Annotated in this window: 216 protein-coding genes (2 of these 216 cut by a window edge); 89 read left to right on the top strand and 127 right to left on the bottom strand. The window is 54.2% G+C overall.

Features of this window, described 5'->3' with window-relative positions; genetic code table 11:
• Positions 1–633 carry the 3' portion of a DUF481 domain-containing protein gene (locus HZS52_RS06200; RefSeq protein ID WP_009286167.1) on the top strand. The gene continues 138 nt to the left of window position 1, outside the view, so only the last 633 of its 771 coding nucleotides appear in the window; its start codon lies beyond the left edge, outside the window; it ends in the stop codon at positions 631–633.
• A 14-nt stretch (positions 634–647) separates the two neighbouring features.
• On the opposite strand, the gene HZS52_RS06195 is transcribed toward HZS52_RS06200, so the two are convergent.
• From HZS52_RS06195 to HZS52_RS06185, 3 genes are read right to left on the bottom strand one after another with little or no spacing between them, the layout of a single operon-like run.
• Complete coding sequence (locus HZS52_RS06195) at positions 648–1418, bottom strand: ABC transporter permease (RefSeq protein ID WP_085947143.1); 771 nt, start codon at positions 1416–1418, stop codon at positions 648–650.
• A 34-nt stretch (positions 1419–1452) separates the two neighbouring features.
• Positions 1453–2235 carry an ABC transporter ATP-binding protein gene (locus HZS52_RS06190; protein ID WP_190374331.1) on the bottom strand — a complete coding sequence of 261 codons (783 nt, stop codon included), beginning with the start codon at positions 2233–2235 and terminating at the stop codon, positions 1453–1455.
• A gap of 2 nt (positions 2236–2237) precedes the next feature.
• Positions 2238–3341, bottom strand: coding sequence for an ABC transporter substrate-binding protein (locus HZS52_RS06185; RefSeq protein ID WP_223828065.1), 1104 nt, complete (start codon positions 3339–3341; stop codon positions 2238–2240).
• 368 nt (positions 3342–3709) lie between these two features.
• On the opposite strand from HZS52_RS06185, the gene HZS52_RS06180 reads away from it, so the two are divergent.
• The gene (locus HZS52_RS06180; protein WP_022521334.1) at positions 3710–5263 is read left to right on the top strand and encodes a BCCT family transporter; all 1554 of its coding nucleotides are present in this window, start codon (positions 3710–3712) and stop codon (positions 5261–5263) included.
• Positions 5264–5287: 24 nt separating this feature from the next.
• Here HZS52_RS06180 and HZS52_RS06175 read toward each other — a convergent pair whose 3' ends face one another.
• Both HZS52_RS06175 and folK read right to left on the bottom strand, forming a co-directional pair.
• The gene (locus tag HZS52_RS06175) at positions 5288–6109 is read right to left on the bottom strand and encodes a flagellin N-terminal helical domain-containing protein (RefSeq protein ID WP_317890276.1); all 822 of its coding nucleotides are present in this window, start codon (positions 6107–6109) and stop codon (positions 5288–5290) included.
• Positions 6110–6182: 73 nt separating this feature from the next.
• Entirely contained in the window at positions 6183–6629 is a 447-nt protein-coding gene (gene folK, locus HZS52_RS06170; RefSeq protein ID WP_027957911.1) for a 2-amino-4-hydroxy-6-hydroxymethyldihydropteridine diphosphokinase, read from the bottom strand.
• Between the two features lie 167 nt (positions 6630–6796).
• On the opposite strand from folK, the gene HZS52_RS06165 reads away from it, so the two are divergent.
• Positions 6797–7543: an SDR family NAD(P)-dependent oxidoreductase gene (locus HZS52_RS06165; protein WP_190374330.1), complete on the top strand. Its 747-nt coding sequence runs from the start codon at positions 6797–6799 to the stop codon at positions 7541–7543.
• Positions 7544–7633: 90 nt separating this feature from the next.
• Here the strand turns inward: HZS52_RS06165 and ybiO are convergent, their stop codons facing one another.
• The 5 genes from ybiO to trhO form a co-directional block, all read right to left on the bottom strand.
• The gene (ybiO, locus tag HZS52_RS06160; protein ID WP_009286170.1) at positions 7634–10045 is read right to left on the bottom strand and encodes a mechanosensitive channel protein; all 2412 of its coding nucleotides are present in this window, start codon (positions 10043–10045) and stop codon (positions 7634–7636) included.
• Positions 10046–10203: 158 nt separating this feature from the next.
• A complete protein-coding gene (locus HZS52_RS06155; protein ID WP_022521330.1) occupies positions 10204–10635 on the bottom strand; it encodes a YqaA family protein in 432 nt (143 codons plus the stop codon).
• Between the two features lie 17 nt (positions 10636–10652).
• Complete coding sequence (locus HZS52_RS06150) at positions 10653–11474, bottom strand: IclR family transcriptional regulator (RefSeq protein ID WP_022521329.1); 822 nt, start codon at positions 11472–11474, stop codon at positions 10653–10655.
• A gap of 160 nt (positions 11475–11634) precedes the next feature.
• Positions 11635–12441: an enoyl-CoA hydratase gene (locus HZS52_RS06145; protein ID WP_027957916.1), complete on the bottom strand. Its 807-nt coding sequence runs from the start codon at positions 12439–12441 to the stop codon at positions 11635–11637.
• Positions 12442–12539: 98 nt separating this feature from the next.
• Positions 12540–13490, bottom strand: a complete 951-nt coding sequence (gene trhO, locus HZS52_RS06140) for an oxygen-dependent tRNA uridine(34) hydroxylase TrhO (protein WP_041157277.1) — start codon at positions 13488–13490, stop codon at positions 12540–12542.
• Between the two features lie 210 nt (positions 13491–13700).
• On the opposite strand from trhO, the gene HZS52_RS06135 reads away from it, so the two are divergent.
• Positions 13701–14390, top strand: coding sequence for a pirin family protein (locus HZS52_RS06135; protein ID WP_190374329.1), 690 nt, complete (start codon positions 13701–13703; stop codon positions 14388–14390).
• Between the two features lie 85 nt (positions 14391–14475).
• On the opposite strand, the gene serA is transcribed toward HZS52_RS06135, so the two are convergent.
• Positions 14476–15720: a phosphoglycerate dehydrogenase gene (gene serA / locus HZS52_RS06130; protein WP_039857612.1), complete on the bottom strand. Its 1245-nt coding sequence runs from the start codon at positions 15718–15720 to the stop codon at positions 14476–14478.
• A gap of 249 nt (positions 15721–15969) precedes the next feature.
• Between serA and HZS52_RS06125 the strand changes: the two genes are divergently transcribed.
• From HZS52_RS06125 to HZS52_RS06095, 7 genes are all read left to right on the top strand, one after another.
• Positions 15970–16260, top strand: a complete 291-nt coding sequence (locus HZS52_RS06125; RefSeq protein ID WP_022521324.1) for an exodeoxyribonuclease VII small subunit — start codon at positions 15970–15972, stop codon at positions 16258–16260.
• The gene (gene ispA / locus HZS52_RS06120; RefSeq protein ID WP_009286173.1) at positions 16254–17147 is read left to right on the top strand and encodes a (2E,6E)-farnesyl diphosphate synthase; all 894 of its coding nucleotides are present in this window, start codon (positions 16254–16256) and stop codon (positions 17145–17147) included. Before HZS52_RS06125 ends, ispA begins: the two co-directional genes overlap by 7 nt.
• Positions 17148–17149: 2 nt before the next feature.
• Complete coding sequence (dxs, locus tag HZS52_RS06115; RefSeq protein WP_190374328.1) at positions 17150–19075, top strand: 1-deoxy-D-xylulose-5-phosphate synthase; 1926 nt, start codon at positions 17150–17152, stop codon at positions 19073–19075.
• A gap of 32 nt (positions 19076–19107) precedes the next feature.
• Positions 19108–19869 carry a co-chaperone DjlA gene (djlA, locus tag HZS52_RS06110; protein WP_138799504.1) on the top strand — a complete coding sequence of 254 codons (762 nt, stop codon included), beginning with the start codon at positions 19108–19110 and terminating at the stop codon, positions 19867–19869.
• Positions 19870–19964: 95 nt separating this feature from the next.
• The gene (locus tag HZS52_RS06105; RefSeq protein ID WP_022521321.1) at positions 19965–20408 is read left to right on the top strand and encodes an antitoxin Xre/MbcA/ParS toxin-binding domain-containing protein; all 444 of its coding nucleotides are present in this window, start codon (positions 19965–19967) and stop codon (positions 20406–20408) included.
• On the top strand, positions 20408–20884 hold the full coding sequence (locus tag HZS52_RS06100; RefSeq protein ID WP_138799505.1) for an RES family NAD+ phosphorylase: 477 nt from the start codon (positions 20408–20410) through the stop codon (positions 20882–20884). The genes HZS52_RS06105 and HZS52_RS06100 overlap by 1 nt, the downstream gene beginning before the upstream one ends.
• A 106-nt stretch (positions 20885–20990) precedes the next feature.
• Positions 20991–21614: a glutathione S-transferase family protein gene (locus tag HZS52_RS06095; protein ID WP_022521319.1), complete on the top strand. Its 624-nt coding sequence runs from the start codon at positions 20991–20993 to the stop codon at positions 21612–21614.
• Between the two features lie 72 nt (positions 21615–21686).
• Here HZS52_RS06095 and cheZ read toward each other — a convergent pair whose 3' ends face one another.
• The 3 genes from cheZ to ribA all read right to left on the bottom strand — a co-directional run bounded on the left by cheZ (position 21687) and on the right by ribA (position 24046).
• On the bottom strand, positions 21687–22373 hold the full coding sequence (gene cheZ, locus HZS52_RS06090) for a protein phosphatase CheZ (protein WP_022521318.1): 687 nt from the start codon (positions 22371–22373) through the stop codon (positions 21687–21689).
• A gap of 281 nt (positions 22374–22654) precedes the next feature.
• Positions 22655–23374 carry a PAQR family membrane homeostasis protein TrhA gene (gene trhA / locus HZS52_RS06085; protein WP_022521317.1) on the bottom strand — a complete coding sequence of 240 codons (720 nt, stop codon included), beginning with the start codon at positions 23372–23374 and terminating at the stop codon, positions 22655–22657.
• A 36-nt stretch (positions 23375–23410) separates the two neighbouring features.
• Positions 23411–24046 carry a GTP cyclohydrolase II gene (gene ribA / locus HZS52_RS06080; RefSeq protein WP_009286177.1) on the bottom strand — a complete coding sequence of 212 codons (636 nt, stop codon included), beginning with the start codon at positions 24044–24046 and terminating at the stop codon, positions 23411–23413.
• Positions 24047–24322: 276 nt separating this feature from the next.
• Between ribA and hemE the strand changes: the two genes are divergently transcribed.
• From hemE to HZS52_RS06045, 7 genes are all read left to right on the top strand, one after another.
• Complete coding sequence (hemE, locus tag HZS52_RS06075; RefSeq protein ID WP_022521316.1) at positions 24323–25435, top strand: uroporphyrinogen decarboxylase; 1113 nt, start codon at positions 24323–24325, stop codon at positions 25433–25435.
• A complete protein-coding gene (speE, locus tag HZS52_RS06070) occupies positions 25435–26301 on the top strand; it encodes a polyamine aminopropyltransferase (protein ID WP_022521315.1) in 867 nt (288 codons plus the stop codon). The genes hemE and speE overlap by 1 nt, the downstream gene beginning before the upstream one ends.
• Before the next feature lie 268 nt (positions 26302–26569).
• Entirely contained in the window at positions 26570–27595 is a 1026-nt protein-coding gene (locus HZS52_RS06065) for an amino acid ABC transporter substrate-binding protein (RefSeq protein ID WP_009286180.1), read from the top strand.
• 101 nt (positions 27596–27696) lie between these two features.
• On the top strand, positions 27697–28887 hold the full coding sequence (locus tag HZS52_RS06060; protein ID WP_141440375.1) for an amino acid ABC transporter permease: 1191 nt from the start codon (positions 27697–27699) through the stop codon (positions 28885–28887).
• A gap of 15 nt (positions 28888–28902) precedes the next feature.
• Positions 28903–30003: an amino acid ABC transporter permease gene (locus tag HZS52_RS06055; protein ID WP_009286182.1), complete on the top strand. Its 1101-nt coding sequence runs from the start codon at positions 28903–28905 to the stop codon at positions 30001–30003.
• Positions 30004–30057: 54 nt separating this feature from the next.
• Complete coding sequence (locus HZS52_RS06050; RefSeq protein WP_022521313.1) at positions 30058–30834, top strand: amino acid ABC transporter ATP-binding protein; 777 nt, start codon at positions 30058–30060, stop codon at positions 30832–30834.
• Between the two features lie 207 nt (positions 30835–31041).
• Positions 31042–31434 carry a RidA family protein gene (locus HZS52_RS06045; protein WP_022521312.1) on the top strand — a complete coding sequence of 131 codons (393 nt, stop codon included), beginning with the start codon at positions 31042–31044 and terminating at the stop codon, positions 31432–31434.
• 19 nt (positions 31435–31453) lie between these two features.
• Here HZS52_RS06045 and HZS52_RS06040 read toward each other — a convergent pair whose 3' ends face one another.
• Both HZS52_RS06040 and HZS52_RS06035 read right to left on the bottom strand, forming a co-directional pair.
• Positions 31454–32917 (bottom strand): sensor domain-containing diguanylate cyclase, encoded by a 1464-nt coding sequence (locus HZS52_RS06040; protein WP_027957938.1) that lies wholly within the window; start codon positions 32915–32917, stop codon positions 31454–31456.
• Positions 32918–32967: 50 nt separating this feature from the next.
• Positions 32968–33567, bottom strand: coding sequence for a histidine phosphatase family protein (locus HZS52_RS06035; RefSeq protein ID WP_027957939.1), 600 nt, complete (start codon positions 33565–33567; stop codon positions 32968–32970).
• Positions 33568–33740: 173 nt separating this feature from the next.
• On the opposite strand from HZS52_RS06035, the gene phnD reads away from it, so the two are divergent.
• From phnD to HZS52_RS06000, 7 genes are all read left to right on the top strand, one after another.
• Positions 33741–34733 (top strand): phosphate/phosphite/phosphonate ABC transporter substrate-binding protein, encoded by a 993-nt coding sequence (phnD, locus tag HZS52_RS06030; RefSeq protein WP_022521309.1) that lies wholly within the window; start codon positions 33741–33743, stop codon positions 34731–34733.
• A 56-nt stretch (positions 34734–34789) separates the two neighbouring features.
• Positions 34790–35587, top strand: coding sequence for a phosphonate ABC transporter ATP-binding protein (gene phnC, locus HZS52_RS06025; protein ID WP_022521308.1), 798 nt, complete (start codon positions 34790–34792; stop codon positions 35585–35587).
• On the top strand, positions 35574–36386 hold the full coding sequence (gene phnE, locus HZS52_RS06020) for a phosphonate ABC transporter, permease protein PhnE (protein WP_022521307.1): 813 nt from the start codon (positions 35574–35576) through the stop codon (positions 36384–36386). The genes phnC and phnE (HZS52_RS06020) overlap by 14 nt, the downstream gene beginning before the upstream one ends.
• Complete coding sequence (gene phnE / locus HZS52_RS06015; protein ID WP_022521306.1) at positions 36380–37189, top strand: phosphonate ABC transporter, permease protein PhnE; 810 nt, start codon at positions 36380–36382, stop codon at positions 37187–37189. The genes phnE (HZS52_RS06020) and phnE (HZS52_RS06015) overlap by 7 nt, the downstream gene beginning before the upstream one ends.
• Positions 37190–37281: 92 nt before the next feature.
• Positions 37282–37710, top strand: coding sequence for a host attachment protein (locus HZS52_RS06010; protein WP_022521305.1), 429 nt, complete (start codon positions 37282–37284; stop codon positions 37708–37710).
• 125 nt (positions 37711–37835) lie between these two features.
• A complete protein-coding gene (locus tag HZS52_RS06005; protein ID WP_190374327.1) occupies positions 37836–39707 on the top strand; it encodes a methyl-accepting chemotaxis protein in 1872 nt (623 codons plus the stop codon).
• A gap of 11 nt (positions 39708–39718) precedes the next feature.
• Positions 39719–41827 (top strand): methyl-accepting chemotaxis protein, encoded by a 2109-nt coding sequence (locus HZS52_RS06000; RefSeq protein ID WP_009286186.1) that lies wholly within the window; start codon positions 39719–39721, stop codon positions 41825–41827.
• 4 nt (positions 41828–41831) lie between these two features.
• Here HZS52_RS06000 and HZS52_RS05995 read toward each other — a convergent pair whose 3' ends face one another.
• A complete protein-coding gene (locus HZS52_RS05995; RefSeq protein WP_009286188.1) occupies positions 41832–42758 on the bottom strand; it encodes a LysR family transcriptional regulator in 927 nt (308 codons plus the stop codon).
• A gap of 180 nt (positions 42759–42938) precedes the next feature.
• On the opposite strand from HZS52_RS05995, the gene HZS52_RS05990 reads away from it, so the two are divergent.
• A complete protein-coding gene (locus tag HZS52_RS05990) occupies positions 42939–43715 on the top strand; it encodes a ferredoxin--NADP reductase (RefSeq protein WP_007112363.1) in 777 nt (258 codons plus the stop codon).
• 156 nt (positions 43716–43871) lie between these two features.
• Here HZS52_RS05990 and glnK read toward each other — a convergent pair whose 3' ends face one another.
• The 3 genes from glnK to HZS52_RS05975 all read right to left on the bottom strand — a co-directional run bounded on the left by glnK (position 43872) and on the right by HZS52_RS05975 (position 46032).
• Entirely contained in the window at positions 43872–44210 is a 339-nt protein-coding gene (gene glnK / locus HZS52_RS05985) for a P-II family nitrogen regulator (RefSeq protein WP_027957942.1), read from the bottom strand.
• Between the two features lie 190 nt (positions 44211–44400).
• Positions 44401–45648, bottom strand: coding sequence for an ammonium transporter (locus HZS52_RS05980; protein WP_009286189.1), 1248 nt, complete (start codon positions 45646–45648; stop codon positions 44401–44403).
• Positions 45649–45693: 45 nt separating this feature from the next.
• Entirely contained in the window at positions 45694–46032 is a 339-nt protein-coding gene (locus tag HZS52_RS05975) for a P-II family nitrogen regulator (protein ID WP_007112359.1), read from the bottom strand.
• Positions 46033–46376: 344 nt separating this feature from the next.
• Between HZS52_RS05975 and HZS52_RS05970 the strand changes: the two genes are divergently transcribed.
• The 7 genes from HZS52_RS05970 (at position 46377) to HZS52_RS05940 (ending at position 55353) form a co-directional block, all read left to right on the top strand.
• Complete coding sequence (locus HZS52_RS05970; RefSeq protein ID WP_022521302.1) at positions 46377–46724, top strand: accessory factor UbiK family protein; 348 nt, start codon at positions 46377–46379, stop codon at positions 46722–46724.
• 143 nt (positions 46725–46867) lie between these two features.
• Complete coding sequence (locus tag HZS52_RS05965; RefSeq protein WP_223828064.1) at positions 46868–49045, top strand: TonB-dependent receptor; 2178 nt, start codon at positions 46868–46870, stop codon at positions 49043–49045.
• 49 nt (positions 49046–49094) lie between these two features.
• Positions 49095–50093 carry a helix-turn-helix transcriptional regulator gene (locus tag HZS52_RS05960; protein WP_174788334.1) on the top strand — a complete coding sequence of 333 codons (999 nt, stop codon included), beginning with the start codon at positions 49095–49097 and terminating at the stop codon, positions 50091–50093.
• 157 nt (positions 50094–50250) lie between these two features.
• Positions 50251–52353, top strand: coding sequence for a TonB-dependent siderophore receptor (locus HZS52_RS05955; protein WP_190374326.1), 2103 nt, complete (start codon positions 50251–50253; stop codon positions 52351–52353).
• Between the two features lie 182 nt (positions 52354–52535).
• Positions 52536–53435, top strand: a complete 900-nt coding sequence (locus tag HZS52_RS05950) for an ABC transporter substrate-binding protein (RefSeq protein WP_190374325.1) — start codon at positions 52536–52538, stop codon at positions 53433–53435.
• A gap of 106 nt (positions 53436–53541) precedes the next feature.
• Positions 53542–55050: a YifB family Mg chelatase-like AAA ATPase gene (locus HZS52_RS05945; protein WP_190374324.1), complete on the top strand. Its 1509-nt coding sequence runs from the start codon at positions 53542–53544 to the stop codon at positions 55048–55050.
• A 42-nt stretch (positions 55051–55092) separates the two neighbouring features.
• Positions 55093–55353, top strand: coding sequence for a HigA family addiction module antitoxin (locus HZS52_RS05940; RefSeq protein WP_190374323.1), 261 nt, complete (start codon positions 55093–55095; stop codon positions 55351–55353).
• Positions 55354–55463: 110 nt separating this feature from the next.
• On the opposite strand, the gene HZS52_RS05935 is transcribed toward HZS52_RS05940, so the two are convergent.
• Complete coding sequence (locus HZS52_RS05935; RefSeq protein ID WP_022521278.1) at positions 55464–56042, bottom strand: NADPH-dependent FMN reductase; 579 nt, start codon at positions 56040–56042, stop codon at positions 55464–55466.
• Between the two features lie 219 nt (positions 56043–56261).
• Between HZS52_RS05935 and HZS52_RS05930 the strand changes: the two genes are divergently transcribed.
• Positions 56262–57572 (top strand): esterase-like activity of phytase family protein, encoded by a 1311-nt coding sequence (locus HZS52_RS05930; RefSeq protein ID WP_027957963.1) that lies wholly within the window; start codon positions 56262–56264, stop codon positions 57570–57572.
• A 77-nt stretch (positions 57573–57649) separates the two neighbouring features.
• On the opposite strand, the gene HZS52_RS05925 is transcribed toward HZS52_RS05930, so the two are convergent.
• The gene (locus tag HZS52_RS05925) at positions 57650–58285 is read right to left on the bottom strand and encodes a DsbA family oxidoreductase (protein ID WP_022521276.1); all 636 of its coding nucleotides are present in this window, start codon (positions 58283–58285) and stop codon (positions 57650–57652) included.
• 15 nt (positions 58286–58300) lie between these two features.
• The gene (wrbA, locus tag HZS52_RS05920) at positions 58301–58912 is read right to left on the bottom strand and encodes an NAD(P)H:quinone oxidoreductase (protein ID WP_022521275.1); all 612 of its coding nucleotides are present in this window, start codon (positions 58910–58912) and stop codon (positions 58301–58303) included.
• Between the two features lie 140 nt (positions 58913–59052).
• On the opposite strand from wrbA, the gene HZS52_RS05915 reads away from it, so the two are divergent.
• Entirely contained in the window at positions 59053–59955 is a 903-nt protein-coding gene (locus HZS52_RS05915; RefSeq protein WP_009286202.1) for a LysR family transcriptional regulator, read from the top strand.
• Between the two features lie 72 nt (positions 59956–60027).
• Here HZS52_RS05915 and HZS52_RS05910 read toward each other — a convergent pair whose 3' ends face one another.
• Complete coding sequence (locus HZS52_RS05910; protein ID WP_022521274.1) at positions 60028–61011, bottom strand: alpha/beta hydrolase; 984 nt, start codon at positions 61009–61011, stop codon at positions 60028–60030.
• Positions 61012–61228: 217 nt separating this feature from the next.
• Between HZS52_RS05910 and HZS52_RS05905 the strand changes: the two genes are divergently transcribed.
• Positions 61229–63430, top strand: a complete 2202-nt coding sequence (locus HZS52_RS05905; RefSeq protein ID WP_190374322.1) for a malate synthase G — start codon at positions 61229–61231, stop codon at positions 63428–63430.
• A 70-nt stretch (positions 63431–63500) separates the two neighbouring features.
• Positions 63501–63917, top strand: a complete 417-nt coding sequence (locus HZS52_RS05900) for a PaaI family thioesterase (protein ID WP_039857653.1) — start codon at positions 63501–63503, stop codon at positions 63915–63917.
• A gap of 11 nt (positions 63918–63928) precedes the next feature.
• On the opposite strand, the gene HZS52_RS05895 is transcribed toward HZS52_RS05900, so the two are convergent.
• The 3 genes from HZS52_RS05895 to HZS52_RS05885 all read right to left on the bottom strand — a co-directional run bounded on the left by HZS52_RS05895 (position 63929) and on the right by HZS52_RS05885 (position 66646).
• Positions 63929–64372 carry a DUF411 domain-containing protein gene (locus tag HZS52_RS05895; protein WP_022521271.1) on the bottom strand — a complete coding sequence of 148 codons (444 nt, stop codon included), beginning with the start codon at positions 64370–64372 and terminating at the stop codon, positions 63929–63931.
• Positions 64373–64574: 202 nt separating this feature from the next.
• On the bottom strand, positions 64575–65987 hold the full coding sequence (locus tag HZS52_RS05890; protein ID WP_022521270.1) for an ATP-binding protein: 1413 nt from the start codon (positions 65985–65987) through the stop codon (positions 64575–64577).
• The gene (locus HZS52_RS05885; RefSeq protein WP_009286204.1) at positions 65984–66646 is read right to left on the bottom strand and encodes a response regulator; all 663 of its coding nucleotides are present in this window, start codon (positions 66644–66646) and stop codon (positions 65984–65986) included. The genes HZS52_RS05890 and HZS52_RS05885 overlap by 4 nt, the downstream gene beginning before the upstream one ends.
• Before the next feature lie 217 nt (positions 66647–66863).
• Between HZS52_RS05885 and HZS52_RS05880 the strand changes: the two genes are divergently transcribed.
• On the top strand, positions 66864–68054 hold the full coding sequence (locus tag HZS52_RS05880; RefSeq protein WP_190374321.1) for a glycosyltransferase family 9 protein: 1191 nt from the start codon (positions 66864–66866) through the stop codon (positions 68052–68054).
• 216 nt (positions 68055–68270) lie between these two features.
• Positions 68271–69941 carry a phosphoethanolamine transferase gene (locus tag HZS52_RS05875; protein ID WP_190374320.1) on the top strand — a complete coding sequence of 557 codons (1671 nt, stop codon included), beginning with the start codon at positions 68271–68273 and terminating at the stop codon, positions 69939–69941.
• A gap of 478 nt (positions 69942–70419) precedes the next feature.
• On the opposite strand, the gene HZS52_RS05870 is transcribed toward HZS52_RS05875, so the two are convergent.
• Complete coding sequence (locus HZS52_RS05870; protein WP_190374319.1) at positions 70420–70803, bottom strand: DUF423 domain-containing protein; 384 nt, start codon at positions 70801–70803, stop codon at positions 70420–70422.
• Positions 70804–70940: 137 nt separating this feature from the next.
• Here HZS52_RS05870 and thiS point away from each other — a divergent pair, with 137 nt between their 5' ends.
• The 3 genes from thiS to trmB are packed head-to-tail and all read left to right on the top strand — an operon-like array spanning position 70941 to position 72753.
• Positions 70941–71147, top strand: coding sequence for a sulfur carrier protein ThiS (gene thiS, locus HZS52_RS05865; RefSeq protein WP_022521266.1), 207 nt, complete (start codon positions 70941–70943; stop codon positions 71145–71147).
• 10 nt (positions 71148–71157) lie between these two features.
• Positions 71158–71967 carry a thiazole synthase gene (locus tag HZS52_RS05860; protein WP_190374318.1) on the top strand — a complete coding sequence of 270 codons (810 nt, stop codon included), beginning with the start codon at positions 71158–71160 and terminating at the stop codon, positions 71965–71967.
• A 15-nt stretch (positions 71968–71982) separates the two neighbouring features.
• Complete coding sequence (trmB, locus tag HZS52_RS05855) at positions 71983–72753, top strand: tRNA (guanosine(46)-N7)-methyltransferase TrmB (RefSeq protein WP_022521264.1); 771 nt, start codon at positions 71983–71985, stop codon at positions 72751–72753.
• A 6-nt stretch (positions 72754–72759) separates the two neighbouring features.
• On the opposite strand, the gene HZS52_RS05850 is transcribed toward trmB, so the two are convergent.
• Both HZS52_RS05850 and HZS52_RS05845 read right to left on the bottom strand, forming a co-directional pair.
• Positions 72760–73362 carry a glutathione S-transferase N-terminal domain-containing protein gene (locus tag HZS52_RS05850; RefSeq protein WP_190374317.1) on the bottom strand — a complete coding sequence of 201 codons (603 nt, stop codon included), beginning with the start codon at positions 73360–73362 and terminating at the stop codon, positions 72760–72762.
• Between the two features lie 41 nt (positions 73363–73403).
• Complete coding sequence (locus HZS52_RS05845; protein ID WP_190374316.1) at positions 73404–74321, bottom strand: LysR family transcriptional regulator; 918 nt, start codon at positions 74319–74321, stop codon at positions 73404–73406.
• 227 nt (positions 74322–74548) lie between these two features.
• Here HZS52_RS05845 and HZS52_RS05840 point away from each other — a divergent pair, with 227 nt between their 5' ends.
• Genes HZS52_RS05840 through argE form a run of 4 tightly spaced genes read left to right on the top strand, consistent with a single transcriptional unit; the run spans position 74549 to position 78798 of the window.
• Positions 74549–75514, top strand: coding sequence for a Bug family tripartite tricarboxylate transporter substrate binding protein (locus HZS52_RS05840; RefSeq protein ID WP_035555028.1), 966 nt, complete (start codon positions 74549–74551; stop codon positions 75512–75514).
• Between the two features lie 59 nt (positions 75515–75573).
• Entirely contained in the window at positions 75574–76077 is a 504-nt protein-coding gene (locus HZS52_RS05835) for a tripartite tricarboxylate transporter TctB family protein (protein WP_035555025.1), read from the top strand.
• 25 nt (positions 76078–76102) lie between these two features.
• Positions 76103–77575, top strand: coding sequence for a tripartite tricarboxylate transporter permease (locus tag HZS52_RS05830; RefSeq protein WP_039857670.1), 1473 nt, complete (start codon positions 76103–76105; stop codon positions 77573–77575).
• 35 nt (positions 77576–77610) lie between these two features.
• Positions 77611–78798, top strand: a complete 1188-nt coding sequence (gene argE, locus HZS52_RS05825; RefSeq protein WP_190374315.1) for an acetylornithine deacetylase — start codon at positions 77611–77613, stop codon at positions 78796–78798.
• Positions 78799–78820: 22 nt separating this feature from the next.
• On the opposite strand, the gene HZS52_RS05820 is transcribed toward argE, so the two are convergent.
• The 3 genes from HZS52_RS05820 to HZS52_RS05810 all read right to left on the bottom strand — a co-directional run bounded on the left by HZS52_RS05820 (position 78821) and on the right by HZS52_RS05810 (position 82309).
• Positions 78821–79813, bottom strand: coding sequence for a 2-hydroxyacid dehydrogenase (locus tag HZS52_RS05820; RefSeq protein WP_039857672.1), 993 nt, complete (start codon positions 79811–79813; stop codon positions 78821–78823).
• 5 nt (positions 79814–79818) lie between these two features.
• Entirely contained in the window at positions 79819–80730 is a 912-nt protein-coding gene (gene thpD, locus HZS52_RS05815; RefSeq protein WP_039857674.1) for an ectoine hydroxylase, read from the bottom strand.
• A gap of 664 nt (positions 80731–81394) precedes the next feature.
• Entirely contained in the window at positions 81395–82309 is a 915-nt protein-coding gene (locus tag HZS52_RS05810; protein ID WP_022521262.1) for an AEC family transporter, read from the bottom strand.
• 106 nt (positions 82310–82415) lie between these two features.
• On the opposite strand from HZS52_RS05810, the gene HZS52_RS05805 reads away from it, so the two are divergent.
• Together HZS52_RS05805 and HZS52_RS05800 are read left to right on the top strand one after the other, a co-directional pair.
• On the top strand, positions 82416–82919 hold the full coding sequence (locus HZS52_RS05805) for a hypothetical protein (protein ID WP_039857676.1): 504 nt from the start codon (positions 82416–82418) through the stop codon (positions 82917–82919).
• A gap of 5 nt (positions 82920–82924) precedes the next feature.
• A complete protein-coding gene (locus tag HZS52_RS05800; RefSeq protein ID WP_022521260.1) occupies positions 82925–83518 on the top strand; it encodes an SCO family protein in 594 nt (197 codons plus the stop codon).
• A gap of 13 nt (positions 83519–83531) precedes the next feature.
• On the opposite strand, the gene HZS52_RS05795 is transcribed toward HZS52_RS05800, so the two are convergent.
• From HZS52_RS05795 to HZS52_RS05765, 7 genes are all read right to left on the bottom strand, one after another.
• A complete protein-coding gene (locus tag HZS52_RS05795) occupies positions 83532–84638 on the bottom strand; it encodes an alpha/beta hydrolase family protein (protein WP_190374314.1) in 1107 nt (368 codons plus the stop codon).
• A 3-nt stretch (positions 84639–84641) separates the two neighbouring features.
• Entirely contained in the window at positions 84642–85322 is a 681-nt protein-coding gene (locus HZS52_RS05790) for a BamJ family beta-barrel-assembly machinery protein (RefSeq protein WP_009286218.1), read from the bottom strand.
• A gap of 132 nt (positions 85323–85454) precedes the next feature.
• Entirely contained in the window at positions 85455–85898 is a 444-nt protein-coding gene (locus HZS52_RS05785; RefSeq protein ID WP_022521256.1) for a universal stress protein, read from the bottom strand.
• 21 nt (positions 85899–85919) lie between these two features.
• The gene (locus HZS52_RS05780; protein ID WP_022521255.1) at positions 85920–87203 is read right to left on the bottom strand and encodes a TRAP transporter large permease; all 1284 of its coding nucleotides are present in this window, start codon (positions 87201–87203) and stop codon (positions 85920–85922) included.
• A gap of 30 nt (positions 87204–87233) precedes the next feature.
• Entirely contained in the window at positions 87234–87812 is a 579-nt protein-coding gene (locus HZS52_RS05775) for a TRAP transporter small permease (RefSeq protein ID WP_190374313.1), read from the bottom strand.
• Between the two features lie 354 nt (positions 87813–88166).
• Positions 88167–89213 carry a TRAP transporter substrate-binding protein gene (locus HZS52_RS05770; protein WP_027957982.1) on the bottom strand — a complete coding sequence of 349 codons (1047 nt, stop codon included), beginning with the start codon at positions 89211–89213 and terminating at the stop codon, positions 88167–88169.
• Positions 89214–89398: 185 nt separating this feature from the next.
• Positions 89399–89986: a TIGR02444 family protein gene (locus HZS52_RS05765; protein ID WP_022521251.1), complete on the bottom strand. Its 588-nt coding sequence runs from the start codon at positions 89984–89986 to the stop codon at positions 89399–89401.
• A 29-nt stretch (positions 89987–90015) separates the two neighbouring features.
• Here HZS52_RS05765 and HZS52_RS05760 point away from each other — a divergent pair, with 29 nt between their 5' ends.
• Positions 90016–91992, top strand: a complete 1977-nt coding sequence (locus HZS52_RS05760; protein WP_022521250.1) for an ATP-binding cassette domain-containing protein — start codon at positions 90016–90018, stop codon at positions 91990–91992.
• An 81-nt stretch (positions 91993–92073) separates the two neighbouring features.
• On the opposite strand, the gene HZS52_RS05755 is transcribed toward HZS52_RS05760, so the two are convergent.
• The 12 genes from HZS52_RS05755 to HZS52_RS05700 form a co-directional block, all read right to left on the bottom strand.
• On the bottom strand, positions 92074–92268 hold the full coding sequence (locus tag HZS52_RS05755; protein WP_022521249.1) for a hypothetical protein: 195 nt from the start codon (positions 92266–92268) through the stop codon (positions 92074–92076).
• Entirely contained in the window at positions 92265–92663 is a 399-nt protein-coding gene (locus tag HZS52_RS05750) for an ATPase (protein ID WP_223828063.1), read from the bottom strand. Before HZS52_RS05750 ends, HZS52_RS05755 begins: the two co-directional genes overlap by 4 nt.
• Positions 92664–92898: 235 nt before the next feature.
• Positions 92899–93336: a D-aminoacyl-tRNA deacylase gene (gene dtd / locus HZS52_RS05745; RefSeq protein WP_022521247.1), complete on the bottom strand. Its 438-nt coding sequence runs from the start codon at positions 93334–93336 to the stop codon at positions 92899–92901.
• A 46-nt stretch (positions 93337–93382) separates the two neighbouring features.
• Positions 93383–93964, bottom strand: coding sequence for a chalcone isomerase family protein (locus HZS52_RS05740; protein ID WP_009286223.1), 582 nt, complete (start codon positions 93962–93964; stop codon positions 93383–93385).
• A 105-nt stretch (positions 93965–94069) separates the two neighbouring features.
• The gene (locus tag HZS52_RS05735; protein ID WP_022521246.1) at positions 94070–94915 is read right to left on the bottom strand and encodes a universal stress protein; all 846 of its coding nucleotides are present in this window, start codon (positions 94913–94915) and stop codon (positions 94070–94072) included.
• Between the two features lie 124 nt (positions 94916–95039).
• Positions 95040–95870, bottom strand: coding sequence for a bifunctional hydroxymethylpyrimidine kinase/phosphomethylpyrimidine kinase (gene thiD / locus HZS52_RS05730; RefSeq protein ID WP_041157313.1), 831 nt, complete (start codon positions 95868–95870; stop codon positions 95040–95042).
• A 139-nt stretch (positions 95871–96009) separates the two neighbouring features.
• Positions 96010–97122: a TRAP transporter substrate-binding protein gene (locus HZS52_RS05725; RefSeq protein WP_009286225.1), complete on the bottom strand. Its 1113-nt coding sequence runs from the start codon at positions 97120–97122 to the stop codon at positions 96010–96012.
• Positions 97123–97290: 168 nt separating this feature from the next.
• Positions 97291–98697 (bottom strand): TRAP transporter large permease, encoded by a 1407-nt coding sequence (locus HZS52_RS05720; RefSeq protein WP_022521229.1) that lies wholly within the window; start codon positions 98695–98697, stop codon positions 97291–97293.
• Positions 98697–99257, bottom strand: coding sequence for a TRAP transporter small permease subunit (locus HZS52_RS05715; RefSeq protein WP_190374312.1), 561 nt, complete (start codon positions 99255–99257; stop codon positions 98697–98699). The genes HZS52_RS05720 and HZS52_RS05715 overlap by 1 nt, the downstream gene beginning before the upstream one ends.
• A 101-nt stretch (positions 99258–99358) precedes the next feature.
• Entirely contained in the window at positions 99359–100192 is an 834-nt protein-coding gene (locus HZS52_RS05710; protein ID WP_089691363.1) for an endonuclease/exonuclease/phosphatase family protein, read from the bottom strand.
• Positions 100193–100197: 5 nt separating this feature from the next.
• Positions 100198–100830, bottom strand: coding sequence for a thiol:disulfide interchange protein DsbA/DsbL (locus HZS52_RS05705; RefSeq protein ID WP_053857157.1), 633 nt, complete (start codon positions 100828–100830; stop codon positions 100198–100200).
• A 203-nt stretch (positions 100831–101033) separates the two neighbouring features.
• Positions 101034–101663, bottom strand: coding sequence for a c-type cytochrome (locus HZS52_RS05700; protein ID WP_022521226.1), 630 nt, complete (start codon positions 101661–101663; stop codon positions 101034–101036).
• A gap of 350 nt (positions 101664–102013) precedes the next feature.
• Between HZS52_RS05700 and yihA the strand changes: the two genes are divergently transcribed.
• Complete coding sequence (yihA, locus tag HZS52_RS05695) at positions 102014–102652, top strand: ribosome biogenesis GTP-binding protein YihA/YsxC (protein WP_009286228.1); 639 nt, start codon at positions 102014–102016, stop codon at positions 102650–102652.
• On the opposite strand, the gene HZS52_RS05690 is transcribed toward yihA, so the two are convergent.
• The 8 genes from HZS52_RS05690 to HZS52_RS05660 all read right to left on the bottom strand — a co-directional run bounded on the left by HZS52_RS05690 (position 102625) and on the right by HZS52_RS05660 (position 110868).
• Positions 102625–103383 (bottom strand): HAD family hydrolase, encoded by a 759-nt coding sequence (locus HZS52_RS05690; protein ID WP_022521225.1) that lies wholly within the window; start codon positions 103381–103383, stop codon positions 102625–102627. The two genes, yihA and HZS52_RS05690, sit on opposite strands and share 28 nt — an antisense overlap.
• Positions 103380–104324 carry a tyrosine recombinase XerC gene (locus tag HZS52_RS05685; RefSeq protein ID WP_041157315.1) on the bottom strand — a complete coding sequence of 315 codons (945 nt, stop codon included), beginning with the start codon at positions 104322–104324 and terminating at the stop codon, positions 103380–103382. The genes HZS52_RS05690 and HZS52_RS05685 overlap by 4 nt, the downstream gene beginning before the upstream one ends.
• On the bottom strand, positions 104317–105027 hold the full coding sequence (locus HZS52_RS05680) for a DUF484 family protein (RefSeq protein WP_022521223.1): 711 nt from the start codon (positions 105025–105027) through the stop codon (positions 104317–104319). Before HZS52_RS05680 ends, HZS52_RS05685 begins: the two co-directional genes overlap by 8 nt.
• A 16-nt stretch (positions 105028–105043) precedes the next feature.
• Positions 105044–105877 (bottom strand): diaminopimelate epimerase, encoded by an 834-nt coding sequence (dapF, locus tag HZS52_RS05675; protein ID WP_022521222.1) that lies wholly within the window; start codon positions 105875–105877, stop codon positions 105044–105046.
• On the bottom strand, positions 105877–107148 hold the full coding sequence (gene lysA / locus HZS52_RS05670) for a diaminopimelate decarboxylase (protein ID WP_022521221.1): 1272 nt from the start codon (positions 107146–107148) through the stop codon (positions 105877–105879). Before lysA ends, dapF begins: the two co-directional genes overlap by 1 nt.
• Before the next feature lie 33 nt (positions 107149–107181).
• Positions 107182–107313, bottom strand: a complete 132-nt coding sequence (lptM, locus tag HZS52_RS24340; RefSeq protein WP_022521220.1) for an LPS translocon maturation chaperone LptM — start codon at positions 107311–107313, stop codon at positions 107182–107184.
• Positions 107310–108713 (bottom strand): argininosuccinate lyase, encoded by a 1404-nt coding sequence (argH, locus tag HZS52_RS05665; RefSeq protein WP_022521219.1) that lies wholly within the window; start codon positions 108711–108713, stop codon positions 107310–107312. Before argH ends, lptM begins: the two co-directional genes overlap by 4 nt.
• 97 nt (positions 108714–108810) lie before the next feature.
• Complete coding sequence (locus tag HZS52_RS05660) at positions 108811–110868, bottom strand: sensor domain-containing protein (protein ID WP_159177738.1); 2058 nt, start codon at positions 110866–110868, stop codon at positions 108811–108813.
• 136 nt (positions 110869–111004) lie between these two features.
• Here HZS52_RS05660 and hemC point away from each other — a divergent pair, with 136 nt between their 5' ends.
• The 4 genes from hemC to HZS52_RS05640 are packed head-to-tail and all read left to right on the top strand — an operon-like array spanning position 111005 to position 115509.
• Complete coding sequence (hemC, locus tag HZS52_RS05655) at positions 111005–111949, top strand: hydroxymethylbilane synthase (RefSeq protein ID WP_138799529.1); 945 nt, start codon at positions 111005–111007, stop codon at positions 111947–111949.
• Complete coding sequence (locus HZS52_RS05650) at positions 111946–112725, top strand: uroporphyrinogen-III synthase (protein WP_138799530.1); 780 nt, start codon at positions 111946–111948, stop codon at positions 112723–112725. Before hemC ends, HZS52_RS05650 begins: the two co-directional genes overlap by 4 nt.
• Positions 112726–112738: 13 nt before the next feature.
• A complete protein-coding gene (locus HZS52_RS05645; RefSeq protein WP_208457973.1) occupies positions 112739–114235 on the top strand; it encodes a uroporphyrinogen-III C-methyltransferase in 1497 nt (498 codons plus the stop codon).
• Positions 114232–115509, top strand: coding sequence for a heme biosynthesis HemY N-terminal domain-containing protein (locus HZS52_RS05640; protein ID WP_027957997.1), 1278 nt, complete (start codon positions 114232–114234; stop codon positions 115507–115509). Before HZS52_RS05645 ends, HZS52_RS05640 begins: the two co-directional genes overlap by 4 nt.
• A 60-nt stretch (positions 115510–115569) precedes the next feature.
• Here the strand turns inward: HZS52_RS05640 and mscL are convergent, their stop codons facing one another.
• Positions 115570–116097 carry a large-conductance mechanosensitive channel protein MscL gene (gene mscL, locus HZS52_RS05635; RefSeq protein ID WP_190374311.1) on the bottom strand — a complete coding sequence of 176 codons (528 nt, stop codon included), beginning with the start codon at positions 116095–116097 and terminating at the stop codon, positions 115570–115572.
• Positions 116098–116518: 421 nt separating this feature from the next.
• On the opposite strand from mscL, the gene HZS52_RS05630 reads away from it, so the two are divergent.
• A complete protein-coding gene (locus HZS52_RS05630) occupies positions 116519–117421 on the top strand; it encodes a LysR family transcriptional regulator (protein WP_141440338.1) in 903 nt (300 codons plus the stop codon).
• 109 nt (positions 117422–117530) lie between these two features.
• Here HZS52_RS05630 and catA read toward each other — a convergent pair whose 3' ends face one another.
• The 6 genes from catA to HZS52_RS05600 all read right to left on the bottom strand — a co-directional run bounded on the left by catA (position 117531) and on the right by HZS52_RS05600 (position 123976).
• Entirely contained in the window at positions 117531–118505 is a 975-nt protein-coding gene (gene catA, locus HZS52_RS05625) for a catechol 1,2-dioxygenase (protein WP_159177740.1), read from the bottom strand.
• Positions 118506–118571: 66 nt separating this feature from the next.
• Complete coding sequence (gene catC, locus HZS52_RS05620) at positions 118572–118862, bottom strand: muconolactone Delta-isomerase (protein WP_035565030.1); 291 nt, start codon at positions 118860–118862, stop codon at positions 118572–118574.
• A gap of 73 nt (positions 118863–118935) precedes the next feature.
• Complete coding sequence (locus HZS52_RS05615; RefSeq protein WP_141440336.1) at positions 118936–120054, bottom strand: muconate/chloromuconate family cycloisomerase; 1119 nt, start codon at positions 120052–120054, stop codon at positions 118936–118938.
• A gap of 565 nt (positions 120055–120619) precedes the next feature.
• Positions 120620–121381, bottom strand: a complete 762-nt coding sequence (locus HZS52_RS05610; protein WP_263365203.1) for a 3-oxoadipate:acetyl-CoA acetyltransferase — start codon at positions 121379–121381, stop codon at positions 120620–120622.
• Between the two features lie 183 nt (positions 121382–121564).
• A complete protein-coding gene (locus HZS52_RS05605; RefSeq protein ID WP_190374310.1) occupies positions 121565–123067 on the bottom strand; it encodes an SLC13 family permease in 1503 nt (500 codons plus the stop codon).
• Positions 123068–123499: 432 nt separating this feature from the next.
• Positions 123500–123976 carry a MarR family winged helix-turn-helix transcriptional regulator gene (locus tag HZS52_RS05600; protein ID WP_041157349.1) on the bottom strand — a complete coding sequence of 159 codons (477 nt, stop codon included), beginning with the start codon at positions 123974–123976 and terminating at the stop codon, positions 123500–123502.
• Positions 123977–124146: 170 nt separating this feature from the next.
• Between HZS52_RS05600 and HZS52_RS05595 the strand changes: the two genes are divergently transcribed.
• Entirely contained in the window at positions 124147–125163 is a 1017-nt protein-coding gene (locus HZS52_RS05595) for an AraC family transcriptional regulator (protein WP_190374309.1), read from the top strand.
• A gap of 23 nt (positions 125164–125186) precedes the next feature.
• Here the strand turns inward: HZS52_RS05595 and HZS52_RS05590 are convergent, their stop codons facing one another.
• The 4 genes from HZS52_RS05590 to HZS52_RS05575 form a co-directional block, all read right to left on the bottom strand.
• On the bottom strand, positions 125187–126251 hold the full coding sequence (locus tag HZS52_RS05590) for a TRAP transporter substrate-binding protein (protein WP_223828061.1): 1065 nt from the start codon (positions 126249–126251) through the stop codon (positions 125187–125189).
• 71 nt (positions 126252–126322) lie between these two features.
• Positions 126323–127300 (bottom strand): 3-hydroxybutyryl-CoA dehydrogenase, encoded by a 978-nt coding sequence (locus HZS52_RS05585; protein ID WP_141440333.1) that lies wholly within the window; start codon positions 127298–127300, stop codon positions 126323–126325.
• A gap of 24 nt (positions 127301–127324) precedes the next feature.
• Entirely contained in the window at positions 127325–128431 is a 1107-nt protein-coding gene (locus HZS52_RS05580) for an NAD/NADP-dependent octopine/nopaline dehydrogenase family protein (RefSeq protein WP_141440332.1), read from the bottom strand.
• Between the two features lie 211 nt (positions 128432–128642).
• Positions 128643–130052, bottom strand: a complete 1410-nt coding sequence (locus tag HZS52_RS05575; RefSeq protein ID WP_223828060.1) for an APC family permease — start codon at positions 130050–130052, stop codon at positions 128643–128645.
• A gap of 993 nt (positions 130053–131045) precedes the next feature.
• Between HZS52_RS05575 and HZS52_RS05570 the strand changes: the two genes are divergently transcribed.
• From HZS52_RS05570 to HZS52_RS05555, 4 genes are all read left to right on the top strand, one after another.
• Positions 131046–132533 carry an aldehyde dehydrogenase family protein gene (locus tag HZS52_RS05570; protein ID WP_190374308.1) on the top strand — a complete coding sequence of 496 codons (1488 nt, stop codon included), beginning with the start codon at positions 131046–131048 and terminating at the stop codon, positions 132531–132533.
• A gap of 276 nt (positions 132534–132809) precedes the next feature.
• Entirely contained in the window at positions 132810–133718 is a 909-nt protein-coding gene (locus HZS52_RS05565; RefSeq protein ID WP_190374307.1) for a helix-turn-helix domain-containing protein, read from the top strand.
• A gap of 322 nt (positions 133719–134040) precedes the next feature.
• Entirely contained in the window at positions 134041–134304 is a 264-nt protein-coding gene (locus tag HZS52_RS05560) for a hypothetical protein (RefSeq protein ID WP_190374306.1), read from the top strand.
• Positions 134305–134365: 61 nt separating this feature from the next.
• The gene (locus HZS52_RS05555) at positions 134366–136504 is read left to right on the top strand and encodes a methyl-accepting chemotaxis protein (protein WP_190374305.1); all 2139 of its coding nucleotides are present in this window, start codon (positions 134366–134368) and stop codon (positions 136502–136504) included.
• A 630-nt stretch (positions 136505–137134) separates the two neighbouring features.
• Here HZS52_RS05555 and HZS52_RS05550 read toward each other — a convergent pair.
• Positions 137135–138469 carry an alginate export family protein gene (locus HZS52_RS05550; RefSeq protein ID WP_190374304.1) on the bottom strand — a complete coding sequence of 445 codons (1335 nt, stop codon included), beginning with the start codon at positions 138467–138469 and terminating at the stop codon, positions 137135–137137.
• Between the two features lie 400 nt (positions 138470–138869).
• Between HZS52_RS05550 and feaR the strand changes: the two genes are divergently transcribed.
• The 4 genes from feaR to HZS52_RS05530 all read left to right on the top strand — a co-directional run bounded on the left by feaR (position 138870) and on the right by HZS52_RS05530 (position 143454).
• Complete coding sequence (gene feaR, locus HZS52_RS05545) at positions 138870–139796, top strand: transcriptional regulator FeaR (protein WP_190374303.1); 927 nt, start codon at positions 138870–138872, stop codon at positions 139794–139796.
• Between the two features lie 642 nt (positions 139797–140438).
• Entirely contained in the window at positions 140439–141575 is a 1137-nt protein-coding gene (locus HZS52_RS05540; RefSeq protein ID WP_190374302.1) for an ornithine cyclodeaminase family protein, read from the top strand.
• Between the two features lie 72 nt (positions 141576–141647).
• The gene (locus HZS52_RS05535; RefSeq protein ID WP_190374301.1) at positions 141648–142073 is read left to right on the top strand and encodes a RidA family protein; all 426 of its coding nucleotides are present in this window, start codon (positions 141648–141650) and stop codon (positions 142071–142073) included.
• 85 nt (positions 142074–142158) lie between these two features.
• Positions 142159–143454: an NAD(P)/FAD-dependent oxidoreductase gene (locus HZS52_RS05530; RefSeq protein WP_190374300.1), complete on the top strand. Its 1296-nt coding sequence runs from the start codon at positions 142159–142161 to the stop codon at positions 143452–143454.
• Positions 143455–143734: 280 nt separating this feature from the next.
• On the opposite strand, the gene HZS52_RS05525 is transcribed toward HZS52_RS05530, so the two are convergent.
• The 19 genes from HZS52_RS05525 to pobA all read right to left on the bottom strand — a co-directional run bounded on the left by HZS52_RS05525 (position 143735) and on the right by pobA (position 161468).
• Positions 143735–144613 (bottom strand): intradiol ring-cleavage dioxygenase, encoded by an 879-nt coding sequence (locus HZS52_RS05525; RefSeq protein WP_141440322.1) that lies wholly within the window; start codon positions 144611–144613, stop codon positions 143735–143737.
• A gap of 44 nt (positions 144614–144657) precedes the next feature.
• Positions 144658–145716 (bottom strand): maleylacetate reductase, encoded by a 1059-nt coding sequence (locus tag HZS52_RS05520; protein ID WP_141440321.1) that lies wholly within the window; start codon positions 145714–145716, stop codon positions 144658–144660.
• A gap of 92 nt (positions 145717–145808) precedes the next feature.
• Positions 145809–146375: a nuclear transport factor 2 family protein gene (locus HZS52_RS05515; protein ID WP_190374299.1), complete on the bottom strand. Its 567-nt coding sequence runs from the start codon at positions 146373–146375 to the stop codon at positions 145809–145811.
• Positions 146376–146479: 104 nt separating this feature from the next.
• Positions 146480–147409, bottom strand: coding sequence for a flavin reductase (locus HZS52_RS05510; RefSeq protein WP_141440319.1), 930 nt, complete (start codon positions 147407–147409; stop codon positions 146480–146482).
• Positions 147410–147441: 32 nt separating this feature from the next.
• Entirely contained in the window at positions 147442–147633 is a 192-nt protein-coding gene (locus HZS52_RS05505; protein ID WP_088700097.1) for a 2-hydroxymuconate tautomerase, read from the bottom strand.
• A 43-nt stretch (positions 147634–147676) separates the two neighbouring features.
• Positions 147677–148705 (bottom strand): TRAP transporter substrate-binding protein, encoded by a 1029-nt coding sequence (locus HZS52_RS05500; protein ID WP_159177758.1) that lies wholly within the window; start codon positions 148703–148705, stop codon positions 147677–147679.
• A gap of 102 nt (positions 148706–148807) precedes the next feature.
• Positions 148808–150133: a TRAP transporter large permease gene (locus tag HZS52_RS05495; RefSeq protein ID WP_141440317.1), complete on the bottom strand. Its 1326-nt coding sequence runs from the start codon at positions 150131–150133 to the stop codon at positions 148808–148810.
• Complete coding sequence (locus tag HZS52_RS05490; RefSeq protein WP_190374298.1) at positions 150126–150674, bottom strand: TRAP transporter small permease subunit; 549 nt, start codon at positions 150672–150674, stop codon at positions 150126–150128. The genes HZS52_RS05495 and HZS52_RS05490 overlap by 8 nt, the downstream gene beginning before the upstream one ends.
• Positions 150675–150698: 24 nt before the next feature.
• Positions 150699–151655: a PDR/VanB family oxidoreductase gene (locus HZS52_RS05485; RefSeq protein WP_041157360.1), complete on the bottom strand. Its 957-nt coding sequence runs from the start codon at positions 151653–151655 to the stop codon at positions 150699–150701.
• A 16-nt stretch (positions 151656–151671) separates the two neighbouring features.
• Positions 151672–152430, bottom strand: a complete 759-nt coding sequence (locus HZS52_RS05480) for an SDR family NAD(P)-dependent oxidoreductase (RefSeq protein WP_041157361.1) — start codon at positions 152428–152430, stop codon at positions 151672–151674.
• Entirely contained in the window at positions 152430–152915 is a 486-nt protein-coding gene (locus HZS52_RS05475) for an aromatic-ring-hydroxylating dioxygenase subunit beta (RefSeq protein WP_141440313.1), read from the bottom strand. Before HZS52_RS05475 ends, HZS52_RS05480 begins: the two co-directional genes overlap by 1 nt.
• Before the next feature lie 5 nt (positions 152916–152920).
• On the bottom strand, positions 152921–154195 hold the full coding sequence (locus HZS52_RS05470) for an aromatic ring-hydroxylating oxygenase subunit alpha (RefSeq protein WP_141440312.1): 1275 nt from the start codon (positions 154193–154195) through the stop codon (positions 152921–152923).
• Between the two features lie 36 nt (positions 154196–154231).
• Complete coding sequence (locus HZS52_RS05465) at positions 154232–154576, bottom strand: IacB protein (protein ID WP_141440311.1); 345 nt, start codon at positions 154574–154576, stop codon at positions 154232–154234.
• 36 nt (positions 154577–154612) lie between these two features.
• Entirely contained in the window at positions 154613–155758 is a 1146-nt protein-coding gene (locus tag HZS52_RS05460) for an acyl-CoA dehydrogenase family protein (protein WP_141440310.1), read from the bottom strand.
• Positions 155742–156899 carry an amidase gene (locus HZS52_RS05455; protein ID WP_190374297.1) on the bottom strand — a complete coding sequence of 386 codons (1158 nt, stop codon included), beginning with the start codon at positions 156897–156899 and terminating at the stop codon, positions 155742–155744. Before HZS52_RS05455 ends, HZS52_RS05460 begins: the two co-directional genes overlap by 17 nt.
• Positions 156900–156983: 84 nt before the next feature.
• Complete coding sequence (locus HZS52_RS05450) at positions 156984–158273, bottom strand: TRAP transporter large permease (RefSeq protein ID WP_041157366.1); 1290 nt, start codon at positions 158271–158273, stop codon at positions 156984–156986.
• Positions 158270–158746, bottom strand: a complete 477-nt coding sequence (locus HZS52_RS05445; protein ID WP_041157367.1) for a TRAP transporter small permease — start codon at positions 158744–158746, stop codon at positions 158270–158272. Before HZS52_RS05445 ends, HZS52_RS05450 begins: the two co-directional genes overlap by 4 nt.
• A 74-nt stretch (positions 158747–158820) precedes the next feature.
• Positions 158821–159861 (bottom strand): TRAP transporter substrate-binding protein, encoded by a 1041-nt coding sequence (locus HZS52_RS05440; RefSeq protein WP_190374296.1) that lies wholly within the window; start codon positions 159859–159861, stop codon positions 158821–158823.
• A 422-nt stretch (positions 159862–160283) separates the two neighbouring features.
• Positions 160284–161468 carry a 4-hydroxybenzoate 3-monooxygenase gene (gene pobA / locus HZS52_RS05435; protein WP_190374295.1) on the bottom strand — a complete coding sequence of 395 codons (1185 nt, stop codon included), beginning with the start codon at positions 161466–161468 and terminating at the stop codon, positions 160284–160286.
• 146 nt (positions 161469–161614) lie between these two features.
• On the opposite strand from pobA, the gene HZS52_RS05430 reads away from it, so the two are divergent.
• Positions 161615–162517 (top strand): helix-turn-helix domain-containing protein, encoded by a 903-nt coding sequence (locus tag HZS52_RS05430; protein ID WP_161462936.1) that lies wholly within the window; start codon positions 161615–161617, stop codon positions 162515–162517.
• A 253-nt stretch (positions 162518–162770) separates the two neighbouring features.
• Here the strand turns inward: HZS52_RS05430 and HZS52_RS05425 are convergent, their stop codons facing one another.
• The gene (locus tag HZS52_RS05425) at positions 162771–163679 is read right to left on the bottom strand and encodes a LysR family transcriptional regulator (protein WP_141440303.1); all 909 of its coding nucleotides are present in this window, start codon (positions 163677–163679) and stop codon (positions 162771–162773) included.
• Between the two features lie 167 nt (positions 163680–163846).
• Between HZS52_RS05425 and HZS52_RS05420 the strand changes: the two genes are divergently transcribed.
• The 4 genes from HZS52_RS05420 (at position 163847) to HZS52_RS05405 (ending at position 169614) form a co-directional block, all read left to right on the top strand.
• The gene (locus HZS52_RS05420; RefSeq protein WP_236557413.1) at positions 163847–164941 is read left to right on the top strand and encodes a 4-oxalomesaconate tautomerase; all 1095 of its coding nucleotides are present in this window, start codon (positions 163847–163849) and stop codon (positions 164939–164941) included.
• A gap of 71 nt (positions 164942–165012) precedes the next feature.
• Positions 165013–166128: a type 2 periplasmic-binding domain-containing protein gene (locus tag HZS52_RS05415; RefSeq protein ID WP_141440301.1), complete on the top strand. Its 1116-nt coding sequence runs from the start codon at positions 165013–165015 to the stop codon at positions 166126–166128.
• A gap of 80 nt (positions 166129–166208) precedes the next feature.
• Positions 166209–168152, top strand: a complete 1944-nt coding sequence (locus tag HZS52_RS05410) for a tripartite tricarboxylate transporter permease (RefSeq protein WP_190374294.1) — start codon at positions 166209–166211, stop codon at positions 168150–168152.
• 499 nt (positions 168153–168651) lie between these two features.
• Positions 168652–169614 carry a porin gene (locus tag HZS52_RS05405; protein ID WP_190374293.1) on the top strand — a complete coding sequence of 321 codons (963 nt, stop codon included), beginning with the start codon at positions 168652–168654 and terminating at the stop codon, positions 169612–169614.
• A 160-nt stretch (positions 169615–169774) separates the two neighbouring features.
• Here the strand turns inward: HZS52_RS05405 and HZS52_RS05400 are convergent, their stop codons facing one another.
• Complete coding sequence (locus HZS52_RS05400) at positions 169775–170665, bottom strand: helix-turn-helix domain-containing protein (protein ID WP_190374292.1); 891 nt, start codon at positions 170663–170665, stop codon at positions 169775–169777.
• Positions 170666–170931: 266 nt separating this feature from the next.
• Here HZS52_RS05400 and HZS52_RS05395 point away from each other — a divergent pair, with 266 nt between their 5' ends.
• The 4 genes from HZS52_RS05395 (at position 170932) to HZS52_RS05380 (ending at position 175752) form a co-directional block, all read left to right on the top strand.
• Positions 170932–172341: an aldehyde dehydrogenase family protein gene (locus tag HZS52_RS05395; RefSeq protein WP_190374291.1), complete on the top strand. Its 1410-nt coding sequence runs from the start codon at positions 170932–170934 to the stop codon at positions 172339–172341.
• A gap of 27 nt (positions 172342–172368) precedes the next feature.
• Positions 172369–173481, top strand: a complete 1113-nt coding sequence (locus tag HZS52_RS05390) for an NAD(P)-dependent alcohol dehydrogenase (RefSeq protein WP_190374290.1) — start codon at positions 172369–172371, stop codon at positions 173479–173481.
• A gap of 128 nt (positions 173482–173609) precedes the next feature.
• Positions 173610–174890 carry a serine hydrolase domain-containing protein gene (locus HZS52_RS05385; protein WP_190374289.1) on the top strand — a complete coding sequence of 427 codons (1281 nt, stop codon included), beginning with the start codon at positions 173610–173612 and terminating at the stop codon, positions 174888–174890.
• 130 nt (positions 174891–175020) lie between these two features.
• Positions 175021–175752 (top strand): TorF family putative porin, encoded by a 732-nt coding sequence (locus HZS52_RS05380; protein WP_190374288.1) that lies wholly within the window; start codon positions 175021–175023, stop codon positions 175750–175752.
• Between the two features lie 65 nt (positions 175753–175817).
• Here the strand turns inward: HZS52_RS05380 and HZS52_RS05375 are convergent, their stop codons facing one another.
• From HZS52_RS05375 to mdlC, 7 genes are all read right to left on the bottom strand, one after another.
• Positions 175818–176849 (bottom strand): response regulator transcription factor, encoded by a 1032-nt coding sequence (locus tag HZS52_RS05375; RefSeq protein WP_190374287.1) that lies wholly within the window; start codon positions 176847–176849, stop codon positions 175818–175820.
• 156 nt (positions 176850–177005) lie between these two features.
• Positions 177006–178295, bottom strand: a complete 1290-nt coding sequence (locus tag HZS52_RS05370; RefSeq protein ID WP_190374286.1) for a TRAP transporter large permease — start codon at positions 178293–178295, stop codon at positions 177006–177008.
• A complete protein-coding gene (locus HZS52_RS05365) occupies positions 178285–178812 on the bottom strand; it encodes a TRAP transporter small permease (RefSeq protein WP_190374285.1) in 528 nt (175 codons plus the stop codon). The genes HZS52_RS05370 and HZS52_RS05365 overlap by 11 nt, the downstream gene beginning before the upstream one ends.
• 12 nt (positions 178813–178824) lie before the next feature.
• Positions 178825–179850, bottom strand: a complete 1026-nt coding sequence (locus HZS52_RS05360) for a TRAP transporter substrate-binding protein (RefSeq protein ID WP_041157377.1) — start codon at positions 179848–179850, stop codon at positions 178825–178827.
• Between the two features lie 444 nt (positions 179851–180294).
• Positions 180295–181746, bottom strand: coding sequence for an aldehyde dehydrogenase (locus tag HZS52_RS05355; RefSeq protein WP_190374284.1), 1452 nt, complete (start codon positions 181744–181746; stop codon positions 180295–180297).
• Between the two features lie 51 nt (positions 181747–181797).
• Positions 181798–182817 carry a TRAP transporter substrate-binding protein gene (locus HZS52_RS05350; protein ID WP_161464200.1) on the bottom strand — a complete coding sequence of 340 codons (1020 nt, stop codon included), beginning with the start codon at positions 182815–182817 and terminating at the stop codon, positions 181798–181800.
• Positions 182818–182891: 74 nt separating this feature from the next.
• A complete protein-coding gene (mdlC, locus tag HZS52_RS05345; protein ID WP_190374283.1) occupies positions 182892–184478 on the bottom strand; it encodes a benzoylformate decarboxylase in 1587 nt (528 codons plus the stop codon).
• A gap of 99 nt (positions 184479–184577) precedes the next feature.
• Here mdlC and HZS52_RS05340 point away from each other — a divergent pair, with 99 nt between their 5' ends.
• Positions 184578–185477 (top strand): LysR family transcriptional regulator, encoded by a 900-nt coding sequence (locus HZS52_RS05340; protein WP_190374282.1) that lies wholly within the window; start codon positions 184578–184580, stop codon positions 185475–185477.
• Between the two features lie 338 nt (positions 185478–185815).
• Entirely contained in the window at positions 185816–186760 is a 945-nt protein-coding gene (locus HZS52_RS05335) for a ketopantoate reductase family protein (RefSeq protein WP_223828058.1), read from the top strand.
• Between the two features lie 181 nt (positions 186761–186941).
• Here the strand turns inward: HZS52_RS05335 and HZS52_RS05330 are convergent, their stop codons facing one another.
• From HZS52_RS05330 to HZS52_RS05305, 6 genes are all read right to left on the bottom strand, one after another.
• A complete protein-coding gene (locus HZS52_RS05330) occupies positions 186942–187988 on the bottom strand; it encodes a TRAP transporter substrate-binding protein (RefSeq protein ID WP_190374281.1) in 1047 nt (348 codons plus the stop codon).
• Between the two features lie 58 nt (positions 187989–188046).
• On the bottom strand, positions 188047–189495 hold the full coding sequence (locus HZS52_RS05325) for an aldehyde dehydrogenase (protein WP_190374280.1): 1449 nt from the start codon (positions 189493–189495) through the stop codon (positions 188047–188049).
• A gap of 35 nt (positions 189496–189530) precedes the next feature.
• Complete coding sequence (locus HZS52_RS05320; RefSeq protein ID WP_161463580.1) at positions 189531–190361, bottom strand: p-hydroxycinnamoyl CoA hydratase/lyase; 831 nt, start codon at positions 190359–190361, stop codon at positions 189531–189533.
• A 163-nt stretch (positions 190362–190524) separates the two neighbouring features.
• Entirely contained in the window at positions 190525–191844 is a 1320-nt protein-coding gene (locus tag HZS52_RS05315; protein ID WP_141440288.1) for a TRAP transporter large permease, read from the bottom strand.
• On the bottom strand, positions 191844–192503 hold the full coding sequence (locus HZS52_RS05310; protein WP_190374279.1) for a TRAP transporter small permease: 660 nt from the start codon (positions 192501–192503) through the stop codon (positions 191844–191846). The genes HZS52_RS05315 and HZS52_RS05310 overlap by 1 nt, the downstream gene beginning before the upstream one ends.
• 154 nt (positions 192504–192657) lie before the next feature.
• A complete protein-coding gene (locus tag HZS52_RS05305) occupies positions 192658–193161 on the bottom strand; it encodes a MarR family winged helix-turn-helix transcriptional regulator (protein ID WP_141440286.1) in 504 nt (167 codons plus the stop codon).
• 143 nt (positions 193162–193304) lie between these two features.
• On the opposite strand from HZS52_RS05305, the gene HZS52_RS05300 reads away from it, so the two are divergent.
• Positions 193305–195116: a feruloyl-CoA synthase gene (locus HZS52_RS05300; RefSeq protein ID WP_223828057.1), complete on the top strand. Its 1812-nt coding sequence runs from the start codon at positions 193305–193307 to the stop codon at positions 195114–195116.
• Positions 195117–195236: 120 nt separating this feature from the next.
• On the opposite strand, the gene HZS52_RS05295 is transcribed toward HZS52_RS05300, so the two are convergent.
• Together HZS52_RS05295 and HZS52_RS05290 are read right to left on the bottom strand one after the other, a co-directional pair.
• Positions 195237–196430: a DcaP family trimeric outer membrane transporter gene (locus HZS52_RS05295; RefSeq protein ID WP_190374277.1), complete on the bottom strand. Its 1194-nt coding sequence runs from the start codon at positions 196428–196430 to the stop codon at positions 195237–195239.
• A gap of 217 nt (positions 196431–196647) precedes the next feature.
• The gene (locus HZS52_RS05290; protein WP_190374276.1) at positions 196648–197325 is read right to left on the bottom strand and encodes a GntR family transcriptional regulator; all 678 of its coding nucleotides are present in this window, start codon (positions 197323–197325) and stop codon (positions 196648–196650) included.
• A 141-nt stretch (positions 197326–197466) separates the two neighbouring features.
• Between HZS52_RS05290 and HZS52_RS05285 the strand changes: the two genes are divergently transcribed.
• From HZS52_RS05285 to HZS52_RS05275, 3 genes are all read left to right on the top strand, one after another.
• Positions 197467–198534 (top strand): aromatic ring-hydroxylating dioxygenase subunit alpha, encoded by a 1068-nt coding sequence (locus HZS52_RS05285; protein WP_190374275.1) that lies wholly within the window; start codon positions 197467–197469, stop codon positions 198532–198534.
• Entirely contained in the window at positions 198531–199499 is a 969-nt protein-coding gene (locus tag HZS52_RS05280) for a PDR/VanB family oxidoreductase (RefSeq protein ID WP_190374274.1), read from the top strand. The genes HZS52_RS05285 and HZS52_RS05280 overlap by 4 nt, the downstream gene beginning before the upstream one ends.
• A gap of 81 nt (positions 199500–199580) precedes the next feature.
• A complete protein-coding gene (locus HZS52_RS05275) occupies positions 199581–200603 on the top strand; it encodes a TRAP transporter substrate-binding protein (protein WP_190374273.1) in 1023 nt (340 codons plus the stop codon).
• Between the two features lie 193 nt (positions 200604–200796).
• Here the strand turns inward: HZS52_RS05275 and HZS52_RS05270 are convergent, their stop codons facing one another.
• The 16 genes from HZS52_RS05270 to HZS52_RS05195 all read right to left on the bottom strand — a co-directional run bounded on the left by HZS52_RS05270 (position 200797) and on the right by HZS52_RS05195 (position 217861).
• Positions 200797–201060, bottom strand: coding sequence for a PAAR domain-containing protein (locus tag HZS52_RS05270; RefSeq protein ID WP_190374272.1), 264 nt, complete (start codon positions 201058–201060; stop codon positions 200797–200799).
• Entirely contained in the window at positions 201057–202040 is a 984-nt protein-coding gene (locus tag HZS52_RS05265) for a hypothetical protein (protein WP_223828123.1), read from the bottom strand. Before HZS52_RS05265 ends, HZS52_RS05270 begins: the two co-directional genes overlap by 4 nt.
• Entirely contained in the window at positions 202015–202926 is a 912-nt protein-coding gene (locus tag HZS52_RS05260) for a hypothetical protein (protein ID WP_190374271.1), read from the bottom strand. The genes HZS52_RS05265 and HZS52_RS05260 overlap by 26 nt, the downstream gene beginning before the upstream one ends.
• Positions 202927–203259: 333 nt before the next feature.
• Entirely contained in the window at positions 203260–203523 is a 264-nt protein-coding gene (locus tag HZS52_RS05255; protein ID WP_190374270.1) for a PAAR domain-containing protein, read from the bottom strand.
• Positions 203520–204419 carry a hypothetical protein gene (locus HZS52_RS05250; protein WP_223828056.1) on the bottom strand — a complete coding sequence of 300 codons (900 nt, stop codon included), beginning with the start codon at positions 204417–204419 and terminating at the stop codon, positions 203520–203522. Before HZS52_RS05250 ends, HZS52_RS05255 begins: the two co-directional genes overlap by 4 nt.
• Positions 204420–204427: 8 nt before the next feature.
• Positions 204428–206356, bottom strand: a complete 1929-nt coding sequence (locus HZS52_RS05245; RefSeq protein ID WP_190374268.1) for a hypothetical protein — start codon at positions 206354–206356, stop codon at positions 204428–204430.
• Positions 206353–207711: a DUF4123 domain-containing protein gene (locus HZS52_RS05240; protein ID WP_190374267.1), complete on the bottom strand. Its 1359-nt coding sequence runs from the start codon at positions 207709–207711 to the stop codon at positions 206353–206355. Before HZS52_RS05240 ends, HZS52_RS05245 begins: the two co-directional genes overlap by 4 nt.
• 3 nt (positions 207712–207714) lie before the next feature.
• Positions 207715–209679 carry a type VI secretion system Vgr family protein gene (locus HZS52_RS05235; protein ID WP_190374266.1) on the bottom strand — a complete coding sequence of 655 codons (1965 nt, stop codon included), beginning with the start codon at positions 209677–209679 and terminating at the stop codon, positions 207715–207717.
• Between the two features lie 391 nt (positions 209680–210070).
• Positions 210071–210703: a protocatechuate 3,4-dioxygenase subunit alpha gene (gene pcaG / locus HZS52_RS05230; protein WP_190374265.1), complete on the bottom strand. Its 633-nt coding sequence runs from the start codon at positions 210701–210703 to the stop codon at positions 210071–210073.
• A gap of 11 nt (positions 210704–210714) precedes the next feature.
• Positions 210715–211446 (bottom strand): protocatechuate 3,4-dioxygenase subunit beta, encoded by a 732-nt coding sequence (gene pcaH / locus HZS52_RS05225; RefSeq protein WP_159177788.1) that lies wholly within the window; start codon positions 211444–211446, stop codon positions 210715–210717.
• Positions 211447–211479: 33 nt separating this feature from the next.
• Positions 211480–212649, bottom strand: coding sequence for an alpha/beta fold hydrolase (locus HZS52_RS05220; protein ID WP_190374264.1), 1170 nt, complete (start codon positions 212647–212649; stop codon positions 211480–211482).
• A gap of 11 nt (positions 212650–212660) precedes the next feature.
• On the bottom strand, positions 212661–213863 hold the full coding sequence (gene pcaF / locus HZS52_RS05215) for a 3-oxoadipyl-CoA thiolase (RefSeq protein ID WP_190374866.1): 1203 nt from the start codon (positions 213861–213863) through the stop codon (positions 212661–212663).
• A 26-nt stretch (positions 213864–213889) separates the two neighbouring features.
• The gene (locus tag HZS52_RS05210; protein ID WP_190374263.1) at positions 213890–214663 is read right to left on the bottom strand and encodes a CoA-transferase subunit beta; all 774 of its coding nucleotides are present in this window, start codon (positions 214661–214663) and stop codon (positions 213890–213892) included.
• On the bottom strand, positions 214663–215493 hold the full coding sequence (locus HZS52_RS05205; RefSeq protein WP_138799600.1) for a CoA transferase subunit A: 831 nt from the start codon (positions 215491–215493) through the stop codon (positions 214663–214665). The genes HZS52_RS05210 and HZS52_RS05205 overlap by 1 nt, the downstream gene beginning before the upstream one ends.
• Before the next feature lie 175 nt (positions 215494–215668).
• The gene (locus tag HZS52_RS05200) at positions 215669–216997 is read right to left on the bottom strand and encodes a class-II fumarase/aspartase family protein (RefSeq protein WP_190374262.1); all 1329 of its coding nucleotides are present in this window, start codon (positions 216995–216997) and stop codon (positions 215669–215671) included.
• 198 nt (positions 216998–217195) lie between these two features.
• Positions 217196–217861, bottom strand: coding sequence for a TetR/AcrR family transcriptional regulator (locus HZS52_RS05195; RefSeq protein ID WP_190374261.1), 666 nt, complete (start codon positions 217859–217861; stop codon positions 217196–217198).
• Positions 217862–218029: 168 nt separating this feature from the next.
• Between HZS52_RS05195 and HZS52_RS05190 the strand changes: the two genes are divergently transcribed.
• From HZS52_RS05190 to HZS52_RS05165, 6 genes are all read left to right on the top strand, one after another.
• Complete coding sequence (locus HZS52_RS05190) at positions 218030–219076, top strand: DctP family TRAP transporter solute-binding subunit (RefSeq protein ID WP_009286279.1); 1047 nt, start codon at positions 218030–218032, stop codon at positions 219074–219076.
• 87 nt (positions 219077–219163) lie between these two features.
• Positions 219164–219661, top strand: a complete 498-nt coding sequence (locus HZS52_RS05185) for a TRAP transporter small permease (RefSeq protein ID WP_039857768.1) — start codon at positions 219164–219166, stop codon at positions 219659–219661.
• Complete coding sequence (locus HZS52_RS05180; protein WP_190374260.1) at positions 219658–220923, top strand: TRAP transporter large permease; 1266 nt, start codon at positions 219658–219660, stop codon at positions 220921–220923. Before HZS52_RS05185 ends, HZS52_RS05180 begins: the two co-directional genes overlap by 4 nt.
• 28 nt (positions 220924–220951) lie before the next feature.
• Positions 220952–222838 (top strand): bifunctional sugar phosphate isomerase/epimerase/4-hydroxyphenylpyruvate dioxygenase family protein, encoded by a 1887-nt coding sequence (locus tag HZS52_RS05175; protein ID WP_190374259.1) that lies wholly within the window; start codon positions 220952–220954, stop codon positions 222836–222838.
• Entirely contained in the window at positions 222835–223710 is an 876-nt protein-coding gene (locus HZS52_RS05170; protein ID WP_190374258.1) for a shikimate dehydrogenase family protein, read from the top strand. Before HZS52_RS05175 ends, HZS52_RS05170 begins: the two co-directional genes overlap by 4 nt.
• A gap of 198 nt (positions 223711–223908) precedes the next feature.
• On the top strand, positions 223909–224622 hold the full coding sequence (locus tag HZS52_RS05165) for a GntR family transcriptional regulator (protein WP_190374257.1): 714 nt from the start codon (positions 223909–223911) through the stop codon (positions 224620–224622).
• Here the strand turns inward: HZS52_RS05165 and HZS52_RS05160 are convergent.
• From HZS52_RS05160 to HZS52_RS05150, 3 genes are read right to left on the bottom strand one after another with little or no spacing between them, the layout of a single operon-like run.
• A complete protein-coding gene (locus HZS52_RS05160; RefSeq protein WP_190374256.1) occupies positions 224612–225598 on the bottom strand; it encodes a C-terminal binding protein in 987 nt (328 codons plus the stop codon). The two genes, HZS52_RS05165 and HZS52_RS05160, sit on opposite strands and share 11 nt — an antisense overlap.
• Positions 225595–226479, bottom strand: coding sequence for an isocitrate lyase/PEP mutase family protein (locus tag HZS52_RS05155; RefSeq protein WP_223828055.1), 885 nt, complete (start codon positions 226477–226479; stop codon positions 225595–225597). The genes HZS52_RS05160 and HZS52_RS05155 overlap by 4 nt, the downstream gene beginning before the upstream one ends.
• A 46-nt stretch (positions 226480–226525) precedes the next feature.
• The gene (locus tag HZS52_RS05150) at positions 226526–226762 is read right to left on the bottom strand and encodes a hypothetical protein (RefSeq protein WP_190374255.1); all 237 of its coding nucleotides are present in this window, start codon (positions 226760–226762) and stop codon (positions 226526–226528) included.
• 432 nt (positions 226763–227194) lie between these two features.
• Here HZS52_RS05150 and HZS52_RS05145 point away from each other — a divergent pair, with 432 nt between their 5' ends.
• The 4 genes in view from HZS52_RS05145 to HZS52_RS05130 are tightly spaced (at most 55 nt apart) and all read left to right on the top strand, a layout consistent with a single transcriptional unit that may run on beyond the window.
• Positions 227195–228181, top strand: a complete 987-nt coding sequence (locus tag HZS52_RS05145) for a Bug family tripartite tricarboxylate transporter substrate binding protein (RefSeq protein WP_223828054.1) — start codon at positions 227195–227197, stop codon at positions 228179–228181.
• A 55-nt stretch (positions 228182–228236) separates the two neighbouring features.
• Entirely contained in the window at positions 228237–228698 is a 462-nt protein-coding gene (locus tag HZS52_RS05140; RefSeq protein WP_190374254.1) for a tripartite tricarboxylate transporter TctB family protein, read from the top strand.
• Between the two features lie 12 nt (positions 228699–228710).
• Positions 228711–230222, top strand: coding sequence for a tripartite tricarboxylate transporter permease (locus tag HZS52_RS05135; protein ID WP_190374253.1), 1512 nt, complete (start codon positions 228711–228713; stop codon positions 230220–230222).
• Positions 230222–230686, top strand: the 5' portion of a protein-coding gene (locus HZS52_RS05130; RefSeq protein WP_190374252.1) for a GntR family transcriptional regulator. Its footprint extends 255 nt past the window's final position; only the first 465 of its 720 coding nucleotides appear in the window; it begins with the start codon at positions 230222–230224; its stop codon lies beyond the right edge, outside the window. The genes HZS52_RS05135 and HZS52_RS05130 overlap by 1 nt, the downstream gene beginning before the upstream one ends.

Below are 230686 nucleotides of genomic sequence, written 5' to 3'. Positions count from 1 at the left end.
AGTGGCGATGCTGAACTGGGCTTTACCCGCCTCTCGGGCAATACCGATAGCCAGACGCTGATCGGTAAAACGCTGCTGACGTGGCTTACCGGTAACTTCACCTACTCGCTGCGTGGTGAAGTGCGTAACGTCACCAAGGATGACAAAACCAGCGCCGAGCAGTACTTAGTCGCAGGACGCGAACGCTATGAACTGGATGGCCCCCACTATCTGTTTGGGTTTGCCCGCTGGGAGAAGGATCGCTTTGCCGGTTACGACCAGCAGCTTTCTGCCATCGGTGGCTATGGGCGTCAGATTTTAGAGAACGATACCCATGTTTTTTCGCTGGAGGCAGGGCCAGGCTATCGTCATGACCGACTACGCGAACATGGCGATTATCGGTTAGCAGTGGCTTATACAGCGTTGGATTATCAATGGTTTTTTTCTGACTACGCCGATATTCAGCAGGAAATGTCGTTTGAGTACACCGACCAAAATACCACGTCGCGGTCGCTTACAGCGCTCACGGCAAGGCTCAATTCAAAGCTGTCGCTGCGCTTATCTCATGAAATCAAGCACAACTCCCAACCGCCTGACGACACCAGCGAGCGCACCGACAACACCACCAGCGCTTCACTGCTTTACCGCTGGTGAGTTGCGCACTGGCCCTAGCGATTCTGACCACGGTGCGCCCAGCCGGTCATGCGTTTTTCCAGTTGGGCAAATAGCTCGTACATCACCATGGCCATGGCGCTGATCACCAGCAGCCCGGCAAAGACCAGCCCCATGCGCATTTGCGAACCGGCGCTCATCATCAGATAGCCAATGCCCTGATTGGAGGCGACCGTTTCTGACACTACTGTGCCTACAAACGCCAGAGTAATAGCGACTTTTAGCGAGGCAAAGAAATACGGCAGCGAGCGTGGCAGGCCCACTTTCAGCAACACATCAATACGCCGCGCGCCCAGCACTCGCAGTACGTCTTCCATCTCAGGCTCCAGCGTGGCTAAACCGGTAGCTACGTTCACCACAATAGGGAAGAAGCAGATTAAAAAGGCGGTGAGTATCGCCGGCACCGAGCCAATCCCAAACCAGACAACCAGGATGGGCACGAAAGCCACTTTGGGAATGGCATTAAAGCCGACTAACAGTGGGTAGCAAGCGTTATATAGAAAGCGTGACGAGCCGATAATAAAGCCCAACACCAGCCCCACGGCCACACCCAATCCAAAGCCAATCAGCGTTGTCCAGAAGGTTTGCCAGGAGTGCATGGCGATAGGCCCGGAATAAGTTACCAGCGCCTGGGCCGTCTCCAAGGCACTGGGGAAGATAAAGCTGGGCACATCAAACACCCGCACCGTTACTTCCCAGATAACAACCAACGCGACCACCGCTATCCACGGCGCCAGTCGTTCAATTAACTGATTATTTTTCGTCATAAGTGCGCCTTTCATCAGGTGCTGGGGGCTTTTATTAAGTGCTGCGCACTTCGCCAATTTGAGCACGCAGCTCCTGAACCAGATCAATAAAGGGTTTTTGGTAAGTGGTTTCCAGTGCACGGGGTCGCGGCAACTCTATTTCACGGCGCTCAATCACCCGTCCGGGGCGGCGGCTCATGATGTAGACGGTATCGGCCAGAAACGCCGCCTCGCGCAGATCGTGGGTCACCAGCACTACCGTAAAGCGCTGCGCTTCCCACAGGTCGCGCAGCACGCACCACAGCTCCTCGCGGGTAAACGCATCCAGTGCACCGAAGGGTTCATCCAGCATTAGCAGGCGCGGCTGGTGAATCAACGCCCGGCAGATCGATGCCCGCTGCTGCATACCACCGGAAAGCTGCCACGGATACTGCTCTTCGTAGCCTTCAAGCCCAACGGTCTTGAGCAGCTTGCGAGCCCAGCCGACAAACTCTTCGCGCCGTTTACGAAACTGATGGCGGTAGGGTTTAACGATCTCCAACGGCAGTAGGACGTTATCCAGTGTGGTGCGCCAGGGCAGCAGGTTGGCGTTCTGAAATGCCATGCCGGAGATCTTCAGCGGCCCGGTGACCGGTTCTCCATCCACTCGTACGGCACCGGTGGTAGGCGCATGCAGACCGGTGCAGAGCTTCATAAAGGTCGATTTACCGCAGCCGGAGGGGCCCACGAAAGCGACGAACTCGCCTTCGTGGATACTCAGGTTGATATCCTCAATGGCATTACCCGACGCATCGTAGGCCAGGCTAACATCATCAAAGGTGACGAACGCTGCCGACATGCTTATTCGCCCTCGGCCGGAAACAGCATGCGTTCTTCCTGGGCAGGTAAGTAGTTTGAACTAAACACCTGATCGGGCGAAGGAATTGACGTGAGGTCGTAAGCATCGGCAACCAGTTGAATCGCCTGAGCCAGGCGCTCGTCATCCACTCCGCCCACGCCATTTTCGCGCACTTCAGGAGTGTCGACGACGCCATCCAGAGCGAGTTTTAAGCGCCTAGTCTCCATTTCCACATCGATCAGGCCATCGCGGTTTTTAACATACTCAATGGCAGCCTCGGGATCAGCAATAGTGTCGCCCAGGGCGCGGTTGAAGGCGCGCAGAAAGCCCTGCACGGCTTCCGGATTTTCTTCGGCGAAGGATTCACTAGCGATAATGGCGTTGCCGTACAGGGGCACGCCGTAGTCTGGGAACGGCATAATAGTCAGCTCGTCTTCGCTCATTCCCCGCTCTTCAAGATTGAGCAGGCTGGTGAAGTAGAAGCCAGTGATTGCATCCACATCGCCCCGGGTTAGCAGCGTTTCGCGCAGCGTAGGGTCGACGTTTTGCCACTCCACCGCGTCGGCGTCCAGATTATTAGCCGCGGCAAACACGCCCCAGGCGCGGTAGCCGGTATCGAAGGTGGGGGCGGCGATGGTTTTACCGGCTAAATCAGCCGGGCTCTCGATGCCGCGGTCTTTGCGGGCAAACACCGCCGCGGGGGTGCCGTCGTAGACGATATAGACGCCTTGGATACCGGGGCCATCGGGGTTTTCGGCGAGAAACTCGACCAGCGCATTAAGATCGCCAAAGCCCATTTCATAGGCCCCGGACGCCACGCGATTAATCGCACCCGCCGAGCCGCTGCCGGAATCAATCTGAACGTCCAACCCTTCGTCGGCGAAGTAGCCTTTCTCTTCAGCCATCAAAAACGGCGCGGAGGGGCCTTCAAAGCGCCAATCCAGCTGAAAACGTATTTGGGTATCGTCGGCGTAACTGATAGCCGGTATTAACATCAGCGCTGCCGCGCAGCCGGTGAGCAGGCGCGCCGTAGAAAAACCTGGTGTTGCAGTGGGAAAGCCTAGTGTTGAAGTAGAAAAACGGCGTTTAGAAGTGGAGGTCATCATCGTGAGCATACCTTGTATACAAAATATGCTTTAGCATTGCAGCAATACTGCCATTATTGATTTTTTATTTAATTTTCATGCTATTAGGTAGACAGTTAAGTGCCGCCGCCCTCCGCCATATGGCCAAAACGGTGCATTTGCCCCTGAGCAACGCACCAAGTTAAAACATATTAGACGTTGGTCTAAATTGGCGATATACTAAGCTCAGTTTCCTGTCTTGCGCCATTCCTTGAATGGCGCTTTTTTTTACCTGTAATTTCGCCTGCTTCAATCACCAACTTCTGAACGCTCATGTGGCGTTACACCGCTTAACGGCACGCTTTAATAGGCTGCTATTTCAGTTTCTCGCTCCCCATAAGGTATTTAACATGACCCACCCCAGCCCCAATTCTGAGAGCTCTCAGCGGTTTTCGCTCGGCGACCCTATTGTATTGATATTAAGTATCGGCTTTATCGTTGCCTTTCTCGCACTGTCGCTTTACGACGTAACTCTGGTAGCTGACAGCATCAGCGCTGGCTTCGCCTGGACCGCGCTAGTGCTGGGCAGTTACTTTCAACTGCTGCTCCTGCTGACGTTCTTTATCGCCATCGGTTTGGCCATAACCCCAGCCTCTAAAGCTAAAATCGGCAATTTAGATGCACCAGAAATGAGCACGTTTAAGTGGCTCTCGATCATTCTGTGTACGCTGCTGGCAGGCGGTGGCGTATTCTTTGCCGCCGGTGAGCCGGTATACCACTTTGTGGTAACGCCTCCCGCGTTTGATAGCGAAGCAGGCACCGCTGACGCCGTTTCCGGCGCCTTGGGGCAGTCCTTCATGCACTGGGGCTTTATGGCTTGGGCGGTACTGGGGTCGCTAACCGCCGTGGTGCTTGCCCATGCGCACTACGTGAAAGGCCAGCCGCTTCAGCCCCGCACCCTGCTCTACCCCGTACTGGGTGAGCGACTAATGCGCGGCCCGCTGGGCAGCATCGTCGATGCCTGCTGCGTAATTGCTTTGGTTGCGGGCACTGTGGGTCCAATTGGTTTTTTGGCCACCCAGGTCAGCTTCGGCCTGCACGAGCTGTTTGGCTTACCGGAAGGTTATCCCGGCCAGTTGATCATTCTAGCCGTACTCGGCAGCATCTACGTGCTCTCTTCCATGAGCGGCGTACACAAAGGCATTCAACTACTTAGCCGCTTTAACGTGCTACTGGCGCTAGCCATTGGCGCGGTCATTATTGTTTTTGGCCCCACACTGTTTTTGGTCAATAGCTACGTTTCAGGCATGGGCGCGTATGTCAGCGAATTCTTTACCATGGCGACCATGACCGCAGAGACCGCTCCGGCGTGGTGGATGCAGTGGTGGACAGTATTCTTCTTTGCCTGGTTTATTGGCTATGCGCCGCTGATGGCGATTTTTGTGGCGCGTATTTCCCGCGGTCGCAGCATCCGCGAAATGATCATCGCGGTAGCAATCCTGGCACCGATTGCCACCACCGTGTGGTTTACCCTGCTGGGCGGCTCAGGCATTTATTATCAACTCACCGGGGTGATTGATTTAACCGAGGCGCTGAACAACTTCCAGTTTGATGTAGCCACCTTAACCATTGCCCAAGCACTGCCCGGCGGTACCTGGATGGCACTAGCGATCCTGCTTCTGACCACCATTTTCGTTGCGACCACCGGCGACTCAATGAGCTACGCCATTGCGGTAGTGGGGGCGGGGCACGATAACCCCAGCCCGGTCATGCGGGCGTTTTGGGGGATCGCCATGGCGTTGATGGCAGCGGTACTGCTGTATATGGGCGCAGGCCAGATTGGCGCGCTGCAGCAGTTCATTGTTATCACCGCGATTCCGGTCTCGTTGATACTGCTGCCGTCACTCTGGAATGGCCCACAGGCAGCCTACGCCATGGCCCGTGAACAGGGCATTATTGATTAAGAGAGCTGCGCTACAGTGCTTACCTTATAGCCCTTCCAGCAGGCGCAGAATCATCTGCGGCTGCTGGTTGGCCTGAACCAACATAGCAATGCCTGCCTGCTGCAGGATCTGGGCGCGCACAAGGTTGGAGGCTTCCTTAGCATAATCGGCATCCTGAATACGCGACTGGGCAGCGGAGGTGTTAACAATACTGTTATTGAGGCCATCAATTACGCTTTCAAAACGGTTTTGCACCGCCCCCAAATAGCTACGTTGGCGATCTAACCGCTTGATCGCCTCATCCACTCTATCTATCGGTTTATCCGTCCCACTGAAATCCTCAGTCACGTCCAAACCATCAAGACCCAACCCCTGTAAATTCATGGCTTCAAAACGAACGGCAATGGTATCGCCAACGTTAGCACCCACTTGAATGTTCAGTGATTTAGTGTCGTTCAACAGCCCAATGCCATTGAAGTTACTTTTCCCGGCGATGCGCTCAATCTCTTCTAAACGTTGATCAATTTCGTCTTGGATAGAATCCAGGTCGTCGGAAGAGTTGGTGCCGTTAGCTGCTTGTACACTCAGCTCACGGATGCGCTGCAGGTTGTCGTTAATCTGATTAAGCGAGCCTTCCGCCGTCTGCACCATTGATATGCCATCATTGGTGTTGCGGATAGCCTGGGTCATGCCTTTGATTTGCGCCGTCATACGATTGGCAATCGCCTGGCCGGCAGGGTCATCCTTGGCACTATTGATGCGCAGCCCAGAAGAGAGGCGCTGCATGGCGGTCTGCATGGCCTGCTGACTGCCGCGCAGATTGTTCTGCACGGTTAGCGACATCACATTGGTATTTAGGCTGAGCAACGCACGCCTCCAGGGAAGTTAGCGCGCCCGATTGATGGCGGCTACAACGTTACTATCGGCCTAAACGCAAAAATCATGAACACTTTTGAGGCTCAAGGCTGCGACCACTACTCGCCAGCACTTCATCAACAGGTTTTTTTACATAGTCGTGCAGGTAGTAACCGTCATCGACCACCTCTCCATCCCAAGCCACAATGTCTAGATCCATAGTACGTGGCCCCGATTTAATCGCTCCCCGAACACGGCCCAGACGATCTTCCACCCCTTTGAGGTAAGCACGAAACGCTTCACGCTCAAGCGGTGTGCTCACCAACAGCGCGGCGTTTAGGAAATCGGGTTGCTGCTGGTACCCCACCGGCTGGGTGCGAATCGTTTTGGAACGAGCCAACAGATTGCACTCACGGTTAATGATATCGACCGCCTGAGCCACATAGTGGTCTGGGTCGATGTTAGAACCTAAAGAGATCAAGCACTCATGGAGCGCTTCAGATTGTTTGGTAAACAACGTCGTTGGTGGCATAGCGACATCCTGTTAAAAGTGACGTCTTCTTGAATGGCCCTGTAAGCAGGACTCATCTATCAATACCTCTAAGCACGTGCCACGTGCAAGCTGTGTATAAGTTATTGACAAACGCTACACTCACGCAGAAAGTCTTCCTATACCAATAAAACAGTAGGGAACGCTTTATGCATCATCAGGCTGCTCTGGTAACCGGCGGTGCTACCCGCTTGGGCCGATTCTTCTCCGAAGCGTTGGCTGATGCCGGTTTTGATATTGCTCTACACGTTAATCGCTCCCGCAAAGAGGCCGAAGAGGTCGCCAGCGGTATCCGCGCTAAAGGGCGGGAGTGCGAAATATTTTCCTGCGATTTTTTAAACGAAGACTTAAACGACTTACTCCAGTCGGCCAAGCAGCGCTTCCCAGGGCTTAATTTGCTGCTGAACAGCGCCTCTGCCTATGAACCCGCGCCGATCTCGGCGACCGAGCTGGCGATGCTGGAGACACAGTTCAGGGTCAATATGTTTACCCCGCTACTGCTCACCCGTTACTTTGCCGAAACCGTTCAAGAGGGCCAGGTGATCAATATCATCGATAATAAGGTGGCCTATCACCAGTATCCCTATGCAGCCTATTTGCTATCGAAAAAGAGCCTAGCGGAGATGACTCGTATGGCGGCACTGGAGTTCGCACCGCGCATTCGCATTAACGGCATCGCCCCTGGCGTGGTACTGCCCGCTTCCCAGCGCACTAGCGCCTATATTGAGTGGCGTATTGAAGGCATTCCGCTCAAGCGCCAGGGGCACCCCGACCACCTTGTACAAGCTCTGCACTACTTGTTGGACAACCCCTTTGTAGCGGGGCAGATTCTGTTTGTCGATGGCGGGGAGTCAATCAATCTGGAGGGTCGGCACTCAGAAAACTATGCCAATTAAATAAAAATTCAGCCCTTAAAACGCAACGAGGCCGCCTGAAGGCGGCCTCGTTGCAGCGATTGATAACAATCGCTTCACGATAACAACAGTTTAAGTTTCATCGACGTCGTCATGGTCAGGCTTTTCGTGTTCAAAAGTATCAGAGCTAGTTTTACTACCGCGTGGATCAAACCTGTCATCCGATGTAATATCACCCGACTTAGGCTGCCCAGCCGGGCTACCATCGATCGTAAAGGCTTGCTGCATAACACGCAGGTTTGCGGGAGGCGCAGAACCAGTTTTATCTTGCCCGAAGTAGAGCGTGGTATGCGGGAAAGGTATCTCGATACCCGCTTCATCGAAGCGTAGCTTGACGAGGCGATTGTAGGCGCGGCCCACGGCCCACTGGTCGCCCGGCGTAGTCTTGATCACCACACGGATGTTCACGGAGCTGTCTGCCAGCGCAATGACACCTGCCACGGTCAGATCCGCCAACAATTTATGGCTATGCTCTTCGCTGGCTTTCAGGTCTTCAAAAGCCAATTGAAGCTGTGCAATGGCATCATCAATACTCTCACGATAGGCAATACCGTACTCACCCACATGGTTACCAAACTCGCGCATATAGTTAGACACGGTATCCACGCTGGAGAACGGTACGATGTGATAAGTACCGGACAAATCACGAATACCGACAGAGCGGATACTGAGCCGTTCGGCGGTGCCTGTCACGCCACCCACCGTGACCACATCGCCGGTATTCATAGCGTTCTCGACCTGGATAAATACCCCGGTGATAACGTCCTGCACCAGCTTCTGAGCACCAAAACCAATCGCCAAACCAAGTACACCGGCACCGGCAATCAATGGGCCGATATTGATGCCAATTTCCGACAGTACGATCATGCCGGTAATCGTGACCATAGCGATTGCCAGGGCATTACGAAACAGGCTGAGCAGGGTTTTTGCCCGCGCAGAGGGTTCACCGTAGCCGGTTTCCGGATTGAGCTTATGCTCGATCAGGCTTGCCAGGCCCAGCCACACGGCGAGCGCCACAATCAAAATCACCGCAACACTGGTCAGGTTGCCAACCAGCACGGCGCCACCTTCAGAGGCATACCAGGCAGCTAGGTCAAAGGCGCCCCAAGCGTTCAGCACCATCATGATGACCACAATCAGAATGATCGTACGCAGCACGCGAAGCGCATTGGGCACGTAGCTGTTTAAGCGCTTTTCAAGCAGCGGTAATTTGCGCCGCAGATCGTCCGACAGGGTAATCCGACGGCCAATGGTCTGGGTAAGAAAAGACGACACCAACAACCCAACGACAATCGCGGCCAATGACTTCAAGGTGGCAAACATCACAAACGGCAGCGCATCGCCGGGGCGCGTTAACGTCAGCACAAATACGATCAAGAAATAGAGCAGCGCGAACAGGTGCCAAGTACGGGCAAATAGCTGCAGCGAGACGCGGCTGGCAGTCAGCGTTGATTTTGCCGCCATCTCGTTCAGATTACCGCGCAGACGGGCGCGGTTTCTTAGCACCACAACCACCGCATAGATAAACGCCAACAGCATAATCAGCGTACCGACCGCTTGACCCAGCGAGGCCGCTACATAGAAGTTAACCAGCGGGACTACCACCATCAGGCCGTAACCGACCATGCCGATCAACCGCGCTAACCAGCGGTTCCAGTAGGAGGCTTCCTGGGCAGAGATAGGCAGTAGCCGCAGCCCTTCGTAGCGCGAAGAGAACAGCATTCGCACACCGGCTTTGAGCAGTTCAATAATCAAGAACGCATTTAAAAACAGCGAGGCACGGGTCGAGAGCTCCCCTGCTTCACCAATCGCAAAGGTGGCCAGCAGATTACCACCCACATAGGCCAAGCCGACAAGCAGCACATCGATGACTGCCGCAATCGCCACGCAGAAAACCAAACGTAAAACGGGGGTTAAATTTTTACCATTCAGCGACCAGCCGCTGATTTTGGTAAACAGCGGCTTAGCCAACCGCCGAACAATCATAAACAGTGCAAAGGTGGCGACAATCACCATACCCAGATTAATCGCCGCACTGGTGAAGGCGGCCATATCAAAGACACTGTCGGCCTCTTGGCCAGAAAACAGACCGCCGACAATGCCTACCACTTGCTCGAATTGACCACCCACATCGCTTACCACACGACTGGTGAGCTCAGCGAGTTGGCGTGGCAGCGAGACATCCTCCGGCGCTATCTCACTGCCTTGAGCGGCCGCTTCCGGGGAGAGTTCGGTAGCAACGCCATTGGGCAGCACTGAGGCTTGATTGCGCAACATCTCAATCAGCTCTTGCCGCGACTGCTCATCCTCTAGCAGGTTCGCCAGCGCCTCATAGGACGTAGGCGCTGCTTCTTCAGAGGATGCAGCACCATCGGCGCTGGTCGACTCACTTGGCGCGCTCTGCGCCATTGCTGGCGTGGCTATTAAGGCAATCATTGCCAATAGCCAGACACCTAGCCAGGGTAATAAACGAAGTGGCTTCACACCTAAACCTCCTTTTGGGTGAGTGTTCTGTTCAATCTAACGGCTGCTTAGTTTTACGCAAGCCAATAATAGGCAGCCCAAGTTGCTTACACTCTACACTGCCAGCGCCGCTTGTGAAAAAGTTGTACAGGTTAACATGACTTGATTAATAAGGCGTTTCACTGGCAAAGCGGTAATAGCCACTGCTGTGCCAGCAGTAACACCACCGCGTAACGCGTACCTTTAGCGACCACAATCCACGCTAGCGCCCGCCACCAGGGCAGCCGGAAAACGCCGGCCAGTACAGTGAGAGGGTCACCAATAATCGGTGCCCAGGAAACCAGCAGGCTTAGCTCGCCAAAGCGATGATACCAGCGCTCCGCTCGGGCTAAGCTGCGTGGCGAGGCCGGAAACCAGCGGCGATCTTGAAACTGACGCGCATAGCGGCCCATCGCCACGTTGATCATGCTGCCGAGAGTGTTGCCCGCCGTGGCCACCGCCCACAGCCCCAGAGGCGGTTCGCCGAGACACCACAGCCGCGCTAGCCACACTTCCGACCCACCGGGAAGCAGCGTGGCGCTGACCAGGGCGACAAAAAACAGACTTAGCATAGACTCAGTGAGCCACGTTAACGTGGCACCTGCCCACCCAACTGTTGGGTTATCTCATCGGCCGTTTGGCGAACCAGCGCTCCCAGGGTGAGTAAGCGAGCTTCCGGGATGCGCGCCACCGGGCCAGAAACCGAAATCGCCGCCAACGGCGTGCCATGCTCATCAAACACACAGGCGGCCACGCAGTGCAGGCCAATGGCATGCTCTTCACGGTCACAGGCAAAGCCTTGGGCGCGAATCTGCTCTGTTTCCATTTGAAGTGTGTCGGATTGATAGAGCGTATTGGCGGTCACTCTTGCTAATTCGCTGCCATCCAGCAGCTTGGCGCGCTCATCATCGGGCATCCACGCTAGCAGCGCTTTACCTACGCCGGAGGCATGCAGCGGCGCGCGGGAACCTAGGCGGGTGATCATGCGCATCATTTGCGGTGATTCATGCTGCGCTAAAAATACCGCCGTGACCCCATCGCGAATGCCCAAATTAGCGGTCTCGCCGGTCTCAGCGGTTAAACGGCGTAGAAAAGGGCGACTTGTGGCCACCACGTCGCGGGCTTCAAGAAAGCTATTGCCGATACGGAAGGTTTTGACATCGATGCGCCATAGGCCTTGCTCGTTCTCCTGGGTCACAAACCCCTGACTCTGCAAGGCTTGCAGCAAGCGGTGGGTGGTAGAGGGCGCCAACTCGGCCATTTCCGCCACATCGGAAAGGGCCAACCCAAGCGGGCTGGCCGCAAGGTACTCCAACAGCGTTAAGCCACGCACCAACGACTGGCTATGGCCTCCGCTAGCTTTGGCGGTACTCGCCGGACGACCGACCGTCCTGCGTTTGGCTTCACTCACTTGGCTTTCTCCAAATAGGCACTACTAAAAGACGCTCCCAAAAGCGCTCCTACTACTTACTAAAAGCGCCCTTGCTGACGACGGCTTCCCTGAAAATACAAAGGGTGTCAGGATAACGTGACAACATGGCAATTGTCGCGTTTACGGAAACGAATTCCATTCAGCGATGGTTCCAGCGCGGTAGCCGCTTGGCTATAAACGCATCGATCCCCTCCCCCACATCTTCGGCCAACATATTGCAGGCCATGGTTTCCCCGGCAAAGGCGTAGGCTTCGTCGAGCGGCATGCTCAACTGACGGGCAAACATGGCTTTTCCGGTGCGCACTGCAACAGCACTTTTCGCGCAGATACTGGTGGTCAGGGCTTCAGTTGCTTCGTCCAGCGCGTCATCATCTGCCACGCGGTTAATCAACCCCCACTCAGCGGCTTGATCCGCGCTTATAAACTCCCCGGTAAGCAGCATCTCCATGGCGTGTTTACGCGCAACGTTGCGGGAAAGCGCTACCGCTGGAGTAGAACAAAACAGGCCAACATTGATACCGGAAACAGCAAAGCGTGCGCTGCGCGCCGCCACAGCCAGATCACAGCTCGCCACCAGTTGGCAGCCCGCAGCGGTGGCTATGCCCTGCACTTTGGCGATGACCGGCACAGGCAAGTGCACAATGGCCTGCATCACTTCGCTACAGCGGGCAAACAGCGCTTGATAGTAGGCTTTATCGGGGTTGGCACGCATCTGCTTCAGATCATGCCCGGCGCAGAAGGCTTTGCCTTCGGCGGCAAGTACCACACAGCGCACGCTGCTATCGTCGGCAATTTCGGCTAACGCGTCGTGAAGCGCTTGCAACATGGCTTCCGAGAGCGCGTTAAAGCGCTCTGGCGCGCTCATCGTCAGCGTTGTGAGGCCTTGCTGGTCAAAACGTTGTAGGAGGGAGGCCGTTGTGGAAAGGTCATCAGTGGTGATGGGCATGGTGAACTCCTGAGGTTGAGTAACACTTTGCCCATCAGTCTAGCGCACAAGCTTTACGTACGTTTTTGTTTAAAAATCTTACCTACAAGTGCGCTACTTCATTTTTTCATTAGGCGGGTGTCGCGGCCTAAGGGGTGCGGCTCGCCGCGCTGTTTGGCTAAATCGATTTGGCGTTGGCGCTCACGGGCCGCCGCGCGGGTCTTCTCCGGCAACGAGTCGATGCAGTGGGGGCAGCTAATCCCTGGCTCGTAAGCAGAAGACTGCATATCCTCGGCGGAGATCGGCATGCGGCAAGCGTGGCACTGCTCGAACTCGCCTTTGCTTAAGTCGTGGCGCACCGTGACCCGGTTATCGAACACAAAGCACTCACCGCGCCACAGCGACTGCTCTTCCGGGACTTTTTCCAGGTAGTTCAGCACGCCGCCTTTTAAGTGGTAGACCTCTTCAAAGCCTTCTTTAAGCATAAAGCTGGAGGCTTTTTCACAGCGGATGCCGCCGGTGCAGAACATCGCTACTTTCTTATGTTTTTCCGGGTCGTAGTGCTCGCGCACGTACTCAGGAAACTCTCGGAAAGTGGTGGTTTTAGGATCGATCGCCCGCTCGAAGCTGCCAATCGCCACTTCGTAATCATTGCGGGTATCGATCACCAGTACTTCCGGATCGGCAATGATGTCGTTCCAGTTTTCCGGCTCGACGTAAGTGCCCACGGTATCGTTAGGGTCGATATCCGGCACGCCGAGGGTGACGATTTCTTTTTTGAGTTTGACCTTGGTGCGGTAGAACGGCGTTTCGTCACAAAAAGACTCTTTGTGATCAATATCAGCCAAGCGTGGGTCAGCAGTCAGCCAAGTCAACAGTGCGTCGATACCTTCGCGGCTACCCGCCACCGTGCCGTTAATGCCCTCTTTGGCGAGCAGCAGCGTGCCCTTTACATCGTTATCGAGCATGGTTTGGCGCAGCGGTTCGCGCAGCGCTTCAAAGTCATTGAGGGTGACAAATTTGTACAGCGCAGCGACCACAATGGGCGGCGTTTGAACAGTTACTGACATGCAAAACTCCTGGTAGTCACCCTCGCAAAGGGCGGACCGGGTTAGAAGAGGCCAGGATTTTACTCGAAAGCTAACCAAAAGTTTAGCGCTGGCAATCACATTTAATACATCGATTTATTCGACAGGAACGTGCAGAAAGCTTCACCCCACGGGGCGTCAGTAAGGCGTATATTGTCATTATTCAATCTCACGCAACCTGCGGAGCACACCATGATTATTCATCGTTCAAACGAGCGGGGCTACGCCGACCACGGCTGGCTGCGTTCTTTCCATACCTTTTCCTTTGCCAACTACGTTGACCGCACCCATATGGGGTTCCGCGCTCTGCGCGTGATCAATGAAGACCGCGTAGCGGGCGGCCATGGTTTTGGCGCCCACCCTCACCGGGATATGGAGATTATCTCCTATGTGCTTGAAGGTGAAATGGAGCACAAAGACAACATGGGCAATGGCGAGGTGATGCGCCCAGGCGATGTGCAGCGCATGTCGGCGGGCACCGGGGTACTGCACAGCGAGTTCAATCACTCCAAGGAGAACGGGCTGCACTTCCTGCAGATCTGGATTGAACCCAAGCAGCTCGGTATCAAGCCTAGCTACGAGCAGAAGGCTTTCCCTGTCGCTGAGCGTCAAGGGCAATGGCGTTTAGTGGCTTCTGAAGAAGGCCGCGACGGGTCTGTGAGCATCAACCAGGATGTGAACCTTTACGCAGGCTTGTTTAACGCTGGCGAACAGGCAACAGCGCCGCCTTCGCGCTACGCTTGGCTGCATGTAGTGAACGGCGAAATGGAGGTTAACGGTGAGACGCTGAGCGCAGGCGACGCCGCGGCGTTCCAACCGGATGAGGCGATTAACCTTACCGGCAAGGAAGCAGGCGAAGTGCTGCTGTTTGATCTTGCTTAAAGACCGAACCTACTAAACTGCCTAAACCGAAACGGCGCCTCGCAAGAGGCGCCGTTTTTACAGCCAACTTATTTAACCAATTGCGTTAGCTATTTTGCGCCGAGTAGAGCGCACGAATTTTCAGCGTGTGATCCACTTGCTTCAATGCTTCCAGCGCCTGGGGGCCGTAGGCTTTATCTACATCAATGACCACATAACCGACTTTTTCATTGGTCTGCAGGTATTGACCGGAGATGTTGATGTCATTTTCAGACAGCACGCGGTTAATCTGCGACAGCACGCCCGGTACGTTATCGTGAATATGCAGCAAACGGTGCTTGTCCGGGTGAGCGGGCAGCGCCACCTCGGGGAAGTTGACCGAGGTCACGGTGGTGCCGTTATCAGAGTAAGTAATCAGCTTTTCTGACACTTCAATACCGATATTCTCCTGAGCTTCCAGGGTAGAGCCACCGATATGCGGGGTCAGAATCACATTCTCCAAGCCACGCAGCGGACTCTCAAACTCTTCTTCGTTGCCTTTCGGCTCTACCGGGAAGACGTCAATCGCCGCGCCGTTGAGATTGCCTGCTTTAAGCGCTTCGGCAAGCGGTTCGATTTCAACGACGCTACCGCGGGAGGCATTAATAAAGATCGCACCGGGCTTCATGGCAGCGATCTCTTTTGCGCCGATCATCCAGCGGGTAGAGGCAAGGTCAGGCACGTGCAGGCTAATGACATCGGAACGACCCAGCAGCTCTTCAAGGCTTGCTACCTGGTTTGCATTACCCATACCCAGCTTGGCGATGACATCATAGTAAATGACGTTAAAGCCCAGCGATTCGGCCAGCACCGAAAGTTGCGCACCGATGCTGCCGTAGCCAACGATACCCAGCGTTTTACCGCGCGCTTCGTGGGAGTTCTTCGCTGACTTCAGCCAGCCACCCTGGTGAGCGCGGGCATTTTTCTCTGGGATACCGCGCAGTAGCATAATCGCTTCTGCCAGCACCAGCTCGGCCACCGAACGGGTATTGGAGTACGGCGCGTTAAATACCGCGATACCGCGGGTGAGGGCAGCGGTTAAATCGACCTGATTGGTGCCGATACAGAAACAGCCAACGCCGACTAGCTTCTCTGCCGCCTCGAACACGCGCTCCGTTAACTGGGTGCGGGAACGAATACCAATGAAGTGAACATCGCGGATCTTTTCGATCAGCGCATCCTCATCAAGGGACGTCGGCAGGTGCTCAATATTGGCGTACCCTGACGTGTGAAAATTGTCCACCGCACTTTGGTGGACGCCCTCGAGTAGCAGGATCTTGATCTTGCTCTTGTCCAGGGACGTTTTGGCCATGGCTGAATCAACCTCTATGGTCGGCGGCATGCGCCGTGTATCGGTTCACGGGAGGCGCATATCGTAGCACAACCCGCATCGTTCAGGCCGGGTGTGAATGATGAAAAGTCTGCGCGGTGACAATGAATGGATCGCAAGTCGCGCAACAAGCTGTATTGAAGAGGGCAGACGCCGCCCCCCAGCCTCGGTGTATACTGTGGGCTTATTTAAGCTTATTTAAAAAAACATACCGGTTTACAGGCACCCCCAATGAGTGACACGACATCACCCCCACAGGACTTTGCCGCGACGGTTGAGCAACTCGAAACCATCGTTGAACGTCTCGAGTCAGGCGAGCTCTCATTGGAAGATGCACTGACCGCGTTTGAACAGGGCGTGCGGCTGACCCGCGATGCCCAGCAGCGCCTGGATAGCGCCGAACTCAAGGTGCGGGCGCTGAGTGAAGATAGCGAAGGACGTTTAAACGTAACGCCCTTTACTGGCCCCGACGACCCTAAGGATGCGGCCGAGGATGAGAGCAAGGAGACGCCCCCATGGTAGCCATGCAGCCTAGCCAGCTTGCCACCCTGCGTCAGACCAGCAATGCCCGCGTAGATGCCACCCTAGCGGCGCTGTTTGATAACCGCCCAGCGGTAGCGCCACGCCTCGAGGCGGCAATGCGCCATGGCCTGCTGGCCGGCGGCAAACGCCTGCGACCGCTACTGGTGTATATGGCTGGTCAGGCACTCGGTGCTAAAGACGATGCTCTGGATGCCCCCGCCGCGGCCATTGAGCTAATCCACGCTTACTCGTTGATCCATGATGATCTTCCAGCCATGGATGACGACGACCTGCGTCGTGGTCAGCCCACTGTGCATAAAGCCTTTGATGAAGCGAGTGCGATTCTGGCCGGAGACGCCCTGCAGGCGCTGGCCTTCGAAGTGTTGGCCAGCAATGCGCACCCCCGGCTGAGCCATTTGGTGCACACCCTGGCCTCCGCCTCTGGCCGTGATGGCATGGTGGCGGGGCAGGCGCTGGATTTAGACGCCGTCGGCGATCACCCAGATGTCGATGCCCTGGCCCATATGCACGCCCATAAAACCGGCGCACTGATCGTCGCTGCAGTGCGTTTGGGCGGCCTGGTAGCCGTCGACGACGATGACCCGCGCTTAGACGCGCTTACTCGCTACGCCCGCGCCATTGGTCTAGCCTTTCAGATTCACGACGACATCCTAGATGTGACCGGCGATACCGTTACCCTAGGCAAAACGTCAGGCGCCGATGCCGCACGCGCCAAGCCCACCTACCCCAGCCTGCTGGGGTTAGCGGGTGCTCAACGCAAAGCGCACAGCCTGATTGACGAGGCCATTGCCGCACTCGCCCCATTAGGCGAGCGTGCTGCACCGCTGGCCGACTTAGCCCACTACATGATCGAGCGCGACCACTAAAGATGCCCATGAAGCTGTTCGACGAAATCCCCCGCGAGCGCCCAACGACGCCGCTGCTCGACTCCTTTGACCACCCCGCCGCGCTGCGGGCCATGAATGCCTCCCAGCTCGCCCAACTGGCCGACGAGCTACGCGCCTACCTGCTCTATAGCGTGGGTGTTTCCGGCGGTCACTTTGGCGCTGGGCTCGGCGTGGTCGAGCTGAGCGTTGCCCTGCACCATGTCTACCAAACGCCCCACGACCGACTAGTGTGGGACGTGGGCCATCAGGCCTACCCGCACAAGATTCTCACCGGCCGCCGCGAGGCCATGCTAAGTATTCGCCAGCACGGCGGTCTGGCAGCATTTCCACGCCGCGCCGAGTCCGAGTACGACACCTTTGGCGTCGGCCACTCCAGCACGTCGATTTCGGCGGCATTGGGTATGGCACTGGCAGCGAAGGCACAGGGCGATAAGCGTCACGTGTGCGCGATTATTGGCGACGGCGCATTGACCGCCGGCATGGCCTTTGAAGCCCTCGCCCACGCTGGCCACGTGAATGCCAATCTATTGGTAGTGCTCAACGACAACGAGATGTCGATTTCCGAGAACGTCGGCGGCATGGCGACCTACCTAGCCCGGGTGCTCTCCAGCAAGCCCTACCTGAAAATACGCGAAGAGAGTAAAAAAGTGCTTTCGCACCTGCCCGGCGCCCTGGAACTTGCCCGGCGCACTGAAGGGCATATGAAAGGCATGGTCAGCCCCGCCACGCTGTTTGAAGAGATGGGTTTTAACTACGTAGGCCCCATTGATGGCCATGACCTAGACGCGTTAACCCATACGATCGAAAACCTGCGCGACCTCGACGGCCCGCAGTTTCTGCATATCAAAACGGTGAAAGGCAAAGGCTTTCTGCCCGCCGAAGCGGATCAGATTGGCTACCACGCTATTACTAAGCTGGAAAAGCCCGAAACGTTAGCCAACGCGACGACAGTCAAGAAACCGGTGGTTACCCCGCCACCCGCTAAGAAAAAATACTGCAATGTGTTCGGCGACTGGCTGTGCGATATGGCGGCAAGCGACAAGCGCCTGATGGGCATTACCCCCGCCATGCGCGAAGGCTCCGACCTGATTCGCTTCTCCAAAGAGTACCCTCAGCGCTATTTCGATGTGGCGATTGCTGAGCAGCATGCGGTAACGCTCGCGGCGGGTATGGCCTGCGAAGGCATGAAACCCGTGGTGGCGATTTACTCCACCTTTCTGCAGCGCGGTTACGACCAGTTGATTCATGACGTTGCCGTGCAGAACCTGGACGTCACTTTCGCCATTGATCGCGCGGGCCTGGTGGGCGAAGACGGCCCCACGCACCACGGCAGCATGGATCTCTCCTTTCTGCGCTGTGTGCCCGGCATGGTGGTTCTGGCCCCGGCGGATGAAGCCGAGTGCCGCGCCATGCTCAGTGCCGCCTATCACCACCCTGGTCCTGCTGCTGTGCGCTACCCCCGTGGCACCGGCCCAGGTGCGGAAATTCCCGCGCATCTTGAGCCACTCGCCATTGGCAAAGCGGAAGTGCGCCGCCATGCCGACAACGATGGTGTGCGTATTGCGCTGCTCGCCTTTGGCAGCCTCAACAGCGCCGCAGCGGAAGTCGCCGAACGACTCAACGCAGCCCATATCAATATGCGCTCCATCAAACCGCTGGATCGCGATGCGGTGCTGCACGCAGCCGACGAGCACGAACTATTGGTGACACTGGAAGAAAATGTGGTTGCCGGTGGCGCAGGTAGCGCCGTGAATGAGCTGCTCCACGCCGAAGGCGTTCAGGTGGAAGTGCTCAATCTCGGCCTGCCGGACGCCTTTGTAGAGCACGGCACTCCCGCGCAGCTGCTTGCCGACTGTCAACTGGATATCGAAGGCATTGAGCAGGCTATTCGCGCTCGACTGCCATAAGCCATTATTTTTTAAATTACTTTGAGACTAATATGCTATTTCTAATTATTATTTTCGCCTTGATTGGCCTTGCGTTTGGAGGCCCGGTAGGGCTGCTGATTGGCGGTGGCCTGGGCTGGTGGCTAGGCAAGCGCCTTAGCCGTCGCCTGAATATCGCCCGGATGCGCATCCAGGAAGGCTTTTTGGAGTCGATCTTCTCGGTGATGGGCTGCCTATGCCAAGCCGACGGTAAAGTGACCGAAGGCGAGCTGGACGTTGCCGAGAAATTGTTTGACCAGATGCACCTCCAGGGCGAACAGCGCGCCAAGGCCCGAGCCGCCTTTGAGCGTGGTCGCGCCGATGACTTCGATCTAGACGCCGAGCTGGCCACCGTTAACCGCTTAACCCAACGCCAGCCGGTACTGCGCCAGGTATTTATCCAGGTTCAGCTTTCTGCTATCGCCGCAGATGGCGTGCTTCACCCCGCCGAGCACGAGATGATTCTACGTGTCGCCCGGGGAGTAGGCTGCAGCGACGCCGAAGTTCAGCAGATCGAAGCGATGTTGCACGGCGCGGCCGCAAACTCTCAAGGCGCCAGCGAAGAGGCTCTCAAGGACGCTTACCGCGTATTGGGGGTTTCTGATGACGCCAGCGATGCTGAAATCAAAAAAGCCTACCGCCGTCTGATGAGCCAAAACCACCCGGACAAACTGGCCGGCAAAGGCCTGCCCGAGAGCATGCGTGATATCGCACAGGCGCGCACCAGCGAAATCGGCAATGCCTACGAGCGGATCCGCGAGGCGAGGGAGGGATAAAGAGAAAGGATACTCAGAAGCGCTGAAAACATTTTGATGGAAAGCCATCATCAAAATGATGCATACTTCTATAGCGTTCAGCGAAGGAGGTACTTATGGAAGCGCTCGAACATTATTCCAATAGCCAGCAAGCTGTTAGTGGCGTTAGCGTATCGGTTAATGTGCTGACGGATAAGATCGCCTTTATTCACGCGGTGCGCGTCGGTGTCCCAGGCAGCGTGGTAAAACAAGCGATTCAGGCAATGGGCAATAATCGTGAACTGTTTGTCAGACTGCTGGAAACCACGCCAGGCAATTTGCATCGCTTCTACCATCGCAAAGCTCTAAGCCGCACCGACAGCGAAGAGGTGCTGGATGTGTTGCGCGTGCTTTACCATGCTCAAACTGTTTTTGGCGATACCGCTAAAGCCCATGAGTGGCTAAATACGCCGATTCCTGCGCTGGCGGGCGAGACGCCTTTGAATCTTTTTGATACTTTCGAAGGTCGCCAGTTAGTGAGGGAAGCGCTGCGTAAAATTGAGTTCGGTGAATTTAGCTAATGAAGCTATACCGCATCGCTCCCGAACGCTATATGAATAATTTAAGCGGCCTTGGCGCCAGCTACCGGGATGGCGCAAGATGGAACGCTCCAGGCAACCCTGTCGTCTATTTCGGCACCTCTGCAAGCGTAGCGATGCTGGAACTCGGTAATTATCTGCCCTCTCCCCGCTTGCTACCCGCCAACTACCGGTTAGGTATTTTCGAGCTCCCCGACGATACCGGTAGGGACATCTGGCCCCAGCACCAGTTACCCGACGATTGGCACCACTACCCCTACCCTGAAAGCACTCAAACACTAGGTACTGCATGGCTGCAGCGTTGCGATACGCTGATGCTGCTAGTTCCCAGCTGTGCTGTACCCGGGGCAATGGAGAATATTGCCGTCATTAACCCTCTCCACCCCACCATTACCGATATTCACTTAATAGAAACTCGCCAAGACATTTATAACCAGCGCTTATTCAGGGGCATTTAAGCTTAATTCTATAGGTTGCAGTGCAGCCTGTTAGGCCTCTACTACATTTAGAAAAAAACCGTCGCAAAGACAACAACGAGAAGATTAAGGGTACTAAGGAGCCGTAATGATCACGCTATACACATTCCCCCACTCCCGCTCGCTACGAGCAGCGTGGACACTTGAAGAGTTAGGCCTAGAGTATCAGTGCCAGCATGTGGCGCTGGATAAAGGCGAGGGGCAAACAGCCGCGCATTTGGCGCGTCACCCGGATGGCAAGGTGCCAGTTCTTGAAGATGGAGAAGTATCGCTATTTGAATCAGTGCCGATTTGCCGTTATCTAGCGGAGCAATATGGCGACGGCACCCTCCTACCCAGCAGCCCTGCCGCTCGCGCTCAGGTCGACCAGTGGCTCAGCTTTATCGTCACCGAAATGGAGCAGCCACTGTGGAATCAAGCCAAGCATAAGTTTGCCCTGCCCACAGATAAACGCGTTCCCGCTATTTTGCCGGTCTGCGCATGGGAGTTTCAGCGTGCGCTAAGCGCGCTGGAGCGCCGCTACAACGGGCAAGAAAACTTGGTGGGTAACACCTTTACCCTTGCGGATCTGTTTTTAACCCATACTTTATCGTGGGCGGTCAGCATGAAGCACCGCTTACCCGAACCGCTATTGGCCTATCGCGAACGCCATATTCAGCGCGCCGCGATGGCTAGAGCAATCGAAAAAGAGCAGGCAGCAGCAGAGAGTTAATCAACATCTAAACGCTTTAAAAACCGTTGCTGGCAGTATGTGGCAACGGTTTTTTAACTAGTCGGGCGTTGCTTAAAAGCCAAGGTCATCAAGCAAATCGTCTACTTGATCCTGCCCTGCCACCACATCCGTCTTATTTTGGTTCACCTGCGGCCCGTTACGAAGCTTGGCATGTTCATCGCGGTCATCTTCCATCTTAACGCCGTCGGTGACGTGAGGAACATTATCGACCAGCACCTGAACAAGCTGCTCTTCGATGAGCTTGATGACTTCCATCATTTTCTTAATCACCTGACCGGTGAGATCCTGAAAGTCTTGGGCCATCATGATTTCAAGCAGCTCTTTTTGAGTAGCCCCGGTTGCGGTGGGAAGCTTACTGCTCAAAAAGTTCTGTGTATCCTCGACGAGCTTAGCATCACCTTCTACTGCCGCGAGCTTAGCTGCCGCCGCCTGCCAGCGCTCATTAAGCGCAGCGCCTTCTTCTTCAAGGCTGTCTTGCACCGGTTGAGCGCGCTCAACGGCATTCAATGCCCGCTCTGCGGCCTGCTCCGTCATTGAGGCAACGTAGTTGAGCCGGTCATTAGCATCCGGTATTGCCTGCGCCGCCTGGCTAATCTGCTGATCTAGGCCCAGCTCTTTCATGCTGTCCCGCAGTAGGCGCGTTAAGTGGCCTATGCGATGCACCATCTCATCAGTACTGTCTTTTTTGCCCAGTACCGACGGCATCGTCGTGTCGTGGGCGTTGTTAACAGTGCTCATGACAATCCTCTTGTTGGAAAAGCTTATTGAATGTCGTTTTGGGTGTGGCAATAGACATCATTATACGAACCCACTGTGTTTTTTCAGGATGCACGGCGTTAAATACACCAAGGTCTGCATCTAAACCTGATACTACTGTCGGCTCAACATCCTAAAACTTAAGTTTAACGTTTAGTCTACAGTGGGAAACTGCGAGTTACAGGTATTTTTAACCCCTTAAAAACCATCTAATTTACAGGCGGGTTCAAGCAGGCAATGATTCGAAGTCGAGCGATTAACCATTAAGCAGCTGAAACGTGCGGTAGAACGGCGCTATAAACAGCAAAGTAGTGACAGATGCTGCCAGCCACTACAAATAGATGCCAAATCGCATGGTTGTAGGGGATCGCACGCACGGCGTAGAAGATCACCCCTAGCGTGTAGGTAATTCCTCCCGCGGCCAGTAGGGCAATGCCGGTCGTTGAAAGACTCGCCGCCATCTCTCCTGATGCCAGCACGATCATCCAGCCCATGAGCAGATAAATCGCCACACGTAATATCGAAAAACGTTGAGGCCATAGCAGTATGCAGGCAATGCCCACCAACGCCAGCGACCACACGGCGGCAAACAAAACCCAGCCTGTAGTGCCGCGCATATTGACGAGTAAAAAGGGCGTGTAAGTACCTGCGATGAGTAAATAAATCGCGCAGTGATCAAGTAACTGAAAGCGCTGCTTCCAGCGCCGATGAGGGATGCCGTGGTAAAGGGTAGAGGCGGTATAAAGCAGGACTAGCGTGGTGCCGTACAGGCTCAGGCTGACAATTTTCCACGGGTCGACATGGGCGGCGTAACTCGCCGCAACCAACAGTACTACCATTCCCACCAAACTGAGCACAGCACCGATACCGTGGGTGATACTGTGCAGCCACTCTTCGAATACACTGAATTCGCCCTGCTCTTCGGGAAGGTTTTCACGCTGCTGTTTATACTGCTTGTACTGCTCCTTACTGACGGCGTTCATCCTGGAGCGCTCCTCGCATGCCATCCCCCACTCGTATCACCCCTTGCGCTCAATATCCACATCGCTGGCGTGAGTGAAGTCATCCAGGGCCATCATATGGCCAAGCTTGCCCGCTTTGGTTGAGAGATACTGCTCGTTATGAGGGTTCAGGCCGGTGGTGATCGACAAACGTTCGACGACATTCACGCCGTCGCGGGTGAGGGCATCCACCTTGCGCGGATTGTTGGTCATGAGCCTTAACGCTGTGATGCCCAAATGGTTAAGCATCGGCACGCACAGATCATAGCGGCGCATGTCGGCGCCAAAACCGAGCTGCTCGTTGGCCTCGACCGTATCAGCACCTTGATCTTGCAGGTGGTAGGCACGAATTTTGTTTAACAGGCCTATTCCCCGCCCCTCTTGGCGCAGGTAAAACAGCACGCCGCGGCCCTCTTCAGCGATGCGTTTTAGCGCTTCCTGGAGCTGATAGCCACAGTCGCAGCGCATGGAGAAGAGAGCGTCACCGGTCAAACACTCGGAGTGCACCCGCCCCAACACCGGCTCGCCGCCGGTCACATCACCCAACGTTAAGGCGATATGATCCTTGCCGGTAGCCTCATCTTCGAAGCCATGCATAGTAAACGTTGCCCAGGGCGTGGGCAGCCGGGAAGCGGCAATGAAGCGAATGGTCACAGGTTACCTCGCTGATTGACCAAACCAGTTAACCACACCAGTGTTGGCAAAGTGGGTCAGTATTCTAACAGGAAGCGGCGCCCGCCTCACGCTGACAAGGCGACTAAATAATGGAGAAAAATTGGCCGGGTGCGACGATTTTTGCCATCGAGTACGCCGCCCTAACACCTATCTTCAAGTACAATTGCCCTCATACGATCCCCAAAACGGTTTCAAGTACGCTCCCAAGTACGGTTTCCAATACGATGCGGGCAAATTTCCTAAGAGCAAGTGTCTATGACCACTACACCTTTGCAAAATGATCGCTTTCTTCGCGCACTAGCGCGCCAGCCCGTCGACCGCACCCCGGTGTGGATGATGCGTCAAGCGGGCCGCTACCTGCCGGAATACCGCGCCAGCCGGGCCGATGCGGGCAGTTTTATGGATCTGTGCCGCAACCATGACCTGGCCTGCGAAGTCACCCTACAGCCCTTGGAGCGTTACCCGCTGGATGCAGCCATTCTGTTTTCAGATATTCTGACCATTCCAGATGCCATGGGCCTGGGGCTCTATTTTGAAACCGGCGAAGGCCCAAAATTCCGCAAAACCGTGCGTACACAGGAAGAAGTCGCCGCTCTAAGCGTGCCCGACACCGAGCGCGACCTGGATTACGTGATGCGTGCGGTGTCGACCATTCGTCGTGAGCTGAACGGCCGCATGCCGCTGATCGGCTTCTCAGGCAGCCCCTGGACGCTGGCGACTTACATGGTGGAGGGCGGCTCCAGCAAGGACTTCCGCCATCTGAAAACCATGCTTTACGATACCCCGGATACCATGCACCAGTTGCTGGATACGCTGGCGCATGCGGTAACTGACTACCTGAACGCCCAAATTCGCGCGGGAGCCCAGGCGGTGCAGATTTTTGATACCTGGGGTGGCGCACTCTCTACCCCTGCGTACCTTGAGTTCTCGCTGCGCTACATGGAGCAGATCGTTTCGGGACTGATCCGCGAACACGACGGCCGCCGCGTACCGGTGATTCTCTTCACCAAAAACGGCGGCCAGTGGCTTGAGCATATCGCCTGCGCCGGTGCCGATGCATTGGGTATCGACTGGTCTACCGAGCTTTCCGATGCCCGTGCCCGGGTTGGTCACAAAGTGGCGCTACAGGGCAATCTTGATCCCAACGTTCTGTTTGCCCGCCCCTCGGCTATCCGCGCTGAAGTAGCCCGCGTGTTGGAAAGCTACGGCCATGGCCCTGGCCACGTGTTTAACCTGGGCCACGGAATCAGCCAGTTTACCAACCCCGACAACGTCACTGCCTTTATGGAGGCGCTGCACGAATTAAGCCCACAGTATCACCGCGATATTCCAACGCACACAAATGCACAGCACTCAGGAGCCAATTGATGAGCGATTTACGCGACGACCAATGGTTTACCGAAGTCTTTGATAGCCACGGCAGCGCTTTCTCACTGAAGATCTCTGAAAAACTGCTGGATGTACAGAGCCAATACCAGCATCTAGAGGTCTACGCCACCGAGACCTACGGCAACCTAATGGTGCTGGACGGCTGCGTGATGCTGACTGATCGCGATAACTTCCTCTACCATGAGATGATTGCGCATCCGGCGCTGTTTACCCACCAAGATCCCAAACGTGTGGTGATCATCGGCGGTGGCGACTGCGGCACCTTAAAAGAGGTGCTGCGCCACCCGAGTGTCGAGAAAGTTACCCAAATTGACATCGACGAAGAGGTCACCAAGGCCTCTGAGCGCTTCTTCCCGTCGTTGGTAGCGTCGAATAACGACCCCCGCGCTGAACTGCTGTTCGCCGACGGCGTCAAGTGGGTGGACGATGCACCTGATGAGAGCATCGATGTGCTGATTATCGACTCCACCGACCCGGTTGGGCCCGCTGAAGGGCTGTTTAAAACCGATTTTCTCAAGCGCTGCCACCGTATTTTGAAAAGCGGCGGCGTAATGGTGCAGCAGAGCGAATCACCGCTTTACCACAGTGGCTCGATCATCCGAGAGCTGCGCAACGACATGTTGAAAGCCGGTTTTGACAGCGTTGCCACGCTGCCCTTCCCGCAGCCGGTATATCCTTCAGGCTGGTGGAGCGTAACATTGGCGGGTAAAGCCACCGACGTGAATACGTTCCGCGAGCAGGCAGCCACCAACCACGACTTGCCGCTTGAATACTATAGCGTTGACGCCCATCGCGGTGCGCTCGCCCTCCCGCCGTTTATGCGCAAGGCATTCGCAGCCGAGTAAACCACGCCTAATAACTGCCTTTGTGTTACCGCCCACCTCAGCTTGCCCTATAACGGTGCAATGCGAGGTGGGCAGTAACCTTTTTGCACCTAGACCTTCGTCTCGAATTCGTTGAGTAGCGTTGAAAAGCGCTGAATTAACGCCTGTACCCTTGTTGGCATCTTCCTTGCTAGGTTTAGTGACATGCTACGGCATGCATAACTATTTCAACTACTGGTTTCAATAACTGATTTCAATAGCTGATTCCAATAACTTCGAGGGAAACTAGATGTTCAATAAAAAACACTTAGCGCTTCTGGCGTCCGCTGGCTCACTTAGCCTGGCGGGAATGGCAACTGCTCAAGCCGACACCCTGGAAGATACCATTGAGCGTGGTGCCGTTCAGTGTGGTGTGAGCGATGGTTTGCCGGGCTTCTCAGCTCCGGACGACGACGGTAACTGGCAAGGTATCGACGTTGATGTATGCCGCGCTGTAGCGGCAGCGGTACTCGGCGACTCAGAAGCCGTCAACTATATTTCACTCAACGCCGTAGAGCGCTTCACCGCCCTGCAATCAGGTGAAGTCGACGTTCTATCACGTAATACCACTTGGACCACCACCCGCGATACTACTCTGGGCCTGAACTTCACCGGGGTTACTTTTTACGACGGCCAGGGCTTCATGGTATCCCGTGACCTGGGTATTACCGGTGCTGATGAACTCGACGGCGCCTCCATCTGCATTCAGTCTGGCACCACTACCGAGCTGAACCTGGCTGACTACTTCCGTGCTAACGACATGGAATTCAACCCGATCGTATTTGATACCTCTGAGCAAACCGTGGGTGGCTATCAGGCCGGCCGCTGTGACGTGCTAACCTCCGATACCTCTCAGCTAGCGGCGCTACGTATTCAGCTAGACGATCCTTCAGCCTCGATGATCCTGTCTGACGTTATCTCCAAAGAGCCACTAGGCCCTGTGGTTCGTCAGGGTGACGATCTTTGGTTCAACATTGTGAAATGGTCGCTGTTCGCCATGATTAACGCCGAAGAGTACGGCGTCACCAGTGAAAACGCTGAAGAAATGCTTAACTCTGAAGACCCCAACATCGCTCGCTTGCTAGGCCAAGACGGCAACTACGGTGAAGGCATGAACCTAGAAGCAGATTGGGCCTACAACATTATTAGCCAAGTGGGTAACTACGCTGAAAGCTTCGACCGCAACGTGGGCATGGGCTCGCCGCTGGAAATTGAGCGCGGTGTCAACGCCCTATGGACAGACGGCGGCTTCCAGTACGCTCCCCCGATTCGCTAAGCGTCTCGCTTGACCCCGGCCCGCCGCCCTCTTCACAGGTATCTGTTTAAAGGTCGTGGCGGGCCATTTGATTGACCTTCCGTGTAGCGGAGACGCCATCCATGTCTGTAAGACCCAACATTCGCCCCGCTGGCCACAAGCCGCCGTTTTGGCGAGACCGCGCTAAGCGCGCACTTATTTTTCAGCTTATATTGGTCGCCGTTGTCGCGGCTTTCCTGATCTATATTATCGGCAATACCCAAGCCAACCTGAATGCTCGCGGCATTACCACTGGCTTTGGCTTCCTGGGCAACACAGCCGGCTTTGGTATTGGTCAAAGCTTAATCGAGTACTCCTCCCAAAGTACCTACGGCCGCACTTTTGTGATTGGCTTGCTCAATACGCTGCTAGTCGGTGGATTGGGGGTGTTAGCTGCCTCGATTATTGGTTTTATCGTCGGTATCGCGCGGCTATCGCCCAACTGGTTGATCGCTCGGCTAGCCAATGCGTATATCGAAACGTTTCGTAATATCCCCCTGCTGCTGCAAATTTTCTTCTGGTACTTTGCTGTACTGCGGACGTTACCCAGCGCTAGAGAGAGCATGGCCTTTGGTGAAGCCATTTTCCTGAACGTGCGCGGGCTGTACCTACCTCAGCCTCTGTTCGAGTCAGGATTTGGTCTTATCCCAGCCACCTTCGTGGTGGCTATTATTGCCAGCATCGCACTGGTCATGTGGAACAAGCGCCGTCACGAAGCCACCGGCAAGCGCCTACCGGTTTTCTGGATGTCGCTGGTGATTATCTTTGGCCTACCACTGCTGGTACTGGTCGCTACAGGTGTACCGGTGACCTGGGAGATGCCGGTACTGCGCGGCTTTAACTTCGGCGGTGGTATCACCATTATCCCTGAATTTTTGGCCCTGTGGCTGGCGCTGTCTATCTATACCGCGTCCTTCATTGCGGAGATTGTGCGCTCGGGCATCCAAGCCATCCCCCATGGCCAAACGGAAGCCGCCCAGGCATTGAGCTTGCCGCGCAAGCTAGTGCTGCGCCTAATCATCATTCCCCAGGCTATGCGCGTCATTATTCCGCCACTCACCAGCCAATACCTCAACCTGATTAAAAACTCGTCACTGGCCACCGCCATCGGCTACCCCGACCTGGTATCGGTTTTTGCCGGCACCACGCTCAACCAGACCGGTCAGGCAATCGAAGTCATTGCCATGACCATGGCGGTTTATCTGATCATCAGCTTGCTGGTGTCCATGTTCATGAACTGGTTCAACGCTCGCGTTGCGCTGGTCGAACGCTAGGCCGGAGGCGACCCCATGATTCACAATAAAGAAACCATACCTCAGCGCCCGGCTCCTAAAGGCACCATTGGGCCGGTTGCCTGGCTACGAGGCAATCTGTTCAACGGCCCTATCAATAGCATCTTCACGCTACTGGGCCTGTACGTGCTCTATCTACTCGTGGTGCCAACGGTTCAGTGGGCATTTATTGATGCCAACTGGGTGGGCGACAGCCGCGAAGACTGCACACGCGTGGGCGCCTGCTGGGTATTCGTTAACGCACGCTTTTCCCAGTTTATGTACGGCCTCTACCCGAGTGAGGAGTATTGGCGCGCCAACATCGTGTTTGCCATGTTCGCGGGCATTATTGCCTGGATGGTCATTCCGCGCCTGCCGTTTAAGCGCTGGATGACACTGTTTGCGCTGCTGATCTTCCCGGTGATCGCCTACGTACTGCTACACGGCGGCTACTTTGATCTACCGCGTGTTTCCACCCACCGCTGGGGCGGTTTGATGCTGACGCTGCTACTGGCTAGCGTGGGGATGATTGGCGCACTGCCTATTGGCATTGTATTAGCCCTTGGGCGACGCTCGAACATGCCCATCGTCAAAACCTTCTGCGTGATTTTTATCGAGTTTTGGCGCGGTGTGCCGCTAATCACCATTCTGTTTATGGCCTCGGTGATGCTGCCGCTGTTCCTGCCGTCTGAACTTAACGTGGATCGCCTTATACGTGCGCTAATCGGCCTGACGCTGTTCCAAAGTGCCTATATGGCCGAGGTTATTCGCGGTGGTTTGCAGGCGATTCCCAAAGGGCAAGATGAGGCCGCCGCGGCACTGGGGATGACGTATTGGAAGCGCATGGGGCTAATCGTGATGCCTCAGGCACTGAAAATGATGATTCCTGGCATCGTCAATACGTTTATCTCACTGTTTAAAGACACCACCCTGGTCATGATCATCGGGCTGTTTGACCTGTTGGGCATTGTGCAAGCGGCGCTTTCCGACTCGCGCTGGCTGGGCTTCTCGGTAGAGGGCTATGTATTTGCCGCGTTCGTGTTCTGGATATTCTGTTTCAGCATGTCGCGCTACAGCCAGTACTTGGAGCGCAAGCTAAACACCGGCCATAAGCACTAGTTCGAGTTTAAATACGAGCGCCGCATCTCATTACGTTTTAAGTAGGATTTCAACATGACACAAGCAGCCACCAACACCTCTGACACCAGTGCTTCTGACCTGATGGTCGAGATGCATAACGTTAACAAGTGGTACGGCGATTTTCACGTACTGCGGGATATCTACCTTGAGGTAAAACGCGGCGAACGTATCGTGGTTTGCGGCCCTTCAGGTTCGGGTAAATCAACGCTGATTCGTTGTATTAACCACCTTGAAGAGCACCAAAAAGGTGAAATTGTGGTGGGCGGTCTACCGCTGACCCAAGACGTTAAGCGCATTGAGCAGATTCGTCGTAGTGTCGGCATGGTGTTTCAGCACTTCAATTTGTTCCCGCATTTATCAGTGCTGGAAAACTGCTGTATTGCGCCAATGTGGGTACAAAAGAAGCCCCGCAAAGAGGCCGAAGCGCTAGCCATGGAGTACCTAGAACGGGTGCGCATTGCCGAGCAGGCAACTAAGTACCCGGGGCAACTCTCGGGCGGTCAGCAGCAGCGTGTAGCGATTGCCCGCTCGCTGTGCATGCACCCCGACGTGATGCTGTTTGACGAGCCCACCTCCGCCCTCGACCCCGAGATGATCAAAGAGGTGCTGGACGTTATGGTGGAACTGGCGGAAGAGGGCATGACCATGATCTGCGTGACCCACGAAATGGGCTTCGCCAAAACCGTCGCCGACCGGGTGATCTTTATGGATCAGGGGCAAATCATTGAAGAGAACGCGCCAGAGCCGTTCTTCAACAACCCGCAGTCTGAACGTACCCAGCTGTTCTTAAGCCAGATTCTGGGGCATTAATACACAGCCCCAGCGACAAAGCAGCTGTGGATAAGTTCGTCATCATGGGCCTCACTTGAGGCCCATGATAGTTAACAGACTTTAAAAAAACAGCATGTCATCGCGAGCGTAGCGCGGCGATCTTGAAGTTATCCTCCTGCCACTACAAACAAGATTGCTTCGTCGCTCCGCTCCTCGCAACGACATCATTCAAAAAAGGATAAAAGCATGATTGAAAAGCTGTTTATCGACCGCGCCCCGCAACCGATTGCGCCTTTTTCCCACGCCTGCCGCGTAGGTGATCTGGTCTTTATCACTGGCCAGATGCCGACGGTGCCAGAGACCAACGAGATGCTTTTGGGCACCTTCACCGAACAGACTCATCGGGTAATGCAGAACCTGGCGATTGTGCTGGAAGAAGTCGGAAGTGCCTTCGAATATGTGGTGCAGTCCCGGGTGTTCATTACCAATATGGGCCACTTCGACGAAGTGAATAAGGTCTACGCCAGTTACTTTCCCCAGCCTCTACCCACCCGCACCTGTATCGGGGTAACCGGCTTGGCTGGCGGCGCTGATGTGGAAGTCGATATGATTGCCTGGATTCCACCGTCGCAGCAATAAACCTCATCAGTCGTCGTCATCACGGCTGCCAGTGAGCCACAACGCGATTTCGCCCCGCCTCTTTGGCGGCATAGAGCGCTTGGTCGGCCTGGGCAACGGCTACTGCCTGACTGTGGTCTAAATCACTGGTGAGCGCCAGAGGTGCAATCCCCACGCTGACGGTGAGTGTCACCATCATCGGCGCTTGCGAATCACCCGCCGTCAGGTAAAACGGCTGCTGGGCTACTCGTTGGCGAATACGCTCACCCAGCTGGACTACCTGTTGGTGCGATAAATCACCCGCCGTAACAGCAAACTCTTCACCGCCGAACCTTGCCAGACAATCCTCGGGCCGCAGGGCCTCGTGTACTCGCTTTGCCATCTCCACCAGCAGCGTATCCCCCGCGGGGTGACCGTAGCGATCATTGATATGTTTGAAGTAATCAATATCAATCATCAGCAAATAATAGGCTGCCGCTTCAGCTTGCTCATTGAGTTGTGCTAAGTGATTAGCCAAGCCACGTCGGTTGCGTGTGCCGGTCAAGGCGTCAAACTCCGCCGCCGCCCAGGCCTGCTCTTCGCTTTTTTTACGTTGACTAATATCGATGACTAGGCCGCCGATACGCGCTAAATAGCCATCATCGGAGTAGTAGCTTTCCATCACCAGCTCATGCCAACGCCATTGCCCGGATGCGACCCTGAGCTGAACATCAATGCGGCATTGGGTTTGCAGCCGCTGTTGGCACTCGCGGATCAAACCAAACACCCGTAAGCGGTCAGTGGGCATGGCGTGAGCCAGTAAGCGGCGCAATGGGAGCCTTGCATAATCACCAGGATAACCCAGCGAAAGCAGCAACGCCGAAGAGCACCAGGTTGCGCCACTGCGAGTATTAATCTCCCAGGTGCCGCAGGCGGCGACCTGCTGCAGCAGATCAACCTGCCGCTGCCTGCGGGTAAGCTGCTGACGATAAATAGCCGAAGCGATCAGTTCAGCGCCGATCACTAGCGCCTGCAACCCCGCTCCCTCCCAGTCAACTTCACGCTCACAGTCATCGAAGCCCAAAGTGCCCCACCACTGACCATCCACCATAATCGGAACGGTCACCATCGATAAAATCGACTGGCTTTCCAAATTGTCGCGCAGCGACCCCAAATCCACCTGCGAGGTAATACAGGTGTGCGAGTCACCACGCTCCCGACGATTGACCATTTCCTCATACTCGGGATCATCGATCAGCGTGGTAAAAAAGCGAAAGCGTTTTTGCGTTCGCTCACGATAGTGCGATGAAGATGCCCACTCAAAAACAAAATCCTGCAAGACACCGTTTGGGTTGCGCTCTATGGTTTGAAATATCCACACCCGATTGACACCCGACGCTTCCCCTAGCGCCGCCAATAGCTGATCGACGCCCTCACTCCAAAAGTGCGCGTCGATGAGCGCGCGGCTGCCCACAGCAAGGGCATTCAGCAGGCTCGGCGCATCCGGCGAAAAAGGAGCAGGCATAGCAGGTTCTCTTTACTTTTCTTAGAGACTACCACACAGCTTTTAGTGGATTACACGCCATGCCCATAAAGAGTAATGCTAGCGGGTGCTAACGGGGTTTGCTCACGGTGGGACGTCAGCGGTTTCCCGGCCAGGGCAGTCAGCAGAATTTGCAGCGGATCACCGTGACTGACGAGCAGAATGACTTCCCCGCTTACCTGTTGTTCCCAATCACCGATCACCGCCTGCATACGGCTCGCCACCCGGCTCAACGCTTCTACTCCATGGTGCTGGTGTTCAGCATCCTCGGCATCTAACGCCCATACACTGGGATAGTGCTCGTCCCCCAACCCCTCTAGTTCGCCAAAATTTCGTTCCCGCAAGCGCGTATCCACGCTGGGTACCAACTCGAACCTGGCCGCCACATGCGCAGCGGTTTGGGTGGTACGCAAAAAGTCTGAATGCACCACGCGGGTCGGCACAGGCCACTGCCAGTCGGCAACGAGCTGGGCAAGCTGTTGCTCACCATGCTCGGAGAGACCAAAGTTTTCCACCCCGCGCCCCGGCGAGCTGACAATCACCCTCTGTTGATTAGCCTGACTATGGCCGTGGCGCATGAATAAATAGCGGTTGCGCCAATGGTCGGAGAGCGGCTGTAAAGTATTTGACATAAGTTTGTCACAAACCCTAGATTGAAGGTGTCTACTTTCGAAAATAACCATCCTTGACGCGGAATGTCCACTTACGAAACAGTTTCCGCTTTCAATAGTGGCAAAACGCAGCCAAGGAAATACAGCCTGACCCATAGCAAGAACACAACAATAACGCACAAACGAGGCTCACCATGACAACTTCGCTCTTCCGCCAGCGCCCGCTTGCGATACTTATCGCTACATCCCTACTACCGCTCACCCTGCTCTCTACCCATGCCTTCGCGGAGTGCGAACGTGGCGCCCTGGATACCATCTATTGTGATGAAGATGGCGATATGGTGGCGGATCGCCCTGCCGATGAGGCTGAGTGGGTCAATCCAGACACGCTGATTTTTGCTTATACCCCCGTAGAGGATCCGGCTATCTATTCGGATATCTGGCAGCCGTTTATCGATCACTTGGCCGAGGTTACCGAACGGGATGTGCGTTTCTTCGCCGTACAGTCAAACGCTGCCCAAGTTGAAGCCATGCGCAGCGGTCGGCTGCATATCGCTGGTTTTTCCACTGGCCCTACGCCGTTTGCGGTGAATTTGGCCGGTGCCGTGCCGTTTGCCTTGATGGGCTCTGATGACGGCCAATTCGGTTACACCCTGCAGTTATTTACTCATGTCGACTCTGATATCCACGAGGTTGAGGATCTCAAAGGCAAACGCGTTGCCCATACCTCACCCACCTCAAACTCGGGCAATTTAGCCCCTCGTGCGCTGCTGCCGGAACTCGGCATCACTCCCGATGAGGATTACGAAGTGGTCTATTCGGGTAGCCACGACCAATCCATGCTGGGCGTGGTGGCCAAGGATTACGATGCGGCCCCCGTGGCCTCAGAAGTCGTCGAGCGGATGGCAGCACGCGGTCTTTACGATGAAGAAGACGTGCGCCTGATCTACGAATCCGACCGTTTCCCCACTACCTCCTATAACTACGCGCACAACTTGCATCCCGACCTGGTCGAGAAAATAGAGGAAGCCTTTTTTAGCTTTGATTTTGTCGGCACCGAACTTGGTGAAGAGTTTGAGGGCGTCGAGAAATTCATACCCATCAACTACCAAGACAACTGGCAGGTAATTCGTACCATCCAAGCGGCCAATAACGTGAGCTATACGCCAGAAAACCTGGAAGAGTAAACGTAGCGCACCGCCGCCGGCGGTGCGGTTATTGTCTCGACGATGGAAGCGGACACATGCTGGAAATTACCAATCTGGTCAAACGTTATGGCCACGATGAAGCCGTGCTGAAAGGGCTTGACCTCAAGGTAGAGGGAAACAGCGTTGTTTCTATCGTAGGCGCCTCGGGTGCGGGTAAAAGCACCATGCTGAGATGTATCAATCGCCTGGTCGAGCCAACCTCCGGCTCGATCAAACTCAACGGCAATGAGCTGGTGAACCTGAAAGGCGCCGAGCTGCGCCGTGCTCGCCGCAAGATCGGTATGGTGTTCCAAGGCTTTAACCTACTGGATCGCTTGACCGTGATGGAGAACGTGTTGGCCGGGCGGTTGGGTTACGTCAATCTCTATCAAGCAATATCCCGCCGCTACCCTCAGGCCGATATTGAGCGTGCGTTTGTGCTGATGGAGCGGGTGGGAATCGCTCATTACGCCAACAAGCGCGCTGATGAGCTATCCGGTGGCGAGCGCCAGCGGGTAGGCGTCGTGCGAGCCCTGATGCAAGAGCCTGATGTTCTGCTGGCGGACGAACCAACTGCCTCGCTCGACCCACGCACCTCCGAGCAGATCATGATACTGCTGCAAAGCCTGGCCAGTGAGCTCTCGCTGCCAGTACTCATCAATATCCACAACGTCGCACAGGCCAAAACCTATACCGAGCGGATTGTGGGTCTACGCCACGGCAAGATGATCTTTGATGGGTTGCCTGCCGATTTCAACAAAGACGCGTTAGACGCCATCTACGGAGGCATTGAAGCGCCGGACGACGCGATTACCGATACGCCAGCGGAGGAGCCCTCACATGACTCCGCCTGAGGCCCCTTCAACGGCGCCCCGCACCTGGCGAAAGCCGCCGTTCATTGCCAACCCGTTGCTACGCTATGGGTTAATCGTGGTTGCCGTGGTTTATCTGGTCTGGGCGTTCGGCTCGCTGCCGTTCAACTGGGCACGGATCTCTGAAGGGTTGCCCCGCGCGGCACGCATATTTAGCGGCGGCTTCCCACCCAGCCTAGAGCGCTACGAGCTGCTGCTAACAGGCTTTAAAGAGAGCTTTCAAATCGCCATTCTGGCGACGCTATTGGGGGTTTTACTCTCTATTCCCTTTGCCGTGATGGCGGCACGTAATATCGCCCCAATGCCTATCTATGTGATTGGCCGGTCGGTGATTATCGTATCGCGCAGCTTTCATCCGGTAATTGTTGCCATCCTGTTTGTCGCTGCCGTTGGATTTGGCCCACTCGCAGGTATTCTGACTCTGACACTCTACTCCATCGGCTTTGTGGGCAAGTTGCTCGCCGAAGAGATCGAGGAGATTGATTGGGGCCAAGTAGAGGCGATGAAAGCCGCCGGCGCTGGCTATGTGGCCATTCTGTTTTATGCGGTCTTTCCGCAAATTCTGCCACGCCAGGTAGGGCTATCCATGTACCAATTGGATAGTAACTTGCGCGCATCAGCGGTGGTCGGAATCGTTGGGGCAGGCGGAATTGGCGGCACCCTGATGAATGCCTTTGGGCGTTACGACTACGATTTCGCCTTTGCGATTCTGCTCATTATCATCGCGGTCATTTTGCTCAGTGAAGGTGTCAGCGGCTGGGTAAGGAAAAAAATATGGTAGATCACGCACAGCAGCTTGCCGATCGTATTTGGCAACGCTATGACCGCAAACAGCGCCTGATTCGTTACGCCGTTCTGCTAGCTACCTTGATGTTAGTGGTTTGGGCGGTGCGCGATATTGATATTTTCTGGCCCTGGGTGTGGGATGCGCCCAACCAAATCTCCGGGCTTGGCGCACGCATGTGGCCACCCAGTGCGGCGGGGCTCAATGGCATTATCGCAGCGCTGATCGAGACCGTGCATATCGCTACGCTGGCTACCTTTCTGACGATTTTCCTGGCGCTCCCGGTGGCCTACATCGCCGCCCAGAATACTACCCCCAACCGCGCCTGTTTGTGGTTTGGTCGCTTCATTCTGGTCTCAAGCCGTTCGGTGAACACCATCATCTGGGCGCTGCTGTTCGTGGCCATTTTTGGCCCTGGGGTATTAGCGGGCATACTCGCCATCATGTTTCGCTCGATTGGCTTTATCGGCAAGCTGATGGGCGAAGCAATAGAGGAGATTGACCGGCGCCCCGTAGAGGCCATGGAAGCCACCGGGGCCTCCAAGGCCAAAGTGGTCGCCTATGCAATCGTGCCTCAGGTCATGCCCGCGTTTTTTGCCATCGTCATCCTCCGCTGGGATATCAATATCCGCGAATCGACGGTACTTGGGTTGGTGGGCGCCGGGGGTATCGGCGTTATCCTCCAGGGCGCAATTGACACCTTTGCCTGGCCTACCGTGGCGACCATTTTGATTGCCATTATTGTGCTGGTACTGATTGGTGAAGCCGTCACCAGCTTGCTGCGTAGCAAGGTGCTGTAACCCACGTTGCTTAAGCCGAGGCAAGCGTTTGACCTAACGCCAAACGCTTGCCATGGTTAGATGACCATCAACGACATGGAGTATGCACAGCGATGACAACCTATATCGTGGTAGCCGACGCCGCTCGCGCACGCATTTTTACCCGAGATGCCTTAACGTTGGCAGAGCAAGAAAGCATGGTTCACGCTGAAGGACGTCTACACGAAGGTGACTTGGTCACCGACGGTCGAGGCGATGTGCATGAGTCGATGTCCACTACCTCTCGCTCGGCTGGCGAAGAGGGAACGGCTACTAAGCACGAAAACGAGCTGTTTGCGAAGGAGGTCGCTCAGCGACTTTATAGTGCTCGAGTAGGCAACAGTATGAAGAAGCTCATTATGGTGGCGCCACCTAAATTTTTAGGGCTTTTACGCGATAAACTCGATGCCCCTACCCAAAAGCTGGTGATTCATTCCCTATCAAAAGATCTAAGTAAAGCTTCAATGGCCGATATCCAACAAGCAGTTAGTGATTTACGCTAGTAATATCCAAAACTTAAAGCCCATGTAAGACTAAAGAAAGGGTCGCTCTCGCCGATAGCCTAGAAGACATTATAAACGGTACCTCCCCCTGAGTACTGACATGCACTTCTACGTCGAGAGCGACCATGCTATCTACCCTCCGAGCACGCATCCTATTGGCCGCATTAGTGGCGATTACCCTCGCCCTGGTGATTAACGGCATTGCCAGTTACACCACCGTAAAACACCATAATAGCCAGCAAATAACGCGCAATCTTAGCGCCGTGGTTAACGGTAATACGCAAGCTATCAACGAGTGGTTTAACGCACGCTATACCATGCTTTCCAGCATGGATGATGCAGCCAATAGCGATGAGCCACTTGCCGCACTTCGACAACTGGCTGGCTCAGGCAGCTTTATGACAGCCTACATTGCTTATCCTTCCACACCAGACGCTATTTTTTCCGATGGATGGCAGCCCCCCAGCGATTACGACCCGCGTCAGCGGCCCTGGTACCAAGGCGCAGCCGAAGCGCAAGAGACCATTATTACGGCACCTTACACTGATGCCCAAACGGGGGGCTTAATCGTTACCTTTGCACGCCCTTTCTACCGTAATGGGCAGCTGGCCGCAGTCATTGGTGCGGATATTACTATTGAGGATGTGATCGAAATTGTTACCGGCATTGCCCCTACGCCGTCCAGTTTCGGCTTTTTAACCACTGAAGACGGCACCCTGATCGCGCATCCTGACGCTGACATGACGCTCGAACCTTCCACACGTTTGAGCGATGAACTGACCAACACCCGGCTTAGCGAAATCGCCCAAGCCGATGAACCCCAATCGCTTTCACTGCAAAACAGCGATACGTTGCTGATGGGCAATAACGTGGGTGGTAGCAGTGGCTGGCAGTTGATTGTGGCACTGGACGAACACGAGGCAACAGCGGGCCTGCGCGCCATCGCCACTACATCGATAGTCACGCTGCTGATTGTGGCCGCAATCACGGCAGTGGTCTTCGGTTTGCTGCTTTCTCTGCTGCTACGCCGCTTGCTGGGAGTTCGTAATGCGATGGATGATATCGCATCGGGAGAGGGCGATTTAACCCGACGCTTGCCCGAAGAGGGTAATGATGAAGTCACTCAAATTGCCAAGGCCTTCAACCGTTTCGTAGGTAAAATGGAGGCCGTATTAATCGATGTACGCACCAGCAGTGAATCTGTTCACCACGCGGCCAATGAGATCGCCATGGGTGGCCAGGACTTATCACGCCGCACCGAGAACGCCGCCTCTAGCCTGCAACAAACGTCCGCTTCGATTGAAGAAATCACCAGCACCGTGCAGCACACTGCTGCCTCGGCTCAGGAAGCCAACAAGCTCTCTCAAACTGCCTCAGAAGTAGCCAACGAAGGCGGCAAGGTGGTGGCGAATGTGGTTACCACTATGGAAGACATTACCCACGCCTCCGATAAAATCGGTGAAATCGTCACGTTAATGAACAGCATCTCTTTCCAGACCAACCTGCTGGCGCTTAACGCGTCGGTGGAAGCTGCCCGCGCTGGCGAGCATGGCCGTGGTTTTGCCGTGGTGGCCGACGAAGTACGCAAGCTGGCTGGGCGTAGCAGTGATGCCGCCAACGATATTCAAAAGCTGATTGAGGACTCTCAAACCAAGGTTAACAATGGCACCACTTTAGTGCGTAATGCGGGATCTACCATGCAAGACATCGTCGCGCATATTACCCGCGTTACCGATGTTTTGGAGGAGATCAATGCGGCCACCAGCGAGCAAAGCGATGGCATCAATCAGGTCAACATTGCCGTCGCAGAACTGGATCGCATGACTCAGGAAAACGCGGCCATGGTGGAAGAGTCCACGACCGCCGCCGAGCAACTAAAAGAACAGGCCGATCATCTGGCAGGCACTATCAGTAGTTTTAAGCTGTCTCACGCCGCGGCACCTGCCCTGCAAGTGCAGTACCAAGCACATGACAACCACCGCCATCACATTACTTAAGGGGTAACGCTATGCATTTTCGTTCGTTACGCTCTTTTGTCGTCGCACTTGCGGGCCCTTGCTTGCTCGCGATTGTGGCTGCGCTAGTCATCTATAACTTGGTCGCCGCGGCCCGCACCCAGCAAACGGTGAATGAGCATACCGGCGCATTGATGGAAAGTGCATTGAATGCGCGCTTGGATGCCATTGCCGAAGCAGAGGGCGGGCGTATTCAGCGCGAACTCAACAATGCCATGACTATCGCCAATCAATTGGCGACTACTAATGCTTTGATGGGTATGGAGGATGAAGAGGGGCGCCGCTCGCTTTACCTGAACCGCCGCGAACTATCTAACTTAGTGCGCCAAACTGTGGCCGACAACCCGACACTGCTGGATGCATTTATCGGCTGGGAGCCCAATGCGTTTGGTGACGACGCACGATATGCAGGAGATGAGCGCTATGGCCATGACGGTAGCGGTCGCTTTATGCCCTGGTGGTACCGCACCGAGGATGAAACGCTAGAAGTGCTGCCGCTGGGAGATACCATGGAGAGTGAAGAACGCCTTCCCAGCGGCGTTCGGGAAGGCGAATACTATCTTTGCCCTCGTGAAACCCTAGTTCCCTGCATTATCGATCCGGCGGCTTATGACTATGGCGGCGAGACGCAACTGGTCACTTCGTTTAACGCCCCCATTTTGGTGGATGGCGAGTTTCGTGGCGTTGCGGGGGTAGACCTCTCCCTTAACTTTATCCAAACCCTGCTAAGCGATGCCAACCAAGCGCTATACGAAGGCGCTGGGCGCATGGCTCTCGTCGCGGGAAGTGGGGGGCTAGTCGCCGACACGGCAGGCGTAGAGAGTCTGGGCTCGCCTGCCAGTGACTCCCTTAGCAGTACAATTCTCGCGGGCATCCGAGAGGCATCAGAGCAAGGTAGCCTGCAAAGCAGCGTTAACGATGGTCTACTGCAGCGCTATCAGCCTATTACCATTGGCGATACTCGCCTCCCCTGGGTGTTGGTACTCCAGCTCCCTGAAGACGTAGCGCTTGCGGAGTTAGGCGAGCTGCAAGCAGTTCTCAGCGAGCAGCGCCAGCAAAATACGCTGGGCATGACGGTAGTAGGGCTACTTCTGGCAGCATTGGGGGTGGCAGCGCTATGGTGGATTGGCGGGCGAATCGCACGGCCTCTTAAGCGGCTTGCAAGCCGCATGGCAGAGATTGCTTCAGGCCATGGTGACCTTACCCAACGTCTACCGGTGCATGGGCGAGATGAAAGTGCCGCGGTAGCTGAGCAGTTCAATGCCTTTGCAGAAAAAATTCAGGTTATTCTGCTGGATGTGCGCCGTAGTAGTGAAGCCGTCAACCACGCGGCTAATGAAATTACTCAAGGTGGCCACGACCTCTCACGGCGCACTGAACAGGCCGCTGCCAGCCTGCAGCAAACCTCCTCTGCGATGGAAGAAATCAGCAGCACCGTTAGCCATACCACTCACGCCTCGCAAGAAGCCAGTGGGCTTTCACAAACCGCCTCGCAGTTAGCCTCGCGTACCGACAGCGCGTTTGAGCAAGTCGTGGCAACGATGGATGATATTCGCTCCAATTCCGATGAAATTCAGGCCATCGTGACCGTCATCGACGGCATCGCCTTTCAGACTAACCTGCTTGCCCTGAATGCTTCTGTGGAAGCCGCCCGGGCTGGCGAACACGGTCGTGGGTTTGCCGTGGTCGCCGACGAAGTTCGCAAATTAGCCTCTCGCAGTAGCGAAGCCGCCAAGGATATCCGCCAGCGTATTAATACTTCGGCTGGCAAGGTTGAAAGCGGTACCCAAATGGTTCGAGATGCGGAGTCGGCAATGCACGAATTAGCAGAAAGCGTCACGCGGGTAACGCAAATGTTGGGAGATATCAGTACGGCCGCTCGAGAACAAAGCGAGGGCATTAGCCAGGTGAGCATTGCCGTCACCGACCTAGACCAAATGACCCAGCAAAACGCCGCGCTTGTGGAGGAGTCGACGACCGCCGCTGAACAGCTAAACGATCAGGCGGATAGGCTCGCTGCGCTGGTAGGCGGCTTTACACTTGAGCCAAAAAACGCCCCTAGCAACCATCAGTTGCCTGCTCCCGAATTGACTGAGCGATAAACGCTTAAGGAATCGGCGGCAGCGCAATATCGTCGCTGCGCTTGGCCCCAGCGGTCATTTCACGGCACAGGCGCAGAAATTCGCGCACGCCGGTGGTGAGGTATTTGTGCCGGTGCCAGATAAACGTAAACTGACGCTTTAGATCCAACTCCGGCGTAGGCAGCGGCACCAAGCTGCCGCGCCGGAAGGCATCTCGCAGTGCCAGGCGCGAGACACAGCCAATCCCCAGCCCTGACTCCACGGCACGCTTAATACCTTCCGTATGCTCTAGCTCTAGCAGGGTGTTAAACCGGCTGCGGCGGTGGCGCGCGGCATGCTCCAGAGTCATGCGGGTGCCAGAGCCCTCTTCGCGCATAATCCAGTCCTCACGCAGCAGCTGTTCAAGTTCAAGGTGCTCGCGGCCTGCCAGTGGGTGTCGCGGCGAGCAAAACACGCACAGCTCATCTTCCACCCAGGGTTGGCTGATGATCATGTCATCGTCGCACTGCCCCTCGATCAAGCCTAAATCCAGCGAGTGCTGGCGCACGCCTTCGATAATATGGCGCGTATTGCGCACTGCCAAGCGCACCCGGCTACCGGGGTGGCGCTGCATAAAATCGCTGATCAGCAGCGTGGCCAGGTAGTTGCCAATGGTCAGCGTAGCCCCTACATCCAGCGACCCAACCCCTTTCTGGCCACGTAGAAGCTCTTCAATCTCTTCGCCGCGATCCAGCAGCGCCACCGCTTTGGGCAACAGCTGAAAACCCAGTGCGTTAAGTTTTAAGCGTTTACCAATCCGATCCAGCAGTTGGCAGTCGAACTGCCGCTCAAGCTCCGCAAGCGCCGTGCTGGTTGCCGACTGAGACATGGCCAGCGCCCGCGCCGCATGGGAGACGCTCTCATGCTGAGCAACCGCCACAAAGACTTCCAACTGCCGCAGGGTGTAGTGCATAGAGTCTGACCTTTATTTGATTTATATCTATTTTTCAGATAACCGTTATCAATATAATTCGCTTAACAGATATACCACCCTTTGCTTAGACTTGCTGGCAACATATTTAATCATTTTTATTCTTTTTAAGAATATGACCGATGCGGACTAGCGCCAGCATCGACTAATGGAGAAAACGGCATGAGTAAGTTTGCTCTGGAAGAAGTGCTTAGCGTCCATCACTGGAACGATACCCTGTTCAGCTTCCGCACCACCCGCGAGCGCAGCCTGCGTTTCAAAACCGGTCAGTTCGTGATGATTGGTTTGGAAGTGAACGGCAAGCCGCTGATGCGCGCTTACTCCATTGCCAGCCCCAACTACGAAGACCACCTTGAGTTCTTCAGCATTAAAGTACCCGACGGCCCGCTCACTTCACGCCTTCAGCACCTGAAAGTAGGCGATCAGATCATGGTTAGCCGCAAGCCCACCGGCACACTGGTATGCGATGACCTACTGCCGGGCCGCAACCTCTACATGCTCTCCACCGGTACCGGCTTGGCGCCGTTTATGAGCCTGATCCAGGATCCTGAAGTGTACGAGCGCTTCGAGAAGGTAGTGCTGGTTCACGGTGTGCGGGAAGTTTCTGAATTGGCCTACGCCGACTTTATCACCAAAGAGTTGCCAGCCCATGAATACCTGGGTGAAGACATCGCTGAAAAGCTGGTCTACTACCCCACCGTTACTCGGGAGGAGTTCCACACCATGGGGCGCCTAACCGACCATATCCGTACGGGCAAGCTGTTTGAAGACACCGGCCTGCCGCCCATTGATCCGCGCCAGGATCGCGCAATGATCTGCGGCAGCCCCGCCATGCTGGACGATACCAGCGCGCTACTTGACGAGCTGGGTCTGAATATCTCGCCGCGCATGGGCGAGCCGGGCGACTACGTCATCGAGCGTGCGTTTGTCGAGAAGTGAGACGTAAATAGTGAATCGTAATGAATGAGTGGTGAATAGAAAAAAGTTTATAGCCGCCAGAATGATCGCATCACTCATACAAAGCCCCTGGGGAGAGCATCCACAGGGGCTTTGTCTACTCGGCACTACTTACCATTCACACCTTACCCTTCACCGTTAAACCGCGTCTTTGCCCGTTTCGCCAGTACGGATACGAATCACCTGCTCCAGCGGCATCACAAAGATTTTGCCGTCGCCGATTTTACCTGTGTTCGCCACCTGGGTGATGGCATCAATCACCTGCTCGACCATGTCGTCGTCCACGGCGACTTCCAGCTTCACCTTGGGCAGGAAGTCCACCACATACTCAGCACCACGATACAGCTCGGTATGCCCTTTCTGGCGCCCAAAGCCCTTCACTTCCGTCACCGTAATACCCTGAACGCCGATATCGGAGAGCGACTCGCGTACATCGTCGAGCTTAAACGGCTTGATAATCGCTGTGATCAATTTCATTACCATATCCTCTAACTGGGTGGCCATGATGGGGTCGGGTTGAACGGCTGCGAATATCGCAGCCGTTAACCGCTAACTACCAGCATACACCGCTATCGGCAGAGAATAAAAAAGCCTCCCACTAAGGGGAGGCTAGAAGGAGCACGCCAGCTCACTAGGTCAGCATTAAGTTATTTCTTAATACCGCTGTTTATTTCTTAATGCCAAATTCGGGATAGGCTTCGAGACCGCACTCAGCGATATCCACGCCTTCATACTCTTCTTCTTCGCTAACCCGGATGCCCATGATGGCTTTCAGGATGAGCCATACCACCAGGCTGGCCAGGAATACCCAAGCGAAGATACCTACGATACCGATGATCTGGGCACCGAATGATGCGCCGTCATTGTTCAGCGGCACTGCCAGCACGCCCCAGATACCGACAACACCGTGAACCGAGATCGCGCCGACCGGATCATCCAGCTTCACTTTATCGAGGGTGACGATGGCTGCGACCACGATGATGCCGCCAATTGCGCCGATAATGGTAGCGCTCAGTGCGGTCGGAGAGAGCGGATCAGCGGTGATAGCCACTAGGCCAGCCAGGGCACCGTTCAATGCCATGGTCAGGTCAGCTTTGCGGAACCACAGTTTGGCCAAGATCAGTGCCGCAATCACACCACCCGCCGCTGCTGCATTAGTGTTTACAAACACCTGAGCCACGTTGTTAGCAGAATCGACAGCCGCAAGTTTGAGCTCGGAACCGCCATTGAAACCGAACCAGCCCATCCACAGAATGAAGGTACCCAGCGTTGCCAGCGGCATGTTGGCACCGGGAATAGCGTGGATAGAACCGTCTTTACCGTATTTACCTTTACGTGGGCCTAGCACGATCACACCCGCTAACGCAGCCGCCGCACCGGCAAGGTGCACAATGCCGGAACCCGCATAGTCAGAGTAGCCCACTTCAGACAACCAGCCGCCACCCCAAGTCCAGTAGCCAGACACCGGATAGATAAACGCGGTCATTACCACAGCAAAGGCCAGGAATGCCCACAGCTTCATACGCTCAGCGACGGCACCCGACACAATTGACATGGCGGTTGCCACGAACACGACTTGGAAGAAGAAGTCAGAACGCATGGAGTAGTAGGGCGCGTCATCGCCGCCTGCGGTAACCGCATCCACACTGTTTTCAGCGCCAATCAAGAAGCCCAGATTGGGCAGGAAGCCGCCAGCGCTGCTGGAGTACATGATGTAGTAGCCCACCAGCAGATACATGGTGCAGGCAATGGCAAACAGCGCGATATTCTTGGTCAGGATCTCAGCGGTGTTTTTGGAGCGTACTAAGCCCGCCTCTAACATGGAGAAGCCTGCCGCCATCCACATGACGAGCACACCGCAAATTAGAAAGTAGAACGTATCGAGCGCGTAGCTCAGATCAGTCAACTCATTCATTGTAAGTTCCCCGTTGAACTATAGAAATGATCCGAAAAAGCAGCGTTAAACGGCGTCTGCACCGCGCTCGCCTGTCCGAATCCGAATAACGTCTTCAAGCGGTGTCACAAACACCTTGCCGTCACCGATCTTGCCGCTGTTAGCCGCACTACAGATTGCATCCAATACGCTCTCCAAACGGGCGTCGTCTACGGCCACTTCCACTTTTACCTTGGGTAGAAAGTCGACGACGTACTCCGCGCCACGATACAACTCGGTATGCCCTTTCTGACGGCCAAAACCTTTAACTTCAGTGACCGTAATGCCCTGAACGCCGTTGTCGGCCAATGCCTCACGAACGTCGTCGAGCTTAAATGGCTTGATGATAGCGGTGATGAGTTTCATCCCGGATCTCCCCTGCTGGATAAGTCCTGCTAGATTGGTAGCGGCACAGCCGCCAGAATAAGCACCTGAACCGATAATGCGCATACTGTGCCAGCTGACTTTTTTTGCTTATAAGTCAGCCAATTAGCCGTCATCAAAAGTGCAGCTCAGAGCTAAATCTGAGCAAATCCATTCTCACACCACCGCTATTGCACCAAAAAAGAGCGTAAGCAAAAGTAGCCTGCTCTATTTCGATGCACACCCTGGGTTAAGCAGTAAAAGCACGCGATACATGCGAATTCGCCAACTGTTGCGTATCCTTACCGGTAAGCAATATTTAAAGCAGGTTTATCTAGGAGAGAACGATGGCGCCTCAAGACCGTATTAGCCGCTTGGCCCAGCAGATTGGTGACCGTTTACAAAACGCCTCCCAGGCGCCAGAAGATATTCAAAAGGGCGTGCAGCAAGTCGTGCGTGGCGCCTTCGACCGCCTGGAGCTTGTCTCACGGGAAGATTTCGACATTTTAATGGATGTACTGCAGCGCACCCGTTCGCGGGTAGAGGCGTTAGAGCGCCAAGTCGCTAACCTTGAAGCAGCCGTTGATGCCTCCGCGCCAACGACGTCCACGCCGCTCGAAGCTGAAGCCCCACCAGTTCCAGAGCAGCATGCGCCGGAATCAGATGCAGAAGACGAGAAGAATAAACCCGCTTAACGTTCAAGCTTCATTAGCAGCAATAGGGAAATGGCCTATTGCTGCGCGCACCGCAAAATAAATACGAATCACTATCGTTGACTTTGTTTTTCGTGGTGATACTCTCCGCCTTTGATTTTCTTACCGTCTGCGGATTGTTCACTATGCACGCCCTGTCACTATCAAACCTATCTGTTGCAAAGCTGCCTTTTGCAAAGCCTTTCTTTTCGCCGTCGTCTGTTTCAATATCTGGGCTTGTTGGCACCGGCCTGTTACTGAGCTTCTCCAATGGCGTTTTCGCCCAAAATACTGCGTCTAGCGCCGACGAGACCATGGTGGTCGTTGGATCGCGCACTCCTAGTCAGATCAGTCAAATTCCCGGTGCTGTATGGGTAATTGACAAAGAGATGCTGCAACAGCAGACCCGCAATGGTGCAGACCTAAAGACAGCATTGGGGCATCTGGTACCGGGGTTGGATCTGGCGCCGCAAGGGCGCACCAATTATGGGCAAAACATGCGAGGCCGGGGCGTGCAGGTGCTCATCGACGGCGTATCGCTGAACAGTTCCCGTGGGCTTTCCCGACAGTTCGATGCCATCGATCCCTTCAATATTGAGCGCGTGGAAGTGCTTTCCGGCGCCAGCAGCCTGTATGGCGGCGGTGCTACGGGGGGCTTGATCAATATCATTACCCGCAAAGGTGAAGAAGGCCTGAACTGGCGTACTGAAGCAGGCATCACCACCGGCTTCAACAACAGCGATGACATAGATCGACGCCTCGCACAATCCATCAGCGGTGGTAACGAGCGGGTTCAAGGCTATCTGGGTACCGCCATTGGCGACAACGGCCGCCACTATGACGGCAGCGGCCAGGAAATCTTTCCCGATATCGCCCAGACCGACCTACAGGATAATCGCAGCATTGATGTATTGGGCAACCTCTCTTTCCGCTTGACCGATGAACAGAGTCTGGAACTGGGTGCCCAGCTGTACCGTTCAGGCTATGAAGGTGACCGGGGTGTTTACTTTCCCAACCTCGACGCTGCCACGCCCAACTTGAACGATGCCGAAATTCGCGATGGCTACCGTTCACAGCGCGATCCGGAAACCGACCGTAAGCTCGTCAACGTCAACTATCACCACGCCAACCTGTGGGGGCAAAACTTCTACCTGCAGGCATTCCACCGGGAGGAGGAGTCCAGCTTCCAGGCATTTCCCTACCCAGTCGCCGACGGCCTGCAATTTCGCGCCTCGCAACAAAACACCGATTTAAGCGGCATCAAAGCGCTGTTTGAATCGCGCCTGGGTGATGACGTTTCGCTAACCTACGGCCTCGATCTGGATCGTGAAACCTTCGATGCCAGCCAGATGCTGTTCGATACCGACATATCGGATGCTTCCGGCGGCCTGGTTCAGCAGGCATCGGGGGTTGAGCCTCGCTACCCCGGTTATCAAGTGGACGGGCTTTCAGGCTTCCTCCAGGGCGACTGGCAGGCCACCCAGGCGCTCAAGCTCTCCGCAGGGTTGCGGCAGCAGCATATGGACGTCGAGGTGGATGAATTCCAGGGGATTCCTGGCGGCGAGAATGACTATGAAGCAACGCTCTTCAATGCCAGCGCCCTCTACGACTACGGCAACGGTCACCAGAACTGGCTGCAGTTTAGCCAGGGCTTCGAACTGCCAGATCCTGCCAAATATTACGGCAAGAGCCCCGACGTAAGTGTCGATAACAACCCGTTATCTGCCATCGAGACGGATCAGATAGAGCTAGGCTGGCGCTACCAGGGTGGCAACTGGACGACCCAAACAGCGCTTTACTACGCCTGGTCGGACAAAGCGGTAGAGAATGCCGAGGATTTAAGCGTCAGCGTCGTCGATGAGAAGAAACGCGACTTCGGCCTGGAAAGCGCCGTGACCCGTTACTTTGATAATGGCCTGGAGGCAGGGGGCACTCTGCACCTAGTGCGTTCCGAGCAGGAGAACGACCAAGGGGAGTGGGAGAAGCGTGACGCCCGCTATGCATCGCTCTCTTCCGCCACTGCCTTTATTGGCTGGACGGACTATGTACGTTCGGCTCGCTTGCAGGCCAACCACAACTTCGACCTGAAAGACGATGCCGACCGCGAGATCGATGGCAATACCACCCTCGACTTATCGCTCAGCCAGGAAACCGATTTTGGCACCTTAAGCCTGGGAGTGCAGAACCTGCTGGATGATCAGTACTCCACCGTCTGGGGTCAGCGAGCCGCCATGTTCTATTCGCCCTACTACGGCCCAGAGTACCTCTACGACTACCAGGGCCGCGGGCGTACTTACACCCTGAACTGGTCGATGGAGTACTGAGTGCTGGTTCGCTACTCGCTGACAACCGCTCAAGGGTGAGGTAACGGGGATGGCTACACTCGGCTCAATAACGCCATCTTGCGTACCACTAACCACCCATGACCTGCTGGCTATTGGTCAGCGCTTCGGGATCGACTACCGCTTTCCCGAAGCGCCTGACCGCTCCCAGCCAGCGCCTTGTGTTGCCCATGGGCGGGTGATGGACGTTGAGGTAGACCCCACGCTGCGGGTGACACACTCTGATCTTGATGTCCTGCACGCTTACGCCTCCACTTCCCGGCGTGCCGCGCCGTGGTTTCTCAGCGTGATACTCGAGGGCCATATCCAAGTCGGCCTAGGGCACCAGTCGTTTCAGTTGCAGGCCGGCGACGCCTTCAGTGCCCATTTCAACGAGCAGACCGGGCTTGAGGTCTTCCAGCCCGCGCCACAACGATTGCGCATTCTCAACGTATCGATTCTGGCTTGCACAGAGCCTCTCTCTTTCTCGCCCATTAGCTGTTCGCCTATCAATGTTGCCCCTCCGGCAGCGCCCGTACTGCATACTTGGCAGGTGCCGCAGTTCCTTATCCATAGCCTGGAGGCAGCACTGGCTTCGAACTGGTCAGTAGAGCGGCAGCGCCTGCTATGGCAGGGGCTCGCGCTCCAGTTGTTAGCTCATGGGCTGCCTGCCGCCTCCCTTGAGTCCAGCGACGAAGAAAAGGCAGTCAGCCTGCCACCGGGTTTAACCCAGCGCGACCACCAGCGCCTGGAGCACTTGCGTCAGCAGCTCGAACACTCCCCCAACCAGGATTATCGGCTTGAGCAGTTGGCCCGCAATGCCGCGATGAGCCCGAGCAGCCTACGCACCAAGTTTCACCGCTGTTACGGCTGCTCGATATTCGACTACCTACGACGTTGTCGCCTGACCCAAGCTCAAGCGTACTTACGCAAAGGTTATAGCGTGCAGCAAACCGCTCACGCCTGTGGCTACCGCCACGCCACCAATTTTGCCACCGCCTTTAAGCGCGCTTTTGGCATTGCGCCCCATGAAGTACACCATCGCCATTAAAGCCGCAGGGTTGTTTTTGGAGCGCTAAGTTCCTCTGTTGGACGTTTTTTGGCAGTACGCATACTCCCTTTGTCATTGCGCATACCTTTCAGTAGCCATTAAGCGCAATAATTCTCATTAACACATTGGTTAATTGATGCTTATTGCAGGTGCCTCCATGCTCATCCCCCATCACCGTTTTCTACGCTCTCCGCTTAGCGTCGCCGTTCTCTCGGCACTGGCTGTTTCCCCGGTATACGCTCAAGAAAGCACCGAGTTAGCCACCGTCACGGTGACTGCCCAGCAGGCTGCCACCAAAGTGGAAACGCCGACGATCGAAATACCCCAGAGCGTTTCCACGATCACCCGCGAACAGATGGATAACCGCGGCGTAAGTACCGTGCAGCGCGCCACCGACTACACGCCAGGTGTTTACAGCAATCAGGTAGGCGCCTCCAATCGCTTCGACTACCTGGTACTGCGCGGTTTTTCTGACGGCAGCTTGAGCAATACCTTCCTGGATGGCCTGAAAGTAATGGGGGATGCCAACTCCCATAGCAGTATGCGCATTGACCCATGGTTTCTGGAAAGCATTGAAGTGGTGCGCGGGCCCGCCTCGGTACTCTATGGACGCGCCTCCCCTGGCGGGGTAGTCGCCCTGAACAGCAAGCGGCCAGAATTTGAACAGGGCGGTGAGCTGCGTTTTCGAGTGGGTAATAATAACCAGCGCAGCGCCGCTTTTGACCTCACCGGCCCTATTGGCGAAGAGCAGCGGGTGGCCTTTCGCCTGACCGGGATTGCCAGCGCCGCGGATACCCAGTTTGGCCCGGCAGAAGAGGAGCGCTATGCCATTGCGCCCCGGCTCACCTGGGATATCACCGATGACACCAGCCTCACCGTAGAAGCCTACCTACAGGATGAACCCGAAGGCGGCTACCACTCCGGCGTACCCTATGAGGGGGCCGTGGTCGCCCATAATGGCCACAAGATCAGCAACAACTTCTTTGATGGTGAAAAGGATTACGACACCTACGAGCGAACCCAACGCATGTTCGGCTACGCCCTGGAACACCGCTTCAACGACCAGGTGACCGGCCGCCAATTGATGCGCTATCTCAATTCCGACGTAGTGCTCAATCAAGTCTATGGCTATGGTTGGACGTCACCGACCTCTGACGAGCTCACCCGCTACTACTCCGGCAGCAATGAATCTCTGGAAGCCTGGACACTCGATAACCAGCTTGAAGCCACACTCAGCAGCGGCTTTATGGATCACACGCTGCTGTTTGGAGTGGATTACCAGCAGCGGGAAAACAACGTGTCATGGCCCACTGGGTATTTCCCGCCGCTCAATGCGTTTGACCCGGTTTATGGCAGCGACCCCATCGAGTTTTACGCCCCGGTGCGTGAACGCCATGAGATCGACCAGACCGGGGTTTACCTGCAAGACCAGATCGCCCTCGATAACTGGCGCTTCACCCTGGGTGGCCGCTACGACTGGGTCAATATCGACAATGCCAACCGCGATAGCGGTGATACCAGCTCCCTTAGCGATACCCAGTTCAGTGGCCGCGCCGGGGTGGTCTACCTGTTCGATAACGGCGTAGCGCCCTACCTGAGCTACTCTACCGCCTTCACCCCCACCAGTTTCGTGGATGAGAGTGGCGATCTGCTCCAGCCCATGGAAGGCGAACAGTGGGAAACCGGCGTTAAATACCAGCCTAACGGTAGCCAAAACCAATACAGCGCGGCGCTGTTCCATATCGGTCAGAAGAACGTCGCCACCAAAGAGCAGCCCACCGACCCATACCGAGCCGTAGGGGAGATCGAATCCCAAGGGCTGGAACTGGAAGCGCAAACCCAGTTAACGGATACCCTTTCGCTTCAGGCAGGCTATAGCTTCACCGACATCACCTACGCCAAAAGCGATGATGGCAACCAGGGCAACAACGCGATTTACGCCCCTCGCCATCAAGTGCAGCTCTGGGGCCACTACCAGGCCAACAAGGGCTGGCTAAACGGCGTGGATATGGGGATCGGCGTGCGTCACTACGCGGATATCGCCGCTGACCGGGCCAACACCGAAACCGTGCCTGACTACACCCTGGTGGATGCCACCATTGGCTACGACCTCAGCCAACTCGGCGTAGATGGTGTCGAAACACGTTTAAACGTGAATAACCTGCTGGATAAAGAGTACGTGGCCTCCTGCAACTCCCTGGAGTACTGCTACTTCGGTGCCGAGCGCGGCGTGACCGCCAGCGTTCACTACCGTTTCTAAACGCTCGTGCTAGGCGACGGTTCAAGCACTTACCTAAGCCCTTATCTAAGCATTATTAATTTATTGTAACCTAGCCTGCCCAGGCCACTGTGCCTGGGCTTTTTTTCTTGAATGCAGGTTTGCAAACAATAAATATTATCGTTTAAATACAGCCCTTATTTTCTGGATGGCCTCTCACCACAATGCGCCACACCAACCTGTTCTCTTTGCTCGCGCACTGCGGGCTATTTGCCGTTTGTATGCTGCACCTGTCGACCGCCCAGGCACAGTGGGCCACGGTGGACTGGACGATTGCCGAAACCTTGCTGGCGATTGATGCGCCGGTGAGCAGCGTCGCCCAGCAGAGTGACTACCATGCCTGGGTAGGCGAGCCACGTATTCCCGATAGTGCCACCGATATGGGCCTGCGCACCCAGCCCAATATGGAACTACTGGCCCAAGTGCCACCAGAGCAAACGCTGATCTCGCCCATGTTTGCCGGTTTGACACCGCGCCTGGAGCGCATCGCCCCGGTCACTTCATTCTCGCTCTACTCCCCCGGCACCGATACCTGGCAGGAAATGCAAACCCTGACCCGTCAGCTAGGCGAGTTAACCGAGCGCCAGCCCCAGGCCGAGCAGCTTATTGAAGACACCCAAACATTGATGGCCACGCTGCGCGAATCCCGGCCCCTCTCACAGTCAGAAATCGCGCCGCTACTGATGGTGCAGTTTATGGATGCCCGCCACGTGCGGGTGTTTGGGGAAAACAGCTTGTACAACGCCGTGCTGGAACAGCTCGACCTCTCCAATGCCTGGGATCAAGCCACGAATGCCTGGGGATTTGCACTGGTAGGGATTGAAACGCTGGCGCGCTACCCAGAAGCTACGCTGGTGATCATCGACCCGCTGCCCGCCGGAGCCGAAGAGAAGCTTGCAAAAAGCGGCCTGTGGCAGCAGCTCCCCAGCGTCAGGCACGACAGGATAGTTCGCCTGCCGCCGGTATGGAGCTTCGGCGCACTGCCCTCCGCCCAGCGCTTTGCCCGAAAGCTGACTACGGCGCTAGAGGCTGCGCCATCGGTTAGCCATCAGGGCAATGAGTAGAAGAACGTGAAGCTACCAAAGCGTTCTTAATTACGATAGGTTAAATACTTAAGGTAACGTAGCTTTAGCTTACATTGTCGTGAGTAACAACAGCAGAGGAAAGGCGATGACGCTTGCCATCGTAGCCACGCGCGCAGGCGTAGGTTTAGATGCACCGGCGGTGCATGTTGAGGTACATCTGGCCAACGGCTTGCCGGGCCTAACGCTAGTGGGCTTGCCGGAAACGGCGGTAAAAGAGAGCCGCGAACGGGTGCGCAGTGCACTGGTTAATGCAGGCTTTGATTTTCCCAATACCCGCCGTATTACCTTAAACCTCGCCCCCGCCGATCTACCTAAGGAGGGTGGCCGTTTTGATCTGCCCATTGCCCTAGGTATCCTCGCCGCCTCCGGGCAAATTCCCGTGGAAGCGCTGGAAGGTATGGAGTGCGCTGGTGAGCTGGCCCTGGATGGCAAGCTGCGCGCGGTGCCGGGAATACTGCCCTTTGCTCTGGCCACCCGGCGGGCAAAGAAAGCGCTGATCATTCCCCGCGACTGCGCCGATGAAGCCGCCCTAGCAGGCGATTTGCCGGTGCTGCCTGCCGATACTCTCTGGCAGGTAGTGGCGCACTTACTCGCTCAAGAGAAGATACCCCCGCACAAGCTCAGCGCTTCGGTGAAAACAACCACCCCAGTGGATGATCTCGCCGATGTGCGCGGCCAGCAGCAGGCTCGCCGGGCGCTGGAAGTCGCGGCGGCCGGGGGCCATAACCTGTTGTTTGCAGGCCCACCCGGCACCGGCAAAACCATGCTGGCCAGTCGCCTGCCGGGCATTCTGCCGCCGCTTTCTGAGGAGGATGCTCTGGCAGTCGCCGCCGTGCGTTCGGTTTGCGGGTTACCGCTGGAAGCGGACTGGGGAAAAAGGCCATTTCGACAGCCCCATCACAGTGCCAGCGCTGCGGCGCTGGTAGGTGGCGGCTCAAAACCCAAACCCGGTGAGATTTCGCTGGCCCACCACGGCGTGCTGTTCTTGGATGAGCTGCCGGAGTTTTCCCGCCATGTGCTAGAGGTACTTCGGCAACCGCTGGAAACCGGCGAGATTCATCTCGCCCGCGCCAGTCATGAACGTCGCTACCCTGCTCAATTTCAGTTAGTAGCCGCAATGAATCCCTGCCCCTGCGGCCACTTGGGCGACCCACGCCAGCGCTGTCAGTGTACCGCCAGCCAAATCCAGCGTTATCAAGCACGGCTTTCCGGGCCATTGCTAGACCGTATCGATCTGCAAGTGGAAGTGCCCGCGCTGCCGCCAGAGCAGCTCACCGCACAAACCCAAGGCGAGTCGTCAGAAGCCGTGCGCGAGCGGGTGATGGCCGCCCGAGAACGCCAAATGGCCCGCGGCGCGCTAAACAGCCAGCTAAGCGGCAAAGCCCTGGAAGCCGCCTGCGCGCTTAACGATGAAGAGCGCGCCTGGCTCGCGGGTGTGCTGGAAAAGCTCAAGCTCTCTGCCCGCGCCTACCACCGCGTACTGCGTGTAGCACTGACCCTTGCCGACCTTCAGGGCGAACCCAAGCCCACCCAGCCACATCTAATTGAGGCCATTGGATACCGACAGCTGGATCGGATGCTAAAAGGGACTTAGCATTGAAATAGTCGATTACCACTCATAAAGGGAGGTGACAAAATGGCAAAACTTCCTAATATCCATCCCGGTGAAATTTTGTACGAAGATTTCATGCAGCCAATGGCGCTGAGTAAAAATGCGCTGGCTAAGCAGATAGGCGTCCCAGCGACCCGCATTGGTGAAATCACCTTGGGCCGCCGAGCGATTACGGCAGATACTGACTTACGTCTAGCCAAGGTCTTCGGCACGAGCGAAGGTTACTGGCTTCGTTTGCAGAACGCCTACGACCTGGAAGAAGCCCGCCGTCACCAAGTGGCATGACCAGCTCTCTCATTTAAAGACTCAAACACCCGTACTTACATTGAGGCCATTGGATACCGCCAGTTGGATCGGATGCTAAAGGGGGGCGTAAGCCCCCGAAAGCCGGACGGTTAGTGGGTGGCGGCCAGTGAGTCCACTAGGCGCTGACACAGCGCATCCAGCTTCTGCCCCGTGGTTTCATCGTGTAACGCGCCACTATCATTGAAAGCGCTGCCCGCTTTCGCCAGCGACAATGGCTGTGGCAGCACGACCAACCCCAGATTGGCTAACAGTTGCTGACCAAGCGGTAGCGCACGGATGCCACCTAGCCCACCAGGGGAAGCCGCCACCAGCGCTGCCCACTTACCGGCAAATAACTTGAGCCCCGGCGTATCCTGATAAGGTCGTGACAGCCAGTCCAGTGTGTTTTTCAGCAGCGGCGTGATAAAGCCGTTGTACTCTGGCGAAGCGATCATCACTGCTTGGTGATCCGCCAGAATCTCACGCAGCTTGAGCACATTCTCCGGCACGCCCCGGGCTTCAATATCTTCATCAAACAGTGGGCAGGGATAATCTTTTAAATCGATAAAGGTTGCTTCCCCGCCAAGCGCCTCAATACGCTTGGCGGCCAGCTTGGCTAGCTGCTTGTTCAGTGACGCTTCTCGGGCACTGCCTGCAAAGACCAGTACCTTTTTGACCGATGATCCCATTGCCATTTCCTCTTTGAATAATGTATTTGAAAGCCACACCATTTATTAATATTTACGCCTGTTGAGCAAGACGTATTTTACGACTCAGGGCCAGACTCGACGTGAAACCCTGCTGCCATTAAAACGTCTGCACTTTGTCATTCAACTATCACTATTACGGATGAAAATTAGCAAAAGCTGCACCTGCTCTAATTTTTCCTCCGAAATGGTGAAATAGTGATGACAAAGCCGTTACTAGCGACTGCTCTACTCGCCTTTGCGTTTACCAGTGCGGCACACGCCCAGCAGAGTTTTCCCGCCACATTGTCCGGCCATGCCCAGCTACCCGGCAGCACCTTTGTGGCAGCTCCTTCCGGTGCCGCTGAGCACTATAACGTCTCAGGCCGTTTTACTGGCCAAGAGGGCCGCGTTGAGCAGTTGTATACGAACATGCAAGCCACCGGCTTAGCGCTACCCTTCCCCAGCCAGCCCCTGCAGGGTTTTTCAGGTATTCGCTCACTTGGCAATGACCGTTTCCTGGTGTTGACCGATAACGGCTTTGGCTCCAAGGCGAACTCCTCCGACGTCATTCTGATGTTTAACATCATAAAGACCGACTGGGACACTGGGCGTGTCATCATCGAGGAAACCGTTCAACTCTCGGATCCAAACCGCAAAGTGCCCTTCCCGATTATGAATGAAGCCACTCCTGGTCGTTTTTTAACCGGGGCTGATTTCGATATTGAATCGATACAGCCGGTGGGCGATAGCTACTGGATTGGCGATGAGTTTGGCCCGTGGATTATCCAGGTGGATAATCAGGGCGAAGTTCTGCAAGTGCTGGCCACCAATCCTGGTGGGACGCTGATGCGCTCCCCCGACAATGCCTTTGCCCTCACCCCGAACCCTGGCGCGCCTCTCGCTGATGATGTGAGGGTGTTTCGCTCCGGTGGTTATGAGGGCATGGCGCTCTCCGAAGACCAAACAACCCTCTACCCCTTACTGGAAAAGCCCATCTGGGATAGCAACGCCAACGCCCCGGAAACGATTGATGGCACCCCCGTATTAAGAATGTTCGAGCTCAACACTAAAACCGGCGAATGGGGCGACACAACCCGCTACTACCCCTTGGAATCAGCGGATCACGCCATCGGCGATTTCAACCTCATTGGCGGAACTCGCGGCTTGATCATCGAGCGTGATAGCCGCCAGGGCGACCCGCGAGAAGAGTGGGCAGACAACCCTGCCGAGTTCAAACGCATCTATCTCGTCGATCTCGAACGTACGGACGAGCAGGGTGTGCTTGAGAAAATCGCCTATATCGACTTGATGGACATCCAGGATCCAGAGGGCCTTGCACCGCGCGGCACGATCAACGGCACCTTTAACTTTCCCTTTGTGACCATTGAGAACGTGGATCGTGTCGATGAGAGCACCATCGTGGTCGCCAATGACAACAACTACCCTTTCTCGATTGGCCGCCAGCAAGGCCGCGCCGATGATAATGAGCTAATACTGCTCGATGTAGAGGACTTCCTGAACGCCCAGTAATGTGAGCAAGCGTGGGGCCGGGGCGCTCAATTATGACCCTAGCCTCACGTTAAAACGTCAGCAATCTCTCGACAAATTCAGCCAATATGCTGGCGGACTTCCTGTAACTGGAGACGCAGGCTTTCTATCGGTTGCGCACCATTAATCAGCCATCTGTCTTCAACAATCAATGTCGGCACCGACTGAACTCCCAACTTGGACGCGAGGTGGTGATCCTTTTCCACCGCCTGCTGAGTTGTTTCCGAGAGCACGTCTAGATCATAACGAACCATGTCGAGCCCGATTTCTTCAGCCAGTGATCGCAGCACCTGGCTATCACCGATATTGCGGCTCTCCGTCAGGTGCGCGTACTGAACACGATCAAACATACGCCAGTGCCCTTGTTGACCTGCCTGCATTTCAGCCGCCTTACACGCCAGCGCGCCAGGCATCCCGTGAGGATACTCGAAGGTTTGGGCACGCATACCATCAATGTTGATACGCGGGGTATCCTCTGCGGCAACGCATTTTTCCCAATGACCGAGAATTGTTTCTTTGGCATCACCCATAGAGCCGAAGGCTTCTAGCATGGCTTCTCTACTTGCTTGAAGCGTAAAGCACTGGTGATGCACATCCAGGTTCAACTGCTTCGCAAGCGAGTGCAGCCGGGGAGAGAGAAGGTAACACCAACCGCAAACAACATCGTGCACAAACACCACCTTTAATGGATGCATGTCTCACCTCCCCCTCTAATCGTTGTGTGAACTGAGCGAACGCGCAATGGATGCCACGTGCTGACCCTGAAATTCAGCAATGCGCAGCTCTACCGCCGACGGCTGCCGCGAGCCATCTGTCGCCGCCAAGGTTGATGCGCCATAGGGTGTGCCTCCGCTGATCTCGTCCATCGTCGTAAGGTCGGGACAAGAATAAGGTACCCCCACGATGACCATGCCGTGGTGTAACAAGGTGGTATGGAAGGACAATAGGGTGCTCTCTTGACCTCCATGCTGACTCGCGGTGGAAGTGAATGCTGCACCAACTTTGCCGATAAGCGCCCCCTTAGCCCAGAGTCCACCGGTTTGATCTAAGAAATTGCGCATCTGGGAGGCCATATTGCCAAAGCGAGTGGGCGTGCCGAAAATAATGGCATCGTAATCAGCCAGTTCACTCGGCTCGGCGATAGGCGCAGACTGATCCAATTTAGCCCCCGCCTTGAGGGCGACCTCTTCTGGCATCAGTTCTGGCACGCGCTTGATGGTCACTTCAGTGCCAGGGATGCTGGCCGCGCCTTTCGCTACAGCGTCAGCCATCGTCTCGATATGGCCATAGGTTGAATAATAAAGGACTAGTACCCGGGTCATCGTGATTCTCCATGCGTTGCTATTCGAATACGTTCTGAGTAGGCGATCTCGTCGACGCCATGAATCCCAGGATAAGCTTTGTTTAAATAGAGATAATCAGTAGTATTCGAAAATGATATTTTCCTTACTGGAAACAATGCATGGATAAGCTGACGGCAATGCGCACCTTTCGGCGAGTCGTAGAGCTGCAGAGCTTTTCTGCGGCCGCGAACGACCAGCGGCTCTCCAACGGCGCTGTGAGTAAACAGGTAGCGGAACTGGAGGCCAGCCTTGGGGTAACGCTGTTGACGCGTACCACCCGGCGGCTGAGCCTTACCGATGCGGGGCGGGCGTACTACGAACGCTGCGCCTGCATCCTCGACGACATTGAAGAAACCGAGCTAGCGTTGGGAGTTCACCAAGCAATCCCGCGGGGATCTCTTAAGATCAACTGCCCCATGTCGCTGGGGCTTTTGCATATCGCGCCTTTGATCCCCGTATTTGCCGAGCGCTACCCGGAAATCAACATCGAACTGGTTATGAATGACCGCCGCGTAGCGTTGGTGGAGGAAGGATTCGACGTCGCCTTACGTGCCGGTGACCCACTGGAAGATTCATCACTGATCGCACGCCGACTACAAAGCATTCATCGCGTATTGTGCGCCTCGCCAGGCTATCTCGAGCGATTCGGCGAACCGACAACACCTCAAGCACTTTCTGAGCATAAATGCCTGCTCTACAGCCTGGGCGCCGCACCGGAAGTGTGGCGCCTTGGCTATGCAGGGCAGACTATCGAACAGCGAGTGAAAGCAACCCTGACCGCCAATAGCAGCATCGCCCTGCGAGAAGCGCTGCTTGCGGGCATGGGCATTTCTCTAACCCCGACCTTCGTAGTCAGTGCGGATCTCAAGGCTGGGCGCTTGATTGAAATAATGCCGACATACCGCCCCCCTGAGCAAGGCCTCTATATTCTCTATCCAGCCAGCCGCTACCTCTCGCCAAAGGTACGCTGCTTTGTAGACTTCATGGTAAATCAGCTCGGCGGCACACCGCCCTGGGGGTAAAGCAGGGCTCATTGAGAGGGTAGAACAGGGCCCTAGATCCAGGGATGCCTCTAGGGTCTGGAATTGCCGACGTTATTTACTAACACTATCGACAAACCCATCTACAAAATTATCCAGCGCTTCAAACAGCACTTCACGAATGGGATCTGCCTCATTTACCAAGTGGTGGCGAGCTTCCGGGTGGCGGTGAATTTCGGCATTGGGAAACTTCTTCGCCAAAATCGCTAAATTCCACTCCCAATCAACGGTCAAATCCTGCTCGCCCTGGAGTATCAGGGTAGGCAGCGGGTTGGGCTCCTGGGCCAGTAGGCGAGGCATCCAGCGGCGCATGGCGCTCACCCAGGCAACGCTCAAACGCTCGGGCTGCAGCGGGTCACCCTCGCGTAGAAACTCGGTGAACTGCTCGTCGGTAGAGTTGGGGCGATATTTACGCGGCAACTCTTTTACAAACGGGCTGGCAATCAAGTGCAGCCAGCTGGTTTGGCTCCATCCCCAAGGCCGCACCAGGGGCGCCAGCAGCACCAAACCCGACCAGCCGGAAGCCCCACGACGGGTGAGTGCATCGGTAGCCAGAATCGCCCCACCGGTACTCTGGCCCACGCCTAACCACGGCTCAGGCGCCATGCCTTGGCTCTTTAGAGTCATCTGCAAGTGAGCCAGGCAGTGCTGATAATCATCGAAATCTTCTATTGCCGCCCGCGCACCGCTGGAAAGGCCGTGGCCGGGAAGATCCCACAGCACCACTCGCCAGCCCTTAGCCAGCAGGCGTTCAAGCAAATGGCGATATAACCCCATATGATCGAAATAGCCATGTACCACAAAGGCAGTGCCCACCGGCTGCGGGGGGCTCCACACTTGGCACCACAGCGCAAAGCGCCCCGTATCGATAAAGCCTGCATGCACTTCACTGGTATCTAACAGCAGTGCTTCCAAGCCATAGTGGTGGAAATAGTCTTGCATGGCGTTTGCCAATACTTCCCCAGGCAACAGGCGGCTAAGGGCGGTATCGCCCGAGGCGTGGCGAAACAAGCCTTCCAGATGTTGGAAATCACTCATCGATGTTTCTCCATAACGCCATTGTCCTTTGACCTAGGCACGGCTGATGTTTCGCGCTTTCAGAACCAAATGCCTAGTCATTTGGTCGAGCATTTTAGCGCATTAGGGTCTACGCTGTTTACATGCCCGGCCAGGTGTGGAATTATTTTCCATAAATACATTTTACGCTGACCGTAGCAAACACATCACCCACTGGCATCCTCACAGGAGAAACCCCATGAGCGAGCGTATCACGCGCCACCGTTTACAGGTGGCAGCCGATCTAGATCGTTTTATAAATGAGCAGGCGCTACCGGGAACAGGTGTTGATGAAAACGCCTTTTGGGCCGGTGTGGATGCCCTGTTTCATGATTTGACCCCTAAAAATCGTCAATTGCTCGAAGAGCGCGACACGCTGCAAGAGAAGCTAGATGCATGGCACCGGGAAAACCCCGGCCCGGTCACCGATATGCCGGGATACCGTCGCTTCCTGAAAGAGGTTGGCTACCTGGCAGAAGCGCCGGCTAACGTAAAAGCGACCACCGCCAACGTTGACCGTGAAGTTGCCGTTCAGGCAGGCCCGCAGTTGGTTGTGCCGGTGAGCAACGCACGCTATGCGCTGAACGCGGCGAACGCCCGCTGGGGCAGCCTTTACGACGCCCTGTACGGCACCGATGCGATTTCCGAAGAGGATGGCGCGGAGAAAGGCACCAGCTTTAACCCGAAACGCGGCGCCAAAGTGATTGCCTACGCCCGTGGCGTGCTTGACCGCGCGGCACCGCTGGCGACTGGCTCGCACCGGGATGCGGTGAACTACGCCATTCGTGATGAGCACTTGGTAGTAACGCTGGAAGGTGGTCGTGAAACCGGCTTGAAGGATTCCGGCAAGCTGATCGGTTTTAACGGCGAAGCGGCGAAACCCGACGCGATTCTGTTGGGGAACAACGGCCTGCACCTGGAAATCCAGATCGACCCTAACGACGCCATCGGCAAAACCGACCCGGCAGGCGTTAAAGATGTCGTGGTGGAAGCCGCCCTGACCGCCATCATGGATTGCGAAGACTCCGTTGCCGCAGTGGATTCAGAAGACAAGGTGGGCGTTTACAGTAACTGGCTGGGCCTGATGAAGGGCGATCTGGAAGAGAAGATCGAAAAAGGCGGCAAGACGTTTACCCGCAAGCTGAACGCCGACCGAACCTGGCAAACCACCGATGGCAGCAGCGTCACGCTACCCGGCCGTTCGCTGATGTTCGTGCGCAATGTGGGTCACTTAATGACCACACCGGCGATTTTGGATGAGAACGGTAACGAGCTGCCGGAAGGTATCCTTGATGCCGTGGTTACCTCGCTGCTCGCGTTGCATGATCTGAAGAAAGACGCTGACCAGCCGCGCAACTCGCGCACTGGCTCTGTTTATATCGTCAAGCCGAAGATGCACGGCCCTAAAGAAGTTGCCTTCGCCAACGAGCTGTTTAGCCGCGTTGAAGATATTTTGGGCATGAACCGCGACACCCTGAAAATGGGTATCATGGACGAAGAGCGTCGCACCACCGTTAACCTCAAGGCGTGTATCGCTGAAGCGGCTTCACGGGTGGCATTTATCAACACCGGCTTCCTCGACCGTACCGGCGACGAAATGCATACCGCCATGGAAGCGGGTCCCATGGTGCGCAAGGGCGACATGAAAAGCGCCGCTTGGATTCAGGCCTACGAGAAGAGCAACGTGCAAGTGGGCCTTGCCTGCGGCCTTCGCGGTCGTGCCCAGATTGGTAAAGGCATGTGGGCCATGCCTGACCTGATGCACAACATGCTAGAGCAGAAAATCGGCCATCCGAAAGCGGGTGCCAACACGGCTTGGGTGCCTTCACCTACGGCCGCTGCGCTTCACGCGCTGCACTATCATCAGGTCAACGTCACCGACGTTCAGCGCGAGCTGGAAGCGTTGGGTGAGCCCGACTACCTGGACGACCTACTCACCGTGCCAGTAGCGGAAAACGCCAACTGGTCAGATGAAGAGAAGCAGCAGGAGCTGGATAACAACTGCCAGGGTATTCTCGGCTACGTAGTTCGCTGGGTAGAGCACGGCGTCGGTTGCTCGAAAGTGCCGGATATCCACAACGTAGGCCTGATGGAAGACCGCGCCACGCTGCGTATCTCCAGCCAGCACATTGCCAACTGGCTACACCACGGCATTGTCGATGCACCGCGAGTGGAAGAGACCCTCAAGCGCATGGCCAAGGTAGTCGACGAGCAGAACGCTGGCGACCCCACCTACACCGCCATGAGCGCCAATTTTGAAGGCTCCACGGCTTTCAAAGCCGCCTCCGACCTGATCTTCAAAGGCCGCGTACAGCCTTCCGGCTACACCGAGCCGCTACTCCACGAGTGGCGTCAGGTGCATAAGGCCCAGGTGCATAAGGCCCAGGTGCATAAGGCATAGTAAGTTCGTTTTATGGTGTAATCAGCCTCGAGGTTCATCCCTCGGGGCTTTTTTATAAAGGAAAACAACAATGACCGTAATGACTGCCGAGCAAATCGAACACTTTTTAGACGAAGTGTTTCCCCAGCGGATGGGCAAGATAGAGAGCGTGGGCGAAATGACGGCCACCCTGCGCTTGAAGATAGGCAACGAGCATCTGCGACCCGGTCCACGGGTTTCCGGGCCCACCATGATGGGCTTTGCGGATGTAGCTATGTACGTGGCGATATTGGCGCAGATTGGCCCCGAACCCATGGCTGTGACCAGCGACTTAAACTGCCACTTCCTCCGCGCAGCCTCAGGTGATCATGACATTATCGCCCACGCCAAGCTGATCAAACTCGGCCGCCGCTTAGCAGTGGGCGAAGTTCAACTCTTCTCAGTCAGCGACGAAACGCGCCCTGTGGTGCATGTCACCGCCAGCTATGCGCTGCCCGAAAAGCCTTAAGGGACCGTCAATTACGGCGCCAACGTCATGAACGGCTCATCTTGCTGATCGCTAAACGCGTAGACGTTATAGGGTTCATCCTGAGGCCCCGGCATACCCGGAGTGCCAATGGGCATACCCGCCAAACCAATACCGCCAACATCAGGCTGTTGCTCAAACAACGCCTGAACGGCCTCCATCGGTACGTGACCTTCGATCCAATACTCGCCCATCTCGATGGTATGGCACGACCCCAGGCCATAGGGCACACCCGCCTGCTGCTTGATATCGCCTAGCTCTACGTCATCAATAATCGTTACTTCTACGCCGAGCTCTTCGAGGTGGCGCGCATAAGCATCACAGCAGCCACACTGGGGATTTTTATACAGCGTGGCCTCGTCAGGCAGTGCCGCCTGGGCCGAGGTGGCCCCCAGAACCAAAGCACTAGATAAAACCGTAGCGGTAAAACGTTTCATGAGCGATTTCCTTGGGGTGTATGGCTAAACAGTTATCTGGCTAGCAGGACGACAAGAGTCATAAAAGACATTAACAGCCAGTATTTACCTCAACTTGTTTTTTGTCACGGGTCAATTTAGGGAACTGATGTCAGGCGTTTTTCAGGTTAGCTCGGTACAAAACATTGGTAACCAGGGCAACTAAGGGCAAGCATAATGCCCATTATTCCGTTTCTCGCTGACTTTGGCACCACGTCACACTGACCTCTAACCCACTGGTCGTGCGGTTGCTAAGCGTAAGACGTGCGCTTTGTCGCTGGGCTAATTCCGAGACAATCGATAAACCTAATCCGCTACCGGTGGTGCCCTGGCCAGATGCACGCCTAAAGCGCTCAGTGACTTTATCCAATAGTGCCTCGGGGAGTCCGGGGCCAGTATCTTTCACAATAAGTTGAGGAAAACCCTCATCAAGCGCCAATTCTACCTCCACCCAGCCGCCTTCTGGCGTATAGCGCAAGGCATTATCCAGTAAGTTACGAAAGAGAATTCCCACCTCGACTTCGTCGGCACGCACCTCCAGCCGGGTTAATCCTGTTAGCCTCAAATGCTGATCTCGCTCTTCAGCGAGTGGCCATAGCTCTGCTACCAATTCAGCAACAATAGGATAGAGATCGATAGTGGCCGGTGAGGTTTTGGCTACTTGATCCAAACGAGCCAAAATAAGCAGTTGTTCTACCACCCGCTGCAGCCGTTCTACTCCGATATAAGCCTTTTTTAATGATTGCTCTCCCCCCTCCTGCGCGTTATCCAGATGAATTCTCAGCGCTGCTAAGGGAGTACGTAATTCATGGGCCGCATCTGCTGTAAAGCGCCTCTCGCGCTCTAACGTTTCTTTCAACCGGGCGATAAAGTCGTTTAGCGATTGGCGTAATTCATTAAGCTCTTGAGGAACCGGGTCATCAATTTTACGCAGGTCGTGGGCGGAGCGGCCTTGTACTTGGTTGGAAAGCGCTTGAATGGGCGCAATACCTCGCCGGATAATACGACTCATCAGCCAAAGGAGGAGTGGAAGCAAAAAGAGCATCGGCAATAAATTGTTCCAGGTGATGCGCTCCACCACTTCATCATGAAACGAACCTCGCAGCCCCATGCTGATCCAGGTATTGCTGGCAACATCGAACATGCTGAAAACCCGCCAACGATGACCATCGTAGCTTTCCCAGCGAAAACCCTCCTCTAAAGGCGCGGGGAAAGGCCCGGCATCATTCCATTTGCCCCCTAGAAGCCTGGGTGAGCCATCGGCATTCCAAAAACCCAGTACTAATTTAAGCTCTTCCTCGTGGTAAAGCTTGATACCTGATTCAAAGCTGCTGTCGGGCACTGCGTTACCGTCGCGATATAGCTGAGCCGGATGTTCTGGAAGGCCCATGCGCGAAGCCAGTCGAGCATAGTCGTCAATGGTCGCGTTGGGATCGAGTTGGCCAGCCACAATCCGGCTATGCAGACTAAGCTGTGTATCGAGAATTTCTTCTAGCTCGTGATCCGTAATTAAGTAGGCCGCGGTAACCGCAACTCCCCCGGCGACAACCATGGTAATGGCCAGGGTACGAAGTAGATAACGCCGTATCGATATCATTGTGCTTGGCTATCCAGCCGGTAGCCAATTCCGCGCACATTAATGATCAAATGTTTTTCAAGTTTTTTACGCAGATGATGAATGTGAACTTCCACCGCATTGGACTCTATCTCATCGCCCCAACCGTAAAGCAAACTTTCTAAACGAGGACGAGATAGCACTCTGTCGGGATGCCTAGCTAGCTCTAACAACAAGGCATACTCCCGTCGGCCCAACTTTACGTCTTTGCCCCGCCAACTCACCGCATGACGAGCCTCATCAATACTCAGTGCACCCAGCGTCAACATCTGCGAGGCGCGTCCCTCAGCGCGCCGCATTACGACACGCAAACGGGCAAGCAACTCCTGCAAATTAAATGGCTTGAGTACATAGTCATCCGCCCCAGCATCTAAGCCGCCAATACGGTCTTCCATCGCATCACGGGCCGTCAAAATCAGAATAGGCAGAGTTGATTGCTGACGGAGTAAATGCAGTACCTGCATACCGTCCATATCGGGCAGCCCAAGATCCAAAATAATCACACTGAAGGTCTCGCTATTGACAGCATTGATTGCTTCACGCCCAAGCATAAACCAATCGACTGTATACCCCTCTCGCTCCAGGGCTGTCTTAATGCCATCCCCAAGCAGGGGATCGTCTTCTATCAGCAGTGCGCGCATTCTGCTTCCTCAATCGTCAAACCTTTATCGTGGATGCCAAAACTTAAGCTTTTCTTAAATACGGAGACTTATAACCCACAAAGTAGTTTCGTCTAAACTAAACCAGTAAGCCTACCACCCTATTTTTGTAAAGCTCTTACACAGTTTAACTCTTCTTTAAGTTATTAGGCTCATGCTGCCTCTTCCGCCGTGGGAAAAGCCAAAAGAGCGCCAGAGCATGCATTTACTAACCCTCATTAGAACAAACTATTATTTAAAAATAATGGCTCGTGGTTTAGAAAAAGGAATGAAACGATATTTACTGAGAGGTATACGGTATATCGTCAAACCGCCTGCGCCAGAAACCATTGACAGCCTTGTGGGTATAGAAAAAATTCTAATTATTCGCCCCAATTTTCGTCTGGGAAATGCGCTAATCAGCACCCCTGTCATTGATGCTTTTCGTGAACGTTTTCCTTCCGCACGCATAGACTATCTAGCGACGGATAAAACTTTTCCACTGTTGCAACAACGACCTATTGACCATTTTTATTTACTGTCGAGATCCGCAATCCTTCGTCCTTGGAAGTGTGTGACATTATTACGACGCCTAAGGGCTCAACGTTATGATCTAGCGGTACAAGTGAGCGGAGGATCAACGAGCGGTTTTATAGTGACCCAGTTAATAGGGGCACGGTATAGCATGGGTTCACGTAAAGGTCACCAGCGATGGTACAGCATTGAGGCGGAAGGGAAGTCATCACATGCCTACGATGCCATCATTAATTTAACACATCAGCTCGGTGTCGCTTGCCGTAATCGGCCATTGCTCCAGCTAACGAAGCAGGAGCGCTCTCAGGCAATGACGAAGATAAGACAGCTAACCAGTCTTCATAGCGATCACCCATCAGATACTGACTTTATTGCTATCTTCGTAGGTGGGCATCAAAACAAACGTTGGCCGTTGGCATTTTGGCTAATGCTCATCGATGCCATGGAAGCCCACAAAATACGCTATGTCGTTTTCCTTGGGCCCGAGGAGTTTAGGCTTCTAGCACCTATTGAGCAGCGTTTAAAGTCCTCCCTCTACGGCAGCTTATGCCCACCTCTTCCTATCCGTCACTTTGCCGCCGTTTTGGAGCGTGCCCAATTACTCGTGACACCAGACTCAGGGCCTATGCATTTAGCGGCAGCGCTCGACGTCCCTACAATATCCCTGGTACGCCAGCAAAAATCTCTCGCCTTCGTACCTCGAGAATCCTATGACACCATCCTTTGGCGCCCAGAGATCAACACAGTAGTAGAAGCCATACAAGCTAATGTTTACGGGCAAGCCTCAACGGCCCCCGGTCATGCTATCTCGGTAACAAACTATCCAAAACAGTGCGTAACGCCGCAGCCCAGTGCAGCCCCTACGTACTCTAGTTAATAAATTAACGCGCATAACTGTTCGTTAAGTTTTTGCCTTTTATAGTGACCCTAATATTTCGTTATCGAGTGTACTGCCGACATGAAGTTAGCCTCCGTCATGCTGACCATTTGTATGATGGTGAGTGTGTGTGGCTATGCGTGCTGTTCACCCAAATGTTCTTGCAAGATTCTTATCCCCACCGCGTTCATTAATCTGTTCATAGAGAGCCTTTCGATGCCCCCTTTGTTGTCCTTGCCTTTAAAAATTGTTTACACCGCTGGGCATTATCGTCCCACATTGAGCATGGAGCAACTTGTCTTATGGGCCGTAGTCATGTTCAGTGTTTTTTACAATGCCCTTTTTTGGCAACAAGCCCTTGTTGGCTATGACCTTCTTGCAGTTCAGACGTGGCTTACCTTCGCCAATATGTTTTTGGTAATGACCTGCATTCATTTTTTGGTCTTCGTTAGCCTTGCTGCTCGAACATTGGTAAAACCCCTATTAATCTTACTGTTTCTAATAGCCGCCTTCGTCAGCTACTTTACTACTTACTATGGCACCTATTTTGATACTTCAATGTTAGACAATGTGCTTCAAACGGATACTAACGAAGCACGGGAGCTTCTTACAGCTGGCTTGCTGATTCATTTGGCAATCTTTTTTGGTTTGCCTACCCTTATCATTTGGAGAGTTAAAATCGCGCCTTCAACCTGGAAGAAGGCTGTTTTGCGCCGCTCAGCTTATTACCTCGCCAGTACGACTATATTGCTGTTAGCGATCGTCTTATCTTATCAAGAAGTATCGTCACTCATGCGCAACAATAAAGAGCTTCGCTACTTGGTGACTCCAGGCAATTATATTGTTTCGATGGCGCAGGCAGTTTTCAGCCAGCACGCTTCCGCAAATACGGTGCGCTCGCCAGTGGGAGAAGATGCCCGTATCAGTTCACAAGTGGGTGACAAACCCACGCTGCTCGTCATCGTGGTGGGCGAAACGGCGCGGGCGGTGAATTGGGGGTTAAATGGTTATGAACGTCAAACCACGCCCAAACTTGCCCAGCAGCCCGACGTTATTAATTTTTCAGACGTTACCGCATGCGGCACCAGCACGGCTGCCTCATTACCCTGCATGTTTTCATTACCGGGGCGTGCCGATTACGTTAAATTCTATGCTCAGCAACATGAATCCTTACTGGACGTATTAGCACACGCCGGTTTAGAGGTCACCTGGCTTGATAACCAGTCGGGCTGCAAAGGCGTCTGCGAAGGAGTGACGACAAAAGCACTCTCTCCAGAGGACTACGCTTCTTTATGCCAAGATGGGCGCTGCTTGGACGAGGCACTGGTTCAAGCCTTAACCATGCAAATTAGCAGCACCCCAACTGATCAGGTGATAGTGCTGCATCAGCTAGGCAACCATGGCCCCAGCTATTACCAGCGTTACCCTGCTGACTACGAACGTTTTGTTCCTGCTTGCACCACCGCTGATTTAGCGAAGTGCTCAAGAGATGCCATTACCAATAGCTACGATAATGCCATTCTATATACCGACACTGTGTTGAATCAGGTAATTGAGACGTTAAAGCGTCAGGATGACTACGCAACTGCGATGATCTATCTCTCTGATCATGTGGAATCACTGGGTGAAAAAGGGCTTTATTTGCACGGCATTCCCTACGCGATTGCCCCCGACGAACAGACGCATGTGCCTATGGTTTGGTGGCTTTCCAGCACCTTTTCACAGCAGCAAGGGCTAGATACGGACTGCTTACACCAGATTTCCGACAAAGCCGCCTCACACGACAACCTATTTCACAGCGTGTTGGGTTTGATTGGCGTATCAAGTACTGTCTACCAGCAGGAACAAGATATTAGCCAAACGTGCCGACAACCCAACAGCAGTTAAACGCGTAAGTAATCGGTAATTATTCAGTGGCAAAATTGATTCAGCTTCATCACAACTCAGGTGCGTCGGCATGCTCACAACTCTTTTATCAAAGACTCACCCGTTTTTTGAAAGGCGGCTCTTATCAACAAAAAAGGCAGCACCTGAGGATTCGATAAATAAGGATGATACTGCTCGCATTTTCAAACAATGGTTTTCATTTCGGTTATGCGTAGTTTTAACCAGCTTGCTAAGCGCTCTCCTCGTGCTATTTGAGATAGAGTCACTTGAAGTCATTATCGCTATTTTCAGTATTGGGGTTAGCAGCACAGCGCAGCTATTGAGGTTAGGCAATACAAGCACAGCTATGTGTAGCCGTCTTTACCCTTTACGGGGCGAGGTGATAGAGACACTGGACGCGATAGGTATGGCAGGCGTTGGCACTGTGGTTGTTTTATATCTTTTAATCTAACTGCTCTGCGCGAATAGCCCTTACCTGTTAAGTGCGGCTGCATAATAACGCTATCACCCCAAGCGCTAGCCAACCGGCCATCAACAGCAGCCCGCCAATGGGAGTGACAATGCCAAGATTCAGTCCTGCCAGTGCCATCAGGTAGAGCGAGCCTGAAAAGCAGCCCATGCCTAACACCCATAGCGCCAGCACCCAACGCTGTCCGGCAAGCGGCTGCACTTGGCGCCATACCAGCACGATCATGATGGCCAGCGTGTGCCAGGCCTGGTAACGCACACCGGTTTCAACGGCACTCACCATCGCTTCTGTGGTGCGCGCCGCCAAACCATGGGCTGCATAGGCGCCTAGCATCACCAGTATGGCGCCTGAAAAGGCCGCTATACACCACCACACTTTATCTGTTCGCTGCACGCTGCTCTCCTACTCCTATTATGGTTTGCATACATCACGCTGTTTGCACCTACGGCTTACCTTGCGCGGTGTGAACCCGCTACAATAGAGAATGCCTTAGAGAACGAACTACCACGACGAATGAGACACGCCTATCTATGTCTATCCAGATACGTCTAAACGGTGAACCCCATACGCTGTCGACCGGCCTAACCGCCGCTGACTTAGTTGAACAGCTGGGCCTTAGCGGTCGTCGTATCGCCGTCGAAATTAACGAAGAGATCGTCCCCCGCAGCCAGCACGCCGACACCCGCCTGGTCGATGGCGACCACGTAGAAGTTGTCCACGCGATTGGCGGCGGTTAGAGGAAACACTATGACCCAACAAACGCATGTAGCGCTAGCCGATACTCCGCTAACCATCGCCGGACGCGATTTTCAATCGCGCCTGCTGGTGGGCACAGGCAAGTACAAAGACTTTACCGAAACCGGCGCCGCCATTGCCCAAAGTGGCGCTGAAATTGTGACCTTTGCGGTACGCCGTACTAATTTAGGCCAGGACGCCGATACGCCCAACCTGTTAGACGCTATTTCCCCCGATCGCTACACCCTGCTGCCCAATACCGCCGGTTGCTACACCGCTAAAGATGCGGTGCGCACCTGCCGCCTGGCCCGCGAGCTGCTCGACGGTCACAATCTGGTCAAGCTGGAAGTGCTCGGCGACGATCATACGCTTTACCCCAATGTGGTCGAGACGCTAAAAGCCGCTGAAACGCTGCTCGCCGATGGCTTTGACGTCATGGTGTACACCAGCGACGATCCTATTGTGGCACGCGAATTAGAAGCTATGGGTTGCTGCGCCATCATGCCGCTGGGCTCACTGATTGGTTCGGGCCATGGCATTCAGAACCCACACAACGTGCGCTTGATTGTTGAACAGAGCAAGGTACCGGTACTCGTGGACGCGGGCATTGGCACCGCTTCTGATGCTGCCATGGCCATGGAGCTAGGCTGCGACGGCGTACTGCTTAATACCGCCATTGCCCACGCCCGCGAGCCGCTACGCATGGCCAACGCCATGAAGCTGGCCGTGGAGGCCGGCCGGGATGCGTTTTTAGCAGGTCGTATGCCGCGCCGCCAATCCGCCGATCCTTCTTCACCTTTCGCTGGCCGTATTAACGGTTAATTGATTCGAGACCCCATGACTGAACCCAACGATACCGTACCAGAAAGTCACACCGCGCCCGAAAGCAACGCCACCACAGGCCCGGAAGGTACGGATGCACCGCTGCACCGCCGCGGCATTAAAAGCTACGTGATCCGCGCGGGTCGTATGACCCAAGCCCAGAACCGTGGCTTAGAAGATATCTGGCCGCGTTTTGGCCTGACCATCGCCGATGGTCGTCAAGACTTGGACGTCCTGTTTGGCCGTCAGGCACCGCGGGTAGTAGAAATCGGCTTTGGCATGGGCAACTCGCTGATTGAGCAAGCCGAAACCCATCCGGACACCGACTTTATCGGCATTGAAGTCCACGCCCCTGGTGTGGGTAAATTACTCGATGAAGTTGATAAGCGCGGCCTCACCAACCTGCGCGTTTATCGTGAAGATGCCCTGGCGGTGCTCGAACAGTGCCTTCCCGAAGGCTCGCTGACCACGCTGCAGCTGTTCTTCCCCGACCCCTGGCCGAAGAAGAAGCACCACAAACGGCGCATCGTGCAGCCCGCATTCGTTGAGCTGATCCGCACTCGCCTAATGCCCGGCGGCACCTTCCATATGGCCACCGACTGGGAAGCCTACGCGGAGTGGATGGCCGAGGTAATGGAAGCGGCCCCCGGTTATGCCAACACCGCCAGCGCAGAAACCGCCCCCTACGTGCCGCGCCCGGCCTTCCGACCGTTGACCAAGTTTGAAGCCCGCGGTGAAAAACTTGGTCACGGGGTTTGGGATTTGATCTACGAGCGGCGTGATTAACCTGCGCTATTCAAACGTGGTAAGCGCAAAGCTCTCACCCTCCACCACCTTCGCCTGCCAGGCGTGTAGCGTCGGGTAGCGGTTTTGCCAATCAAAGGCCGGTAGGCGGAAACTGATATAAGCCAGTGCAACGGCAGCGGTAATCGCCCCCAGGGTACGCTGGGCACTGCCTGCCAGCACGCTGGGGTGGGCATTGAGTGTTATCAAAGTGCGTTCGATCGCTTTTAAACGGCGCTGCCCCAACAGCGTCGTATCCACTTCATTACCAGCATGCTTGCGGCCGATCACCACATTAAAGGCAGCGTCCATCAAGCCCTGCCCCAACCCTGCCAGCGCCAGGGTTTCCGCTAATGCCTTATTGGGTACCAGAGATGGCCCTTCTCCCACGGCATCCAGATAGTGAGCAATCAACAGCGACTCGGTGAGTACATCGCCCTCGTCTGTGACCAGTGTTGGAATACGACTCAGCGGCGTAATCTGCAACAGTTCGCTATCTGCCGCCCAAGGGTCGCACCAGCAAAGCTCGGTGCGCTCAATCAGTTGCTTTTCATAGAGGCACACGCGCACAACGCGTGCATAGGGAGAAGAAGTATTTAAATAGAGCTGCATGGGGCGGTCTCCTGTTAAGTCATATGTTTGTCGTTACTGTTTTATTTTAGTGAAGTTAGTATTCCCATTTGATGCAAGCTATCGATTTCAGCGTATATCTCTTCGCAGAAGGATTCAGCCACATTACTTAACGGCTTGTGTTTAGATTTAAGTAAGGCAATTTCCCACTCAATGGTTGGCTCCATAGGCTTTGATACAATGGCTGTTCCCTGCAACAGCAGTTCTGCAATGGGATCAATCACTGCGACCCCAAGTCCGCGATCAACTAATGCGCACACCCCCCGCATATGGCGCATTTCAGCGGCAATATGCCGCTTTATATCCACTGTCTGCATAATGTAATCCACGCGGGCACGCAGAGGACTATCCGCCATCAGCTCTACGAATGTCTGGTTTTGTAAGCTAGTAAGCGCCACCACATCTTGCTTAGCAAGGGGGTGCGTACGATGCATGATGCACCTGGCAGAACAGCGTGCAAGACTACTAACCGTTGCTCCATAAGTGTCTGCTTCAAGCGTTATTCCCAGCGCCACATCACAGGTATTGTTGTCGATCATTTTAAGCAACTCTTGCAACCCGGCATCGATGACCCGAACGCCTACATTAGGGTGATTTTGTTTAAAGCGCTTAATGACATCGAGTAAAAAGGTATCGCAAAAAATGGGTTGTGCAGCGACTACGACACTGCCCAATTGGTTATTAGCAATAGCATCCGCGTCTTTTTGAGTATCTCGAATACTCGCCATTAGCCGTAAAACGGACGCGTGGTATAAAAACGCTTCTGACGTTGGCGAAAGCTGATTGCGGGCACGTTTGAACAAAGCAAAACCCAGCTCGTCCTCTAGCCCGATGAGCAAACGACTTACCATTGACTGGCTGATTCCTAACGTTTCTGCAGCCGCTTTCGTGGTGCCATGCTTCATGAATGCATCAAAAGCTTCAATTTCTTTTATTTTCATGGTGTTAATCCCACTCAAGAAGTCTTTTACTCAATAAACAGCGAATAAAAACAACGTTTATAAACAATAAGCTTGCAACTTTGGCTCACCACTAGAACAAAATCGAATACTAAATCGAATTGTTGCAACAAATTTCATACCTGTCTATGTTAAAAGCGCTGGGTTCAAAAATGCTATTAATAAATCCACTCCATGAAAGCTATGCAACAACGATTGCGGAGATAAGTATGAAACTCACCTTAAGCTTAGCGGCAGCAACGCTGCTCGCTGCCTCCACCGCCTATGCTCAGAGCTACCCTTCCGAACCCGTCACACTGGTAGTCCCTTATGGCCCAGGCGGCGCCTCCGATCTGGCCGGTCGGGCGCTAGCGGAGTCGGCTCGCGAATATTTAGGACAGCCTGTCACGGTCGTCAATCAAGCCGGTGCAGGTGGAATGACCGGCGCTCGCGATGTGACACAAGCTGACGCCGATGGTTACACCCTGCTGTTAGCCCGCGTCGGCATGGCTCTATCACCGGCGGTCAACGAAAACAGCAGTGTTGATTGGGATGAGTACACCTTCATCAGCCCGCTTGAAGCCACACCGATGATTCTTGCCGTGGCTGAAGACTCTCCCTATGAAAGTGTTGAGGATTTACTGGAAGGCATCGAAAACGACCCTGGTGCGATGAGCTACGCCGCTTCCGGCGCCACCGCCATTGATGGCTTTACGGTGCAGTCGCTACTGGCTGACGCGAAAATGGATCCGCTGACGGCGGCTACGTTGATTCCCTACCGTGGGGGCGGCGAACTCGCAACGGCATTACTGGGTGGGCATGTTGATTTTCTCGCCATCGCGGCAGCCTCTCTGATGCCGCATATCGAGAGCGGTGACATGCGTCCGTTAATGGTGTTCTCACCAGAGCGCATGGAAGCACTACCGGACGTGCCGACGGCTGAAGAGTTGGGTTATGAGTTGGCTGGCCAGGTGATGGGGTGGAGCGCGCTGTATGGCCCGCCAGATTTACCTGAAGAGGTCATGAATACCTGGGCAGAGGTAATGGAGCAGGTGGCTGAAGATGAAATGTGGCTCAGTCGTGCTGACGATCGTGGCTCAATTTCCACTATTGGCAGCGTCGATATGGAGACCTACGCAAAAGAGCAGTATGAGTTTTATCGCACCTTAGCGGAACAGTTTGGCTATCTAGAGTGAGTCAGCGTTAGGCACCACGTTGTCGTCACTGCATACATCATTTCATCACTGGAGGGGTCATGGGTATAACACGCGGTTTAGTTATTACGGTGCTGTTCGGTATCGTGCTGTTTTTACTGATACCCGCCTATGTGCCCCGCCCGCGCTTTATTCCAGGGTTCGCGCCACCGCCTGATATGTGGCCACGCACGGTATCCATGCTCGGCATGGCACTGGGCATACTGCTCGTCGGGCTTTCTTTTTCACGCAAAACCGAAGCAATCGCTGACCCTGAAGATGCCAGCACTATCCGCGGTGACACGCCACTTGTCACGCTGCTCACCCGCTTCGGCTGGACGGTACTCGCCTTTGCGCTCTTTATCGGTTCAGTGATGCTGCTCGGTTTTTTGCTATCGAGCATTCTGCTGTTAATGGCGATGCTGATATTGACGGGTTATTGGCGCCACAAAGTGGTGGCGGCCATCGTTGCCGTTGCACTCCCACTGGTCCTCTACCTGTTTTTCTCCAGCGCACTCAATACGCGTTTCCCTGTCGGCAGCCTTTTCAAGGCTATCGGTATTTAACTTACCGCGTATAGGACTGACCACTATGCTCAACGACCTGCTGGTTGCCTTCCAGGCGGTTGCCACCATTGAGAACTTTCTGATCATGGCCGCCGGTATTTGGGGCGGCGTGATTATCGGCGCTATTCCAGGCATGACCGGCACCATGGCGGTGACTCTGGCGCTGCCCTTTACTTTTTATATGCAGCCGATTCCGAGCATTTTGTTACTCGTCGCACTGTACAAAGGCTCGACCTACGGCGGTTCGGTATCCGCGATATTGATCAAAACGCCAGGCACTGCTTCGGCTGCCTGCACCACCCTTGATGGCTACCCATTGGCCCAGCAAGGCAAGGCAGGCAAAGCCCTCAACATGGCGCTCTATTCCTCCTGTACCGGGGATTTTATTTCCAATCTCTCGCTGATTTTTATTGCCGCGCCACTGGCGCTACTTGCGCTGCGTATTGGGCCACCCGAATACTTTATGTTGATGATTTTCGCACTTACCACCGTCGCTGGGGTGTCAGGGCGCTCGCTGCTGCTTGGGCTTGTATCGGCGTGCTTAGGGCTACTACTAGCCACAGTGGGCGAAGATATGTACGGCTCGTTCCGCTTTGATCTAACCGTGGATATGCAGAGCGGTCTTGCCGTTGCCCCCGTACTCATTGGTCTGTTTGCGATCCCAGAGCTGCTTAAAATTATTGTCTTTCGTAACAATCAAAGCCATAAGCCCATGCAGTTGGGCGATAACCGCGTAACGCGAGACGAGCTGCGCCGATCCTTAAAGGCAATGCTCAAAGGCAGCATGATTGGTGTTGTGATGGGGGCCATTCCCGGCATAGGGCCTTCGGCGGCGGCTTTCTCCTCCTACGGGGAAGCACAGCGTAGCTCAAAGAATCGCGAGAACTTTGGTAAGGGCGAACTAGAAGGGATCGCAGCATCAGAGTCCGCTAATAATGGTTGCTGTGGCTCCACCATGATCCCTTTGTTAGCACTGGGCGTGCCGGGCGATGTGATTACGGGCGTGATGCTGGGCGCCTTTATGATTCACGGCATGACCCCAGGCCCTATGCTATTTGAGAACAACCTTCATGAGGTTTACATGCTGTTTATTGGCATGTTGTTCTCTTCTGTTTTGCTGTTTGGTGCTGGTAAAGCAACGATGCGCTTTTTCTCGCATATCTCGCGCATTCCCCCCGGCTTAATGGCGCCGATCGTACTTGCTCTGTGCGTATTCGGTATTTTTTCGATCTCCAACAGTATGTATGACGTCATCGTACTGCTAGCGATGGGCATATTTGGCTTTTTCATGTTCCTGTTCGCCATTCCCGCCGCCCCCTTTTTAATCGCCTTCATTCTTGGCCCGATGCTGGAAGAGAACCTGCGTCGTGCCCTTGCGCTATCTCGCGGTGATCCAAGCATCCTGGTGTCGTCGCCTATCACCTGGTTATTCGCTTCGCTGGCGATATTCGTGGTGGTAGTGACAATTCGTCAGCAGCTTAAAAAAGCCAAGGTCTGAGCCAAAGATTCCCTTACTGCCAAGGATTTAACGCTATGCAAGCTAGTGCTACGCCTAACGCTCACCCGCAGTTGGAAGCCGCGATATCACACCTCACCGACCTTATCGCTTACGACACAACGAGTGCTTACTCCAACCTTGAGCTTATTCATCACATCGAGAGGTTCTTCGCCAGTCTTGACGCGGATGTGACGGTGCTGCCCGATGAGAGCGGCGAAAAGGCCAATTTAGTCGCCCGCCTGGGGCCGGCCGACGCAGCTGGCATCGTCCTCTCTGGTCATACGGACGTCGTACCCGCCAACCCGAAGAACTGGCAGAGCGACCCTTTCAAAATGGAGAAACGCGGCAACCGCTTGTTTGGTCGTGGTACCTGCGATATGAAAGGCTTTGCAGCCTGCGTTATGGCGGCGGCACCGGCGTTTGCCAACGGCGAACTACACCGACCTTTCTATTTCTGCTTCTCTCATGATGAGGAAGTAGGCTGTCTGGGTGCCCCCGCCATTGCTCGTCACTTAGCCGAGCTCAAGGTGCCACCAGCTCTGGCGATTATCGGTGAACCCAGCGAAATGAAACTGATCAACGGCCAAAAGGGCAAAATCGCCATGCGGGTGACGGTGCGCGGAGAAGGGGGCCACTCATCGTTCTCCCCTCAACACGTCAATGCGGTGGAGTATGCCTCGCGTATCATCACCATGATCGCCGAGCGATCACGACGATATGAGCAAGAAGGCCCTTTCGACCACGACTTTACCGTTCCCCACGCCACAACACTGACCACTATGATAGAAGGCGGTGTGGCGACCAACGTTACCCCTGATTCCTGCAGCTTTATCTTTGAGCTACGCAGCATTGATCAGGAAGCAGCCGCCACGGACATTCAAGCACTGATCCGCGATATAGAGACTGCCCTACTCCCCGAAATGCAGCGCCAATCAGCCGATTCCGCCATTGAGTGGCAAGAGCTATTTGCCTACCCCGCCATGGGGGACGCCACCGACAGCGATATGTTCAAAAAGCTTGAACCCATTCTTCCCGAGCGTGGCGGCAAGGTATCTTATGGCTCAGAAGGCGGCGTGTTCGAGATCGATGGCGGCATACCCTCAGTGATTGTTGGGCCCGGCTCTATTCGCCAAGCCCACAAGCCCGATGAGTTCATAGAAATTGATCAACTTAGCCAGTGCCTAGCATTCTTAGATGAATTAAATGCTTGGATGAAACGCTAACGCCCCCATGAGTGAAGGTGAATTATGGGGTAGTCACTCGATGAAGGGTTCCGCTACCGCGTTCAAAAGCGTCAATATTAGCCAACGTCGTCTCGGCGATATTGGTTAGCGCTTCGGCGGTGAAGAAGGCTTGGTGTCCGGTGATCAGTACATTATGGAAGGTAGTCAGGCGCATAAACTGGTCATCGTTAATCACGCCTTGAGAGAGGTCTTCGAAGAACAGCTGCTCTTCCTCTTCATAGACATCCAGCCCTAAGCGGCCGATTTTGCCGCTTTTCAGGCCTGCTATGACGACTTGGGTATCGACCACCCTTCCGCGGCCGGTATTGATCAGCATAACGCCTTCCTTCATTTGCGCGATGGCATCGGCATCAATCAAATGGTGAGTCTCAGGCGTCAACGGGCAGTGCAGCGAGATAATGTCGGCGCTGGCAAACAGCGTTGCTAGCGGCACGTACTCAACAAAGGATTTAGCATCCGGGCTGGGAAACGGGTCGCTGGCCACTACCCGGCAACCAAAGCCGTGCATAATATCGGCAAAAATCAGCCCAATATGCCCAGTTCCAATAATGCCTACCGTTTTACCGTGCAGGTCGAACCCCAGCAGGCCATCCAGGGCAAAATTGCCCTCCCGCACACGGTTGTAAGCGCGATAAGTCATGCGATTAAGGCTCAGCACTAGGGCGACCGCGTGTTCTGCCACTGCGTGGGGGGAGTAGGCAGGCACCCGTACCACTGTGATGCCTAACCGATCGGCGGCAGCCAAATCAACATGGTTGAAGCCCGCCGAACGCAGTGCCACTAATCTTGTGCCGCCGTTATGCAGTTGCTCTAACACGGCGGCATCAAGGCAGTCATTCACGAAGGCGCAAATCGCGTCAAAACCGTTGGCTAAGGTCGCCGTGTCTTCAGTTAAACGCGCCTCAAAAAAGCTTAAGTGGTGGCGTTGCCCCGAGTTGGCGCGTGTAAGAAAAGTGCGGTCGTAGGGTTTAGCACTAAACACGGCGATGCGCATGGGCTTTACTCGTTGAGCGGTTTTGGCGGCTCCCAATCCGAACGATTAGCTAGAAATTCCGGCCTGGGCCGGTTACCGCAGTAAGGGTCGTGCAGCGTGTTTTCAACACTGTTGTAAACAAAGAACAGATTACTTCTCGGCCAGCAAGACATATTTATGTTCGAGCCGTGCATGGTATTGCATTCAAAGATCACCAGCGAACCGGCAGGCCCCTTGGGAGCTTCGATATCGTTTTCTAGCATTATCTCGCGAAGGCTACTGGCTGGGGGCACGCCCACCTCTTGGCTTTTCAGCGACTCTTTATAGTTATTTTCCGGCGTTCGTCCGACACACGGAACAAAATAATGATGCGAGCCAGGGATCAACATTAATGGGCCGTTAAATTCACCGTTGTCAGTGAGTACGATGGAGCAACTTAACGCACGCATACGTGGCATGCCGTCTTCGCTATGCCATGTTTCAAAGTCGGAGTGCCACTCAAACCCTTTGCCTTTAAAACCTGGTTTATAGTTAATCCGTGACTGATGAATATATACATCGCTGCCAAGAAGTTGCTTAACAATCGCCAATAGCTTGGGATCCTGGGTCAAGCGCTGAAAGCGTTTTGAAACATCGTGGATGCCGAAAATAGTACGAATCTCTTCACGCCCAGGTTCAAGAATAGTGCCTTCTGAAAGTTTCAGATCAGCATCGTCTTCATATTCGCGCAGTTCTTTAAGAAAAACCTGCATGTCATCAGCGTCAAAAAATCCTTCAAACGATAGAAATCCCTTTCTTTCGTACTCATCAATTTCTGATTTGCTTAAGGGGCCATTCGCAAGCTGTGACTCATCGCCGTATACCACCGGATCAATGCGTTCAAACATTCCCAACTTTCGTTCCAAGCGAGTAGGGAATAAGTCTTGTGTATCGTTCATGGCAAACTCCTCCGTTAGTATCCATGTCAAGTAACGCTTTTAGGGGCTACTTATAAAACGTAGACGCCAAAACGCACCACAGCAATAACGCTATGTCAGCCGGCTCATCGTGCCAGCAATCATCGTTTTTAAATTCATGTTTTTAAAACAAGAGACGGAAAGCGAGGAGCGGGAGTCGAAAGGCAGTATAGGAAGCGAGGGGGTAGCAGGGGCTAAAAAAAGAAAGCCGCTCCAATGGAGCGGCAAAAAGACCGTGACTAGCAATGAGAGGGAGAAACCATGACAGGAAACTGGCGGTTTCTGTCCTGGTTGCCAGCGTCTCATCAAACGCTGACAACCACAATGTAATAGTTCTCATTTACCGCGTCAATACAAATACGAATATTTTTTATTACCACTTGCTGATAGCAAAGATCGCACCCGCAGGAGATGAATAAGAAACTGGAACCCATAAAAAAGAAAGCCGCTCCATTGGAGCGGCAAAAAGACCGTGACTAGCAATGAGAGGGAGAAACCATGACAGTAAACTGGCGCTGATTCTGAAATCAACAGCTGTCCTGGTTGTCAGCGTCTCATCAAACGCTGACAACCACACTGTAATGGTTCTCATTTACCCCGTCAATACAAATGCGAATATTTTTTATTTAACTTTGCAGCCTCGCTGTCAACTAACCAGCTGCAGCCAAAAAGGCAGGGTGAGCATGGCCAATAGGGTTTGGCCCGTAATGATCGCCGCCATCAACTCGGCATCGCCACCCAGTTGGCGGGCTAGGATATACGCCGAGGTGGCGGTGGGCAGTGCTGCAAACAGCAGCGCTACGTCACGGCTTACGGGATCCAGCTGCAAGATCCAGGTGAATGCCAATACCAGCGCGGGCATGAGCAGCAGTTTAACGCCATTGGTGGCCAGCACGCCGCGGTCAATGCGTAGCAGTGCCGCTGGGCGCAGCGCCACACCCACGGCCACCAACCCCAACGGCAGCGCCGCACGCCCCAGTAGCTCTACCGTATCTTGACTCCAGCCGGGCAAACCAACGTTCGTAAGGTTCAGGCCAATGCCCGTCAAGCAGGCAAGGATCAACGGGTTTTTAATCAGCGCCATGGCACTTTTACCTACGCTAGCACCGCCGAGTGTGCCAGCGGCGACAAAGCTGGCCACACACATCACGTTAACTACTGGCACCATTAGTGCCACGGCGACGGCTGCGGTGGTCGCTCCTAAGCTGCCGTGTAGCGCGGCGGCGCCAGCAACGCCCACATAGGTATTAAAACGTACCGCACCTTGAAATACCGACGTAAACGCCGCAGGCGTTAGCTGTAGCCAGCCACGTAAACGCCATAGCAGCAAGCCAAACAGCGCCATCGCGCCCAGCAGCACCAGCGCCAAGCGGCCGACCGGCACTTGGCTTACATCCGCAGTGGCCAAAGTGCTTACCAGCATGGCGGGAAACAGCACAAAGTAGATCAGCCGCTCCATCTGCGGCCAAAAGGTGTCGCTGGGCCAGCGCCAATAGCCAAGCACGGCACCCAGTAAGATCAACAGAAATAGTGGGCCTAAAGCGCCAGTGATACTCTCCATTTATGTCCCTTTTGCCTGCGACATCCCAGCACAGCGATATCGGTGCGATTACTGTTACCATGGCAATGATTCCCCGCCCCACGGCTTGCGTAGCGATTATTCTGCCATGAAGATGACATCAAAACCTGCACACTCAGCGGGCTTTCCTGCCTTAAGGGTACTGATATTGGTCACTGGCTTGGCGCTAGCGGCCTGCGCGTGGTATGCCTTTTCACATTGGCTACACCGCGACAGTGATGTGACATGGTTTCCGCCCACATCAAGCTGCAACCTGCATGCCGCGCCCTGCTCCGCCACCTTGGGCGATAAGGGCCGCATCACGTTCGCGGTTCAGGCAAATGGGCGAATCGATGCACTAGAGATATTACCACTGGAAGTGGAAGTCGATGGTGTAACGGCCACCCAGGTCGAGGTAGATTTTATTGGTCGAGATATGGATTTGGGGCTACACCGTTTTGCCCTTAGCGCAGGTGCACCCGGCCATTTTCAAGGTCACGGCCAAGTAGGGATTTGCACTCAAAGCGTTATGCCTTGGCGTGCACGTGTCATACTGGAAACCGCAGAAGGCAAGGTAGGCAGTTGGTTCGATTTTGACGTAATTCGGAGTTAACGCATATGGCAAGGAAACCCTTATGGCTAGGCACCGGTTTAGTCGCGGCTTTACTGGTGGTCAGCGGTATAGGCCTCTATCAGTATGCCTTCGCCCCCAAAGAGGGCGAACCGGTAGGAGGCCCAGTTGAACTGCCCTCTACCCAGGGTGATTTCTCGTTAACCCAGTTAGATGAAGATCAAGTCGCGATACTCTCCTTTGGCTACACCTACTGTCCCGACATTTGTCCCATGACCCAATCGGTTAAGCGTCAAGCCCTGGCCCAGCTCTCTGAGGAGCAGCGCGAGCGTGTAGTGCCGGTGATGGTCACCGTTGACCCCGAACGCGACACCATCGCGCGCATGCAGGAGTACATGGGCTTTTTCGGCGAGGAGTTTATCGGCGCGGTGGGCAGTCAGGAACAGCTTGAGGATGTCGCCTCACGCTATGGGGTGATCTGGCGGAAAGTCGAAGCGCCGGATTCAGCAATGGACTACACCATTGATCACAGCGCCTCGCTCTTTTTGGTTAATCGCGAGGGCGATATTCTGCAGCGAGTGCTCTACTCACCGACCCCGCACGGTTTAGTCTCCGCATTAGAGAGCGAACTAGACGGTTAAGCGAAGTCTCTTCTTAATCGGTTTGTTCAGGTGCCGCCTGTAAACGATCCAGCATCGCCAGCAGCGCGCCAATTTGGGTACCGCTACGGGTGTCGTGCTGGGGGCTTAACTGCCAGGTACTTTCAGCAAACCCCCACCAATCCCAGCAGCCCTGGGGGTTCGCCATACTGCTTTCTGCCTGAGGATAGAGCACGATTTGCTGATGCGCTGCCGCCCAGGCATTAAGCCCGGTGTAGCGTATGAACGTATCGCCAATGGCCTCTGCGTTCATTTGGCAGCCGTGCAGCGCCAGCGTTACCGGGCACTCCCCCGCATCACAGCCTTCGGGTATAAACACATAGCCGGTGTCCGCTAGGCCCTTGACCGCAAACTCTGACTGATCAAACGCGACTAGTTCGCCCCCTTGCTCATCCTCTGGCTCACGACTAGACTCGCCAGCGTCCGAGGCTGCTCGTTCGGGGTAGAGCCAATCCAGCATTTCTCCAGCAATATCGTCATCGCAGGATAACAGGAAACTACCGCCACCCTGTCGGCAATCGCCCCACTCCTGGGGCCCGGGAGCCGCTTCACTGGGTAAGCGTATCGGCCAGCCATGTCCCGCATTTTCACTGCGCGCAACGCGTAGCTGATCAGGCGAAGCAAGCCACTGCTGCCACTGCTCAGCAAGCAGGTCGCCGAGCTGTGGCTCAACCACTTCATCCTCTTCACCGTGCCATAAGTAGGCCCTGAGCTGGCTAAGCGCCTCAGTGCTGCCAACCTGTTCAAGCTCAATATAGCGCTGGTGGCGAGCCTCCAATTCATCCAGCGAAGGCACGCCACGGCGGGTCATCATGCATTGATTAAGCGCCAAACTCAGCGAGCCCTGCGCGCAACTCCAGGGCCCTGCTGCCAGTACACCTAGGCCACTAAACCGCTCGGGCCAAGCCACCGCTAGCTGGGTCGCCATATAACCGCCCGACGATACTCCCACTACGCTGGCCTGCTCACTCGCAGCACTCAGGGCGAGCAAATCCTCAGGCTCACTGTCCGTCTCTGCCTGCGCTAGCAGCGGCGTGCATAGACCTAAGCAAACCAGTGCCTGAGCGAGAGAATGCAGGTTAGAAGAGGGGGTTGAAGTCATCCCTTATTCGACGCCTAGCAGTTCAACGCGGAAGGTCAGTACTTCGTTAGGCCCGATCGGCCCTTGACCATTTTTGCCGTAAGCAATATCCGCAGGGATATAGAGCATCCAGCTATCGCCAACGCTCATCATCTGCAGCGCTTCCTGCCAGCCTTCGATCACCTGATTGGTCTGGAAGCTGACGGACTCACCGCGCTCAAAAGAGCTATCGAAAACGGTGCCATCCAGCAGCATGCCTTCGTAATTCACTTCGACGGTATCTTCAGGGCCAGGCGTGGCACCATCGCCAGATTCAAGCACTTCATACTGCAGGCCAGAGTCAGTCACGGTCACTTCTTCGCGCTCAGCGTTCTCGGCTAGGAAAGCTTCGCCCTCTTCGAGGTTTTTCTGTGCCATCTCTTCAGCTTCCGCTTCACGCGCTTGCATGGATTGCTCTTGGAACGCCATCAACGCTTCGGTCATCTCTTCTTCACTGAGCGCCAGGTCATTACCTTCAAACACATCGCTCATGCCGTCGTGGAACGCATCCAAGTCGAGGTCTTCGATGTCTGCCTGCATGCTTTCACCCAGGGTCACACCCAGGCTGTAAGCCAAGCGCTGTTCATCGGTTTCGGGCGCTGCCGCGGCAAAAGGGGCAACCAAAAGCAAACCTGTCAGAGCTGTAGTAGAGAGCAGTTGTTTCATGAAAGATCCTTTTTATAGCGGCGCCGTACGCCGATCAGTGTCATATAAAGACTAACACCCACCGCCCCGAGCTGCATCTTCGGGGAGGTGGGCGCCAATAAGACCACAAAATGGGAGAGAGGTTTAGCGGATTTAGACCACCAGCGTGGGGCAGTGTGCTGCACCCGCCACCCGTTGAGAAACGCTGCCTAGCAGCGGGTTCTTCTCGCCATTGGTGCCCTGGGCACCAATCACGATCAGATCGCACTCCCGCTTACGGGCAAAGCGCACAATAATGCGCGAGGGTCGCCCGCCCTTCACAAAAGCACGCACGCGAGCACTGTCAGCGCCAAGCTCAATCGCATGAGATTTTGCGTGCACAGCGATCTCGGTGGCGTACTCTTTTAGCGCATCGTCAGGGATATCCAGCTGGTTGGGCCGCACCATAGAGAGCGAGGCCTCCAGCAAGCTGTGGTGTTTAAACACGCACAGCAAATAGAGCTCAGCGCCGGTTAGCATATGCAGACCCACCGCTTTTTCCAGCGCCCTTAAGGCGCCTTTTGAACCATCCACCGGGACTAAAATGCGATTAAACATTCGCGTACTCCTTGTGGCTGTTTAGCGGAAGGCGACATCGCGCAGGAACAGCGCAATTTGCGGGAACATGATCAGCAGTGCAGCCGCTAAAATCAGCATGAAAATAAACGGCGGGGTGCCTTTGATCACATCCCAATAGGGGCGCTTGAAAATCGCAATAGCGGTGAAAATATCGCACCCAAAGGGCGGAGTTGCCGAACCTATCGCCACCTGCAAGGTAATCAAAATACCCACCAACACAGGATCCAGGCCTGTCGCCGCAATGGCGGGTGCGAAAATGGGCGTTAGCACCAGAATGACCACGATCGGATCAACAAACATACAGGCCACAAAGAAGGAGATACAGATGGCAATCAATACGCCCGTGGGGCCAGCTTCGTTGACACCCACCGCCTCCAGAATCATTTGCGGAATCTGAGCAAACGAAATGATCCACGAGAAGCCATTACCCACCGCGACCAGGATAAAGACAACGGCGGTAATCAAGCCGGTAGATTTGGCGATGGCATAAATGTCGTTCATCTTAAGTGAGCGGAAGACCACAAACTCAAGCAAAATGGCATACAGCACACAAGCTGCAGCAGCTTCAGTCGGGCTGAAGATACCGCCGTAAATACCACCGACAATAATGACCGGAAAGCCAAGCGGCCAAAGAGCCTGCTGAACCGCTACTGCGCGCTCTTTCCAGCTCGATTTTGCTTCAGTAGGTACATCTTTAACGATGGCGTAGATAATGCAGTAAATCGAGAACATAACCAGGATCATTAACCCTGGCCCAATCCCGGCAATAAATAGCTCGCCGATAGAGGTGCCCGAGATAACCCCGTAAATGATCATGCCGATACTAGGCGGAATCAAAAACGCAATATCGCTGGAATTGATAATCAGCGCCAGCGTGAAAGAGTCTGAGTAGCCCGCTTTGAGCATTTTCGGACGCAGCGGCGAACCGACAGCGACCACGGTTGCCTGGGTAGAGCCAGATACGGCGCCAAACAGCGTACAAGAAGCCGCCGTGCTCACCGCCAAGCCGCCTTTAATATGGCCGATAAACGCCATCACCATATCAATCAATCGGTTAGCGGACTGCCCGCGGGTCATGATATCAGCGGCAAGGATAAACATGGGAACCGCAATAAGTGAGGCTGGGCGTATACCCGCCATCATCTGCTGGATCAGCGTATCCATCTGGCCGAAGCCGTTAAACATCATATAGAAGCCGATTACCGCAGCGGTAATCAGCGGAATCATCATTGGAAAGCCCAGCAGCAGCAGGGCAATCATGGTGGTGACCATTATTGTCGTCATAGCTGTTCCCCTAGGGTGCAATGCCCCGCGTTAGACTTCTGTTTCGGTGTCTTTATATCCATCCACCACGCCCGTCGAGAGATAGACATCGCGGGACGTGAAGTTTTTAACCGCGGTCAGCAAGTATTGAATACCGGTGATTAAAAAGCCCATCGGCACCCATAGGTAAATGATCCACACCGGCAAGCCCAAGGAGGGCAACACCCTGCCTTTGCTATGCAGATCCAGGATATAAACGATCGAATAGTAGAGCAGGAAAAACATCACTAGCGATGTGAACAGCGCGATGCAGATCATTAGCGCTCTGCGCCCACCTACCGGCAGCGCATCATAGATAGCCGACATGCGAATATGACGACCATGACGGGCTGCATAGCCAATACCCGCAAAGGTAATCATGATGATCAAAATGCGGTTTAGCTCACCGGAGAACATGATGCTGTTGCCAAATACAAAGCGGGCAACCACGTTGGTGACCGTATTCAGCGCCATTAGCAAAACACCCATCGCGAGAATCACGGCTTCTATTTTGCTAATTGCAGTGTCGATCACGCCTAGTACCCCCGGCAAGCCGGAACGGTAACTCTTTTCCATCTCGTCATCGGTCATGGCCGGACTCCTTTTGAACGGCTCTAACGGCAACAGTTACGTGCCGTAGGCACAATAAACACAGCGTTATTCCAGAGCTATCTCAATCCAAGCTATCTCGTCAAAACCCGCCTATTTCCCAACTTGCCTAAACCAGAGCTGCTAGACAAGTCTTACCTCGTGCAAGGCGAGGAGTTAACTAAAGCGTAACGGCTTGCGGCCGCCGATGATTCAACGCTAGATGTACGTAACCCAACGGTAACGATGTCAAACCCCAGCCCGAGTAGCCCCCGCCTAACCGCCGCAAAACAAAAAGGGGCAGCCTTTGCTGCCCCTTGATCAATCAACCGTTCGCCAATGCGGCTTTAAGGATGATTACTCGTTTGTTACGGCTTCAAGGTCAGCTTTAAACTGCTCGAGCAGCTCTTGACCACCTTCACCGGTCATTTCCAGGAAGGCTTCTTCAACCTGCGGGGCACGCTCACGGAAAGCTTGAATTTGCTCTTCGTCGAGACGTGTCACCGTCACTTCATCAGATGCTTCCTGAATTTTCGCTAATGATTCTTCAGCCAAGCCTTTGATATGCTCGATAGTGTGGTCATAGGCAGCTTCAGAGGCTTCATTCACCAACGTTTGATCTTCTTCAGACAAACCTTCGTAGAAGTCCTGGTTGGCCATCATCGCAGTAGTGAACCAGCCGTGACCGGTAAACGTCAGGTGCGGAGACACTTCGTACAAACCGCCAGACTCAATCCAGAAAATCGGGTTCTCTTGACCATCAATGATGCCGGTCTGCAGACCACCGTAGACTTCACCCCAAGGCAACGGCGTCGGCGTTGCACCAAAGGCGTCGTAGGTCTCCGACAACAGCGGGTTGGTCATGGTACGGATTTTCTTATTATCCATATCTTCCGGTGAGCTAATCGGCTCGTCGGTCGTCACGACCATTTCGCCTTCCGGATACATCTTCAGTAGCTCTAGGCCTTGCTCGGCGTAAAGCTCAGGGAACATCTCGTTGATAGCCTTACTTTCGTCGAAGAACGTCAGTACAGTCTCTTCGTCGGTCGGTAGCAGGTAAGGAATAAAGAAGATTTGCGCTTCCGGAATAAGCGCACCGGTAAAGCCAGGCGACTGGTTTACAAACTGCAGAATACCGTTCTGAGTCTGCTCCATAATGTCATCAGACTCGCCCAGCTCACCAAAGCGGTAAACCTGCACGGTGTGGTCTGAGTTATCTTCAATGTACTCTTTAAAAGCATAGGCAAAGACGTCTTGAACGTCGCCTTCATACTCCTCGTGAGCATAGCGCCAGTTGTCTGCTTGAGCAGCGGCGCTTAGACCAAACAGCAGTGCACCCACACTTGCCGTGGTCATTAACTTTGTAGTTACAGAACGTGTAGAAACGAATTTGCTTGCCTTCATGCGGTGTTCCCCTTGCAGTGGTAAGCGCGCTTTACGAGTGCGCAAGAACCTGGATAAGCCTCGCGTATCTCAACACGACACTGTTGTTCGCTAACCGGTGTTCGCCAACCGGCAATGGTGCTGCTCTATACTGCGTTCTAGCGGGCGAATAGCGCTAGGTATTTCAAATACAGCTTAATTTCAGGCTAGCGCGCTCCTTGGTGAGGGTCAAGCTGGCAAGTAAGCGTTTGTAGCGAATCAAGCCACTCATTTTGCTCCTTTATACTCCCCTCGCCTTGACGGGCACACCTTCCTAAAAACAGTTGTTTTAGCAGCCACTTATCTACATCTAGCGACATTTCAACAACGTTAACCACACGTTCCTCATCGCTGGGCGAGGCCGAAGCCCACGCTTGCCAACGTTGAAGGTTCTCACGCTCAGCCATCAGTTCGGCCTGTTTGATGGTCTCGCGCAGCGCTTTTACGGACTCGCTTGCTGCCGCTGAGGCTTTTAAGTCTTGGCGTAACCCACGCAATACCTCCGTTACATGGCACTGCCAAAGGTGACGCTGCTCACGCTGGTAAGCCAGCGCTCTAGGTTCGGCTTCCAGACCGCAAGAGTAGAGCCAGCAATGAAACAGCATCTCGCACACATCCAGCCCGGCCTCCTCTTGAAGCTTCAGGCAGGCCGCTTCAACGCCGGGTCTAGCGTAGAGCGTCAGTGCAAAATCCCATAACGGTGTCTGCTGTAGGCGCTGCAATCGGGTAGAATCAAGCGTAATAGAATCTCGCATCAAATGACCCACTTTCTTCGGGAGAAGGCATGATCGCACTGCGCCAAGTCGCCTTGCAACGCGGCACGCAAACGCTACTCGACAACGCGGACATTACCCTTAATAACGGGGTAAAGGCCGGGATTATCGGGGCAAACGGCGCCGGTAAATCGAGCCTATTCAAACTGCTGCTCGGCGAGCTTGCGCCCGACCAGGGCGATGTCGAGATGAGTGGCGGCCAGCGCATTGCGCATATGGCCCAGGAAGTTGACGCCCTCGACCGTCCAATTATCGAGTATGTACTCGATGGCGACTTGGCGCTACGCCAAGCAGAAGCTGACTTATTGGCCGCCCAGGAAGCCGGGCAAGCCCACCGCGAAGCCGAACTGCACGGTTTGATTGAGACCCTGGATGGCTACCGTGCGGAGTCGCGTGCGGCGCAATTGCTGGTGGGGCTGGGCTTCGTCCAGGCTGACCTCGCCCGCCCGCTCTCGGCGTTTTCCGGCGGCTGGCGGATGCGGGTCAATCTTGCTCGTACGCTGTTTATGCCTTCCGATCTACTGCTGCTGGATGAGCCTACCAACCACCTGGATCTAGATGCCCTGCTGTGGTTGGAGCAGTGGCTAACCCGCTATCCTGGCACCCTGCTGCTGATTTCCCACGACCGTGACTTTTTAGATGCCGTATGCGATCACATCGTGCATATGCACCACCAAACCCTGGAGCTATACCGCGGCAATTACTCCCAATTCGAGCGCACTCGCGCCGAAAAGCTTGCTCTGCAACAGGCTGAAGCCGCCAAGCAGCAGGCTCGCCGGGAAGAGATCGAACGCTTTATCGCCCGCTTTAAAGCCAAGGCGACCAAGGCCAAGCAGGCACAAAGCCGGGTAAAAATGCTCGAGCGCATGGAAGATATCGCCGTCGCCCATGTGGACTCCCCCTTCCACTTTACGCTGCCCGCCGCCGATAAAACCTCGCATCCTCTGCTGGTGCTTGACCAGGCGCAGCTAGGCTATCGCGGTAAAAAGGGCGACGGCAGTGACGACAACATTCAACTAGACAAGGTCAACGTCACCCTGCTGCCCGGTAGCCGCATTGGCCTGTTAGGCCCCAACGGGGCGGGTAAATCGACGCTGATTAAGTCGCTCACCGGGGAGCTTGAGCTGCTTAACGGCAAGCGCGTACCCGGCGAGCATTTGGCGATTGGGTATTTTGCTCAGCATCAGCTTGAGAGCCTGGATGTTTCATCGACGCCCTTTGTGCATGTCCAGCGCCTCTCGCCCACCGCCAGCGATCAGGATATCCGCAACTTCCTGGGCGGCTTTGGCTTTAAGGGCGATGACGCCTTCGGCACAGTCGCCAACTACTCTGGAGGTGAGAAAGCCCGCCTGGCGCTGGCCCTCGTCGCTTGGCAAAAACCCAACCTGCTGCTGCTCGATGAGCCCACCAACCACCTGGACTTAGAGATGCGCGAGGCGCTGACCCAAGCGCTGGCAAGCTTCGAAGGCACGGTTATTCTGGTCTCCCACGACCGTCACTTACTGCGCGCCACGGTCGATGAGTTCTGGCGGGTGGCGGATCACCGTGTCGAGCCCTTCGATGGTGATTTGGAAGATTACCGGGCTTGGCTTAAAGCGCGCCTGGAAGAGAGCCGTCGGGATTCCCGCGGTGAAAAAGCCGAGCGCCAGAACCAGCAGCCTAGCGGCGACAGCCGAGAAGCGCGTAAAGCATCCCGCAAAGCGGCTGCCGAACTGCGCGAGAAGCTGCGCCCACTGAAAAAGCAGCGCGACCAGGCAGAAAAAGCCATGGAGAAGGCCCAGCACGAGCTTGATAAGGTGGAACAAGTGCTGGCAGACCCTGAGCTCTACACTGACAGCAGCCGCAAAGCCGAACTGACCAAGACGCTGAGTCAGCAGGCAGAGATTAAAGCGCGCCTGGATGAATCAGAGCGGCAGTGGCTCAGCGCCGAAGAGGCGTTGGAGACAATGGAAGCAGAACTGCTCGCCAGTGAAGAGACGGCTAGCTAGCGGAAAGCGAATACTCAACAATAGGGCTAGCTTTCCAACAAAAACGTTACCGGGCCGTCGTGGAATTGGAATGCCTGATCATTAGCTCGTAGAGGAACCCTGGGGATGTGAGATGTCTATTTGGTTCTCGGGAGCGTCACCACCTGCCAACTCAGGTTTGCCGTCTTTCCAAATAACCGCGTACTGGCCAAGTCGACGCTTACGCTCCAATGTTTCTGTCACAGCGGCACGAAGGCTGTTGAGCATTTCCTGCGTGTCGGGTGCAAGCTGGCTCATGACGCTGACTCCTTACAGATTAATTGAAAATACGGATCATTGATTATATCTCGTTTGCTTCCACGCTGCTCAAAGACAAGTTCTGGCATATCGCCATCATTCATAAAACAACGAGCGCGAGTAACACATGGCGCAAATAGCGTTAATAGGTTGCGCAAACTTCGCGGAAATCGGCGCTGAATGTCTTTCGAAGGAATACCGTGGCCGCCATGTGAAACACGCTCTGCAACGCGTAGACGTGACATTTCGACGGAAGGTAGGGCTAGATAAACTAACTCTACGCGCCAACCCTCTGATAGCAGTTGTTTCACCAGCCGCATATAGCTTCGTCCAGATAGTGTTGTTTCAAAGGCAAAGTCATCTCTTTCCTCAATTGCCTGTTGGACTTCGCCCAAGAAAATTCTGCTAGCGGTTAGTAGCTCCCGCTCTGGCGCCAGCGGAGAGAGACCTGCAGCAATCAAGTCAGCATTGATAAACCGGGAGCAATGCGCTACCTGAGGGAGATAATGAAGTGCGAAGGTCGTCTTACCGGCTCCATTAGGCCCAGCAACGATCCAGCAAGTGGGTGGCTGAGTATTCGATGTAATGACGACTCTCCTTTCCAGCGAAGGATATTTGCAAAGTAAACAACTAGCTTTCCAGCAAAAACGTTACCGGGCCGTCGTTAATTAGCGCCACCTGCATATCGGCGCCAAATTCACCGGTGGCGACGTGCGGCCAGGCAGTACGGGTCTGGGTAACCAGCAAGTTGAATAGCTCTTCACCCTGGGCGGAAGGAGCGGCGCTGGAGAAGCCCGGCCGCAGCCCCTTACGGGTATCCGCCGCCAGGGTGAACTGGGAGACGAGCAGCAGACCACCGTTCACCTGCTGCAGGTTGTGATTCATTTTACCTTCGGCGTCGCTGAATACCCTGTAGTGGAGGAGCTTGTGCAGCAGTTTTTCCACGCTAGTCCCGTCATCGTGCTTCTCCACTCCTATCAGCGCCAGCAGTCCATGGTCGATACTGCCGACGATTTCGCCCTCCACTTCCACGCTGGCGCGCTTCACGCGCTGAATGAGTGCCTTCAAAACGTCTCTCTCCCCACTAGCAAACGGCCATTATAACGACCGCTCGTTAATTTTTCCCTAGCAGGGCATTGCGAAAATCTTCACCCAAAGGCCGCTCACCCAGCCAGATACCGAACATGGCGCTAGCCAGCTCTGCGTTACCACCCTCATATAATGTTTCGCCGTTTAGCGCCAGGCGCAGCGTGTCACCGTCCCAACTTAGCACATAGTGATCTTGCGGCTTGACGTCCTGGTAGCTTTGGTTAAATGCCTCAACCTCTGCTTCCAACTGGGAAAATTCATAGGCGGTGAGGCTCTTCTGAAGGCTTTCTGTGGTGGCTTCAGAGAAGTCAGGGGCGTCGATGGCATGGAAATAAGCAAGCTCCAAACGCCTTGGAACGTCACTCAACGGCTGTGGCTCGGATTCGCCTGCCTGGTAGTAGGCGCCCGCATAGGCCGTCCAGATCATGTAGCGAAACACGCCACTACCAATAAGGCTATAGCGCTGGCCGTGCTCCTCTACCGTGCGCTCAAACACTTCGCCTTTTTCCGTCACACTGTTGGCCATCGCCCAAGGCGTTAGCGATAGGCCAGCTAACAGCAGTGACCATTGTATGGCGCGCCTAGCCCCTAATAAGCATATAGACATAGAACCTCCTCATGGCAGTATATCTATACATACCAACACACCATATAAAGGTTCCGTACAATATATATGATTGGCCGTTCACTACTGATTATTAACACCACCCACTTACCAGGCACGGCAGAGCATTAAATCGCAGTGCGGTTCACACAGGAGCATCTCGGTTAGCTGGCTGGTGTGGTGGGGCTGACCGCGACTGCCGATCATCACGAGATCGGGCGTGTGGCGCTTCATATATGCTTGCAGCACATCACAGGGCGCGCCTTGTTCTAACACCAACTCCACATCGGGAACTCCTTCTAACTCGCGTATCAGGCTATCGACTTCGTTACTCAACTGCTCACGCAGACGCTGCACTTCATGTTCACGCCAATGGGCGTAATAGGCTTGCGAACCCAACTCGCGCTCGCCGGGCAGTGTCCAGGCGTGCAACAGTGTCAGCGTGGCTTCAGGGAAGCGAATCAGCGCCTCTTTCAAGGTATGCCGCGCCGTCAGTGAAAAATCGATGGGCACCAAAATATGCTGCCAGGGCTGGGTCGGCTGGTGAGAAGAGACCACCACAGGGCATGGTGCACTGCGCAGCACGCGCATTACCGTGGTACCCGCCAGCAGGTCTTTTTGCCCGCGCTTGCGATGCATGCCCAGCACAATCAGCTCGGCGTTGCGCTCATGAGCTTCGCGGACGATTTCAACGTGAGGCGAGCCGGTCACGGTCTGGATCAGCGTTTTCGGCGCCTCTAGGGCGTAGTCTTCGCGTAGATCCGTCAACATGGTAGTGATGTCTTCCACTACCGCGCTCTCGACATCCAGCAGCACACGCCTGGGTAGATAAGGATCCAACACGTGCAGCACGTCTAGCTGAACACCCTGGGCATAGGCCAAACGTAACGCCCGAGCAAAAGCGGCGCGATTATCAGCGGAAAGATCGGTGGCAAACAGAATGGTGCGAGGCATGGCGAAACGCTCCTCGGCTGAGCAGCTCAGCCTTACAAGCCGTTAAGCAAACACTCCTTAGCATGGTGTGCAATGTCCATTCTCGCAAGCACTGTTGCCCAAATGCCACTGGCTACAGCTAGCATCACCACCAAGCGTGAAAATGGTGCACCGGGCCGCGTCCTTTCCCCACGTTTAAGCGCACGCTCGCCTCCAGGGCTGCGTGCAGCCACTGCTTGGCATCACTGATAGCGGCTACCGGGGCATCCCCTTCGGCATACACGGGTAGCTTCGCCAAGCAGGCGGCGATCGCTGAGGAGAGCGCACAGCCGGTACCGTGCAAATTGTCGGTATCGATTCGCGAGGCGGGCAACCACTCATGACCATTGGGGGTTGCCAGCAAGTCTGGGCAGGTTTCCCCGCGCAGATGGCCGCCTTTCAGCACCACATAGGGCGCGCCCAATTGCGTTAACCCCGGCAGCATCGCTTCCATGGCGTCTAAACTGGTGGGCGACGGCGTGTCGAGCAATACAGCGGCTTCCGGCAGATTGGGGGTAATCACATCGGCTAGCGGCACGAGAATATCGCGGACTGCATGAATACCGGCGTCGTCGACCAGAACATCCCCGCTCTTGGCGACCATCACAGGGTCGAGCACAATCCAGCGTGGGCGGCGCTGACGCAGCACATCAGCAATAACCTCGGCGACTTCACGGCTCGCCACCATGCCAATTTTAACCGCGTCTATCACCACATCATCCAGCAGGTGTTCCAACTGCTCGCGTATGGCCTGAGGCGAAACGGGGTACACCGAGGCCACCCTGCAGGTATTCTGGGCAATCACCGCGGTAATCACGTTGGTGCCGTAAACGCCAAGGGCTGAAAAGGTTTTTAGATCTCCCTGCAGCCCGGCGCCCCCCGAGGGATCGGAGCCGGCGATGGTAAGCACATTGCGAAGACGGGAATGGGTAGACATGGGGCTCCTTCACGGCAAAAACGTCACTGTACGCCTAGGATACCCAAGCTGGGCGACTTATGCTGCCGAAAACGTACATACCAAACACACTAACGAGCCGCCCGAAGGCGGCTCGTTAGTGTGTATCAAGCACGGCAAACTATTGCGCGGTGTCACCTTCCGGGTTGCGGGCGTTGTAATACGCCTGCTCGGAGATGGCGTGGTAATCCTCGACCTTCTCCTGGAACGCTTGATAGGAGTCATAGATACGCGTAGCTAATTCGCTCGATTCAGCCAGCTCGGCGACCACATCTTGAGAGTGCTCACGCGCCTGGGCCAGTACGTCATCGGGAATGCGGCGTAGCTCAACATCGTGCTCGTTCACCAGGGTTTCCAGCGCATCGTTGTTACGTGCGGTGTACTCATCCAGTACGCTCTGGTTAATGTCGCTAATAGCGGTACGCAGGATCGCCTGCAAATCCGCTGGCAGCTCCGCGAAAGCCTCTTCGTTGACAATCGCCTCAAACATGACCGTCGGCTCGTGCCAGCCTGGGTAGTAATAATAGTCGGCGGCTTGATGTAGTCCGAATGCCAGGTCGTTGTAAGGGCCAATCCACTCTGTTGCGTCAATCGCACCGGATTGCAGCGAAGTAAAGATCTCGCCGCCCGGCATATTCACAATCGCGACACCCATGCGGCTCATCACTTCGCCACCCAGGCCCGGCATACGCATTTTCAGTCCGTCGAGGTCGGCAACCGAATTGATCTCTTTGTTGTACCAGCCGCCCATCTGCACGCCTGAGGCACCCGCCACCATGACGTCAACGCCGAAGTCATCGTAGAGCTCGTTCCACAACTCCATACCGCCGCCATAGCTTAGCCAGGCGTTCATCTCTTGTGCATTCATGCCAAACGGCACGGCAGCAAAGAACTGCGCAGCAGGCGCTTTGCCTTTCCAGTAGTAGGAGGCGGAGTGGCCTAGCTCAGCGGTACCGTCAGAAACGGCGTCAAACACCTCAAACCCCGGTACCAACTGGCCAGCACCGAAGACTTCAATGGTCAGGCGGCCATCCGACATTTCATCGACCAGCTGGGATAACCGCTCGGGACCCTGACCAACACCTGGGAAATTTTTCGGCCAGGAGGTGACCATTTTCCAACGGAATTCTTCCTCTTGCGCCTGGGCGTGATTATCAACGCTAGAGACTGCCAACAAACTGGCGGAAAGTGCAGTCGTCATGGCGATGGCAGTAGGGAGTGTCTTGGCTTTCATACAATAACCCTCTTACTTTCTATTATTACTATTATGAGTAGGGAATACTCCGCCTAGCGTAGAACACTAGGCGGTTTACTTCAGGCCATTAATGGCTATTTACTGCTTATTAATTAGGTTGCCACTTCTTAACGTTGATAGCAGCGATGTTTTTCAACTAACCCTTTATTAGCCAAACTGCGCTGGCAGCCACGTTGCCAACTGCGGGAAGAACGTTAGCATCAGCAACATACCCAGTTGCATTAGGATAAACGGGATAACGCCACGGTAAATAGCCGAGGTAGATACAGATGGCGGCGCTACGCCACGCAGATAGAACAGCGCAAAGCCGAACGGCGGCGTTAAGAACGACGTTTGTAGGTTAATCGCGATCATGATGCCCAGCCAAATCGGGTCAAGGCCCATGGCAAGCAAGATCGGCCCGACAATGGGCACCACCACAAAGGTGATTTCGATAAAGTCGAGAATAAAGCCGAGCAAAAAGATCACCAGCATAACGATGATCGTCGCGCCGACCACCCCACCAGGCATACCCTCGAACAGTTCGGTCACCATGTGTTCGCCGCCGTAAGCACGAAACACCAGCGAAAACAGCGCTGCACCGATCAGGATCAAAAACACCATGGTAGTCACGTGAGTGGTCGAACGCAGCACGTCCTTCAACGTCGCCCAATCGAGCTGACGATAAGCCAGCGCCAGCACTAAAGCGCCGAAGGCGCCTACCGCTGAGGCCTCGGTCGGCGTGGCAAAACCACTAAGAATCGAGCCCAGTACCGCCACAATCAGCACCACCGGTGGCACCAACCCTTTGAGCAGTAGCATGCCAATCCCTGAGGTATGACCAAGCTCGGCCATCAACTCTTCACGGTCGGCAGCAGGCGCCATATGCGGACGCAACCAGGCCACCAGGGCCACATAGACCATGTACATCACGACCAGAAGTAGCCCAGGCACCAGCGCGCCCATAAACAGGTCGCCCACGGAGACCGTTTTAGGGCTGAAGATACCCATATCCAACTGCGCCTGCTGATACGCCGATGACAGCACATCACCAAGCAGTACCAAGGCAATGGAAGGCGGAATAATCTGCCCCAGAGTGCCGGTGGCGCAGATGGTGCCGGTTGCCAACGAGGTGCTGTAGCCACGCTTTAGCATGGTGGGAAGCGACATCAGCCCCATGGTGACCACCGTGGCCCCCACAATACCGGTAGAGGCAGCCATCAGCATACCCACCAGGGTCACCGAAATACCCAGGCCACCGCGCATGGCACCAAACAGCAGAGCCATGGCATCCAGCAGCGTCTCAGCCACTTTGGATTTTTCCAGCAACACGCCCATCAAGACAAATAGCGGCACCGCCAACAGCGTTTGGTTGGTCATTATGCCGTAGAGCCGGTTGGGCAAGGCGGCAAGATAGCCACTATCAAAGTTAGCGTCGATACCGATGGCTTCCAACCCGAGTCCCATTCCGGCAAACAGCAGCGCCGTGCCCGCCAGCGAAAGCGCCACGGGAAAGCCGAACATCAACACAATACAGATAACGGCAAATAAAATAACTGGCATAAATTCCAGCATCAAACACGCTCCTCAAGGTGATTGCCACCGGCAGCTCCCGGCGTTATCCGCCCGGTCATCACGTAGCCATTGCGCACAATTTCAATCACGCCTTGCACGATCATCAGCACGGCAAACAACGGTATCAAGGTTTTCAGAGCGTAGACTGCCGGAATACCGCCGTAATCGGAGGAGGTTTCCAGAATACGCCAGGAGTTGGCCACGTAGCCCAGACTGGAAGCGATGATAAAGACCATCACTGGAATCAATAGCGTGATAATGCCCACCACATTGATTAACGCCTGGCGACGCGGGGTCATGCCTCGATAGAAGATATCCACCCGCACGTGGCCGTCGTGGCGAAACGTATAGGCGGCAGCGAGCATAAACACGCTGGCGTGCATATACATCACTAGTTCTTGCATGAAGATGCTATTCACATTGAAGGCATAGCGAAGCAGTACAATCGCGAACTGAATCAACATCATAAGGATGATCAGCCACGCAAGGGTACGCCCGAACCATTCGGAAGCGCGGTCCAGCGCACCAATAAAAGCAGGTAGTTGTGTTGTGTCCGACATGGGAGTGTCTCGCGTAAAACGGCTAAGGGGATCAGCGTCCCAGACAATAGCGCATATACGCGGACAATGCAGCGCTCACGGAGTGCACAGCGTGCTTATTATTAAACGCTTGAACGAATTGCCGCTAAACAGGCCTCGGGCAAGGGTAAATCGACAGCAATCGGCAGGTGGTCAGAGAAGAGATGATCCAGCACTCGCACTTCGGCGGCCTCTAACGACTGCGACAACAAGATATGATCCAACGCATGGCGCGGCTGCCAGGAGGGATAACTGAACAGGGGTTTAACCGGGTGCAGCGGTAGCGACGCACTAAAACGCTCGTGAGCGTGCAGTTGGTCAGGGGTGCAGTTGAGATCCCCCATAACCACCACGTGGCGCAGTGGTTGAATAATATCGCTTAAGTAGTTGAGCTGACGCACCCGGCCGCGGTGGCTTAGCGCCAGGTGGGCAACAAAGATATGCAGCGCATCAGGCCCTTCGCCAAAGCGGGCGTGAATCGCACCGCGCCCTGGCATTGCCCCCGGCAAACGGTGCTCTTCTATTTGGCTGGGTACCAAGCGCGAGAGTAAACCGTTACTGTGCTGGGCAATGTGCCCCAGATTGCGATTGAGCTGCTGAACATGATGGGGAAACCCCGCTTGGGCAGCGAGATACTCCACCTGATTGACGCGGCTTGAGCGAAAACTACCGCCATCGACCTCTTGCAGCCCCACCACGTCAAACTTGCTCAGCACTTCGCCCATCACGTCCAGCCGCTTCTGGCGACGCGGGTTGGGCAGTAGGTGCTGCCAACTGCGCGTAAGATAGTGATGGTACGCCGAGGTCTGGATGCCCACCTGCAAATTAAAGGTCAGCAAACGCAAGTGCCCATCTTCAAACAGCGTCGAGCGTGAGCCATTGATGGCTGTTGTGTCACGCTCCCTCGCTTCACGCAACACGGTTACTCTGTGCGCTCTTCACGCACCTGCTCAACCAACGCTTCAGCGACTTTCGGCATGTTTTCCAGGCTACCGGCTGAGCTCGGCGTCACCAGAAAACGGCCATCAATCACCAGGGCAGGCACACCCATTAACTTCATTTTGCGCATACGGTTATTGGCATCATTCACTTCGCTACGCACACCAAAGTCAGTCAGCGCTTGCTTGGCCTCTTCTTCGCTGACGCCGTAGTTGGCAAAGAAAGCAGCAATCTCATCGGGCTCTGTGAGCGACTGATTTTCCTGATGAATGGCGTTAAAGAAGTCGGCGTGTAGCTCCTCTTCGATACCCAGCGACTCAGCTGCATAGAATGCTGTAGCGTGGGTATTCCAATCCCCACCCATGGTGGCGGGCATTTTGACGACACTAACGTCATCGTCCAGGGTCTCGTACCACTCATTAATCGGCGTTTGCAGGCGGTAGCAGTGCGGGCAGCCAAACCAAAATACTTCGGTGACTTCAATTTGCCCGTCATCAACCTGGGTTTCTACCGGCGTTTCAAGCAGCTCATAATGTTGGCCTTCAACCACTTCCTGGGCACTCACTGCCGCAGAAAGCCCCAAACCGGCCAGTGCGACCATTAACGTTTTAAACATCGCTCGCGTTTTAGACATTGTAAAAGTTTCTCCATGGGTAAGCGAAGGGTGAGACCGTGGATACATTAGCGGGTTCCCTCAGTTAGCAAACGTTGCCAAGAACGTTGCCTAGTGAGAACCCGCAAACGGCATAAGGAAGTATGTAGGCTGTCTATGTGTGGTTTTAAACGCCCAGGGTTAGAACGTTAGTTCAAACCCAACACTTAGTTTAAACCCAATACATAGTTAGCCACTGCTTCCATATCGTTGTCGCTCATTTTTGAAGCGATGTCGCCCATGATGTTATTGGGGCTATTGTTACGATCACCTGAGGCGAATGCCTGCAACGTTGAGACCGTGTACTGAGCGTGCTGCCCAGATAGACCGGGGTAAACGGCGCTGCCGATACCGACACCCGTTGGCGTATGGCAGGCTGAACAGGCAGGAATGCCCTTGGACATATCACCAGCGCGGTAAAGCTCTTCACCGCGAGCCAGCAACTCAGCGTCTTCGTCGCTGGTCTGGCCCAAGTTGGCATCCTGGCGCGCAAAGTGTGCTGCCACATCCCAGGCATCCTGGTCGGAGAAGTCATCCACTTGGCCGGCCATTTGGGGAACCATGCGGTTGCCGTCGCGGATATCCATAATCTGTTTCGCCAGATAGGACATCTGCTGACCCGCTAGATTAGGGAAAGCGCCCGATGGGCTAATGCCCTGTTGCCCATGACAGGCGGCACAGGTCTGGGCCATTTCCTGGCCAGCGGATGCGTCAGCATCAGCTTGATAGTCCGTTTGAGCGTGGGCGATGCCAACGGCGCCCATGGTAATTGCTAGGCTTGCCAGTAACTTTCTCATTGCTATTCCACTATGCCGTTTTATGTTTGACTGGTACGCACCCTGGGCGCTTCCCAGGTTTCACAAGTTACCAGGGTTAGCTCCGCCAATACCAACCTTCGCTAATACCAACAACGTATCGCGATGGTACACTAGCGCCCCAGGTCGCAGATATAAACCGCTTGCATTATAACGAATCACCCCAGCGGCGGGAATGCAAGTGCTGGACTGCTTTAGGGGTAATTCGTCGCGGTACTGCTCTCAATTCTCTATCATGAGTCGCTATCATGCGTTCTACTTTATCGAAGCGATAGAGAGGTGATAGTGCGCAGAGTAGGCCGCTTTTATGTTCGTTTTTCAGGATCAACCCAATGACTACCCCCCATGATAGCCCAGTCCCTCGGCTGAACTACCCGACGGCAAGTTTTCTTATCAGCGCCCCCACCCTGGCCCTGTGCCCGGATGATACCGGCGCAGAAGTAGCCTTTGCCGGGCGTTCAAACGCGGGCAAATCCAGTGCTATCAACGCATTAACGCAACAAAATGCGTTAGCGCGCACCTCGCGCACACCGGGGCGCACCCAGCTGATCAACTTTTTCAGCGTTATGAACGACGAGTCGCGGCGTTTGGTCGACCTACCCGGCTACGGTTACGCCAAGGTGCCGGAGGCGGTCAAGCTAGAGTGGCAAAAGCACCTAGCCGAGTACCTGCGCAACCGTTTCAGTCTACGCGGCTTAGTACTGCTAATGGACGTGCGCCACCCGCTCACCGAGTTCGACCAAATGATGCTCGATTATGCTGACCAGCGCGGCATGCCGGTGCATATTTTGCTCACCAAAGCCGACAAACTGAAAAAAGGCCCTGCCAGCGCTGCGTTGCAAAAAGTGCGCTCACGCTTGAAAGAGTGGGAAGACCTCGTCTCTGTTCAGCTGTTCTCTTCACTCAAGCGCGACGGTGTCGATACGCTGTCCCAGAAACTCAATCAGTGGCTGTATACACCGCCAGAATGATGCGCCTCTAACTTCTCGAGAATGCTGGGCAGCTCTTTAATATGGGCAATACGATGCACACGCGGGGGGAGCGGCTGATCCTCCGCTTCAGAAATCCATACCGCGTGCATGCCCAGCTGCTGGGCAGGGAGCACGTCCTCCTGCCACGAATCGCCCACGTGCATAGCGCACTCGGGGGCGACGTTTAAGCGCGACAGCGCGGTGAGGAACGGCATCGGATCAGGCTTGGGCGCCAGTAACTCGCCCGCGGCAATGGCCACCGGAAAGTAGCCAGCCAGCGGCTGACGTTGAAGATGAATATTACCGTTGGTGATCGCCGCCAACTGATAGCGCTCTGCCAGGGCAGCCAGCAGTCCGGCCGCTTCTGGATGGGGCGTGACCTGCACGCGCAGGCGGTGAAACTCATTCATCGCTGCTGCTGCCCACATCAACGCAGCACTGCGGTGCAGACCTGCGTGTTCTAACTGGGCCTCCAGTGAGCGCAAACGTAGCCAAGTGAAGTCGCCGCGCCGTTCGGGCACCTCTTTTGCCAACTGTTGACGGCGCTGCAGATAATCCAGCCCGCCGCTTTCGTGGGATAACGCCAGCGCTGTTTCCTGGCGTGCCGCTCGCCATGCCTCAAGTGCCTCCAGTAGCCAGCGGTAGTGGCCCTCTTCGGTACGCGCCATGACTCCGTGGTTGTCCCATAGGGTGTCGTCCAAATCGAAGGTAATGGCCTGCAGCATCGTCATGGTTTGCTCCTGGGGCTATTCTTACTGTCGTTGGGGCCTCGTTTAGCACGGGGGTGCGCTGCGTCGTAGCTGGTCGCCAGATGCTGCCAATCAAGCCGGGTGTAGATTTGCGTGGTCGATAGATTGGCGTGCCCCAACAGCTCTTGCACGGCGCGCAGATCCTGGCTCGACTCCAACAGGTGACTGGCAAAGGAGTGCCGCAAACGGTGCGGGTGCAGGTGTTCGGGCAAGCCACGGGCAATCGACAGCTGAGCTAAACGCTTTTGAATGGCACGATGGCCCAAGCGCTGCCCGCGCTGGCCCACAAATAGCGCCTGCTCAGTAATAGGTGCCAGCGCTGAGCGACATCCCAGCCACTCAGCCAGCGCCTGCTGGGCGCGGCGCCCTACCGGCACCTGACGCGGCTTGCCGCCTTTGCCGATCACCCTTACCCGGCTATTCTGCAAATCGCCCAAATCAAGCGCCGCCAGCTCCGCTAAGCGCAGGCCACTGGAGTAAAACAGTTCAAGAATAGCCTGATCTCGCACGCCCAGCGGCGAGCCATCGTGGGGGGTATCGAGAAAGCGCGCCAGGGCGTCGACATCCACCGGGCGCGGCAGGTGGCTGGGCTGTTTGGGCGTACGCAGTAGTCCCACCGGGTTATCGACCAGCACACCCTGCTTGACCAGGTAATCGGCGAAGCGGGAAAGTGCCGCCCGCCGCCGGGCAAGGCTTCTAGGCGCCAGCCCCCGGCTACGCTCCGACCCCAGAAAAGCCCGCAGCAGGGCGGTGTCTAACGCTGCAGGATTTGTCACATCGCGTCGCTCGGTGAAGTTACACAGTGCGGCCAAATCATGCTGATAAGCCGCCACCGTGGCAGGGCTAGCATGGGACGCCAGCGCTGCTAAAAAAGCCTCAACGCGCTTGGCTATCGTTATTTCCGTTGGGAGAGCTTCAGCCATAGTCGCCCAGGCGCACCAGCAGGCGCGCGACGATATCGCCCAAGTACTCAGTGAACAGCGTATCCATGCTGGCCCGATAAGCATCGGGGCTGGGGCTGGCCAGTAGCAAATAACCCAAAGGATCACCCGCCGAGAGCCGTGAAATCGCACAGGAACCGGCTTTGCGCGGCGCTTTGACATGGGGCAGCAAGCACTTCCAGTCGCTGACGCTAAGCTTCACACAACGGCTGGTGCGGCCATCCAGCAGCGCCGACAGCCGCGTGCTGGCATGTTGATCAAGCACGTGCCGTGGCGGTTGAGGCGGCGTCGGTTCACTATCGCTTAACGTGGCCGGACACCACAGCGCCATGGCCGGGGTTTCAAAGCGCTCGCTAAGCTGGGTGGCCAGCGCTTGCGCCAGCGCATCGCGATCCGGCGCTTCCACCAGGGCTATCAACGTTTCCCGCAGCCGGCGGTACTGGGATTCGTTATGGCGAGCAGTCTCCAGCAGGTGCTCCAGGCGGCCCTCGGCGGTTTCCGCGCGCTTACGCAGGTCTAACACCAAGCGTTCTAGCAGTGACACCGCCCCGTCGATATGCGGGTGGGGCACCTGCAGCTGCTGCAGTAACCCTTCACGACCGACGAAAAAATCGGGATGACGCGCCAGCCAGAACGCCACTTGATCAGGCTCGAGCGTTTTGCGGGGTTCAGGGGCTTGTGACATCGCCGTTCTCCTCGAATTAATTAAGTGCTACGCGGCCATCGAAGACGCGTGTAGCTGGCCCCACCATCGTTAGCGCCCCTTCAGGGTCAGGCCACTCAATGCTGAGCTCTCCACCGGGTAAATGGACTTTTACGGGGCTTTTTAGCAGCCCCTGGCGAATACCGCTGGCAACTGCAGCGCAGGCACCGGTACCGCAGGCCAGCGTTTCGCCACTGCCGCGCTCATACACACGCAAACGAATTTCACTGGGCGAGAGTACCTGCATAAAGCCCACGTTAACACGCTTGGGAAAACGCGGATGCGCCTCTACCAACGGCCCGAGGCGCTCCACCGGGGCGCTATCAACGTTCTCAACCTGCATCACAGCATGTGGGTTTCCCATAGAGACCACGCCGATCTGCAGCGTTTCATCACCCACTTGTAACTGATGCAGGGGTTGATCCCCAGGGGCATCGAACGGCAGCGCCAAAGGGCTAAACCGCGGGCGGCCCATATCCACTCGCACCATACCGTCGTGCTGCACGGTCAGCACCAACGGGCCCCCGGCGGTTTCTACGTGGATTTCATGCTTGTGGGTCAATCGCTGATCGCGCACGAAGCGGGCAAAGCAGCGTGCACCGTTGCCACAATTTTCCACTTCACTGCCGTCAGCATTGTAAATGCGGTAGCGAAAATCCATCTCTGGATCCCGGGGCGGTTCGACGAGCAACAACTGATCAAAGCCAATGCCGAAACGCCGGTCTGCCAGTGCACGAATCTGAGCTTCGTCCAACCGGGCGCGCTGAGTGACTAGATCCACCATGACAAAGTCATTACCCAGGCCATGCATTTTGGTGAAGTGTAACAGCATCAACGCCCCCCTTCGGGCAGCAGCGCTTCACCCGCCCACAGACTGGCAACGGTTTCCCGCGCGCGCACCACATGGCAGCTGTCGCCATCAACCATTAACTCGGCGGCGCGAGGGCGACTGTTATAGTTCGACGCCATAACAAAACCGTAGGCCCCCGCCGAGCGCACCGCCAAAAGATCGCCTTCGGTAATCGCCAGCTCGCGTTCCTTACCCAGGAAGTCACCCGTTTCACACACTGGGCCCACTACGTCGTAAAGGGCGCTTTCGCGTGTTTGACGAGTATCCACCGGCACAATCGCCTGCCAGGCCTGGTACAGCGCCGGGCGAATCAGGTCATTCATGGCCGCATCGACAATGGCGAAGTTCTTGGTCTCTCCAGGCTTGAGAAACTCTACCCGAGTGAGCATGACACCCGCATTGGCGGCGATGGAGCGACCGGGTTCAAACAGCAACGTAAGCGCTTCGCCACCTTCCCAACGCGAAAGCCGCGCCAACAGTTGGCTAGCGTAATCAAACGGCTGGGGCGGTTTTTCATCGCGGTAAGGCACGCCTAAACCGCCACCTAAATCAAGGTGCTCGATTTCGATGCCCCGCTCACGCAGCCGCTCCATAAGCACCAGTAAGCGATCAAGGGCATCCAGGAAGGGTGCGGTTTCAGTTAGCTGTGAACCGATGTGGCAGTCGAGCCCCTTCACCTGCAAATTGGGCAGGCTTGCGGCTAGTTCGTAAACCGCCAACGCTTCATCCACCGGGATGCCGAACTTATTATCCTTCAAACCAGTGGAGATATACGGATGAGTACCCGCATCCACGTCTGGGTTGACCCGCAATGAGACCGGGGCAATTTTCCCCAACTCACCGGCGACACGATTCAAGCGCTCAAGTTCGGGGCGTGACTCAACGTTAAAGCACTTAATGCCCACGTCCAGCGCACGAACCATTTCATGGGGTTGCTTGGCAACGCCCGAAAACACTACTTTCGCCGGGTCGCCACCGGCTTTTAGCACCCGCTCAAGCTCACCGATAGAGACAATATCGAACCCCGCGCCCAGCTTGGCCAACAAGCCCAGCACCGCCAGGTTAGAGTTGGCTTTCACCGCGTAACAAATCAGGTGCGGGTGACCACCCAGTGCTTCGGTATAGGCGCGAAAGTGACGTTCAAACGTCGCTTTTGAGTAGACGTAGCAGGGCGTGCCGAACTCGTCGGCAATGCGTGACAGCGGTACATCTTCGGCGTACAGCACGCCATCGCGGTAATTAAAATAGTCCATGGTGCTCTCCCCTTCTCCTGGGCCTGCAGCTATCTATTCAGACGCCTGGGCAGATTGCTCGTCAGCGGGTGCATCTTCCGGCAGATAAAGCGGCCCTTTTTGCCCACAGCCGACAACCGCGGTTAACAGCAGCGCCGAAAGGGCCATGATTGCCAGCGTTTTCATGCGCCCGCCTTGAGCGCACTCAGCGCCTCACGCGCTCGCTGTGCAGCTGCCCGCACCTGGTTGGGTGCTGTGCCACCAATATGGTTCCGGGCGGCTACCGAGCCTTCCAGGGTCAACACCTCGAACACATCCTGCTCGATGGTATCGGAGAACTGTTTGAGCTCATCCAGGCTCATCTCAGACAGGTCTTTTTCGCTTTTAAGGCCATACGCCACCGACTGCCCGACGATTTCGTGGGCATCGCGGAAGGCCACGCCTTTACGCACCAGATAGTCGGCCAAGTCCGTCGCGGTAGAGAAACCACGCCGCGCCGCTTCATACATGCTGGCTTTCTTGGGCTCAATGGCGGGCACCATATCGGCAAACGCTTTTAAGCAGTCGCGCACGGTATCCACTGCATCGAACAGCGGCTCTTTATCTTCCTGATTGTCTTTGTTGTAGGCCAGCGGCTGCGATTTCATCAGCGTTAGCAGCGACATCAGGTGGCCGTACACGCGGCCGGTTTTGCCGCGCACCAGCTCAGGCACATCGGGGTTTTTCTTCTGCGGCATGATTGAAGAGCCGGTGCAGAAGCGGTCGGGCAAGTCGATAAAGTTGAACTGGGCGCTGGTCCATAGCACCAGTTCTTCGCTCATGCGCGAAAGATGCATCAGTAGGATGCTGGCGAAGCTGGTGAATTCGATAGCGAAGTCACGATCTGAGACCGCGTCCAGAGAGTTTTCTGTTGGACGGTCAAAGCCTAATAGTTCCGCTGTCACGTGGCGGTCGATGGGATAGGTAGTGCCAGCCAGGGCGGCAGCACCCAGCGGCATTACGTTGACGCGCTTGCGGCAGTCCAGCAGGCGCTCGTGATCCCGGGCCAGCATCTCTTGCCAAGCCAGAATATGGTGGCCAAAGGTGACCGGCTGGGCGGTTTGCAGGTGGGTAAAACCGGGCATAATGGTCTCGGCTTCACGATCAGCCAGTTCGATCATGCCTTCACGCAGACGCTTGAGCTCCACTTCGATAACATCGATCTCATCGCGCATAAACAGGCGAATATCGGTGGCGACCTGGTCGTTGCGCGAGCGCCCGGTGTGGAGTTTTTTGCCGGTAATACCGATCTTTTCGGTCAGCCGCGCTTCGATGTTCATATGCACATCTTCCAGCGGCACCGACCAGTTAAACTCGCCGCGCTCGATTTCGCCCTGAATCTCGTTCAGGCCATTAATAATCGCATCACGCTCGTCATCGGTGAGCACGCCTACCCGAGCCAGCATAGTGGCGTGGGCGATGGAGCCCTGGATGTCCTGGGGGGCCAGGCGCTGGTCGAAATTAACTGACGCGGTGAAGCGTGCAACAAAGGCATCGGTGGGCTCGCTAAAGCGACCGCCCCAAGACTGATTCGTGGCTTGGCTCATCGAAGATATATCCTGCTGACAAAACAATGGAGTCGTTAGCAGAAAGTGTACCAGAGTCACCACGGTCAGCGGCACGCCGTTTTTATTTCTGTGGCGGCTAAGAGCGTGACGTTACGACGGCAGGTGGTTTGTGGAGAAACGCGTGCAGGGCACTTAGGGACATGGGGCGGGCAAAGTAGTAGCCCTGATAGTAGTCACAGTGACGCTGCTGCAGGTAGCCAAACTGCTCTGCCGTTTCTACGCCTTCTATCAACACTTCGAGCCCCATTTTCCCCGCCATGGCGACCACGCCGTCGATAATAGCGGCATCGTGGCGGTCTGAAATCACATCGCGCACAAAGGATCGGTCAATCTTGATGCGATTAATCGGCAGCCGCTTTAAATAGCTTAGGCTAGAGAAGCCGGTGCCAAAATCGTCTAGTGCAATCAGGACTCCCAGCGCTCGCAAATTCTTTAACGCCTGGATTGCTTGTTCGGCGCTATCCATCAGCACCCCCTCGGTAAGCTCCAGCTCTAACAACGCTGGCGTTAGACCGCTGCTCGCCAGCACCTGCTCAAGGGAGGTGAGGAAGCCAGGGCGTTGAAACTGCATAGGCGAAATATTGACCGCCATGGTGATCTCGCCTAACCCCAGGCCATTGAGCTGCTGGGCATCGCGACAGGCAGTAGCCAACACCCACTCGCTAATGGGAATGATCTGACTAGTATCCTCGGCAAGGCTAATAAAATCAGATGGTGGGATATTGCCGCGCTCAGGGTGCTGCCAGCGGATCAGCGCTTCAACCCCCACCACGCGACCGCTTGGCGCGTGAATCTGCGGCTGGTAATGAAGCTCGAACTGCTGCTGCTCAATGGCTTGCTGTAGCGCGCTGCGTAAGCTAACCCGTTCGCTCACCTTGCGGTTCAAGTCTTCGGTATACCAGTAGTAGGTATTGCGCCCGCGCCGTTTGGCTTTATACATTGCCAAATCCGCCTGCTGAATAAGCTGGCGGGGGTTGTCCATGCTGCCGTCATTGATGGCAATCCCGATACTGGCGGTGATGCGCAGCTCGCTGTCGCGGTACCAGTAGGGCGGCGAAAGCCCCTGGAGAACCCGCTCGACCACCTGTATCACATCGTCCTGATGGGCTAGATCCGGCAACAACACCACAAACTCATCGCTGCCAAAACGCGCGACGGTGTCCCAGGGGCGCAGTTCATTCTCCAACCGCCTGGCCACTTCAACCAGAATAAAGTCGCCCACTTCATGGCCCAAGGTATCGTTGATCGGCTTAAAATCGTCCAGGTCAATAAACAGCACGGCTATATAGCGATGGTAGCGGCGCGCCATCACGCCCCCCTCTTCCAAGCGCTGACCAAGTAACAAGCGGTTGGGCAGCCCGGTCAAGGCGTCGTGATGGGCGTTATGGTCGAGTTGAGCCTGATATTCGCGCTGTTCAGAGATATCATTCTGTACGCCGACAAAGTGGGTCACTTGGCCGTTCTCATCGCGTACAGGTGAAATGTGCAAGTCGTTCCAAAAAACCGTGCCGTCATGCCGATAGTTACGGATGACCACGTGTACTTCACGCTGCTCGGCAATCCCTACCTGTAGCTGCTTGACGGTGGCGGGGTCGGTCTCTTCCCCCTGTAGGAAACGGCAGTTACGCCCCAGTGCCTGGTTGCGCGAATAGCCGGTAATGCGTTCAAAGGCAGCGTTGACGTAAACCAGAGGCAGATCGCTGCTCTGAGCATCGACAATAAGAACACCATTGGTGCTTGATTCAACGCTACGCTCCAATAATTTTAGCTGTTGTTCGCTAGCTTTACGCCGCGTAATCACCCGGGCGATTACGTAAATCACGTCCTCCCCCAACGACGGCGAAATTTCTAACCAGTGCTGCTTGCCGGTTGCGGAAACAGCGCGCACCTCAAAAGGAATGACCTTTTCGCCTTGATGCACTCGCTGCAACGCCCGTTCGATCACCGGGTGGTCAAGGGGGTTAATGACGACACCACAGGAACGCCCGATCAACTGTTCAGAGGTATATCCCAGCAGCGTCTCGAAGGCTGGATTGACTTGCAGCAGCGTGCCTTTAAAGTCGATACAGCAGAACAGATCCCGTGAAAGCAGGAAAAACTGGTCAAGCTGGCCGCGGGGTAACACTGAGGACATACAATTTCCTAGGGGGACGGATAAAGCACGTTACGGGAGCATAATCAGTTCCGTTATTTTTACTGTGGCGCTCGGTGCTTTATGATGACACTTATCATAGCTTGACTCGCCGTGTCTGCGGTATAGGGAGAATAACGTGCTATCAATCACCAAACTGCGCATTGCCACGCGTAAAAGCCAACTGGCCATGTGGCAGGCTGAGTACGTTCGTGACCGCTTAATGGCGGCTCACAGCGGCCTTGAGGTCGAGCTTGTGGCTCTGTCTACCAAGGGCGACAAAATTCTCGATACACCGCTTTCAAAAATTGGCGGTAAAGGGCTGTTCGTTAAAGAGCTGGAAGACGCCATGCTCGATGGCCGTGCCGATATTGCCGTCCACTCGATGAAAGATGTACCCATGCTCTTCCCCGAAGGGCTGGGCCTGTCGGTCATCCTAGAGGGGGCCGACCCTACCGATGCGTTTGTATCCAACCACTACTCTAGCATTGATGAGCTTCCCGAAGGGGCACGAATTGGCACCGCCAGCTTACGCCGTGGCCTGCAGATGCGTGAAGCCCGCCCCGACCTGCAAATTCTCAACTTGCGCGGCAACGTACAAACGCGGCTAGGTAAATTAGACGCGGGAGAATTTGACGCCATCATCCTGGCGACCTCAGGCCTTAAGCGGTTGGGCTTGGGTGAGCGGATTGCCCAGGCACTGCCGCCGGAAGTGTGCCTGCCCGCCTGCGGCCAAGGAGCCCTAGGCATTGAGTGCCGCCTGCATGACCCCGAGCTGATTGCCTTGCTAGCCCCGCTGGATGACGCGGATACCGCGACGCGTGTGCGCGCCGAACGGGCCATGAACACGCGCTTAGAGGGCGGCTGCCAAGTGCCTATTGCGGGCCACGCGGTGCTGGATATTGAAAATGAAACCCTTTGGCTACGCGGCTTAGTGGGCAACCCAGAGGGCACCGAAGTGCTGCGCGCCGAAGGCCGTGGTTCGATGCATGAGCCCGAAGCGCTGGGCATTCGCATTGCCGAAGAGCTGCTCGACCAAGGCGCTGGCGATATTTTGGCTGAGGTTTACGGCCGCGCCATATGAGCCAACCGGTACTGATCTGCCGCCCTGGCGAGCGCGGTGAAGCACTGGCTGCTGCTCTGCGCGAGCGGGGCGAGAGCGTTGAATCACTCAACGTGATGCAACTCGAAGTCTTACCAGAAACCCCTGAAATGCGGCGTATCTGGCTGGATATTGATCAGTACCATAAGATAATAGTCATCAGCCCCTTTGCGGCCACTTGCTTGAGTGAAGCGCTAGATCGCTTCTGGCCACAGCTGCCCATTGGCATTGACTACTACAGCGTTGGCAGCGCCACCGCGGCAACGCTTTATGATCAGTTGGGCGTACGTGTGCATGTGCCTGCGCCCAGTGCAGGTGAAGATACCAGCGAAGCACTGCTTGCGCTTGCCTCGCTTCAACAGTTAGGGCACCAGCGTATTCTACTGGTGGCGGGAGAAGGTGGCCGCCCGCTGCTCGCTGAAACGCTTGCTGAGCGGGGGGCGCAGGTGACTCGCGTAGCGGTGTATCGACGCACGTTTCACCCCCTTGAACCCGCTCTGCAAACGCGCCTTTTTTCAGGTAATTACCGGGCGTTGATCGTCACCAGCAGCGAACTGCTGGAACATCTGGCAAAATGGTGCAATCAGGCGGCCTTGAACCAACCGCTAATCGTTTCCAGTCGCCGTTTGGCTACACTGGCTGGCATACTGGGTTTTTGTGACCCCAAGGTGGCGTCCGGAGCTACGCCAGCTGCGTTGATAGCGGCGTTGGAGACCTGCGACCCACAGGGTGCCGATGTCGATCAAGGAACTTACTAAGGGCTAGCGACACATGAGCAAACAAGTAAACGATCAGGACGATGTACAACCAACGTCCTCCGATGCCTCTCAGGGCGTCCCTAAAACGACCGACAAAGCAGCTTCCACGACCGACGCGACTGAGCCCAGCAAGCCGAACACACCGCCGAGCTCAACAACACCTGCTCAGAGTGGCGCTAAAAATAGCCGGTCGCGGCGGCGTGGAAAGGGCTCGCCCACTGCGAGTTCAACCGCTGCTAGCAGCACTACCAGCACGGCTAAATCGGCAGATACCACATCCAGCAACGCAGCCTCACCTTCCCAGAGTGCCGCTCAACCCAGCCCATCTTCCTCAAGCGGGTCGGCTTCTAGTTCGCCATCGTCAAGCGCCGCCTCGTCAAAGCCGACCAGCGGCAAGTCATCGGCGGGCACTACGCCGCCCACCGGCCACAAAGGCAGCGGTAACGGCCAAAGCGGTGGGGGCAAAGGCGGAGGCAGTAAAAGCGGCGGCCTCGCGATTGCCCTGGTGATTATCCTGGCGATTGCCTTGGCATTTGTCGTTTGGCAGGGCTGGCAGCGCCTGGAGAACCAGCAGCAGCGCCTCGATGAGGTCGCACAGCAGGCTGAGGGGAGCGCCTCACAACAAGCGGTTAGTGACCTTGAGTCACGCCTTGATAGCGGCGAAGCCGAGCGCGATGAAGCGCTGCAGAGCACACTGGGTGACCTGCGTGATGAATTTGACAGCTACCGCAGCGACGTCGATGAGACCCTGGGCCAAGTGCTGGACCAGCTCTCTCAAGAGCAGGACACCGACGAGCGCGAGTGGTTGCATGCCGAAGCCGCCTACCTGCTGCGTCTGGCCAATCAGCGTTTACAGCTGGAAGGCGACGTTGATGGCGCAGCTGCGCTGCTGCGTACCGCCGATGCGCGCCTAGTAGATGCTGACAACCCGGCGTTGACGCCCGTACGCGCAGCGATCGCCAATGAGCTAGCCGCTCTGGATGCCGTGCCCCAGGTTGACCGTACAGGCCTCTACTTAGCGCTCAATGCCCAGCAGGAACGCATCTCCTCTCTGCGACTCTCTCAAGAAATTGAGGAGCAAGCGGTAACCTCTAGCATCGAGCAGCCGCCGACCGGCACTTTCCAGCGCCAGCTGGCGCGCTTCGGTGAAGAGCTCAAAGACCTGGTGGTGGTTCGCCATCACGATGAAGCGCTGGAAGCGCTGATTACCCCAGAGCAAGAGTCTTACCTACGCCAAAGTCTACGCTTAGTGCTGGAGCAGACGCAGTTGGCCCTGCTCAACGAAGAGAAAGAGCTTTATGACGCGAGTATCGACAAAGCGCTACAGCTGCTGAACGACTACTACGACACCACTCGTGAAGAGACCCAAAGCGTTATTACGCGCCTTCAAGAGCTCAAGGAAGCAGAGGTAAAACCCGAGCTGCCCGATATCAGCGCTTCACAGCAGGAGCTCGCACGCTTTATCGACAACCGCTATAAGACGCGTGGCCAAAGCGGAGGTGATTCATGAGAAAGCTTGTTCTCCTCATTGTCGCAGGCCTCGCCGTCGGGGCCCTGTTTGGGCACCTGATGATGTCGGTGCCCGGCTATTGGCTAATCCGCGTGGGCGACTCATCCATCCAGACATCGTTTTGGTTTGGTCTGGTGCTGCTGTTTGCCGCCTTTATCGTCCTACACTTTGTACTGCGTTTGCTCAGCGGCATTATTCGCCCTATGGGGCGTTTTCGTAGCTGGAACAGCCGCGCACGTAACCGTCGCGCCATGCAGCGCACCGTGCGTGGCCTGGTAGCACTGACCGAAGGGCGCTGGAAAAAAGCCGAAAAAACCCTGGTTAATGCCGCCGATGATTCCAGCACACCGCTGGTCAACTACCTATCCGCAGCGCTGGCGGCCCATTACCAGGGCCACCACGTGAAATCCCAGGAGCACCTGAATCAGGCGCAGCTAACCACCGACGGAGCCGATACGGCCGTTGGCTTGATGCAGGCGCAAATGATGATTGAGCGTCAGCAGCCGGAAGAAGCGCTGGCGATTCTTAATCGCCTGGATAAGAAGCTCTCCAACCACCCGCAGGTGCTCAAGCTACTCAAACAGGTGCATTTAAGCGTCAACGATTGGGAAGGCTTACGGCGTTTGATTCCACGCTTGGCGGCGCAGAAGCTCATTACCCAGCAAGAGCGTGAGCAGTTGGAGTTTAAAGCCTACCGCGAGCTGATCGTGTTTGAAGCGCAAAACCCCACCAACATTGAGCGGGTGCGCGGCCTTTGGGCTGATATGCCCGACTACCTGCGCGGCAATACCGAGCTGATCGTGCTATACAGCGAAGCGCTGATTCAAGCCCACGAAGAGCCCATTGCCGAGCGTTTGCTCAACCACTCGCTGGATCACCACTGGGACGCACGCTTAGTAAAACGCTACGGCCTGCTGAATGTGAACGCCGGTCGCCAACTAGTTAAAGCCGAGAAGTGGCTGCAGGAGCGCCCCAACGACCCCGAGCTGCTGCTCGCCTGCGGTCGCCTCTCGCTGCGCACCGGCCAGTGGCAAAAGGCGTTGGAGTACTTTGAAGCCAGCCAGCGGCAGCGCCCCAATGGCGAAGTTTGCGCTGAACTTGCACGTCTCTATGCAAGCCTTGGCGAGCATAATAAGAGCCAGCTCTACTATCGCCACAGCGTCGAAATGCTGGCCAAATCGCTGCCATCGCTGCCGCAACCCAGCGATGCTAACGACAGCAAAAAGCCCGGCAGTAAGCAAAAAGACAGCAAAACCATTAAGAAAAGCGCCTAGGGTTGCTGCTGGTATAACGTGAAAGGGCGCCTCTTCAGCAGTGGCGCCCTTTTTAGTGGCTCAAGGTTTTGCGGGTGGCATTAGCGGTGGCGCAGAGGTAACTTCAACCGGCGTTTCAGCCTCCGCTGGCTGATCCAACATTGCTGTGCAGTGGCCACAGCGCGTGGCTTTGATCGGCACCACCATCAAACAGTAAGGGCACGGCTGCTCCGTAGGGTTCGCAGGCGCTACCGCCTCTTCGCGCTTTAATCGGTTAATGGTGCGTACCAATAAGAAGACCACGAAGGCGACAATCATAAAGCTGACCACCGCATTGATAAAAAGCCCGAGGTTTAGCGTTACCGCCCCTGCCTCCTGGGCATCCGCCAGCGTCGCATAAGGGCCGCCCACCGCCCCTTGGCGTAACACTACAAACAGATTGGAAAAATCCACACCGCCCACCAACAAGCCAATCAGCGGGTTCATCACATCCGCCACCAGGCTCTGCACAATCAGCGTAAACGCCCCACCGATAATGATCCCCACCGCCATATCGACGACGTTGCCTTTTACCGCAAACTCTCGGAATTCCTGGAAGAATTTTGCCATGTTCAAACGTCCTAACGTTTCGTTTTAGCCAATACCCTAGGTTATAGCGTCTTGCTAAAAGCATGGGCTAGGGTGTGTTAGACGGCAAGTAATTTCCTGGCGGTTCGATACTAGGCATTATAAAGCGTTGAAGCCCCTTCCTCGTGCAACTATGTGTCAGCGACTAACCAAGCTATACGAGTCGTTGCTGAAAGCTCAGCGAATAGGCGTACTCGGAAGCTTTCCCCCTCTTGTTACTACCTTGCATTACTAAAGTCTTAGACGTTATTTAGCTTTCAAGTGCGAAAATACTGGTAGCGTTATAGCGCCTCACCTAGCTAGTAGCAGATTGCCCGGTTGTTTGAGCAATGCAGCCTGATTGGAAGCCACCGAAGGTAAATGCCACCATTAGTTAAGAAGTTACTCATACCTTGGAGTTCTTATGGAATTACGCCACCTGAGGTACTTTTGCGTTGTCGCTGAAGAGCTTAATCTCACCTGTGCCGCTAAACGCTTGCATATGTCACAGCCGCCACTTTCGCGCCAAGTTAAACAGCTAGAGCAGGAAGTTGGGGTCGAACTGTTTGAGAGAAGCTCGCGAGGCCTTCGCTTAACACCATCGGGTATATTTTTTCAGCAGCGTGCTTTAGAAATTTTGGAGAAAGTAGACGTCACTATTGATACAACACGCCACATGGCACGTAGCAAGCGAACTCTATTTGGAATTGGCTTTGTCCCCTCTATCTTTTATGGGCAGATTCCAATGCTGGTTCGCGACTTGCGTCAAATTGAGAATGTGGAAATATCATTGACAGAACTTACGACCATACAGCAAATTCAGGCGCTTAAAGCAGGTCGTATTGACATGGGATTTGGACGTCTTCGCATTGATGATCCAGACGTAGAGCAAGAGATACTCTTCAATGAGCCATTTATTGCTGCCCTTCCTAGCGGTCACCCTTTAGAGGGCACTACGCCTACATGCGAAGAATTGGCACGTTATCCACTTATTCTTTTCCCCGCCAAACCACGTCCTAGCTTGGCAGATATGGTACTAGGTATTTTCCGCCGACAAGGCTTAAAGGTTGAGGTCATACAGGAAGCAAACGAAGTTCAGACAGCACTTAGCCTCGTCGCCTCTGATATCGGTATTACACTGGTACCTGAGGAGGTAAAGCGCGTACAACGAGATGGTATTTCTTATGTAGCATTGGCGGACAAGACAATCACCTCACCTGTTGTCTGCAGCCGTCGCCGCGGTGAAAAACCATCACTTCTCATGAATGAAGCGACCACCATTTTACACAAGCTTGTTGATGATCGCTTCATGGGCCGCTACCCATAACCTATGATATTCAAAGGAAAGTGGATCCTTTGGAGCTTGCCAATTCCCCTTCCTAGCGCGGCCCTTCTTTAAAGCCCCTTCAAGCACTTAAAGGAAATTAACAAGGCTATTAAACCTTCGCGGTACCCGCCAACTGGCTAGCGAGATCCTGCTCGTCTTCCTTGGCGCGGGGGCGGGCGTGACGCACTTGCAGCTCAGGGGCTTCGGTTTTAGCCAGTTCGACGTTAAACACCACATGGGAGAACGGGCCGTCCAGGTCGCGCTTGGCGATCTCGGCCGGATCTTCGATCCGTTCAGCGGGCACCACCAGCTCTTCCCGGGTCGCGAAGGCGAAGTCGTCAAAGGTGTAGGGGTCGCCCGCCAGGTTGATCTGGGTGGTCAGGTGCTGATGGCCCGGTGCGGAGACGAAGTAGTGGATATGCGCCGGGCGTTCGCCGTGACGGCCCAGGGACTTGAGCACCACATCGGTGGGGGCGCCTTCAGGCACGCCGTAGCCGGAGGGAATGATGCTGCGCGCGGTGTAGCGGCCTTCGCTGTCCGCATAGATCGTGCGGCGCATGTTGTACTCATCCTGGGAGGGATCAAAGAACGAGTAGCCGCCCTTGGAGTTGCAGTGCCAGATTTCAACCTTAGCGCCGGGGATCGGGGTACCGTCGACATCGCGCACCTGACCGGTCAGCCACATCACCTCGGCATCGGGATCACTGCCGTCGTCCATGCGGGCGAAGCCTTCCGCTTCCGGGGCACCGGCCACGTAGAGCGGGCCTTCGATGGTACGCGGGGTGCCGCCGGTGCGCTTGGCTTCGGCATCGATGGCGTCTTGACGCATATCGAGGAAGTGGTCAAAGCCGAGACCGGGCGAGAGCAACCCGAACTGGGTTTGGCTACCCAGGGCATTGAGCAGGTTGACACCGGCCCAGTACTCTTCCTCGGTGACATCGAAGTCATCGATCAGCTTGAACAGGTCGCTGACCAGGCGATGGACGATCTGCTTGGCGCGGTCATTGCCACCGGCTTTATCAAAGCCGGCCACGGTTTTGATGAAGTCTTGAACCTCGGGCGTGTCGAATATTTTTACAGTCATGGTGAAACCCTCTGTTTGTTATGGGGTGTTGTTGTCGTCATACGATTTGGCGTGTTATGTGGAGAACTAGCTGTCGTCATCACGCACTGAAGAGGGGTGACGACACAGCGGTTTGACGCTGATCTCCATATAGGGGAAGAGCGGCAGATTGCTGACCAACTCTTGCAGCTCGGCGTTGTCTTCCACGTCAAAAATACTGACGTTCGAGTAGCTACCCGCTACCCGCCACAAGTGGCGCCACTTACCCTGGCGCTGCAGGTCTTGGGAATACGCCTTTTCCGTTGCCTTGATCTTGGCTGCCTGCTCGGCAGGCATGTCCGGCGGCAACTTAACGGTCATCTCAACTTGAAACAGCATATGGCTCTCCTCTTTCATCGCGGGCGATCACAAACGATGGCTTTATTTACTGCGGCTTTTACTTACGTGACGTTTACTTGCGTGAGTAATGCGCCAACTTATCTTCATCTAGAGTGATGCCGAGCCCAGCCCCTTGCGGTAACTCCACCCCAAATTCGGTGTAGTTGAGAGGGGAAACGACGATGTCGTCTTGCAGCAGCAGCGGGCCGAACATTTCCGTGCCCCAGGCCATTGCTGGCAGCGTTGCCCAGGCATGTAGAGAGGCAGCCGTACCGATAGTGCCCTCCAGCAGGGTGCCGCCATATAAGCCAATGCCAGCCGCTTGGGCGACGTGAGCTAACTCTAGTACCCCGTAAATACCGCCGGATTTGGCAATCTTCAGCGCAAAGGCACCACTGAAGCCGCCGCACACAAGATCAAGCCCGTCGCGGGCATCTTGCACCGCCTCATCGGCGAGCATTGGCACATTGAAGCGGTTAGCCAAGCGAACTAAGCCGGCATGTTCACGAGCGCCAATGGGCTGCTCAATTAACTCAATGCCAGCATCCTGTAGCACCTGAATACCGCGAACGGCGGTGGATTCATCCCACGCCTGATTAACATCAACTCGCACGCTGGCCCGATCACCCAGCGCTTCCTTGATAGCCGCCACATGGCGCACGTCCTGATCCACCGGGTTAGCACCAATTTTTAACTTGAAGTCGCAGTGCCGACGCTGTTCTAAACGCAGCATGGCCTCATCAATATCTTTGGCGGTATCACCACTGGCTAGCGTCCATAGTACGGGCAAGTGATCCTGACGTACGCCGCCCAGCAGCTCGGCGACGCTCAATCCCAAGCGCTTGCCCTGAGCATCCAACAGAGCCGTTTCTAATGCAGATTTGGCGATCATATTGCCGCGAGCATGGCGGTTAAGCCGAGCACGCAACTGATGAACATTGTTAGAGGGCTGGCCGACCAGTAGAGGGGCTAGATAAGTATCAATATTGCGCTTAATGCTCTCCGGGCTTTCCGGGCCATAGGCCAAGCCACCAATGGTGGTGCCTTCGCCGAGCCCTTCGATACCGTCGGAGTGGCGCATGCGCACAATCACCATGGTTTGGCAGGCCATGGTGGTCATGGAGAGTTTGTGAGGACGGATAGTCGGTAAATCGACCAGCAGCGTCTCAATATGTTGGATGACGGTTGACATGCAGGCTCCAGCGTCTGGCAATCATTAGCTAGGCTGCAGTTTGGTAGCATCTGATTTTAGAAACCAATATTGTTTAAGTGCCTTTCCATACCGTAAGGGTATCGCTAACCCAGCATTAGCGTTGCTGTTTAACGCTCATGTGTAGCTGTAGCTTAAATTAAACCGTGCAAAACAAACTAAAAATATATTTTCTTAAATACTGATAGATTAAAATTCAACTAAATCAAATGACTACAATAAAAAATGGTGCAGCTTAACGCTGCACCACTAATCACTAAATGAGCATAAATGCCTTAAATAACGAAATGAGAAAAGCCGTAGCACTTCAGCCGTTAGCCCGATACGACAGCCATTTGCCGCGGCCGCTAGGGTTCTCAACCACATCGCGCTACAAAATACATTTACGACAAAAGGATAATACTGGCTGCTTTATGAAAAATTACCGGTGACTACTGACATATCGCGAAGTAAGTAGCCCTCTCTGACACCTTAAAGACGACTACACAACAATCCGATGGTGATTGAGTATGTTCCTTCACCCACCGTTGGGTAGCAGCTAACATTTTTACACATTGTTCAACCCAAGCATCTCACGCGCCTGCTGCCAAGTAGCCACTGGGCGCTCATACCTTTCGCATAGGACTACGGTGCGCTCGACCAACGCGGCGTTGGAAGGTGCCAATGTGTTGCTATCCAGGCGTACGTTGTCTTCAAGGCCGGTACGGGTATGGCCACCTGCAGCAATTGACCACTCGTTAAGTACGTATTGATTGGCGCCGATGCCTGCGCCACACCACTGTGCATCCGGCGCTAGCCGCTTGAGTGTCTCAATATAAAAATCAAAAGTCGGCTTGTCTGCTGGCATCGAATTCTTAACGCCCATGACAAACTGCACATAGAGCGGTGCTTTCAGCTTTCCCTGCTTGGAGAGTGCAACCGCCTGATGGATATGCGATAGATCAAACGCTTCGATTTCAGGCTTAATGCCATACGTGAGCATCTCATCGGCAAGCCACTCCACCAACTGGGGCGGATTCTCGTACACACGATTGGGGAAGTTATTGGAGCCCACCGAGAGGCTGGCCATATCAGGCTTGAGCGACAGCATGCCGCCGCGCGCCTCACCGGCGCCGGAGCGCCCGCCGGTTGAGAGCTGAATAATCATGCCAGGGCAGTGCTTCTTAAGCCCTTCCATTAGGCGACCAAACTTCTCCGGGTCAGATGAAGGCGTTTGGTCATCATTACGCACGTGGCAATGAGCAATGGTAGCTCCCGCCTCGAACGCCGCCTGAGTACTTTCAATTTGCTCTTCAACCGTAATCGGCACGGCAGGATTGTTCTCTATTGCGCGGCAGGCTGCCGGTGATAGCGACACAAATAATACAGGGCTGAGACATGGAAACCTCTCCTTGTTCATATTGCGAACACTAATTTGTATTACGAACAAAATAGAGCGAATCTTTACCAGCGTCAAATCCGAATCGCTGCCAATGACGTTGACAACCACATTTTAGAAAGAGACATCGAATACCAAAGGGACAATGGTGTAGAGCGCGACCATAATCACCAGCAAACCGATGACGTTGAGCCAGATACCTGCTCGGATCATGCTCTTGATTGGAAGATCCCCTGTTGCGAAAGCCACTGCATTGGAAGGGGTCGCCACGGGCAACATAAAGGCGCAGCTCACGGCAAAGGTAACCACGATGGTCATCAGGAAAGGTTCAATACCCAGCCCCACGGCAATAGATCCCATAATCGGGAAGAAGGCAGCCGCCGTCGCCGTGTTACTGGTTAGCTCGGTCAATAGGATAATGACGATGGCAGTGATGGCTAGGATCAGGATTGGAGGTAACCCCGATAATCCCGAGACGCTCTCGCCAACCCACGCACTCAAGCCAGTGGCGGTGAATTGGGCTGAGAGTGTTAGGCCTCCGCCAAACAAAATCAGCACCCCCCAGGGCACGTCACGGGTAGCTGACCACTCCAGCAACGCCCCTTTTCCATTAGAGGCAGGAATCACAAACATCAGAATCGCCGAGAGAATCGCCACACTGGTATCGTTGATGTTACCCAACCAAGGCAGTGCACTCTGCACGACAGGAATTCTCGCGATTAACGGCAGGAATACCCAGCAGAACACTGCCCCGGCAAAAACCATCAATACACGTGACTCCTCAGGCGATAGTCGGCCCATCCCCTTGAGCTCTGCCTCAATCATCGCCCGGCCACCCTGGATGCTCTCGACTTCCGAGCGGAACACCAGTTTGTTAAGCACAAACCAAGCCAGCATTAGCATGGTGAATGAGAACGGCACACCCACCAGCATCCAGTGGCCAAATCCGATGCTAAGCCCGTGGGTGTCTTCCATGTAGGCGCGCATTAGCGCCATCGGCGGCTGGCCGATCAATGTGGCCATGGAGCCAATGGTGATGGCATAGGCAATGCCCAGTAGCACAGAGGCAGAAAACTTGGGCGTGTCATCACCGTTACCCAGTGACTTCACTAGCGCAATGATCGAGCCTCCAATGGGCACCATGATCACTGCGGTGGCGGTATTGCTGACCCACATGGTGATAAACCAGCTAGCGAACATCAAACCGAAGACGATTTGAGCCGGCTTAGTACCCACGGTGAGCACCGTCAGTAGCGCGAAGCGGCGGTGTAAATTCCAGCGTTGCGTTGCCAAGCCCAGCAGTACGCCACCCAATACTAGAAAGACAATGCTGTGAGCATAGGGCGAGGCGGTCTCACCGACCGAGGCAATATCGAAAAAAGGGAACAGTACAAGCGGCAACAGCGACGTGGCAGGAATGGGTATCGCCTCGGTCATCCACCAGGTGGCCATCAGCATGGCAATACCCGCCACTAGACGAGCATTGAAGGCCAGCGTTTCAGGCAAAAGGAAGAAAACACCCAAGCCAATGACGATACCCATTACAAGTGAGATTGGCTTGAAAGCAGAGGCTTCAGCGTAGGGCGCTTGTTCAACGGCCCCTGTGGTATGCGACATGATCGTTTTACCTGCATAGCAATAACGGTGCAGGTGAGTGTTACGACTGATGGGCCGAGTCGCCAATACCTCTCAGGTTGATGCACATACCTAATTGAGTAAATTGACATGAATACAGAGAACTCTATATAGTCAATAAAATCAGTTATTTAACTATAAAATAGCTGCTATTTTCGTACTTGACCTATTCGTGACTTTCACAAGGGATAGGGAATATCCTGCTTAATTACGACGTATAGTTTACGACTAATGGATGGGCTACTGCGAAAAGCGTGGCAATTTCACTACCCGCGTGACGTTTAAGCAAAAGCGCTAAGCGGAAGTTTGAATAAAAAGGAGTAGTTCAGGAAAGGGCAGGGCTATTAGATAGCCCATAGGGCAAATGTAAGCACTTTGGCCGCGATGGCAGTAATTCCAGCGTCCCTCTAGACCTTAAAGCGCGTTTAAGTTATGAAACATCCTACTCAAGCACTGATTGATATACACAATGTCCTGTTTACTGAAGTCGGCAAAGGCTTTTTCCACTAGACGGCTAGTGACTTGCCGAGCAATATCCAGCTTTGCCTCACCCGCCTCAGTAAGCTCTACTTCCGTGACGCGACCATCCTGCGGGCTGGCTTCTGTTTTAAGCAAACCCGACTCTTGCATTCGGTATACAATTTTGGTGATAGTTGACAATTTTGCAACAGCGTGTACTGATATATCCGACATGCTAAGGCGCCCATGTTCATGTAGGATCATGAGAATGCGCCACTTAGACGAACTGAGCCCGAGTGGTTTCAGTAGTGTATCGACATCAGCGCTGTATTTAGCATTCAGCCTCGCGACCCAATAAAAAGGAAAATCACGCGAGCGAAATTCATCGGCAAGAGGAAAAAAGGAAGACGATAATTCATCCTTGTCGACCATAAGAAGCGCGCCATCCAAAAAAATAGTGGATTATTCTAGCATATATCCATTCGAGTGTAAGCGCCTGGGAGCTTCTAGAGATAGAGCGTGCCATCTACTGGCCTAGCCGCTATTGCCTCGGCTTCACACCCCAAAACCATCACCTGCTTGGTGCATTGTTGAGGTGAACCATGGGTACAACACCGTTTCTGCTGCAGAAGCACGCTATTCTGCGCACCGATTCACAAGAGGTCATTCGTGAGCATGTCACCCACTACCTCTGCCCACATCGCATGCGTTTATTTGACGGCCCGCGACTTGCCTCACGTTTGAGTGCCGTCAGCTTCGACCAGTTGGCCATTATCGAATTGCAATATGGTGCCAATGTCGAAATTGATCCCGTCGAAGAGTCAAACGTTTACCTGTTTCGTATCACTCTCGAAGGCCAGGGAACCATCGTATACGCTGACCGTCAGGTCAGTATGATTCAGGGAGGTGTTACTGTCACATCCCCCTGTCAACGCGCTCTCATTCAAACTTCTCCGAACTGCCATAACATCATCGTTCGAGTACCGCGCCACCGGTTGGAACAGCGCCTTTCGTGCCGACTTGAACAGCGCATTGATCTTCCGATCATCTTTGACCACTACTTTCCCGAGCATTACCCCGGCACGGTCTTTCTTCTGGATACCATCAAGTATTTTGCCCGTCTCACCGACTCTCTTCACCAGCAAAATGCCCCGCGCCAGCAGATCAAGCTGATGGAAGACTACTTATATGACAGCCTGCTGGGGCTGTTCATTAACAACTATAGTCAGCGCTTGAGTGGTAACCCCTCTCCTCTTCCGCACTATGTAAAAAACGCCAAAACGCTTATTGACCAAAATCTCAAGCAGAGTATCGAGCTCGAGACACTAGCCTCGATGGTGGGGGTATCAAAGCGCACGCTGCAATACGGCTTCCAGCAATTTATTGGGCTCTCACCCAAAGCCTATTTTACTCAGCAACGCATGAAGAGTGTGCACCAGGCGCTGATTGATGCTCCTCGTGGCCACCGTGTCACCGATGTCATCATGCAGCATGGCATCAACAGCCCTGGCCACTTCTCCGCACAGTACAAGGAGGTCTATGGGGTGACCCCCGTGCAAACACTACAGTCAAACCGCGAACATACTACTGGTAACGAATTGGCCAACGTCTTGTTCTGAGCCTACTGTCGCCTCTGCTATTTTTACTCAGCCTCGGTACGATACTCCTCGATCAGCTCACTCATTCGTTCTGCAAAGGCATACGCCGGTAGGCCCTGCTGCTCTGCATCCGACAGGATAGTCTCATTGACCGGCGCGAGCTGATCATCCCAACGGCTAGCCTCATCATCGTCAAGCGCTATCACTTCAACCCCCTCTTCCTGTTGCGCCCACTCAAGTGAACGCTGTATATGCTCATCGAGATATTGACCGGTGAAGGTTGCCATCTCCGGCGCCAAATCCTCGATCACCGCCTGTATATCAGTAGGCAGCTCCTCCCACTTCTCTCTCGACATCAGCGCTGCAAAAATGGTGTTAGTTAAGGGATAGTCGGTCACGTACTTAGCCAAACGTGCAAACTGCATATCCATTAGCACTTCCCGGGAAGCCGCATATCCATCGATAATGCCGGACTGAAGTGCCTCGCCAGCATCGGCCTGGGACATGCCTACTGCTGTTACTCCCAGTGCGTCCAGCGCCCTGGAGTTATCGCCGGAAATTCTTATTTCCAGCCCCTCCAGGTCTTTCAGTTGATGAATCGGTTCAATGGTTTGGAAATAAGCAGGCTCCGAGGTAAAGGCCGTGATGACCTTGAACTCTTCGAGTTCGGGCATCTGGTCACCAAACTCTTGAATCAGTTGGTAAGTCATGCGGCTGGCGACTTCTGAATTGACGTCCTGGCCGGTCAGACTCCCGGCCAAGTTGATCAGAGGAAAACGGCCCGGCTCGTAAGAGGTGGCTGAAAGCCCTATATCCGCAACACCATTCAGCACCCCATCGTACATATTGCTGGCTGTGAGTAAGGTGCCCCCGGGGAAGAGGTCGACTTCGACACGCCCATCGGTACGTTCATTGAGCTCTTTCGCCCAGTGCTCCATCTGAATGGCCGGAAAGCTCTGCGCAGGGGCAAAGAAAGCGTAGCTGAGGGTAATCACTTGGGACTCGTCGCTAGGCTCATCGACTACCTCCTCCTGTGCATCGCTACACCCCACCAACGCCATTGCAGCCATTAGTACCGTTAACGTTCCCACCTGTGTACTCGTTTTCATTATGACTATCCTCGGCGAAGGCCTACAGGAACAGCATGGTTTCCAATAGGCGCGTTATAGGCTGTGAAGGATTAATAACGGGTAGTGACTGCTGGCATCAGGTCAAGCAGCTCGAGACGCTTTAGAAAAGCGTCGGAGCGCTGCTTTCGGTAGTTCGACAGATCGACCCCTGAGTAGTCGAAGAAGCCCACGCCATCTTGGAAGCCTCGACGCTTCTCTTGCATATTCCGGGTAATAACCTCAGGTGACTTGAATCGGTTATCCAGCTTGTCGCACAGGTAGTTGGAGGCATAGAAAAGCGTATCGCCACCGCCCCAATCGATGAACTCCAGCACTCCCAGCACCGAATAGCGCAACCCCAGCCCGACTCGAATGGCCACATCGATATCCTCGGCACTGGCAACGCCCTCCTCGACCATACGCGCGGCTTCATTCATGAGCAGCACCTGCAGGCGGGGAATGATGTAGCCCGGCGCCGCCTCGCACAGCACCGGTACTTTTCCTATCCCTTTAAGCACCGTGAACAGCGCATCGACATAACGCTGCTCGGTATCCTTGCCCCGGCTTACCTCCACTAAGGGCATCAAATGGGCAGGATTAAGCCAGTGGGCGTTCATAAAACGGGCCGGATGGCTAACCATGCAAGCGAGTTCGGTGACCAGAAAAGTGGACGTCGTTGAGGCGATAACAGCCTCTTTATCCAAATGTCGGCTTGCCCAGGCCAGCCCTTGCTGCTTAATCTCGCTGACTTCAGGCAGCGCCTCGAAAACCAGACGGCTTCCCGCCAACATCTGCACCTGCTGGTCATCCACGATACGAAGCTGCTTCACCATTGAAGCGATCTGCTCTTCCTGAATGAGCCGCTTCTCCTGAAGATACTTGAGCTCCGTCACTAGCCGACTGCGAGCCTGCTCATAATAGTGCCGACGCTCTTCAGGGCTGCGCGGCTTGAAGTCGATCAGCACGACCTCCTTCCCAGCCAGAATGAATGAGAGGGCAATACCTTCTCCCATTCTTCCTGCTCCCAAGACGATGATGTTGTCCTGCATGATGCGGTCTCCTCTATCGGTAGGTCAGGCCTGAATGCCATACGTCAATAAAGAGCGCATCTGCGCCTGGGAGAGCGAATCCAGTCCCAGCATTTCCAGCGTTCGGCCTTGGGCATAGAGATCTTGGCCGGTGATCGCCGAAGCAATGCTTAAAAGCCCCTCCGCTACTGGCGTGGGCTGCCCCGCCCAGCGGCCAACCGATACGATGAAGGAGAGCCCCATTCGGGTGTCCTCCAGCATGTAACGATGGTGATGAAGGTCGATGTTCTCTCGCCAGTCGCCACTATCGGTCAGTTTGCCGTGGGCGCCCCGGCCATACATCCACTCCTCTCCTTCAGAGGCGTAGTGATTGGCAAGAGGAAAATGGGAGGGCTTGTAACCCAACTTTTCGCGCACCGCGATACGCTCATTATCTAGCGCGGTGGTCACGCTGCGGATAGAGGGCTGGGTTCCTTCGTTATGAATATCCCAGGCATCAAAATGCTCCAGCGGCCCCGCATTCATCATAATTAAAGGCGGATGGATAATAGGGCCAGCGTTCATTAAGGCGCCACTAAGGCCATCTTCGATGGGTTCGACGCTGGGGTAGGCCTCCCGCAATACAGAGAAGGCATGTGCTGACAGTTCGCTGGGGAAGACGCCGGTAGGTAGCCGAGTTGCATAAACACTAATGACAACCTTATTCGTACCGTGCTTACGCGCCAAATAGGGGAGCGTTCCCGTTTCACAGAAGGCCACTTGGCTGTCGTTACCCGCTTTTCGCATCGCTCGGTGGAACAGGTAGCTGCCGAAAGTACCCGGCGGTAGAAAGACCACCTGATCATCCCGTAGTAACGGCCCTAGTTGGTCGGCTAGAGTGTCATGGGAGGTGGCGGGTAACGGCACAATCAGTAGCTCCGCCTGTTGCGCCGCCTCCGTCAGGCTATCTGTTAGAGATAGTTGATCCTTGTGAGTGCCAACCTGGATACGCCGTTCACCTTGCGCATCCTTAACGTCCAAATAGCCCAATTGACGCAACTCTTGCAGAGCATTGCCATCCCGACGCCACAATGTCACGTCGAAACCTTTCTCCACCATCTCGATGGCTGCGGCGTAGCAACCATGTCCACCGCCAATAACACTGACTTTCATGCTGATCTCCGTTTCTTGTTAACACCTTCAGGCATCGTTAAACGGTACAGTCATCGGGTTACTGACGGATATCCACAATGCGCAACCATTGTTCATAAAGCGCAATGAATGTGCTTTCGTTGGCTTCAAAGTGACAATCAGGCTCGCAAGGCTAAACCACAGAAAAAGACAGACATCATCGATAATGTTGCGCTTGAAGTTTGAGACCGGCCTATTCGGGGGTGAAAAGCCCTTTCTTCATATATAGCTTGACCCATAATACAGCGATTATACTAATGACTAGCAGAATACTTCCCGCAGTAATGTAAATTTGTTGTGTTAACTCAGGTGTGGGGGAGTTATTAAATGCAACGTAACCCATCCCGATAATCCCCAGCAGTTGCGGCACAGGGAAGAAAGGGCTTTTATAAGGACGAGGTAATTCTGGATAGCGAATGCGTAAAACAATGACATCAACATGAGCTATGATATAAGCCAGTAACCAACTAGTAGATGCTGAGATAACCAGTACGATAATAAAATCAATACTCATCGTAATCATGAATATAGAAACCATAAGCGACATGAACACAATGGCTACCCATGGGGTTCCGAACCGCTTGCTGGTTATTTTTAACTGCGGGAACGATTGCCCGTTTTCTGCCATACCCTGTAGCATGCGTGAAACACTGGCAAGAACTGTATTGACAGTGCTACAAGTCGCTGCAATAGCCATTACAGTCGCAAAGAGAAGACCTGCCTTCCCAAAAACAGCATTCGCATAATCAAGATAAGGAATAGGTGTGCCGGTTAGCGTTTCGGGAGTTAAGTACTTGGATGCCCCCCAGATAAAGAAGGTATATATACCTAGCATTATACATAATGACAGCATCATTGCCCTAGGAATATCCCTCTCTGGCTTTTTGACTTCATTTATCATTGGGCAAACAAATTCAACGCCTACAAACATCCACATTGCGAGGGAAATAAGTCCAATGGTATCTACACTTAATGCCTTTTCCAAATTCCAGGTAAGTGCTGAATTTTCCAGCACGGGGTACGGTTCGGCGATCCCAGTTACAGCTGTTAATCCAATAGTTATCAATGCACATACTAGAATGAATGCAAAGAAATTTTGAGCCTTAGCAAATACATCTGTACCCAAAACATTGGTAATTGTCAAAGCAATCAAAATAACAAACGGTATCAGCATCGAGGGAAACAAGCCGGGCAATAACTCATTCAATATCGCATCTACCAGAAACATCTCGGCAGGAATCCCTAGCACTCCCACAACGACGTAGCCTGCATATACTGCCAGAATTGCAGGGAAGTGCCCAATTGCTTTTTCGGTATACGTACCTAACGTTCCAGCATGCGGAAACATGAGAGAGAGTTCAGAGAAGGTCATAGCATTGAAAAGAGAAAGGATGAACGCAATAATAACAGCTGCGACAAAGGCTGTCCCTCCGATACCTACACCCTGCAAGGCCGACAGCATTGACCCCTGAACTATAACTAAGCCAATACAAATAGAGATCATCGTAATGAAGCCGAGGCGAGACCTCTTTCGTGCCTTCCCATCTACAAGGGGGCTATAGTCGCCCACCATTCCTGATTTAGGGTTATCTACTTTATTCATTTTTTAACCTCACGAACCAAAAGGCAGCTTGTTGAGTATTGTAAGATAAAACTACGGCCTTTATATGCTCATATGTGAATTGTTTTTACTTGTTCCTTTCTGCCAGAAATTTGAATTATTGTGACAGATCTGCCTTGGTAACAGACCAAGCTTTGCACTCTCTATATGCAATTATATTTCTTTAGCGTACCAGAAGTAGCAGCCGAAGCATCTGAAAGCTTAGAAAACTTTTATCGCAACACATGCTGTGATTTCCATTTCTCCTGTGTTTCCATTGGTTTCGTCGGCCCCATATCTCCTGACAATGCAGCTCTAGATTCAACGGCAGAACTTTCTTAATGAAACGCATTTATCGGCTTATAGTCAATAGAACGTTTTTATAATTACCGACTTACTGAACACTTCCGCCAGGGAAAAACTAGACACATTAAGTCGTTTAAAGTTGCACGCTGACTAAACAAACCCGCCCAAAATACCCAGGCTCTTCAACAGTATTAAATCTGGCATTTTATATTAAATAATATTGCGTGAGCCCTGCGACAATAATACATGTTTAGCTCTTGTAAATCCGTTGCAAAAAACTTTGATCAATAGAGATTAAATTCCGAGACCATCGAGAAACTTGAACCACACTTAACTGACATGGGCATCAAAAATTTCTTCTCACTAGGTTAGGCAGCCATATACAACAAGCTTGGCAGCCACAATCAATTTTTGATTGCGGATTAAGGATGTAATAGAGCTTACGGTGATCCGTTCAGCGAAGCTTCAATGTAGCTACGAGATTCGGACTACATCGTTGACCTATGCGCGGTGAAAACCATGATTCTTGACATCGTGCCACTTGAGCTTTTTTTACGATCAGACGAAGGGGCTTTACGGTTTGATCGACTAACGACTGTTACCTTAACTAACGCAACTCGAAAATGCATAAATTTTGACTGAACACCGCTACCCCCCAGTTGAACTATCTCACGTTGCCCAGGAGCCCTCATGAACGAAATACAGCTTTTGCCTCAGGTTCGAGACTTTCTTCAACAGAATCACGCCCACTTTATTGACGGCCAGTATTACATGGGCCACTCCAATACTAGTATCCCGGTCATTAATCCGGCTAACGAAGAAGCGATTACCGAGATTGCTAGCGCCAGCATTGCCGATATCGAAGCTGCAGTCTTTTCGGCCCGCAGTGCGTTTAAAGGAAGCTGGGCAGAGACCTCTCCTTATCAGCGCGGTGTGGTTCTTAACCGCTTGGCCGATCTTATCGAAGCAAACGGCGAGGAACTGGCCCAGCTGGACACCCTTTGCTCAGGCAAAACTATTCATCTATCGCGGATGTTCGAAGTTAGTCAAAGTGCAATATTTTTGCGTTACTTCGCTGGCTGGTCGACCAAAATTAACGGCGAAACTATGAGTCCTTCTTTTCCCTCCATGGCTGACGAGAAGTACACAGCGTTTACCCGTCGCGAACCAGTTGGCGTAGTAGCAGGCATCGTGCCGTGGAATTCGTCTGTGATGATCGGTGTGTGGAAAATCGCCGCCGCGTTAGTCACCGGCTGTACTATCATCATCAAACCTAGCGAATTTACTCCGTTGACAATGCTACGTTTGGCACAGCTAGCGGTAGAGGCCGGCTTGCCTCCTGGGGCGTTTAATGTGCTCAATGGAGCAGGAGGGGTCGGTGCGCAACTGATTAACCACCCGCAAGTGTCTAAGGTCTCTTTCACCGGTTCAGTGCCGACCGGCCTTAAAGTTGGCCAAGCTGCAATGGCAGCTAGCCTTACACGTGTGACATTGGAACTGGGGGGCAAGAACGCAGCTGCGTTGCTGCCGGATGTAAATGTCGATGCGGCTGTTGCAGGCTTGATACAGAGTGGATATGTACACCAAGGTCAGGTCTGCGCGGCGCCGGAACGTGTGTACGTACCACGTGAGCGATTACAAGAGGTGATAGAGAAATTCAGCGTTGCTTTGCAGCAGCTGACTATCGGCTCTCCACTGGATGAAAGTGTACAGTTCGGGCCGCTGGCCAACAAACCGCAGTTCGACAAAGTTATAGAGTGTTTGCAGGTCGCTCATCAGGAGAGCAAGGTGTTATTTGGTGGTAAAGCACTGCCCCAGCTTGGTTACTTCGTAGAGCCAACCCTATTGCTAGCGCATAGCTTGCAAGATCGAATGTTACACGAGGAAACCTTCGGTCCAATAATCACCTTGTTAGCGTATGACGACGTAAATGAATTACCTGCTTTGATCAATGATTCGCCTTTCGGATTGACTGCCAGTGTTTGGAGCAACGATCTCTCCAGCGCACTGCGTCTAATAACTGAAATTGAAGCAGGTACGGTGTATGTCAACATGCATACTTTTATCGACCCAGCAGTGCCGTTCGGAGGTATCAAGGCTTCTGGTACGGGTCGAGAGTTTGGCAGTGCATTTATTGAGGATTATACCGAAATTAAATCTGTAATGATTCGCTACTGAAGTCTTGTCATCAGGTTGACGCCTCACTGGCGTCGACCTTCTTTTGCAGTTTGAAAGTGAAAACTGTGTATTTTTAGACAATAAGCGTCATGAATAAATGTGACGTAAAATTTAATTTAGAAAATCGAACTGGGCTAAAAGGAGCTACGTTGGCAAAGTCTTTAAGGTGATTATTTCTGAGGGCTTTGAAGCTCAAATAATAATTTAATCTAGCATCCAACATTGCTAATCAAGATTTTCCTGTTAAATTCTGACCCTTCAAGAAGTGAATCCTCCATGTCTATTGCATTCCATCACTGTACAGATGTAACCGAGCATGCCATGTGGTTGCCTGGTTGGCAGCAGGAATTTGATCAGATTGACGAAGGGAGATTTGCTGGGGAAATCATTGATATAAGCGAGCAGGGAGTAAGACTTTTCCGCGAAAGAGCCAACCTTGCCGTCTCGCAATTAATGCGTTTCCCAGAAGATCAGTGGCATTTAGCCATGCCGCTACGATGGCCTAACAATTCACTCTTTCGCTCTGATGCCATTACGGTACTGCCGCGTTGCAACGAGTTTTTGGGTATATCACCAGCTGGCTACGACTTGCTAGTGGTCTCGATAGACCTTAACCGCCATAGCTGGCTAGAACATAATGCAAGAAAATCCCGGGTGCTCGTGGTTACGCCGGATTTATTCAAGATGGTCAAGCAGCAGTGGTGGGCATTGACAGAGCATTTAAGAGCCTGCGGTGGAGAAGCTACGCCATGCGCCCAGCAAGCGATAATGTGCCAGCTAAAGGATGGTATAGACTTGTTACTGGAGTCACCATCGTGCAATGTGGTGTCTGATGACAGTAGCAACTACCGCACTCGTCGCTATATAGTGGATCGCTGCCATGCACTATCCAAGATGCATCCAGACAATCCGCCTTCGATGATGGCGCTTTGTCATCAACTCAATATCTCACGGCGCACACTACAGTATAGTTTCCAGGCTGAGACAGGCCAATCTCCTGTGCATTATCTCAGGGCGCTACGCCTCAATGCGGTGCGCCGCAGCCTGATGAGAGACCCTACCCTTTGCTTGGCTGATGCGGCAGCGCAGCAGGGTTTTTTTCATCAGAGTTACTTCAGCCGCGAATACCGCCGCCTATTTCTCGAGCTTCCCTCTGACACTCGCAAGCGAAACCAGGAAGCATAAGAAAGCGCAACACATCGATTAACAAATAATCAATCATATAAAGAATGGGATCGATAATTAGCTCCGTTACCAGCTGGAAAAAACTTATGTCACCGCAACGCGATACCTGATAGGCCCGGTGTTGTGCTTGGCCATAGTGTTCTGACCTCTGAATTTCTGTCAGTTATAAACTTTAATTTACAAAGCTCCGAATCCCTTTTTTATTTCGTTAACCTGGCCATGGAAGACAAAAATTTGTCAGTATCTGTCAAGTTTTTAAGATAACTGTATGTTCTGATAAGTAAGACGAGTTCGAACACACAAAAATCTTAGAGGCATAACAATGTATACCAAAACTTCTCCTCCATTTAGCGTAACTTTCTCTGAAATATTGCTTCTTTTAACTTCACTATATTCGCTAACTGCGAAGTCTTATGAAATTTATAAAGAGAATGGCCTGTCAATCGATGCTGATATCGAGGCAGCTCTAGGGACTTACAATAGCCAGGACAGCTATTCCCAGTCCGGTACCCTGGACGAAGATGAGCAAAGTTGGCAGGAAGACTATGTCAAAGATGGCATGACATGTTTAGAAATTATTATTTAATTTATAAAGCTTTAAGCCATCTGCTGGAAAAGTCTAATATAAACCTTGAGAGGTAATAGTCATGCACTTCCGGTCGCTGCGAATCTTCGTTACTGTGCTGGTCGGGGCCTGCTTGGCAGTCGCGGTTCTGATACTCACCGTCTATGCAGTAGTTACCAACTCACAAGCCCAGGAGCGGTCTAGCCACATTACGGAGCAGATGATTCAAGAAGGTGCCAGACATCGGCTCTACGCAGAGGCCGCTTATCAGGCAGAAAAGATACAACTGCAACTAGGACAGGCATTGGGAGTTGCCAAGAGCCTGGCAAACGTCAATACCCTCATGGGTATGGAGTCCGGTCAGGGAGTCTCGCAACTCGATCTCAATCGGCAGGAGGTCATGAACGTCATTCGCCAATTCATGGCCACGAATCCTGAGATCACAGATGCCTATATTGGCTGGGAGCCCAACGCCTTTGGATCAGATGCCCCTTTTGCAGGCGCCAGTGTCCCGGGCCACAGTCCTGATGGTCGATTCATGCCACTCTGGTATCGCGACGAGAATGACTCACTCCAAGTGATCCCTCAGGGCGCTGACATTATCGAAAGTGATACCCTGCAGCCCAATGGCCTGCGCCAGGGTGAATACTACCTGTGCCCAAAGGAAACACTGGCGCCCTGCATTACCGATCCGGCGGCTTACGAAGTCGAAAATAAAACCGTCATGCTGACCTCCTTCAATGCACCAATCGTCGTTAATGGGGAGTTCATGGGAAGCGCCGGTGTCGACCTGTCCGTTGACTCCCTCCAAGCCACATTGGGCGAGGCCAACAGAGCTCTCTATGACGGGGCTGGGGAAATGGCGCTGATCGCTTCACGGGGCGGTGTAGTCGCCTACACCCAGGAAGCAGTGGCACTGGGTGAACCGATGGCGAAGACACTGCAACCCGCTCTGCAGGAGCGTGTTACCCAGGCCCAGCAGGGAAATATAGTCTTCGAAACAGATTCCCGACAGGGCATGGTCGAGCTCTATTGGCCGTTCACCATAGCTGGGGTCGGCAAGCCTTGGGTGCTAATGATTCGCCTACCTGAAAGTGCTGTGCTCGCGGGACTGCATGGTCTGCAAGAGCAGATGCAATCCCAGCGTCAAGCCGACATGCTGGGCATGTCCCTTATGGGTCTTATCATTGCCGGATTGGGACTGCTGGCGGCTTGGTGGGTAGGTGGTAGCATTGCTCGCCCGCTACGCCAATTGGCTGAGCGTATGCGTGATATTGCCAGTGGAAATGGTGACCTGACAAAGCGTTTGCCGGTGCATGGGCGTAACGAGAGTGCCACGCTGGCCATACAGTTCAATGCGTTCGCCGACAAGATAAACAATGTATTACTCGATGTCCGTGAGAGCAGTGACTCAGTGCGGGTTGCAGCCAGTGAGATTGCGATGGGCAGCCAAGATCTGTCGTCACGTACCGAGACGGCAGCCACCCATTTGCAGGAGACCTCCGCGTCGATGGAGCAGCTTACCAGCACTGTCGAGCATACGGCGGCGTCCTCGCGGGAGGCCAACCAGCTATCCTTGTCAGCTTCCGAAGTCGCCTCTCAGGGTGGTGAGGTGGTTTCCCGGGTAGTGCATACTATGGATGAAATTGATGCATCGTCCCGGCAGATCGCCGAGATCGTTTCGGTGATGGACGGCATCGCCTTTCAGACTAACCTGCTGGCGCTTAACGCTTCGGTAGAGGCGGCACGCGCTGGCGAACAGGGCCGTGGCTTTGCGGTGGTTGCTGGCGAGGTGCGCCAGTTGGCTAGCCGCAGCGCCCAGGCCGCACGTCAGATCAAGGAGTTGATCGGAACGTCTACAACCCGGATCCAGGCCGGTGCTGAGTTGGTGCAGGCTGCCGGAAAAACCATGGATGAGATCGTCGCCAGCGTGGCGCGGGTCACCGGCGTACTCGGTGAGATCAGTGCGGCCACCAAGGAGCAAAGCCAGGGCATCGGCCAGGTCAACCAGGCAGTCGCTGAACTGGATCACATGACCCAGCAGAACGCGGCGATGGTTGAGGAGTCCTCGGCGGCAGCTGACCGGCTAAAGGAGCAGTCGCTGCGTCTGAGCGAGGTGGTAGGTGCGTTTTTCCTGATGGAACGTGACGCTCCCGGTAGAGAAACCACTCCTGCAGAAAGACTCTCGCAACAACCTGGACAGCTGATGCTCGATGAGTAAACGTAAGTAGAAGATCGAGCCCATTCCATTTAACGAATCGTGTATTGATCAGCAAGAGGTCGCGTGCGACTCGACGCCAGCGCTGGCCCCATGGGCGGAGTTTAGACCGTGGTGCCGGTGCGATTTATCAGCCGCTGCAGGTTGACTCAACTGGTTTCTCTCAGCCCTTTGTGAGGCCTCTAACTAGCAAAGCGGGCGATACGCTCTATGAATGCATATAGCAATTCATTGACCACTACTCGCAGAAAGCCGAGCTAGGGCCAGCATTGGTGGCTAAGCAATTTCATATTTCTACGCGCCAACTTTACCGCCTTTTCGAACAACACATGAGCCGGTTTGTCGTTACAGATACTTGAGCATCGTGCTGCAGTTATTCTATGAATTCAGGCTGAAGAACTGGCTACTCAGCAGGAAACCGACCAACCCACCACGCAGATTGCCTCGCAAATGGGAGTTCGCGGATCCAACCCATTTCAGCCACTCTTTCAAGCACCATTTGCATAACTCGCCACATCAGGTTAGCCGCAATGCACTAACGCAAATAACTGGAAAGAGAACGCCCACTCATTGCAATGAGCAGGCGTAGTGGAGGTTGCTGCAGTAAGCAATATCAAAGTTTTGTTTCGTGCCTCAAAAATTAAATCCAACCAAAAGCTGTGTGTACAGATTGGCACTATCGCTGCCGAGCTGAGTACCACCGCTAGTGGCTGAGGCATCCGGGGTATAATGTCCGATCAGCGGCATTACCCACCAGTGTTCACTAGGCGCCCAAAAAGCATATAAGTCGAGTTCCTGCCCACCGGTATTAGGCCCGGCGTCATCTGACAAAGAGGTAAAGTCATACCACATCGCGCCGAAGCTCAGCGTTTCGAAAGGCGACAACGATGCGTTCAACTGATGAACCCGCGTATTAGTATTAAACGGGCCGCCGTAATTAGCGGCCACTTCTCCCTGGAACCAAGTACCTAACGCACGTCCATTGCCGTAAAAAAGCGGATCATATTGATCCGAGAAACGGCTGAAACGGTAGCTAACACTGGGTGTCCATGCCGCGTCTGAAAACGTCCAGCCAGCTTCTAGGTACCACGCGTTTTCGTCACCCGCACTGCCATTTTTTTGCAGCGCGTATTCGCCAGAGAGAAACAGGTTTTCGACACCGGCATTGCCTTGCCCCCGCACGCTATAGACCTTAACGTTTTCCCGGTCAGGGTAGAGGAAAGCATAGTCGTCGTCCGTATTGAGTACATCAATATAGGAGATGCCAAGCGTACCGTTATCGGTTACACGCTCAAGGTTAGCAACGGCCAGTTCTGACTTGGCCTGTGCAGGGTTGCCTGATGCTAGCCACATTACATCCCCACGCCAGCCTTGCTCTCCCCCCAGCTTCAGCACAGCTGTGTTTTCAAACGACTGGCGTCCTGCTAAATAGTAAGCGCCTCCGCGGTCAAGATCGCCCCCTAACACCCCTTCGCCAAAGTTGAGTGCATCGCCTGAGATCAAAAACCCATCGCCGAGCTGGATACGCTGACGCCCCAGAGAAAAATCGATGCCGTCTATCCCCAAGGCAGGCAAAGCATTGCCCGATTTCCAGCCGGCGTATAAATTTTCCAGACGGGTTTTACGCTCATCGCCGGTCGTATAGCCTGCCGCGTCGCCTTGGCCGGTAGTCGCGCTGGATACCCAGGCTACGTTGGCATAAAATGAGCTTTCCCCTAGCGCATGCGTAGCATCCAGTCCAAATTTGGCAAACCCTTCCTGCCAGCCCCTCCCACCGGGCGCACTGGTTTCGCTCTGGGCGTATCCTTCCTGGCTATGAAAGGCCCCCAGCACTACCTCAATGTTGGCACCAATCTGGGTGTCAGTATTACTAAATATTTCAGCTGCTTGCGCACTGCTAAGTGACGCTGCAATTACGCCACTGGTAACAGCAGCAACAGGTAAAAAAGCGGAGTAGCATAATTTCATATTGAAGAGCCCCTTGTTATTTTGTCTTACCCCTTTAATTTCTGGGCAGTCCATCAAGGGTATTCAGTCGTGGTGCGCACATCTTGTCTTTGTTTGACGAAAATATGGATTTCCCTGCCGTTTTGACAGCTGATACTTCGTCATTCCCTATCTATCAGCGCATCGGAAATACCTGCTTGCCGAGCTATTTCAGCAGCGCCTCTTTGCGCTCTGGGGAATATAGCGGACATTACAGTACTCAAATCGGCCCCGGGAGATAGTTAGGGTAGAGCCATGAGGAACTACTTCGCTTCTTCGGTATTTTTCTGATACAAATAATACATGAATATTCATGCAATCATCCGCTTCAACCGCAGGCATGGGTTTTAGTACAAGAACATCCTAAAAAAGGAGATCTGCTGTGAATGTGCAAACTGCTTATGATTTCGATAGATGGAATGATGCTATGCAAGCCGTCTGCGGACGTTTTGTAACCCAGCGCGCAAACTGTCCCGAACATTTTGTTGGCAATATTCAACGCTATGACTTGGGTGGTCTCACACTAGCGGACATACGTGTGAACGCTGGCTCAATCCGTCGAGAACGTGGAGTTGCGACACGGGGAGATGATCGCTTCTATTTCCTTGTCCTACAGCGCCAAGGCAATATGGTAATACTTAACAATAATCACTCCTTTACTCTACAGCCAAATGACATGGCTTTGCTTGATTCAGCTCAGGCGTTTGAGATGAAGCCACAGGGGTTAATCAATCAATTGTCGATCCATCTTTGCCGTGACGCTGTTGATCGACTTTTACCTGCCGGTACCTGCCGCTTTGGTAAGCTCGAACAGGCCAGCCTTAGCAGACGACTGTTATATGGAATGTTTCAGCAGATTAGCAAGGATCACATAGCCCTGAGCGAAGGCAAGCAACATGGTGAAGCGCTACAGGATGCCTTGATCAGTCTATTGCAGCCCTGCTTGCACGTTGAAGACGCTATCAAAACGGGGAGCCCGTTGCGGCGTCTCGCCGAGCAAATGATCAATGAAGCATTGATGGAGCCACCTACGCCGGATGAATTGGCTGCCCGCCTGAACGTATCAGTGCGTCATCTCTATCGTCAATTCGAAATGAACGGTGAAAGCATATGCCGTTATATTAATCGTCAGCGCTTGCAGTGTTGCGCCCGCGAACTGACCCAAACTGGTAACGGCCGCCTACCGATCACAACCATAGCCTACAATTGGGGCTTTGCTGACTCAGCGCACTTTTCCCGTGTGTTCAAACGACACTACGGTATGCCTCCAAGGGATTATCGTGCTCAATACCAAAAAATCGCCGATTAAAGGATTTTGATAACGTCTCACTCTTTAATCTATAAGGTAGATTCGGGTCTGCTGGCCTTCGTATATTGTTCTTCAATATGCTGGCCTTGCAAACCAATAAAGCAGAGGCCCTCGTTGCCGGGATGAGTCGATGAACGATCATACAGCCAACGGAATCGGCTTCTATCGCGATGTAGTCAAACGCTTACTGCACATCCTATCTCATAAAATTAGCATCTATTAATACACAATTTTCTATTATCAAGGAGAACGTTAAGCAATCACCAGAAACTTAATTGTCATTTTTTATCTAGCCCCTTTGGATCAGCATGACACTTAGTTTTTTCCTATTTTTACAAAAGCTTAAAAACAATCTCTTTAACATTGTTACGTTATCAAAAATACTGACAGGCGCTCCAAAACCTAAGAGAGATGAATATTAGGGAAAAGTTAAAATAAAGATTTATCGTTCCTTCCTCATTAGCAGTAACAAGTTGCCGATTTGTGCTAACGCTGCCGACTTATGAGACGTAGTTTTATTCAACAGCGTGTCGGAAACCACGCTCAAAAACACTTATGGGTGACGTATTTCACAGCACAATATATTGAGGTAGCTGCTGTTTTAAGCCCCTGAGGAAAACAATGACGATACCGAGGTCTACAATGAAAAATAACACACAAATCGACTTTATTTACCTTTCCGAGCAAGACATGATACGCGCCGGTGTGACTGATATGCCCGCTTGCGTGGATGCGATGGAAGAGGTGTTCAGCCTGCTCCACCAGGGTGATTACCGTATGGCAGGCCCCAATAACGACTCGCACGGCGCGATGATCATGTTTCCTGAGGAGTCACCATTTCCCACGATGCCCAAGCCAACAGCAGACCGCCGCATGATGGCAATGCCTGCTTATTTAGGTGGTAGCTTTCGCACCTCCGGGGTCAAATGGTATGGGTCTAACATCGCCAATAGAGAGAAGGGGCTACCACGCTCTATTCTTACCTTCACGTTAAGTGATGCTGATACCGGCGCACCTCTAGCTTTTATGTCGGCCAACCTGCTATCCGCTTATAGAACCGGCGCCGTACCTGGCGTAGGTGCCCGGCATTTGGCACGCAAGGACTCCAAAGTCATTGGCTTACTAGGCCCAGGTGTGATGGGAAAAACATCTGTCTCTGCCTTTATGGCAGTTTGTCCCTCTATCGATACGATCAAGGTGAAAGGGCGCGGGCAAAAAAGTCTCGACAATTTCATCCAATGGGTTAAAGACAGCTATCCGCAAATCACTAATATTCAGGTAGTCGATAGTATTGAAGCCGTGGTACGCGACTCCGATATCGTCACCTACTGCAACTCTGGTGAAGTGGGTGATCCTTCAACCTACCCCCTCGTCAAACGAGAGTGGGTCAAACCCGGCGCTTTTCTCTCCATGCCAGCGTTATGCAACCTGGATGAAGGGATGGAGAAAGAGGCACGTAAAGTCCTCGACAATACTGGACTTTATCAGGCCTGGTACGAAGAAGTGCCCAAGCCAGCCCACCACTATATACCAGTGATTGGGGTTCGCTTTATGGACATGATTGCCGAGGGGAAAATTACTCTCGACCAGTTGGAAGACCTAGGCGAAATCGTGACGGGCGAAGCGCCAGGGCGAAAAAATGATGACGAGATCATCTTGCTATCCGTTGGGGGGATGCCAGTGGAAGATGTGGCATGGGCAACGTATGTCTACCGTAATGCTATCGAAAAAGGTATCGGCGTCTCGCTAAACCTGTGGGAAACCCCCGTGTTGAGCTGATATCAGCCACAGGCATCTTTTAGTACGTCGAACGATTGATCACTAAATAGTTCAGGATAGTAGGATAAAACGATGGCTCACATAGTAAAAGTCAAGACAGGCTCAACGTTTGAAGAGCGTGCCAGCTATTCAAGATTAGTCGCGGTTGATAACTGGATTTTTGTTTCCAATACGGCTGGCCGCCACCCAGAAACAAAAGAGATCCCGGAAGATGTTGTCGAGCAAACACATCAAGTGTTTGCCAATATTGAAACCGCCCTATCGTCAATCGATGCGTCACTGGCGGACGTCGTTATGTCACGCGTGTTTATCCAGGATCCGCAAGATGTACCGACTGTTATGGAAATTATCGGGCAAAAATTTAAAGGCGTTGATCCAGCCTCCACGGTAACGTGCCCCCCCCTGGGTTCAACCGTTTATAAAGTCGAGCTCGAAGTCACTGCTTATAAAGGGGCTTCGCAAACAACAGCAGACGTGATCAATACGGCTGCAAAATAAGCGATTACTTATCCTGCTAGTGCGGCCTCCCTGGGAGTCCGCACCTTCTAGTAGGCTAAAGCACACTCCTAAGGACACCGACTTTATGGCTCCGTCAATAATCCCCGTCGAGACATCACAACATCTGCCTGTTTCGACAACTGTTGTCATCATTGGCGGCGGTATTATCGGGCTCACCGCCGCTCTGACCTTGGCAGAGCGCAACATTCCCGTCGTCGTACTTGAAAAAGGCCGAATTGCTTGCGAGCAGTCATCGCGCAATCTCGGCTGGATTCGCAAGACGAGCCGCCATGAAGAAGATATTCCGCTAGCCCAGGCCGCTGACCGCCTATGGGCAGAGATGCCTGAGCGTGTCGGTAGTGACGTCGGGTATCGACAGTCAGGCATTATGTTTGTGGCCCGTACAGACACCCAGATGTCAGTCTATGAAAACTGGTTAAACGCTGTTCAGCATCTTTCATTGGACTCCCAACTGCTTAGTCCTCGTGAGATCAGCGATATGGTACCTGGTAACCGTAGCGACTGGGCTGGTGGAATCTTCACCCCTTCAGATGGGCGCGCAGAACCGACGCTCGCCTCCAGCGCGATTGCTAAAGCCGCTATCGCCAAAGGAGCCGTTATTGTTGAAAATTGCGCAGTGCGCACATTATCGACATCCCAAGGCAAGGTCGACGGTGTGGTTACCGAAAAAGGCGAAATTCGCTGCGATCAGGTACTTTTAGCGGGGGGCATGTGGTCACGGCGTTTCTTGGGCAATCACGGCGTATCTCTGCCTACGCTTCCTCTCATTAGCTCTGTTCTGCGCACAAAGCCCATGGAAGGCCCCACTGATATTGCAGTCGGTGCGCCCGATTTTTCATTTCGTAAGCATCGGGACGGTGGCTTTATTATCACTCAGCGAGGTGCTTTGGATGCACCGCTAACGCTGGATCATTTACGGGTCGGTATGCACTACATGAAGTCGCTACGTGCCCAGCGTAACCTTCTACGAATAGGACTCAACAAGCATTTTTTCAAAGATTTAGCGCTGCCACGCCGCTGGTCCGCCACCCAACGCTCACCCTTTGAACGCGTGCGGACGATAGACCCAGCCGCAAACCAAACTCTCAACAACGAGGCGTTAAACAACCTGAAAGCAGCATGGCCAGCGTTCGAGCAAGCCGAAATCGAACAAACGTGGGCAGGCATGATCGATATTACACCGGATTCCAACCCGGTGATCGGTTCGGTGGACAAGCTTCCAGGGCTAACGGTGGCGACTGGGTTTTCCGGTCATGGGTTTGGTACCTCGCCAGCCGCCGGTGAATTAGCAGCCGACCTTCTCTCTGGCAACCCACCGGTCATAGACCCAATGCCCTATCGGTTTGATCGATTTTCATAATTTTGATTACATTTAACCAGAGGCCGCGCGCTGACAAATCTCGGATGGCAGCTCCCTAAAAAAGCAGGCGTATTCACGGGTAAAATAGCTGTGGTGGAAAAAACTGACTTGCCATTCGCTTTACAGGGCTTCGCAATAAAGACCTGTGTATTGCATTAAGCCGTAAGGCACGAAGATCATGCACTGGTGGCTGCGCTGGGCGGTCTCAAGCTCCAAGCGCAAAACTATTGTAAGTTCTGAGTGCCAGGTACTACTTTCTTTAGTATGTCAGCGAACACCTCTAGGTGTTGCTGCGTTCAGTGTCTCTTTTGGTCGCTTTCTCAACTATAAAAAAGTCAAAACTAGCCTTCCACATTACGCCTTCTTCACTGCAGGGTAAGTAGTCGATTATTAAAGAGTCCTTCACTCCAAAAACAGCATCCGATATAAGATAAGGATCTCCGGAGACGAATGTATGTGTAACGATGCGTTCGTAGCGGCTATGGTTAAGCATGAAATGCATGTGGGCAGGACGCCAGGGGTGACGTCCGAGCAATGTCAGCATCTGTCCCACTGGGCCATCGTCCGGAATGGGATAAGGCACAGGTTTGATACCAGTGAACCAATAGCGACCATCGGAACCGGTAATGAATACTCCGCGATTATTCCAGGTCGGCTGCTCTCCCGGTTGCTGGACATCGTAAAAGCCCTCGCTGTTGTCTGACCACACGTCGATTCGCACACCTTCGACAGGGTTACCGTCCAGATCAAGCACGCGGCCCTCGTAGAGACAGGTTTCTCCCTTACCGTCCAGGGAGATATTGGCACCCATTTCAAGTACTGGGGCACCATCCACATGGAAGGGGCCGAAAACCGTGTTCTCAGTAGCACCAGGGGGGCGGCGGTGCTGGATCGCATCTACCAACATCGAGACGCCTAGCGTATCAGAGAGCAAGATGAACTCCTGGCGTTTGTCATCGCATATCTGACCGGTATGGGTAAGAAATTCAATAGCTGCTTCCCACTCCTCCTGGGTGAGTTCGACATCTTTGACGAAGCTATGTAGGTGTTTGATCAGTGAGGCCATGACCGCTTGCAAGCGCGGAGCGGTCTCTTTACTCATGCGACCGTTAACTGCCTCGATGGAGTTTTCTTCAGTGAAATAACCTATTCTGGTCATACTGTTTTCCTTGCTGGGGCCTCGCTTTGACAAGCCCTGATTGATCATTCGGGGCGGGCACCGCTCCAGGCATACTGTAACAACTCACGTACCGCTTCTTGCTCGACAGGCTGAGGGTTCCAGTAGGGACTCTTCATCGCCAGGCCAGCAGCCAGATCCAGTTCGGCCTCGGTCAACCCTAGTTCCTTGAGCGCCAGGGGGGCACCTAGGGATCTGGCAAAGTCGTAAAGCCCTCCACCCAACTCACCACCAAATAGCTCGGCAACGGGTGTGAGTACATCCTTTGCAGCCCGAGCGTTGTAGGCCACAGTATGAGCTAGCATGATGGCATGGGTTTCGGCGTGGGGCAGATTGAAGCTCCCGCCCAAGGTATGACACAGCTTGTGATGCAGAGCCATACCAACCGTGCCCAGCACGGTACCGCATAACCAGGAACCGTAGAGAGCTTTACTGCGAGCTTCCACGTTTTCTGGCCGCTCAACGATTACGGGCAGAGCTTCCTTAAGGCTGAGAATACCCTCCATAGCCATCAACGTGGTGATAGGGTTGCGATCTTTGGCATACAGGCCCTCCACAGCGTGGGCCATGGCGTTTAGGCCGCTGGTCACGCTCATCGATACCGGCAGCCCTAGGGTCAACTCGGCGTCGTAGATCACTACTTCAGGCAGAATTGATGCATCCTTAACGGTAGTCTTCACACCGTTCTCTGTCTGCCCCAGTATCGGAGTAACCTCCGATCCAGCGTAAGTCGTGGCTACGACAACTTGAGGCGCATTATTACGATAAGCAATCGCCTTTCCTAGACCAATAGTGGAGCCCCCCCCTAGAGCGACCACACAGTCAGCTTTCACTGCGGCAAAGGCTGCCATTGCTTGCTCAGTCACCTCTACAGGAGTATGCATAGCCGCTTCGCTAAAGACGCCAGCTCCAAGTTCTCCCAACTGATGACTAAGGCGCTCGGCATCCTCCCGCTGAAAGGGAGTCGACAGTACCAGCGCTCGGGTACACTCCAGCCGGCGCACCTCATCAGCAATTTGCTCCAAACTGCCAGGACCGAAAACAATACGTGCAGGATTGGTAGAATATAAAAAAGAATATGGCATGCTCTTACCTAGACTGTTTAGAGAATGCAGTGGGCTCAAGGTATAGTAATAATGAGCCCACAAAGCTTTTAATAACCTTAAAAGTTATATAGTCAGGGTTTGAGCAACATTGATTGAGAAGGAAAGTCAGACGCCCAACCTTCCTTAAGAGGTGCAACAAACACATTCTCTGTACGTGTCCTAGTAATTCTCCATTTACCATCAGACTCTTTGCGAAAACCATTATTCAATCTTGATGAGCGAAGCAGTGCCTTACCATCAGAGAATATCCAGGGTTGGCAGTGCACCCATTGGCCTTCCGCTGTATCACCAGTCACATGAATTTGCTCTGATGTCAGATAGTGAATGTTTAGCAAGAGCTTAGGGTCTTGGTCTTTTTTCCAAAATCCTTCGAAATGCTTACGGATAGCAGCAGCCCCTTCTGCGCGACCAAATTGATTATCGTAATATTCTCCAACGCCTTCCCATACAGCGTCCTCTGTATACAAATCCATAATCAAATCAATTCGCTCATCATCACTTTGCACGCCATACTCGGGAATCGGCGTGTCACATAAAAACATATAACGTGCTTGAATACGGCGAATTTCAGCTTCTGCTTCGAGTACTTCGATACGTGATACCAAGGCTTTCAGTTCGTTATCAGATACCTGTGTCATTTTAAACTCCAAGTTTTTGCGGCGCGAAAAACACGCCATCTGTCTTATAATTAGTCTTAAGAAAGTAGTGCTTTCTCAAGCCTACTTGCCAATGAATTCAATGTTTAAGCAGTAGTACCAAGGCGTTCGATTACTCGCCCTAGCCCTGATTTGATTGTGCTTATCTCGGTTGGCTCTAAACTTTCGAAGAGACGCTGCTCGTAGTCATCTGCCATAGCCAATAAGCGCAGCGCTAACGTCTCTCCCGCTTCGCTGAGCAGGACACTTCCATCGTTTGCTAGAACCACTAGCGCACGCTCTTGTAGCCCATTCAATGTATCGTTGAGATCCGCAATAGGCTGGGCCACAGACCGGGCCAAATCTTCGACCCCTAGAACACCACGATCCGCCAGTAAGGTCAGTACTCGCCATTCATTGTCATTGACTCCGAGGCTGGCGAGCCGAGGATAGAAATCGCCGCGATAGGCGGCGAGGGCTTCGCGCATCAGGTAGAGCAAATGCTTACCCAAACGACCATTCAAGGAACTCTGTTCATTCACAGGTAGCAACATGGGATGCGGTTCAGGCACCGCATAACGGCCATTGTGGAACACGAGCGCGCTGCCCGCGTCCCGATAAGCATAACGCACCACTTCACCAACAATAATAAGGTGATCCCCACCCTCATAGACGTTCCAGGTACGGCACTCAAAATGGGCCGCCGCATCCGTTATCTTGGCGGCTCCACCAACCCCCTCCTCAAAGGTGATATTGGCAAACTTATCCTCGCCACGGCTTGCAAAACGATTTGAGATATCGACTTGGGCATTGCTCAGCACATTGACAACGAAATGCTCAGCAACTTGATACGTAGCGAGGCTGTGAGCCCCTTTATCTATGCTCCACAGGATCAACGGCGGATCCATCGACACCGCATTGAAGCTACTCGCGGTGACGCCAAAATTTTCACCGCTGGCGTTGCGGGTAGTTACCACCGTGACGCCAGTAGCAAACTTGCCTAGGGCGCGGCGGAAATCTCTTGCGTCAAAGTTCATTTTTCATTCTCCAGCGTGCTTGTTGTTATAAATCAGCGCCCTAGCTTCTCGCCGGTGACGCCACCAATTCCATACTCGCTCTTGGGTACCTCACTAATAATTACCCGAACATTCTCTTTGGGCGCACTCAGCGAAGAAACCACAGCATCCGTGACTTCGCTGATCAGTGATTCCTTCTGCTGCTGTGTCCGGCCTGACATCATGTAAACGTGAACGGTAGGCATCGCAATCCTCATTATCCGTATTTGAGCGGTTGGCTCGGGGTGGTTAAAAAGCGGTTAGCTCGCGGTACTCGTCATAGCGCTCGCTAAAGTTTTGATACGACTCAATGACGTCGGCAAAGTCGTTATCACGCTGAGCCGCTTCTTCCAGCACCTCCTCTGTGGCCAACTGCAAGGCAGCCAACACCTCTTCAGGGAAGCGTTCAGCGGTTACTCCAGCGCTGCGAAACTCTTCCAGGGCGGCGGATTGAGCCTGCATATCGTGGGCAAACATACGAATGCTCAAATCACTGCAGGCATTGCGCACGGCCAAGCGCTGGCTTTCTGCCAAGCCAGCCCACACGTCAGCGTTAACCAGCAGTTCATTGAGGCTGCCGGGCTGGTGCCAACCAGGGAAGTAGTAGTGCTTGGCAACTTCAAAGAAGCCCGCACTGGTATCAATGGTGGGAAAGCTGAGCTCAGCGGCACCAATGCGCCCCGTATCAAGCCCGAGAAACGTCTCGCCAGCAGGAATGGAAACTGGCGACACTCCCAAGCGACTAATCACCTCTCCACCCAGACCACTAATGCGCATGCTCATACCATTGAGGTCTTCAACACTGGTGATTTCCTCGGTGAACCATCCGCCCGCTTCAGAGATCATGCTGCCGCAGGGAATCGGTACGACATTATGGGGTGCGTACAGCGCCTCCCACAGTTCGAGACCGCCGCCGCCATATAGCCAGGACAGGTACTTAGGTACATCAGGGCCGAAGGGAATGCTTTGAAACAGCGCGGCAGCCGGAATCTGACCTGCCCAGTAGCTGGCGGCCGACCAACCTGCGTCCAGGCTGCCGTTACCGACGTTTTCCAGAATTTCGAAGGGGGGCGAAAAGGATCCGGCATCATAAGGAGTGAAGGTCAGCTCCCCGTTGGTCGCCGTGGAGACATCCTCGACAAAGCGATGTATTGAGGTATCAATGACCTCAAGACTGAAGGGAAAAGCGGATTGCAGGGTCAAATTCTGGGCCATCGCGGTGGAGGCGAGTAGCGACGCTCCAGTACCGATAATGGTGCTCTTCAAAGACAACGTCATGGTGTTAACTCCTGTTCTATTTGTTTAGTAAGTTCTATTTCCTAAGTTCCATTTCCTAAGTTCTGTGTCGTAAGTTCTGTGCGGTGATGGTTGATACAACGGCTACAGCATGAGCAGCCCCGGAAACAGCAGGATCAGTAGCAAGACGAACAGCTGGATGGCGATGAAGGGCAGTACGCCTCGATAAATATCCAGAGTGGCAACGCGATCACCCACGGCCCCTTTCAAATAGAAGAGCGATACGCCGAACGGGGGAGTGAGAAAGGAAGTTTGCAAATTGATAGCAAACAGAATGGCAAACCACACCAGCAGCGCTCCACCGGTAAGCCCATTCGACAGTTCCAGCTGGGTGATGATAGGCACAAAGATAGGCATCAGAATCAAGGATATTTCCAGCCAGTCCAGAAAGAACCCCAGCACGAAAACCAGCAATAGGATGAGGATTAACACGCTCCAGCTGCCTCCCCCCATCAGTCCCAAGCTGCTGCGAATTAAGCCATCACCGCCGACCCCTTTAAAAATTAGCGAGAAGCAGGTCGCCGTAATGACCAACATCATGATCATGGCAGTGGAGACAACGGTCTCTCTCGCCGCTGCCATTACCGATTCCACATCAATTTTCCGCATGACACCGGCAAACCCCAACACCGCCAGCACGCCCACACCGCTGGCCTCCGTAGGCGTCGCCACCCCATAGACGATGGTCCCCAGTACGATGGGGATCAGTACGAGGAAAGGGAATAACGCCAGCAGGTTGCGCCCAACGCCGCCACCTTGCTGCTCATCTGGGCGTTTGATATCCGTTAAAGGTGAATGCCGCTGCCCCCATGCAAGGGCAAGCGAATAGAGGGTGTAGAGCAGTAGCAACAAAGCACTCGGGATCAAGGCAGCCTTGAACAGATGGCCGACGGGTACCGACACCAGGCTGGATAGAATGATCAGCATAACGGAAGGCGGCATCAGAATGGCTAGCGTGCCCGAGGCTGAAATGAGCCCCGCCGACGCCGATGCTGAGTAGCCAGCATCGAGCATTCGAGGCAGCGCCAGTACCGCCAGCAGGACAACGGAAGCGCCAACAACACCAGTAGTTGCTGCCATCAACCCGCCGATGAACAGCACCGTCAGCGCGAGATGGCCAGGAAGCCTGCGCAGCAAGCGTTCACTGACGCGGAAAGCATCACGGGCCAAGCCGGTTCGCTCCAACAGCAACCCCATCATGATGAACATCGGGATGGCAACGTAGAGCCAGTTGCTCAGCGCGTTCGCATACACGCGCGTCAACATGAGATTTGAGAAGGCCAAGGGGAGATCTGAAAACAGCAGAAAAATGGCCGACACCCCACCCAACACCAGTGCCACCGGATAGCCCGACAAAATACCCGCGAATAGCAGCAACACCATGGAGAGAGGCAGCCAGAGTTCAAGCATGATCCGAGCTCCCTGATATAAATAACCAAGTTCGTTTCACTAACAGATATACCAGCACCGCCAAAAACAGGGTGATTCCGATAGGCAGGGTGGCCTTGATAACGTATATGTCCGTCAGCCCCCCATCTGTCGAGCGCTCACTGGTCAAGTAGGCGCGCTCGACAAATCGATAGGCGGGAAGAAGTAGCAACGCAAAGAAAGGAATACCGAACAGTGCATGCCCGACAATATCGATCGCATGCCGATAGCGTGCCGATAAACGGGAGTGGAACACATCAACCCTAACGTGCCGGTCCAGTAGTAAGACCGGGGCGATGGCCATCATGATGGCCACTGCAAAAAGCAGTACCTGTAACCCCATCAAAGAGTTGAACGTAATTGCTCCCCCCACCAGCCAATGGGGCGTTTCAAACGCAATGAGTTGCGACACTCCAAACAAATGCATCAACACCCCCACACCGATGACAAAGGCGATCAGTAACAGGCAGAGGCCACACAGGTTTAGAATCGGCTCACATAGTCTTGTTTTGACGGCATGCATGCGGTTTCCCTTTACGCTGGCGGATCAAAGGTCAATGACTAGGCGTGCGCTTTTAGCCCTGGAGCAGCACACGGCAATCTGGTCGTTATCTTCCTTTTCTTCTTCGCTGAGAAAGTGGTCACGGTGATCGGGAGTGCCCTCCAGCACCTCGCAGATACAGGTGCCACAAACCCCCTCTTCACAGGAAACATTGACCTTGACGCCCGCCGCCTTGAGCGCCTGGGCGATGGACATGCCCTCTTCCACCTGAACGGTGACGCCGCTGGCAACCGCCTCCACTTCAAATGCGGCGCCGCTGGTATCCACTTCTGCAGAGAAGTACTCTGAATGCACACGATTCTGCGGCCACTCCGCCTGACGGGCGGCATTAATCACCCAGTCCATAAAACCGGTGGGACCACATACATAGAGGTGGGTATGGGCGGGTTGTGACGCCAGCAACGTCTCTATTTCCAGCCTCTGGGAGGCCTCCCCATCATCGAAGTGCATTACTAACGCATCGCCAAAGGCAGACTCAAGCTCATCAATAAAAGCTGCCTTTTCACGCCCACGGCAGCAGTAATGCAACTCGAAGGAGCGTCCGGCATCGCGCAGCTCGTACGCCATGGCAATCATTGGCGTAATACCGATGCCACCGCCCACCAACAGGCTATGCGGTGCCGATCCATCCAGTGGGAATAGATTGCGTGGCACGCCAACTTTCACCTGGACACCTTCGTGTAGGCGTTCGTGTACTGCCTTGGATCCTCCCCTAGAGGCGGGGTCGAGCAGCACCCCGAGCCGATAACGGTGGCGCTCCCCTGGGGGATTACTCAGCGAGTATTGGCGCACCAGCCCTTCATCAAGGTGAATATCAATGTGGGCGCCTGCTTCAAAGGCAGGCAGATCAGCGCCACTCTCAGCAGCCAGATCGATCACTGCGATCTCATTGGTATGAATATCGCGGCGCACAACGTGCAGGGTCATGATGTCATCTTGCATTGTCATCTCCAGATGCTCAGCGCATGTAAATGCCGCCATTGACGTCCCAGCAGGCACCGTTTACAAAAGCCGCCTGAGGGCTGGCAAGAAAGCTCACCATTTGCGCGACCAGCTCAGGGGAACCCAGCTGGCCTACGGGGATATTGGCAAGCGCTTTATCCAGATTGTCACCGAGTACCTCACGCACCATCGGGGTATCCAGCGGCCCCGGCGCAATGGCGTTGCAGGTCACCCCGTCCGCCGCCAGATCGCGGGCGAAAATCTTGGTCAAGGTCAGAATGGCGCCCTTGGAGGCTGCATAATGAGCGCCAGTGGCGGTACCGCCGTTCTGCCCTGCCAGCGACGCCAGGTTGACGATGCGCCCATAGCCACGCTCTCTGAAGTGGCGACCAAAGATCTGGCAACCGGCAAAGACACTGCCAGCGTTGGTGGTCATCACTTCGTTAAAGTGGGCTGGGTCAATATCAAACACTCCCTGTACAGCGGTTCGGGCTGCGTTATTGACCAGCACTTCGCAACTGCCCCAGCGCGCGACAATCTTGTCCAGCACGCACTGGAAATCCTCTGGCTTGGCGACATCGAGGGTTGCGGTCACCGCGGTTTCCCCGGCCAGGTCGAGCTCGGATGCCAGCGCTTCGGCGGGGCCGGTGTCGATATCGGTGATAACGACACGAAACCCCGCCTTATGCAGTGCGCGTACGATGTGAACCCCGAGTCCACGTGCGCCGCCGGTCACCACCGCGGTCTGAATTTTGTCGGGTAGTGGTACGCTCATCAGAACAAATAGCTGAACGAATTCAGCACTCCATCAGAGTTGAGTAGACGAACCACCTTCTCCTGAAGACGGAAGCCGGTATCGGAGGACGTGAGGGTGTAGCGCACATTGGCGGCCCAAATGCGCTGACGCCCAAACTTGTCTTCAATCAGGTGCTCCGCGCATGAAACGACAACCGTATTGCCATCGACGGCATCGATCACAAAACGAGACAAGGTGCGTACGGTGACGGCAGGGGGTGCCGAAGAGATCGAGAAACCATCCTGGAAGCGTTTAATACGATCCCGGCGCATCTTGTCATCGTCGTAACAGAGGTTGAGCACTGCCGCGTAATCGTCGGCGTCCTCGATAGGAATGATGTACAAGCCCTCTGGCTGCCACAGATCAAGCCAAGCGTCGTACTCTTTTGCGTCCAGAATCGCCGCTTCGTGCCAGATAAACTGCGTGACCTGCCAGAGCAGGCTTTCATTGTCGATTGCGTTCATTTCGTTCACTCCTGCATCATCCGTTTCCACATCGCATAGGCGGCACGCATGCCCGTTTCATCCGATACATGACCACGTGGCCCTGCCTCGCCCGGCACTTCCTTCTCGATGCCACGATTGACCAGAATCGGTAGTTCAGCACCGCCATCGACCCCCCGCTGGATTCGCTCCCAGACCTCGGCATCGTCGGGAGAACCAAAGCCCATGGGGCCCTGAAAGTGTTCATGCAAGCGCAGACGTACGCGATTGGCGATGTCGGGACCTCCCTCCATACCAATGGCAATGTGGCGAATATCAGTTTTATCGACAGCAACGGGCGTCAACACCCGGAAGAAGGCCATTGAGCACGCCACGTTGGGGAATAGATTAAGGTTGAACCCAGAGCCACCTACCGCGCGCACAATGCGACGGACTTGGTCTTCCGGGTAGCCTTCGTCGCGCAGCGCCTGCGCCAGCTCTGCAAAACGCTCTGGAATCTTGCGATCGAGGTCCTCCTCTAGATCGACGAGTTCGGGAATCATGACCATGACGGAGTGACCGTTACCCAGGTCTTCAACGAAGCCTTCGCCATCAAGGAAGGTGAACGTCTTTTCGGCTTCCTCATCGAGGGATTGCAGGAAGGACTTATGCACGATCGGAAAGTGATAGGCGTCGGTGGTGTTCTCGAGCTGAACCTTCCAGTTCATTGGCACCGAAAACTGATGTTCGCCAAGGGTTTTTACAGGGTATCCACCGCCCTGTTTCATAAACAGATCGATCCACTTCTTGGCAGCACCAAGGAAGTCTTCCAATGGCTCAATGCCCTCGTTGAAAGTGGCGAAGACCATGCCCTGATAGCTTTCAACGCGTAGCTTGAGCATCCCATGCTGTGACTTATCGAAATCATCGCCATACTGTTCGGGATTCGGCAAAGCACGCAGGCTGCCATCGAGTCCATAGCCCCAACCGTGATAAGGGCATTGGAAAGATGAGGTCTTGCCCTTGTGAACCTCGCACACCGTCGCTGCCCTGTGGCGGCAGCGATTAACCATTACATGGATATTGTCCTTACGGTCACGTACCACGATGACCGGTTCACGACCTACTTTGGACAGCTTAAAAGACCCCTTATCGGGGATCTCGCTGGTATGCGCTACCCATACCCAGGTGTTACGGAAAATCTTCTCTTGCTCTTGCTCAAACAGCGCCGAGCTGGTGTACATCGGGGTCGCAATCTTATCGTTATTGACCAGTTGATCTGGTTCGAGCGCGATGTTTTTGACGTCGATTAATTGGTTCATTTTGTTCTCCTCATGCCTAGCCAGCTAATGCTGTCTTTATTCAGGTACCACCAACTCACGGCCGATACGCGCTTCGACACGGGCGTATTTCCAGAGCTTATAGGTGCCATCCCCCACCGGGATGGTGCGGAAGAAGTTGCAGGCGGCTACAACAGTCTCGTAATCAGGGACATCGGCCATGATGTAGGCGGTCCAGGGGGCGGTGGTGGAAGGGCCGACCATGATGCGGTCGTCATCCATGATCCCCAGGATAGTGACGTCAGGAAGTTCATCGATGCCTTGCATCATCTGGCTGAAGGCTTGCCAGACTTGCTTGCCTTCCTCGGCCGTAGCGTTCATGAAATTTTGGTTGATACCGATGCAGAAAAGTACGCGATGCATAGTGTTGATCTCCGTTGGTTAAACTACGTAGGGCGGTTATAGGTAGCCCGGTAAAGGATCGTGGCCGAAGAATATGGCGCCGGCATTCTTCCAGGTGATCTCGCCCATAAAGGCGTGTTGGGTACACAGCTGCGAGTCGCGCAGGATTCGCGACAGGGGGTGGCCGTTGTCGGCCCCAGTCATGCCGCTGATCTGATATACGCTGCGAATCGACTCGGCGCACTCCTGGGTCAAATGGGTGGTAGAGAGTCGCAGCAGGTTGACCTGCTCACGGCTTGGCTCGCCCCCGGCCTGAATGCTTGCCCAGGCGGCGTCGGTACTCTCATAGAAGAAGGCTCGGGCGGCGCGAACTTTGGCCTCGGCCTTGCCGAGGGCAATCTGGGCATACTCACGCTCACCCAGATTGGGGGCACCGGTGACTGATTTACGCCCACCGGCCATGGCGCGGACGATATCCAGTGCCTCCCGGGCCAAGCCCAGGGTAGTCACTGCCAGCACCTGAGCGGCGAAGGAGAGTGATGGGTAGCGGAAGAAGGCGGTATCGACGTTGGGCTTGCCGCCGCGCACGAAGGTCCAGGCCTCTGGAACATAAGCGTCCTCGACCACGAGATCGTGGCTGCCGGTGGCTACCATGCCCAACATGTCCCAGGTCGGGTCGATCTTCACCTGGTCGCGGGGCAGCACTGCCATGCGTGGCAGAGCACCTTCTTCAGCGGGGAGAATGCCCACGCCACATAGCGATGCCCCCATACAACCGCTGGCAAATTTCCATCGTCCTTTGATACGAAAACCGTTATCGACCCGCTCAGCGGGTTGGGGCGGAAAAATCCCTCCAGCGAAGACGATGTCAGGGGAATCCCCCCACACTTCCTTTAGGGTCTCCTCGGGTAACGCGGCCAAGTAGGCGGGGTTCATGCCAAAACTCGCTACCCAGCCAGAGGAGCCATCCGCCGCCGAGATCGCTTCGACCATTTTCAGGAACTCGGCGGGCGACTTCTCATCACCGCCGTAGGTGGCAGGTACCATGGCACGATAGACGCCAATGGCTTTGAATTCGTCAATGATATCCATGGGGATATGGCGCAACTCCTCGAGCTCTTTGCGCCGGGATCGGATTGACTCAAGCAGCGCATCAAAACGCTCCTCGCCTCCCCACTGTGATTTATCAATGTGTTGTTGCATGATTCACTCCTTTTTTTTGTTCCTCTCCCGCTGACGAAACCCGGCCCATGAGTTGCAAAGCAGCCCTGCATACACCCGCGTCATCGCCACGACGTCCAATCAGTTGCATGGAGACAGGCAATGTTTGCTGAGACTCAAGAGGGATCGATAAGGCGGGATGCCCAGATAGGTTGAAGGGCCGCGCAAGGGACGATATTTTCAAATCCTGGTGGCCCGAAAAAGCATCCTGAACGGTCATGGGAAAATGCGGCAACGTCGGCAGCACCAGGACATCATGCCGCTCTAGCACTGCATCTACTTCGGCAGTAAAGGCACGACGTATGCGCTCCGCCTCTTTTAGCTCGGCATCGGTCGTCGCGGCAGCGGCCTTCAAACGTTGATCGACATCCGCGCCCACCTTGCCTGTGGCAAGCAATGCCTCGCAGGCACGGAAAGTTTCGCGATTGATAATCACCATGGCAGCCTCGAACGCCTCGGCCATAAGCGGCAAGGCGACATCCCCACGCGCCAGGCCAGACCGACTGAGCTGGCCTTCGATACTTGCCCAAATGGCCGACTCAGCATTTACGCCGATGCACCCCAGTACAGGCTCGGCCCCCTCCATTGACGACTGAAAGTGAGGGTCAATCGCCGCCATGAAAGCTATCAGAGCGTGAAGGTCACAAGCCAAGGGGCCTACGCAATCGAGGCTACTTTCCGCTGGCATAACACCTTGGCGACTCAAGCGCCCGAAGGTGGGCTTAAGACCGTAGACACCACAGCAAGCAGCGGGGACGCGAATAGAGCCACCGGTGTCTGTACCAATGCCAATATCGGCAAGACCAGCGGCCACCGCGGCGGCCGACCCACTGGAAGAACCGCCAGGGATAAGGCTGGGGTAGCGCGGATTCTCTGGCGTGCTAGCCCAAGCATTGATGCCCGTCATACCAAACGCCAGCTCATGCAGATTGGCCTTCCCCACGATGTGGTATCCCGCTTTGAGCGTCCGCTCGACGATCTCTGCATGGGCCACGGCTGGCGGTGTGTCAGCAAGGGCAGCGGATCCTGCACAGGTGGGGAAACCGGCGATATCGATCGTATCTTTGACGACCACTTTGCGCGGCCCCTGCCCCAGGCTTAACCTCGATGTCAATATAGTCACCTCAGCCACCTCGCTAGACTTATCACATGAAATTTCAAGTAAATAGGCATAAAATTTATAACCATTTATATAATCGGGTAAACGCTAAAGGACGAACAATACAAGTTGAGGAATAACCAACAGCAAGGCAATGCACAGCAGATAAGGGGGTATGAAGTAACCCACTCCACGGAATGTCTCACCCATTCGTAACTCTGCATCCAAGCTCTTTACAATGAAAGCGTTCACCCCCACCGGCGGTGTAATCGCCCCCATACTGGTAACGATACATACCACCACGCCGAACCAGATTGGGTCGTAACCCAAGGCAAGCGCTACGGGAAAGAAAATCGGGATTGAGATAATTAAAAATCCCATCGCATCCATTAGCGCTCCGCCGATCACATAGATCAGCAGAATACAGGCCATTACCATTATGGCTGGCAAGGGCAATGCCGCCGCCCACTCGCCCACCATGTAAGGCAGTCTTGTGATGGTAAGAAAACGCCCGAAAATGACCGCTCCAGCAACCAACATCAAGATCATGGCCGATGATTTGAGTGCATTAGCGATGGCCTCACTCAAGACGGCCCAAGAGAGCTTTCCTTGTATCAAGGTAATCAGCATTGCGCCAATGCAGCCTACCGCAGCAGCTTCTGTTGAGGTGAACCAGCCCGCAAATAGCCCCCCCAGTACCAGTGTAAAGAGGGCACCAATTTCGATAACACCTTTCAGCGAACGCCACCTTGCAGACCAGCTCGAACGCACACCTGCTGGCCCCATATCGGGGCGACGCCGACAGAGTAGTCCAATCGTCGCGATGAACAGCACGACCAGGATAAGCCCAGGGACAATACTGGCCAGAAACAGGTCGCGAATGGCCAGCTCAGCTTGTAGCGCAATAACAATCAGCACAGAGCTTGGTGGAATGATGACCCCCAGGGTGCCCCCCGCCGCGACACTGCCTGCACTGAGCGCGCGGCTATAGCCAAATTTCTTCATTTCGGGGAGAGCAATGGTGCCGACAGTTGCTGCCGTGGCCGTGTTCGAACCACTAACCGCTGCAAAACCTGCGCTGCTAAGGATCGTCGTTGTGGCCATGGAGCCACGGAAATGGCCTATCCAGGCATAGGCAGCTGCAAATATCTTTTCCGTTATCCCCGAGCGAAACAGCAATTCCCCCATAAAAATAAATAAGGGTATGACACTAAGAGAGTAACCCGATAACTGCTCCCAGATTCCTGAGCTAATAACGTTATACGCAGCAATAGGGCTAGTCATGTAAAGCATGCCAAAAAAACCTACCATGAACATAGCGAAGCTAATCGGCATTTTTAACAAAATAAGAAGAAACAAACAGAGCACGCCTAACAAAGCTACCAGCGTCATACTCATTGTGTTACCACCTTTTTTAGACTACTCAAAAAGTCTGCTAAAAGAACCAAGCAAAAAGCAGAAAACCCTAGTGCCACTAGATAAACAATGGGGTAAAACGCAATACGCAGTGTTTGCGATAAAGAGCCTCTTTGCATAGCGCTAAAGCCATACTCCCAAAGCTTCCAAGCCACCATGGAGAAGAATAAAAAACTTGCACCTGAGACCAAGACATAGAGAACGCTTTGCAGACGGGTGGGCAAATGTTCGACCAGCAAGTCCAGCTCAATATGGGCTTTAGTAAGCTGGGAGTAAGCGAGTGATAGCGACACTACCACTGCTGTTAGCCAGCCCACCATTTCGGTGGTACCACCAAATGAAGAGCTAACTTGGCGCATTATGATGTTACCGACCACCAAAAATACCATCATTAGTAATGCCGAGCCGGCTACATAGAGTAAGAGACGGCTAATTACCCAATTAAATTTATTCATGGTAACTACCTAGGTCTATCAGCATGGCGCTTACTGGGCGCAAATAAATGCGCCCAGACAAAAAGCGTAGGCAACTATTGGTTTTGTTCGATCAGCTCAATAAACCGATCGCGCAACTCAAAGGCAGGAAGCCCTTGAGCAGCCACCTCTTCCAGCCGTTGCTCATTGATAGGCTCCAGCAAGGTCGACCAGCGCTCTGCCTCCTCCTCGGACAAGGAGAGCTGCTCAAGATCATGGTTCTCAGCAGCCCACGTCAAGGATTCCTGGATGTGTTCATCTAGATACTTACCTGCATAGGAGGCCATTTCGGCACCCAATGCATCGATCTCCTGCTGAACGTTTTCAGGTAAAGCGTCCCACCGCTGCTGATTCATCACCGCAACGAAGACAACGTTGGTCAGAGGATAGTCAGTGATATAGCTCACATTGCGGGCATACTGCAGATCCATCAGCGTCTCACGTGAACCTACATAGCCATTAACGATACCCGCCTGAAGGGCTTCCCCCGTTTCCGATTGGGTGAGACCCACAGGCACGCCACCAAGGGCTTGAACAACGGCTGTACTGTCGCCTGGCACCCTGATCTCTTGGCCCTCAAGATCCTCCAGCGAAGTCACTGATTCTTGAGTATGTAGGTAGCCTGGCTCTGAGGTGAACGCCGTAATGACTTTAAACTCTTCCAAGCCCAGCGTTTCTGCAGGGAACTCTTTGATCAGTTCGTACACTGCCTGGCTGGCTGTCTGCGAATTCACGCCGATACCCGTTAGATTTCCGGCCAAATTGAGTAACGGAAAACGTCCAGGCTCGTATGAGGTGGCAGAGAGACCGATATCGGCAACACCGTTTAAGACGCCATCGAACATGTTGGCAGCCGTCAGCAACGTTCCACCAGGGAAGGTGTTGACGTTTACCTGGCCATCGGTTCTTTCGTTAAGCTCTTTCGCCCAGTGCTCCATCTGCACGGCGGGAAAGGTTTGGGAAGGCGCAAAGAAGGCATAGCTGAGATTGATATTATCCGCTAACACACTGGTGCTGAGTAGCACCCCAGCGCATACGCCGCTCAAGCGTGTCAGTCGGCGAGAAGTTTTGAGCCACAGCTTTTTTTGGCTGGTCATTGGTCATTAGCCCTATTTGTTTTTGTGTTGAATGTCAGGTAAGCCTAGCAGAAAACATTCAACATCACATGAAAAGTAAAGTAAATACCCAGGCGTAAATCTATTTTTTATTTTGCAAAAAACTCGCCGTTTAAAATTAAAACAATTATTATCAATAAGATAGATTGATTTAGTAACAATAACTAGTCGGCTAGCCAAATAGTCGAATGCCTTGGCCAGTATCACAGCGCACCAATACTGTGCACACTGGAGCGGATCTGCTCGCTTTTAATTCGCCACGCTCAAGAGGAAGCCTCCATCGCCATTACTCACTTAGACCACAGAAATAGTCCGCGAAAACGCCGTTTAAACTGAGCGAGAAGGCGCAAAAAAAGCCCAAGCATCAGCCTGGGCAAGGAGGATAAATGGACAAAGGGTAGATGCTATTCCAACGGTTCGTAGGGCAAACCCACATAGTTTTCCGCAATGGTCGTCAGCCCCGCTTTTGAGCTGGTTACGTAGTCCAGCTCGGCCAACTGCATGCGGCTGTTGAAATCTTCCTCATCAGAGAAATTGTGCAGCATGGAGGTCATCCACCAGGAAAAGCGCTCCGCCTTCCAGATGCGCTTCAGGCACGTTTGCGAATAGCGCTCGATCAAATCCGTGCGGCCTTCTTGGTAAACCTTCACCATTAGCCGATAGAGCGTGTTCACATCGCTGGCGGCCAGGTTAAGCCCTTTGGCACCGGTGGGCGGTACAATATGCGCCGCATCACCGACCAGAAACAGTCGCCCGTACTGCATTGGTTCGACCACATAGCTACGCAGCGGCGCGATACTCTTCTCGATGGAAGGCCCAGTGACAAGCTTTGTGGCCACCTCGTCAGGCAGGCGGCGCTTGAGCTCTTCCCAAAAACGCTCGTCAGACCAATCTTCTACTTTTTCATCCAGCGGTACTTGAAGGTAGTAACGGCTGCGGGTGGCAGAGCGCATGCTACAAAGACTGAAACCACGCTCATGACGTGCGTAAATTAACTCATCGGAGACCGGGGGCGTGTCCGAGAGCACCCCCAACCAGCCAAACGGGTAAACCTTTTCAAACTCTTTAAGGCGCTCTTGAGGGATCGATTGGCGGGAGACACCATGATAGCCATCGCACCCGGCGATGTAGTCGCACTCAAGCCTGACCGTTTCACCGTTATGTTCAAAGGTGAGGTAGGGGTGGTCGCTCTCCAGGTCGTGGGGCTGCACGTTTTCCGCCTCGTAGAGCGTTGTCGCGCCAGCGGCGGCGCGGGCCTCCATCAAATCCCGCGTGACCTCGGTTTGGCCGTAAACCATGACTTTACTGCCGCCGGTCAGTTCATCCAGTGCGACTCGCACGCGGTGGTTGTCGAAAACAAGCTCAAAACCGTCATGAGGTAAGCCCTCTGCATCCATGCGCTGGTCAACACCCGCTTCGCGCAGCAAGTCCACCATGCCTTGCTCAAGCACACCGGCGCGGATACGGCTCAATACATATTCACCGCTACGCCGCTCAACAATCACATTATCAATGCCTTGGCGATGGAGTAGCTGCCCCAGCAGTAGACCAGAAGGGCCAGCGCCAATAATCGCGACCTGTGTTTTCATAGGGGATGCCTCATCATTGTCATTATCTAAAACTTATGACTTGTATTTTTCAATGAAACACGCCGCATAATAAGGCATGATCTAGATCAATTATTGGACATTTAGCGCTTTTTCACCCCACCTTAGTCGTATAGGAGATACCGGTGATGCCAGCCTCGTCGGCAACGTCCGTGCCCGTATTTAAGCTCTATGGCGAGACGCAGCATTGGCCCACGCCAGACTTGCTCCACTGCGAATCCATTCCTGAGCGCAGCCAGTTACATGACTGGCGTATACGCCCGCATCGCCACGCCGATCTAGTGCATATTCTGTTTATTGCTCAAGGTAGCGTTGAGTTAGAACTGGAGGGAACGAACCATCAGCTGCAGAGTACCAGCGCTATCGTGGTGCCCGCCATGACCATTCATGGCTTTCACTTCTCACCGGATGTGCAGGGGCACATCATTACCCTGGCCAAGCCATTGGCAGACCACTTACATGCGTTAATGGGTGAGAACAGTACGCTAAAAAAAGCAGACTTCTACCCTCTACTCCAGTCCAATCGGGCCGAGCGAATTGCCACACTGGTGTCTCAGGTCGACCAGGAGTACCGCCAACCTGCCCCTGGACGAAACAGCCTACTCGAAGCACTTATTCAAGCCTTGGTGGTCGAGCTATCGCGCCTTTGTGCTTATACCGGCAGCACGGCAAAGCGCTACGGCCCCCGCCAAAGTGACAAAGGTCGGCAGCATTTAGAGCACTATCAAGCGCTAATCGAAGCGCACTATCGCGAGCAGCCGAGTATTGAACAGTTAGCCGAGCAGATTGGGGTGAGTAGCGCGCACTTGAATATGCTCTGCCGCCAACTCGCCGGGCGCAGCGCCCTGCAATTGCTGCATGAACGTTTGCTGCTGGAAGCCAAGCGCCAGCTCACCTATACCAATATGACCATTGGCCAAGTCTCTGACAGCTTAGGCTTCTCTGAACCGGCTTACTTCACGCGCTTTTTTAAGCGCAATACCACGCTTTCACCGCGGGATTTTCGCTTGCGGCAGCAAGCACAATCATAAGAACAAAACCGTTTTAAGAGTTTGATGGAAAGGTGTTATGGTTTTGCAATAATCCTATTATAAGCAGAAACTTACACTCACATACACGTACTCATAAATGAACTCACCTGTTTCAAGATTGAACAAGGACACTCAGAGACAAGAGTAATCTAGTTGGTTTTTAGCCCCATGAATCGCCTGTTAGCTCAGACTAAATCAATATGAAAAGTAGAAGAGCTAACAATAAAGACATCACTGTCAAATTGAAATGCTTTTAGGAGCTAGCCGAGCTTCCCCAATGTTCGAGAAGCATATCGATAAATAACTGGGCTGTGCTGGATATGCTGTGCGAGTTACTTCTGACTAGACCGATGGTGCGCTGAATCCGGGGCTCTGGAAGCTCCCGAGAGCAGAGGGTGTCATGATCCGCTCCCGGCATCGTCATTCTAGGCAGGATCGCCACCCCCAGACCGGATTCCACCAGACCAAGCGAGGTGGAAAGATGTTGAACCTCGTAGAAACTGTTCAAGCGTATACCTTCAGCAGCAAGCGCATTGTCCAATAGCGTGCGATTGCCACTATCCCGACTGACGGTAATTAATCTGACCTGTTCGAGATCCGCCCAACCAATATCTTCCTTTGCCGCAAGTGGATGATCTGATCTCAGGGCGAGAACGAAAGGATCACGCAAAAGGGGGGTGAAGCGAACCTCGGTACTTTGTGCACTAAACATATTGATGCCGAAATCAGCTTCTCCACTGATGACCCGCTCTAGTCCCTCATTGGCGCTAACGTCGAGGATACGAATGCGAATACCCGGCCAAGCCTCACTGAAGCCTCGGATCACGCTGGGCAAAAAATAGAAAGCGGCGGTGGGTAGGCAGGCGATGGTCACTGTGCCTTTCTGGTGCGTCGCGAGCTCGCGTATCCCCAGAATTGAAGACTCGTATTCCTCAATCATGCGGCGTGCACGCGGCAGGAAATCTGCACCAATGGGGGTCAGGCGAGTACGCCGAGTGGTTCTCTCTAGCAGTTCAACTTCTAGCAAGTCCTCAAGCTTCTGGATGCGCCGAGACAGAGCGGGCTGTGAGATATGCAGCCGCTGCGCTGCTTGGTGGAAGGAGCCTAGCTCTGCCACCTGAATGAATGCCTGAAGATCCAAAAATTCTAGCCGATGCTGCATACGTATATTCTTGCACGAAGTAATGTATTTGATAACGCTATCACATTAATCCAAAAAACACATTAGAACTGCTCTTTATTTGCATTTGAAGCATTACATGTTCACTGACATGCTCAGATCATGATTTTCAGAGACGGGCATGAACAATGTTAAATAGCATTCCTTGCATGATCATGCGTGGTGGCACCTCCCGAGGCCCCTTCCTACGCATGAGTGATCTCCCCAGTAGCCAGGAAGCTCAAGCCAAGATCCTGCTCAGTTTGATGGGATCCGGTCACTCCCTACAGATCGACGGTATTGGGGGAGGCGACCCGTTGACTAGCAAGGTCGCGATTGTGGAACGCTCTTCCGACCCGGAGGCCGACGTCGACTATCTATTCGCCCAAGTCGACGTGCTGAATCACCATGTGGACTTCAACCCCAACTGCGGCAACATGCTTTCCGCCGTAGGCCCTTATGCAATCGAAACCGGGTTGGTTGAACCTCAAGAGGGAACGACTCTTGTCCGGGTTCGAAATCTGAACACCCAGCGCTTGATCGAGTGCCATGTGCCAACACCTGGCCGTCAGGTGTCCTACGAGGGCGATACCTCTATCAGCGGTGTGCCGGGGAGTTCAGCCGGCATCATGCTCGGCTTCCTCAACGTTATCGGCACCAAGACGGGCGCCCTACTGCCGACTGGGCAGGCTTGTGACATGATTGAGGGTGTCGCTGTTAGTTGTCTCGACGCAGCGACTCCGATTGTCATGTTAGACGCCGCCGATCTAGGCCTAAGAGGTGATGAAGAGCCCGCCGAATTGAATGATAACCGTAACGCCCTCGAACGGCTGGAGATTATTCGCCGGGAGGCTGGACGGCGAATGGGCCTGGGCGACGTCAGCCAAGGTGTGTTGCCCAAACCGGTGCTCCTATCCGCGCCTCGGGACAGCGGCAGCACTCTGTGCACGCGCTACTTCGTGCCCCATCGTTGCCACAAGGCCATCGCCGTGACCGGTGCCATCGCATTAGCCTCGGCGGTCAGTGTCCCAGGCACCATTGCCCATCGCATCGCGTTAGACAACAAGCGAATTTCATCTGGCAAGCTTCTGGCGCAGGTGAAGCTGGAGCATCCTTCCGGTTACATCGACATCGACGTTGAGCACCGTAATAACGATTTCTGCGATATTACCCGCGTGTCATTGATTCGCACTGCCAGAAAAATCATGAGTGGTTCCATTTTCTACTCGCTTCCTGCCACGCCTAGGCTGGATTTACTGACTTAATAGAAACAGTTGGGTCCTCTCATCCGACTCATCTTTAATAACGACAACGACAATATGCTAGGAGTAACGCCATGAAAACCCAAAAGATTGTAGCCCCCACCATCACACTTGGGCTCAAGAAAGCTGCTTTACTGGGGCTTACCCTCACGGGCTTGAGTTTAATGACCTCTGCCCAGGCCCAGGATGTCGAAGTACCCGGTAACATCAAATGGACTATTCCATTTGGCGTCGGCGGTGGTACGGATGTCTGGGCGCGTTTCTTCTCTCCCTGGCTGAGCAATTCTCTACCAGGAGAGCCGACTTTAATGATCGACAATGTTCCCGGCGGCGGTTCCATCAATGGAGCCAATGTCTTCGCCTTGCGTGCCAAAACGGACGGCAGTGATTGGCTGGGAACCTCCGCCTCGACTCAGTATCCGGCCATGCTGGATGACCCTCGCGTTCGCTATGACTACAACGACTGGACTCCCATCCTGGCCACGCCAACCGGGGGTGTCGTTTATGCCCAGCCAAGCTTGGGTGAGACGGCCGACGCAGCATTGGATGCCCTGCTGACACAACCAGTTAAGCTAGCGGCGCAGAACCCCACTGGCGTCGAGCTTCCGGTATTGATCGCTCTGGATATGCTGGGGGCTGATGTACAGGCAGTGTTCGGTATGCGCAGCCGCGGTGAGGGCCGCCTAGCCTTTGAACGTGGCGAAGCCGACATCGACTTCCAGACCACCTCTGCCTACTTGAGCAACGTAACGCCGTTGGTGGAGTCCGGCAAGGCCGTGCCACTCTTCTCGCTGGGCATGCTGAACGATGAAGGAGAGATCGTCCGCGACCCAGCCTTCCCCGAGCTTCCCACCTTCAACGAGGTCTACCAGGAGCACCATGGCGAGGCACCGACAGGAGACGCCTATGAAGCGTTCCGCAAGTTCTTCGCGTCCGGCTATGCACTGCAAAAGCTGATCATGGTGCCAAAAGAAACGCCGCAAGCCCTGATTGATACTTACCGGCAGGCGGCTCGCGACTTCGTAAGTACTGAGGCATTCAAGGAGGCGGCTGCAGCCCAGTTGGGCCCGTACACGCCAGTCATCGGCGACACTGCACAGCGCCATCTCGACGACGCTATGTCCATCAATGATGCTACCCGCGAATGGCTGGCCGACTGGCTTCAGTCGGAGCACGGCGCCAAGATCTGACGCGGTGCGGGATGTGCCGACCCCGACGGGGTCGGTAGCCCCGGGCTCCCTCTTTTTAAATAACTCAAGAGCCACACGCCATGCTTGATATCCTTCTTTCCAGCTTGGGACAGTTATTCACTGTTTCCCATTTGCTCTTCATGACCGTGGGGGTTCTTGTCGGCCTTGTTGTCGGCATCATCCCCGGTCTTGGTGGCATCGCCGGTATGTCGCTGCTGCTCCCCTTTCTCTATGGCATGGAGCCGACCGTGGCTCTTGGCATGCTGATGGGCCTGGTCGCAGTGATTCCCACTGGCGATACCTTTGCCTCCGTGCTACTGGGAATTCCCGGCTCGAGTGCCTCTCAGGCGACCGTGATCGATGGCTTCGCGCTGGCCAAGCGTGGCCAGGCAGCCCGTGCGCTGTCGAGCGCCTTTCTATCCTCGATGATCGGCGGCCTGGTCGGTGCTGTCGTACTGACTGGCTTCATCCTGATCGCGCGCCCGTTGGTGCTTTCGTTCTCTTCTTCCGAGCTATTCATGTTGACCCTGCTCGGCCTGTCGATGGTGGCTGTACTCTCAGGGCAAGACCTCTTCAAGGGCCTTGCCGCTTGCGGACTAGGCCTGCTGGTGGGTGTCATTGGTATGGCGCCGGCCACTGGCGAGTTCCGCATGAACTTCGGGCTCGACTATCTCTATGATGGCCTGCCACTGGTGGTGGTTGGCCTGGGGATCTTTGCTCTGCCCGAGATCATCGACCTGCTGGTCAAGCGCGGTGCAATCGCCGAAGAGCCCTGTAAGCTCGGCAAGGGCTGGCGGCAAGGCATTCGGGATGTGGGCCAGAACCGTGGGCTCGTTGCGCGCTGTGCGGGTATCGGTAGTTTAGTCGGCACCATTCCTGGCTTGGCCGGCTCCGTGGTCGACTGGCTCACCTACGGCCATGCGGTTCAAACCGCCAAAGACAAGTCGGAGTTTGGCAAGGGCGATATCCGCGGCGTGATTGCCCCAGAGTCTGCCAACAATGCCTGCGCTTGTGGTGCCATGGTACCGACCCTGTTGTTTGGGGTGCCCGGTTCAGGTACGGCTGCGGTCTTCCTAGGCGGGCTTCTGCTGCTTGGCCTGCAGCCCGGCGTCGGCATGATCGAGACTCACCTGGATCTGACCTACACCATTATCTGGTCACTCGCTCTGGCCAACATTCTGGGGGCTGCATTGTGTCTGGCTCTCGCTCGCCCGGTAGCCAGCCTGACCCGGTTGCCCTTTGTCACCCTGGCACCGCTGATCACCGTGCTGATCATGTTTGCCGCCTTTCAGGCCACGCGCGCCACGGGCGACCTGCTCGCCCTCGGGGCGGTCGGTATCTTGGGGGTTCTTTTCAAACAGGCGAATTGGTCACGTCCGGCGTTCCTGATCGGCTTCGTACTTGCCCCAGGTGCCGAATCCTACTTCTACCAAGCAGTCCAGTTTCAGGGAATGGGCGCCTTCCAACGGCCCGGTGTGCTGATTATCGGTGCCCTAATCCTTAGCGCGATGTTAATTCCCATGCTGCGCTCTCTATGGGCCAAACGCCGTCAGACCGACGGTGCTGCAGCAGCGGCGCCCACGGCGCCCCCCAGCCTGGGTGTGATCGACGTGGTGCTTTTCGTCACGCTACTTGGCACCGCCGCCGTCGCCTGGGTAGATGTTGCCGATCTCTCTTTGATCGGGGGCATCATGCCCCGTCTGGCTATCGCAATTCTTGCCGTTTCCTGCTTGCTGGAGATCGCCCGGTGCGTGATGCATCGACCCCTGTGGCAAAACCAGGCTATGCGTCAGCAAGGACTCTGGCTGGTCGGTTTCTTTGCGCTGGTGGCGACAATGGTGCTGCTCGGCTTCATTACCGCAGCTACGCTATTCTGCCTCACCTTCCTGCTGGTGATCGCACGGCTCAAACCCTGGATCGCCGCTAGCATGGCGCTTGGAGTCACCGTTTTCCTGGTCGGCATGGCTGAGTTCTTAACACTGACCTATCCAAGTGGGCTGATCGACCCGTGGCTTTTCGGTTGAGAACCGCCGGTTACCCCCTCAATTCTGGGTCGGCTAGGGCTGAAAATGCCGACCCATGGAGAACCAGGAAACACCATGATTACCGATTTCACACTCGATGTCCTGAAGACGCTCAAGGTCAACTAATCGAACGCATCCAAAAACGCTTGCAGATCCTGCTCCAGAGTGACTGCTCAGCATTACAGTCGAAACGACACCTGTTACTAAAGGGAATCAACGAGCGTCACCAAATAAAAGTTACTCACCAGATGTTCTGAGATCGATGATTTCAGACTGGCCGATATACGGCCAAGAAAACTAGGGCGTATTGCGCTTACAAGCTCCTCCAGCATCGCTGGGTTACAGGTTGGCAACTTTGGCCACTCTCTGTGATCTCGCTTTGGCTGCGTGAGCGGCTTATTGATGCCTACGCCATACAGCATTTAATAAAAAAGAGGAGGGCCTAAAAGAAAAATTGCGCGGCGGTAAAAACAAACTTAAAAGACATTAGGGAATAAACATGTTGTTGAAAAACAAAAAAGGCCATGGCATTTCTGCATTGGCACTAGTAGCAGGATTAGGGTTTTCAGGAACCACACAGGCGTTCAATGTGTATGAAGACGGAGAAACTTACTTTGACCTATATGGCCGTATACACTTGACGTTAAACAACGACGACGGTAACGACTATATTAGTGAAGAAGGTTCACGCCTTGGCTTTAAAGCTGGACATAGGATAAATCCTAAGTTAGAGGGTTTTATAAGAGCCGAGTTTAGATTCACCGCTAATGATCGCGACGAGGCACGGCCTAACGTCATTGATGATATAAGGAACACGTATGTAGGGCTACGATTTGAAGACGTCGGAGCCGTAAAGGTTGGTAACTTTGACTCCATCTATTATCAGAACATATCCAAGGTTATCAATGTAAGAAATACTGTGGGTTGGCGGGCCTTGGCAAAAGGTGGTGACCGCGCCCGTGGAAACTCTATCTCCTTTGAATCCCAAAGCTTCGATGGCTTCAGCCTGGGTGTCGCTGGAAAGCTCGATCCAGAAGACAAAGATGCGGGTGAAGAAGAAACACTTAACCTAATGGGATATGTAGCCTATGAAACAGGCCCGGTACGTTTTGCCGCTGGCTATGATGAAGCAGAAGGTGATGATGATGCTCTACTCGGGGCAAGCGTAACCTACAAAATATCTCCACAGCTAAGTGTCGGTGCGTTATTCGAAGAGCAGGGAGATATTCGTCATTATGGTATAGCACCCGTTTTTAGTTATTCAGAAGGCAAAATATACGGGAACGTCAGCTATATGGAAAATAGTGACATGAATTTGAGTGACGTCCAATACGTTGCGGGTGGCAGCTACCGGCTTAGTGATCCAATGTTTGTATATTTAGAATATGCTAGCAGTACAGATAGGGAGATCAATGCAATTGATAGGGATTGGTGGGCTTTAGGGGTTCGATACGATTTCTAAGTTTCACAGAGCCCATTAATACAGGTCTGCACAGCACCCCGAAAGTTGAACTTCCAGTTCGACCTTCGGGGTTTAAATATTGATAGCCTCAAAAATCAAGCGCAACACGTCAGTCACTTGGTTGTTGACTTCGAAAATCTTATTTAAAAGTAATTTTAAGCTATGCGTAGGGACGTCCTCGCGCCCGAAGATCGCCAGGTGAGACCCCATAGCGCTTGCGGAACACCCGCGCAAAATGCGCACCATCAGAAAAACCGTGCTCCAGAGCGATATGAGTGATGCTGCACCTTTGAGGAGTTGCGTCTAACAATGCCAAGTAGCACTGCTCCAAGCGTAGTTCACGGATGAATGCTGCGGGTGGTGCCATACGATAACGCCGAAACTCATCGTAAAGCCCTCGCACCGACATGTTCAGGGCATAGGCCAGATCTTCAGGAGCCAGCTGCGTATCGGCAAGGCGCTCAAGCACCACACGCCGTGCTTTGGTAAGCCGTTCACTGGGCATGGGGGCATGATAAAGCCGCTCTCTTTGGTGGCGCCAGAACGACCCGAACACCAGCTCCAGAGCGGCGTCTTCCACTTGGCCTATCGATGGGTCACTGCCCCACCTAAGCTGAACGCGCAGTGCGGCTAGAGCGGCATGCGCAGCGGCATCTACAGGAATGGCAAGCCCTTCACAACGTTCGGCCAACCGTCGCCATTCGGGCATACCGGCAAGATCGACTTTCAGCATCAGGGCACGATAATCCCCGTCGGTATGCAAGCGGTAGGGGCTCGATAGCCGATAAATAGTCATCTTTCCAGGGGCTAACCGGATGGTTTGACCGCCCTGCGTCATCAGCGCTCCACCACGTAATTGCCAGACCAGCTTGAAGGTATGGTCGCCACTGGTTTGCGCCGCTAGCCGTGGTGTGCGAGCGACGCGCACCGGCGAGCTGGCAATGTATACCAGTCGACTTCGCAGCAAATCCAGCCCACGCAGCTTGGCGTAAAACGTGGATGTTAATGGCGCGACCTCAAGGGGCAGCAGCTGCCTTTCGTTTGCTTGCACGAAAGATTCCAGATTGGTGGTGCTCAACGAGAATGGCGGCGCTCTATCAGGGAATGCTGCCTCTCTTGAGGTAAGGGCATTCATGTCAGGATGGCTCCGATTTTGTTGTTTCTATTATTGATTGGACTTCACGATTACTCAGCTTGATCCAGGTGCTCATGCTTGGCAACCCAGCGTTGCAGAAATCGTCAAGTGGTCTGCAGGGATGCACAAGACCGAGCACGCGATGCGGCATTGAATGGGGTAGCCGCAACAGGAGAAGCAGCATGCAAAATAATCATAAATTTCACGCCCTCATTAATGGTGAGCTGATCTCTGGCACTCAGCAGATGCCCGTCATCAATCCCAGTAATGAAGAGATCCTGACCTACTGCCCCCAGGTCACGCCTGAAGACGTCGAGCATGCCATTGGCGCGGCAAGAAAGGCGTGGCCAGCTTGGCGGGACGCGCCCATTGAACAACGCCGCCTCGTGCTACACGCCATCGCTGACTGCATTGAGAAAAATGCCGAGGAGCTGCAGCGGTGGATAACGCTGGAACAGGGCAAGCCTCTGGCAGGCGCCGCGGTCGAAACCAGCCAGGCCACGGCAATTTTGCGCTACTTCGCTGAAATGGATCTTTCACCACGCACGCTGCAAGACGACAAGCACCAGCGCGCCGAGCTCCACCGCCGCCCCCTGGGGGTTGTGGCCGCTATCGTGCCCTGGAATTTTCCGCTGGTGATGGCCTGCTACAAGCTGGGGCCAGCGCTGATTGCAGGCAACACCTGCCTGATCAAACCAAGCCCCACCACACCGCTGGCGACCCTGCGCCTGGGTGAACTGATTGCTGACCTGGTACCGCCAGGCGTGGTCAACATACTGCCGGACGGTGGTGATGTTGGCCCCTTGCTGACCGGCCATGCCGGCATCAATAAGGTGTCTTTCACGGGTTCCACAGCCACCGGCCGGGCGGTTATGCGCTCTGCAGCTGATAGCTTGCAACGCCTTACCCTGGAGCTCGGGGGTAATGACGCCGCCATCGTGCTGGATGATGTGGACGTCGACGCCGTGGCCCCGCAGCTGTTCGCGCTGGCCTTCGTCAACTCAGGCCAAGTGTGTATGTCGATTAAGCGCCTGTATATTCAATCCGGCATCTACGACCGCATGTGCGACGCCCTCGCCGAGCTGGCCCGCACCGCCAAACTAGGCGATGGGTTAGACCCGGTGACTCAGTATGGCCCCGTACAGAACCGTCAACAGTTCGAGGCAGTACAAACGCTGCTGAAACTGGCTCCCCAGCACGGCCGCATCATTGCCGGTGGCCATACCTACGGCCCAGGCTACTTCGTCGAACCCACCCTGATTCGCGATATTGAGGAGGGTAACCCGCTGGTGGATGAAGAGATTTTTGGCCCGGTACGCTCACTGCTACGCTTTGATGATATCGATGAGGCCATAGCGCGGGCCAACAACTCGCCTTATGGCCTCGGCGGTTCGGTATGGACGCAAGACCTCACTCTGGGCAAGCAGATCGCCTGCAGGCTGGAATCAGGCAGCACCTGGGTCAACCAGCACTTCGCCATGGCGCCGCACATTCCCTTCGGCGGCCATAAGCAGTCCGGCATTGGGGTGGAGTTCGCCGAGGCAGGACTCCACGAATACACCGCGATTCAGTCGGTGGTGATCGCCAAGTAATCTTCTTGAAACCAGCAGGAGCCTGCCATGAATATCATCGCCGCCGTTGCCCGCTTGCCTCGGGCACCATTTTCTATCGAAACGTTACAGCTTGAGGCGCCCCGTGCGGGCGAAATCCTGGTGCGTGTGGTCGCCACCGGCATTTGTCATACCGATATCGCCATGCGCGACCAGCAGCTACCCACGCCCCAGCCCGTGGTGCTGGGCCATGAAGGCGCCGGTATTGTTGAATCGGTTGGTGCCGGAGTGACCAAAGTGGAAGTCGGTGATCATGTGGTCATGACCTTCAACTCCTGCGGCCATTGCCCAAGTTGCTCAGGTGGCCAGGCCAGCTACTGCCATGACTTTTTCCCACGGAATTTTTTTGGCACCCGTGCCGACGGCTCCAGCGGCCTATCGAAAGACGCCGAGCCGGTTCACGCCAATATCTTCGGCCAATCCTCTTTCGCCAGCCACGCCCTCTGCCATGAGCGCAATATCGTCAAGGTACCCCCTTCAGCACCACTGGAACTGCTCGGCCCTCTGGCCTGCGGTGTGCAAACCGGTGCCGGTGCGGTGCTGAACTCGCTTGCGGTGGCGCCGGGCGAATCGCTGCTTGTGTTTGGCACTGGCTCCGTGGGGCTTTCCGCGATCATGGCGGGGGTGGTCGCCGGTGCGACCACCATCATTGCGGTCGATATCCACGAACAGCGGCTGGCACTGGCATGTGAGCTTGGCGCTAGCCATGCCTTTGCAGCTGATTCAGAGGAGCTAACGGAGCAGATATTTAACGCCACGGACGGCATCGGCGTTGACCATGCGCTCGATACCACGGGCCTGCCCGCTGTCATTCAAACAGCGGTGGCTGCTCTGGCACCGCGCGGCACTTGCGGGATTGTCGGCGCCTCCGACCCCACGACCACGGTGGAACTAAACCTGACCCATATGATGTCAGCAGGGCGTAGCCTGCGGGGCATCGTGGAAGGCGACTCGCTGCCCGATGTCTTTATACCGGCGCTGATTCGACTGTATGAACAGGGCCGCTTTCCCTTTGATCGGCTGGTGACCTTCTACGATTTTGATCAGATCAACCAGGCGATCGACGATGCCGAGCATGGTCGGGCGATCAAGCCCATCGTGCGTCATTCTACTGACCGATAATGCTGCCCCCTCTGCATTTGCAGGGGTTACTTCCCGAAAGACTCTTTCTAGTATGGATAGCGAGCACGCATCACCCGCGGGCAATCCATGGCCATTAAGGCCAGACCTCCCCTCGCTAGGAGAACCTCATGACCATTTCCAAGAATAATTTCAAAAACCCTTTCAAAAACACTCTCAAGAACAATTTCAAGAGCAGTGCTATCTGCCTTGCTGCTATCACTTCTCTCGCTTCAACGGCCGGCTTGGCATCTCCTCTACAAGAAGACAGTGAACAAGAAAACGGCGAGCAGTGGGTCACCGAGACAATGATTAATGCTCGGGCCAATATGTTTAACCCTGACCTCAACTTTCTGACGTTCCAACAGCTAGACAAGATGTTTGCCACCCGCCGCGTGGCGGCTTCGTCAACGCCATGGCCACTTGAGTCTGAGTTAATTGAAATAGATGACAACTTCTCGTTTGAAGGGAATGACGTTTCTTTAGAAGAGTACCTGGAAAACACTAAAACCAACGCCCTGTTGGTTATTAAGGATGGCAAAATCGCCTATGAGCAGTACCGCAATGGCTTCAGTGATGACAGCCAGCACGCGGTATTCTCGGCCTCAAAGTCAATTCTCGCGACCTTGGTAGGCGTCGCTGTGGAAGAAGGCAAAATTGAAAGCCTTGATGACAAGGTCACTAAATACCTACCCGAGTTAGAAGGCACTGGTTACAGCGATGTTCGCGTCATTGATGTGCTGCGGATGCGTTCTGGCGTTGCCTGGGAGGAAGTCTATGAGTTTGGCGGAGACACCCAGCTTACGGAAGTTCACGACAACGCACTGGTGGCTAGCAACTACCGCTGGTGCGATTACGCCATTGCCTCTTCCAAACCGGAGTACGAACCCGGCGAACGTTTTAATTACGCCACTCTGGATACCAGTGTGCTGGGCTGTGTGCTGGCGAGTGTTTTAGATACCACGGTCGCTGAGTACATGTCTGAAAAGATCTGGCAGCCTGCTGGTATGGAAGCAGATGGCTTTTGGATCATGGATAGCGGTGATGAGTTCTATGGCGCTGGCTTTAACGCCACCCTGCGCGACCTGGGTCGCTTCGGCCTGATGATGCTCAATATGGGCGAGGCCAACGGCACCCAAGTAATACCCGCTAGCTGGGTAACAGAGGCCACCGTTTCCGACCCTGGCTATGAGCATATTTCGGAAGGTGCCTCCATCGGCTATCAATATCAGTGGTGGACCTTCCCTGATACCGATGCATACACCGCCATGGGTATCTACAACCAATACATCTATATCGACCCGGACAACCAAACCGTGGTGGTGAAGTTAAGCCACACACCGGATGCTGCCGGCTGGGACGACGACAACTTCGCCTTCTTCGACAAGCTCTCTGAGCTCGTTTCTCAGTAATCCCCCTAAACGCGTATTGCTAAAGAATAAGCCTTTAAAACCAACCAACAGGGCCTTGATATACCAAGGCCCATTAGCGCCCCTTGCCTTAAAAAGCCGTATCAAAAACTCCAAAAAAACGGGTAAAAATATGAATAATAAAGCAATTTTTCTCGCCACAGGTATCGCCTGCGCTTTACCACTCTCAGCCCATGCAATCGATATCAACGATGAGCTTGCCCTGGTTTTAGAGATTCAAGCATTCAGCGATTATCGTGCTGGCGGGGTATCAATGACCCGAAATAACTCCGCGCTATGGCTTGATTCAATACTGGTTCACAAGCCTAGCGGTGCTTATGCTGGCCTTTTTACCTCCAATATCGACTTCGGTACGCAAGCCAATCGCGAGTTTGCCTATTATGTCGGCATTGCCCGCCCACTCTCGGAAAACATCGTAGGCTCCTTCACTCGGATCGAATTCGAATATCCCAACAGCAGCCAATTCAATTTCGGTGAATGGATCGCCACACTCAGCGCACACGGGGTCACCATTGGCGTTAAATACAGCGATGATATGAAGCCTTTCAGTGACCGACGCACCATCGCCTGGGTGGGCTATGAACACAGCCTTCCCCACGATATTACGCTAGATGCGCGTTACGGCCTTACCGATATGGAGCGTGCCATCTATGTCGATAATGATGGTTCAAGCCGCAGCCTCTACTACGACTGGGAAATCGGCATAAGCAAGCATCAATGGGGAGTGGATTGGCGCTTGGCCTATATCGACACCGACCTATCTAAGTCCGAATGCGCCTCTGGCTTTGGCTTCGAAGAGAACTGTTCTGCAGCACTGGTGGGTTCCATCGCCAAGCGCTTCTAGCCTTGTCACTGCTGTACCCAAGCATGGCCGCGGATGATTGGAGTTTATTCTATGCCGCGGCTCTTTTATAACTCGTTGGGCTGACGCAGCGCCGAAAGCAGTTCTACTTTATTGCTAACACCCAACTGAATATAAGCGCTGCGCAGGTAAGTTCTCGCCGTTGCCGGGGTGATGCCTAGTGCTCGGGCGACTTGCTTGTAGGAGCTACCCTGAGAATAGAGTCTAGCGGCACTGAGTTCACGCGGGGAAAGCACGTTTGAACGCTGATGAGAACATAGTGTCAGGGCAACGAGATCGCCACTGTGGTGCACAATGATGCCTTTGTTTTCATTAGACATTAGCGTGTGCGGTGCCGTGCTTAGCTGGTCGGAGATAAGGCGCGGCAGGTTAGAACCTTGCCAGCCGACATATTTTCGTTCGAGAGCCACGCGAACCTCTTTACCTATATAGAGAAGCTCTCCCTTCCTATTGGAAAGTGCATAGCTATCCCAGCCATTGGGCAGGGCATCAAAACGAATTTTGGCTAGGTACTGCTTCCAGTAATACGCCAGATGGTTAAGAAACTCTTCCATCAGTACTGCATCAAGCTTGTCGAATTCACTGCTTGTTTTGCTGCGATAAACCGACACAAAAAACAGCATGCCGTTGCATGGAAACTCTAGCGTTACGGCCATACTATGCAAGATGTCATGCCGCTGACAAAAAGATTCAACCTCGGTGCAATCCGTGTTGGGTAAATCGTCATGGCCTCCCCGCACAGCTTTGCCCAAGTAGGACATTGAAGCCTTAGCGAACCGATCCACCCCGGAAATGCTATGCCACTCTTGCGCAAAAGTTGAACTCAATCCCAAGCTGCCATCCATCATGACACTGGGTGAAAAGGTAGATGACGAGGAATCTGAGGGTAGATAAAGTTGCCCCCACCATGCGGCATCAAAGCCCACAATATTGGCGAAGCCTTGTACAGCTTCACATAGCCATCTCTCAGGTATCGAGCATCTTGGCAACTGGGTCAGTTCCATTAACTCACGGCTAAAACGTTTCAATACATCGGCATTACACTGGAGTGTTTGTGCCTTATTGATCTTGAAGTCCATATTTTCACCTGCTGACGGCCCAAAAGCCTTTGTCGGTGATTTCGTGAGCATTGAGCCGCCACAGCTCATCAAGCACCAGTGCCAGCCTCTCCACACTTGCGCAGGCATTAACTCCTTTTATCGTTACTGTCCCAACGATGCTTAGACTAAAACCAGCTAGAGCAGAAACATCGCGCTCAAAACGGGGAAAAGGATCAAAAGCGTCAGGCGCAGCAAGTCAGACACTACAAAGGGTGTAACCCCTTTAAATATCTCCCCCAGCCCCACGTGCGGCGCCATCGCTTTAATCACAAACACGTTCATCCCCACCGGCGGGGTCATCAGTCCCAGCTCAACGGTCAGTACGGTCAAAATACCGAACCATACCGGGTCGATACCCATCGCCTGAATAATCGGATAAACCACCGGTACGGTGATTACCAGCATCGCGATGGAATCCATAAACATACCCAACACAAAGTAGAGCGCCAGGATGCACAGCACCACGACGATAGGAGTTAGATCCATGCCGTAGAGCAGGTCAGTAATGGAAAATGAAATACGCGACACCGAGATGAAGTAACCCAGCGTCTCAGCCCCCACCAGCATAAAGAACACCACCGCAGAGAGCGCCAATGTCTCTTGTACGCTGTGCCATAGCTGCGCACCGCGCATGCCTTTCACCAGGGCGTAAAGCAGCGTGGCGAACGCCCCGACGCTAGCGCCTTCCGTCGGTGTAAAGGCACCAAAATAGATACCTAAAATCATCACCAGGAAAACGCCAAAGAAGGGCACTAAGCCGGTCAGCGAGAGCAGCTTCTCTTTCCAGGCAGTGGGTTCACCCGCCACGGCTAAGGAAGGGCGCAGATACATGACTATCGTAATGGTCAGTGAATACATCACCAGCCCCAGCAGACCGGGAATCAGCCCCGCCATGAACATATCGCCAACGGACTGTTCAGTAAGAATGGCGTAGATAAGCAGCGCAATACTGGGCGGAATCATAATGCCCAGCGTGCCGCCTGCGGCTAGCGCGCCGGTCGCTAAGCCACGGTTATAGCCATAGCGCTCCATCTCCGGCAACGCTACCCGGGTCATGGTGCTAGCAGTCGCTAACGAAGAGCCGGAGATAGCGGAGAAGATGCCGCAAGAGCCCACGGCCGCAATCGCCAGGCCGCCCTTCCAGCCACCGCAAATAATCCGGGTTGAATCAAACAGCTTACCGGCCATCCCCGAATGAGCAGCCAGCACGCCCATTAAGATAAACATGGGCACGGCGCTGAAACTGTAGTTAGAGAGTACTTCCACCGGCACGGTTTTTAACTGAGCGACAGCCGCATCCCAGCTAATGATCTGGGCAAACCCCACCACTCCCACGATCAGCATTGTGAGAGCAACCGGCACGCGCAGAATCATCAATACCAATAAAAGCCCTAGCCCAATGGCACCAATCGCTTCACTCCCCATGCGCTGCCTCCTCACCCACTGCATAAATAACGCCGAGCAAGGCGTGAATAAAACTACGTATTCCTAGTAGTAAACTCAGCACCGCTGCCAACTGGTAAATCGGCCCCATGGGCAGTCGCAGGTCTTGGGTTATTTCGCCGTGCCGACTGGCCGCTGCGGCCGAATCCAGCAAGCCCACAAATAGAATCAGTCCCAGCGCCATAAAGCCGAGGAAAAAGAGCCCTTGCAGGCGATTTTTTATCGCTTGCGGCAAGCCGTGAGAGAACGCTTCTACCACCACTTGGCTTTTCTCCACATTAGCGGCCATGGCGGCCAATAGCGCAAACAGCATCAGATAGCTGACCAGCTCTACGCTGCCGGAAACGCGCAGTGCAATCGCACCTTCCGTTATACGCGATAGATAACGCGTACTTACATCGGCAATGGTCACTGCCAGCAGCCCTATCAGTGCGATGCCAGCCACCAAGCGACAAATGAGGGCCAGCCAGTGGCTGGCCCTATAGAGAGTAGACTTCATATAACCTTACCCCTATTGGGTACCACAAGACTCACTGGCTGCCAGTGCTGCTTGATATACATCTCGAGCCTGATCCAAACCGCGCTCTTCCAGCTGCGTTAGGTAGTTTTCAATACCGGTTTCGAGCGGTTCTTGCCAATCAGGATGCGCTAGCGGATTTTCAATTTCACGAATGGTATGGCCAGCATCAGTCGCTTCTTGCTTGCCTTCTACGTCTAGGCGGTCAAACACTGCACCGGCGTTTTCAGCCCATTTCATGCCTGAGTTATTATCGATTACCGCCTGCTGTTCAGGCGTCAAATTATCGTACGCGCGCTGATTCATGGTGGCGACAAAGATCAAAGTGTAAAACGGTACTTCGGTGTGGTAGCTCACCAGCTCGTTGATGCGGAAGCCTTTTAAACCTTCCCAAGGGAAACTCAGGCCATCAATGACACCGCGCTGCATGGAGGTGTAAATATCGGGGGCTGGCATACCCACGGGGCTTGCGCCCATATTTTCCAGCATCTCACCCGCCACAGCGGTGGGGCGGCGTATACGCAGCCCTTCCAGATCGGCAGGGGTTTGCACATCGGTGTCGATGGTGTGGATGCCGCCCGGGCCCGTGGTAAACATAAACAGCGGGCGGGTATCTGCGTATTCGCTGTCCAAATGGCCGTCGTCATAGAGCGTTTGCAGTACGCAAGCACCTTGCGTTGCCGTGCTCGCTACCCCAGGTAGCTCAACGATCTGGGAGAGAGGGAATCGACCGGCAGTATAGCCCTGGGCAGTGGCACCAATATCGGCAATACCGTTGGCAGCAGCTTCATAAATGGAATCCGGTTTGGCTAAAGTACCGGCGGGAAACATTTGAATGGTTAGATCGCCATTGGATTCTTCGGCGATCGTATCGGCCCATGCCTGCAAAACATCTTCATTAACGCCTGAAGGGCCAGGCCAAAAGTGGGCCATACGCAAGGTGGTCTCTGCCTGGGCCGAGCTAACCGCCAGGCCAGTAATTGCCGCTGCCAAAACACAACGGGATAGGGACATTTTCATAGGAGCCTCCAGGACTTTTTTGGATTATTGTAAGTTCGCATAGCGAATACTAGTTCGCCTTATGCGACCACATTAGTCCACTATCAGGCGTAGGGCTAATCGACATTCGTCTATGTTTAAGCACCGCAGCAAGCCTTTGCACCCGCACGATCTCAGATCCTCAGTGTTCCGGCCAACACCCCCAGCGCAAAAGGCACAATGACAACAAAAAATTGGACTTTTCCAATATTACTTCACGACTATGGTCGAAGCAGCGACTAGTAGCGCAATTAACGATCGCCTGAAGCACCAAAAAAAAGCCACCTTTAAACACACCAAGGCGGCTTCAGTGTGAAAAATACGATTACCTTGTCAGATCGATATATTTCTCTACCGAGCAAGTCGCCCCACCATAAGGATTTCTTATTGACGTCGCTTTCTTACCAGACATTCTTCTTGCACTAGCTAAATGGGATAATGGCGCGGGCCAAGCTGCATGGTCATCCAGCGCAGATCGGTGAACTCATCAATCCCGGCCTTACCGCCAAAGCGTCCGTAGCCGCTCGATTTAACGCCGCCAAAGGGCATCTGCGGCTCATCGTGAACGGTGGGTGCATTGATATGGCAAATACCCGACTCAATGCGCTGCGCAAACTGCATCGCCCGGGCGGTGTCGCGGCTGAAGACGGCGGCAGAAAGGCCATATTCACTATCGTTCGCCACACGCAAGGCTTCCTCTTCATCTTTAACGCGCATCAGCGCTACCACCGGGCCAAACGACTCTTCGCCATAGAGGCGCATCGCCTGGGTAACCCCATCCACCACGGTAGGCTGCATAATGACGCCTTCGGCCTTGCCGCCACAGGCTAAACGAGCGCCATGCTGCTGGGCGTCGTCGAGCAGGGCGTTGAGCTTCTCGCCCGATTCGTGATTGATCAGCGTACCCAGCGCGTTACCTTCACCTCGGGGATCGCCCGCGCGCAGCATTTGTGCTTTGCGAGCCAGTTTTTCGACGAAGGCATCAGCGACCGCATCCACCACAATAAGCCGCTCAGTGGACATACAGATCTGGCCCTGATTGAAGAAGGCGCCAAAGGCGGCGGCCTCAACGGCAGCATCCAGGTCGGCATCTTCAAGCACCACGAACGGCGCCTTTCCGCCAAGTTCCAGCAAGACCGGCTTAAGATGGCGTGCCGCTTTTTCGGCAATAATGCGCCCCACCGGAGTAGAGCCAGTGAAATTAATACGACGCACGGCTTGATGCTCAATCAAGGCCTCGACCAACTCGGCGGCCTGAGGTGGTGCATTGGTCACCACGTTAACGATGCCATCACCCAGGCCCGCCTCAATCAGTACCTCCCCAATCAGGTGATGCGTCGCGGGACACTGTTCAGAGGCCTTAAGAATCACCGTATTACCACACGCCAGCGGCGTCGCAATGGCACGCGTGCCAAGAATAATAGGCGCGTTCCAGGGGGCGATCCCCACCACCACGCCGCAGGGTACCCGCACGCCCATCGCTAGGCTGCCGGGCACATTAGAAGGTATTACCTCACCACCTACCTGCGTAGTCAGCGACGCCGCCTCGCGTAGGATGCTGGCAGCGACCATGACGTTAAAGCCTGCCCAGCCTGGCGTAGCGCCGGTTTCATCTACCATGCGTTCGATAAACTCAGCCTGTCGCGCTTCCATGGCCTCTGCAGCCTTGAGCAGCTTGGCGCGCTTTTCGCCGGGGCCCGTCGCTGACCAAGCCGGGAAGGCACGGGCTGCAGCCTCGGCGGCGGCCTGAGCATCGCTAACCGATGCGGCCGCTATACAGGTGACAGTTTCTCCGCTCAGCGGGTTGGTGTGCTCGAAAGTGGCGGACTCGTGAGCTGAGCGTGAATGGCCACCTATAAGCAGATCGAGAGTGTTCATGGCGTATTCCTATAATTTAAATGGTAAGGCTGACTACCGTTGCGCCAATACTTATTCTTCACACTGATCGCGTAACGTCAGAGCTTTCTCGTAGACAGAACGAGCGCTATCCAAGCCTCTCTGCTCAAGTTGCTCAAGGTAGTTCTCAGTGCCTTGCTCAAGAGGGGGAGCCCAGGCGGGGTCATTGAGGGGATCTTCCACTGCATAGATGGTATCACCTTGAGCCACAGCCTCTTCACGCCCAGTTTTATCAATATCATCAAATACTTGACCGGCCTTACTAGCCCATGCCATACCACTATTATTATCAATCACTGCTTTTAGTTCGGGAGAGAGGCGATCATAAGAGGCCTGATTCATAGTGGCTACAAACGTGCCTGTATAGTATGGCAACTCCAAGTGATGACTCACTAACTCGTTGATACGAAACACCGTCATGGCTTCCCAGGGGAAACTCAATCCATCTATCACGCCACGCTGCAGTGACGTATAAATATCTGGTGCAGGAATACCCACTGGGTGCGCCCCCATACTTGTGAGCATTTCTCCTGCTACCTCACTGGGGTGACGCATCCTAAGGCCTTCTAAATCAGCGGGCGTTTTAATTTCGGAATCTTGTGTATGTAAATAGGCTGGCCCAGTGGTGAATAAAAATAGCGTATGGGCATCTTCGTACTCCTCCGCTATGTCGCCTTCATCATAGAGTGTTTGTAAAATACAAGCCCCTTGCGATGCGCTAGTGGATACGCCAGGAAGTTGCACGATCTCGGAGAGAGGGAAGCGACCGGAGGTATAGCCTTGTACAGTGATGGCAATGTCAGCGACGCCATTAACCGCCGCCTCGTAAGCCTGGTCAGCCTTGCTCAAAGTTTGAGAAGGGTAGATTTCTACTTTTAACTGGCCGCCAGACTCCTGCTCTACTTTTTCTGCCCAGGCTTGATAAATTTCCTGGTTAACCGTCGAGCTGGCAGGCCACAGGTGGGCCATGCGTAGTGTTGTGTCAGCATTAACCGACGTACATAGAACTACTGTAGATATGCTGAATAGCAGTGGCGATATCGTTTTTTTCATGAGGGTTCTCTCTGTCATTGTTATTACCTTCATTGTTTGGCGTGATCTCCACGCCCTCTGGGTATAGCGTCGTATCAAGGCTCTATCGTTGTTGTCGGCACCTCCAGCAATATCGGGCGGGAAGCATCCAGCGCCCGGCATAGCGCGTCCTCGAAGGACTCAAGCGTCTCAGTACGAACCGCCTCAACACCGTATCCCCGAGCCAATTCACAAAAATCTAGCCCAGGCACGTCGAGCCCCGGAGCGTCTTCTGCATCCAGCAGCCGCGAGAACCAGCGTAGCGCTCCATAGGTGTCGTTCTTGAGAATGATAAATACCACCGGAACGTTGTACTGGGCGGCGCTCCACAAAGCGCTGATAGCATAATTCGCTGAACCGTCACCGATGACCGCAATCACCTGCCGATTGGGTTGAGCTAGTTGCACGCCCACTGCAGCAGGCAAGCCAAACCCGAGCCCCCCTGCCGCCGGGAAGAAGAAGCTGCCAGGGTGGCGCATCTCAACGCGCTGCCAGAAAGCAGTCACTGTCGACGTCGACTCTTTAACGTAAATCGCATCCTCTGGCGCCAGGTTATTAAGGGAGTCAAAGACACTCTCCGGGGCTAGACGCCCAGAGGAAACCGCCGGAGGTGGTGGCAAAGGAAGGGGGGTGGGCAGAACACGGTCACTTTGTGCCAACAATGGCAGCAGAGCCTCCAGAGTGGCATGGATGTCGCCAACTAGAGCACTGCCCACCGGGGCGCGGGCAGCCTCCTGCACGTCGCCAGTCAAATGCAACAGTTTCGCGCCTTGGGGTAAGTAACGACCCGGCGCATATTGGTGATAGCGAAACACCGGGGCACCAATCACCAGTATCAAATCATGGCCATCCAACTTATCCGAAATTCCCGAAATGGCCGCCGGTAACACACCGCGGAAGCAGGCATGGCGTGTTGGAAACGGGCAGCGTGAAGCAGACGGCGCCACCCATACCGGCATACAGAGTCGCTCGCTCAGCTCCACGGCCAGTGAATTGGCACGTACAGCATCAACCTCAGGCCCTAGTACTAACACGGGGCTATGAGCTTGCTTGAGGTTTTCAGCCAAGGCTTCCAGCTGGGTGGCTGACGGTAAACCGGCATGGCTAACGTCGTGCTGAACGACTTGAGCTGCGTCATCTTCAAGTTCATGATCCCAGTCGTCATAAGGAATCGAGACATAGACCGGCCCACGGGCTGGCAGATTAGCCATGTGAATCGCCTGGCTCAACGTACGCGGCACATCCTCTGCACAGGCAGGCTCGTAACTCCATTTAACCAATGGGCGTGGAAGTGACGATGCATCAACATTAGCCAGCATCGCTTCAACACCGATCATAGAACGCGCTTGTTGGCCTGCCGTAATGACCAACGGTGAATGGGAATACCAAGCATTGGTCAGTGCTCCCATCGCATTGCCGGTACCTGCGGCTGCATGTAAGTTGACCAGCACCGGCTGCCCGCTGGCCAGGGAGTAGCCGTCGGCCATGCCAACAACTACTCCTTCATGAAGGCCAAGGATGTAACGAAAGTCTTCAGGAAAGCGCTTTAGGAACGGTAGTTCATTGGAGCCAGGGTTACCGAAAACAGTGTTGAGTCCCTGTCGGCGGAGAAGCTGGTAAGTAATAGAGTGTACGGTTGACATATTTGGCTCTAGTGTGAAGACGTTTGTTTCACACTAATTGGCCTTTCAAAATCCATCAAATAAATATATGTTCTATAAAATATAAATGGTATCTATTACATGGCTGCTATTGATCTAAATCTAGTCAGGGTATTTGTCACTCTCTTTGATGCACGTAGCGTCACGGTGGCAGCGGATCGTTTGAACGTCACTCAGCCGTCAGTGAGTTACGCACTTTCGAGATTGCGCGACTTGTTTGACGACCGTCTTTTTGTGCGTTCTCGAGACGGCATGGAGCCGACCTTCACTGCGATACAGCTCTACCCAACACTGCGCGACTCATTAGCCCAGATCGACAGTACGCTGGAGGAAAATCGCGAGTTTGTCCCGCGCTCTTCACATAGGCGATTTCGACTAGCCCTTACTGACCTCGGCGAGCTAGCACTATTGCCACGCATTCTCTCTCATATACACGCCGAGGCACCAAATGTTGAGCTTGAAGTCATTGCTTTGGAAATCGACAAGGTCGAAGAGTGGCTGGCAGCAGGGAAGGTTAACGCGGTCATCTGTAGTAGGCCTATTACTGCCTCTGGCGTAGAGCACCGAACCATTCTCAAGGAGCGATATGTTTGCCTGTTGAATCGCCATCACCCAAGTATTGACGATCATCTCAGCTTGGAGCAGTTTATGGATGCTAAACATGCTGTGGTTGCTGTTTCGTCAGGGCATAGTCTGGCAGAAGATGTGCTGGCAGGGCTGGGATTGAAGCGTAAGGTTAGCCTCGTAGTGCCCCACTTCTCTATTTTACCGAGAGTCCTGCAAAAGAGCGATTTGGTAGTGATTTTACCTCAGCAAATTGCTTCTGCCTTTGTGAATGAAGCACCACTAAAAGCACTTGAATTACCATTCGAAGTACCTCCATTCGATGTAACACTTTACTGGCAGGCACACACTTCGCGTTCGCCAGCTCAACGTTGGTTTTGTGAAAGCATCATTACCGCTATCACTGAGGAAAAGTGATTTTTTAGCAAGCTAGCTTGATATAAGCCGTGTGGCACATACAACCAGCTCTCGAAAATTCAGCTGTCAGTGGCACCGCTGTTTGAACAGCTTATATAGCACATGGATGATGACATTAACGGGCTATACATATAGATATGCCTTATGACCAATCTATAATTTATTTATTTGATTTATTTAAAAACAATGCAGTATAAATGATAGTTTATAAAGGTGCATACGAGAGAATATTAGCGCAGTTAAAAACTGCCTAACACGCTTGATCACCCCTTTAATAGACTTAGTCAAAATTAAACAATATAAATTTCTAAGTGTAGAGCTTTTAAGAGGATAAAATAGTGAATAATCAAACCAGACAAGAACCTAGTATCGCTATCCTTGGTGCAGGAGCAATGGGTGGACTAATAGGAGGGAGTCTTTCCGAAGGCAGTGCGGACGTTACTTTGATTGATGTTAATGCGGAGCATGTTGATGCTTTGCGCAAGAATGGTCTCAAGCTCAAGACAGATAAAGGTGAGCGGTACATCCCTATCCCGGTGCTTTTTCCTTGGGAAGTAAGTAAAACCTATGATCTTATTATAGTTTTCACTAAAACAATGCACACAAATTCGGCAATTACAGCGATAAGTTCAGCAATAGATTCTAATACTGTCCTCTTAAGCCTGCAAAATGGACTCGATAATAAGCTTTCTCTTATGGAATTCGTAGATCAAAAAAATATTGTGGTTGGTATTACCACTTATCCTGCAGACATGAAGGGGCCAGGGTATGTGGAGTCTCATGGTGATGGCATTGTCAGGCTAGCCGCCGCCTCACCTTCGGTTGCGCCACCAATACTTAATTATATACCTGAGCTCTTCACACACAGTGGGATAAAAACCATTATTGATCCCCAGGTAGAGGTGGCAATTTGGGAAAAAGTGATATTTAACGCGGCTTTAAATGGCCTTTGTGCAGTCACTAGATCAACCGTTGGCCAAATAGGCGCTAATGCGGACACTAGAGAACTTGCATTTCAAATTATCGGTGAACTTTGTGCTACCGCCCATGCATGTGGCTTTTCTGTTCAGAATGAGCGTATCGAGAAAACCGTGAGCGAAGCACTGGAACTGCACGCTTCCCATAAACCTTCTATGCTCCAGGACGTACTTGCAGAAAGGCCTACCGAAATTGAAGCTATTTGTGGCGCTGCAGTACGCCGTGCGGAAGAGCACAACATCGCGGTACCTGTTACTCGCACTATTCTGGGGCTTGTTCGCCACATTGACTGGCACTTAAAATGAGGAGGTCAGTTGATTTGCATAATTAAGGCTTTATGTACTAATAAAAATTAAATTAAAGCCTTGGCAAACCCGGCGTAAGTATATAAAAAAATCCGCCTTCTAGCTGTAAGCCAGAAGGCGGATTTTTTGCTAGTGGTAAACATAACCTTAGCGCGTTGGATGGTGCAGGTAGGGATATGGACTACTCTGTCTGCTCGGTATACTTCTCTACCAATCGAGTCGCATCATCATAGAGTCGTTGTCCATCAAAACCTCGGCTCCCCATGTCGTCAATCCATTGAGCCGTGGCTGTCTCGGCAGCCGCCTGCCAGGGTGCCAGTGCGTCTTGAGCGATGTAGAACATTTCACCCTCACCCGTCGCTTCAATAGCTTCAATTGCGTCCTCTTCCGCTTGATCCATGACCTGGCCGATTCGTTGCGCCTCTTGAAGCCCCGCATTATCGTCGATTACCTGCTTCAGCTCTGGTGAAAGCGCATCGTAACTAGCTTGGTTTAAGGCCAGCACCATCATTGCCGTATATAAACCATGATCGCCCTCGAAAAAGGTGTGGTTCTGGGCAACGTCCAGCACGCCCAAAGCCGCAGCGCTTTCAAAGGGCAGTGTCAGGCCATCGATTACCCCGCGCGAAATCGCTTCTGGAATTTGTGGCATAGGCATACCCACCGCTTGAGCCCCCAGAAGTCCCAGATAGCGATTCATGGTTTTCGAAGGGGCACGAATAGCCAGCCCATCCAGCTCATCAGCACTCTCAATCGCCACATCTCTGGTATGGATTTTGCCCGGCGTATGGGCAAATACAGCGATAGGATAGACGCCCTCAAAGGCAGCCTGCATATGCGTTGTCGCAAACTCATGGGCTGCCATGCTGGTGGCTTCGCCCGTTGTGGGCAGGAAGGGTTGATCGAATGCCTCGGATTCCGGGAAGCGATTAGGCGTATAGCTGAGCAAGGTCCAGGCAATATCCACCACCCCGTCCTTTGCCTGATCATAGAGCGAGGGTGCTGAGCCCCCCAGTTGCATGGCAGGGAATATTTCCACCTTGATAGCCCCCTCGGACTGCTCTTCGATACGCTTAGCCCAAGGTTCCAGATACTCGGTCTGCACTGGCGTGGCAGGGGCAGCAAAGTGGTGCAAGCGCAGGGTCACCGTGTCTTGGGCATAGCCACTACCGCTGAGGAGTATGCCGCTTAACAACGTGAGGCTGGCGAGTGTGGGTTTTATTGTCATTGTAATGAACTCCTTTATTTACTTCGCTTTACTAGCAAGACATATTTCTTGCGCTTATCTAAATAGGGTAATGGCGCGGGCCAAGCTGCATGGTCATCCAGCGCAGATCGGTGAACTCCTCGATCCCGGCCTTACCGCCAAAGCGTCCGTAGCCGCTCGATTTAACGCCGCCAAAGGGCATCTGCGGCTCATCGTGAACGGTAGGTGCATTGATATGGCAAATACCCGACTCAATGCGCTGCGCAAACTGCATCGCCCGGGCGGTGTCGCGGCTGAAGACGGCGGCAGAAAGGCCATACTCACTATCGTTCGCCACACGCAGGGCTTCCTCTTCATCTTTAACACGCATCATCGCCACCACCGGGCCAAACGACTCTTCGCCATACAGGCGCATCGCATTAGTAACTCCATCCACCACGGTCGGCTGCATAATGACGCCTTCGGCCTTGCCGCCACAGGCTAAACGAGCGCCATGCTGCTGGGCGTCGTCAAGCAGGGCGTTGAGCTTCTCGCCCGATTCGCGATTGATCAGCGTACCCAGCGCATTACCTTCTCCCCGGGGATCGCCCGCGCGCAGCGTTTGTGCTTTGCGAGCCAGTTTTTCGACGAAGGCATCAGCGACCGCATCCACCACGATCAGCCGCTCAGTGGACATACAGATCTGCCCCTGGTTGAAGAAGGCGCCAAAGGCGGCGGCCTCAACGGCAGCATCCAGGTCGGCATCTTCAAGCACCACGAACGGCGCCTTTCCACCAAGTTCCAGCAAGACCGGCTTAAGATGGCGCGCGGCCTTTTCGGCAATAATGCGCCCCACCTGAGTAGAGCCAGTGAAATTAATACGGCGCACGGCTTGGTGCTCAATCAGCGACTCGACGACCTCGGCGGCCTGCGGGGGCGCATTGGTCACCACGTTAACGATGCCATCGCCCAGACCCGCCTCAATCAGCACCTCCCCAATCAGGTGATGCGTCGCGGGGCACTGTTCAGAGGCTTTAAGAATTACCGTGTTGCCACACGCCAGCGGCGTCGCAATGGCACGCGTGCCAAGAATAATAGGCGCGTTCCAGGGGGCGATCCCCACCACCACGCCGCAAGGTACCCGCACGCCCATCGCTAGGCTGCCGGGCACATTAGAAGGTATTACCTCACCACCTACCTGTGTAGTCAGCGACGCCGCCTCGCGTAGGATGCTGGCGGCGACCATGACGTTAAAACCTGCCCAGCCTGGCGTAGCGCCGGTTTCATCTACCATGCGTTCGATAAACTCCGCCTGTCGCGCTTCCATGGCCTCTGCAGCTTTGAGTAGCTTGGCGCGCTTTTCGCCGGGGCCCGTCGCTGACCAGGCGGGAAACGCCTTCGCAGCCGCCTCAACCGCCCGGATCGCATCCCCAGCGGATGCCGCCGCGGCCTGGGTGACGATATCACCGGTGAGAGGGTTGGTTCGAGTAAAGGTCGCGTCTTGATGAGCGGCACAGCGCTCACTGCCGATTAACAGATTAATATCCATAACTGACTCTCGTTCAAAGGTTGGCGATTATTGTTTTATCGCTGGTAACTCTCCAGCCCCGGTTTGATGCTCTTGTCATCGAGGAACTGTTTGAGCCCCTGCGCCCGGCCCTGCTCAGGATCCAGCTGCTGCGCCTGATCGAGCTTGGCGTAGAGGTACTCCTCGTTCTGCTCCCAGGTCAGTTCGCGGCACATTTTGAAACCGATCTTGGCAGCACGCATCACAACTGGGTTCTTATCACGCAACGTAGCGGCCAGCTCGCGGGTGGCTTCGCGTAATTCAGTTAATGGCACACTTCTGTTAACCAGCCCCATTTTAGCTGCCTGGGGGCCGGTAAAGGTTTCCCCGGTCATGATGTAATAGAGCGCTTCTCGGTGGCCCACGGTATCGGCCATGGCTTTGCTGACCAGGTTGCCTGGGGGAATACCCCAGTTGATTTCTGAGAGGCCGAATACCGACTCATCGGCGGCAATCGCCAAATCGCAGGCAACCAGCGGTGAGAAAGCCCCGCCAAAGCACCAGCCATTGACCATGGCGATGGTGGGCTTGGCGTAGTGACGCAGTAGCTTCCATTGCCAGGTAGAGGCGTCGCGGCGCACCTTGACCTGCACAATCTCGGGGCTGGCATCGATCTCGCGGAAGTACTCTTTAAGATCCATACCGGCCGAAAAGGATTCGCCTTCGCCGGTCAACACCAGCACGTGGGCCTCTTGATCCAGCTCGATAGTCTCCAGCACATCAATCATTTCACGATTGAGCGTCGGGCTCATGGCGTTGCGCTTTTCAGGGCGATTCAACGTCACCCAGGCAATGCCCTCTTCGACGTTAACTTTTACGGTTTGCCAGCGATCTTGGTAGTTACTCATCTCTTGCTCCTTGGGTTTTATCAAACGACTTACAACGTTACTTATCAAAAACGACTGTTTAACAATCTGTTCAGCGCTGAACTTTTCGATTAGCTATCTCCTCGCCATCAAGGTGGGCGTTAGCCTTCGCTGGCTCGCGTCATGGGACATGTGTTCACCTTGATCAATTGATTAAGTAAACGAAGCCAAGCGAGATGGCGGGGAAGAGCACCAGCAAGATAATGCGAATAAGATCGGCCGCTAAAAAAGGCAGGATGCCTTTAAAGGTCTCCGTTAAAGGAATGCGGGGAGCCATGGAGTGGATAATGAAAATGTTCAGCCCCACCGGCGGCGTGATCATGCCAACCTCGACGACCACCAGCGCTAAAATGCCGAACCATATCGCCACATCCGTTGCGGGCATGCCGAAGTCCATCCCCGTGACGATAGGCAGAAAGATAGGCACGGTTAACAAGATCATCGAGAGGCTGTCCATAAAGCAGCCAAGCACTAAATAGCAGAACAGAATTCCAGCCAGAACCACCCAGGGACTGATCTCGAGCCCCACTATCCAACCGGCGGTCATTTGCGGAAGCTGGGTCAGAGCAAGGAAGCTATTGAAGACACTGGCGCCAAGTACAATGAAGAAGATCATTGCCGAGGTCACCGCGGTCTCAAGTACACAGTCCCGCAGGCCGTTCCAACGCAGTCCGCCTTTTGTGATTGCCAGGGCACCGGTGGAGACCGCACCGACGGCGGCGGCTTCGGTAGGCGTAAAGATACCGGTATAGATGCCCCCAATCACCACGATAAAGATCGCCGCTCCTGGCCAGACCTCTAGCAGTGAGCGCCAACGCTCGCTCCGGGATGCTTTCGCCTTACTCGGCGCACTGTCAGGAAAAAAGCGCACGTAGAGCGAGATGGCCAGCATATAGCTGAACACTGCTAACAACCCCGGCACCAGGGCGGCAGCAAACATTTCATTAATGTTTTGCTCGGCCAGGATGGCGTAGATAACCAACACCACAGAAGGGGGAATCAAAATGCCCAGAGTGCCGCCAGCAGCCAGTGCGCCGGTCGCCAGACTCCCACGGTAGCCCTGTCGCTCCATTTCGGGCAGCGCCACTTGGGTCATCGTGGCAGCGGTAGCCAGCGAAGAGCCACAAATGGCCCCAAAAGCGCCGCAAGCACCTATGGTGGACATCGCCAGCCCACCGCGACGGTGGCCCAGCCAGTCGTTGGCCGCCTGAAACATGGCCCGGGAGAGACCGGCTCTCGCCGCAAACTGCCCCATAAGCAGGAACAGCGGAATGATGGATAGCGTATGGCTGGAAAAGTGTTCGTAAGGAAGCGTTTTTAAGCCATTTAAAATGCCCATCGGGCCGGTGATCAGCATCATCCCTACGGCACCCACCACCAGCATGGCCAGGCCGATAGGAATACGCGTCGCCATCATGAACAGCAGTACCACAAAGCCGCTAGCGCCCAACGTGAGAGGTGTCATCACAGATCTCCTTGGGCCGAGCTTTCTTGAGCCGAACCGTCTTGAGCCGAGCTGCTTTGAGTCGCGCTATTTTGATTCGAACTATTTTGTTTAAAACCTGGCTGTGGCGGGTCGTAAGTAAGCGCATCGCAGGTGCGATAGAGACACACCAGCGTCAATAGCGCGAAACCCACCAGGCCGCCGATATACCCCCACCAGAGCGGTATATCCAGCAGCATGCTGGTTTCCATATAGCGTCGTTTATCGAGCAAGCCGTGATAGAGGCGCCAGGTCATTAACCCTGCGACTACCAAAAACAGCGTTTCGGCGACAACGGCGAGCAGCCGCTGAACAATGGGCGGCGCGTGCATGACCAGTAAATCCACCGTGACATGCCCACCGCGAAGATGGCAGTAAGGTAAAAACAGAAAAACGGCAATGGCAGTCCCCATTTCCACCAGCTCGTAATCGCCAGTGATTGGGCCCACCCACTCCAGCATCGTCATATCGCTTAATACTGGCGCACTGGCTACCCACCGGCCAAGAATGCTGACGACGGTGATGATCGCGAGTGCTGCGACCAGCAAGCCGCCGCTTATCGCGGCAACCCTACAGGGTGTCTCAAGACTACGGCGCATCAATGCAGTGCCGAGTGTCGGTACCGTCGCTAAGCTGCTCATCGTTTCGTCTCTTTGTTTTTGGAATTCGCTGTATGGCTGAAACCCACCTTGCGCTATACACCGCGAGACCGTCACAACCAAACTAGTTACTTAATATAAGTAATTGTCTTTGAGAGAGCATGCAAGCGTTGCCGACAAAAATACGCCTAAAGTTTTATTCCTCGATGGTGTCCGCTGCGTATATTTTCACTAACAGAGATAGCAGCTGACGCCGTTCAATCTCACTAAGTGTTTGAGTTGCATTGATATCACTCTGTTCAGCCAGTTCTTTTAGCTGTTCGGTTAAGGCTTCGCCTTTTTTGCTAAGAAAAATCCCGTGTGACCGCCGATCTCGCTTACATCGCACCCGCAAAGCAAGCCCTCTTTCCTCTAGATTATTAATTAGGCTAACGATTCTGGGCGGATCAATATCCAGTATCTTGGCTAAATTGGTTTGGGTGATACCGGGATATCCTTCAATCACCACGAGCGAAGAGAACTGGGCAGGGCGTATTTCATACTCCTGCATGGCCTCATTAAAATGTTTGAAAACAGCAAGCTGGGCCCTTCTCAAAGCGTACCCAAGGCGATTTTCAAGCACCAGACCGGCGACAGAAGTCGGCTCTTTTTCGTCGGGCTCAACTTGCTGAACAGAAGTGCCCTTTTTAGATATGGCCATGCGTTAATTCCTATCTCATTTAAATAATTACAACTATGGTCTTAAATCAGCATCCTAGCTAATCATCTAGTTAACAACTATAACTATATTCGCCAAGATGACAGCACACAACAAATCCAAGATTTTTCGCTATGGAGCTATTCATGTCACTCCCCCCTCCGCTTATTAACACCACCTTCCATGAGTACCGGCTACACGGGGGCGATGTTCCCAGTTATCCCAGCAGCATGACCCAGCGCCTAACCCATTGGGCAAGCGAAACACCACTGAGCCCCTTTTTAGCTGAGCGAGAAGAGGGCCGACACAGGTGGCGAACGCTAACCTTCGGCGAAGCAATGCCACAAGTGAACCGCCTGGCACAAGCACTGATTAATCATGGCCTGTCGACGGAGCGGCCGCTGATGGTGCTGTCGGGAAACAGCATCGATCACGCACTGCTTGCCTGTGCCGCCATGCATGTGGGCATTCCCTACGTGCCGGTGTCACCCTCTTACGCGCTGTTATCCGAGGACTTCGTTAAACTGCGACATGTGGTGGAACTAGTGACCCCAGGGATACTATTTGTCGATGAGGAGGCGCGCTTTAGTCGGGCGCTGGCGGCCATTTGCGATAATAACGTCACCTGTGTGGCCAAGGTACCTGCTCAGCGAGCCCTGGCGTTTGACTCACTGGCAGCGACGCCGGCAAGCGCTGAGGTTGACGATGCCTACGCCCGTGTAACGCCTGACAGTATCGCCAAACTACTGTTTACCTCAGGGTCGACAGGGCTGCCCAAGGCAGTGATCAATACCCACCGCATGCTGTGTAGCAATCAAGCCATGCTAGCGAAACGGCTAAGCTTTCTAGAGCAGCACACCCCGGTGTTAGTCGACTGGCTACCCTGGCACCACACCTTCGGTGGCAATACCATTTTGGGGATGGCGATCCACAACGGGGGCGCTTTATATATTGATGATGGCAACCCCACCGCTCAAGGGGTGCAGCGAACCATCGAGAACCTACGCGAAGTGTCGCCCACGTTTTACTGCAATGTCCCCAAGGGGTTCGAGGCGCTGGTCGAGCATTTGCGCAACGATGACTCCCTGCGCGAGGCCTTTTTCCGCGATCTGGAAATGCTGCACTTCGGTGGTGCCGTGCTACCCGCCCATGTACGCGCTGCTCTGGAAGCGTTAGGCGAACAGACTCGCGGCACCCCCGTTCCCATGTTAACGGGCCTGGGCTCCACCGAAGCATGCCTGGCATTTTGCACCGAAGAGCCCAGTGATACACCGGGACTAATCGGGCAGCCTGTACCTGGCATGGCGCTGAAACTGGTAGCGACGGATGATAAGTGGGAGGCGCGCCTCAAGGGCCTTAACATCACGCCAGGCTACTGGCGCGACACCCAGCGAACCAGCGAGGCGTTTGACCACGAAGGCTACTACTGTACCGGGGATGCCATGCGCCTTCTTGACCCCGACCACCCCGAACGGGGGCTAATCTTTGATGGCCGACTAAGCGAGAATTTCAAACTGGTGACCGGCACCTGGGTCAATGTGGGCACCCTGCGCCTACACCTTGTCGAACACTTTGCCCCGTTGGTACAGGACATAGTGGTGATCGGCGAAGGGCGTGACTACCTGACGGGCATCGTCGTGTTGAACCTTCCCGCCTGTGAGCAGCAGCTTGGCTCAGCGGATAGCTCCCTTGAGGCTCTGGCCACCGACGCCAGCCTGCACCAGTGGTTCGCGCAGCGCCTGGCAACCCACTGCCGCGGCCAGTCAAGCTCCATGCGTTTAGAGCGCCTGCTACTGCTCAACCAACCGCTCTCCGTTGACCGTGGCGAATTGACCGACAAGGGCTCGGTCAACCAGCGGCTAGTGCGCGAGCGCTACTCGGATCTCGTGGCATGCCTATACGCTGAGTCACCCAAGGATCCACGCATTATCTTACCCTCTGCGAACCCAGCGCCTTAACTGCGGTACTTTTAGGCAGCCACACGAGGCCCAAAAAAGGCTGGCAAAGTGCCAGCCTAAAACGTGATCGAAACAGCACTAAAGCACTTACACAGTCACCTCACTGCAACGCGTAGAGCGCTAGAACTGGAAGGTGGCACTCGCCTGAAGGCGACTCGCATCGTTGGAGGCCCCATTCACCTGCTCAATATCAGCGTACTGGTACTCAAGACCGACTGACATGCGCTCGGTAACATCCCAAATCACATTGGCAAACCCATAGTCGAGGGTTTCGAAATGATTACCATAGGCGGCGGGTAGGTCTTGCTCAAGCCGCGAAACGCCCACAGAGCTGAACCAACTATCCGTCCAGTAGTGATTAAGTGAGAGACCAAACGCCTGGGTTTCAATCGCTTCAAGGCTGTTACCCTGCACATAGACATCAGGTGCGTTGCGGTGCCCGACATTGCCAGGGTTGCCCATATAGTTACCGATACCCTCACCGTAGGTGGCACTGCCTTTCAAGCTGGTTGAGGTATTAAAGGGCAAATTGAACTGCGCCTGCACCCCATAACCGGTGACTTCATCATCAATGGTATTGGTGATGTTATTGGTCGAAAGTTGACGCGCTATCCCCGAGAGCGCAAATAAACGCTTATATTCATAACGCAGTGTCAAATCTGGAAGCTGGCTCTCCCCATCAGCCACTGAAGCATCACTGCGGGCAATGACCGTGGTGGGGTTTTCCAAGGCAACAGAGAAACTCCCCTCCCCAACAGGCTGCGTATAGCGCAACTGAGCCTGCCGCTCAAAGGCGTAGCCCTTAGGATCCCCTAGTGCCAGGGTACGTGTTCCGCCTACGAAGCTCATAAAATTTGACCACGTTTGCCCGGCGAGAAACCCGTTCAGCTCGCCATACGCATGGCGCAACCCAAACTTACCATCGGGCACAAAATGCCCTTCGAAGTAAGTGGTTAAACGCCCATAGTCAGTGGCGGTGTGGGTGCGGAAATTCAGGCGGGACTCATAGGCCGTAAAGCTGGTTCGACCATCGGTTCGATTGCCTGGGTTCATCACGGCGTAAGGATCCGTTGATGTACCTAGGTCGTAGTCGAAATCGTAAAACGCATCGAGCTTAACGTACCCGCCAAAGGCGATATCGGTTTTGGTGCCTGGAATATTAAACGTTGACCGGTGATTCCAGGGTGGGCCTACACGGCTTGGCTCACCGGTCACGACAGGCTGTCCGGCTTCTACCACATCAAACGCATGGGCCTGGGCAGCAAGCGCACAGGGAGCGAGAAGGGCGCACGCAACAAAGTGGTTAATTTTCATTGTTTGTCTCTGCTTTTGGTCGTAATGGTTAAGTTGTAATTGTTCTTAATGCGAACTCTGATCCGCATTACGTACCAAAGCTGCGAAAAAAACCTCCATCTGTCAATTAAAATGGAGGTAATTCATTTCAATATCAACATAAGACATTGAATTCAAACAACTTAAAACCATTAATACTTTGGTTTAATTATATATTGTAACTAAATAATTCACCTTTCTATTCAGAATCAGCCAGTAGCTCAGGGTAACGCAACCCAATCAGCGCATGTTCACGCATCAGCATTTCTGCCCTCGCCCCCTCACCCTGCTTAAGTGACTGAAATATAAGCTCATGATGAAACTGTGCTAATTGCAATTTTTTAAACTCTCGCTCTAAGTCATCGCTATCAATGATGATTGAGTCGGCGGCAGCGAAAGGCAGGTGATTATTCCTTGCAATGGCATCCGCCACGACACCGCTGCCGATAGAATGAATAATAATGCCGTGAAAATGCGCATTAAGCTCACTCCATTGATTGATATCGGACTCTACAAGGTAGCCTTTGGCGATTAGCCTTTTTCCTTTTTGGATCCAAATATTCAATTCCTTCTCGACGCCAGGCGGCAGCCCCTGCTCCGCCAGGTGCCGAGCGACCAGCCCCTCCAACACCCCGCGCACCTCAACCGCGCAGTGCACATCCGCCTGGGTAAACTCCCGCACCATAAACCCGCGCTTGCCCGCCTGCTGCAGCAACCCCTCCTGCTCCAAAGTGCGAAAAGCCAGCCTTACCGGCGTTCTCGAAACTCCCAGCTGCTCCGCAACCGCGACTTCACCAAGGCGCTCCCCTGGAGCGTATGCACCCTCACTAATCAGTTTTCGCAGCCGACTGACGACACTTTTATCGTTGTTACTCATTTAATTTTACTCTCATATCAACACTGATTTGCTCTTCATTGGCGAACTCTACGAAAGTATAGGTTGACGGCAAAAACCTTCCTAGCCTTTACTTTGGATCCAATAAGCATAATTACAACGCTAAACTATAAGGAGTTAACCGTGACCCAACAAACCCCCTTTCCAGTGAACACTTGGTACGTCGCCTGCACCCCTGATGAGCTTACCGATAAGCCACTTGGGCGGACTATTTGCAATAAGCAACTAGTTTTCTTCCGTGGTGACGAAAACCGCGTGGCCGCCGTGGAGGATTTCTGCCCCCACCGTGGCGCGCCACTCTCCTTGGGCTTTGTACGTGATGGCAAGCTGGTTTGCGGCTACCATGGCCTTGAAATGAACTGCAGCGGCAAATGCGACAGTATGCCCGGCCAGCGGGTTCGCGGCTTCCCAAGCAATCGTGCCTATCCCGTTGAAGAACGCCACGGCTTTATCTGGATCTGGCCCGGCGACCCCGATAAAGCTGACGCCGATCTGATCCCCGAGCTGCACTGGGCCAACAACCCCGACTGGGCTTATGGCGGCGGCCTCTACCATATTCAGTGTGAATATCGCCTGATGATCGACAACCTCATGGATCTTACCCATGAGACCTATGTGCACGCTTCCAGCATCGGCCAACCAGAGATAGAGGAAGCCGCACCAGAAACAACGGTTAACGGCGATGAGGTGGTCACCAGCCGTGAGATGGAGAATATCCCCGCGCCGCCTTTCTGGCAGGCCGCCTTACGGGGTAACGGGCTCGCTGATGACGTCCCCGTCGACCGCTGGCAAATTTGCCGCTTTACCCCCCCTAGCCATGTGCACATCGACGTCGGCGTGGCCCACGCGGGCAATGGCGGCGCAAAAGCGCCGGCGAATGTGAGAGCCTCGAGTATCGTGGTCGACTTTATCACTCCTGAGAGCGATACCTCTATCTGGTACTTCTGGGGCATGGCCCGCAACTTCAAGCCGGAAGATCAGGCCCTCACCGACAAGATCCGCGAGGGCCAGGGCAAGATCTTCGAAGAAGACCTTGAGATGCTCGAGGCACAACAGCGCAACCTGCTCAAATACCCCGACCGTCAACTGCTGAAACTCAATATTGACGGCGGGGGGGTACAGGCGCGCCGCATTATTGATCGCATCTTGAAAGAGGAGCAGGCCAAGCAACCCCAGGAGGCAACGGCATGAGCCCCCCCTCTCTATCGCTTATTGTCGAGGTAAAAGCTCGTCACGAGGAGGCGCTGGGCATTGCCACCTTTGAGCTTGCGGACCCTCATGGCCGTCCGCTGCCCCCCTTTAGCGCTGGCGCCCACATTGACGTGCAGGTGAAAGAGGGGGTAATCCGGCAATACTCGCTGTGCAACCACTCTGAAGAGCGGGATCGCTACTTGATCGGCGTGCTGCGTGATGAGGCCTCCAGAGGAGGCTCCATCGCCATGCACGATGAGATTAAAGTAGGCAGCCTGCTACTCATCAGCGCGCCCAAAAACCACTTCCCGCTTAAACCCGCAAAGCGCACTTACCTGCTGGCGGGCGGGATCGGCATCACCCCGCTGCTGTGTATGGCAGAACGATTGGCGCGCACCGAGGCGGAATTCGAGCTGCACTACTGCGCCCGCTCCGCCGAGCGCATGGCCTTTCGTGAGCGTATCAACACATCAGGTTTCGCCGATAGAGCACACTTCTACCTGGATGACGACACCGCGTCCCCAACCCTCGATCTGGAAAAACTGCTTAGTGAGCCCGAGGCTGACGCCCAGGTCTACGTTTGCGGCCCTAGCGGATTTATTAACGCCGTCCTTTCCACTGGCAAGCAGTGCGGCTGGCCAGCCGACCAACTGCACACCGAGTACTTTGCAGGTGCGGAAACAGCCAGCGAAGACGACGGCAGTTTCGAGGTGCGCATTGCCAGCAGCGGCGCCGCCTTTACCGTGCCCGCCGATAAAACCGTCTACCAAGTACTGGCTGAAAATGGCATCGACATCATGGTCTCCTGCGAGCAGGGGGTCTGTGGCACCTGCCTCACCCGTGTACTCGAAGGCGAACCCGACCACCGGGATTTATACCTGGATGACGATGAGCACGCGGCCAACGATCAATTCACACCCTGCTGCTCCAGAGCCAAGAGCAAAACCCTTGTGTTGGATCTTTAACCGTCTCAAACACCGTTTCAAAAAAGTTGCAAAAACAATCATAAAAACGTGCCCCGTTGACTAGACATCAGGATATCGACAATGAAAAAAATACCCACCCACCTAGCCAAGGCGACCCTGTTTGGCGTGTTTGCCGTTTCATTCGTGGCCCCCGCCGTGGAAGCCAGCACTACACTGCGCATAGCGCATGTCTGGCCGGGCGGCTCCATGATAGACCGCGAACTGTTTCAGGCCTGGGCTGAAAGCGTCGAGGAGGCGTCTGATGGGCAGCTGACAGTAGAAGTTTTCCCCAGCCAGACGCTAGCGAAATCGGCTCAAACCTACGAAAGCACTGTCAGCGGTATCGCCGATATTGGCGCATCTGCTCAAGGTTATACGGCGGGCCGCTTTCCCCTCACGCAAGTCGTAGAGCTGCCGGGGGTGTCAGCAAGCGCCCGCCAAGGGGCCTGCATTCTCCAGTCGCTTTACGATCAGGGATACTTTGAACAGGAGTACGCCGACACGCGCCCTCTGTTCTTATTTACTACCGGCCCAGGTTATCTGCATACCAAGGATCAGTTGATTGAAACACCGGCGGATCTTGAGGGCCTTCGCCTACGCCGCCCCACGCCCGTGGTGGGTGATATGTTCGAACGCCTAGGCGCCCAAGCCGTGGGTATGCCAGCGCCGGATGTGTTTACCTCCATGCAGCGTGGTGTCGTCGACGGTCTCAGTTTCAACTGGGAAGGCATGAAGACCTTCCGACTGAATGAACTGGCGCAGTACCACACTGAAGTCCCCCTGTATGACCTTTCCCTGTTCGCCACCATGAGCCAGCGCAGCTACGACAGCCTGCCAGCCGATTTACAGCAGGTGATTGATGACCACAGCGGCTTGGAGTGGTCGCTTCGCGCGGCGGAGGTTTACGACGAGATGATACGCCAAGGCCGTGAAGAAGCCGTTGAAGCGGGGCATGAGTTTGTGGTCATTGAAGACGCCCTGGAAGATCCCGAATGGGGCCCTGTGCTGCAGCAAACCATAGATGATTACTTGGAGGATATTGGTGGCTCTGCCAACGACATCTACAAAGCCGCGATGGATTTACAGCAAAGCTGTCAGGTTTAGCGATTCCTCGAACCTCATCACAAAAGGGCAGCCAACGTAGGCTGCCTATTGTTCTTACACTCAGAATTCTTACCTACTTAGCATTAACTCAATGGATAAGCACCACATTCCCCAAATGGTGCATCTACCACTAACCGCTCAACGACTCCGTTCAATTCCTGACTCCTTCCACAACTGTTATTCCGCATAAGCGCTACGGCTGAACCTTTGCACTGCTCGACGCCGTAATAATCTCACCGCCGTGATCCTTTTTGCAGCCCAGGTAGGCCGTAGGCTTTCCATCATGGTTGGAGTAGCTGGAACCTTCGATAATAGTAGCGCCGCAGCCGGTTTTATCACCCACCCGCGCCACGGGCTGGCCCTCTACTTGAGAGGGCGAACCGGTGATAATTTCCGTGGTGCCGTGGCCGGGAATGGGGCAGCGGTGCAGGTCGCCTTTGCGGGCAACGGGTTTCATCGGCAGATTTCCCACTGACCATCGCGTTGAATAAAGTAGAGTCTTACGTTTGAGACTTGTTCATCACTTCCTGCATGCCCAAATCGAATCGGCGCCGCTACCCCCTCACGGGTAAGCCAGGCCACACGATTATCCGCTCCCAAATTCAATGTCATCGGCTCTTCTGGAAAAGGATCAAGCTGGAAAAGGTTAGGATTATCAAAGAACATGGTGAAGCTTGCTCGCTGGCGCACGTAAGCTTCGGACTCACCGGAAGCGTGAGCAAGCTCTTCAATCATGGTTTTCGAGGCATCCATTAGCGCATCGTTATCTTGCTCCTCAAAGAGCGTATATAGCCGACGATATTCACGGGCTAGGCTATCGCGGGTAGCGTCACTGTCTCTTAATACATCGCCCTCTTCCCAGCACCAGGTGGGCATCGGCTGTCGATTATTAAAAGGCACCTCCAGTCTGAAATAGTCTTCATCCCAATGAATGGCACTAGCCACCACACGCAATGGAGCTTGATCATCTACATTAACAACTTCTGGCTTAAAACCTTCCAGACCAGGTTGTATAACAACCTCGAAGGCGGTTTTAGCTTCAGTATTGGGATTTTGCCCCGGCTCCCAATACTCCATGGAGAGGCGCAACTCATGCTGCTTGTCAAATGGTTGGTCAGAGGGCACTGGCCAAGCATAAAATTGAATTTCATTACGACCATTACGTATATATTGTGATGCTGGCAGCATCGTATTCTGGTGTCCCGGCACTCCTGAAAAACTCAGCATAATATCTTGCATATCAATTGATGATGCTAATCCATTAACGCTCCAGCGAACGCCAAACTGATACTCGGTTTCCTGTGCCATGACTGGTGCACTGATCAGCGTCAGCGCAACGAGCCAACAGTAAGCTATCCATTTTTTCATGCTGCTATCTACCTTTGGCACTTCGATAAACTGGTGCGTTGCATTAAGGCACCACCTTGGCACTTCCATAGTATTCAATTCGACGCTCCCAGACATACTCAAGATTATCAGGAATAAGATTTCCTTTTATGGAAGATTCTGCTGCGGAATATCGCTTTTTTGTAATCCAATTGCCATGCTCGTCATATATATATTCAAACAAGACCTTACCCACTATCTCTTCATCCTCGTTAAACCGGGTCTCTGAAACAACATTATTATAGTCGTCGTACTCGGAGGCCGAAATATAGATTTCTCGCTCACCTTCACCACTATAAACTTCCATCCTTTCTTCTATTACATTCTTGGACTCGTCATATTTGAATATCAAGATCCAATCGATTGAGCCGTCCGGTTTGTAATGAGTCTCTTTTTCAGGGAGGTCATCTACGCCATATTCAATGCTGGTTTTCTTCGTTTGAGCAGAATCTGTCTGCCTTATCTCACGGGAGACAAGGTTCCCTCTGGAGTCATATTGCTCGGTCTCAGTCGAACTTAGTCTATTGTTTGCATCATAATGTTCTATCACAATATCGTCTGACGAGCCGTCATAGTTAAAGACATAGCGCCCCGTCTGCTCTTCGGTTCTGTCATCCACAGTTTCAATTTCTTTTGGTTTTCCATCTTTATCTCTGGAGATGGTCTGCGTCTGAATAGCATAACTACTGCCGTTCCTTGAAATAAAAGAACGCTGCAAGACGACATTTCCATCTTCATCAAAACGAAAGCGTTCTCTGACATTTTGGGTAAGGGCGGCACTTCTATCTTTTGGCTTGTTATCTTCAGGGGAGTACGCTGCTAACACAATATGATCAATTGTGACCTGAGAGTCTTCCTCATTGATATGAAAATAAACTAATAAGGCTATAACAGATACCATACAAAGAAGCGCTATATATTTTTTCATATTTTTCACTACATTCACCTTAACGTATTTCTAAGAAAGGCATGCTATAAAGCTTCCTATGAACCATATCCAAGCATGACATTTTGCTCTCTTAGCAAATAGCTACGAGGAAAAGACAACTGGACGGTATGAAGTGGCTCCGTAACCGGTCTTATCACCTACTCGGGCCATGCATGACTGGCCCTCTGCCTTAGAGGACGAACCTGAGACGATTTCCGTGGTGCTGGCTGGCAAGCAATGGCGAGCCCAACGAGAACCAAAGCGCTGTATTTGCCAAATGGCAGGCCTATCACTACCGCCCAACGGCTCCTTTCAACACACCTCCTTGTTTCCGCATAAGTATCAAGGCTCAACCTTGGCGCTACTCGATGCGGTAATAATCTCACCACCATGATCGGTCTTGCAGCCCAGATACGCGGTAGGCCTACCATCGTGATTGGAGTGGCTGGAACCTTCAATAATCGTGGCCCCACAGCCCGTTTTATCCCCTACCCGCGCCACGGGCTGGCCCTCTACTTTAGAAGGCGAACCGGTGACAATTTCCGTGGTGCCGTGGCCGGGTAAGGGGCAGCGGTGGAGATCGCCTTTACGGGCAACGGGTTTCATCGGCAAATTTCCCACTGACCATCGCGGCGAATGAAGTAGAGTCTTACTTTGCTTGAAACATCGTCTTCTTGGAGATGCATAAATCGAATAGGGACATTAACCCCCTTTGTGGTTAGCCAAGCTACTCGATTATCCGCCGCAAGATTTAGTGTCATCGGCTCTTCTGGAAAGTCTCTTAACTGAAAGAGCCCTGGATTATCGAAGAACATCGTAAAGCTTGCTCGCTGGCGCACATAGGCTTCGGATTCTCCTGAAGCTAAAGCAAGCTCTTCAATCATAGTTTTCGAGGCATCCATTAGCGCATCGTTATCTTGTTTCTCAAAGAGCGTATATAGCCGACGATATTCACGGGCTAGGCTATCGCGGGTAGCGTCACTGTCTCTTAATACATCGCCCTCTTCCCAGCACCAAGTGGGCATCGGCTGTCGATTATTAAAAGGCACCTCCAGTCTGAAATAGTCTTCATCCCAACGGATGGCACTAGCTACCACACTTAATGGAGCTTGATCATCTACGTTAACAACTTCAGGCTTAAAACCTACCAGGCCAGGGTGTATCACAACCTCAAAGGCGGTTTTGGCTTCAGTATTGGGATTTTGCCCCGGCTCCCAATACTCCATGGAGAGACGCAACTCATGCTGCTCGTCAAATGGTTGGTCAGAGGGTACTGGCCAAGCATAAAATTGAATTTCATTATGACCATTACGTATATATTGTGATGCTGGCAGCATCGTATTTTGGTGTCCCGGCACTCCTGAAAAATTCAGCATAATATCTTGCATATCAATTGACGATGCTAATCCATTAACGCTCCAGCGTACGCCAAACTGGTACTCTGTTTCTTGTGCCATTGCCTGTGTCTCCATCACAACTACAAAAGATAGTAATAACGCCATGAATGTTTTCATGAGAAAGGTATAAACTCCCCGGTATATCCCTCTGCAAGAGGGTAGGTGTTCGTATTTTCTGAGTCTTCAACCCATTCGATAGAAGTAGTACTTAGCACGGTTTGCCGTGAATTAGAACTGGGGCTTGGACGGCCGCCATCAGCTGGCTGATCACGCCCTGACTCTACATTCACTTTCTTGAACGACTTGATTTTTAAGGCCGCACCCTTGTGGTAAAGCTGATAACCCCAATGGCCTCCATCTGTCTTAATCCGAATACCGCCCTCAGTAGCGATTTCCGCTTCATATCTGAATACACGCTCTTCGGTTATAATTGAATCAAAATACCCCATAATGCCGCCCACCGCCTTGGCTGTGAGCTTGATCTCTATTTGGCCCTGAATACTCTCTTCACCGAACTCACGTTCAAAAAAGTCATAGACGCCATTTAACATATTGTCACTACTGGCATTATCTTCAGATGCTTTAAACCCAGCCCCTAAAGCGACATCTATAAACAGGAATGGGTTTATTTGGTATCTGGCAACGCCCCAGTTCCTACCCTTTTCTGCGTCTTCCAGAAATACTAGTAATGCATGAGCCGCCCCACCCAAGGGAGTGACTACGGGCAACCTTCGTAACGAGCGCTTCAAGGCCTGATAAATATCGACTTTGACACCAAACGCAAAATCTATTGAAAGCCCTACCTCGAGCTCCCATGTCAGCCCCGGCTCATTAGTTTCTTCTACTTGCTTTGTCCCAGCTTCCAGACCTAGCTTAGGGCCTACGGTGTAGAGATTAACCAGTTTTCGATTATCGTGTTCAGTACTTAGCCTTTTGGCCAAGCTTTTGGCGCCATTGCTCAACGAGTCGATAAACCGGTCAACAGAGCTACTTTGTTGGCGACTCCTATCCTGATCGCGAAGCGATGGCGCACTGTCGTAGGTAGTAGTTTCACTACGGTATTTACCGACTTCTATCTTTTTCGTATTGCTACCGCATGTCACATCTATCTGGGCATCGATTTGCCAGCCTTGTTCATGCGTTACCTGGCGAGGGTTGCTCCCCATGCCAAACCCTTCTCGCAGCCGCCTTGCTTCGCTTCGCGGAATATTCTCGGTGCCTATTTGAGGCGGCTGTAAGCTCACTTTTCCCGCGAACTTCAGGCTCGGCACGGTCACAGAGGTAAAGAAAAAATCCTGTGTACCATCGTAGCTAATCTTGAATTGTTCCTCTTTCACCATGACGGCACGGTTCATGATGATGTCGAGAATAATCGTGGCGGCTTCAAAGGCAAGGCCGTAATCACCCAAACGAGGTATATTGAGCAAGGTCGGGCGTGGGTTTGTCTCTACCGTAAAGGGTATTTCGGCGCCCGAGGTAATGGACGTGCCGTTCAGCGCTTCAGTCCAAGACAGCCTATGAGCGTCATGGGGGCAGTCATCGGCTAGCGTTATGGTGACAGTACCTTCGTCCTTAAATGTTGTGCCCTGCAAGAATCCTTCGAAACTCAGCTCACCTGATACCGCTTTATCCGCTACAAAGTAAATTTTACAATCGGTATCTACCAGTTCATTTTCACCTTGCAGAGTTACTCGGTTATTGCTGCCTGAATGACATACCACCTCAACTTTTTCGATACAGGGGGTTTGTGATGCACACACAGTACAAACGGCACCGAACTCAGGATCTTGGGCTTGGGGCCTCCCTTCAAGTACGGGTAGAGGCATAGAGAGAATCGGGCTTTCCGTGAGTGCTTCCCCACCATTTGCCAAGAAGTCGTTGTAGTGGTTTTGGGTAGTTATCGCCTCCAGTGTTTCACGCTGAACCTCGTCTGCCTGCATAGCGTTCTGGATCGATCTTAGCGTGTTTACGTGGCTGGTGAAGTGCTCCGGTTGGTTCTGCGCTAAATACGCGATGTCTTCAATACTGGGTTGATAGCTCATGGACGTTCCTCGTCAGCGATGGGCCGATAGTTGTCTTCATGCTGACCGGCTTGTTGATAGGGGGCCAATAGCGCATGCCGTAGTCGCCCTCGGGGCAGCCACTCTTCCAGTAACTGGCACTTCCGCCAGCCAGCGAGTTTAGCGTTGTCGAGGATCCGCTGAGCATCAGGGTGGCGGTGGGCAAAATCAGCGCCCACCTCCAGCACACAAATGACCAGGGTTTGGATCTGCTTTTTAGAGGCAAGCCCATACCGCTCCCCTAGCTGAGTGGCATCAATCACCGCACGCGTCCGCTCGCCTTCTGATACCTGGGGATAGCGCTCTTTGAGTGACCGCGCGAGGGCTTGGCTCGCCCTTGACTGCGTAAGCTCCCCAAAGTGCTGGTACTCCGCCTGCCCTATTGCAAACTGCCGCCCCTGGCCGTTGGCGGCGCGGGCATCGTCACTGAGGGCGATGCGTACTAGCCTTCCCTGTACGTCGCTGGCATCGGCGTCGAGCTCAATCACCGGGGTTAATTCAAGCTCAGTGGGAAACACCATTAAGGGCGAGATAGGCGTTATGACGGTTTCGAGCGGGGCCATAAAGGCGGCCAGCTTCCAGGGTTCCAGGGCTTGGCTCATGTCCAACGCGACGCGCGGGTCGTAGAAGCGGAAGTAGACCGGAGCCTGGTCGTTGGCGGGGGTCCACAGCATGGTGAACTTGCGCAGGTGGCTGCGCAGTTGCTTTAGGGTGGCGTGGGAGTGCAGCAAAATGCCCCAGTGTTGATCCTGGGACAGGCTTTCCAGCCATTCGCGCAAGTCGCTGTCTGCTTCAAGGCGCACCAGCCACGGGGCGTTGGTCTGGGTGGTGCTATCCGTTGAGGCATAGAGGCAGGCGCTTTGGGCCTCGGCTTGGCTAAGGCGGGCCATGGCCTCACGGCAGTTAACGCCGTCGATGACCGCCCATAACGGTGGCTGATGGGGGGCAAACAGCGCTTGCCAAGTAGTCTCTTGGTAGTTCACCGGTGGGAGGATCGCTGCCGGTGGGGGCTCCGGCACTTTCTCTGGTAACAGGGGCAGCATCTCGCCATACGCCACCGGGTGTTGCGACGAGGTGGTGTGGGCCAGTTCCACCAGCCCGTGGGCGATACCTTCGCGGCGGCAGCGCTGTAGCAGGGTTTCAATGGCATCAAGGCGGATCAGCCCCAGGTCGTCAGCGTGGCACTGCTGCTGTAACAGCGCCCTGACCTGGGCTTCGTCTTCGGCCAGTACCGCGGCCACCGTGACGGCTTCGTCGGCCTCCTCTTCCCAGCGGCGGGCACTGGGGGAATAGGCCATCACATGGCAGCGGGCCAGCCAGTAGTCGGGCGTTGCCATGGGTTATTCCTCGTCGAGCGGGCAGTGGGAGACAAACGGGCTGCCTTCCCCTGCAGCGGCTTCCAGCACGGCGGGGATGCTGGGCAGCGCCGCCGCACTGGGCGATGCCGAGCCGACATTAAGTACCGGGGTGACATCCACGCTGCCACCGCCGACCACCAGCGCAGCACCACCGGCGACCAGGGTGATTTTGCTGGCATCCAGGATAAGCTCGCCATCGGCTTTAAAGGTGATATCACCATTGGCGTGGGTCTGGTAGCTGCCACCTACCGTTAGCCCGCGATTACCGTCCACCTGCTCGGTGTGGTTAGTGTGCACGGTGATATCGCGATTGCCGTCGATGGTTTCGACGCGATCCTTGGCGACCGCCAAGTGGGAGTTATTGCCAATGGTGGCGGTGTCGTCGAATTCGACCCGCTTCTGGCGGGAGTTGAGGACATGCAGCTCCAGGTTTTTCTGAGCATGCATGTAGATAAACTCTTCCCCGGCCTTGTCTTCAAAGCACAGCTCGTTGAAGCCTTCGCCTTGGTGGGTCTGGGTTTTAATCGTGGTGCGGGTTTTGTGCTCCGGGAGGAGATACGGTGGCGTATTCACGGCATGGTAGGTACGCCCGGTAATCAGCGGTTGATCAGGGTCGCCTTCAAGGAACGAAATCGTGACCTCATGCCCGATCCTCGGAATGGCGATGCTGCCGTAGCCAGCCCCTGCCCAGCCTTGGGATACCCGCACCCAACAACTGGCTTTTTCATTTGGCTCCGCGTAGCGATCCCAGGGGAACTGTACTTTGACCCGGCCGAATTCATCACAGTGGATCTCCTCCCCTGGTGGCCCGACCACAAACGCCACCTGGGGGCCATCCACCCGCGGCTTGGGATTCGGCGTTGCCCGCCAAGCGGTACTACCTGGCCCCAGCACCAGTGTGTTGTGGTAGCGGGTCATCCCGCCCTTATCGCTGCTGGAAATGCTGTCTTCTTCCAGCGCCTGGGGCTGTTCGCCGAAGTGAGTGACCTCGATCAGTTGCCAGTCGCGATTGAGGGCGTCGGCGTCGTGATCGGTGAGGGTAAAGCGCGCCCCTGGGGCAAGCTCGGGTAGGTCACTCTCGGCGTGCGCCGTGATCGCCTCTCGGCGCAGGTATTCAAGTCGTGTGCGGGTAAACGGCTTGCCGGAAGCGTCCTGCTTATAACGCCCTGGGTAGTCGTAGTGTTCATAGTCGGCGCGCTGGCCGTGCTGCTCAATGTCACGTCCTTGGTGCTCATGCAGCTGTGCATAGGCCGGGTTCTTGAAGGTGTAGTCCTTCAGTGTGGCGGAGGAACTGGCCACCCGCGCCGTCTGGCGAAGTTGTCGCACATGGCGGGTGGGCGGCGTTCCCCCCGCGCGGCTGTGATAGGTGCGCTCGCCCAAGCTGCTGAGCATTTTAGGGTCATCGCTAAAGACCAGCCGGTGGGCACCTGCCTCGAAAGTATGGTAGTAGAACAGCCCCTCTTCAGCCGCCAGACGCTCAATAAAGGCAAGGTCGGTCTCGCGATACTGAACACAATATTCACGTTCGATGGGCTCGCGCGTAACATCAAACGTTATGTCACTAATGCCGCGTTCCTGGCAGAGGGTGGTAATAATGTTGATGGGCGTGACTTTTTGGAAAATCCGCGAGTTGTGTCGTAGCGAAAGCCGCCACAGCGCAGGGCGTAGTACCAGAGAGTAGAAGGTGCGGCGATGACCGCGATCGCCCTGGGAAAATTCGCTAACAATGCCATGGAAGTGACGCAGCGCTTCTCCGCTGTGCCACACGGTAAGCGTGGCGTTGCGATCCAGCAGTTCGGCGGCATTGAGTTGGCCATTGCGACTGGCAAAATTGAGCGTTAGCTCAAAGGGGGCGGAAAGGGCCTCACGGTGGGTAAAGTCCACCACGGCGACATCGTCTACGCCGGGTAGTGTGAGCGTAAAGGACAGACCGTTGCCGTTTGCCATCGCCTCCCTCCTTGGATCGTCGATTACGAATGAGAGGCGCTAGCGTAGCGAGATACCATGAAGGTGCAACCGCTGGCAGATACACAGCAGGGATGATCTGAGCACTGCTCAGCGTTTTAGAGCATACAAAACCAGCAACAATCAAACAAAATCAATTGTTTGGAAAATAAATGCATATTGCCGGAACCATATTTGTAAGAGATCTCTTACAAAATTTTCCGAAATGGCTTACACAAAAATTTCTTCCAGTGCCGTTTAATCATCAGGCTGCTGTTCAGGATACTGGAACAAAGCACCGAGCACTTGATGCGTAGGTAGATACCACCTCAGACACACAAAAAAGCGCCATGACAACGTCACAGCGCTTTTTTGCAGGGGCGAGAATAGCTACTTAAAAATCAAAAAACACCGTCTCGCCTTCGCCCTGCAGGCGGATATCAAAGCGATAACGCACCTTACCATCTACCTCTTCGCGCTTGGCGATTAGGGTCTGGCGGCGTGCCGGTGATTCGATGCGCGTGAGCACCGGGCACTGGGCGTTCGCTTCAGCTTCATCATCGAAGTAGAGCCGTGTTTGCAGGTGAATATTCACCCCGCGGGCAAACAGCGTGAGGTTAATGTGCGGCGCCATTGGCTGGCCGCTGGGGTGCTTCACCGCGCCGGGCTTGATGGTGGTCAACGACCACTCGCTGCCGTGATCAAACGTCGTCGCGGTGCGGCCAAAGCTATTGAACGGTTTGCTAAGGTCGTAATCGGCTTGGTAGTCACCGCTAGCATCGGCCTGCCACGCCTCAATAAAGGCATCGCGCACCAGATCGCCGTTGCCGTCGATGACAATTCCGAACACTTCGATATGCTCACCCTCGGCGTCAGGCTTAGCCATCTCGCTCCAGACCTCTTCATCCCGTACGGGGTTGCCCGCCGCAGCGAGAGCAAGACCAATATGCACGTAGGGGCCAGCAGTTTGCGAGGCGGTTTCCCTTAGCATCAGGTCGTTGGTCGGCTGGCTATTAGGCTGCTTCATGAGGTATCCCCTTATTGATTCTCAAAATAGGTCTGCAGCTCGCCGCGCACCACCACATCAAAACGATAGGCAAGGAAGTCCATCGGCTTACTGTGGGCCATATCCAGCCGTCCAATCATCGTCTCAACCGCGAGCGGGTCTTTCAGTGTATGCACGATCGGGCAAAGCGGGATCAGCGGGTCGCCTTCAAAGTACATCTGAGTGATTAACCGGGTGGAGATTGAAGGACCAGTTACCGAGACGTGAATATGCGCAGGCCGCCAGCTATTCATATCATTCGGCCAGGGATAAGGGCCGGGCTTGATAGTACGGAAACGGTAAAAGCCCTGGTCATCGGTCAAGCAGCGGCCAACGCCACCGAAATTGGGATCTAACGGTGCTAGGTACTTGTCGTTTTTATGCCGGTAGCGCCCGCCCGCATTGGCCTGCCACATTTCTACCAGGGTGTGCGGTATCGGCTTACCAAACTGATCCACCACTCGGCCGAACATCATAATCCGCTCGCCCTGGGGGAGACCGCCCTGGCCTGGATCCTGGCGGAAGTTCAGCAGTAGATCGTTATCGTGGGGCCCCATGCGCAGGTGGCTGAAATCGGGGCCGGTCAGTTCGGATACAGTTGGCTGCTGCATGCTCACTAGCGCCTGCTGAGGCGAGCGCGCCACCGAGGTTTTATAACCCGGCGCGTAGGCAGGCGGATGCCAGTTGCGGTCGCGGGCCACAAAGCGTTTATTGTCGTGGGTCATCGCCCTTTACCTCTCATCAATTATTTTGATTCGCTACTCACCCCAGCCCAGCTCTTTGGCAAGAGCAAAGGCGTGATTCGCCGCTGGAACGCCGCCGTAAATCGCCACGTGCATCAGCACTTGGCGCAGTTCAGCTTCTGTCAGCCCAATCCGCTTCGCGGTTTTTAGGTGCAGCGTTAACTCTTCACGGCCAAGCGCGGCGAGAATCCCGGTGGTGATCATGCTACGTTCGCGGCGGGTTAGGTCGTCGTTACTCCACAGCTCGCCCCAGGCCAGGCGAGTAATCATCTGCTGGAAGGGCGCATCCAGGCTGTTGGCATTGGCGGTGGAGCGCGCCACATGCTCGTCGCCCAATACCTGCTTGCGGGTTTCCAGTCCGGTGGCGTAGGCCACGCCCTGGTTGGCCACATCGCCCAGGTCAGTTACCAGCACGGCGAGGAGCTTTTCCGCGAACAGCACCGGGGCTTCTACTGCAGGCACGTGGCCCACACCGTCAAAAATCTCCAGCGGTGCGCCATCGAGTTCTGCCGCCAGGGCTTCCAGCGTTGCGGGGGGTGTAGCCATATCTTCACTGCCACCAAATAGCTGCACTTTGGCCTGCTTAGCAGCTAATTTGCCAGTGAAGGTATCGCGGCCGAGCATTTCGCACAGTTGGGCGTAGGATTCATCGTCGCCACGACCCATCTGGGTGCACCAGCCCGCTTTCAGCGCCGGGCTTGCCTCAAAGGCTGCCGGGGCAAACCAGCGCGGCACGATCTCTTCAGACATCGCCGCCAAGCCTTCCTGACGTACCCTCCCTGCGCGGGTGTTCCAGAGATCCGGATTGCCGATCACCGCGCCGGTATTGGTCAGCGTAGCGGAGAGCAGGCGATCACTATGCTCGGCAATCAGTTGCTGGCCCACCACACCGCCAATGGACGTACCGGCAAAGTGAAAGCGCTGCGCGCCCGCCAGCTCTACCAATGCCAGAGCCTCAGCGGCTAAATCAGCGGGGGTGATCTGCTCACCGCTAACCGCCTGGCTGGCACCGTGGCCGGGGAGATCCCAGGTCAGCACCCGATAGCGGGGCAGCAGTGCGGGAATCACGTCATCCCATACTGCCTGGCTCATGCCCAAAGGGTGCGCCAGCACGACCAGCGGGTTCACTTCTGCGCCGAGCAGGCGGTAAGCCACACTGCGGCCATTGATGGTATGAAATGCCATGACTACCTCCGTTAAACGCGCTCAATCAGTGTGGCGATGCCCTGGCCCACACCCACGCACATGGTGCACAGCGCATAGCGCTTGCCACTGTTCTGCAGCTCATGGGCGGCAGTAAGCAGTAGGCGTGCTCCGGACATGCCTAGCGGGTGCCCCAGGGCAATCGCGCCGCCGTTCGGGTTGACGCGAGGGTCGTCGTCTTTAAGACCGAGGTCGCGCATACACGCCAAGGCCTGGGCGGCGAACGCTTCGTTAAACTCAAACACATCGATCTCATCCATCGAGATGCCGGTGCGCTTAAGCAGTTTCTGCACTGCCGGTACCGGGCCATAGCCCATAATGCGCGGCTCAACGCCAGCCGTAGCCATGCCGATAATTTTCGCCATCGGTTTAAGACCGTGCTGTTTAACCGCTGCTTCACTGGCCACCAGCATGGCTGCCGCGCCATCGTTGACGCCAGAGGCATTGCCTGCGGTCACGCTGCCGCCCTCCCGGAAGGGAGTAGGTAAACCGGCCAGTTTTTCCAAAGTGGTTTCCCGCAGGTGCTCATCCTGATCAAAGATCAGCGGTTCCTGCTTACGGCGGGGAATCTCAATGGCGGTGATCTCCTGGGCAAAACGCCCCGCCTTTTGAGCGGCAGCGGCTTTCTGCTGGGAGCGCAGGGCAAAAGCATCCTGGTCTTCACGAGAGATAGAGAACTGCTCGGCGACGTTTTCTGCCGTTTCCGGCATGGAATCAATGCCGTAGGTTTTCTTCATCAGCGGGTTGACCAAGCGCCAGCCAATGGTGGTGTCTTCGAGTTTTTGACTACGGGCGAAAGCGCTATCGGCCTTGCCCATCACGTAGGGCGCGCGGGACATGGACTCCACGCCGCCTGCCAGCGCCAACTCCATTTCACCGGCTTTAATGGCACGAAACGCGGTACCCACCGCGTCCATACCCGAGCCGCACAGGCGGTTCATGGTCGTGCCGGGCACCGAGGTAGGAATGCCCGCCAGCAGCGACGACATCCTTGCTACATTGCGGTTATCTTCACCGGCCTGGTTGGCGCAGCCCATAAAGACTTCTTCAATGGCAGCAGGGTCGAGATCCGGCGCTTCTGCCAGTACGGCTTTAAAAATCGTCGCGGCGAAATCATCCGGGCGCACGCTGGCCAGAGTGCCACCAAAACGTCCCACGGCGGTGCGGCGGGGATGACATAGAAAGACGTCTTGCATCACAACATCGCTCATAAATAGCTCCTTTATGCGTCCGCGTGGGCCCGCTCAGTGCGTGCTTTCAGCTCACGCAAAATCGTCAGCTCATTTTCGCTGGGCTCTGGGGTGCTCTCAAGCTGCTCGGCAAAGCGGACTTCCCAGCCAGTGGCATCAACGACATCTTCACGGCTAACGCCAGGGTGCAGAGAGACGACTACCAGCTCTTTGGTCTCAGGGTCGGGCTTCATCACGCACAGGTCGGTGATTACCCGGGTGGGCCCCTTGCCGATATTGGGTACGTTGTCGCGGCCTTTGCCGTCGCGGCCAAAGCCTAGCGTGGTGACGAAGTCGACATCTTTTACAAAGGCGCGCTTGGAGTGCTTCAGGGTGATAAAGACTTCACCAGCATTGGTGGCAATTTCCGGCGCACCGCCGCCGCCCGGCAGACGAACCTTGGGCGCTTTGTAATCGCCGATCAGCGTGGTGTTAAGGTTAGCAAAGCGGTCGATTTGCGCGGTACCTAAAAAGCCCACGTCGACTTTGCCGCCCTGGAGCCAGTAGCGGAACATCTCCGGCACCGCCACGGTGGTCAGCGCTGATTCGCACAGCTCGCCATCACCAATAGATAACGGCAGAATATCGGGCTTGGTCTGCAGCGTACCGGACTCGTAAATCAGTACTACATCGGGGGCGTGGGTCAGCCGTGCCAGGTTGGCGGCTTCCGAGGGCAGCCCGATGCCCACAAAGCAGGTCATGCCATTTTCCAGCGCCCGCGCGGCGGTCACCGACATCATTTCAGAAGAGGTGTATTCCAGACTCATTAGGCTTGGCCTCCCACATTATCGGCGGCATTAAAGACGTTGTCGTTGAGCCACTGGGTGAAGGTGTCGCGATCCCGAGCGATGGCATCCCACTCTTTATAGAAGCGGTTGCTGCGGCCGTAATAGCCGTGGGTATAGGAGGGCAATGCGCCTTTCTCGGCTACCGCGATGGCGCTGATAGCCCAACTGGGAATCACACAGGCGTTGGGGTGGGCGTTGAGGTCATCGACAATCTCCTCCACCGTGACGATACTGTGTTTGGCCGCCAGTACCGCCTCTTTCTGCACACCAACGATACCTTCTACCAGCACGTTGCCCTGACGATCCGCCCGCTGGGCGTGAATAATCGAGACGTCCGGGCGCACCGACGGCACGGCGGACAAGCGTTCGCCGGTAAACGGGCACTCGATGAATTTTATTTGATCGTTGACGCTGGGCAGCTCGCTGCCGATGTAGCCGCGAAAAACTGCCAACGGTAAACCTGCCGCACCGGCTTCAAATGCACAGGCCATGGCCGCATGACTATGCTCCAGAATCTCGATCTTGCGCGGCCAGCCTTTCTCGACCGCATCGCGCAAGCGGTGAAGCGATCCCACACCGGGGTTGCCACCCCAGGAGAAGATCACCTTTTTAGCGCAGCCCGCGCCAATCATCTGATCGTAGATGATATCGGGGGTCATGCGGATCAGCGTCAGGTCGCGCTTTTTCTGACGGATCACTTCGTGACCGGCGGCAAACGGAATCAGGTGGGTAAAACCTTCCATGGCCACGGTGGCGCCGTCTTCGACGTAGCGCGCTACCGCGTCATGCAAGCTGAGAAACTCGGCCATGATGGGTGCCTCTTAGCGATTAGTAGAAATGTTCGTTAAGCGAACATAGATCCTCTATACGAACAATCTACTGCTGAACGCTAATAGGGTCAAACCCATTGGTGCTTACCTAATTACCCTGCTGAATCCACCCACCACGCCAAACCTAAACGTAACACTTTGTTTTTAAATACGCTTATTGCGCTGCTAACCATTTTTTGGCACGAGTGACCTGGGCGGCGCTGCTACCAAGGTATAAAGCGGGGTCGCAGGCGTTACTCAGCGCATCGGGGTCTACGGCCCCTTTCACCTCAGGATGCTCGGCCAGCACCTCTGAATAGGGGCGTGCTTCCCGGCGTGAGGTTTCAGCCGCTTCCGCGCTAACCGCTTTGGCTTTTTCCACGCCTAGCGTAGGTGCCAGCAAACGTGCGACGGGCTCGGCCATAATGCCGCCGCCGGTGGCCGCCAGGTTGCGCCACATGTTGTCGGGGTACACCTCAAGCCCCTCCAGCAGCACGGCCACCTGCTCTAGCGCGCCCTCTACCAGCAGAGCGCTCTCCATCAGCGGCGCCCACTCCGCATGCCACTCGCCTAGCCCGCGCTCCAGCGGCTGGGCGGCGGCGTTGATCAACACGCTTGTGTGGCCATGCACTTGTCGCGCTGCACCGCGAATCAGCGCGCTGCGTACAGGGTTACGCTTATGAGGCATGGATGACGACTCCCCCATCCCTGGCGCGGAGGGTTCCGCCACTTCGCCGACTTCGGTTTGGGTGAGCAGAGACACATCCAGGGCGATTTTTTCAGCGGCCCCGGCGACAGCATCTAGCGCCGTGCCGAGGGCATGAATGGGGTAGCGGTCGGTATGCCAGGGCAGCACCGGCACCGCCAAGCCTAAACGCTCGGCTAGCGCGTCCATCCACTCAAGCCCGAGATTATCCCAACCCGAGTGCACCCCCACCGCGCCACCAAACTGCACGGGAAGCTCAACAGCGCTTAAACGGCGGCGCGCTTGCTCCAGGCCGATTGCCCAGTGAGCCACCTTCACCCCAAAGGTGATCGGCAGCGCCTGCTGCATTAAGGTGCGCCCCACCATGGGCGTGTCGATGTGAGTCTCCATAAGTGCTACCGCCGCCGAACGGCAGCGCAGCAGTAATTCATCCAGCGCCGCCAAGCGTGGCTTAAGTAGCAGCATCAGCGCAGAGTCGACCACGTCCTGGCTGGTCGCGCCTTGGTGCCAGTAGCGCTTGATCTCATCGGCGAGCAGCCCACGGCTCTGTTTAACGAAGGGAATCGCCACATTGCCTCCGCTGGCGATGCCCTCGGCGATCTCAGCGACATTAACGTTGGCACACTCAAGCTGCTCACGCATTTGCTGGCTAACGCCACTAGGCACGGCTCCGCTGGCTTCCTGAACCTCGGCCAGAGCCAACTCAAAGGCCAGCATGGCACGCACCATGGCGTCATCGTCACACTCAGCAACGGCTCGCTGGCTCATGAAAGGGTGTTTTAAAAATGCAGAGGGCATGGCGGTAGGCTTCCTATTAACGCTGTCCTGAGCCTAAAAATAGCTCAAAAAGCATGGCTCAAGACAAAATTGTACATATGTTCGCTATTCGAACTGTACGTTAACTAGGTAGGCGTGAACTCACAAGCGTCGCCCTGCTTCGGAAGGCAAGCTTGCGGATCAACATGTGCTGACTCTTGACTACAATTGAGGCGTTGCTTATTCAGGACGCACGTAACGCAGCACCATCTCGGTAACATGCTCCTCTAATTTTTGCTGGTTCTCAGGCGCGGCTTGGTGCCAATCAAAAATCCGCGAAAAAGTATGCTGGTTTGAGACATTGAAAAAAGACAGCGCGCTAATCAGCCAGTGCAGTTCCCGAGGATCCAGGCCTTCGCGAAAACAACCCTCCTCTACACCGCGACTATAGACGTTGGTGAGTACATCAATCACTCCAGCATTGAGTGATTGAATCAACTCTGACTGCGCTAAAAAGCGGCCATGATGAATATTTTCGATCATTACCAGGCGAATAAAGTCAGGGTTTTTGGCGTGGTGGCAGAAGGTAAAACGCACCAGTCGGCTAAGCGCCTCGAGCGGGGCCAGGTGGTCAAGATCCAGCTCGGCCTCCTGCAGGCGCACTTTCTGGTAGGCGGCTTCCAAGGTGTGTAGGTAGAGTGTCTCTTTATCATTAAAGTAGTAGTAAATCATGCGCTTAGAGGCGCGTGTTTTCTCGGCAATCTCATCGATCCGGGCCCCAGAGAGGCCTTTTTCTGAGAATTCGCGGGTAGCCACCGCAAGAATATCGGCGCGCACGGATTCGGGATCATTTTTACGCCGTCGCCGCGCGGCAGGGGGGTTGGCCTTGGTCGAAGGGGCTGTCATAGAGCGTGCCTTTTATTGTCGTGGTCGTCTTTTGTCTAGTATGCCATAGCTTGACTGAACGTACCATTTCGTACATTGTTGCTCAGGAAAGGATGGAAGAGCCAAGCACGCCAAGACCGAAGGCTTCTCCAGACCCCATGACAACGGCCCAATAAGAGGACAACAACAATGTCTCTACACCCACTGTTTGCACTAAAACAAACGTCCATGAAGCGCACGCTAGCAGCCGCCATCGCCGCTGCCACGCTAGTGACTGCCGCAAACGCCTCTGCCCAGACGCTACGCTTCGCCCACGTTGACCCAGATGACTGGACTACTTCGAAAAAAGGCGCAGCTGGTCAGGTGTTTAAAAACCTGGTGGAAGCCGAAACTGATCTCACCGTGGAGCTCTACCCCGCTGGCTCACTAGGCGGTGAAACCGAGCTGATTGAAGGCGCCCAGGATGGCACCATCAGCATTGCGATGGTCTCCGGCGCCTACGCTAATTTCTGCCCGGCAGTCGCCGTAACGGATATCCCTTACACCTTCCCGTCAGCGCCAGTGGCGTGGCAAGTAATGGACGGCGAGTTTGGTACAGCACTAGCCGAACACTGCTTGCAACAGACTGGCCTACGCACACTGGCTTACGGCGAAACGGGCTTCCGCCACTTCACCAACTCCGTGCGCCCGATCAACTCGCCTGAGGATATGCAGGGCCTGAAGTTCCGCGTGCAGACTATTCCGCTCTACTTGGAAATGGTCAGTGCTTTAGGTGGAGAGCCTCAGGGCATCGCCTGGGGAGAGGTGCCAACGGCCCTTGCCACCGGCGTAGTCGATGGCCAGGAGAACCCCATCTCAGTGATCTACGGCAATAACTTCTATGAGTTTCAGGATTATTTGACCCTGGATCGTCACGTTTACGGCGTGGATCACCTGCTGATCAACGATGAGATATTTCAGTCGCTTAGCGAAGAGGAGCAAGCCGCGGTGAAGCGCGCCGCTGTGGTCGCCGGCACTACCGGCCGTGCCATTCAGCAGTTCAATTCGGCAGAGGGGATCACCAAACTGGAAGCGGAGGGTATGGAGATCACCCAGCCCACTGCTGAGCAGATGGAGGCCTTCCGCGAAGCCGCCCAGCCACCGGTTCAGGCGTACCTGACAGAAGAACTTGGCGATGACGCAGAGTGGATCGAGCGCCTTTCTTCCGCTGTGGAAGAGGCTTCCGCGCGCTTCTAATCCCCGCCGAACCAAAGCGCTTGCGAGTGGGCCTTCGGAGGTTCACTCGCAACCCTGCGTGCCTGACTATCGATCGAAGGTGCTCTTATGTCTCCTCTTCTCGCCCGGTTACACCGCGGTCTGATCCTGTTCAATGGCAGCTTGGCAGGGCTTGCCATGGTGCTGATTTTTCTGCTGGTCGCAGGCAATGCCTTTGCGCGATACACCTTTGGCGGCTCCATTACCTGGGGAGAAGATACCGCCATCTACCTGATGATTTACGGGCTGATGTTTGGCATGTCCTGGGCGTACCTACAGGACAAGCACATCGGGTTTGACCTTATTCGTCGCTTGCTGCCGCCGCGCTGGGTGCGCTGGCAAGCCGTGGCTGTCGACCTAATAGTGCTAGTAGTGGGCATTGGCTTGATGGTGTCAGCCGTTGAGTTTATCGCCTCCCGCGGAGGCCGCACCTCGTCGAGCACAGGAATGCCAATGTGGCTGTTTCAAGCCTCCATGCTCATCGGTGGCGCGCTGCTCTGTCTCTCTGCACTGGTAATGGGCGCGCTGCGTCTGTGTGATCAGCGTGGTGAGGAGGCTTCATCATGATTTTTATACTACTTTTAGCCCTCGTACTGCTCGGGGTGCCGTTTGCCTTTGCCATCCTCGGCTCATTGACGGTGTTAATGAGTACCGGCGATTTGCCCTACCACATCCGTATCGTCTCGCAGCAGTTTTTCGGCGGTATGGAGTCCTTCCCACTGCTGGCGATCCCGCTGTTTATTCTGGCCGGCGAGCTGATGAACGAAGCGGGTATCACCCATCGAATTATTAACCTGGCCACCGCCATTGTCGGCCGCCTAAAGGCGGGGCTGGCACACGTCAATATCTGGGCCTCGGTGATTTTTGCAGGTCTTTCCGGTTCGGCGATTGCCGACACCTCCGCGTTAGGGCGGGTGTTCATACCGTCAATGGAAAAAGAGGGCTACCCCCGGGATTTTGCCGCTGCGCTCACAGCTGCCTCTTCGGTCATTGGCCCGATTATTCCACCCAGTATTCCGGTGATTATTTATGCACTGACGGTGTCGGGTGTGTCGGTACCGGGACTGTTTTTGGCTGGTATCGTGCCGGGCTTTTTGCTGGCATTGGGGCTCTCCATCTACGTCTACTTTTTTGCTGGTGACCTTGGCGCCACCCAGTCAAAACAGCAGTCGCGCCGCCACGCCCTTCTCCACGGCCTGCTGCCCGCGCTGATGCCAGTGTTTGTGGTCGGGGCCATTCTTGCCGGTATCGTCACGCCCACCGAGGCGGCAGCCTTTGCCGTGGTCTACGCGCTGATTCTGGGCGTGGTGCTCTACCGCAATATCAAACTGGTGAACCTGCCCGCTATCTTCGCCCGGGCCATGCGCGACAGCGCAGTGATTATGGTGATCATGGGCGCCGTAGCGGCGGCCAACTGGGTGTTAACGTTTGAGCGCGTGCCCAACATGCTCACCGAGTGGGCACTGATGAGTATCGATACCCAGTGGACCTTCCTGATCGCCGTGATTCTGCTCCTGTTGGTGGTGGGACTGTTTTTAGAGGGTATAGCGGCGATCTTGGTGCTCGTGCCGATCCTCCATCCCATTGCCATGGCGTTGGGTATCGACCCGCTGCACTTCGGCATCGTGGTGATCTTCAATCTGATGATGGGGCTGATCACGCCGCCCATGGGACTCTGCCTGTTTGTCGCAGACTCCGTCTCCGGCGTGGGAATGGGGCCAATTATCCGCCGCATTCTGCCGATGCTGGGCGTGCAGTTTTTGATTCTGCTGCTGATTACTTTCGTCCCCGCACTGGTCACCTTCCTGCCGCGACTGGCGGGTTACTGATGCTATTCAATGTAAGGAGCGTGATGCCATGTACTCATCCATTGCCACGGTTTGCTTAAGCGGATCACTGGAAGAGAAGGTAGACGCCATTGCTCAAGCCGGCTTTGAGGGGCTTGAGCTGTTTGAAAATGACCTCACGGCGTTCACCGGCACGCCGCGGGAAGCGGGTGAGTTGATTCGCTCCCGCGGCCTTAAGCTGGTGACGCTTCAGCCGTTCCGCGATTTTGAGGGTCTCCAGGGCCGCGCACGGGAGCGGGCCTTTGACCGCGCCGAGCACAAGTTTGACCTGATGGAGGAGCTCGGCACGGATCTGCTTATGGCATGCAGCACCGTTCATCCCGACTCACTACCGGGGCTAAGCCGCGCCGCCGATGACTACTATGAGCTCGGCGAGCGTGCCGCGCGGCGTAACCTGCGCGTGGCCTATGAGGCGCTGGCCTGGGGCCGCCATATTCATGACTACCGCGACAGCTGGGAAGTGGTTCGCCGTGCAGCTCACCCTAATGTCGGCCTGGTGTTGGACACCTTCCATATCTTCTCCCGCCAGACCGAGCTGGGCACCATTGGCCGCATTCCGGGGGATCGCATCTTTCTGGTTCAGACCGCCGATGCGCCGCGTCTCTCCATGGATCATCTGTCGTGGAGCCGCCACTATCGCTGCTTCCCCGGCCAGGGTGAGCTGCAGATGGATAAATTCATGGCCATGTTGGATGAGACCCGCTACGACGGCCCGCTCTCCCACGAGATCTTTAACGATGTCTTCCGCATGGGCCACAGCGACCAGACGGCCCGGGACGGGCTGCGTTCCTACCACTTGCTACGCAGCATGCAGGGCGACAGTGGCATTCCCGCACCGCAGCCGGTCGAGTCGGTCGCCTTTCTGGAAATTGCCGTTGAGCCTGCGGATTTAGCACCGCTGCGCGAGCTGCTCAGTGCGTTGGGTATGGCCTGCGTGGGGCGCCACCATACGCTTAACGCCGAGCGCTGGGCGGCAGGTGACGTCAATCTGGTGCTCAATGCCGAATCGAGCTTTACCGGCCGCACGCCAGGACGTGATGCCACCGCAGTAACGGCAATTGGCCTGCGCGTGGCAAATGCCTATGAGGCGTTTAAACGTGCCGACAAACTTGGCTACGCTATCGTCGAGCCTGAAGAAGTTGGCGCCAGCCACCGTATGAGCGCGCTGCGTAATGTGGATGGCAGCCTCTCCTACATTATTGACGACTCGCAGCTAAGCCGCACCTGGGATCGCGAGTTCCCTGTCGATGTACAGCCGGTTCCTCAGGGGGCGCTGGTGGATATCGACCATATCAGCGTGGCGCTCTCCTACCACGACTACCTCTCGCTGATGCTGCAGTACCGCGCTATTTTCCAGCTGGCGCCAACCCCCTCCTTCGATGTCACCGACCCCCGCGGGCTGATCCAGAGCCAGGTGCTGCAGAACTACAATGGCCGCTTTCGCCTGGCGCTTAACGCCAGTGCCTCGCCGGATACCGCCAGCAATCGTTTCGTGCGCCAGTACGGCGGCTCGGGAATTCACCATGTCGCCCTGCGCACCAACTCCATGCGCGACACCAGTGCAGCGCTTCAGCAGGCGGGCACACCGGTGCTGCCGATTCCCGGTAACTACTACCGTGACCTGGCCGCACGCGTTGACCTTCCTGCGCAAACCCAAGCGTGGATGCAGGCGCACCACATACTCTTTGATCAAGACAGCAACGGCGACTTCTATCAGTTATATACCCAGCCCGGCCGCCAGGCGTTCTTCTTTGAGCTAGTGCAGCGTGATGGCTACCAAGGGCTTGGCGCGCCAAATGCCTTTGTGCGTGTCACCGCGCAGCAGCGTCTAGAAGCAGAAATTGATGGCATTGCTCAAAAAACGCCAAACCATGACACAGGAGAGAGCCAAGCATGATCAAACTCGGACTGGTAGGGGAAGGCATTGCCAAATCGCAATCCCCGGATTTGCACGAACGCCTGGGAGCCTCGTTGGGCGAGCCAGTACGCTACGATTTAGTTGATAGCCTGGGGGTAGCAGATTTTGACTTTCCCAACGCCATACAAAAGCTGCGTACCGAGGGCTACCGGGGAACCAACGTTACGTTTCCCTTCAAGGAACAAGCCGCGCAGTTGGCTGATATTCGCGGCGAAGGCGTACGACGGGTAGGCACCGCCAACACACTGCTGTTTGACGCTGACGGTCTGCGCGCTGAAAACACCGATTACACCGGTTTCATCAGCGCCTACCGTCACTCCTTCGGCAGTCAGTCCGCAGGCGATGTGCTGTTGATCGGCGCCGGAGGCGTGGGCCGCGCAGTGGCGTGTGCGCTGGGGGAGCTTGCCGTGAGTCACATCCACATTCTCGAACACGATGCCTCGCGGGCAGAAAGCCTTTGCCATGATCTTAACGCCATGGGTATTAACGCGGCATGCGTAACGGCTGAACAGGCACAGCGAGAACTGCCGCATTGGCAGGGCGTGGTCAACTGCTCACCCATTGGCCACATCAACCACCCTGGTTGCCCCATTGATACCACCGGGCTTAGCGATCAGCACTGGGTCTTTGATGCGGTTTACATCCCCGCCCACACCGAGCTGTTAAACGCTGCCCATCAGGCGGGCGCTAAAACGCTCTCGGGTGTTGATCTGTTTGTATTTCAGGGCGTGGATGCGTTTCGCTTTTTCACCGCAGACCGTATCGCTCCTGAACAGATCGATCCGCAGGTGATACCGCTGCGTACGCATTATATCGAGCAGTTAGTCGCACCACAGCGCTCTAACTCATAAGCAAGGGCCTCGCCAATGCCACCACCTGCTCCTGTAATGATGGCAACCGTACCCTTTAACTCTGTATTGAACGCGTTATCCGTGGTGTCCATATCAAATTCTCCCAAGTTGAAACAAAACGACACAACTATATTTAGATTTACGGTGTGTGGTACTTTACATACTAGATGCAGTCACCACCCACTGTGCGGAATACCTATGGCTCCCAAACCTCTTAAGATCCAGCGCCCCCAGTCCCTGGCAACACTTGTTATGGAGCGGATTCGTGATGCTATTGTGTCTGGTGAGTTCACCTTGGGTGAGAAAATCTCAGAAGAGTCGCTCGCCGAAACGTTTGGTGTCAGCCGCTCGCCGGTACGCGATGCGCTAAACGCACTGCAATTTACAGGCTTGGTTGAAATCCGCCCCAAGCGAGGTAGTTTTGTCTTCAATCCTACGATCGTCGACATAGGTCAGCTGTGCGAATACCGTGAAATGCTAGAGCGTGAAGCCTGCACCCTCGCCATGCGAGGCGGAGGTGAGACATTGATTCAAACTCTTCAAGGGCTGTTCGATGAAATGGGCAGCGCTCATAAAAGCGGTGACACCCGGCGCTATGCCGCACTGGATACCGCCTTCCACAAAGCATTCTTCCAACACTGTTCCAACGCATTGGTACAGGACGCCTATATGCTGGTCGAAGCACGACTAGCGACAATCCGAACCGTACTGACAGCGGCCAGGGAAGAGCGCCGCGAGGCCAGCTATACTGAACATGGCGACATCATCGATGCTCTAAAACAACAGGACATGGCTAGGTTTGAGAGAGTGCTGAAAACGCATGTTCATCGCACTCAACTCGTTGCCGTCGAACGCTTATCCGAAACGGATCATGATGCCTCTGCACCGGCTCGATCCACCGTCAGGCTTTAACGCGAAGGATATCGCGGACGGACGGATTAGCGAGATAAGTCGGCTCACTTCCCTGCAATACGTCGACGATGTTCTGCGCAGTCTTTGAGCGAATCTCGAACTCGCTACCTTCTGAATACCAAGCGCAATGCGGGCTAGTAATAACATTGGGCAGCGATAATAGCGGGTGATCAGCGCCAATCGGTTCGGCTTCAAACACATCGAGCCCTGCGCCTGCAATTTGGCCACCTTTCAGTGCACGTACCAGCGCATCCTCGTCAACCACTGGGCCGCGGGCGGTGTTAAGCATTAGCGCCGTGGGCTTCATCGCCGCAAACTGTTCATCCGAAATCATGTGCCGGGTTTCATCGGTCAGCGGAACATGTACTGACAAGATATCGGATTCGGCGATTAACTTGTCGTAAGTCACCAGCTCAACACCTGCGGCCTTCGCAACAGCTACATCGGCGTATGGGTCATGCGCAATAATACGCAAACCAAAATTCGACATCTTGTGTGCCATACGCTGAGCAATTTGACCGAAGCTAAGAAAGCCCAATGTTTGCCCACGTAACCGCGATAGTGGCTTGGCAACGGTGTAGTCCCATGTACCTGCTCTTAAGGCTCGATCATAGGTGCCAATGCCTCGTTTCAGCGCCATCATGAGTGCAATCGCATGATCCGATACCTCTTCCAATGAGCCGTCTGGCACATTGGCAACATAGATGCCAGATTCGGTGGCACGCGACACATCAATAGTGTTCAGCCCAATACCGTAACGAGAGATAACCTGACAACGCTCTAGTTTATCGATTACCCCTGCTGTCAGTTGGCAATACTGATTAATAATGGCATCCGCATCGGCGCAGGCAGCAATGGCCTCGGCTTCTGTCTTGCACTGAGCTTCGATTAACTGAAAACCAGCCGCTTCAATGACCGCTCGCTCAGGCGCTAAATCGGGAAATTCAAAATCGGTAACGACAATCTTGGGGTTCATGAACGCGCTCCATACTGGTCATCAAAGGCATTAAAGAAGTCCTGGTTTACGATGTCGGTGAACTGGCTGTAGTTATGCTGATCACCGACATTCGCTGGAGTACCGTCCTCGCGCAGGCGAACCAACGCGTTCTCCATGGCCTTGCTCGCGGTAAACAGTAGAGTGACGGCATAAAAAACGACCGAGAACCCCATTTCCTGCAGTGCCGCCTGGTTCAGCTTGACCGTTTCGTTGCCATCCACGATCGACACGACCTTAGGCCCTTCGACAGATTTAGCGACGGCCTCAATTTCGGCGATGGTTTTAATGCCATCGACAAACACCAGGTCGACACCAGCATCCTGATACATTTTCGCCCGGCGAATCGCTTCCTCGGGCCCTGCGGCAGGCATCGCATCAGTGCGACCAATGATCAGCATATCTTGGCTACCACGTGCGGCGATGGCGCCTTTTAAACGTCGTACATTGGCATCGGCATCGATCAAGCGTACACCCGCTCGCTGGCCACAGCGTTTAGGCGCCTCTTGATCCTCCAAATGGATCGCGGCGACCCCGGCTTGCAGGTATTCCTGCACGGTGCGGTAAATGTTGTTTGGCCCGCCATAGCCGGTATCGGCATCGGCGATGATGGGGATATTGACAGCGCGCACCATATTACGGGCGTGCTCGGTCATCTCAGTCTGGGATAAAAGCCCAATATCGGGCATCCCCAAACGACTGGCAGTGGCACCAAAGCCCGTCATATAGATAGCGGGGAAGCCTGCTCGCTCGACCAAGCGCGCCGATAGAGAGTCGGGGGCACCAGGAGCAGCGATAATATCGCCCCTGGCAATCATTGATTTAAGCAATGATGCCTGAGTGATCGGTGTTCTTTCCGTCATTGGGATACCTTTTTTCGTAAAGATTTTCTGTGTAAGCATGCCAGTGTTAGCGTCGCCCTCCGGCAATGCGCAGTACCTCGCCAGTGGCATAAGGGGCGTCCAGTAGCAGCCATTCAGCGGCAGCGGCAGCGGCAACTTCGATACTGAATTGCTGTATCCCCCCGTCATGAGTAGCGTGCAGACCACTACAACCAGCCCATTGACCAATGCCAGCATCGCTCGTCGTAACGACGGTGGTGCGCCAGCTCGCAACCGATATGCATATTGCGGTGCATTGCGACAATAGCTCCTCCAAATCCGAGAACAGGTGCCGTAAGCACACCGCCATCTTGTTTCTGTAGAGTGTTACATACAACATACAACAACCGAGGCAGATATCGTCAAGGAAAAGTTTTACTAAAGCGCTGAAAAAAATTAGGCGAGCGATATAAAAGCTGACTACTTACGCTTATTCGCCTCGACAGGGAATATGGAGGCTCGCTATTGGCGAGGAAATAGCGTTTTGCTGCACGTAAAGCTCAATATATTTCTGCTAAAACTATCAGTGCTCACAAACAGGACATGAAAATTAATCAATAAAAACAGTTACTTGTATTTATTTAATACTTTTGGCTAAGACAAAGAGCTCCATTAAAGCTTGACGCGCCTCGCCTTTTGAACTGAAGTGTTGCGTGTTACATACAACAAGATATCCATAACAATGTGAGAGCATGTGATGACTCATTTAAAGAAAAGCCGCCTATGCAAAGTACTCAGTTTTGCCTCGTTGATGGTTCTTGTATCATCACCACTGCAAGCCGACAGTTGGCCGGATAAACCCATCAATCTTATTGTTCCTTGGGGAGCTGGCGGTGGTACGGATGCGACGGCACGCATGATTGCCGTATTGCTAAAAGAAAATCTTGGCGTACCTGTTCCCGTCATTAACCGCACAGGTGGCTCTGGCGTTGTGGGCCACTCAGCTATTGCCAATGCTGAAGCAGATGGCTATACCATCGGGGTCGCCACGTTAGAAATCGGCGGCATGCATTATCAAGGCCTGACAGAACTCAGTTATAAAGATTTTTCACCTATTGGGCTTTATAACGCTGACCCTGCTGCCATTTTTGTATCATCTAGAAGTAACTATGAAAATATCGAAGACTTATTAAGCGATATCCGCTCATCCAGCCATCGTGAACTGAAAGCCAGTGGATCGGCGCAAGGGGGCGTAAATCATATTGCAACTGCCGGGATGCTTCTGGCTTCGGATATACCTGCCGATAAGGTTGCCTGGGTTCCGTCTGAGGGAGCTGCGCCTGGTCTCCAAGACCTTGCAGCAGGAGGAATTGACTTTGCCGCCGCTTCAATGCCTGAGGCACGTGCACTGATGGACGCTGGGCTCATTAAACCGCTCGTGTTACTTAATACAGACAGATCCCCGGCATCACCAGAACTGCCTACGTTTGAAGAAGCCACTGGTCAGGATTGGTCTTTTGGTTCTTGGCGCGGTTTGGTGGCACCAGCCGGGGTTGATGAGGAGATCATTGAAACACTACAAGAGAGTATGAGCGCTGTGGTGAGCGATCCTACTTATTTAGAGTTTATGGAAAATCGGGGCTATGAAACCTTATGGCTGGAAGGTGATGACTTCGTAGAATTTATGGAAACCTCTGACCAAAACATAGGCCAAACATTAGAATCTTTGGGCATTGTAAAATAATACGGAAGGGTACATTAAATTTAATGTACCCTTTTTAATTTTGGATAATAAAAGTATGAAGTTCAATGATGTAATACTGGGAGCAGTATTTATTATTGCTGGCCTGTTAATTATTTCTCATGCTAACACGTTTCCTGAGATGCCTGGCCAAATGGTAGGCCCCTCTACTTTCCCGACTTTAATTGGTAGCGGCTTTCTTCTTGGAGGTATTTTAATAGCTATCCAATATTTCAAATCAAGGAAAAAAACACCTTTCATAGCAGTAAATGAAGGATGGTTAAAAAAAGCACGAATACTAAGTTTCTCAGTCGTAATTTTGGGCGGCATGTTATTCGCTCTTTGGATTGAAACAGTTGGCTTTGTATTAGGGGGAATTTTACTGGTCACCGCATTACTATGGTTAGAAGGGCACCGTAAGCCATTCATACTTGGGATTGCGGCGACCTTTGTGATGCTGGTTTATTATTTGCTATCGCATCAGCTACGTGTCCCGCTTCCATCAGGATCTTTTATTTAGGGAATATTCAAAATGATTGATAATATTGCGAGCGCCCTTCCCTTAGTATTTAATTACACGACACTAAGCATTATTTTTGCTAGTGCGTTATTTGGCCTGTTTGTTGGTGCTATCCCTGGCCTTTCAGCCACAATGGCGACCGCGATATTGGTGCCCATTACTTTTTTTATGGATCCAGTGCCTGCCATCGCCGCTATCGTGACAACAGCTGCTATGGCGATTTTTGCTTCTGACATTCCTACCGCCTTACTGAGAATTCCTGGCACAGCTGCATCGGCTGCGTATGTTAATGATATGAATGGCCTCGCAGTTAAAGGTAAAGTAGGTCATGCTCTTGGTATATCGGTTTTTTGTGCTGCTTTTGGTGGTATCTTTGGTTCATTGGTTCTAATGTTTACTGCACCGAAGCTTGCCTTAGTATCATTAAACTTCACCTCCACAGAGTACTTTTGGCTGGCATTACTCGGGTTGACGGCGGCGGTGATATTAGGTAGTGGTTCAATACTTAAAAGCTTGCTTTCACTGGGCATAGGGCTTTTTATTGCAACCATTGGCCTCGACTCAACCGCTGGACACCCTCGCTTTGTCTTTGGAATAGATGCGATACTTTCAGGAGTTGCCTTTATTCCTGCATTAATTGGCATGTTTGCTATTCCCGAAATTATTCGCACAATCGTTTATAAAGACTCAAGCGAAGAAGCACCTGTACATGTCAGTGTTCGCTCTCTATTCTCAGGGCTAGGCAAGACCTTATATAAGTATAAGCTTAATATGTTGCGTGGCTCTGCGATAGGCAACGCAGTAGGAATTTTGCCTGGTGCTGGTTCAGATATTGGAAGCTGGATTTCATACGCTGTCTCCAAAAAAATGTCTCGGTATCCCGAAAAATACGGCTCAGGCCATGATGAAGGATTAGTCGACGCTTGCTCTGCTAACAATTCTTCACTTTCTGGTGCTTATGTTCCCGCGATGGTATTTGGCATTCCTGGAGATTCAATTACAGCGATTGTCATCGGCGTTCTCTATGCCAAGGGACTAAACCCTGGGCCCTTGGTGTTCATTACTAAAGGTGTAGAAGTAACTGCTATCTTTATCACTTTCTTAGTTGCCAACTTATTAATAATCCCTCTTGGATTGGTTGCCATATTAATTTCACGCCATCTTTTACAGGTAAAAAAATCAATTTTAATTCCTTTCATTTTAATCTTTGCCATAGCTGGTTCTTATGCTATCGACAACACATACACGGGCATTGTGATTATGCTGTTATTGGGACTGCTAGCCTACTTTATGGAAGAGAATGGTTTGCCTGTAGCTCCTGCTATTTTGGGAATAGTTATGGGGCCAATGCTTGAAAGCAATTTAATTACATCTCTCATAAAAAGTGACGGCAATTTTCTTGAGTTTTTCTCACGCCCGATAGCTGCAACGCTTGGTATTATTACACTTTGCATATGGTTTATGCCTTTATTACTAGGCCTTCTCCGAAAGTACCAAAACACTCAACGCAGTGGGTACTTATAATGAGTCAAAAACTCCATATTGGAGCCGTTCAATCATTGACTGACATAGTTACTGAGAGGCTTCAGTTAGCTATTATAAATGGTGATTTTGCCCTTGGTGAAAAGATCTCTGAAGAAGCGCTTTCTCTCAAGTTAGGTGTAAGCAGAACCCCCATTAGAGACGCTCTAGCAAGACTTCAAACAGTTGGTCTTGTTATCGTAAAACCTAAGCGTGGCAGCTTTGTGTTTAAGCCAAACAATTCAGATGTAGTAGACATTTGTGATTTCCGGTTTATGGTAGAGCTACAAGCGGCAAAACGTAGCTTTTATAAAAAACCAATAAAACTAGTAAAATCGCTAGTACATATTGCTCAAAAAATGCACGTTGCAATGGAGAGTAACAACGCTTTCGAATATTCAAAGCTAGACAACTCATATCACCAAACTTTTTTTGAATACTGTGACAATAAATACTTGAGCAACGCA

It is taken from the genome of Vreelandella titanicae (assembly GCF_014697095.1).
In the GTDB taxonomy this organism is placed as follows: Bacteria; Pseudomonadota; Gammaproteobacteria; order Pseudomonadales; family Halomonadaceae; genus Vreelandella; species Vreelandella titanicae.
This window is presented reverse-complemented; position numbering and strand designations above follow the sequence as displayed.

Excerpts from the sequence above, each read along its gene's own strand:
- HZS52_RS06195 (WP_085947143.1), bottom strand. The coding sequence starts at position 1,418 with ATGACGAAAAATAATCAGTTAATTGAACGACTGGCGCCGTGGATAGCG.
- HZS52_RS06190 (WP_190374331.1), bottom strand. The coding sequence starts at position 2,235 with ATGTCGGCAGCGTTCGTCACCTTTGATGATGTTAGCCTGGCCTACGAT.
- HZS52_RS06185 (WP_223828065.1), bottom strand. The coding sequence starts at position 3,341 with ATGATGACCTCCACTTCTAAACGCCGTTTTTCTACTTCAACACTAGGC.
- HZS52_RS06180 (WP_022521334.1), top strand. The coding sequence starts at position 3,710 with ATGACCCACCCCAGCCCCAATTCTGAGAGCTCTCAGCGGTTTTCGCTC.
- folK (WP_027957911.1), bottom strand. The coding sequence starts at position 6,629 with ATGCCACCAACGACGTTGTTTACCAAACAATCTGAAGCGCTCCATGAG.
- HZS52_RS06165 (WP_190374330.1), top strand. The coding sequence starts at position 6,797 with ATGCATCATCAGGCTGCTCTGGTAACCGGCGGTGCTACCCGCTTGGGC.
- HZS52_RS06155 (WP_022521330.1), bottom strand. The coding sequence starts at position 10,635 with ATGCTAAGTCTGTTTTTTGTCGCCCTGGTCAGCGCCACGCTGCTTCCC.
- HZS52_RS06145 (WP_027957916.1), bottom strand. The coding sequence starts at position 12,441 with ATGCCCATCACCACTGATGACCTTTCCACAACGGCCTCCCTCCTACAA.
- trhO (WP_041157277.1), bottom strand. The coding sequence starts at position 13,490 with ATGTCAGTAACTGTTCAAACGCCGCCCATTGTGGTCGCTGCGCTGTAC.
- HZS52_RS06135 (WP_190374329.1), top strand. The coding sequence starts at position 13,701 with ATGATTATTCATCGTTCAAACGAGCGGGGCTACGCCGACCACGGCTGG.
- serA (WP_039857612.1), bottom strand. The coding sequence starts at position 15,720 with ATGGCCAAAACGTCCCTGGACAAGAGCAAGATCAAGATCCTGCTACTC.
- HZS52_RS06125 (WP_022521324.1), top strand. The coding sequence starts at position 15,970 with ATGAGTGACACGACATCACCCCCACAGGACTTTGCCGCGACGGTTGAG.
- ispA (WP_009286173.1), top strand. The coding sequence starts at position 16,254 with ATGGTAGCCATGCAGCCTAGCCAGCTTGCCACCCTGCGTCAGACCAGC.
- dxs (WP_190374328.1), top strand. The coding sequence starts at position 17,150 with ATGCCCATGAAGCTGTTCGACGAAATCCCCCGCGAGCGCCCAACGACG.
- djlA (WP_138799504.1), top strand. The coding sequence starts at position 19,108 with ATGCTATTTCTAATTATTATTTTCGCCTTGATTGGCCTTGCGTTTGGA.
- HZS52_RS06105 (WP_022521321.1), top strand. The coding sequence starts at position 19,965 with ATGGAAGCGCTCGAACATTATTCCAATAGCCAGCAAGCTGTTAGTGGC.
- HZS52_RS06100 (WP_138799505.1), top strand. The coding sequence starts at position 20,408 with ATGAAGCTATACCGCATCGCTCCCGAACGCTATATGAATAATTTAAGC.
- HZS52_RS06095 (WP_022521319.1), top strand. The coding sequence starts at position 20,991 with ATGATCACGCTATACACATTCCCCCACTCCCGCTCGCTACGAGCAGCG.
- cheZ (WP_022521318.1), bottom strand. The coding sequence starts at position 22,373 with ATGAGCACTGTTAACAACGCCCACGACACGACGATGCCGTCGGTACTG.
- trhA (WP_022521317.1), bottom strand. The coding sequence starts at position 23,374 with ATGAACGCCGTCAGTAAGGAGCAGTACAAGCAGTATAAACAGCAGCGT.
- hemE (WP_022521316.1), top strand. The coding sequence starts at position 24,323 with ATGACCACTACACCTTTGCAAAATGATCGCTTTCTTCGCGCACTAGCG.
- speE (WP_022521315.1), top strand. The coding sequence starts at position 25,435 with ATGAGCGATTTACGCGACGACCAATGGTTTACCGAAGTCTTTGATAGC.
- HZS52_RS06065 (WP_009286180.1), top strand. The coding sequence starts at position 26,570 with ATGTTCAATAAAAAACACTTAGCGCTTCTGGCGTCCGCTGGCTCACTT.
- HZS52_RS06060 (WP_141440375.1), top strand. The coding sequence starts at position 27,697 with ATGTCTGTAAGACCCAACATTCGCCCCGCTGGCCACAAGCCGCCGTTT.
- HZS52_RS06055 (WP_009286182.1), top strand. The coding sequence starts at position 28,903 with ATGATTCACAATAAAGAAACCATACCTCAGCGCCCGGCTCCTAAAGGC.
- HZS52_RS06050 (WP_022521313.1), top strand. The coding sequence starts at position 30,058 with ATGACACAAGCAGCCACCAACACCTCTGACACCAGTGCTTCTGACCTG.
- HZS52_RS06045 (WP_022521312.1), top strand. The coding sequence starts at position 31,042 with ATGATTGAAAAGCTGTTTATCGACCGCGCCCCGCAACCGATTGCGCCT.
- HZS52_RS06040 (WP_027957938.1), bottom strand. The coding sequence starts at position 32,917 with ATGCCTGCTCCTTTTTCGCCGGATGCGCCGAGCCTGCTGAATGCCCTT.
- HZS52_RS06035 (WP_027957939.1), bottom strand. The coding sequence starts at position 33,567 with ATGTCAAATACTTTACAGCCGCTCTCCGACCATTGGCGCAACCGCTAT.
- phnD (WP_022521309.1), top strand. The coding sequence starts at position 33,741 with ATGACAACTTCGCTCTTCCGCCAGCGCCCGCTTGCGATACTTATCGCT.
- phnC (WP_022521308.1), top strand. The coding sequence starts at position 34,790 with ATGCTGGAAATTACCAATCTGGTCAAACGTTATGGCCACGATGAAGCC.
- phnE (WP_022521307.1), top strand. The coding sequence starts at position 35,574 with ATGACTCCGCCTGAGGCCCCTTCAACGGCGCCCCGCACCTGGCGAAAG.
- phnE (WP_022521306.1), top strand. The coding sequence starts at position 36,380 with ATGGTAGATCACGCACAGCAGCTTGCCGATCGTATTTGGCAACGCTAT.
- HZS52_RS06010 (WP_022521305.1), top strand. The coding sequence starts at position 37,282 with ATGACAACCTATATCGTGGTAGCCGACGCCGCTCGCGCACGCATTTTT.
- HZS52_RS06005 (WP_190374327.1), top strand. The coding sequence starts at position 37,836 with ATGCTATCTACCCTCCGAGCACGCATCCTATTGGCCGCATTAGTGGCG.
- HZS52_RS06000 (WP_009286186.1), top strand. The coding sequence starts at position 39,719 with ATGCATTTTCGTTCGTTACGCTCTTTTGTCGTCGCACTTGCGGGCCCT.
- HZS52_RS05995 (WP_009286188.1), bottom strand. The coding sequence starts at position 42,758 with ATGCACTACACCCTGCGGCAGTTGGAAGTCTTTGTGGCGGTTGCTCAG.
- HZS52_RS05990 (WP_007112363.1), top strand. The coding sequence starts at position 42,939 with ATGAGTAAGTTTGCTCTGGAAGAAGTGCTTAGCGTCCATCACTGGAAC.
- glnK (WP_027957942.1), bottom strand. The coding sequence starts at position 44,210 with ATGAAATTGATCACAGCGATTATCAAGCCGTTTAAGCTCGACGATGTA.
- HZS52_RS05980 (WP_009286189.1), bottom strand. The coding sequence starts at position 45,648 with ATGAATGAGTTGACTGATCTGAGCTACGCGCTCGATACGTTCTACTTT.
- HZS52_RS05975 (WP_007112359.1), bottom strand. The coding sequence starts at position 46,032 with ATGAAACTCATCACCGCTATCATCAAGCCATTTAAGCTCGACGACGTT.
- HZS52_RS05970 (WP_022521302.1), top strand. The coding sequence starts at position 46,377 with ATGGCGCCTCAAGACCGTATTAGCCGCTTGGCCCAGCAGATTGGTGAC.
- HZS52_RS05965 (WP_223828064.1), top strand. The coding sequence starts at position 46,868 with ATGCACGCCCTGTCACTATCAAACCTATCTGTTGCAAAGCTGCCTTTT.
- HZS52_RS05960 (WP_174788334.1), top strand. The coding sequence starts at position 49,095 with ATGGCTACACTCGGCTCAATAACGCCATCTTGCGTACCACTAACCACC.
- HZS52_RS05955 (WP_190374326.1), top strand. The coding sequence starts at position 50,251 with ATGCTCATCCCCCATCACCGTTTTCTACGCTCTCCGCTTAGCGTCGCC.
- HZS52_RS05950 (WP_190374325.1), top strand. The coding sequence starts at position 52,536 with ATGCGCCACACCAACCTGTTCTCTTTGCTCGCGCACTGCGGGCTATTT.
- HZS52_RS05945 (WP_190374324.1), top strand. The coding sequence starts at position 53,542 with ATGACGCTTGCCATCGTAGCCACGCGCGCAGGCGTAGGTTTAGATGCA.
- HZS52_RS05940 (WP_190374323.1), top strand. The coding sequence starts at position 55,093 with ATGGCAAAACTTCCTAATATCCATCCCGGTGAAATTTTGTACGAAGAT.
- HZS52_RS05935 (WP_022521278.1), bottom strand. The coding sequence starts at position 56,042 with ATGGGATCATCGGTCAAAAAGGTACTGGTCTTTGCAGGCAGTGCCCGA.
- HZS52_RS05930 (WP_027957963.1), top strand. The coding sequence starts at position 56,262 with ATGACAAAGCCGTTACTAGCGACTGCTCTACTCGCCTTTGCGTTTACC.
- HZS52_RS05925 (WP_022521276.1), bottom strand. The coding sequence starts at position 58,285 with ATGCATCCATTAAAGGTGGTGTTTGTGCACGATGTTGTTTGCGGTTGG.
- wrbA (WP_022521275.1), bottom strand. The coding sequence starts at position 58,912 with ATGACCCGGGTACTAGTCCTTTATTATTCAACCTATGGCCATATCGAG.
- HZS52_RS05915 (WP_009286202.1), top strand. The coding sequence starts at position 59,053 with ATGGATAAGCTGACGGCAATGCGCACCTTTCGGCGAGTCGTAGAGCTG.
- HZS52_RS05910 (WP_022521274.1), bottom strand. The coding sequence starts at position 61,011 with ATGAGTGATTTCCAACATCTGGAAGGCTTGTTTCGCCACGCCTCGGGC.
- HZS52_RS05905 (WP_190374322.1), top strand. The coding sequence starts at position 61,229 with ATGAGCGAGCGTATCACGCGCCACCGTTTACAGGTGGCAGCCGATCTA.
- HZS52_RS05900 (WP_039857653.1), top strand. The coding sequence starts at position 63,501 with ATGACCGTAATGACTGCCGAGCAAATCGAACACTTTTTAGACGAAGTG.
- HZS52_RS05895 (WP_022521271.1), bottom strand. The coding sequence starts at position 64,372 with ATGAAACGTTTTACCGCTACGGTTTTATCTAGTGCTTTGGTTCTGGGG.
- HZS52_RS05890 (WP_022521270.1), bottom strand. The coding sequence starts at position 65,987 with ATGATATCGATACGGCGTTATCTACTTCGTACCCTGGCCATTACCATG.
- HZS52_RS05885 (WP_009286204.1), bottom strand. The coding sequence starts at position 66,646 with ATGCGCGCACTGCTGATAGAAGACGATCCCCTGCTTGGGGATGGCATT.
- HZS52_RS05880 (WP_190374321.1), top strand. The coding sequence starts at position 66,864 with ATGCATTTACTAACCCTCATTAGAACAAACTATTATTTAAAAATAATG.
- HZS52_RS05875 (WP_190374320.1), top strand. The coding sequence starts at position 68,271 with ATGCCCCCTTTGTTGTCCTTGCCTTTAAAAATTGTTTACACCGCTGGG.
- thiS (WP_022521266.1), top strand. The coding sequence starts at position 70,941 with ATGTCTATCCAGATACGTCTAAACGGTGAACCCCATACGCTGTCGACC.
- HZS52_RS05860 (WP_190374318.1), top strand. The coding sequence starts at position 71,158 with ATGACCCAACAAACGCATGTAGCGCTAGCCGATACTCCGCTAACCATC.
- trmB (WP_022521264.1), top strand. The coding sequence starts at position 71,983 with ATGACTGAACCCAACGATACCGTACCAGAAAGTCACACCGCGCCCGAA.
- HZS52_RS05850 (WP_190374317.1), bottom strand. The coding sequence starts at position 73,362 with ATGCAGCTCTATTTAAATACTTCTTCTCCCTATGCACGCGTTGTGCGC.
- HZS52_RS05845 (WP_190374316.1), bottom strand. The coding sequence starts at position 74,321 with ATGAAAATAAAAGAAATTGAAGCTTTTGATGCATTCATGAAGCATGGC.
- HZS52_RS05840 (WP_035555028.1), top strand. The coding sequence starts at position 74,549 with ATGAAACTCACCTTAAGCTTAGCGGCAGCAACGCTGCTCGCTGCCTCC.
- HZS52_RS05835 (WP_035555025.1), top strand. The coding sequence starts at position 75,574 with ATGGGTATAACACGCGGTTTAGTTATTACGGTGCTGTTCGGTATCGTG.
- HZS52_RS05830 (WP_039857670.1), top strand. The coding sequence starts at position 76,103 with ATGCTCAACGACCTGCTGGTTGCCTTCCAGGCGGTTGCCACCATTGAG.
- argE (WP_190374315.1), top strand. The coding sequence starts at position 77,611 with ATGCAAGCTAGTGCTACGCCTAACGCTCACCCGCAGTTGGAAGCCGCG.
- HZS52_RS05820 (WP_039857672.1), bottom strand. The coding sequence starts at position 79,813 with ATGCGCATCGCCGTGTTTAGTGCTAAACCCTACGACCGCACTTTTCTT.
- thpD (WP_039857674.1), bottom strand. The coding sequence starts at position 80,730 with ATGAACGATACACAAGACTTATTCCCTACTCGCTTGGAACGAAAGTTG.
- HZS52_RS05810 (WP_022521262.1), bottom strand. The coding sequence starts at position 82,309 with ATGGAGAGTATCACTGGCGCTTTAGGCCCACTATTTCTGTTGATCTTA.
- HZS52_RS05805 (WP_039857676.1), top strand. The coding sequence starts at position 82,416 with ATGAAGATGACATCAAAACCTGCACACTCAGCGGGCTTTCCTGCCTTA.
- HZS52_RS05800 (WP_022521260.1), top strand. The coding sequence starts at position 82,925 with ATGGCAAGGAAACCCTTATGGCTAGGCACCGGTTTAGTCGCGGCTTTA.
- HZS52_RS05795 (WP_190374314.1), bottom strand. The coding sequence starts at position 84,638 with ATGACTTCAACCCCCTCTTCTAACCTGCATTCTCTCGCTCAGGCACTG.
- HZS52_RS05790 (WP_009286218.1), bottom strand. The coding sequence starts at position 85,322 with ATGAAACAACTGCTCTCTACTACAGCTCTGACAGGTTTGCTTTTGGTT.
- HZS52_RS05785 (WP_022521256.1), bottom strand. The coding sequence starts at position 85,898 with ATGTTTAATCGCATTTTAGTCCCGGTGGATGGTTCAAAAGGCGCCTTA.
- HZS52_RS05780 (WP_022521255.1), bottom strand. The coding sequence starts at position 87,203 with ATGACGACAATAATGGTCACCACCATGATTGCCCTGCTGCTGCTGGGC.
- HZS52_RS05775 (WP_190374313.1), bottom strand. The coding sequence starts at position 87,812 with ATGACCGATGACGAGATGGAAAAGAGTTACCGTTCCGGCTTGCCGGGG.
- HZS52_RS05770 (WP_027957982.1), bottom strand. The coding sequence starts at position 89,213 with ATGAAGGCAAGCAAATTCGTTTCTACACGTTCTGTAACTACAAAGTTA.
- HZS52_RS05765 (WP_022521251.1), bottom strand. The coding sequence starts at position 89,986 with ATGCGAGATTCTATTACGCTTGATTCTACCCGATTGCAGCGCCTACAG.
- HZS52_RS05760 (WP_022521250.1), top strand. The coding sequence starts at position 90,016 with ATGATCGCACTGCGCCAAGTCGCCTTGCAACGCGGCACGCAAACGCTA.
- HZS52_RS05755 (WP_022521249.1), bottom strand. The coding sequence starts at position 92,268 with ATGAGCCAGCTTGCACCCGACACGCAGGAAATGCTCAACAGCCTTCGT.
- HZS52_RS05740 (WP_009286223.1), bottom strand. The coding sequence starts at position 93,964 with ATGTCTATATGCTTATTAGGGGCTAGGCGCGCCATACAATGGTCACTG.
- HZS52_RS05735 (WP_022521246.1), bottom strand. The coding sequence starts at position 94,915 with ATGCCTCGCACCATTCTGTTTGCCACCGATCTTTCCGCTGATAATCGC.
- thiD (WP_041157313.1), bottom strand. The coding sequence starts at position 95,870 with ATGTCTACCCATTCCCGTCTTCGCAATGTGCTTACCATCGCCGGCTCC.
- HZS52_RS05725 (WP_009286225.1), bottom strand. The coding sequence starts at position 97,122 with ATGAAAGCCAAGACACTCCCTACTGCCATCGCCATGACGACTGCACTT.
- HZS52_RS05720 (WP_022521229.1), bottom strand. The coding sequence starts at position 98,697 with ATGCTGGAATTTATGCCAGTTATTTTATTTGCCGTTATCTGTATTGTG.
- HZS52_RS05715 (WP_190374312.1), bottom strand. The coding sequence starts at position 99,257 with ATGTCGGACACAACACAACTACCTGCTTTTATTGGTGCGCTGGACCGC.
- HZS52_RS05705 (WP_053857157.1), bottom strand. The coding sequence starts at position 100,830 with ATGTTTAAAACGTTAATGGTCGCACTGGCCGGTTTGGGGCTTTCTGCG.
- HZS52_RS05700 (WP_022521226.1), bottom strand. The coding sequence starts at position 101,663 with ATGAGAAAGTTACTGGCAAGCCTAGCAATTACCATGGGCGCCGTTGGC.
- yihA (WP_009286228.1), top strand. The coding sequence starts at position 102,014 with ATGACTACCCCCCATGATAGCCCAGTCCCTCGGCTGAACTACCCGACG.
- HZS52_RS05690 (WP_022521225.1), bottom strand. The coding sequence starts at position 103,383 with ATGACGATGCTGCAGGCCATTACCTTCGATTTGGACGACACCCTATGG.
- HZS52_RS05685 (WP_041157315.1), bottom strand. The coding sequence starts at position 104,324 with ATGGCTGAAGCTCTCCCAACGGAAATAACGATAGCCAAGCGCGTTGAG.
- HZS52_RS05680 (WP_022521223.1), bottom strand. The coding sequence starts at position 105,027 with ATGTCACAAGCCCCTGAACCCCGCAAAACGCTCGAGCCTGATCAAGTG.
- dapF (WP_022521222.1), bottom strand. The coding sequence starts at position 105,877 with ATGCTGTTACACTTCACCAAAATGCATGGCCTGGGTAATGACTTTGTC.
- lysA (WP_022521221.1), bottom strand. The coding sequence starts at position 107,148 with ATGGACTATTTTAATTACCGCGATGGCGTGCTGTACGCCGAAGATGTA.
- lptM (WP_022521220.1), bottom strand. The coding sequence starts at position 107,313 with ATGAAAACGCTGGCAATCATGGCCCTTTCGGCGCTGCTGTTAACCGCG.
- argH (WP_022521219.1), bottom strand. The coding sequence starts at position 108,713 with ATGAGCCAAGCCACGAATCAGTCTTGGGGCGGTCGCTTTAGCGAGCCC.
- HZS52_RS05660 (WP_159177738.1), bottom strand. The coding sequence starts at position 110,868 with ATGTCCTCAGTGTTACCCCGCGGCCAGCTTGACCAGTTTTTCCTGCTT.
- HZS52_RS05650 (WP_138799530.1), top strand. The coding sequence starts at position 111,946 with ATGAGCCAACCGGTACTGATCTGCCGCCCTGGCGAGCGCGGTGAAGCA.
- HZS52_RS05645 (WP_208457973.1), top strand. The coding sequence starts at position 112,739 with ATGAGCAAACAAGTAAACGATCAGGACGATGTACAACCAACGTCCTCC.
- HZS52_RS05640 (WP_027957997.1), top strand. The coding sequence starts at position 114,232 with ATGAGAAAGCTTGTTCTCCTCATTGTCGCAGGCCTCGCCGTCGGGGCC.
- mscL (WP_190374311.1), bottom strand. The coding sequence starts at position 116,097 with ATGGCAAAATTCTTCCAGGAATTCCGAGAGTTTGCGGTAAAAGGCAAC.
- HZS52_RS05630 (WP_141440338.1), top strand. The coding sequence starts at position 116,519 with ATGGAATTACGCCACCTGAGGTACTTTTGCGTTGTCGCTGAAGAGCTT.
- catA (WP_159177740.1), bottom strand. The coding sequence starts at position 118,505 with ATGACTGTAAAAATATTCGACACGCCCGAGGTTCAAGACTTCATCAAA.
- catC (WP_035565030.1), bottom strand. The coding sequence starts at position 118,862 with ATGCTGTTTCAAGTTGAGATGACCGTTAAGTTGCCGCCGGACATGCCT.
- HZS52_RS05615 (WP_141440336.1), bottom strand. The coding sequence starts at position 120,054 with ATGTCAACCGTCATCCAACATATTGAGACGCTGCTGGTCGATTTACCG.
- HZS52_RS05605 (WP_190374310.1), bottom strand. The coding sequence starts at position 123,067 with ATGTCGCATACCACAGGGGCCGTTGAACAAGCGCCCTACGCTGAAGCC.
- HZS52_RS05600 (WP_041157349.1), bottom strand. The coding sequence starts at position 123,976 with ATGGTCGACAAGGATGAATTATCGTCTTCCTTTTTTCCTCTTGCCGAT.
- HZS52_RS05595 (WP_190374309.1), top strand. The coding sequence starts at position 124,147 with ATGGGTACAACACCGTTTCTGCTGCAGAAGCACGCTATTCTGCGCACC.
- HZS52_RS05590 (WP_223828061.1), bottom strand. The coding sequence starts at position 126,251 with ATGAAAACGAGTACACAGGTGGGAACGTTAACGGTACTAATGGCTGCA.
- HZS52_RS05585 (WP_141440333.1), bottom strand. The coding sequence starts at position 127,300 with ATGCAGGACAACATCATCGTCTTGGGAGCAGGAAGAATGGGAGAAGGT.
- HZS52_RS05580 (WP_141440332.1), bottom strand. The coding sequence starts at position 128,431 with ATGAAAGTCAGTGTTATTGGCGGTGGACATGGTTGCTACGCCGCAGCC.
- HZS52_RS05575 (WP_223828060.1), bottom strand. The coding sequence starts at position 130,052 with ATGAATAAAGTAGATAACCCTAAATCAGGAATGGTGGGCGACTATAGC.
- HZS52_RS05570 (WP_190374308.1), top strand. The coding sequence starts at position 131,046 with ATGAACGAAATACAGCTTTTGCCTCAGGTTCGAGACTTTCTTCAACAG.
- HZS52_RS05565 (WP_190374307.1), top strand. The coding sequence starts at position 132,810 with ATGTCTATTGCATTCCATCACTGTACAGATGTAACCGAGCATGCCATG.
- HZS52_RS05560 (WP_190374306.1), top strand. The coding sequence starts at position 134,041 with ATGTATACCAAAACTTCTCCTCCATTTAGCGTAACTTTCTCTGAAATA.
- HZS52_RS05555 (WP_190374305.1), top strand. The coding sequence starts at position 134,366 with ATGCACTTCCGGTCGCTGCGAATCTTCGTTACTGTGCTGGTCGGGGCC.
- HZS52_RS05550 (WP_190374304.1), bottom strand. The coding sequence starts at position 138,469 with ATGAAATTATGCTACTCCGCTTTTTTACCTGTTGCTGCTGTTACCAGT.
- HZS52_RS05540 (WP_190374302.1), top strand. The coding sequence starts at position 140,439 with ATGAAAAATAACACACAAATCGACTTTATTTACCTTTCCGAGCAAGAC.
- HZS52_RS05535 (WP_190374301.1), top strand. The coding sequence starts at position 141,648 with ATGGCTCACATAGTAAAAGTCAAGACAGGCTCAACGTTTGAAGAGCGT.
- HZS52_RS05530 (WP_190374300.1), top strand. The coding sequence starts at position 142,159 with ATGGCTCCGTCAATAATCCCCGTCGAGACATCACAACATCTGCCTGTT.
- HZS52_RS05525 (WP_141440322.1), bottom strand. The coding sequence starts at position 144,613 with ATGACCAGAATAGGTTATTTCACTGAAGAAAACTCCATCGAGGCAGTT.
- HZS52_RS05520 (WP_141440321.1), bottom strand. The coding sequence starts at position 145,716 with ATGCCATATTCTTTTTTATATTCTACCAATCCTGCACGTATTGTTTTC.
- HZS52_RS05515 (WP_190374299.1), bottom strand. The coding sequence starts at position 146,375 with ATGACACAGGTATCTGATAACGAACTGAAAGCCTTGGTATCACGTATC.
- HZS52_RS05510 (WP_141440319.1), bottom strand. The coding sequence starts at position 147,409 with ATGAACTTTGACGCAAGAGATTTCCGCCGCGCCCTAGGCAAGTTTGCT.
- HZS52_RS05505 (WP_088700097.1), bottom strand. The coding sequence starts at position 147,633 with ATGCCTACCGTTCACGTTTACATGATGTCAGGCCGGACACAGCAGCAG.
- HZS52_RS05500 (WP_159177758.1), bottom strand. The coding sequence starts at position 148,705 with ATGACGTTGTCTTTGAAGAGCACCATTATCGGTACTGGAGCGTCGCTA.
- HZS52_RS05495 (WP_141440317.1), bottom strand. The coding sequence starts at position 150,133 with ATGCTTGAACTCTGGCTGCCTCTCTCCATGGTGTTGCTGCTATTCGCG.
- HZS52_RS05490 (WP_190374298.1), bottom strand. The coding sequence starts at position 150,674 with ATGCATGCCGTCAAAACAAGACTATGTGAGCCGATTCTAAACCTGTGT.
- HZS52_RS05485 (WP_041157360.1), bottom strand. The coding sequence starts at position 151,655 with ATGCAAGATGACATCATGACCCTGCACGTTGTGCGCCGCGATATTCAT.
- HZS52_RS05480 (WP_041157361.1), bottom strand. The coding sequence starts at position 152,430 with ATGAGCGTACCACTACCCGACAAAATTCAGACCGCGGTGGTGACCGGC.
- HZS52_RS05475 (WP_141440313.1), bottom strand. The coding sequence starts at position 152,915 with ATGAACGCAATCGACAATGAAAGCCTGCTCTGGCAGGTCACGCAGTTT.
- HZS52_RS05470 (WP_141440312.1), bottom strand. The coding sequence starts at position 154,195 with ATGAACCAATTAATCGACGTCAAAAACATCGCGCTCGAACCAGATCAA.
- HZS52_RS05465 (WP_141440311.1), bottom strand. The coding sequence starts at position 154,576 with ATGCATCGCGTACTTTTCTGCATCGGTATCAACCAAAATTTCATGAAC.
- HZS52_RS05460 (WP_141440310.1), bottom strand. The coding sequence starts at position 155,758 with ATGCAACAACACATTGATAAATCACAGTGGGGAGGCGAGGAGCGTTTT.
- HZS52_RS05450 (WP_041157366.1), bottom strand. The coding sequence starts at position 158,273 with ATGAGTATGACGCTGGTAGCTTTGTTAGGCGTGCTCTGTTTGTTTCTT.
- HZS52_RS05445 (WP_041157367.1), bottom strand. The coding sequence starts at position 158,746 with ATGAATAAATTTAATTGGGTAATTAGCCGTCTCTTACTCTATGTAGCC.
- HZS52_RS05440 (WP_190374296.1), bottom strand. The coding sequence starts at position 159,861 with ATGACCAGCCAAAAAAAGCTGTGGCTCAAAACTTCTCGCCGACTGACA.
- pobA (WP_190374295.1), bottom strand. The coding sequence starts at position 161,468 with ATGAAAACACAGGTCGCGATTATTGGCGCTGGCCCTTCTGGTCTACTG.
- HZS52_RS05430 (WP_161462936.1), top strand. The coding sequence starts at position 161,615 with ATGCCAGCCTCGTCGGCAACGTCCGTGCCCGTATTTAAGCTCTATGGC.
- HZS52_RS05425 (WP_141440303.1), bottom strand. The coding sequence starts at position 163,679 with ATGCAGCATCGGCTAGAATTTTTGGATCTTCAGGCATTCATTCAGGTG.
- HZS52_RS05420 (WP_236557413.1), top strand. The coding sequence starts at position 163,847 with ATGATCATGCGTGGTGGCACCTCCCGAGGCCCCTTCCTACGCATGAGT.
- HZS52_RS05415 (WP_141440301.1), top strand. The coding sequence starts at position 165,013 with ATGAAAACCCAAAAGATTGTAGCCCCCACCATCACACTTGGGCTCAAG.
- HZS52_RS05410 (WP_190374294.1), top strand. The coding sequence starts at position 166,209 with ATGCTTGATATCCTTCTTTCCAGCTTGGGACAGTTATTCACTGTTTCC.
- HZS52_RS05405 (WP_190374293.1), top strand. The coding sequence starts at position 168,652 with ATGTTGTTGAAAAACAAAAAAGGCCATGGCATTTCTGCATTGGCACTA.
- HZS52_RS05395 (WP_190374291.1), top strand. The coding sequence starts at position 170,932 with ATGCAAAATAATCATAAATTTCACGCCCTCATTAATGGTGAGCTGATC.
- HZS52_RS05390 (WP_190374290.1), top strand. The coding sequence starts at position 172,369 with ATGAATATCATCGCCGCCGTTGCCCGCTTGCCTCGGGCACCATTTTCT.
- HZS52_RS05385 (WP_190374289.1), top strand. The coding sequence starts at position 173,610 with ATGACCATTTCCAAGAATAATTTCAAAAACCCTTTCAAAAACACTCTC.
- HZS52_RS05380 (WP_190374288.1), top strand. The coding sequence starts at position 175,021 with ATGAATAATAAAGCAATTTTTCTCGCCACAGGTATCGCCTGCGCTTTA.
- HZS52_RS05375 (WP_190374287.1), bottom strand. The coding sequence starts at position 176,849 with ATGGACTTCAAGATCAATAAGGCACAAACACTCCAGTGTAATGCCGAT.
- HZS52_RS05370 (WP_190374286.1), bottom strand. The coding sequence starts at position 178,295 with ATGGGGAGTGAAGCGATTGGTGCCATTGGGCTAGGGCTTTTATTGGTA.
- HZS52_RS05365 (WP_190374285.1), bottom strand. The coding sequence starts at position 178,812 with ATGAAGTCTACTCTCTATAGGGCCAGCCACTGGCTGGCCCTCATTTGT.
- HZS52_RS05360 (WP_041157377.1), bottom strand. The coding sequence starts at position 179,850 with ATGAAAATGTCCCTATCCCGTTGTGTTTTGGCAGCGGCAATTACTGGC.
- HZS52_RS05355 (WP_190374284.1), bottom strand. The coding sequence starts at position 181,746 with ATGAACACTCTCGATCTGCTTATAGGTGGCCATTCACGCTCAGCTCAC.
- HZS52_RS05350 (WP_161464200.1), bottom strand. The coding sequence starts at position 182,817 with ATGAAAAAAACGATATCGCCACTGCTATTCAGCATATCTACAGTAGTT.
- mdlC (WP_190374283.1), bottom strand. The coding sequence starts at position 184,478 with ATGTCAACCGTACACTCTATTACTTACCAGCTTCTCCGCCGACAGGGA.
- HZS52_RS05340 (WP_190374282.1), top strand. The coding sequence starts at position 184,578 with ATGGCTGCTATTGATCTAAATCTAGTCAGGGTATTTGTCACTCTCTTT.
- HZS52_RS05330 (WP_190374281.1), bottom strand. The coding sequence starts at position 187,988 with ATGACAATAAAACCCACACTCGCCAGCCTCACGTTGTTAAGCGGCATA.
- HZS52_RS05325 (WP_190374280.1), bottom strand. The coding sequence starts at position 189,495 with ATGGATATTAATCTGTTAATCGGCAGTGAGCGCTGTGCCGCTCATCAA.
- HZS52_RS05320 (WP_161463580.1), bottom strand. The coding sequence starts at position 190,361 with ATGAGTAACTACCAAGATCGCTGGCAAACCGTAAAAGTTAACGTCGAA.
- HZS52_RS05315 (WP_141440288.1), bottom strand. The coding sequence starts at position 191,844 with ATGACACCTCTCACGTTGGGCGCTAGCGGCTTTGTGGTACTGCTGTTC.
- HZS52_RS05310 (WP_190374279.1), bottom strand. The coding sequence starts at position 192,503 with ATGAGCAGCTTAGCGACGGTACCGACACTCGGCACTGCATTGATGCGC.
- HZS52_RS05305 (WP_141440286.1), bottom strand. The coding sequence starts at position 193,161 with ATGGCCATATCTAAAAAGGGCACTTCTGTTCAGCAAGTTGAGCCCGAC.
- HZS52_RS05300 (WP_223828057.1), top strand. The coding sequence starts at position 193,305 with ATGTCACTCCCCCCTCCGCTTATTAACACCACCTTCCATGAGTACCGG.
- HZS52_RS05295 (WP_190374277.1), bottom strand. The coding sequence starts at position 196,430 with ATGAAAATTAACCACTTTGTTGCGTGCGCCCTTCTCGCTCCCTGTGCG.
- HZS52_RS05290 (WP_190374276.1), bottom strand. The coding sequence starts at position 197,325 with ATGAGTAACAACGATAAAAGTGTCGTCAGTCGGCTGCGAAAACTGATT.
- HZS52_RS05280 (WP_190374274.1), top strand. The coding sequence starts at position 198,531 with ATGAGCCCCCCCTCTCTATCGCTTATTGTCGAGGTAAAAGCTCGTCAC.
- HZS52_RS05275 (WP_190374273.1), top strand. The coding sequence starts at position 199,581 with ATGAAAAAAATACCCACCCACCTAGCCAAGGCGACCCTGTTTGGCGTG.
- HZS52_RS05270 (WP_190374272.1), bottom strand. The coding sequence starts at position 201,060 with ATGAAACCCGTTGCCCGCAAAGGCGACCTGCACCGCTGCCCCATTCCC.
- HZS52_RS05265 (WP_223828123.1), bottom strand. The coding sequence starts at position 202,040 with ATGGAAGTGCCAAGGTGGTGCCTTAATGCAACGCACCAGTTTATCGAA.
- HZS52_RS05255 (WP_190374270.1), bottom strand. The coding sequence starts at position 203,523 with ATGAAACCCGTTGCCCGTAAAGGCGATCTCCACCGCTGCCCCTTACCC.
- HZS52_RS05250 (WP_223828056.1), bottom strand. The coding sequence starts at position 204,419 with ATGGCGTTATTACTATCTTTTGTAGTTGTGATGGAGACACAGGCAATG.
- HZS52_RS05245 (WP_190374268.1), bottom strand. The coding sequence starts at position 206,356 with ATGAGCTATCAACCCAGTATTGAAGACATCGCGTATTTAGCGCAGAAC.
- HZS52_RS05240 (WP_190374267.1), bottom strand. The coding sequence starts at position 207,711 with ATGGCAACGCCCGACTACTGGCTGGCCCGCTGCCATGTGATGGCCTAT.
- HZS52_RS05235 (WP_190374266.1), bottom strand. The coding sequence starts at position 209,679 with ATGGCAAACGGCAACGGTCTGTCCTTTACGCTCACACTACCCGGCGTA.
- pcaG (WP_190374265.1), bottom strand. The coding sequence starts at position 210,703 with ATGAAGCAGCCTAATAGCCAGCCGACCAACGACCTGATGCTAAGGGAA.
- pcaH (WP_159177788.1), bottom strand. The coding sequence starts at position 211,446 with ATGACCCACGACAATAAACGCTTTGTGGCCCGCGACCGCAACTGGCAT.
- HZS52_RS05220 (WP_190374264.1), bottom strand. The coding sequence starts at position 212,649 with ATGGCATTTCATACCATCAATGGCCGCAGTGTGGCTTACCGCCTGCTC.
- pcaF (WP_190374866.1), bottom strand. The coding sequence starts at position 213,863 with ATGCAAGACGTCTTTCTATGTCATCCCCGCCGCACCGCCGTGGGACGT.
- HZS52_RS05210 (WP_190374263.1), bottom strand. The coding sequence starts at position 214,663 with ATGAGTCTGGAATACACCTCTTCTGAAATGATGTCGGTGACCGCCGCG.
- HZS52_RS05205 (WP_138799600.1), bottom strand. The coding sequence starts at position 215,493 with ATGGCCGAGTTTCTCAGCTTGCATGACGCGGTAGCGCGCTACGTCGAA.
- HZS52_RS05200 (WP_190374262.1), bottom strand. The coding sequence starts at position 216,997 with ATGCCCTCTGCATTTTTAAAACACCCTTTCATGAGCCAGCGAGCCGTT.
- HZS52_RS05195 (WP_190374261.1), bottom strand. The coding sequence starts at position 217,861 with ATGACAGCCCCTTCGACCAAGGCCAACCCCCCTGCCGCGCGGCGACGG.
- HZS52_RS05190 (WP_009286279.1), top strand. The coding sequence starts at position 218,030 with ATGTCTCTACACCCACTGTTTGCACTAAAACAAACGTCCATGAAGCGC.
- HZS52_RS05185 (WP_039857768.1), top strand. The coding sequence starts at position 219,164 with ATGTCTCCTCTTCTCGCCCGGTTACACCGCGGTCTGATCCTGTTCAAT.
- HZS52_RS05180 (WP_190374260.1), top strand. The coding sequence starts at position 219,658 with ATGATTTTTATACTACTTTTAGCCCTCGTACTGCTCGGGGTGCCGTTT.
- HZS52_RS05175 (WP_190374259.1), top strand. The coding sequence starts at position 220,952 with ATGTACTCATCCATTGCCACGGTTTGCTTAAGCGGATCACTGGAAGAG.
- HZS52_RS05170 (WP_190374258.1), top strand. The coding sequence starts at position 222,835 with ATGATCAAACTCGGACTGGTAGGGGAAGGCATTGCCAAATCGCAATCC.
- HZS52_RS05165 (WP_190374257.1), top strand. The coding sequence starts at position 223,909 with ATGGCTCCCAAACCTCTTAAGATCCAGCGCCCCCAGTCCCTGGCAACA.
- HZS52_RS05160 (WP_190374256.1), bottom strand. The coding sequence starts at position 225,598 with ATGAACCCCAAGATTGTCGTTACCGATTTTGAATTTCCCGATTTAGCG.
- HZS52_RS05155 (WP_223828055.1), bottom strand. The coding sequence starts at position 226,479 with ATGACGGAAAGAACACCGATCACTCAGGCATCATTGCTTAAATCAATG.
- HZS52_RS05145 (WP_223828054.1), top strand. The coding sequence starts at position 227,195 with ATGACTCATTTAAAGAAAAGCCGCCTATGCAAAGTACTCAGTTTTGCC.
- HZS52_RS05140 (WP_190374254.1), top strand. The coding sequence starts at position 228,237 with ATGAAGTTCAATGATGTAATACTGGGAGCAGTATTTATTATTGCTGGC.
- HZS52_RS05135 (WP_190374253.1), top strand. The coding sequence starts at position 228,711 with ATGATTGATAATATTGCGAGCGCCCTTCCCTTAGTATTTAATTACACG.